The organism is Acinetobacter lwoffii (assembly GCF_019343495.1).
Lineage (GTDB): Bacteria > Pseudomonadota > Gammaproteobacteria > Pseudomonadales > Moraxellaceae > Acinetobacter > Acinetobacter lwoffii_P.
In genome coordinates this window covers 1,211,099-1,441,784 of record NZ_CP072549.1, presented here as the reverse complement: position 1 = coordinate 1,441,784, position 230,686 = coordinate 1,211,099, and the positions used below count along the sequence as shown (strand labels likewise).

Annotated in this window: 201 protein-coding genes, 10 tRNA genes and 1 other RNA gene (1 of these 212 only partly in view); 116 read left to right on the top strand and 96 right to left on the bottom strand. The window is 43.3% G+C overall.

Annotated elements, in window-relative coordinates; genetic code table 11:
- Window positions 1-1,042, bottom strand: the 5' portion of a protein-coding gene (locus J7649_RS06790) for an IlvD/Edd family dehydratase (protein WP_104426519.1). It extends 692 nt beyond the left edge of the window; only the first 1,042 of its 1,734 coding nucleotides appear in the window; the start codon lies at window positions 1,040-1,042; its stop codon lies beyond the left edge, outside the window.
- A gap of 166 nt (window positions 1,043-1,208) precedes the next feature.
- On the opposite strand from J7649_RS06790, the gene J7649_RS06785 reads away from it, so the two are divergent.
- From J7649_RS06785 to J7649_RS06775, 3 genes are read left to right on the top strand one after another with little or no spacing between them, the layout of a single operon-like run.
- Complete coding sequence (locus J7649_RS06785; RefSeq protein WP_219309960.1) at window positions 1,209-2,519, top strand: MFS transporter; 1,311 nt, start codon at window positions 1,209-1,211, stop codon at window positions 2,517-2,519.
- A 4-nt stretch (window positions 2,520-2,523) separates the two neighbouring features.
- On the top strand, window positions 2,524-3,522 hold the full coding sequence (gene araD1, locus J7649_RS06780) for an AraD1 family protein (protein ID WP_219309958.1): 999 nt from the start codon (window positions 2,524-2,526) through the stop codon (window positions 3,520-3,522).
- A gap of 12 nt (window positions 3,523-3,534) precedes the next feature.
- A complete protein-coding gene (locus J7649_RS06775) occupies window positions 3,535-5,112 on the top strand; it encodes an aldehyde dehydrogenase (NADP(+)) (protein WP_219309956.1) in 1,578 nt (525 codons plus the stop codon).
- A gap of 108 nt (window positions 5,113-5,220) precedes the next feature.
- On the opposite strand, the gene J7649_RS06770 is transcribed toward J7649_RS06775, so the two are convergent.
- A complete protein-coding gene (locus tag J7649_RS06770) occupies window positions 5,221-6,153 on the bottom strand; it encodes an IS5-like element IS17 family transposase (protein ID WP_219309954.1) in 933 nt (310 codons plus the stop codon).
- A 103-nt stretch (window positions 6,154-6,256) separates the two neighbouring features.
- On the opposite strand from J7649_RS06770, the gene J7649_RS06765 reads away from it, so the two are divergent.
- The 4 genes from J7649_RS06765 (at window position 6,257) to J7649_RS06750 (ending at window position 10,085) form a co-directional block, all read left to right on the top strand.
- The gene (locus tag J7649_RS06765) at window positions 6,257-6,601 is read left to right on the top strand and encodes an MlrC C-terminal domain-containing protein (protein ID WP_267461084.1); all 345 of its coding nucleotides are present in this window, start codon (window positions 6,257-6,259) and stop codon (window positions 6,599-6,601) included.
- Between the two features lie 331 nt (window positions 6,602-6,932).
- Window positions 6,933-8,156 carry an efflux RND transporter periplasmic adaptor subunit gene (locus tag J7649_RS06760; RefSeq protein ID WP_219309953.1) on the top strand — a complete coding sequence of 408 codons (1,224 nt, stop codon included), beginning with the start codon at window positions 6,933-6,935 and terminating at the stop codon, window positions 8,154-8,156.
- A complete protein-coding gene (locus tag J7649_RS06755) occupies window positions 8,153-9,376 on the top strand; it encodes an ABC transporter permease (RefSeq protein ID WP_219309951.1) in 1,224 nt (407 codons plus the stop codon). The genes J7649_RS06760 and J7649_RS06755 overlap by 4 nt, the downstream gene beginning before the upstream one ends.
- A complete protein-coding gene (locus J7649_RS06750) occupies window positions 9,369-10,085 on the top strand; it encodes an ABC transporter ATP-binding protein (RefSeq protein ID WP_219309949.1) in 717 nt (238 codons plus the stop codon). Before J7649_RS06755 ends, J7649_RS06750 begins: the two co-directional genes overlap by 8 nt.
- Window positions 10,086-10,413: 328 nt before the next feature.
- On the opposite strand, the gene J7649_RS06745 is transcribed toward J7649_RS06750, so the two are convergent.
- A complete protein-coding gene (locus J7649_RS06745) occupies window positions 10,414-10,914 on the bottom strand; it encodes a Dps family protein (protein WP_219309947.1) in 501 nt (166 codons plus the stop codon).
- Window positions 10,915-11,674: 760 nt separating this feature from the next.
- Here J7649_RS06745 and katE point away from each other — a divergent pair.
- From katE to J7649_RS06710, 7 genes are all read left to right on the top strand, one after another.
- On the top strand, window positions 11,675-13,798 hold the full coding sequence (gene katE, locus J7649_RS06740) for a catalase HPII (RefSeq protein WP_219309946.1): 2,124 nt from the start codon (window positions 11,675-11,677) through the stop codon (window positions 13,796-13,798).
- Window positions 13,799-13,867: 69 nt separating this feature from the next.
- Window positions 13,868-14,077 carry a hypothetical protein gene (locus J7649_RS06735; protein WP_121980087.1) on the top strand — a complete coding sequence of 70 codons (210 nt, stop codon included), beginning with the start codon at window positions 13,868-13,870 and terminating at the stop codon, window positions 14,075-14,077.
- A 52-nt stretch (window positions 14,078-14,129) separates the two neighbouring features.
- Window positions 14,130-15,113: a hypothetical protein gene (locus tag J7649_RS06730; RefSeq protein ID WP_005247036.1), complete on the top strand. Its 984-nt coding sequence runs from the start codon at window positions 14,130-14,132 to the stop codon at window positions 15,111-15,113.
- On the top strand, window positions 15,101-15,886 hold the full coding sequence (locus J7649_RS06725; RefSeq protein ID WP_219309945.1) for a PIG-L deacetylase family protein: 786 nt from the start codon (window positions 15,101-15,103) through the stop codon (window positions 15,884-15,886). Before J7649_RS06730 ends, J7649_RS06725 begins: the two co-directional genes overlap by 13 nt.
- On the top strand, window positions 15,876-16,490 hold the full coding sequence (locus J7649_RS06720) for a class I SAM-dependent DNA methyltransferase (RefSeq protein WP_219309944.1): 615 nt from the start codon (window positions 15,876-15,878) through the stop codon (window positions 16,488-16,490). Before J7649_RS06725 ends, J7649_RS06720 begins: the two co-directional genes overlap by 11 nt.
- Complete coding sequence (locus J7649_RS06715) at window positions 16,487-17,200, top strand: glycosyltransferase family 2 protein (protein ID WP_219309943.1); 714 nt, start codon at window positions 16,487-16,489, stop codon at window positions 17,198-17,200. Before J7649_RS06720 ends, J7649_RS06715 begins: the two co-directional genes overlap by 4 nt.
- Before the next feature lie 205 nt (window positions 17,201-17,405).
- The gene (locus J7649_RS06710) at window positions 17,406-18,650 is read left to right on the top strand and encodes an MFS transporter (RefSeq protein WP_219309942.1); all 1,245 of its coding nucleotides are present in this window, start codon (window positions 17,406-17,408) and stop codon (window positions 18,648-18,650) included.
- Between the two features lie 25 nt (window positions 18,651-18,675).
- Here J7649_RS06710 and J7649_RS06705 read toward each other — a convergent pair whose 3' ends face one another.
- From J7649_RS06705 to J7649_RS06695, 3 genes are all read right to left on the bottom strand, one after another.
- A complete protein-coding gene (locus tag J7649_RS06705; RefSeq protein ID WP_044111247.1) occupies window positions 18,676-20,109 on the bottom strand; it encodes an alpha,alpha-trehalose-phosphate synthase (UDP-forming) in 1,434 nt (477 codons plus the stop codon).
- The gene (gene otsB / locus J7649_RS06700) at window positions 20,066-20,947 is read right to left on the bottom strand and encodes a trehalose-phosphatase (protein WP_219309941.1); all 882 of its coding nucleotides are present in this window, start codon (window positions 20,945-20,947) and stop codon (window positions 20,066-20,068) included. Before otsB ends, J7649_RS06705 begins: the two co-directional genes overlap by 44 nt.
- 1,060 nt (window positions 20,948-22,007) lie before the next feature.
- Window positions 22,008-22,202, bottom strand: coding sequence for a hypothetical protein (locus J7649_RS06695; RefSeq protein WP_044111243.1), 195 nt, complete (start codon window positions 22,200-22,202; stop codon window positions 22,008-22,010).
- 503 nt (window positions 22,203-22,705) lie between these two features.
- Here J7649_RS06695 and sbmA point away from each other — a divergent pair.
- The 4 genes from sbmA to J7649_RS06675 all read left to right on the top strand — a co-directional run bounded on the left by sbmA (window position 22,706) and on the right by J7649_RS06675 (window position 27,007).
- On the top strand, window positions 22,706-23,899 hold the full coding sequence (gene sbmA, locus J7649_RS06690; RefSeq protein ID WP_005262445.1) for a peptide antibiotic transporter SbmA: 1,194 nt from the start codon (window positions 22,706-22,708) through the stop codon (window positions 23,897-23,899).
- 688 nt (window positions 23,900-24,587) lie between these two features.
- A complete protein-coding gene (locus tag J7649_RS06685) occupies window positions 24,588-25,568 on the top strand; it encodes a hypothetical protein (protein ID WP_228738669.1) in 981 nt (326 codons plus the stop codon).
- Between the two features lie 466 nt (window positions 25,569-26,034).
- Window positions 26,035-26,535 (top strand): hypothetical protein, encoded by a 501-nt coding sequence (locus J7649_RS06680; protein ID WP_129716574.1) that lies wholly within the window; start codon window positions 26,035-26,037, stop codon window positions 26,533-26,535.
- 76 nt (window positions 26,536-26,611) lie between these two features.
- The gene (locus J7649_RS06675; protein ID WP_004279354.1) at window positions 26,612-27,007 is read left to right on the top strand and encodes a lysozyme inhibitor LprI family protein; all 396 of its coding nucleotides are present in this window, start codon (window positions 26,612-26,614) and stop codon (window positions 27,005-27,007) included.
- A 151-nt stretch (window positions 27,008-27,158) separates the two neighbouring features.
- Here J7649_RS06675 and J7649_RS06670 read toward each other — a convergent pair whose 3' ends face one another.
- Complete coding sequence (locus J7649_RS06670) at window positions 27,159-27,764, bottom strand: hypothetical protein (protein ID WP_219310065.1); 606 nt, start codon at window positions 27,762-27,764, stop codon at window positions 27,159-27,161.
- A 256-nt stretch (window positions 27,765-28,020) separates the two neighbouring features.
- On the opposite strand from J7649_RS06670, the gene J7649_RS06665 reads away from it, so the two are divergent.
- On the top strand, window positions 28,021-28,821 hold the full coding sequence (locus J7649_RS06665; RefSeq protein WP_219309939.1) for a hypothetical protein: 801 nt from the start codon (window positions 28,021-28,023) through the stop codon (window positions 28,819-28,821).
- 46 nt (window positions 28,822-28,867) lie between these two features.
- Here the strand turns inward: J7649_RS06665 and gatB are convergent, their stop codons facing one another.
- Genes gatB through gatC form a run of 3 tightly spaced genes read right to left on the bottom strand, consistent with a single transcriptional unit; the run spans window position 28,868 to window position 32,194 of the window.
- A complete protein-coding gene (gene gatB / locus J7649_RS06660) occupies window positions 28,868-30,349 on the bottom strand; it encodes an Asp-tRNA(Asn)/Glu-tRNA(Gln) amidotransferase subunit GatB (protein WP_219309937.1) in 1,482 nt (493 codons plus the stop codon).
- Complete coding sequence (gene gatA / locus J7649_RS06655; RefSeq protein WP_219309935.1) at window positions 30,349-31,827, bottom strand: Asp-tRNA(Asn)/Glu-tRNA(Gln) amidotransferase subunit GatA; 1,479 nt, start codon at window positions 31,825-31,827, stop codon at window positions 30,349-30,351. The genes gatB and gatA overlap by 1 nt, the downstream gene beginning before the upstream one ends.
- Before the next feature lie 52 nt (window positions 31,828-31,879).
- Window positions 31,880-32,194, bottom strand: coding sequence for an Asp-tRNA(Asn)/Glu-tRNA(Gln) amidotransferase subunit GatC (gatC, locus tag J7649_RS06650; protein WP_004279359.1), 315 nt, complete (start codon window positions 32,192-32,194; stop codon window positions 31,880-31,882).
- A gap of 132 nt (window positions 32,195-32,326) precedes the next feature.
- Between gatC and J7649_RS06645 the strand changes: the two genes are divergently transcribed.
- The 6 genes from J7649_RS06645 (at window position 32,327) to J7649_RS06620 (ending at window position 37,079) form a co-directional block, all read left to right on the top strand.
- The gene (locus tag J7649_RS06645) at window positions 32,327-33,373 is read left to right on the top strand and encodes a rod shape-determining protein (RefSeq protein ID WP_004279360.1); all 1,047 of its coding nucleotides are present in this window, start codon (window positions 32,327-32,329) and stop codon (window positions 33,371-33,373) included.
- A 16-nt stretch (window positions 33,374-33,389) separates the two neighbouring features.
- Entirely contained in the window at window positions 33,390-34,247 is an 858-nt protein-coding gene (gene mreC / locus J7649_RS06640; protein ID WP_004279362.1) for a rod shape-determining protein MreC, read from the top strand.
- On the top strand, window positions 34,234-34,725 hold the full coding sequence (gene mreD / locus J7649_RS06635; RefSeq protein WP_004730376.1) for a rod shape-determining protein MreD: 492 nt from the start codon (window positions 34,234-34,236) through the stop codon (window positions 34,723-34,725). Before mreC ends, mreD begins: the two co-directional genes overlap by 14 nt.
- The gene (locus tag J7649_RS06630; protein WP_005107586.1) at window positions 34,713-35,279 is read left to right on the top strand and encodes a Maf-like protein; all 567 of its coding nucleotides are present in this window, start codon (window positions 34,713-34,715) and stop codon (window positions 35,277-35,279) included. The genes mreD and J7649_RS06630 overlap by 13 nt, the downstream gene beginning before the upstream one ends.
- Before the next feature lie 39 nt (window positions 35,280-35,318).
- Window positions 35,319-36,773: a ribonuclease G gene (gene rng, locus J7649_RS06625; protein ID WP_004646221.1), complete on the top strand. Its 1,455-nt coding sequence runs from the start codon at window positions 35,319-35,321 to the stop codon at window positions 36,771-36,773.
- 132 nt (window positions 36,774-36,905) lie between these two features.
- Entirely contained in the window at window positions 36,906-37,079 is a 174-nt protein-coding gene (locus J7649_RS06620) for a PA1571 family protein (RefSeq protein ID WP_004646222.1), read from the top strand.
- Between the two features lie 208 nt (window positions 37,080-37,287).
- On the opposite strand, the gene J7649_RS06615 is transcribed toward J7649_RS06620, so the two are convergent.
- Both J7649_RS06615 and J7649_RS06610 read right to left on the bottom strand, forming a co-directional pair.
- Complete coding sequence (locus J7649_RS06615) at window positions 37,288-38,670, bottom strand: WS/DGAT/MGAT family O-acyltransferase (protein ID WP_219309933.1); 1,383 nt, start codon at window positions 38,668-38,670, stop codon at window positions 37,288-37,290.
- A 462-nt stretch (window positions 38,671-39,132) separates the two neighbouring features.
- On the bottom strand, window positions 39,133-39,867 hold the full coding sequence (locus tag J7649_RS06610; protein ID WP_219309931.1) for a phosphoadenylyl-sulfate reductase: 735 nt from the start codon (window positions 39,865-39,867) through the stop codon (window positions 39,133-39,135).
- 216 nt (window positions 39,868-40,083) lie between these two features.
- Here J7649_RS06610 and thrH point away from each other — a divergent pair, with 216 nt between their 5' ends.
- Window positions 40,084-40,701, top strand: coding sequence for a bifunctional phosphoserine phosphatase/homoserine phosphotransferase ThrH (gene thrH / locus J7649_RS06605; protein WP_219309929.1), 618 nt, complete (start codon window positions 40,084-40,086; stop codon window positions 40,699-40,701).
- 64 nt (window positions 40,702-40,765) lie between these two features.
- On the opposite strand, the gene J7649_RS06600 is transcribed toward thrH, so the two are convergent.
- The 4 genes from J7649_RS06600 to J7649_RS06585 all read right to left on the bottom strand — a co-directional run bounded on the left by J7649_RS06600 (window position 40,766) and on the right by J7649_RS06585 (window position 45,342).
- Entirely contained in the window at window positions 40,766-41,932 is a 1,167-nt protein-coding gene (locus J7649_RS06600) for an OmpP1/FadL family transporter (RefSeq protein WP_219309927.1), read from the bottom strand.
- Between the two features lie 317 nt (window positions 41,933-42,249).
- Window positions 42,250-43,485, bottom strand: a complete 1,236-nt coding sequence (locus J7649_RS06595; protein ID WP_219309925.1) for an OmpP1/FadL family transporter — start codon at window positions 43,483-43,485, stop codon at window positions 42,250-42,252.
- A gap of 337 nt (window positions 43,486-43,822) precedes the next feature.
- Window positions 43,823-43,898: transfer RNA gene (locus J7649_RS06590), tRNA-Arg, on the bottom strand.
- A gap of 88 nt (window positions 43,899-43,986) precedes the next feature.
- Window positions 43,987-45,342, bottom strand: a complete 1,356-nt coding sequence (locus tag J7649_RS06585) for an amino acid permease (protein ID WP_219309923.1) — start codon at window positions 45,340-45,342, stop codon at window positions 43,987-43,989.
- Between the two features lie 332 nt (window positions 45,343-45,674).
- Between J7649_RS06585 and prpF the strand changes: the two genes are divergently transcribed.
- Both prpF and J7649_RS06575 read left to right on the top strand, forming a co-directional pair.
- Complete coding sequence (gene prpF, locus J7649_RS06580) at window positions 45,675-46,865, top strand: 2-methylaconitate cis-trans isomerase PrpF (RefSeq protein ID WP_219309921.1); 1,191 nt, start codon at window positions 45,675-45,677, stop codon at window positions 46,863-46,865.
- Between the two features lie 225 nt (window positions 46,866-47,090).
- Complete coding sequence (locus J7649_RS06575) at window positions 47,091-47,999, top strand: polyprenyl synthetase family protein (RefSeq protein WP_004646232.1); 909 nt, start codon at window positions 47,091-47,093, stop codon at window positions 47,997-47,999.
- Between the two features lie 83 nt (window positions 48,000-48,082).
- Here the strand turns inward: J7649_RS06575 and putP are convergent, their stop codons facing one another.
- The 5 genes from putP to J7649_RS06550 all read right to left on the bottom strand — a co-directional run bounded on the left by putP (window position 48,083) and on the right by J7649_RS06550 (window position 52,840).
- Window positions 48,083-49,573 carry a sodium/proline symporter PutP gene (gene putP / locus J7649_RS06570; RefSeq protein ID WP_219309919.1) on the bottom strand — a complete coding sequence of 497 codons (1,491 nt, stop codon included), beginning with the start codon at window positions 49,571-49,573 and terminating at the stop codon, window positions 48,083-48,085.
- A gap of 213 nt (window positions 49,574-49,786) precedes the next feature.
- A complete protein-coding gene (locus J7649_RS06565) occupies window positions 49,787-50,641 on the bottom strand; it encodes an SPFH domain-containing protein (RefSeq protein ID WP_004279377.1) in 855 nt (284 codons plus the stop codon).
- Window positions 50,642-50,653: 12 nt separating this feature from the next.
- Window positions 50,654-51,127, bottom strand: a complete 474-nt coding sequence (locus J7649_RS06560; protein WP_005104688.1) for an NfeD family protein — start codon at window positions 51,125-51,127, stop codon at window positions 50,654-50,656.
- Window positions 51,128-51,229: 102 nt separating this feature from the next.
- On the bottom strand, window positions 51,230-52,147 hold the full coding sequence (locus tag J7649_RS06555; protein WP_219309917.1) for a patatin-like phospholipase family protein: 918 nt from the start codon (window positions 52,145-52,147) through the stop codon (window positions 51,230-51,232).
- Window positions 52,148-52,210: 63 nt separating this feature from the next.
- Window positions 52,211-52,840 (bottom strand): 1-acyl-sn-glycerol-3-phosphate acyltransferase, encoded by a 630-nt coding sequence (locus J7649_RS06550; protein ID WP_004730353.1) that lies wholly within the window; start codon window positions 52,838-52,840, stop codon window positions 52,211-52,213.
- 137 nt (window positions 52,841-52,977) lie between these two features.
- Here J7649_RS06550 and J7649_RS06545 point away from each other — a divergent pair, with 137 nt between their 5' ends.
- The 3 genes from J7649_RS06545 (at window position 52,978) to J7649_RS06535 (ending at window position 56,350) form a co-directional block, all read left to right on the top strand.
- Window positions 52,978-54,216 (top strand): MFS transporter, encoded by a 1,239-nt coding sequence (locus tag J7649_RS06545; protein WP_219309915.1) that lies wholly within the window; start codon window positions 52,978-52,980, stop codon window positions 54,214-54,216.
- A gap of 136 nt (window positions 54,217-54,352) precedes the next feature.
- Entirely contained in the window at window positions 54,353-55,501 is a 1,149-nt protein-coding gene (locus J7649_RS06540) for a porin (RefSeq protein ID WP_219309913.1), read from the top strand.
- A gap of 147 nt (window positions 55,502-55,648) precedes the next feature.
- Window positions 55,649-56,350, top strand: a complete 702-nt coding sequence (locus J7649_RS06535; protein WP_180037636.1) for an HAD family hydrolase — start codon at window positions 55,649-55,651, stop codon at window positions 56,348-56,350.
- Here J7649_RS06535 and J7649_RS06530 read toward each other — a convergent pair.
- Complete coding sequence (locus J7649_RS06530) at window positions 56,347-57,024, bottom strand: DUF421 domain-containing protein (protein WP_004279384.1); 678 nt, start codon at window positions 57,022-57,024, stop codon at window positions 56,347-56,349. The genes J7649_RS06535 and J7649_RS06530 overlap by 4 nt on opposite strands.
- A gap of 483 nt (window positions 57,025-57,507) precedes the next feature.
- Between J7649_RS06530 and J7649_RS06525 the strand changes: the two genes are divergently transcribed.
- From J7649_RS06525 to J7649_RS06515, 3 genes are all read left to right on the top strand, one after another.
- Window positions 57,508-58,194: a carbonic anhydrase gene (locus J7649_RS06525; protein ID WP_114541195.1), complete on the top strand. Its 687-nt coding sequence runs from the start codon at window positions 57,508-57,510 to the stop codon at window positions 58,192-58,194.
- Window positions 58,195-58,338: 144 nt separating this feature from the next.
- Window positions 58,339-59,382: a coiled-coil domain-containing protein gene (locus J7649_RS06520; RefSeq protein ID WP_219309911.1), complete on the top strand. Its 1,044-nt coding sequence runs from the start codon at window positions 58,339-58,341 to the stop codon at window positions 59,380-59,382.
- Between the two features lie 72 nt (window positions 59,383-59,454).
- Window positions 59,455-59,820, top strand: coding sequence for an endonuclease domain-containing protein (locus J7649_RS06515; protein ID WP_219309909.1), 366 nt, complete (start codon window positions 59,455-59,457; stop codon window positions 59,818-59,820).
- A gap of 186 nt (window positions 59,821-60,006) precedes the next feature.
- On the opposite strand, the gene J7649_RS06510 is transcribed toward J7649_RS06515, so the two are convergent.
- A complete protein-coding gene (locus J7649_RS06510) occupies window positions 60,007-61,167 on the bottom strand; it encodes a hypothetical protein (RefSeq protein WP_219309907.1) in 1,161 nt (386 codons plus the stop codon).
- Between the two features lie 60 nt (window positions 61,168-61,227).
- Window positions 61,228-64,122: a valine--tRNA ligase gene (locus tag J7649_RS06505; RefSeq protein WP_219309904.1), complete on the bottom strand. Its 2,895-nt coding sequence runs from the start codon at window positions 64,120-64,122 to the stop codon at window positions 61,228-61,230.
- 175 nt (window positions 64,123-64,297) lie between these two features.
- Between J7649_RS06505 and J7649_RS06500 the strand changes: the two genes are divergently transcribed.
- The 3 genes from J7649_RS06500 to J7649_RS06490 all read left to right on the top strand — a co-directional run bounded on the left by J7649_RS06500 (window position 64,298) and on the right by J7649_RS06490 (window position 67,294).
- Window positions 64,298-64,969: a hypothetical protein gene (locus J7649_RS06500; RefSeq protein WP_219309902.1), complete on the top strand. Its 672-nt coding sequence runs from the start codon at window positions 64,298-64,300 to the stop codon at window positions 64,967-64,969.
- A gap of 20 nt (window positions 64,970-64,989) precedes the next feature.
- On the top strand, window positions 64,990-65,796 hold the full coding sequence (locus tag J7649_RS06495) for an SDR family oxidoreductase (RefSeq protein ID WP_114541172.1): 807 nt from the start codon (window positions 64,990-64,992) through the stop codon (window positions 65,794-65,796).
- 223 nt (window positions 65,797-66,019) lie between these two features.
- Window positions 66,020-67,294 carry a glutaminase gene (locus J7649_RS06490; RefSeq protein ID WP_044112855.1) on the top strand — a complete coding sequence of 425 codons (1,275 nt, stop codon included), beginning with the start codon at window positions 66,020-66,022 and terminating at the stop codon, window positions 67,292-67,294.
- 124 nt (window positions 67,295-67,418) lie between these two features.
- Here the strand turns inward: J7649_RS06490 and dhaK are convergent, their stop codons facing one another.
- Window positions 67,419-69,149 carry a dihydroxyacetone kinase subunit DhaK gene (dhaK, locus tag J7649_RS06485; RefSeq protein ID WP_219309900.1) on the bottom strand — a complete coding sequence of 577 codons (1,731 nt, stop codon included), beginning with the start codon at window positions 69,147-69,149 and terminating at the stop codon, window positions 67,419-67,421.
- A gap of 435 nt (window positions 69,150-69,584) precedes the next feature.
- Here dhaK and J7649_RS06480 point away from each other — a divergent pair, with 435 nt between their 5' ends.
- Window positions 69,585-70,733 carry a RelA/SpoT domain-containing protein gene (locus J7649_RS06480; protein WP_219309898.1) on the top strand — a complete coding sequence of 383 codons (1,149 nt, stop codon included), beginning with the start codon at window positions 69,585-69,587 and terminating at the stop codon, window positions 70,731-70,733.
- 49 nt (window positions 70,734-70,782) lie between these two features.
- Here J7649_RS06480 and metH read toward each other — a convergent pair whose 3' ends face one another.
- On the bottom strand, window positions 70,783-74,469 hold the full coding sequence (gene metH / locus J7649_RS06475; RefSeq protein ID WP_219309896.1) for a methionine synthase: 3,687 nt from the start codon (window positions 74,467-74,469) through the stop codon (window positions 70,783-70,785).
- A 536-nt stretch (window positions 74,470-75,005) separates the two neighbouring features.
- On the opposite strand from metH, the gene J7649_RS06470 reads away from it, so the two are divergent.
- Window positions 75,006-76,625, top strand: a complete 1,620-nt coding sequence (locus J7649_RS06470) for an inorganic phosphate transporter (protein ID WP_219309894.1) — start codon at window positions 75,006-75,008, stop codon at window positions 76,623-76,625.
- Window positions 76,626-77,054: 429 nt separating this feature from the next.
- Here the strand turns inward: J7649_RS06470 and J7649_RS06465 are convergent, their stop codons facing one another.
- Both J7649_RS06465 and J7649_RS06460 read right to left on the bottom strand, forming a co-directional pair.
- The gene (locus J7649_RS06465; protein ID WP_219309892.1) at window positions 77,055-78,596 is read right to left on the bottom strand and encodes a hypothetical protein; all 1,542 of its coding nucleotides are present in this window, start codon (window positions 78,594-78,596) and stop codon (window positions 77,055-77,057) included.
- Window positions 78,597-78,815: 219 nt separating this feature from the next.
- Window positions 78,816-79,433, bottom strand: a complete 618-nt coding sequence (locus tag J7649_RS06460) for a rhomboid family intramembrane serine protease (RefSeq protein WP_004646259.1) — start codon at window positions 79,431-79,433, stop codon at window positions 78,816-78,818.
- A 158-nt stretch (window positions 79,434-79,591) separates the two neighbouring features.
- On the opposite strand from J7649_RS06460, the gene nfuA reads away from it, so the two are divergent.
- Together nfuA and J7649_RS06450 are read left to right on the top strand one after the other, a co-directional pair.
- On the top strand, window positions 79,592-80,230 hold the full coding sequence (gene nfuA / locus J7649_RS06455; protein WP_004279400.1) for a Fe-S biogenesis protein NfuA: 639 nt from the start codon (window positions 79,592-79,594) through the stop codon (window positions 80,228-80,230).
- Window positions 80,231-80,422: 192 nt separating this feature from the next.
- Window positions 80,423-82,486: a TonB-dependent receptor domain-containing protein gene (locus tag J7649_RS06450; protein ID WP_219309890.1), complete on the top strand. Its 2,064-nt coding sequence runs from the start codon at window positions 80,423-80,425 to the stop codon at window positions 82,484-82,486.
- 43 nt (window positions 82,487-82,529) lie between these two features.
- Here the strand turns inward: J7649_RS06450 and J7649_RS06445 are convergent, their stop codons facing one another.
- On the bottom strand, window positions 82,530-83,531 hold the full coding sequence (locus J7649_RS06445; RefSeq protein ID WP_219309888.1) for a hypothetical protein: 1,002 nt from the start codon (window positions 83,529-83,531) through the stop codon (window positions 82,530-82,532).
- A 14-nt stretch (window positions 83,532-83,545) separates the two neighbouring features.
- Complete coding sequence (locus J7649_RS06440) at window positions 83,546-84,583, bottom strand: alpha/beta fold hydrolase (protein WP_219309886.1); 1,038 nt, start codon at window positions 84,581-84,583, stop codon at window positions 83,546-83,548.
- 315 nt (window positions 84,584-84,898) lie between these two features.
- On the opposite strand from J7649_RS06440, the gene J7649_RS06435 reads away from it, so the two are divergent.
- Window positions 84,899-85,513, top strand: a complete 615-nt coding sequence (locus tag J7649_RS06435) for a carbonic anhydrase (RefSeq protein WP_004646264.1) — start codon at window positions 84,899-84,901, stop codon at window positions 85,511-85,513.
- A 43-nt stretch (window positions 85,514-85,556) separates the two neighbouring features.
- Here J7649_RS06435 and J7649_RS06430 read toward each other — a convergent pair whose 3' ends face one another.
- A complete protein-coding gene (locus J7649_RS06430; RefSeq protein WP_005104662.1) occupies window positions 85,557-86,186 on the bottom strand; it encodes an arylesterase in 630 nt (209 codons plus the stop codon).
- 11 nt (window positions 86,187-86,197) lie between these two features.
- Between J7649_RS06430 and J7649_RS06425 the strand changes: the two genes are divergently transcribed.
- Window positions 86,198-86,923: an ABC transporter ATP-binding protein gene (locus J7649_RS06425; protein WP_219309884.1), complete on the top strand. Its 726-nt coding sequence runs from the start codon at window positions 86,198-86,200 to the stop codon at window positions 86,921-86,923.
- A gap of 1 nt (window position 86,924) precedes the next feature.
- Window positions 86,925-89,417, top strand: coding sequence for an ABC transporter permease (locus J7649_RS06420; RefSeq protein ID WP_219309882.1), 2,493 nt, complete (start codon window positions 86,925-86,927; stop codon window positions 89,415-89,417).
- A gap of 34 nt (window positions 89,418-89,451) precedes the next feature.
- Here J7649_RS06420 and J7649_RS06415 read toward each other — a convergent pair whose 3' ends face one another.
- Window positions 89,452-90,270, bottom strand: a complete 819-nt coding sequence (locus tag J7649_RS06415; RefSeq protein ID WP_219309880.1) for a rhomboid family intramembrane serine protease — start codon at window positions 90,268-90,270, stop codon at window positions 89,452-89,454.
- Between the two features lie 77 nt (window positions 90,271-90,347).
- Here J7649_RS06415 and mtgA point away from each other — a divergent pair, with 77 nt between their 5' ends.
- A complete protein-coding gene (gene mtgA / locus J7649_RS06410; protein ID WP_219309878.1) occupies window positions 90,348-91,022 on the top strand; it encodes a monofunctional biosynthetic peptidoglycan transglycosylase in 675 nt (224 codons plus the stop codon).
- 111 nt (window positions 91,023-91,133) lie between these two features.
- Window positions 91,134-93,215 carry a polyphosphate kinase 1 gene (gene ppk1 / locus J7649_RS06405; protein ID WP_219309876.1) on the top strand — a complete coding sequence of 694 codons (2,082 nt, stop codon included), beginning with the start codon at window positions 91,134-91,136 and terminating at the stop codon, window positions 93,213-93,215.
- A 39-nt stretch (window positions 93,216-93,254) separates the two neighbouring features.
- Here ppk1 and J7649_RS06400 read toward each other — a convergent pair whose 3' ends face one another.
- The 5 genes from J7649_RS06400 to rubA form a co-directional block, all read right to left on the bottom strand.
- Complete coding sequence (locus J7649_RS06400) at window positions 93,255-93,866, bottom strand: response regulator (protein WP_039902034.1); 612 nt, start codon at window positions 93,864-93,866, stop codon at window positions 93,255-93,257.
- A gap of 182 nt (window positions 93,867-94,048) precedes the next feature.
- Window positions 94,049-94,957: a LysR family transcriptional regulator OxyR gene (gene oxyR / locus J7649_RS06395; RefSeq protein ID WP_004279412.1), complete on the bottom strand. Its 909-nt coding sequence runs from the start codon at window positions 94,955-94,957 to the stop codon at window positions 94,049-94,051.
- A gap of 13 nt (window positions 94,958-94,970) precedes the next feature.
- On the bottom strand, window positions 94,971-95,909 hold the full coding sequence (gene estB / locus J7649_RS06390; protein ID WP_004646272.1) for an esterase EstB: 939 nt from the start codon (window positions 95,907-95,909) through the stop codon (window positions 94,971-94,973).
- A 57-nt stretch (window positions 95,910-95,966) separates the two neighbouring features.
- Window positions 95,967-97,145, bottom strand: a complete 1,179-nt coding sequence (gene rubB, locus J7649_RS06385) for a rubredoxin reductase RubB (protein WP_219310063.1) — start codon at window positions 97,143-97,145, stop codon at window positions 95,967-95,969.
- A gap of 91 nt (window positions 97,146-97,236) precedes the next feature.
- Window positions 97,237-97,401 carry a rubredoxin RubA gene (gene rubA, locus J7649_RS06380; RefSeq protein WP_004646274.1) on the bottom strand — a complete coding sequence of 55 codons (165 nt, stop codon included), beginning with the start codon at window positions 97,399-97,401 and terminating at the stop codon, window positions 97,237-97,239.
- A 486-nt stretch (window positions 97,402-97,887) separates the two neighbouring features.
- On the opposite strand from rubA, the gene J7649_RS06375 reads away from it, so the two are divergent.
- A complete protein-coding gene (locus J7649_RS06375) occupies window positions 97,888-98,430 on the top strand; it encodes an adenine phosphoribosyltransferase (protein ID WP_219309874.1) in 543 nt (180 codons plus the stop codon).
- A 39-nt stretch (window positions 98,431-98,469) separates the two neighbouring features.
- On the opposite strand, the gene J7649_RS06370 is transcribed toward J7649_RS06375, so the two are convergent.
- A complete protein-coding gene (locus tag J7649_RS06370; protein ID WP_219309872.1) occupies window positions 98,470-98,964 on the bottom strand; it encodes a YqiA/YcfP family alpha/beta fold hydrolase in 495 nt (164 codons plus the stop codon).
- Window positions 98,965-99,352: 388 nt separating this feature from the next.
- Between J7649_RS06370 and lysS the strand changes: the two genes are divergently transcribed.
- Complete coding sequence (gene lysS / locus J7649_RS06365) at window positions 99,353-100,882, top strand: lysine--tRNA ligase (RefSeq protein WP_071850582.1); 1,530 nt, start codon at window positions 99,353-99,355, stop codon at window positions 100,880-100,882.
- A gap of 350 nt (window positions 100,883-101,232) precedes the next feature.
- Here the strand turns inward: lysS and trpS are convergent, their stop codons facing one another.
- Window positions 101,233-102,246, bottom strand: coding sequence for a tryptophan--tRNA ligase (gene trpS, locus J7649_RS06360; protein ID WP_004279419.1), 1,014 nt, complete (start codon window positions 102,244-102,246; stop codon window positions 101,233-101,235).
- A gap of 189 nt (window positions 102,247-102,435) precedes the next feature.
- Between trpS and J7649_RS06355 the strand changes: the two genes are divergently transcribed.
- Window positions 102,436-103,362, top strand: coding sequence for a DUF808 domain-containing protein (locus tag J7649_RS06355; RefSeq protein ID WP_004646278.1), 927 nt, complete (start codon window positions 102,436-102,438; stop codon window positions 103,360-103,362).
- A gap of 48 nt (window positions 103,363-103,410) precedes the next feature.
- Window positions 103,411-104,316, top strand: a complete 906-nt coding sequence (gene ypfJ, locus J7649_RS06350; protein WP_004646279.1) for a KPN_02809 family neutral zinc metallopeptidase — start codon at window positions 103,411-103,413, stop codon at window positions 104,314-104,316.
- Between the two features lie 37 nt (window positions 104,317-104,353).
- Here the strand turns inward: ypfJ and J7649_RS06345 are convergent, their stop codons facing one another.
- Window positions 104,354-104,908 (bottom strand): hypothetical protein, encoded by a 555-nt coding sequence (locus J7649_RS06345; protein ID WP_005107529.1) that lies wholly within the window; start codon window positions 104,906-104,908, stop codon window positions 104,354-104,356.
- Between the two features lie 215 nt (window positions 104,909-105,123).
- On the opposite strand from J7649_RS06345, the gene J7649_RS06340 reads away from it, so the two are divergent.
- Both J7649_RS06340 and J7649_RS06335 read left to right on the top strand, forming a co-directional pair.
- Entirely contained in the window at window positions 105,124-106,623 is a 1,500-nt protein-coding gene (locus tag J7649_RS06340; protein ID WP_004646282.1) for a cation:proton antiporter, read from the top strand.
- A 159-nt stretch (window positions 106,624-106,782) separates the two neighbouring features.
- The gene (locus J7649_RS06335; RefSeq protein WP_004730272.1) at window positions 106,783-107,124 is read left to right on the top strand and encodes an MGMT family protein; all 342 of its coding nucleotides are present in this window, start codon (window positions 106,783-106,785) and stop codon (window positions 107,122-107,124) included.
- A 43-nt stretch (window positions 107,125-107,167) separates the two neighbouring features.
- On the opposite strand, the gene J7649_RS06330 is transcribed toward J7649_RS06335, so the two are convergent.
- Together J7649_RS06330 and J7649_RS06325 are read right to left on the bottom strand one after the other, a co-directional pair.
- Window positions 107,168-107,608 carry a universal stress protein gene (locus J7649_RS06330; protein WP_004279425.1) on the bottom strand — a complete coding sequence of 147 codons (441 nt, stop codon included), beginning with the start codon at window positions 107,606-107,608 and terminating at the stop codon, window positions 107,168-107,170.
- 240 nt (window positions 107,609-107,848) lie between these two features.
- Window positions 107,849-108,253 (bottom strand): hypothetical protein, encoded by a 405-nt coding sequence (locus J7649_RS06325; RefSeq protein ID WP_219309870.1) that lies wholly within the window; start codon window positions 108,251-108,253, stop codon window positions 107,849-107,851.
- 174 nt (window positions 108,254-108,427) lie between these two features.
- On the opposite strand from J7649_RS06325, the gene J7649_RS06320 reads away from it, so the two are divergent.
- Window positions 108,428-108,504 (top strand) — tRNA-Met (locus J7649_RS06320).
- A 219-nt stretch (window positions 108,505-108,723) separates the two neighbouring features.
- Here the strand turns inward: J7649_RS06320 and J7649_RS06315 are convergent.
- The 3 genes from J7649_RS06315 to gltA all read right to left on the bottom strand — a co-directional run bounded on the left by J7649_RS06315 (window position 108,724) and on the right by gltA (window position 112,657).
- Entirely contained in the window at window positions 108,724-110,349 is a 1,626-nt protein-coding gene (locus J7649_RS06315) for an NAD+ synthase (protein ID WP_219309868.1), read from the bottom strand.
- Window positions 110,350-110,722: 373 nt separating this feature from the next.
- The gene (locus J7649_RS06310) at window positions 110,723-111,226 is read right to left on the bottom strand and encodes a hypothetical protein (protein WP_219309866.1); all 504 of its coding nucleotides are present in this window, start codon (window positions 111,224-111,226) and stop codon (window positions 110,723-110,725) included.
- Window positions 111,227-111,382: 156 nt separating this feature from the next.
- A complete protein-coding gene (gene gltA, locus J7649_RS06305; RefSeq protein ID WP_004279429.1) occupies window positions 111,383-112,657 on the bottom strand; it encodes a citrate synthase in 1,275 nt (424 codons plus the stop codon).
- A 1,005-nt stretch (window positions 112,658-113,662) separates the two neighbouring features.
- Between gltA and sdhC the strand changes: the two genes are divergently transcribed.
- The 9 genes from sdhC (at window position 113,663) to sucD (ending at window position 125,709) form a co-directional block, all read left to right on the top strand.
- The gene (sdhC, locus tag J7649_RS06300) at window positions 113,663-114,061 is read left to right on the top strand and encodes a succinate dehydrogenase, cytochrome b556 subunit (protein WP_085064488.1); all 399 of its coding nucleotides are present in this window, start codon (window positions 113,663-113,665) and stop codon (window positions 114,059-114,061) included.
- Window positions 114,061-114,426: a succinate dehydrogenase, hydrophobic membrane anchor protein gene (sdhD, locus tag J7649_RS06295; protein WP_004279431.1), complete on the top strand. Its 366-nt coding sequence runs from the start codon at window positions 114,061-114,063 to the stop codon at window positions 114,424-114,426. Before sdhC ends, sdhD begins: the two co-directional genes overlap by 1 nt.
- 12 nt (window positions 114,427-114,438) lie before the next feature.
- Complete coding sequence (locus tag J7649_RS06290) at window positions 114,439-116,337, top strand: FAD-binding protein (protein ID WP_004646289.1); 1,899 nt, start codon at window positions 114,439-114,441, stop codon at window positions 116,335-116,337.
- A 14-nt stretch (window positions 116,338-116,351) separates the two neighbouring features.
- Window positions 116,352-117,062, top strand: coding sequence for a succinate dehydrogenase iron-sulfur subunit (locus J7649_RS06285; protein ID WP_004279433.1), 711 nt, complete (start codon window positions 116,352-116,354; stop codon window positions 117,060-117,062).
- A gap of 821 nt (window positions 117,063-117,883) precedes the next feature.
- Window positions 117,884-120,706 (top strand): 2-oxoglutarate dehydrogenase E1 component, encoded by a 2,823-nt coding sequence (locus J7649_RS06280; RefSeq protein WP_004279434.1) that lies wholly within the window; start codon window positions 117,884-117,886, stop codon window positions 120,704-120,706.
- 18 nt (window positions 120,707-120,724) lie between these two features.
- Complete coding sequence (gene odhB, locus J7649_RS06275) at window positions 120,725-121,939, top strand: 2-oxoglutarate dehydrogenase complex dihydrolipoyllysine-residue succinyltransferase (protein WP_004279435.1); 1,215 nt, start codon at window positions 120,725-120,727, stop codon at window positions 121,937-121,939.
- A gap of 99 nt (window positions 121,940-122,038) precedes the next feature.
- A complete protein-coding gene (lpdA, locus tag J7649_RS06270; protein ID WP_219309864.1) occupies window positions 122,039-123,469 on the top strand; it encodes a dihydrolipoyl dehydrogenase in 1,431 nt (476 codons plus the stop codon).
- 170 nt (window positions 123,470-123,639) lie between these two features.
- Window positions 123,640-124,806 carry an ADP-forming succinate--CoA ligase subunit beta gene (sucC, locus tag J7649_RS06265; RefSeq protein ID WP_219309862.1) on the top strand — a complete coding sequence of 389 codons (1,167 nt, stop codon included), beginning with the start codon at window positions 123,640-123,642 and terminating at the stop codon, window positions 124,804-124,806.
- 12 nt (window positions 124,807-124,818) lie between these two features.
- Complete coding sequence (gene sucD / locus J7649_RS06260) at window positions 124,819-125,709, top strand: succinate--CoA ligase subunit alpha (RefSeq protein ID WP_004646291.1); 891 nt, start codon at window positions 124,819-124,821, stop codon at window positions 125,707-125,709.
- Between the two features lie 65 nt (window positions 125,710-125,774).
- Here the strand turns inward: sucD and J7649_RS06255 are convergent, their stop codons facing one another.
- The 3 genes from J7649_RS06255 to J7649_RS06245 form a co-directional block, all read right to left on the bottom strand.
- On the bottom strand, window positions 125,775-127,481 hold the full coding sequence (locus tag J7649_RS06255; RefSeq protein WP_219309860.1) for a flotillin family protein: 1,707 nt from the start codon (window positions 127,479-127,481) through the stop codon (window positions 125,775-125,777).
- Window positions 127,482-127,518: 37 nt separating this feature from the next.
- Entirely contained in the window at window positions 127,519-128,154 is a 636-nt protein-coding gene (locus J7649_RS06250) for a YqiJ family protein (protein ID WP_180037696.1), read from the bottom strand.
- A 315-nt stretch (window positions 128,155-128,469) separates the two neighbouring features.
- Entirely contained in the window at window positions 128,470-129,012 is a 543-nt protein-coding gene (locus J7649_RS06245) for a hypothetical protein (protein WP_219309858.1), read from the bottom strand.
- Between the two features lie 322 nt (window positions 129,013-129,334).
- On the opposite strand from J7649_RS06245, the gene cysD reads away from it, so the two are divergent.
- From cysD to J7649_RS06230, 3 genes are all read left to right on the top strand, one after another.
- Entirely contained in the window at window positions 129,335-130,249 is a 915-nt protein-coding gene (gene cysD, locus J7649_RS06240; protein WP_180086583.1) for a sulfate adenylyltransferase subunit CysD, read from the top strand.
- 107 nt (window positions 130,250-130,356) lie between these two features.
- Window positions 130,357-131,973 carry a sulfate adenylyltransferase subunit CysN gene (cysN, locus tag J7649_RS06235; protein WP_219309856.1) on the top strand — a complete coding sequence of 539 codons (1,617 nt, stop codon included), beginning with the start codon at window positions 130,357-130,359 and terminating at the stop codon, window positions 131,971-131,973.
- Between the two features lie 145 nt (window positions 131,974-132,118).
- Window positions 132,119-132,391 (top strand): hypothetical protein, encoded by a 273-nt coding sequence (locus J7649_RS06230; RefSeq protein WP_004279462.1) that lies wholly within the window; start codon window positions 132,119-132,121, stop codon window positions 132,389-132,391.
- A gap of 69 nt (window positions 132,392-132,460) precedes the next feature.
- Here the strand turns inward: J7649_RS06230 and J7649_RS06225 are convergent, their stop codons facing one another.
- Window positions 132,461-132,805, bottom strand: a complete 345-nt coding sequence (locus J7649_RS06225) for a thioredoxin family protein (protein WP_219309854.1) — start codon at window positions 132,803-132,805, stop codon at window positions 132,461-132,463.
- 130 nt (window positions 132,806-132,935) lie between these two features.
- On the opposite strand from J7649_RS06225, the gene J7649_RS06220 reads away from it, so the two are divergent.
- From J7649_RS06220 to J7649_RS06210, 3 genes are all read left to right on the top strand, one after another.
- Complete coding sequence (locus J7649_RS06220) at window positions 132,936-133,928, top strand: NAD(P)H-quinone oxidoreductase (RefSeq protein WP_219309852.1); 993 nt, start codon at window positions 132,936-132,938, stop codon at window positions 133,926-133,928.
- 215 nt (window positions 133,929-134,143) lie between these two features.
- Window positions 134,144-134,347 (top strand): hypothetical protein, encoded by a 204-nt coding sequence (locus J7649_RS06215; protein ID WP_005107506.1) that lies wholly within the window; start codon window positions 134,144-134,146, stop codon window positions 134,345-134,347.
- Window positions 134,348-134,500: 153 nt separating this feature from the next.
- The gene (locus J7649_RS06210; protein ID WP_005246948.1) at window positions 134,501-135,403 is read left to right on the top strand and encodes a helix-turn-helix transcriptional regulator; all 903 of its coding nucleotides are present in this window, start codon (window positions 134,501-134,503) and stop codon (window positions 135,401-135,403) included.
- Between the two features lie 151 nt (window positions 135,404-135,554).
- On the opposite strand, the gene J7649_RS06205 is transcribed toward J7649_RS06210, so the two are convergent.
- Both J7649_RS06205 and J7649_RS06200 read right to left on the bottom strand, forming a co-directional pair.
- Window positions 135,555-135,640: transfer RNA gene (locus tag J7649_RS06205), tRNA-Leu, on the bottom strand.
- Between the two features lie 10 nt (window positions 135,641-135,650).
- Window positions 135,651-135,724, bottom strand: a tRNA-Cys gene (locus tag J7649_RS06200).
- Between the two features lie 153 nt (window positions 135,725-135,877).
- Between J7649_RS06200 and folD the strand changes: the two genes are divergently transcribed.
- Together folD and J7649_RS06190 are read left to right on the top strand one after the other, a co-directional pair.
- Window positions 135,878-136,726 carry a bifunctional methylenetetrahydrofolate dehydrogenase/methenyltetrahydrofolate cyclohydrolase FolD gene (folD, locus tag J7649_RS06195; protein ID WP_004646309.1) on the top strand — a complete coding sequence of 283 codons (849 nt, stop codon included), beginning with the start codon at window positions 135,878-135,880 and terminating at the stop codon, window positions 136,724-136,726.
- 135 nt (window positions 136,727-136,861) lie between these two features.
- Window positions 136,862-137,530, top strand: coding sequence for a class I SAM-dependent methyltransferase (locus J7649_RS06190; RefSeq protein ID WP_219309850.1), 669 nt, complete (start codon window positions 136,862-136,864; stop codon window positions 137,528-137,530).
- 73 nt (window positions 137,531-137,603) lie between these two features.
- Here J7649_RS06190 and J7649_RS06185 read toward each other — a convergent pair whose 3' ends face one another.
- Both J7649_RS06185 and J7649_RS06180 read right to left on the bottom strand, forming a co-directional pair.
- On the bottom strand, window positions 137,604-138,026 hold the full coding sequence (locus tag J7649_RS06185) for a hypothetical protein (protein ID WP_004646311.1): 423 nt from the start codon (window positions 138,024-138,026) through the stop codon (window positions 137,604-137,606).
- 134 nt (window positions 138,027-138,160) lie between these two features.
- Entirely contained in the window at window positions 138,161-139,990 is a 1,830-nt protein-coding gene (locus J7649_RS06180; RefSeq protein ID WP_005246943.1) for a phosphoenolpyruvate carboxykinase (GTP), read from the bottom strand.
- Between the two features lie 417 nt (window positions 139,991-140,407).
- Here J7649_RS06180 and J7649_RS06175 point away from each other — a divergent pair, with 417 nt between their 5' ends.
- The 4 genes from J7649_RS06175 to groL all read left to right on the top strand — a co-directional run bounded on the left by J7649_RS06175 (window position 140,408) and on the right by groL (window position 144,267).
- On the top strand, window positions 140,408-141,346 hold the full coding sequence (locus tag J7649_RS06175; RefSeq protein WP_034438446.1) for a diacylglycerol/lipid kinase family protein: 939 nt from the start codon (window positions 140,408-140,410) through the stop codon (window positions 141,344-141,346).
- Window positions 141,327-142,103 carry a metallophosphoesterase family protein gene (locus J7649_RS06170; protein ID WP_004646314.1) on the top strand — a complete coding sequence of 259 codons (777 nt, stop codon included), beginning with the start codon at window positions 141,327-141,329 and terminating at the stop codon, window positions 142,101-142,103. Before J7649_RS06175 ends, J7649_RS06170 begins: the two co-directional genes overlap by 20 nt.
- A 168-nt stretch (window positions 142,104-142,271) precedes the next feature.
- Complete coding sequence (locus J7649_RS06165) at window positions 142,272-142,562, top strand: co-chaperone GroES (RefSeq protein ID WP_004646315.1); 291 nt, start codon at window positions 142,272-142,274, stop codon at window positions 142,560-142,562.
- 70 nt (window positions 142,563-142,632) lie between these two features.
- Entirely contained in the window at window positions 142,633-144,267 is a 1,635-nt protein-coding gene (gene groL, locus J7649_RS06160; protein ID WP_004279474.1) for a chaperonin GroEL, read from the top strand.
- A 66-nt stretch (window positions 144,268-144,333) separates the two neighbouring features.
- Here groL and J7649_RS06155 read toward each other — a convergent pair whose 3' ends face one another.
- Complete coding sequence (locus J7649_RS06155; protein WP_219309849.1) at window positions 144,334-144,828, bottom strand: copper resistance protein NlpE; 495 nt, start codon at window positions 144,826-144,828, stop codon at window positions 144,334-144,336.
- A 227-nt stretch (window positions 144,829-145,055) separates the two neighbouring features.
- Here J7649_RS06155 and J7649_RS06150 point away from each other — a divergent pair, with 227 nt between their 5' ends.
- Window positions 145,056-146,210, top strand: coding sequence for a LuxR C-terminal-related transcriptional regulator (locus J7649_RS06150; protein WP_005267061.1), 1,155 nt, complete (start codon window positions 145,056-145,058; stop codon window positions 146,208-146,210).
- Between the two features lie 38 nt (window positions 146,211-146,248).
- Here J7649_RS06150 and J7649_RS06145 read toward each other — a convergent pair whose 3' ends face one another.
- The gene (locus J7649_RS06145; protein ID WP_180049623.1) at window positions 146,249-147,415 is read right to left on the bottom strand and encodes a hypothetical protein; all 1,167 of its coding nucleotides are present in this window, start codon (window positions 147,413-147,415) and stop codon (window positions 146,249-146,251) included.
- Window positions 147,416-147,496: 81 nt separating this feature from the next.
- On the opposite strand from J7649_RS06145, the gene J7649_RS06140 reads away from it, so the two are divergent.
- Window positions 147,497-148,248 (top strand): IS5 family transposase gene (locus J7649_RS06140; protein WP_411800830.1). Its coding sequence is split into 2 segments (ribosomal slippage): window positions 147,497-147,731 and window positions 147,731-148,248, totalling 753 coding nucleotides; the frame shifts between segments, so codons are not numbered across the junction.
- Window positions 148,249-148,621: 373 nt separating this feature from the next.
- Window positions 148,622-149,170: a 1-acyl-sn-glycerol-3-phosphate acyltransferase gene (locus tag J7649_RS06135; RefSeq protein ID WP_195726075.1), complete on the top strand. Its 549-nt coding sequence runs from the start codon at window positions 148,622-148,624 to the stop codon at window positions 149,168-149,170.
- 71 nt (window positions 149,171-149,241) lie between these two features.
- Here the strand turns inward: J7649_RS06135 and J7649_RS06130 are convergent, their stop codons facing one another.
- The 3 genes from J7649_RS06130 to J7649_RS06120 all read right to left on the bottom strand — a co-directional run bounded on the left by J7649_RS06130 (window position 149,242) and on the right by J7649_RS06120 (window position 151,297).
- The gene (locus J7649_RS06130) at window positions 149,242-149,568 is read right to left on the bottom strand and encodes a hypothetical protein (RefSeq protein WP_219309848.1); all 327 of its coding nucleotides are present in this window, start codon (window positions 149,566-149,568) and stop codon (window positions 149,242-149,244) included.
- A 134-nt stretch (window positions 149,569-149,702) separates the two neighbouring features.
- Entirely contained in the window at window positions 149,703-150,464 is a 762-nt protein-coding gene (locus J7649_RS06125) for a 3-oxoacyl-ACP reductase (protein WP_219309847.1), read from the bottom strand.
- A gap of 98 nt (window positions 150,465-150,562) precedes the next feature.
- The gene (locus J7649_RS06120; RefSeq protein ID WP_004730222.1) at window positions 150,563-151,297 is read right to left on the bottom strand and encodes a sulfite exporter TauE/SafE family protein; all 735 of its coding nucleotides are present in this window, start codon (window positions 151,295-151,297) and stop codon (window positions 150,563-150,565) included.
- A gap of 316 nt (window positions 151,298-151,613) precedes the next feature.
- On the opposite strand from J7649_RS06120, the gene J7649_RS06115 reads away from it, so the two are divergent.
- Window positions 151,614-151,826 carry a hypothetical protein gene (locus J7649_RS06115; protein ID WP_005104632.1) on the top strand — a complete coding sequence of 71 codons (213 nt, stop codon included), beginning with the start codon at window positions 151,614-151,616 and terminating at the stop codon, window positions 151,824-151,826.
- Between the two features lie 87 nt (window positions 151,827-151,913).
- On the opposite strand, the gene rsmD is transcribed toward J7649_RS06115, so the two are convergent.
- Both rsmD and mrdA read right to left on the bottom strand, forming a co-directional pair.
- The gene (gene rsmD / locus J7649_RS06110) at window positions 151,914-152,471 is read right to left on the bottom strand and encodes a 16S rRNA (guanine(966)-N(2))-methyltransferase RsmD (protein ID WP_184412523.1); all 558 of its coding nucleotides are present in this window, start codon (window positions 152,469-152,471) and stop codon (window positions 151,914-151,916) included.
- Between the two features lie 2 nt (window positions 152,472-152,473).
- A complete protein-coding gene (gene mrdA / locus J7649_RS06105) occupies window positions 152,474-154,525 on the bottom strand; it encodes a penicillin-binding protein 2 (RefSeq protein WP_219309846.1) in 2,052 nt (683 codons plus the stop codon).
- A gap of 238 nt (window positions 154,526-154,763) precedes the next feature.
- On the opposite strand from mrdA, the gene J7649_RS06100 reads away from it, so the two are divergent.
- From J7649_RS06100 to J7649_RS06085, 4 genes are all read left to right on the top strand, one after another.
- Window positions 154,764-155,282 (top strand): hypothetical protein, encoded by a 519-nt coding sequence (locus J7649_RS06100; RefSeq protein ID WP_004279486.1) that lies wholly within the window; start codon window positions 154,764-154,766, stop codon window positions 155,280-155,282.
- A gap of 65 nt (window positions 155,283-155,347) precedes the next feature.
- Window positions 155,348-156,664, top strand: a complete 1,317-nt coding sequence (locus J7649_RS06095; RefSeq protein ID WP_004279487.1) for a DUF445 domain-containing protein — start codon at window positions 155,348-155,350, stop codon at window positions 156,662-156,664.
- A 75-nt stretch (window positions 156,665-156,739) separates the two neighbouring features.
- Entirely contained in the window at window positions 156,740-157,399 is a 660-nt protein-coding gene (adk, locus tag J7649_RS06090; protein ID WP_004279488.1) for an adenylate kinase, read from the top strand.
- 88 nt (window positions 157,400-157,487) lie between these two features.
- Entirely contained in the window at window positions 157,488-157,700 is a 213-nt protein-coding gene (locus J7649_RS06085) for a hypothetical protein (protein WP_004279489.1), read from the top strand.
- A gap of 114 nt (window positions 157,701-157,814) precedes the next feature.
- On the opposite strand, the gene nth is transcribed toward J7649_RS06085, so the two are convergent.
- Both nth and J7649_RS06075 read right to left on the bottom strand, forming a co-directional pair.
- Window positions 157,815-158,528 (bottom strand): endonuclease III, encoded by a 714-nt coding sequence (gene nth / locus J7649_RS06080; protein ID WP_219309845.1) that lies wholly within the window; start codon window positions 158,526-158,528, stop codon window positions 157,815-157,817.
- 3 nt (window positions 158,529-158,531) lie between these two features.
- Window positions 158,532-159,323 (bottom strand): RnfABCDGE type electron transport complex subunit B, encoded by a 792-nt coding sequence (locus J7649_RS06075; RefSeq protein WP_219309844.1) that lies wholly within the window; start codon window positions 159,321-159,323, stop codon window positions 158,532-158,534.
- A gap of 349 nt (window positions 159,324-159,672) precedes the next feature.
- Here J7649_RS06075 and gdhA point away from each other — a divergent pair, with 349 nt between their 5' ends.
- The gene (gdhA, locus tag J7649_RS06070; RefSeq protein ID WP_219309843.1) at window positions 159,673-161,016 is read left to right on the top strand and encodes an NADP-specific glutamate dehydrogenase; all 1,344 of its coding nucleotides are present in this window, start codon (window positions 159,673-159,675) and stop codon (window positions 161,014-161,016) included.
- 70 nt (window positions 161,017-161,086) lie between these two features.
- Here the strand turns inward: gdhA and J7649_RS06065 are convergent, their stop codons facing one another.
- From J7649_RS06065 to rlmH, 3 genes are all read right to left on the bottom strand, one after another.
- Window positions 161,087-161,860: an META and DUF4377 domain-containing protein gene (locus tag J7649_RS06065; RefSeq protein ID WP_219309842.1), complete on the bottom strand. Its 774-nt coding sequence runs from the start codon at window positions 161,858-161,860 to the stop codon at window positions 161,087-161,089.
- Between the two features lie 127 nt (window positions 161,861-161,987).
- Entirely contained in the window at window positions 161,988-162,764 is a 777-nt protein-coding gene (locus J7649_RS06060) for a DODA-type extradiol aromatic ring-opening family dioxygenase (protein WP_219309841.1), read from the bottom strand.
- Window positions 162,765-162,874: 110 nt separating this feature from the next.
- Window positions 162,875-163,357, bottom strand: coding sequence for a 23S rRNA (pseudouridine(1915)-N(3))-methyltransferase RlmH (rlmH, locus tag J7649_RS06055; protein ID WP_004646335.1), 483 nt, complete (start codon window positions 163,355-163,357; stop codon window positions 162,875-162,877).
- A 167-nt stretch (window positions 163,358-163,524) separates the two neighbouring features.
- Between rlmH and J7649_RS06050 the strand changes: the two genes are divergently transcribed.
- Complete coding sequence (locus J7649_RS06050) at window positions 163,525-164,457, top strand: M28 family peptidase (protein ID WP_086043997.1); 933 nt, start codon at window positions 163,525-163,527, stop codon at window positions 164,455-164,457.
- Between the two features lie 72 nt (window positions 164,458-164,529).
- Here the strand turns inward: J7649_RS06050 and lon are convergent, their stop codons facing one another.
- Entirely contained in the window at window positions 164,530-166,956 is a 2,427-nt protein-coding gene (gene lon, locus J7649_RS06045; RefSeq protein WP_085064793.1) for an endopeptidase La, read from the bottom strand.
- Between the two features lie 147 nt (window positions 166,957-167,103).
- The gene (locus tag J7649_RS06040) at window positions 167,104-167,685 is read right to left on the bottom strand and encodes a 5-formyltetrahydrofolate cyclo-ligase (RefSeq protein ID WP_191111932.1); all 582 of its coding nucleotides are present in this window, start codon (window positions 167,683-167,685) and stop codon (window positions 167,104-167,106) included.
- Window positions 167,686-168,116: 431 nt separating this feature from the next.
- Between J7649_RS06040 and J7649_RS06035 the strand changes: the two genes are divergently transcribed.
- From J7649_RS06035 to J7649_RS06005, 7 genes are all read left to right on the top strand, one after another.
- Complete coding sequence (locus J7649_RS06035; protein ID WP_219310061.1) at window positions 168,117-168,599, top strand: VOC family protein; 483 nt, start codon at window positions 168,117-168,119, stop codon at window positions 168,597-168,599.
- A 201-nt stretch (window positions 168,600-168,800) separates the two neighbouring features.
- Window positions 168,801-169,391, top strand: a complete 591-nt coding sequence (locus J7649_RS06030; protein WP_219309840.1) for a hypothetical protein — start codon at window positions 168,801-168,803, stop codon at window positions 169,389-169,391.
- A gap of 358 nt (window positions 169,392-169,749) precedes the next feature.
- Entirely contained in the window at window positions 169,750-170,016 is a 267-nt protein-coding gene (locus J7649_RS06025; protein WP_114541605.1) for a hypothetical protein, read from the top strand.
- Window positions 170,017-170,083: 67 nt separating this feature from the next.
- The gene (gene uca / locus J7649_RS06020; protein WP_219309837.1) at window positions 170,084-173,683 is read left to right on the top strand and encodes an urea carboxylase; all 3,600 of its coding nucleotides are present in this window, start codon (window positions 170,084-170,086) and stop codon (window positions 173,681-173,683) included.
- Window positions 173,684-173,694: 11 nt separating this feature from the next.
- Window positions 173,695-174,402, top strand: a complete 708-nt coding sequence (locus tag J7649_RS06015; RefSeq protein ID WP_044111563.1) for a GntR family transcriptional regulator — start codon at window positions 173,695-173,697, stop codon at window positions 174,400-174,402.
- 214 nt (window positions 174,403-174,616) lie between these two features.
- A complete protein-coding gene (locus J7649_RS06010; RefSeq protein WP_420868646.1) occupies window positions 174,617-175,903 on the top strand; it encodes a PQQ-dependent sugar dehydrogenase in 1,287 nt (428 codons plus the stop codon).
- Between the two features lie 307 nt (window positions 175,904-176,210).
- Window positions 176,211-176,372: a YqaE/Pmp3 family membrane protein gene (locus tag J7649_RS06005; RefSeq protein WP_005267030.1), complete on the top strand. Its 162-nt coding sequence runs from the start codon at window positions 176,211-176,213 to the stop codon at window positions 176,370-176,372.
- Between the two features lie 209 nt (window positions 176,373-176,581).
- Here J7649_RS06005 and ssrS read toward each other — a convergent pair.
- The 3 genes from ssrS to J7649_RS05990 form a co-directional block, all read right to left on the bottom strand.
- A non-coding RNA gene (ssrS, locus tag J7649_RS06000) (6S RNA) lies at window positions 176,582-176,765 on the bottom strand.
- A 97-nt stretch (window positions 176,766-176,862) separates the two neighbouring features.
- Window positions 176,863-177,150 carry a cell division protein ZapA gene (locus J7649_RS05995; RefSeq protein ID WP_004279505.1) on the bottom strand — a complete coding sequence of 96 codons (288 nt, stop codon included), beginning with the start codon at window positions 177,148-177,150 and terminating at the stop codon, window positions 176,863-176,865.
- Window positions 177,147-177,704, bottom strand: a complete 558-nt coding sequence (locus J7649_RS05990) for a hypothetical protein (protein WP_191111923.1) — start codon at window positions 177,702-177,704, stop codon at window positions 177,147-177,149. The genes J7649_RS05995 and J7649_RS05990 overlap by 4 nt, the downstream gene beginning before the upstream one ends.
- Window positions 177,705-177,768: 64 nt before the next feature.
- On the opposite strand from J7649_RS05990, the gene J7649_RS05985 reads away from it, so the two are divergent.
- From J7649_RS05985 to J7649_RS05955, 7 genes are all read left to right on the top strand, one after another.
- The gene (locus J7649_RS05985; protein ID WP_219309833.1) at window positions 177,769-178,401 is read left to right on the top strand and encodes a UPF0149 family protein; all 633 of its coding nucleotides are present in this window, start codon (window positions 177,769-177,771) and stop codon (window positions 178,399-178,401) included.
- A 133-nt stretch (window positions 178,402-178,534) separates the two neighbouring features.
- Complete coding sequence (gene pepP, locus J7649_RS05980; protein WP_219309831.1) at window positions 178,535-179,869, top strand: Xaa-Pro aminopeptidase; 1,335 nt, start codon at window positions 178,535-178,537, stop codon at window positions 179,867-179,869.
- Between the two features lie 293 nt (window positions 179,870-180,162).
- A complete protein-coding gene (locus J7649_RS05975; protein ID WP_005107468.1) occupies window positions 180,163-180,402 on the top strand; it encodes a DUF378 domain-containing protein in 240 nt (79 codons plus the stop codon).
- 527 nt (window positions 180,403-180,929) lie between these two features.
- Window positions 180,930-181,499 (top strand): GNAT family N-acetyltransferase, encoded by a 570-nt coding sequence (locus tag J7649_RS05970; RefSeq protein WP_219309829.1) that lies wholly within the window; start codon window positions 180,930-180,932, stop codon window positions 181,497-181,499.
- A gap of 105 nt (window positions 181,500-181,604) precedes the next feature.
- Complete coding sequence (ubiH, locus tag J7649_RS05965) at window positions 181,605-182,813, top strand: 2-octaprenyl-6-methoxyphenyl hydroxylase (protein WP_005107466.1); 1,209 nt, start codon at window positions 181,605-181,607, stop codon at window positions 182,811-182,813.
- Window positions 182,810-184,057: an FAD-dependent monooxygenase gene (locus tag J7649_RS05960; protein ID WP_219309827.1), complete on the top strand. Its 1,248-nt coding sequence runs from the start codon at window positions 182,810-182,812 to the stop codon at window positions 184,055-184,057. Before ubiH ends, J7649_RS05960 begins: the two co-directional genes overlap by 4 nt.
- A gap of 174 nt (window positions 184,058-184,231) precedes the next feature.
- The gene (locus tag J7649_RS05955) at window positions 184,232-184,486 is read left to right on the top strand and encodes a hypothetical protein (RefSeq protein ID WP_004646359.1); all 255 of its coding nucleotides are present in this window, start codon (window positions 184,232-184,234) and stop codon (window positions 184,484-184,486) included.
- Window positions 184,487-184,578: 92 nt separating this feature from the next.
- On the opposite strand, the gene rsmI is transcribed toward J7649_RS05955, so the two are convergent.
- Window positions 184,579-185,421 carry a 16S rRNA (cytidine(1402)-2'-O)-methyltransferase gene (gene rsmI, locus J7649_RS05950; RefSeq protein WP_219309825.1) on the bottom strand — a complete coding sequence of 281 codons (843 nt, stop codon included), beginning with the start codon at window positions 185,419-185,421 and terminating at the stop codon, window positions 184,579-184,581.
- Between the two features lie 10 nt (window positions 185,422-185,431).
- Between rsmI and J7649_RS05945 the strand changes: the two genes are divergently transcribed.
- The 4 genes from J7649_RS05945 (at window position 185,432) to J7649_RS05930 (ending at window position 188,509) form a co-directional block, all read left to right on the top strand.
- Window positions 185,432-186,391 (top strand): penicillin-binding protein activator, encoded by a 960-nt coding sequence (locus J7649_RS05945; RefSeq protein ID WP_219309822.1) that lies wholly within the window; start codon window positions 185,432-185,434, stop codon window positions 186,389-186,391.
- A gap of 11 nt (window positions 186,392-186,402) precedes the next feature.
- Window positions 186,403-186,828 carry a YraN family protein gene (locus tag J7649_RS05940; RefSeq protein WP_219310059.1) on the top strand — a complete coding sequence of 142 codons (426 nt, stop codon included), beginning with the start codon at window positions 186,403-186,405 and terminating at the stop codon, window positions 186,826-186,828.
- Between the two features lie 123 nt (window positions 186,829-186,951).
- Window positions 186,952-187,638 carry a BON domain-containing protein gene (locus tag J7649_RS05935; protein ID WP_219309820.1) on the top strand — a complete coding sequence of 229 codons (687 nt, stop codon included), beginning with the start codon at window positions 186,952-186,954 and terminating at the stop codon, window positions 187,636-187,638.
- Window positions 187,628-188,509 carry an alpha/beta hydrolase gene (locus tag J7649_RS05930; protein ID WP_219309818.1) on the top strand — a complete coding sequence of 294 codons (882 nt, stop codon included), beginning with the start codon at window positions 187,628-187,630 and terminating at the stop codon, window positions 188,507-188,509. The genes J7649_RS05935 and J7649_RS05930 overlap by 11 nt, the downstream gene beginning before the upstream one ends.
- A 104-nt stretch (window positions 188,510-188,613) precedes the next feature.
- Here the strand turns inward: J7649_RS05930 and nudC are convergent, their stop codons facing one another.
- The 3 genes from nudC to dnaQ form a co-directional block, all read right to left on the bottom strand.
- A complete protein-coding gene (gene nudC, locus J7649_RS05925; RefSeq protein WP_219309816.1) occupies window positions 188,614-189,390 on the bottom strand; it encodes an NAD(+) diphosphatase in 777 nt (258 codons plus the stop codon).
- On the bottom strand, window positions 189,390-191,033 hold the full coding sequence (locus tag J7649_RS05920) for a chemotaxis protein (RefSeq protein ID WP_219309815.1): 1,644 nt from the start codon (window positions 191,031-191,033) through the stop codon (window positions 189,390-189,392). The genes nudC and J7649_RS05920 overlap by 1 nt, the downstream gene beginning before the upstream one ends.
- A gap of 125 nt (window positions 191,034-191,158) precedes the next feature.
- Window positions 191,159-192,544 carry a DNA polymerase III subunit epsilon gene (dnaQ, locus tag J7649_RS05915; protein ID WP_219309814.1) on the bottom strand — a complete coding sequence of 462 codons (1,386 nt, stop codon included), beginning with the start codon at window positions 192,542-192,544 and terminating at the stop codon, window positions 191,159-191,161.
- Between the two features lie 207 nt (window positions 192,545-192,751).
- Between dnaQ and J7649_RS05910 the strand changes: the two genes are divergently transcribed.
- The 5 genes from J7649_RS05910 to J7649_RS05890 all read left to right on the top strand — a co-directional run bounded on the left by J7649_RS05910 (window position 192,752) and on the right by J7649_RS05890 (window position 201,353).
- The gene (locus J7649_RS05910) at window positions 192,752-196,045 is read left to right on the top strand and encodes a LysM peptidoglycan-binding domain-containing protein (protein WP_219309813.1); all 3,294 of its coding nucleotides are present in this window, start codon (window positions 192,752-192,754) and stop codon (window positions 196,043-196,045) included.
- A gap of 10 nt (window positions 196,046-196,055) precedes the next feature.
- The gene (locus J7649_RS05905; RefSeq protein ID WP_219309812.1) at window positions 196,056-197,897 is read left to right on the top strand and encodes an extracellular solute-binding protein; all 1,842 of its coding nucleotides are present in this window, start codon (window positions 196,056-196,058) and stop codon (window positions 197,895-197,897) included.
- Window positions 197,898-197,921: 24 nt separating this feature from the next.
- Window positions 197,922-198,968, top strand: coding sequence for a microcin C ABC transporter permease YejB (gene yejB / locus J7649_RS05900; protein ID WP_219309811.1), 1,047 nt, complete (start codon window positions 197,922-197,924; stop codon window positions 198,966-198,968).
- Entirely contained in the window at window positions 198,968-199,978 is a 1,011-nt protein-coding gene (locus J7649_RS05895; protein ID WP_219309810.1) for an ABC transporter permease, read from the top strand. Before yejB ends, J7649_RS05895 begins: the two co-directional genes overlap by 1 nt.
- Before the next feature lie 130 nt (window positions 199,979-200,108).
- On the top strand, window positions 200,109-201,353 hold the full coding sequence (locus tag J7649_RS05890) for an NADH:flavin oxidoreductase/NADH oxidase family protein (RefSeq protein WP_219309809.1): 1,245 nt from the start codon (window positions 200,109-200,111) through the stop codon (window positions 201,351-201,353).
- A gap of 66 nt (window positions 201,354-201,419) precedes the next feature.
- Here J7649_RS05890 and J7649_RS05885 read toward each other — a convergent pair whose 3' ends face one another.
- From J7649_RS05885 to pyrC, 14 genes are all read right to left on the bottom strand, one after another.
- Window positions 201,420-202,841, bottom strand: coding sequence for an iron-containing redox enzyme family protein (locus J7649_RS05885; RefSeq protein ID WP_219309808.1), 1,422 nt, complete (start codon window positions 202,839-202,841; stop codon window positions 201,420-201,422).
- Between the two features lie 307 nt (window positions 202,842-203,148).
- A tRNA-Glu gene (locus J7649_RS05880) sits at window positions 203,149-203,224 on the bottom strand.
- A gap of 46 nt (window positions 203,225-203,270) precedes the next feature.
- Window positions 203,271-203,346, bottom strand: a tRNA-Glu gene (locus J7649_RS05875).
- Between the two features lie 24 nt (window positions 203,347-203,370).
- Window positions 203,371-203,446: transfer RNA gene (locus J7649_RS05870), tRNA-Glu, on the bottom strand.
- A 131-nt stretch (window positions 203,447-203,577) separates the two neighbouring features.
- Window positions 203,578-204,489 (bottom strand): alpha/beta fold hydrolase domain-containing protein, encoded by a 912-nt coding sequence (locus tag J7649_RS05865; RefSeq protein ID WP_219309806.1) that lies wholly within the window; start codon window positions 204,487-204,489, stop codon window positions 203,578-203,580.
- Between the two features lie 245 nt (window positions 204,490-204,734).
- Complete coding sequence (locus J7649_RS05860) at window positions 204,735-205,628, bottom strand: alpha/beta fold hydrolase (protein ID WP_219309804.1); 894 nt, start codon at window positions 205,626-205,628, stop codon at window positions 204,735-204,737.
- A gap of 82 nt (window positions 205,629-205,710) precedes the next feature.
- Window positions 205,711-207,123, bottom strand: a complete 1,413-nt coding sequence (locus tag J7649_RS05855) for an amino acid permease (RefSeq protein WP_153566642.1) — start codon at window positions 207,121-207,123, stop codon at window positions 205,711-205,713.
- Window positions 207,124-207,237: 114 nt separating this feature from the next.
- Window positions 207,238-207,313: transfer RNA gene (locus J7649_RS05850), tRNA-Glu, on the bottom strand.
- 177 nt (window positions 207,314-207,490) lie between these two features.
- The gene (locus tag J7649_RS05845; protein ID WP_004646377.1) at window positions 207,491-207,649 is read right to left on the bottom strand and encodes a hypothetical protein; all 159 of its coding nucleotides are present in this window, start codon (window positions 207,647-207,649) and stop codon (window positions 207,491-207,493) included.
- 81 nt (window positions 207,650-207,730) lie between these two features.
- A complete protein-coding gene (locus tag J7649_RS16770) occupies window positions 207,731-207,910 on the bottom strand; it encodes a hypothetical protein (RefSeq protein WP_228738667.1) in 180 nt (59 codons plus the stop codon).
- Window positions 207,911-208,203: 293 nt separating this feature from the next.
- Window positions 208,204-210,255 (bottom strand): TonB-dependent receptor plug domain-containing protein, encoded by a 2,052-nt coding sequence (locus tag J7649_RS05840; RefSeq protein ID WP_228738666.1) that lies wholly within the window; start codon window positions 210,253-210,255, stop codon window positions 208,204-208,206.
- A 163-nt stretch (window positions 210,256-210,418) separates the two neighbouring features.
- Window positions 210,419-210,494, bottom strand: a tRNA-Glu gene (locus J7649_RS05835).
- A gap of 20 nt (window positions 210,495-210,514) precedes the next feature.
- Entirely contained in the window at window positions 210,515-211,174 is a 660-nt protein-coding gene (rnt, locus tag J7649_RS05830; RefSeq protein ID WP_004279557.1) for a ribonuclease T, read from the bottom strand.
- On the bottom strand, window positions 211,159-212,193 hold the full coding sequence (gene pyrC / locus J7649_RS05825; RefSeq protein WP_004279558.1) for a dihydroorotase: 1,035 nt from the start codon (window positions 212,191-212,193) through the stop codon (window positions 211,159-211,161). The genes rnt and pyrC overlap by 16 nt, the downstream gene beginning before the upstream one ends.
- Window positions 212,194-212,345: 152 nt before the next feature.
- Between pyrC and J7649_RS05820 the strand changes: the two genes are divergently transcribed.
- Entirely contained in the window at window positions 212,346-213,617 is a 1,272-nt protein-coding gene (locus J7649_RS05820) for a GGDEF domain-containing protein (RefSeq protein WP_219309802.1), read from the top strand.
- A gap of 84 nt (window positions 213,618-213,701) precedes the next feature.
- On the opposite strand, the gene argG is transcribed toward J7649_RS05820, so the two are convergent.
- Window positions 213,702-215,042, bottom strand: coding sequence for an argininosuccinate synthase (argG, locus tag J7649_RS05815; protein WP_004279561.1), 1,341 nt, complete (start codon window positions 215,040-215,042; stop codon window positions 213,702-213,704).
- Between the two features lie 248 nt (window positions 215,043-215,290).
- Here argG and J7649_RS05810 point away from each other — a divergent pair, with 248 nt between their 5' ends.
- From J7649_RS05810 to J7649_RS05800, 3 genes are all read left to right on the top strand, one after another.
- The gene (locus J7649_RS05810) at window positions 215,291-215,644 is read left to right on the top strand and encodes a hypothetical protein (protein WP_219309800.1); all 354 of its coding nucleotides are present in this window, start codon (window positions 215,291-215,293) and stop codon (window positions 215,642-215,644) included.
- A gap of 140 nt (window positions 215,645-215,784) precedes the next feature.
- Window positions 215,785-217,821, top strand: coding sequence for an NADPH-dependent 2,4-dienoyl-CoA reductase (locus J7649_RS05805; protein ID WP_219309798.1), 2,037 nt, complete (start codon window positions 215,785-215,787; stop codon window positions 217,819-217,821).
- A gap of 87 nt (window positions 217,822-217,908) precedes the next feature.
- Window positions 217,909-217,998, top strand: a tRNA-Ser gene (locus J7649_RS05800).
- A 125-nt stretch (window positions 217,999-218,123) separates the two neighbouring features.
- Here J7649_RS05800 and J7649_RS05795 read toward each other — a convergent pair.
- The 3 genes from J7649_RS05795 to J7649_RS05785 all read right to left on the bottom strand — a co-directional run bounded on the left by J7649_RS05795 (window position 218,124) and on the right by J7649_RS05785 (window position 221,533).
- Window positions 218,124-219,095 (bottom strand): methyltransferase, encoded by a 972-nt coding sequence (locus tag J7649_RS05795; protein ID WP_219309796.1) that lies wholly within the window; start codon window positions 219,093-219,095, stop codon window positions 218,124-218,126.
- A 335-nt stretch (window positions 219,096-219,430) separates the two neighbouring features.
- Window positions 219,431-220,129 carry a pirin family protein gene (locus J7649_RS05790; RefSeq protein ID WP_219309794.1) on the bottom strand — a complete coding sequence of 233 codons (699 nt, stop codon included), beginning with the start codon at window positions 220,127-220,129 and terminating at the stop codon, window positions 219,431-219,433.
- Between the two features lie 180 nt (window positions 220,130-220,309).
- Window positions 220,310-221,533: a L,D-transpeptidase family protein gene (locus J7649_RS05785; protein ID WP_219309792.1), complete on the bottom strand. Its 1,224-nt coding sequence runs from the start codon at window positions 221,531-221,533 to the stop codon at window positions 220,310-220,312.
- Window positions 221,534-221,738: 205 nt separating this feature from the next.
- On the opposite strand from J7649_RS05785, the gene hemE reads away from it, so the two are divergent.
- The 5 genes from hemE (at window position 221,739) to J7649_RS05760 (ending at window position 227,797) form a co-directional block, all read left to right on the top strand.
- Window positions 221,739-222,809 carry a uroporphyrinogen decarboxylase gene (gene hemE, locus J7649_RS05780; protein ID WP_219309790.1) on the top strand — a complete coding sequence of 357 codons (1,071 nt, stop codon included), beginning with the start codon at window positions 221,739-221,741 and terminating at the stop codon, window positions 222,807-222,809.
- 10 nt (window positions 222,810-222,819) lie between these two features.
- Entirely contained in the window at window positions 222,820-223,623 is an 804-nt protein-coding gene (locus J7649_RS05775; RefSeq protein ID WP_005107426.1) for a DUF817 family protein, read from the top strand.
- Window positions 223,624-223,766: 143 nt separating this feature from the next.
- Window positions 223,767-224,237: a DUF3015 family protein gene (locus J7649_RS05770; RefSeq protein WP_004646390.1), complete on the top strand. Its 471-nt coding sequence runs from the start codon at window positions 223,767-223,769 to the stop codon at window positions 224,235-224,237.
- Between the two features lie 77 nt (window positions 224,238-224,314).
- Entirely contained in the window at window positions 224,315-226,201 is a 1,887-nt protein-coding gene (locus J7649_RS05765; protein ID WP_219309788.1) for an Lnb N-terminal periplasmic domain-containing protein, read from the top strand.
- 198 nt (window positions 226,202-226,399) lie between these two features.
- Window positions 226,400-227,797 carry a diguanylate cyclase gene (locus tag J7649_RS05760; RefSeq protein ID WP_219309786.1) on the top strand — a complete coding sequence of 466 codons (1,398 nt, stop codon included), beginning with the start codon at window positions 226,400-226,402 and terminating at the stop codon, window positions 227,795-227,797.
- A 10-nt stretch (window positions 227,798-227,807) separates the two neighbouring features.
- Here J7649_RS05760 and J7649_RS05755 read toward each other — a convergent pair whose 3' ends face one another.
- The 4 genes from J7649_RS05755 to J7649_RS05740 form a co-directional block, all read right to left on the bottom strand.
- Window positions 227,808-228,368 (bottom strand): DUF4385 domain-containing protein, encoded by a 561-nt coding sequence (locus tag J7649_RS05755; RefSeq protein ID WP_219309784.1) that lies wholly within the window; start codon window positions 228,366-228,368, stop codon window positions 227,808-227,810.
- 114 nt (window positions 228,369-228,482) lie between these two features.
- On the bottom strand, window positions 228,483-228,917 hold the full coding sequence (locus J7649_RS05750) for a hypothetical protein (protein ID WP_219309782.1): 435 nt from the start codon (window positions 228,915-228,917) through the stop codon (window positions 228,483-228,485).
- 323 nt (window positions 228,918-229,240) lie between these two features.
- Complete coding sequence (gene folE / locus J7649_RS05745) at window positions 229,241-229,789, bottom strand: GTP cyclohydrolase I FolE (protein ID WP_004730181.1); 549 nt, start codon at window positions 229,787-229,789, stop codon at window positions 229,241-229,243.
- Window positions 229,790-229,882: 93 nt separating this feature from the next.
- On the bottom strand, window positions 229,883-230,566 hold the full coding sequence (locus J7649_RS05740) for a Smr/MutS family protein (RefSeq protein WP_219309780.1): 684 nt from the start codon (window positions 230,564-230,566) through the stop codon (window positions 229,883-229,885).
- Window positions 230,567-230,686 lie beyond the last annotated feature (120 nt).

The window sequence follows — 230,686 nt, the reverse complement described above, 5'->3', positions numbered from 1 at the left end:
CATTGACGGTTAATGCTTGAGGATGGGGAAGTAGATTATTTTCACCCATACGACGTAATACTGCTGGCAATCCACCACTATAATAAAATTCTTCCATCAGGAAGCGCCCTGAGGGCTGCAAATCAACAATTGTGGGCATACCGCGACCCACACGGTTCCAGTCATCCAGTTCCAGATCAACCCCAATTCGGCCAGCAATTGCTTTCAGATGAATAACAGCATTGGTTGAACCGCCAATTGCAGCATTAACTTTGATAGCATTTTCAAAAGCTTCTTTAGTTAAAATTTTAGAAAGACGCAGATCTTCTTTCACCATATCTACAATACGCATACCAGATAAATGCGCCAATACATAACGGCGAGAATCTACCGCAGGGATTGCCGCATTATGGGGTAATGAGGTCCCTAAAGCTTCTGCCATACATGCCATTGTAGAAGCTGTGCCCATGGTATTACAGGTTCCTGCTGAACGTGACATACCAGATTCAGCTGATAAAAATTCATTTAAATCAATTTTTCCTGCTTTTAATTCCTCATGCATCTGCCAGACGATAGTACCCGCACCGATATCTTTACCCTTATGTTTGCCATTCAGCATAGGACCGCCTGTCACCACAATTGCAGGAACGTCACAACTTGCAGCACCCATGAGCAAAGCAGGAGTCGTTTTATCACAACCTGTTAACAAGACAACGCCGTCGATGGGATTACCACGAATTGCTTCCTCTACATCCATACTGGCTAAGTTACGGGTAAGCATCGCAGTAGGGCGTAAGTTAGATTCTCCATTGGAGAAAACCGGGAACTCAACCGGAAAGCCGCCAGCTTCTAAAACACCTTTTTTGACATGCTCAGCAATTTTACGGAAATGTGCATTACAAGGTGTGAGTTCTGACCAGGTATTACAAATACCAATAATTGGTCGTCCGTCAAACTCGTGATCTGGAATCCCCTGATTTTTCATCCAACTACGATACATAAATCCATTTTTATCGGTTGTCCCAAACCATGCAGCTGAGCGTAAAGGTTGTTTGTTAGACATTTCTATATCCCTATATAGTATTACTATTAAAAACATTAAAACTAAAATACAGTAAATAAAATCCTTTTAAAAGGGTTTACAATTTAAATAGTAATACTATATTTTATTCTGGTAAATTCCTCCTTCAGCATGAAGCTAAAACTAGAAATGGAAAATGGAGTCGAATATGGAATTCGAGAAGGATGTCATCAGGAAGGTAACATTTAAGCTAATCCCCGCTTTAGTGGTCTTATATTTAGTTGCTTATATTGATCGTGCAGCAGTCGGTTTTGCCCATTTACATATGGGTGCAGATGTAGGAATAGGTGATGCGGCTTATGGATTAGGTGCAGGTTTATTCTTTATTGGTTATTTCTTATTTGAGGTGCCAAGTAATCTACTCTTAGACAAGTTTGGCGCAAGAAAGTGGTTCGCACGAATTCTGCTTACATGGGGGCTAATCACCATGGCAATGGCACTCATTCAAGGACCTTACAGTTTTTATATCCTCAGATTTTTACTCGGTGTCGCTGAAGCTGGCTTCTTTCCGGGAGTACTATATCTAATCACCCAATGGTATCCAGTGCGCCATCGTGGAAAAATCATGGGGATGTTTATTCTTTCTCAGCCGATTGCCATGATGGTAGCCGGACCTTTGGCAGGTGCATTATTGGGCATGGACGGTATCGCCAATATGCATGGCTGGCAGTGGTTATTTATTGTAGTAGGTTTACCAGCAGTCTTACTTGCCTGGCCAACACTTCTCTATCTTCCAGAAAAAATTAATAGTGTTAAGTGGCTGAGTAATGAACAAAAAACTTGGTTGAGTAATGAGCTGATTAAAGATGAAGCTGAATATGATCAAACACGTCATGGAAATCCGCTTCATGCTTTAAAAGATAAGCGTGTATTGACTCTTGCTTTGTATTATCTACCCGTCACTTTAAGCATTTATGGCTTAAATCTCTGGTTACCCACCATTATCAAGCAGTTTAGTGGTGGTTCAGATTTACAAGTAGGCTTTCTCTCAAGTATTCCTTATGTATTCGGGATTATTGGTTTACTTATTATTCCCCGCAGTACAGATAAGTTAAATGACCGTTATGGACACCTGAGCTTCTTATATGCCTTAGGTGCTTGTGGCATGTTCTTTAGTGCATGGCTAACTTCTCCTGTTATGCAATTGATCGCTCTTTCTGTTGTTGCATTCTGTCTATTTTCTACCACAGCCGTATTTTGGACACTTCCTGGACGCTTCTTGACAGGTGCCAGCGCAGCAGCAGGTATTGCTCTTATTAACTCAGTTGGAAATTTGGGTGGCTATATCGGTCCTTTTGGAATTGGCTTATTGAAGCAATACACCGGCAACATGGCTTCAGGTTTGTACTTTTTAACAATCGTCATGATTTTTGGTTTGATTTTGACATATTTCGTCTATGCAAAATTTGAGACCCAAAAATCTAAAACAATGAACATTAGTGAAAATGCTAAAGGATAGCAGCATGAATATTATTCAGTTTGAAGATCATTCTAATCAGCGTGCAATAGGTGTCGTAGAAAACAATCAGGTATTTCAGGTTAATAGAGTGACTACTGTACGTGAGCTTGCATTGTTAGCAATCGAAAAAGGTCTTTCGCTTGAAAAGCAAGTTGAGGTATTAGGTTTTGCAGAACAACATTATAACTATGCTGAGCTGTTAGAAAATCACCAGGTTTTGCCACCATTGGATCATCCTGATGCAGCACATTGTTTTATTTCAGGAACAGGATTAACCCATTTAGGATCAGCATCCGCACGCGACAAGATGCATCAACAAAACCTGAATGATCCGGCTTCGATGACAGATACCATGCGTATGTTTCAATGGGGACTAGAAAAAGGCAAACCTATAGAGGGTCAAGTAGGAGCACAACCAGAATGGTTTTATAAAGGGGATGGCTCAATTGTTGTACGTCCTGGGAAAGAATTACCATTGCCTCCTTTTGCTGAAGATGGTGGTGAAGAACCTGAGATTGCCGGTTTATATGTGATTGGCCCGGATTTAAAACCGTATCGTATTGGTTTTGCACTAGGCAATGAATATTCAGATCATGTGATGGAACGCCGTAATTATTTATATCTTGCACATTCAAAATTACGTTTTTGCAGTTATGGTCCGGAATTAAGAACGGGAGATCTGCCTAAACATTTGGTAGGTAAAAGCCGGCTGAAACGTAATGGTGAAGTGATCTGGGAAAAAGAGTTTCTTTCAGGTGAAGACAATATGTGTCATAGCCTGACTAATCTTGAATATCACCATTTCAAATACCAACAGTTCCTCAAGCCTGGGGATGTCCATATTCATTATTTCGGAACAGCCACACTGTCTTTTGCAGACGGTATGAAAGCTGAAATTGGTGATGAATTTGAAATTGAAATGAAAGAGTTTGGTCAACCATTGATAAATAAACTCGCATCTACTCAACCTGAACTACCAATTGGCTCAATCATTACTCTTTAAGGAATTAATATTATGAATACAATTGGCCACAACTTTATAGCTGGCACCCGTAGCGCTGCAGGTGATAAAGTCCTGAAAAGCCTGAATGCCAGCACCGGTGAAGCCCTGACTTTTGACTTCTTTCAGGCCACTGAACAGGAAGTCAACCAGGCCGTGGAAGCAGCCCATACAGCCTTTAAAACCTACCGACATACTTCCCCTGAACAGCGGGCTCTATTCTTAGAATCCATCGCAGATGAACTCGATGCTTTGGGTGAAGACTTCCTCAATACGATTTCTCAAGAAACCGCTTTACCCATTGCCCGGCTGCAAGGTGAACGTGGCCGTACCAGCGGGCAAATGCGTTTGTTCGCTAAAGTCTTGCGCCGTGGTGATTTTCTAGGGGCTCGAATTGATACCGCACTGCCAGAGCGTCAACCTTTGCCACGACCAGACCTGCGTCAGATTAAAATCGGTGTAGGGCCAGTTGCCGTTTTTGGGGCAAGTAACTTCCCTTTAGCATTCTCGACCGCCGGTGGTGATACCGCTTCTGCATTGGCAGCAGGTTGTTCTGTGGTGGTCAAAGCCCATAGCGGGCATATGGCCACTGCAGACTATGTGGCTCAGGCCATTGAACGTGCCGTTGAGAAAACAGGCATGCCCAAAGGGGTGTTTAACATGATCTATGGTAATGCTGTCGGTGCCTTACTGGTGAAACATCCATTAATTCAGGCCGTCGGTTTTACCGGTTCCCTCAAAGGTGGCCGTGCACTATGCGATATGGCAGCAGCACGTCCACAGCCGATTCCGGTCTTTGCTGAAATGAGCAGTATCAACCCGATGCTGATGCTGCCTGAAGCTTTAAAAAACCGTGGTGATCAGATTGCCCAGGAGCTGGCAGATTCAGTAGTACTGGGTTGTGGCCAATTCTGTACCAATCCAGGATTGATCCTGGGAATTAAATCACCTGAATATACACGGCTCATTGAACAGCTCAGTGAAATCATGGCAAACAAGCCGGCTCAAACCATGCTCAATGCAGGGACATTAAACAGCTATGTTTCTGGCTTATCGCATTTATCCGAGCATTCCGGCATTCAGCACCTGGCCGGTCAGGAGCAACAAGGGGAGCAGGCATTAGCGCAACTCTTCAAAGCAGAGGTTGAACTGCTGCTTGCTGGTGATCAACTTCTGCAAGAAGAAATCTTTGGACCCACTACGATTGTGATTGAAGTAGAAGACAAAGCCCAGTTACTACAGGCTTTAAGCAGCATGAATGGACAGTTAACAGCTTCACTGATTGCGGATGAATCGGATCTGGTGGAGTTTGCCGATGTAGTACCGGTATTGGAAGAAAAGGCAGGCCGCTTATTGTTGAATGGCTATCCAACCGGTGTAGAAGTCTGTGATGCCATGGTACATGGCGGACCTTATCCGGCTACTTCAGACGCACGTGGTACTTCTGTGGGAACTTTGGCGATTGACCGTTATCTACGTCCGGTCTGCTACCAGAACTATCCGCAAAGTCTGTTGCCTGAAGCATTAAGAGATGAGAATCCACTGAACCTGCTGAGACTCGTCAATGGGGAAATGACTCAAAACAGAATTTAAAAATAAACACTAGAATATGGGTAATAACATATAAGTGTTTAAATCTATTTGATAGGGGCTTTGTTGCACAAAGATTTGAAATGCAAAGCGCCCCTAATTGAGCCAAATTTAAGGCGTAACTTGGGTAAGTGGTCGACCTAATTCCGTAAATCTGTTGAGGACTGCTACACGTGCATGAATTTCATTCACCTGACTAGGAAAGCTTCTTGCCATTAATTTATCGCCTAATAATTTGATGCAATGCATCTTGGTTTCCACCAAACTGCGGCGATGATAGCCTGACCATTTTTTCCATAATGTCCTGCCTAAACGTTTAACTGTTCGAAGTAATTCATTTCGCTCTAGCGAGCTACTCTTTGTATCTTTCCATGGTTTCGCATTTTTTCTAGGTGGAATCACCGCATGTGCTTGCCGATCTGCAATGACCTGACGGCATTGCTTGGTGTCATAAGCTCCATCGGTATAAACAGAGTCAATCTGCTCATCTTGTGGAATCTGATTAAGTAAATCACCAAGCACCTGTGAATCACTGACATTATTGGTTGTGAGCTGAATAGCGCGTATTTGTAGGGTTTTGGCATCTATACCAATATGTAGTTTACGCCATTGGCGACGATATTCAGCTCCATGTTTCTTGCGTTTCCATTCGCCCTCACCTAGAAACTTCATGCCTGTAGAGTCTACGAGTAGATGCAGCCCATCGCTACTTTTTTGGTAGCTGATTGCAATATCAATATGCTTTTGTCTTCTAAAAAGCGTACTGTAATCTGGTGCGGTCCAATTTAATCCGCAAAGTTTAATCAGACTTTGCACAAAGCCAGTGACTATACGTAAAGATAGACGGAATAAGGATTTAATCATTAAGCAGCATTGGATAGCTGCGTCGGAGTAGGTTTGATTTCGCCCTTGTTTGCCTTTTGATGGCGCATACCATTGCGTAGCAGGATCAAACCAAATGGCAATATTTCCGCGACTCATGAGTGCTCGGTTATATGCGGGCCAATTGGTTGTGCGGTAGATTTTGTGTGTAGGCTTCTTCATTTGAAAATTATATCGCTGAAAAAGCCTTTACAGATAGGTTTGTGCAACAAAGCCATTTAAAATCAAAGCCTATAGCGATGGGAAATTCAGCTATGGCGGGCCCATGATGCATGGCGTTAAGGCGGATATCGGCCCGAGTGTATTACTGGAAATAGATGGTATTGAAATTGCAGTCAGTTCCTACAAAGCCCAGTTGCTCGATCGTAATATGTTTAGAATTTTTGGTGTTGTGCCTCAAGATAAATCGATCATCGTGGTGAAAAGCTCGGTACATTTTCGTGCAGATTTTCAGGACATGGCTGCTGCCATTTTAGTCGCGAAAGCGCCTGGAGCCATGAAAGCAGACCCGAATGACCTGCCTTGGCAAAAGATTGATCCTGATAGACGACTCGTGCCGATGGACGAAAGTCTGGCGCAACGTGATCAGCGATTGCGTCGTACTGTTTAACATTTAACTAATATCCAATTAACACCCAAACGATTGAACAGGCTAGATCCATCACGATCAAGCCTGTTTTTTTTGATCACATCTTCATTTCCTTAAACTCAATATAATTTTCTGGTACCTGATCCCGCGTCTGAATCTGCCAAAGATGGACTAGTCTGATATCAAACAGGGCTAGCTAAAAAAAGCGGACAGGAATTCAACATTCTTTTCAAACTCAACAAAATACCTATAATTCCAATTAGAAACTTGTTGTAAATTAAACCTTAGGAAAAAAACAAATACAGTTTTGACTTTCTTATTTTAAATTAGACGAATCAACCGGAGATTCTCATTGCGCGCTGCCCGCTATAAAATTTTGCTCATTATCGTATTGCTACTGGCAGTAGTGTTTGCTCTATTTCGTTGGTGGCAGGGGCCAGTGGTGCCTAGTTATACGCTGAGTGCCATGCCGCTGGTACAAAATGTTGTTGCGACCGGACGTGTTGCGACAGTTTCACGTGCCCAGGTAGGCAGTGAAATTAGTGCTGTGGTTCTGCAACGTCTGGTGCAGGAAGGCGATCAGGTTAAACCGGGTGATCTGCTGGTGGTATTGAAATCGGATGAATTGCTGGCCCAAGTCAGACAGGCCGAGCTGGCATTGACCGAATTGGCAAGCAGCCGACGGCCACAGGCTGCAGCAGAACTGGCCAGTGCAAAAGCCCAGCTGGAGCAAGCCAGCCGAGAAGCTACACGTCGACGTAATGCAGAAGCCGGTATCCTGTCGAGGGAAGAAGTCGAACAGGCTGTGGAAGCAGAAAGAGTCGCGCGCAATAATTATGAGACAGCTCGGGTAAAAGCAGCCGCATTGGCTGCGGGTCAAGTCGAAGAAGCGTCGCTTCGGGAGCAGCTTGCAGTGGCACAGGCTCAACTGGCCAAAACCAAGATTCGGGCTGCGGTCGCCGGCACAGTACTGACACGCGATGTCGAGCCGGGTGATCTGGTTCAGCCGGGACAAACTTTATTTACCATTGCGTTAACAGGGAATACAGAAATCCGGGTACCGCTAGATGAGCGGAATTTACCGCAACTCGCCTTGCAGCAAAATGCGACCGTCATTAGCGATGCCTATCCGGATCAGTCTTTCCCAGCTCGGATCAATTTTATTGCGCCAAGTATTGACCCACAGCGCGGTACAGTAGAGGTCAGGTTAACTGTCAAACCCGTACCTGATTTTCTGCGTCAGGACATGACGGTATCGGTGAATGTCGAGACGGCCAAACGAGCCCGGGCACTGGCTATTCCAAATGATGCTTTAAGCAGTATCAAGGGAGATAAAGCCGTGGTGTTAATGGTACGTGATGGAAAAGTACAGCGTCAGCAGATTACTTTAGGCTTGCGTGGCTTGGCCATGTCGGAAGTGAAATCCGGACTGAGCGAGGGTGATCAGGTGCTGGCAGATGCCGAATCTTCATTGGAGGATGGCACCAGAGTTCGCTTAAAACCACAACAGAGTTCATTGCAGAATTCTGCTGATATGGCCAATAGCAAAAATGAATTACCGGTGAACTTCGATTGAAAAACTTATTCGGGCGGCTCTGGATCGAATGGAAAATCGCGGTCAGTTTTTTGCGCGAGGGTCGCGCGCAGTCCATCATGATTACCATCGGGGTTGCCGTGGGCGTAGCGGTGATCGTCTTTATCACCGCTTTGATTCAGGGGCTGCAAGCCAATATTGTCGAACGAACCTTAGGTACACAGGCACATATTCGTCTGTTGTCACCGGATGAAGTCAACCGGATTGTGTCACCTCCCGCCGGGACCGTGCAATTATTGCAGGAAGACAAACGGGCACAGCACCTGCGTTCGATCAACAATTGGCAACAGATTACTGAAACGCTGGATCAGTTACCTGTACTGACCGCTGTCTCGCCGGTGGTGTCTGGGCCTGCTTTTGTGCAACGCGGTGATGCGATTGAATCCGTGGCCTTGGTTGGGATGAATTTGGAGCGTTATCAGCAGATCATTCCATTAAAAGAATATTTAACCAGTGGTCAGTTGCGGGTTGGCGCGGATGATGTACTGATCGGCAGTCAATTGGCCAAAGACCTCGGTGTTCAGGTCGGCAGCAAGTTGCGGCTGGATACCGGCCAACAGAATAGTGCCTTGGTGAATATTGCTGGTATTTTTGAGCTGGGCGTGCGCGAACTGGATGCGCGTTATGTCTATCTGGATCTCAAGCAGGCACAGTCCTTACTCGGCCTGCCAGGCGGGGTAACGGTGATTGACCTAACCATTGCCAATATTTTTGAAGCAGACCAGGTTGCCGCACAAGTCGGACGCCTGACCTCATTAAAAGCCGAAAGCTGGATTGAAACCAATGCACAACTGATGAATGCCATTACTGCACAAAGCCTGTCGACTAATATGATTATTGTCTTTGTCGCAATTTCGGTGGCTTTCGGGATTGCCAGCGTCATGTCCGTCAGTGTGGTGCAGCGCACCCGAGAAATTGGTATTCTGCGGGCGACAGGTGCAACCCAATCGCAAATCCTGAGGGTTTTTCTGTTTCAGGGCGCAATCTTCGGCTTGCTCGGTTCAGTGCTGGGCAGCATAGTCAGTTATGGCCTGGTGTGGGTATTTAATAATTTTGGGCCGGGATTATTCTATATTCCGATATCGATTGAACTGGTGATATTGGCGCTATTGTTGGCGACATTAACAGGCGTACTGGCTGCAGCGGTGCCATCACGCCGGGCAGCAGCACTCGACCCGGTGGAGGCGATTCGTCATGTCTGAGCAATCTCAGGAAGTTCTGCGTCTGGAAGCGCTGCGAAAATCTTATAATATTGGACAGCCCAATGAGGTTGAGGTCTTGCATGGCATTGACCTGCGCATTGATCGCAACGACTTTGCTGCACTTATTGGCCCTTCCGGTTCTGGAAAAAGTACCTTACTGAATATTCTGGGACTGCTAGATAAACCAACGAGTGGCGAGCTGTATTTGTTGGGACAACCTACCAGTGCGATGGATGATACCGGCCGTACGGCGCTGCGCTGCAACAGCATCGGATTTGTATTTCAGTTTCACCATCTGATTCAGGCATTTAGTGCACTGGATAATATTCTCATGCCTTTAATGATGGCGCATGGCAAACCGAATCAGCAGGCAATGCAACGCGCACGTGATTTACTAGCGGCAGTGGGACTGGAAAAATTTGCCGAGCGTAAACCGAATGAATTGTCCGGAGGACAGCAGCAGCGGGTGGCCATTGCTCGGGCCTTGATTACTGAGCCGGCATTATTATTGGCCGATGAACCGACAGGTAATCTGGATACCCAGACCGCGGCTGATATGTTTGAACTGTTTCGTAAAGTGCATCGTGAACGCGACTGCGCCGTACTTTTAGTCACGCATGATCCGCGCCTGTCTGCCACTTGTGATCGTACCATCAATCTGGTCGATGGCCGGATTGAAAGTGATTCGAGCAATTCTCCTCAAGATTAAGCTGTACTGTAAGGAGCCAGGAGGGCTAATTTTTGAAGCGATCGAAAAGATATTTCAGATTTATAGCTTTCAAAAAATGATAGCCATATATGAGATTGAAATAATCTGTAAACAATCTGTTTGTTAAAAAAGGATGTATGCGATTGCCTACATCCTTAAATTTTGATGGTTTAATTTTAATGATCCTGACTTTTAGCTTGATCTAATCATTGAGTGCCGATAAATCCCTCTAATATAAACGTCAGGATGAAGCCGAACTTTAATGGCACTACCGCAAGTTTCCATTTCATCCTGTGAATAAGCCTGATTTCAAAGATTCGATCCGATTTTATTGTTCCAGATTGCTTCTCAGCATCCAGGCAGTTTTTTCGTGTACTTCCAGTCTTTGCGTGAGAATGTCAGCGGTCGGCTGATCATTGGCTTCTTCAATGATCGAAAAAATACTTCTGGCGGTACGTGCCACAGTTTCATGTGCATTTACCAGTAAACGTATCATTTCTTCAGCTTTAGGCACACCTTCGACTTCTTTAATAGAAGTGAGTTTCACAAACTGTTTATAAGTGCCGGGTGCTGCAAAACCCAAAGCCCGAATACGTTCAGCAATGACGTCCAGCGCATTCCACTGCTCGGTGTATTGAGTCATAAACATGGTGTGCAGGCTATTGAACTGGGGGCCAGTGACATTCCAGTGGAAATTATGGGTCATTAAATACAGGGTATAACTGTCTGCTAAAAGTCTGGATAAACCTTCGACAATTTTGGCGCGATCATCATGCGAAATCCCGATATCAATTTTTATTGCTTTAGATTCTTTTTTAGAAGAGGCCATGCTCTTACTCCTTCAAACTTAACGCGATACGGTGTATTAAAATAAAGTCGGATGTAGTCGAAGCCCGAGCCAAGAGATGAAATGATCTCTATGACTTTGTATTTGATCTGAACAGGCTAAGAGATTTAAGTGGTTATAAGTTATAGATATTAGATCAATATAAAGGCAGGAAGTTTAGTCATTATGTATAAGCAGGGCACGGGATTGTAACTATTTAAATCTGTCAAGTTCTGACCATCTTTAGCGGTAGCATATTAATTTCTCATAGCAAATTGAACTTCTAAAAAAGTCCTAATCATTTCAGGATTGAAACATCGTTTTGGGTTATGACGCTTATTTATGAGCAAGATCACATATCACTACACTAATTTTTTATTTCGAAATATCTCTTTAAGATTTTAATATTTTATTTTAAATAAACAATTTAGATGAAAATCTGAATCATTAGTAAACCCGAAATTTATAAAAAATAACACAATGCTGCCTTAATTAAACAAGGCACTACAAACAATAATAAATCTCTTTCTCAAATGCAGTTATGTTAGGACACAGGCGAAACCAATAACAATATTCCCAGAAAAGCAAAAATGCTTCGAGTCAGCATATTCAGAAGAAATGTAAGGCTGATACAGGATCGGCTGTAGCAGATTGACTTGCGGGATGATTTTGATTCGGTAAGCCATGCAATATATAAGCTCAAGCGACTTTGAGATAGACCAAAAATATCTGAACTAAACTCAAGCTCAGCAAGGAATACATCATGAAAATTAAGGCCAATAGCCCCGCGACTGGTAAAGACGGTTTAGACAAACAAAATACCAATAAAAAAAGTGAACAGCTCGACGCATATCGCAGTGATGCGACCGAACAGGCACTCACTACCAATCAAGGGGTTAAAATTTCCGATAACCAGAACAGTCTCAAGGCAGGCGTTCGCGGTGCGACCTTGATCGAAGATTTTATTCTCCGGGAAAAAATTACCCATTTTGACCATGAGCGAATTCCAGAACGTATTGTGCATGCCCGCGGTGTCGGCGCACATGGCTATTTTGAGGCTTATCCGGGGAATGAAAAACTGACCAAGGCAGGCTTCCTGACCAATACCAGTGTGCAAACGCCAGTATTTGTGCGTTTTTCTACCGTACAGGGACCACGTGGTTCAGCAGATACGGTACGTGATATCCGTGGTTTTGCCACCAAGTTTTATACGGATGAAGGTAACTTCGATCTGGTAGCGAATGATGCGCCGGTATTCTTTATCCAGGATGGGATCAAGTTCCCGGATTTTGTACATGCAGTCAAACCTGAACCTCAGACCGAGATTCCTACCGGTGCATCTGCACATGATACTTTCTGGGATTTTGTTTCTTTAGTGCCTGAATCTGCACATGCGGTGATGTGGGCCATGTCGGATCGGGGTATTCCGCGTAATTTAAGAGCCATTCAAGGCTTTGGTGTACATACTTTCCGTTTTATCAATGCCGAGAATAAAGCGGTTTTTGTGAAATTCCACTGGACGCCAAAACAGGGTCTAGCCCAACTGGTCTGGGATGAAGCACAAAAACTGGCGGGTAAAGATCCGGATTTCCATCGTCGTGACTTATATGAAGCGATTGCCTCCGGTAACTATCCGGAATGGGAGTTGGGTGTACAGGTCGTCCCAGAAGAAGATGAGATGAAGTACGACTTCGACTTGCTGGACCCAACCAAAATTATTCCGGAAGAACTGGTGCCGGTGACGCCGATTGGCAGAATGGTGCTGAACCGTAATGTCGATTATTTCTTCGGTGAAACCGAGCAGGTGGCATTCTGTCCGGGACATATTGTGCCAGGACTGGATTTTACCAATGATCCATTATTGCAGGCCCGTCTGTTCTCTTATACCGATACTCAGCTCAGCCGTTTAGGTGGTCCAAACTTCCACCAGATCCCAATTAACAAGCCGGTTTGTCCATTCCACAATAACCAGCGTGATGGTTTACACCAGCGTATTGTACATACCGGTCAAGCCAGTTATGAGCCGAATTCGATTGACAATAACTGGCCGACTGAGACTCCGCCAGCTGAACAAGGCGGTGGTTTTGAAAGCTATCAGGAGCGTATTGATGGACACAAGATCCGTCAGCGTAGCGAATCATTCAGTGATCACTTTAGTCAGGCCCGTCTTTTCTACCGCAGCCAGGCACCACATGAGCAAAAGCACATTGTCGATGCCTATGTCTTCGAGCTGAGCAAGGTGGAGCGCAAATATATTCGTGAACGTGAAGTACTTGAAGTGCTCTGCAATATCGATCTGGACTTGGCACAGCAGGTTGCTGACCAATTGGGTATTGAAATTCCGGCAGAGAAAAAGGCGGCAAAATTGCCAGAGGTGCAGGTTTCACCACGTTTATCTTTTGAGGCATTTAAACCTGAAGATATTAAGGCACGCAAAATTGCGCTATTGGTGCACGACAAGGCCAATGAGGCCAGTATCAAAGCTGTTCAAGCTTGGGCAGAATCAGAAGGGGCTGTGGTCGATGTACTGACCCCAAAACCGGGCCCGGTACTGGGTCAGCAAGGCGAGGTGATTCCTTCCGATGGTATGCAAAAAGCAGAACCATCCATTGCCTATGATGCCGTGGTGATTGCTGACGGTGATAATTACGATGTGGTAATGAAAGACGGTGTGGCGACTCATTATCTGCTGGAAGCCTACAAGCATTTAAAACCAATCGTGTTCCTGGGTGATAAAGGCAAGCTGATTGAAGATCTGCGTTTGGTTAGCGATGAAGGAACTCTGGCAAACGGACAGTTTGAAGCAGTACAAGATAGCTTCAAGACTTTAATCCTAAACCATCGTGTCTGGACGCGTGAAGCGATTGCGGAAGCGATTCCTGCCTAAACGATTCAATTTATGTTAGAGGATAGAGGCTCCGGCTTCTATCCTCATGGTTTCAAAATGGATGAAGAGATGGTAAGACTGGATGTCAAAAATTTGTTGGCTCAAGCACAACAAGCCAAATGGAGCAGAGAACAGGACATTTATCTCATTGAACATAATCATTTGCCTTTAGCTGAACTAATGCAGCAACTCTGTTTCAATGAAGAAGAGATTAATGCACGGCGTAAGGTACTAGGGCTGACCACACGTTTAAAACAAATGCGCAAGCTTTCTCATTAACTGACTTTAAAAACACAACAACATTATCCGTATTTTATGAGGAACCGCATGCATGAACCTCGGTTCAATATTACAAAGATTTGAAAATTCTCCTCTGGAGCTACAAGAAAAAATTCAGCACACTTTAATGGAACTGGTGGCGATTTCCGAACAGGTGCCTTATCCCGCTTCCGGAGCGACCTTAAAACGCTGGCAGATACTCAGCCAGGTTTCAGCCAGCAATCTGAGTCTGGGTAAACTCTATGAATCGCATTTAGATGCTTTAGCTATTCTGCATGAACTGAATATTCCGGTAGAACAAAAAGGCTTATGGGCAGTATGGGCAGCAGAAGGTGGCCCCAAACCTTTAACATTGCAAGCAGGAAAGCTAAGCGGAATTAAGCCTTGGTGTTCTGCATCGGTCTGGGTGCAACACGGTCTGCTGACTCACCGTGATGAGCAGCAATATTCACAATTACTGATTCTAGATTTGTCGCAAGAAGGCATTCAGCATCATCAGGATGCCTGGCAGGCAGTGGGCATGCAGCATACCTTGACTGCCCGGCTGGAACTGGATCATGTTGAGGTGGAAAAAGTCGCAGCTCCAAATGCCTATCTGGATCGGCCCGGATTCTGGCATGGCGCCGCAGGTGTGGCCGCGTGCTGGTATGGCGCAACCGTGCGTTTGGCTGAATATTTAAGACAGGCAGTATTGTTAAAACCGCATGCCTATAAGGCCATGTATCTCGGTGAAATTAGTCGGGAGCTTTTAGCGACACAGTCCTTATTTTATCAAGTTGCTGCATTGATTGATCAGCAACCGCAACACGCACATGAGTTAAAGATTCGTAGCCTACGTGCTCAGGTGGAAGCGACTGCCTTAAATGTACTAACTCATGTAGGTAAGGCACTTGGTGCTGGGCCGTATTGTGAGCATCCGCATTTCGCCCGGCTTGCAGCAGATCTTCCGGTATTTATTCGTCAAAGTCATGCTGCATTTGACTTGGAGCGGATTGGCGAGCTGACTGCACAGGAGGAACAATTATGGACATTATAAGACATGAGATTGTAGGGAATCGTGTCATCCATGGTGAAGGCACACGGCTTGAAGAATGGCGTACCTGTGAGATTTTGCAACAGATGCCGGAATTCGATATTCCTAAGGTTATTCCACAGGATGCTAGAGTTTGCATTATTGCCCCTCATCCTGATGATGAAATTTTGGGCTGTGGAGGCCTGATTCAGCATCTGGACAAATTGGGCTATCAGATCGTACTTTTTGCCGTTACCAATGGGACAGCCAGTCATCCCGGCTCTAGTCTGTATACTCCCGAAGAGTTGAACCAGATTCGTCCTGCTGAAACGCGAGCAGCTTTAGAAGCATTACCTTTAAAACAGAATATTCTGCGGATCGCTTTAAACATTGAGGATGGTAAAGTCGCAGAACAGCGGAATGTGTTGCAACTGCATCTACAATCTTATCTGCAGCCGAATGATGTGTTAATTAGCACATTTGTTCATGATGGACATCCAGATCATGAAATTACGGGGCAAGTCACACAGCAGCTGGCCACTGAACTTCATTTGCCCTGTATTCAGGTCTTGATTTGGGCATGGCATTGGGCAACACCTGGAGATACCAGAATTCCCTGGACCGTCGCTCATCAACTCAAATTAACTGAGGAAGAATTACAATATAAGTCTCGAGCTGCGCGGTGTTTTAAGAGCCAGATCGAGCTTGATCCGACGATAGATCAATCACCGATTCTGTCAGAGCAGGCATTACAACGTATTTTACAGCCCTGGGAGGTGTATCTGTATGAACAGTAAAGCAGCCTATGATCAGGAATATTTCGATGCCTTATATGCCCTGAATCAGGGAGATCCCTGGCAATATGAACAGCGTTGGTATGAACAGCGCAAACGGCAGATTTGTCTGGCGGTCTTGCCGAGCTTGCAATTTGACTCTGCGATTGAAATTGGTTGCAGTAACGGCATCTTCAGTCAGGAACTGGCACAGCGGACAAATAGCTTAATGTGTCTGGATGCCAATGATACTGCGATCCATTTGGCGCAGCAGCGTTTACAAGCTTATCCGCATGTACAGGTGTTACAGCGTGTCGTGCCAGATGATTTGCCCAAACAGAAATTTCAGCTCATTGTCGTCAGTGAGATTTTATATTATCTAAACCCGATTGCTCTGCAACAGGTGCTGACATGGCTGCATACTGCACTGGAACCGGGTGGATGTATCTTGAGTTGTCATTGGCGCGCGCCAATCTCAGGATTTAGCTTAAATGGTGAAGATGTCCATCAGTATCTCAAAGCGCATTTAAACTATTCCCATCGTTTAAGTTTGCAGGATTCCGATTTTTTGATAGATCTCTGGCTGAATTCAGCGCAATCCGTAGCAGAGCAGGAGGGCTTAAGATGAAAAAAATCGGTGTGGTGATTCCGGCCTGTAATGAAGAAGCCTATATTGAACGCTGTCTGTTAGCCTTAAAATCAGCACAAACTTATTTTTTTCAATATTTTAAAACAATAGAAAATCTTCCTGAAATCCAGATTCTCGTGGTCTTGGACCATTGTACTGATAGCACCGCCGTTAAAGTTCAGCAAATGGGTATTCCAGCCATCAGTTGCGACTTCCGAAATGTCGGTAAGGCACGCCATTTGGGGATTCAGCAAATGATCGAGCAGGGCTGTGACTGGATTTGCTGTACCGATGCCGATTCATTCGTACAGTGTGACTGGTTTCAGATGATGTTACAGCATCAACCCACCGATGCGATTTGTGGTGTGGTCGAGCTGGATCAATGGGATCATTTAAGCCGGAAAACCCGTCAGGCTTATCTCCGACATTATCAGGACAGCATGGGACATCGACATATTCATGGCGCAAACCTGTGTTTTAAAACTTCGGCCTATATACAGGTCAATGGGTTTCAGCAACTGGACTGTCATGAAGATGTCGATTTCATCCACCGTTTAGAAAAAGCCGGTGCGCAGATTGTCTGGTCGAATCAGCTGAGAGTCACTACCAGCAGTCGTCTTAGCTCAAAAATTGCTGCAGGTTTTGCCCATTTTCTGCAAAAACTTGAGCTTAAGCAGGCCGCGAAAAAACCGATCAGCCTATGCAAATAAAAGCATAAAACTATAAATTTTATACAATCAGACACTTGTAAAAAATCTTAAAATTCGTGTCTAAAAACTATTCCATTTAAATTTATTCTGTTTATAATTCACGCAAATTCAGCCCCGCAAACTTATACATTCTAGCTATAAGTCTGTGGGGTTTTTCTATGGATGAACGGTAATGGATGCCTGAGCCTTCTTTTTTGGTAATACAATGTTCAATCAAACACTGCTTTCTCGAATTCAGTCTCCATCACCATATCTATGGCAGAAAATAGCGACTGCGTTATGCTTCTTTAGCTTGGGCTTTAGTACTGCGGCTTGGGCACCCTTAATTCCATATGCACAGCAGCGCCTGTTATTAAATCATGCTGATTTTGGCCTGTTATTGCTGTGTGCCGGAATCGGTTCAATGCTGGCGATGCCGCTGGCCGGTCGACTGGCCAATGCCTTGGGTTGCCGTGCTGTTTTGGCCGTAATTCTCAGTGCATTTTTATTTATTTTGCCTGCTCTGGCTTATAGTCCGAATCATTTAATGATGGCAATCAGCCTGTTTTTCTTTGGTGCCAGTGCCGGTGCTTTGGGCGTGACTGTCAATATCCAGGCTGCACAGATTGAGAAAAAACTCGGTAAAAGTTTAATGTCGGGTTTTCATGGAGTGTGTAGTTTAGGTGGTCTGGCAGGCGTACTGGGCATGACCATGTTAATGGGACTTGGCTTGGCGCCTTTAACCGGTGCGGTGATTGTCAGTGTAATTTTGCTGCTTATTGTCTTATTCGCTGTTCCTTTAAGTTTGGGTGCTGAGCCAAAAACAGCGGTAGAAGAAACATCACCAGAACAACCGGTAAAAAAAGCAGCACCGACCTGGGCAATTTTAGGTATTGGTCTGATCTGTTTTGTGGCTTTCCTTTCGGAAGGTGCAGCTATGGACTGGAGTGGTATTTATCTTGCTACTGAGTTCAGCCTGCCTGCGGCGCAAACCGGTTTGGCTTATAGTTTTTTTGCGGGTTTGATGGTGTTGGGACGCTTTAGTGGACACCTGATTATTCAGCAGTTTGGTGAAAAAAATACGATTCTGTTAAGCGCACTCTTGGCTGCAACCGGTTTATTAACCGTAGTCTTTGCACCAGTCTGGCAAGTAGTGTTAGTGGGATATGCGATTTTAGGTTTAGGTAGCGCCAACATTGTACCGCTGATGTTTTCCCGCGCAGGACGTCAGAAAACTTTGGCTTCACATGTGGCATTGTCTTATGTATCGGTATTTGCTTATACAGGTTCATTGATTGGACCGGCATTGGTTGGCTTCGGCAGTGAAATCATCGGATTGAGCTTAGTATTTAGCGTCATTGCGATTGGTCTATTGAGTATTGTGATTTTGAATCATCTCACTGCAGACCCAAACGAAGTACAACAAAGCGAAGAGATTGTGGCTCCTCTTCAAAACGAAACACCAGCTTAATGCTGGTGTTTTTTTACTTAAAAATTTAGGCATGTACACTGAACTGGTTTGAAGCTCCTGCAGCCACGGGACGATAGATCCGCAAGCTTTGTGAGTTTTTCAGGTCAGTAATAAACTGATCACGCCAGCGAATAATATCGAAATTTTTCAAGCCTTGGCTTAAATAACGATAGCGCTCTAAACGTTCTGATTTAGACATGCGCAGCGCCTTCTTCAAAGCTTTAGCCATACTGTCATGCTCATAAGGATCGACCAGTAAGGCTTCTTTCATTTGTTCAGCAGCACCGGCATATTTAGATAGAATCAAGACACCCGGATCTAAAGGATCCTGTGCAGCAATATATTCCTTGGCGACCAGATTCATACCATCCCGGATCGAATTTACCCAGCAAATATCTGCCTTACGATACAGTTGCATCAATGCCTCATGGCCCAAAGTATCATAGCTGCAATCGAAAGGTAACCAGTCCGCTGTGCCATGCTGGCTATTAAGTTCATGCACGGCAGATTTAAATTGCGTATACAGGTTCTTATAGGTCTTTACATCCAGTCGGCATGGACAGGCAATTTGTAATTGCTGGAATTGATTTTTAAACTCCGGTTGATCTTCTAGCAAGCTCTGCAACGATCCGATTTTTTCCAATAAGCCTTTACTATAATCAATCCGGTCAACTGAAATGATGGTTTTATAAGGCTGCACTGTATCCAGATCAAAGGGAAGCTTTTCCAGATGGGTATCTGAGGCCTGATTCTGTAGCTGCACAGGATGCACACCAATCGGATAGCATTTCACATGAATCTTTCGAGATTGATAATTCAGGATTTCATTGTGACGATGCTGCACTTTTAAGGTTTGTTCAAGGAAATTTAAACAGTTTTCCTGATCGCGAGAGGTCTGTAAACCCAGTACATCGTAGTTGGCTAAATGATGTGCCAGATCGCGATGAGCGGCTAAAGTCTGCCAGAGCCTTAGTTCAGGAAAGGGAATATGCAGGAAAAATCCAATACGGTTACGCATGCCCAGTTTACGGCAATAATGTGCCACGCTTAAAAAATGATAATCATGGATCCAAATGATGTCATGTGGAGATGCCACCTGTTTCAGGTGCTTGGCAAAACGCAAATTGACATCCTGATAGATCTTAAAATCCTGCGGCTGATAATCTACAAGTTGATGCTGGTCGTGCATCAGCGGCCACAATGCACTGTTGGCAAAACCACAATAAAAACCTTGATATTGGGATTCAGTCAATGGACTCGTGTGATATTCAACATTTTGATGCTTCAGGATTTGAAACTTCTGCTCTTTCGTCTGGTCAACTCGGGATCCATTCCAGCCAACCCAGATACCGCCTATATCCTGCAAAGCATCCTGCAATGCCACCGCTAATCCACCTGCCTGTGTATTGTCTGACTTAGGTAGATTTACACGATTTGATAACACTATGAGTTTCGACATGTAATTTCTCCAATAATAATTGTTGTTGTGCTTTCAGTATTTCTAAAAATTCTGCTAGAAAAGCCTGTACTTGAGTCACGTTTTCGAGGCGATGTTGTGCCACGGTGTTGCCTGTACCGACTTTGATAGAGCAGCCTTTGAATGTGTTGATGACTTGAAAACCGGCTTCGTCGGTCAGGTCATCTCCGATAAAAATGGGGTAATGATCACTTAAGTGATATTGCTGAATGATTTGTTGGATGGCTGAACCTTTATTTGCACCTTTGGGCACCAGTTCGAATACAAACTTTCCAGCCTTAAGTTCAAAATCCTGAAAATGAGTAAGACAATTCAAGGCAAATGCATGCACTTGATGCTCTAAATAGGGATGTTCACGAAAATGCAGGGCGACTGAATAGTCTTTAATTTCTATTCGAGTCTGAGGAATATTATTACTATGTTCTGTAATATAATTTTTTAATAATTCAAACTGTTCAGAATTTAAATCAATTAACTTGCTTAAACGCGATTGATAGCTTAATTCCAGACCATGAGAGCCGGCAATATTCCAGTCAAATGGATAAATAAGTTTTTGGGCTTGTACAATTGAGCGGCCGGTTACTAATACTAATTGAATATCTTGTTTTAACTCTTTTAAGGTATTTAAGGTTTCGCTCTTAATTATACTTTTTGCTGGATCTGGGTGGAATTCAGAAATGGTTCCATCAATATCAAGAAATAAAACAAGTTTGTGAGAATAAATAATAGGTTTGAGCTGATTTAAAATCACTTGAGGTAATATATAAGAAGATGTAGCAAGTGAATCTTCTAGGTCTTGATCTTCTTTTAGAGTCGACATAAATAATACCTAAGCCTCTGAAGTTAAATTGATTTAAAAGTTAGAATTACCTGAATGGTCATTGCTTTGATTAAATTTATAACATATTTCATTTAACAGACTGGCTTTAAGTGCAGAAACGAAACACTTTTAACAAGTACAGTTACTTTGTAAGATTTAGAAATATTTTGGTAGAAATCCAGTATTGTTAATAAATTTTAAAAATAAATTATGAGGATTTTATATTTTAAGATTTTCTTGGATTGATTGTTTTTCAGGATTTTACATAATAAGATTTATTATTTAATCTTTATTTTCGAATATGTATTTTTTAATTAATTTTTTAGAATATAGTATTTATTATTAATTTATTTTTTTATTTTTAAATATATGAGGGAGATGTAATTTTGAGATCTTTTTAAATAGAATAATCTAAATAAATTTATAAATCAGGTATATATAATTAAAATATTTAACTTAAGTTTATGAAAATTAATAATTTTTAAGATTGGCTAAGCTGTCTTAAAAGAAAAAATACTAATATTGGCTAGAGGGAAATTTCGTATTATCAAATTTTCTTGGGACCAATTGCAGAGCTATACAATTTAAACAGCCTCTTAATTTAGCATCTCAGATTATTTTTTAATTCTTATTGGTAAATTTTATCAGAGGATAAAAAATCGAAGAAAGATGAACGCCAGTTCTATGACTAAACTCTCAAAATAACTTGAATATTCTTTTTTTGAATCGAAGCGTAGGTGTTAGATGAAGTTGAACTAAACAGAGAGAAGAGATGTAAGGGTGGTATTGCAATGACAGAGCAGATACAAAAGACGGAAAAACAGATCATCAGTGATCTTACATAGGTCAAAAAACTAAGTGATGTTTCAATTAAATTTTTTTTGCTCAAATGGACATGAGCCAATTTAAAATCAGTAACTAATGATAGAAGAGGCAAGAAATAATTTTTTGAAAAAATAATAAAAGAGCAATCAAAGTGGAGAAAAGCTAAGGGTCGTATCCTATAAGTTAAGAAACCCAACTCAGATACAACCCATCTATTTGCATAAGAGAAAAATACTCAAATTTCTCGCCACACTTCATTTTTGTCTTTTAAAGGAATGGTAAAGTTAAAGTCATCATCATTACTGACCAGAAGACTGGTTGGAGTCTGCATCACCACTTTCAAAACAGTACCTGCTTCAAAACTAATAGGGGCGCAGTTTTCTTTTTCTAGAGTCACCGGTTTAAGTAATTCAATTACCGAACTTTCCATAGTTTTTTCCAAAATAAGATTACTTTTCGATAATTAAATCATAGCATAATTTTCGAAAATTTAACCGTTTCTTCAAAAACTGAGAACTTGATCAATGACTTATTCAAATAGGAGAAGTACTCTAGTTTGATAAAAGATACTCAGGAGACGTGCAGTATGCCTGATGTTCATCCTGTTCTTGCAATGCTCGCAAGTATGAATTTCTTTTACATAAACCCGACAGATAACAGGCATAAAAAAGTCTATCAAAATAACGAAAGGTCAAAAACATGATGATTTTTCTGTTTTTTGATATCGCTCGGCTAAATGATAAAAATCGAGAATATAAGGAAAATCATAAGGGCAGAGCTGAATGATAAAAATAATTTTCTAGAGACTCGATATCTTTCTATCCTTTTTTACACTAAATTGAAAATTAATGCTTTATAACAGTAAAAATCTAAAATAAGAATAAACTATGCGTCATTTGGATGACCAAGAGACATAAGGAGAACTGGGTCGGCATGTTTAAGTCATTTTTCCCGCAACCCGTCTGGTTTTTTAGCAGCCTGATTTTGTGGTTTATCATTAATCTTGTGCTTTGGCATAGTGGCGGATCAGGATGGGGAACCTATCTGGGTTTTCCTGAAGGTTATTTTGATGAAAAGCTTACAATCGGTATCGGGCGTTTCTGGTCAGCTCAATTTATCTGGTTCTATCTCTGGTATTTCATTGCAACTACGATATTTGCGCTGTTCTGGCAATGGAAAGCCGGACACCGATGGCAGCGCTGGTCGGTCTGGGGCTCGGCATTTATTCTGTTTAATATCTGGTTCGGGGTACAGGTCAATGTCGTATTAAATGAATGGTATAGCCCGTTTTATGATCAGATTCAACAAATGCTCACGAAGGGTGGTGGGGATGTTTCATTGCTGTATCAAGGCGCATTAACCTTTATTTATATTGCGATGGTTTATGTCACTTTAGCGGTATTTAACCTGTTTTTTGTCAGTCATTATGTCTTCCGCTGGCGTACCGCGATGAATGATTATTACACCGCACATTGGGAGCAGTTACGTCATATTGAAGGTGCATCACAACGTATCCAGGAAGATACCATGCGCTTTGCCAAAACCACGGAGCAGTTAAGTGTTTCCTTGATTGAAGCGCTGATGTTGCTGATGGCATTCCTGCCGATCTTATATCAGCTCTCTAGTCATGTGAAAGTTTTACCAATTGTAGGGGAAATACCGCATGCTTTAATGTGGGCCTCGATTGGTTGGGCGGTATTGGGTACGGTCATTTTAATGGTCGTGGGAATGAAATTGCCCGGACTGGAGTTCAATAACCAGAAAGTTGAGGCAGCCTATCGTAAAGAGCTGGTCTATGGCGAAGACTATGCTGATCGCGCACATCCGCTGACATTACAAGAACTGTTTAGCCGGGTACGCTGGAATTATTTCCGGTTGTATTTTCACTATGCTTATTTCAACATGGTTCGGATCTGGTACTTGCAGTTAGACAATATTTACGGATTATTTATTCTGTTTCCAAGTATTGCAGCAGGGGCAATTACTCTTGGTTTGATGATGCAAATCCTGAATGTATTTGGCAAAGTGCGGGAATCTTTCCAGTATCTGATTCTGTCTTGGCCGACGATTATTGAACTGATGTCGATCTATAAACGCTTAAAAGCATTTGAATCACATATTGATTAATTTTTTCTCATATTATTATCCTGCTTTATCAGCCAAACAGTTTTAGGTTTGGCTTTTTTTAGGGCGAGTTAATTTACAAAATCCAATGGAAAATATCGATCTGACCGTTGGTCAGATGACTTGGGTAAATCGTGTCAGAACCTCCCAATATTGGGGTATTCAGATATTTTTTTCTTGTCTAAAATCCTAAGGGCCAGCCAAGATGGCGTTTAATTTCCGGTGGTTTGACGTATAAAAATAACAAATGTACGTTGAGGAAATTATTCTTATGCTGATCTTGTTCAGGCAATGTTATAGCGGATAAAAGGTAAATTTATTACCCATTATAATAAAGGTCTGTAGCGTTCCCTGAATAAGCCGCCGGAGAAGGACTCACCGCTTTCTTCGGTTTTTTATGTGTTTTTTCTATCTTTTTCTTGAGTCCTGAATGGAATTGTTTATTATTTGAACTGATTTAAAAATGATACTTGTGTCAATTTTTATCACATGAAGCTTGGCATAATCAGCAAAGTTGAGGCTGATATGTGCCTTTTTACCATTTAAATATTATAGTTATCAATATCTTGTGTTTGTTGTTTTGTGCTATTTAAGCTATGTTATACGGGATTTTGGGGTTGAGATATTTGCTGTGAAGCTAAAAGTAATAATTCTAATAATAGGGGCAGCAGCTTTAGCTGGATGTAATAGCGTGAACCGGTTGAAATCAGAGGTGTTACATCCTTTTGCCAGTCCGGAAGAACTAATTGCCAAACGGGCTTTGAATCAACGTGATGGTAGTGCAAAAGATTATATTTATCTTTGGGGACAAGCTCAGAAAAATAACACGACTCAGGCCATGTATCCGCGTTCGATACTGACGCAATATTGTCATGAACAGGGCGGTAAATTTTCCCTGCTGTATAAAAGTAATTTTAGTGCCGTGGCAGATGTTGCCCAGCGTAAACGCCTGAGTGCCAATCGGGGTGTTGTACAAGGTAGCGGTGCCTATCAGTGTCGTATGGATGACCTGACTGAAAGCTGGATTGTCTCGATTGAACCAACTTCTGAACGACAAGTTGATAAATCTAGCCAGACGCGTAGTGTTCGACTACTCACCCAGGTCATGAGCCCTTCTCAAGCAAAAAACTTTTATCGTCCAACTAAAGCCAGGGTTGCTGTGGAGAAAACCAAACCTGCATCGATAAAAACTACGACTCCTCCTAAGACTCCTGTCGCAAAGACGACAAATGAACTGAAGGAATCAGCACGTAAAGAGCTGGAGAGGAAAGAATTAGAGCGAAAGGAATTAGAAAGAAAAGAGCTTGAGAAAAAAGAAGCAGAGAAAAAGCAGCTAGCAGCGGCATCAGCTCGAGCTACAATAGCAGAAACACCGCAACAACATCAGATGAAGATTTATGTGGCAGCGCGACGTGATATTAATAGTGGCAAGAATCTGAATAATGCCTGTAACAACGCCCAGCGTGCCTATAACTACGGTAAATTGCAGGGCACTGAGGGAACACGTGTCTATACTGAATCAGGGATGTTGGTTGCACGCTGTCTGAACAGTATTCCGGTCTATGCCAGCCGTTTCCCAAATGCTAAAGCGCAATCCAAGCGGATTTTGCAGAATTTGGCCAATAACTATAATCATGCCGGAGCCAAGAATCTTTTGAGGCAGTTAAAATAAGCGCGGGATCAAAAGACTTAATCCAAAATCCGTATGATCCTTTTGACGATCGAGAAGATAGGCGCAAAAATCTGCTCGATCCGACGGGAGAGAACAGAAGAAAGCCCGCTTGGTTTAGTGGGGAGATCACGTGATCCGAGAATCTCCTTCCGCGATGTTGGATGGATGAATAAAAATACGATCAAGACGAAAAAAAGGACAAGTCCCCACAGTATGATGCTGTGAAATATGTTGGTATTCATAATTATAAGTTTTTATTTTTATTGTTTTAGTCTAAATCATAGCGCTAAGTTTGACTGATCAATATCCTGACCTGATGAATAGCAATATGGACATCAGAATGACCATCCAAGTGTTGTAAATCTGGGTCAGTTTTTACAGAGTTCTATCAGTTTATTGCCCTGTTCCATGCTACAACTAACTGGTTTCATATCATTGGCTGGACATCGAAGAACAGGAAATTATGATGGCGCATAGATCTTTTACAAAGCTTCGTACGTTTTTAATAAGTGCAACATTATTAGGTACGACTCAGATTGCCATAGCAGGTCCAACAGTTGATCAGCTCAGTGACTGTTTGATGAAATCCACCACAGTCACGGATAAAACTACCGTCTTGCAATGGACCTTTGTGGCTTTAGGTAATCATCCGGACTTAAAGGCTTTTAGCAATGTGACCGCGAGTCAAAAGGAAGCATTAGACAAGAATCTGGCGACGGTGTTGCAGCGCATTTTAGTGGAGCAATGTTCTGCACAGACCAAAGCGGTAATTGCTGCGGAAGGCGTACAAGCGGTGGGTGACAGTTTTCAGGAACTTGGACGGATTACCGGTGAGGAAATTTTAGAAAATCCTGAAGTGAAAAGTCAGCTTAAAGGTGTGCTGCGTTATGTGGATTTAAATAAACTGGTGGTCACTTTCTTGACACCGGATGTGTGGAATAAGTTGGGTGAGTTAAGAGGGAAATAACTGATTGAATGCATGCGTGCCAGGGTCCATTATGGTATTTATTATGAATAACATAAATGAAAAGATAGGGGTTGTTATGTTCAAACGCACTGCTTTATTGGGTTTAAGTATGTTTATACTTCCTCCTGCGCTGTACGCAGGGGACAATGATTTGAGTCGGCAATACTCAAATTGTATGGATCGCTCAGGTGGCGTTACTGTAAATATGCTGGATTGTATTGCGGCCGAAACAGATCGCCAAGATACACGGTTAAATAATGCCTATAAACAGACGATGGCATCGCTGAATGCAAACCGTAAAAAACAGCTTCAAGAGGTTCAGCGTCTCTGGATTCGCTATCGTGATGCCAATTGCGATTTTTATGCCGACCCGAATGGAGGGACGATTGCAACTGTAAATAGCAATAGTTGTTACATGGAAGCGACTGCCGCACGTGCGACTGAATTAGAAAATTTAAGAGAAGAGTATTAATTTAAAAAAATCCTCTCCCTAGCCCTCATCCTTTCTTGCGCTTCATTTTAAAGCAGTGCTTTAAAACTTGCTCAGGAGAGGGAACCACGCGTATCAATTGATGACGTGGCAAGTCCTCCTTTGAAAAAGGGGGATTTGGGGGGATTAATGATTACAATAAATCAGGATAAAACTTCTCAAACTCCGGATTTATAGCTTCACCCCGCAACAAATAACCTTTCGGTTGAATATAGCTATAAATTTCCCGTGCAGGCTGTTCATGCCAGCCAATATTAAAAGCACAAAGTTTTGGGAAAAATTGTAGATGGCTATAGTTCAGATTGTTATGAATCCAATAGGCAAGCTGTCGCCAGTTGGATTGGTCTTTTTCATACAGTTCTAGAAATGAAGGAATGACTATACACGCCGTTGCGCCGTAGCCTTTTTCGTCGGGATAGTCCCAAATATGGCTGGCAAAGTTTTTCTCGTTACTGGCGCAGTTATGTCCTTTTTCATTACCAAGTTGGTTGACGCTTGGTGAGCGATACGCCGAGCGAATCGCAATACGTCCAAACTTTTCTTGTATAGGTTCGAGCAGTTGTTTGCACAGTTCTGTGCCTGTTCGAATGGCAATGTCAGGATAATCGGGAAAGTTGGGTACACCGTACCAATTGGCGATTTCGCTATAGAGGAAGTCACGCATAAAAAATGACTTTGAAAGTTGGATGCGTCCTAAGTCTTCAAGTTTGGCAATTGAGGATACTTTTTTGATGGATATGTTGTTTTGGTTAGGTGTATTTCATTTTTAAGTTAAAGTTATTTTTGAAAAAAAGATCTTTGATTAAACTAGATTTTTTACATTACAAGCGGATTTTTAAATCGTATAATATAAAATTACTCTAATAATTAGATGTTTATGCTCTTAGATTTAAATGAGGGGAAATTTGTAATTGGAACTTTTTTCAAATAAATATCTTTATTATTTTACATGTTTAGTTGCTGATCTAATTTACTTAATCTGGTTCGTATGGTGTATGTTTTTTCCTAAAAAGCTCTTGCAAAAAATTGCTATTTTTATTGTAGTCTACATTTTTTTAACTTTAGCATTAACTATTCTCTATTTTTATTTAGGTAGTTTGTATCCTGAAGATCTTGGGTTAAATAGTAAGGATGTAGCTAAATGGTCGAGATATGATCTTATTTCTATATTTTTAGGTGTTGGGGCATTTATGGCACCTATTGCGGTTTTACTGGGATTTGATTTATGGAAAAGACAGTTATTTGAAACCTCTAAAATAAAAATGTTAGGTGAATTAAAGAACATCGTATCCAAACAAAGAGAAATTACAGCGAAATATAGGTTAAGTGATAATGCTGAAAATCTTCGAAATCGAGAAGATGCTGTTTTTAAAGCGAATGAGAAAAAATGGTCTGATGAATTTGAAAACTATCGTTGGGAAATTATGAAAATTTTAGAAACTGATGGTTTTTATATAGGGGTTGACAGTAATGAAATTAAAAAATTATATGAGTTGAATAACTCAACATTGGACATAATCACAAAACTTGAATCAGCAGCAATGCAACTCAGGTTTTGTTGGATTGGTAATGCTACTATTGATAAGCAAGAAGATGAAAAGGATCAGGATGATAATACAGTAATTTTGAAAAGAATCTTCTTAATAAGTCCTACTAACATCTGTGTAAAAATAAATTTAGATCGAAATCCCAATTTAAAAGAAGTTTTTTCAGACTATGAAAAAGAAGTCATTTATAAAAGACTAAATGATTTTTATGATTATTTAAATATTCTATTAAAAGAAGCATATCTTTAAGAAAAAACCCGCTCTAAAGCGGGTTTTCTATTAAAGAAAGATCAGATCAACCAATCAATTTTTTCATTAATTCATTTACTTGTGCAGGGTTGGCTTTGCCTTTCGCAGCTTTCATGACTTGACCAACCAGACCATTGAAAGCTTTCTCTTTACCAGATTTATACTCTTCAACCATCTTCTCGTTGGCAGCAAGCACTTCCTTAATAATCGCTTCAATCGCGCCTGTATCAGTTTCCTGTTTCAAGCCTTTTTCAGCAATAATCTCGTCCGCAGATTTGCCTTCTTCCCACATAAAGCCGAATACTTGCTTCGCGATCTTACCGTTAATCGTGTTATCCACAATACGCGCGATCATACCGCCAAGTTTTTCCGCAGATACAGGAGAATCCGCCAAATCTAAGCCTGCTTTGTTTAGCGCCCCTGAGAATTCGCCCATCACCCAGTTTGCAGACACTTTACCTTGTGCAGCGCCGCCAGCAGCCTTAACCACCTCTTCGTAGAACTCTGACATTTCACGTGTAAGCGTTAAAACGTGTGCATCGTACTCAGTCACACCAAAGTCCGCGACGAAACGTGCACGACGTGCCGCAGGAAGCTCAGGCATGGTTGCTTTAATTGCTTCGATTTGCTCATCAGCAATCACCACAGGCAACAAGTCTGGGTCAGGGAAGTAGCGGTAATCGTTCGCTTCTTCTTTAGAACGCATTGAACGAGTTTCCATCTTCACAGGGTCGAACAGACGCGTTTCTTGGTCAATCGTGCCATCCCAGTCCAGAATTTCCATTTGACGTTCAATTTCAACATTGATCGCCTGTTCAATGAAACGGAATGAGTTTAGGTTTTTCAATTCACAACGTGTACCAAACGGTTGACCCGGACGACGTAACGACACGTTACAGTCACAACGGAATGAACCTTCCGCCATGTTACCGTCAGAAATGCCTAACCAGCGTACCAGTGTGTGAATCGCTTTGATATAAGCAACCGCTTCTTCAACTGAACGCATATCCGGTTCAGAAACGATTTCAAGCAGCGGCGTACCGGCACGGTTCAAGTCGATACCTGACATGCCTTCAAACTGGTCATGGATCGATTTACCTGCATCTTCTTCAAGGTGCGCACGCGTTACGCCAATGCGTTTAACCGTGCCATCTTCAAGCTGGATGTCGATATGACCCAAACCCACAATCGGGTTGTCCATCTGGCTAATCTGATAACCTTTTGGAGAGTCCGGATAGAAGTAGTTCTTACGTGCAAATACAGACGCCTGATCGATGTAAGCGTCAATCCCCAGACCAAAGCGAATCGCAAGATCAACCACTTCTTTGTTTAATACCGGTAATACGCCCGGCATAGCCAAATCAACCAGGCTGGCTTGCGTGTTTGGATCATTACCGAAAACAGTCGATGAACCTGAAAAAATTTTGGTATTGGTGGCAAGCTGAGTGTGAATCTCGATACCAATAACGACTTCCCAACCATCAATCAGGTTGGATTTTGGTTTAGCCGATTTTTGAGCTTGAGCCATTATGCGTTCTCCTCAGCAATTGCAGCGCGTTTTGTATGCCAATCGGTGGCCTGTTGATACTGGTGTACCACAGACAACAATTGAGATTCTGACCAGTAATTACCAATCAGCTGTAAGCCAACTGGCAAGTTATTTTGGTCAAAACCGACAGGCGCGTTAATCGCAGGAAGACCTGCCAGATTTACCGCAAGCGTATAAATATCGCCCAGGTACATTTCAACTGGCGTTAAATCTGCACCAATTTTATAGGCAGTCGTTGGCGCAGAAGGTGCTGCAATGACATCGACCGATTCAAATGCTTTAAGGAAATCTTGCTGGATCAGGCGACGTACTTTCTGTGCTTTTACATAGTAAGCATCGTAATAACCTGCAGATAGGGCATACGTACCAATCAGGATACGGCGTTGCACTTCTGCACCAAAACCTTCTGAACGTGAACGCTTGTACAGGTCCATCAGGTCCACAGGATCTTCTGCGCGATAGCCATAACGTACGCCATCAAAACGTGATAGGTTCGAAGAAGCTTCGGCAGGTGCGATCAGGTAATAAGTCGGAACATAGCTTTCAGTCATGTTGAGGTCTATCTCAACAAGCGTAGCGCCCATTTCTTCTAACTTTTTAAGTGATTCTTCGACACGTGCTTTAACATCTTCAGCTAGGCCAGCAACATTAAAATACTGTTTTGGAATACCAATGCGTAAACCTTTTACTGAGGTAGCGTTCAGGTTCGCGACATAGTTATCTACCACTTGATCCATTGAAGTTGAATCTTTTGCATCATGACCGGCCATGACATTCATCAGGTAAGCACAGTCTTCTGCAGAACGTGCCATTGGACCACCTTGGTCTAGTGATGATGCATAGGCAATCATACCGAAGCGCGATACACGACCGTAAGTCGGTTTAAGACCGGTCAGACCACAGAATGATGCAGGTTGACGGATTGAACCACCGGTGTCAGTACCAGTTGCAAATGGTGCCAAATCCGCTGCCACAGCTGCTGCAGAACCGCCTGAAGAACCACCAGGGACATGGCCCAGGTTCCAAGGGTTGGCAGTTGCGCCGTAATATGAGTTCTCAGAGGTCGAACCCATCGCGAATTCGTCCATGTTCACTTTACCCAAAGTGACCAGGCCCGCAGCTTTACCTTTCGCTACAACGGTTGCGTCGTAAGGAGAGATAAAATTGTCCAGCATTTTTGAACCGGCAGTGGTTTTAATGCCTTGGGTACAGAAAATGTCTTTGTGGGCAACTGGCACACCAGTCAGGGCAGAGGCATTGCCAGCTTTGATTGCAGCATCGGCAGCATCAGCTTCAGCCAACGCCTGTTCAGCAGTTACCGTCACATAAGCCTTGACCTGTGCATCAATTTTTGCGATGCGCTTTAAGTAGTGTTGAGTCAATTCGCGGGATGAAAATTGAGCATTTGCCAAACCTTCAGTCAGTTCACGAATGGATAAGCGGTGTAAATCTGTCATGAGAAATAATTCTTTACGTTTAATTTAATAAAAAGAATGAACTGGGTAATAATTACTCAATTACGCGTGGGACGAGATACAAACCGTCCTGTACAGCAGGTGCAACTGCTTGGTATTCCTCACGATGATTGCTTTCCGACACGACATCTTCACGTAAAGGCTGTGGGTGGTCGAAAGGGCTTTTCAGTGGTTCAACACCGTCGGTATTGATGCCTTTCAGGGTTTCCATCATGCCTAAAATTTTATTTAAACTTTGAGCATATTCAGCAGATTGCGTATCATTGAGAGATAACCTTGCAAGGTTGGCAATAGCTGAAACTGTTTCTGCACTTAAATCTGCAGAATGCTGTGCATCCGATGTAGACATAATATTACCTAATCAGTATTAAAAAAATTCAAATTATCATGCGTTATGATAAGCGATTGACTTGTCCAAATCATCACATTTAGTTAAAGTGGCGACCTTGCGTCCATATAAAGTTTAACTGAGAACGTCCCCGTGATTCTAAAACGACTAATAGGCTTGTTTTCGCCCGATCTTGCCATTGATTTAGGTACAGCAAATACACTTATTTATGCGCCAGGACGAGGCATTATATTAAATGAACCGACGGTTGTAGCCATCCGTCATAGTGGTTCACATAAAATTGTTGCGGCAGTCGGTCTTGAAGCGAAGCAAATGCTAGGTCGTACCCCAGCCAATATCTCAGCGATCCGTCCGATGAAAGATGGTGTGATTGCGGATTTTGAAGTCACTGAGACCATGCTGAATCAGTTTATTCGCAAAGTACATGAAAACCGTTTATTCACTCCGGCACCGCGTGTGGTGGTTTGCGTGCCATGTAAATCGACTCTGGTTGAGCGCCGTGCCATTCGTGAAGCCGTGTTTAATGCGGGCGCACGTGATGTACGTTTAATTGAAGAGCCAATGGCAGCAGCGATTGGTGCAGGTATGCCAGTTGAGCAGGCTTGTGGTTCGATGGTGGTCGATGTTGGCGGTGGTACCACTGAAATTGCAATCATTTCCCTACAAGGTTGTGTTTATGCAGACTCTTTACGGATTGGCGGTGATGTCTTTGATGAGCAGATCATTAACTATGTGCGTAAAGCGCATGGCTGTGTGATCGGCGAAACTACGGCTGAAGTGATCAAAAAAGAAGTGGGTATGGCGTTGCCAGATGAAGGTGCTAAACCGCTTGAAATTGAAGTTCGTGGCCGTAACCTCGCAGAAGGTGTGCCTCGCGCAATCGTGGTTAATTCTGACGAAGTCACCCAAGCGATTTCTGATCCATTACAAAACATCGTGTCTGCGGTGAAATCTGCTTTAGAACATACCCCTCCTGAGCTTTCTTCGGACATCGCTGAACGTGGTATCGTGTTAACTGGTGGTGGTGCATTACTGCGTAACCTGGACAAGCTGCTTGCCAAAGAAACTGGCCTGCCGGTGGTGGTGGCAGAAGATCCACTATCATGCGTGACACGTGGTGGAGGCAAGGTACTCGAATTTTTCGACAACCCAAATCATGACATGTTATTCGTAGGCTAAGAAAAGGATTCGGCGGGTGCAAGCACATCTGTTTTCTCGACAACCGCCATCTTTTCGCTCTTTTATCATTGCATTGGTAACATGCCTGGTGGTGCTTTTCTTTGATTGGCGCATGCCGCATGTTGTTCAACCTGCAAGGGATGTACTGTACGCTGCTTATAATCCTATTTATGCGGTGGCCAGTTATCCGGTATTGTCGCGAGAGTGGTTGAATCAACAAACCAAGTCTGAAGCTCAGTTGCGTCGGGAAAATACCGCGATGCAGGCCGAGCTGTTACAGGCACAGGTACGCTTACAAAAAATCTCTGAACTTTCTGCTGAAAATACCCGTTTGCGCGGTCTATTGGACACGCCACTGATCATTGATGGACGTATTGAAATTGCCGAGGTGATTGGCACCGATGCCGATCCATTACGGCATATTATCGTGATCAACCGGGGTTCGAATAACGAGCTGAAAGTCGGGCAAACGGTACTGGATGACAAGGGTATCATGGGACAGATTATCAATGTCTATCCGCATAGTAGCCGGGTCATGCTGTTGTCCGATAAAGAACATTCACTGTCAGTGCGCCTGGAACATACCGGTATGCGTGCCATTGTTTCGGGCACAGGTGATCTGGGACGTTTAAAAATGGAATATGTACCGACCAGCGCCAATATCAAGGTCGGTGAAAAAGTCTATAGTTCGGGCTTGGGACAACATTTTCCGGCAGGTTATCTGGTGGGGCAGGTATCTAAAGTACAACGCCATAATTCTGGTGAATTTGCCCAGATTGATGTGACGCCTGCGGCTCAGCTGGCCGGTGGACATCATGTGGTGGTGTTATTTTCCGATTCATTAGCGATGGAGCAACCGCATGTCAATCGCTAAGATGAAATCCAGAAAGCATCGTGACCCTTTAATGGCCATCGTCATTTCGGTGATTGTGGCTTCTATTTTAATGGTCTATCCACTTTCCTATAATCTTTCGGGCTGGCGTCCGCTGTTTATGCTGATGATCATGCTCTTCTGGGTGTTATGTCAGCCAACCTGGTGCGGGATCTGGTTTGCCTTTGGTACGGGTATTTTTATTGATCTGCTGCTGGATGCACCTTTGGGTCTGAATGCGCTGAGCTTTATCATTATTGCCTTTTTAGCTCGCTTTCTGACCCGTGAACGCCGTATCCTGACCTTTAATAATCTCTGGGTGATTATGGGGCTGGCGATTGTCGCATATCTGCTGATGATCTTTTTTACCCAGATTATAGCTGGCGTGCAATTTTCTTATGCACGGCACTGGATTCCGATGCTGACCAGTATTCTGGTTTGGCCTGCTATTTATTATATGCTCAAAAAATGGCGCATATAATTCTAGCTTCGAGCTCACCCCGGCGTCGCGAGTTATTGCAACAACTCGGGCTGAGCTTCGATATTTACAGTCCCGAGATCGACGAATCTGTACAAGCAGGCGAGTCGGTCGCAGCCTATGTTGAACGTCTGGCACGTGCCAAAGCCGATGCCGTGGCAGAGCTTTATCCTGATGCAATTATTATTGCTGCGGACACCAGTTTGGGGGTGGATCAGGAGATTTTGGGCAAACCTGAATCCAAACAACATGCGATTGAAATGTGGACAAAAATCTCCGGTCGGTGGCATGATGTATATAGCGGTGTCTGTGTTCGTACAAAGCATGAAAAATACAGTATAGTGGTACGCACACAGGTCGAATTTCAAATCCTGAGCGCTGCAGATATGGAAAGTTACTGGGCGACAGGTGAGCCCTTGGGTAAAGCAGGGGCTTATGCAATTCAAGGAATTGCTGCACGTTATATTCCAAAAATACAGGGCAGTTATTCCAATGTGGTGGGCTTGCCCTTATATGAAACAGTACAGTTATTACAGACGGTTAAGGCACTAAATTAACTGCTGAAAAAGAATTCTTATAATGTTTTGAGTGTATTTATGTCTGACGAGTTGTTGATTAACGTCACGCCGATGGAATGTCGGGTCGCGTTGATTGAAAACGGCACGGTCAATGAACTGTTTGTCGAGCGTACGGCCAAGCGTGGTCTGGTAGGGAATGTCTATAAAGGAAAAGTGGTGCGGGTCTTGCCCGGCATGCAGGCTGCTTTCGTAGATATCGGACTCTCTCGCACTGCGTTTTTACATATCAATGATATGGTCTGGCCACGCAATCAACCCACGCCTAATGTTTTTGAGCTGCTTCAACCGGGACAAGTCCTCACGGTTCAGGTGATGAAGGATATGCTCGGCACCAAGGGTGCGCGGCTATCTACCGATCTCTCTATTCCTTCGCGTTATTTAGTGTTGATGCCATATGGCAATCATATTGGTGTATCGCAACGGATTGAATCCGAGGAAGAGCGCAATCGCTTGCGTTCCATCATTGAGCGGATTCAGGCAGAACATAAGCTGCCGGGTTCAGTGATTGTTCGTACTGCGGCAGAAGGCATTGAAGAAGAAGCCATCGCACAGGATATGGCTTATCTGGCCAAGCTTTGGGAATACATCCAGCGCAAGCAAAAGATTATTGCAGTGCCGTCCTTGATCTTTGAAGAATTGCCTTTACCGCAGCGGGTGATTCGTGATCTGGCCAATGAAGAAACTGCCAAAATTTACGTAGATTCACGTGAAATTCATGCCAAGTTGCAGGAATTTGTCGAAGAATTTGTTCCGAACATGAAAGACCGTTTGCTGCATTATCCGGGTGAACGGCCAATTTTTGACTTGTATAATGTCGAAGAAGACCTGCAAAAGGCATTGCAAACTCGTGTCGCATTGAAGTCCGGCGGCTATCTGATGATTGACCAGACGGAAGCCATGGCCACAATTGATGTCAATACCGGTTCTTATGTTGGTGGACGTTCGCTGGAAGATACGGTTTTTAAAACCAATATGGAAGCGACGGATGTTATCGCGCGTCAGTTACGGCTGCGTAATCTGGGCGGCATTATTATCATCGACTTCATTGATATGCAGGAAGCGCAGCATCGTGAAGAAGTGATGAAACAGTTTGAGCGCATGTTAGAACGTGACCACGCCAAGACCAAGATTACTCAGGTATCAGAACTGGGCTTGGTGGAAATGACCCGGAAACGCACCCGTGAGTCGCTGGAACATCTGCTGTGCGAGTCTTGTCCGACCTGTCAAGGACGCGGTTATGTCAAAACAGCCGAGTCAGTATGTTACGAAATATTCAGGGAGATTCTGCGTTATGCTCGTGCTTATGAGTCACAGAGTGGCTTTACTGTCGTTGCGCATCCGGCTGTTATTGATCGTCTATTAACAGCAGAAGCGCCTGCAGTCGCTGATCTAGAACATTTCATTAATCGCGTGATTAAGTTCCAGGTGGAAAATCTGTATACGCAAGAGCAATACGATATCATTCTCAGCTGAAATTGTAACAGAATATCGTTAAACACTTGTTACATCTGAAATTTTACAACCGGGCCTTTATTTACAATACTAGATGCATGAATTAGCCAAAGCCGTTTCTCCCAGTTTCAGGCTTAGCAAAAGGAGTGTGTGATGAGTATGAGTAAAGCAGTAATCCATAAAGGCCTAAAACACGTATTAGAACCAAAGACTGTACATGCGGGATATATCGTTGATGAGCGCGGTAATGAAGTTCAGATTACCGCGAGCATGATCCGTAACGTCTGCCATCAATTATTACAACAGTGCCGTACTATTAAAAGCTGATTATATTTGTGCATTGTTTTTAACTTGTCAAAAAATGATTTGGATAGATGATTAAAATCGAGAAGTCTTCCAAAAATTCTAAAATAATTTAAAAAGATTTCAAAAATAAAGAAAAGGGACCAGATCGGTCCCTTTATTCTGTGCTCAGAGACTGGCAAAAATGATCAACACCTTTGACAATCCATCTGTCTTATTTATTCATCCGCGGCTAGCTTACCGCCCGTAACTTTGGGACAGGTTCGCCATCTACAATAAGTTCAAAACGTTGAATTTCTTCTTCCAGATGTGTCAGCAAATTCTGCATTTTCGGCAGGGCATTACGACATGCGGTCAAGCCGACTTCCAGTTTATCTAAATAGCTGGTCATGGTGATATTCAAGGCCTGACCATCCAGTACGATGGAAGCCGGATAAAGTGCTTCAAGACGTGCACCATTCCAGTAAAGGGGCTCTTGTGGTCCAGGTACATTGGAAATAATGACGTTAAACGCCTGACGTGTTGGCATTAAACCGGAGGCAATATTGAGACCTGCTGCGCCATAAACAAAGGCACTATAGTTTAAGATTTGATTGGCATTCATGCGTTTAAAGCGCTCTTTGGCACTCAACACACTGCGGCGTACGATCTTGAGACGTTCCAGTGGATCTTCTTTATGTGTACCCAGATTGGCCAGAATCATGGTAATACGGTTGGATACATCCGAGTCATCACTGCGAACCGAAGCTGGAACCATGGCAATTAACGGTTTTTTCGGTAAGGCATTTTGCGATAATAAATATTCACGTAATGCACCTGAACAAATAGCCAGGACGATATCATTAATGGTCACGCCCAATGCCTTGGAAATATGACGTAAACGTGAAAACTCGAAAGACTGTGCGGCAAAGCGACGTGAAGCACTGACACGTTGATTCAGAATGCTACTTGGTGCCTGAAAGCTGGATACATAATCCGGATTACGTCCCATATCTTTCATGACGGTTTGCGACAGTTCATAAGCGACTCGTGGCACACATTCCAGTTGCCCCTTAATGGTCTGCAGGACATTTTTAAACCTGTTCACTTTAGGTGCTTTAAGGCGTTTGGCACGTGGCCCTTCCACACACCATGGCGGTACAATACTCTTGGCATTTGGATCATGTGAAAGCGACTTTTCTACCAGACGCATGCCAGCGATTCCATCCACCATAGCATGGTGAATTTTGAAATACATGGCAAAACGATTACCTTCAATGCCTTCAATAATATGACAGGTCCATAAAGGTTTGGCACGATCAATCAGGGCACTATGTTCTTGTGAAATATAGGTCAGCAATTCACGGATACGGCCCGGTTTTGGCAGGGCAATATGACGAAAATGATGATCTAAATCAAATTCCTGGTCTTCATCCCAAAACAGGCCGTTTAAATAATTGTTAAAAGGTGGGATTGGAGAGCATTTCGAATTTTGGATATCCGTGACTAGATCCTGAATAAAGGAAGCTGACGCATTGTCGGGAATTTGGAATAAAAATAGTCCACCTACATGCATAGGCTGCTGCCGTTTCTCTAAAGTTAAGAAAATAAAATCAATTGGATGTAATGGACGCATAGCGTGGATTGCCTCACTGCATTCTCTATGGCTTTTTTGCTAAAAGGCCTTGTTAGAATTATTACTTTAGTTTTTAAAGTATATCTTTTTTAGCATATAAATGAACTGCTTTATCTTGCCTCAACTGTGAAAAAGTGGCTATTGACAAGAACAAAATATCTTCCTAAGTTTATGAAATGTGAAAATTTTAGTTTTAAAATAGATTTCTAAAAATAGTATTTTCTAGGCGAAGTGGAGTGTAACTTAATAATTATGTGTTATTAGAAGAATAGCATTGTGTTCAATTTCACATTTTATGCAAATAAATCAATGAGCTAAAATTTTATCAATTCTTTAATTAAAATAATATTATCCCGATAAAAGGTAATTTCTATCTTGTCACTAAATGTAAAATTATCAATTAAAAAGACTATCTTTATTAAAAAATAGTCTTTCAATCAATAGGAACGATAAAACTTAACTTTATTTTTTTAGATTGCCAGCATGTAAGCCACATTCTTTATGGGTAGCTTCTTCCCACCACCAGCGGCCTTCGCGTTCATGCTGATTTGGCAGCACAGGGCGAGTACAAGGTTCACAGCCGATAGAAACAAAACCTTTTTCATGCAAGGCATTATAAGGGACTTCCATCATACGGATATAGCTCCAGACATCTGCACTGGACCAGTTGGCTAGAGGATTGTACTTGATCAACTGTTTTCCCGGACCGGAGAAACCTGAATCTGCCTGAACCACAGGAATTTCATTGCGTGTACCCGGACTTTGGTCTTTGCGCTGACCAGTAATCCAGCCATCCAGCGTCGCCAGTTTTTTACGTAGCGGTTGAACCTTGCGTATACCGCAACATTCCTGATGGCCATCTTCAAAGAAACTGAATAAACCTTTGGTGGTCACTAAATTTTGTACTGCATCCGTTTCAGGGAAGCAGATTTCAATCTCGATATTATAATGCTTACGCACTCGTTCAATAAACTGATACGTCTCTGCATGTAGACGGCCAGTATCCAGACTGAATACCCGGAACGGTTTACCCAGATGCGATGCCATATCAATCAATACAACATCTTCAGCACCAGAAAATGAAATCGCAATTTCACCTTGCTGGCTCAGGGCAAGTGCCAAAATTTCATTGGGCGATTTATCTGTATATTCCGATGCAAGTGCATCGATACGATCAATAGTAGGAATGATGGTCATGAGAGTCCTGGCGATATAGGCTTGGAAAGGACATGGCCTATATTAATTAATTTCACATTCATTTTAATAGAATTGATTTAGTAGACTTATCACTAAAAAATAATTACTTATGAAAAAAACAGATTTAAAGCAGATTTAAAAAAGTACAGTGCAAAATCTGTATCTTCAGCTATCATAGTGCAAAATTTTTTCAATACAACTCAGAGGGGTATGTTCATGGAAGTCGTATGTCTAGATTTAGAAGGCGTGTTGGTTCCAGAAATCTGGATTAACTTTGCCAAAAAAACCGGGATTAAAGAGCTTGAAGCAACGACTCGTGACATTCCTGACTATGATGTGCTGATGACACAACGTCTGAATATCTTAAAACAGCATGGTTTAGGCCTGAATGATATTCAGGAAGTGATTGCAGAAATGGGACCTTTCCCGGGCGCAAAAGAATTTGTTGAATGGGTAAGTACACATTTTCAACTGATCATTCTGTCTGATACATTCTATGAGTTTGCACATCCTTTAATGAAGCAATTGGGCTGGCCGACTATTTTCTGTCACAAGTTAGAAACGGATGAAGCAGGTATGATTTCGGCTTATAAACTGCGTCAGCCGGATCAAAAGCGTCAGGCTGTTAAAGCACTGCATGGTTTGAATTTCCGTGTGATTGCAGCCGGGGATTCTTATAACGATACCACGATGCTAGGCGAAGCAGATGCAGGTTTCTTGTTCGATGCACCTGAAAACGTGATTGCTGAATTTCCACAATTCCCTGCAATTCATGGTTATGAAGCATTAAAAGAAGCAATTCGTAATGCTTCCGTGCGTGATATTCCAGCTTAATTTTTAAGTTTGTGAAATAAAACAAAGGGCGCTTATAGCGCCCTTTGTTTATGAATTTGCTTGATTAGAAGCGATAGCCGATTTTCATACCATAGCCAAGAGCGTAGTTATTCTCGAAATTAGCTTTAACAATCCCACCAGTTTGTGCTTGTGCATCACCTAACCAGAAATATTTAACACCAGCTTGGATAAAATAGTTTTCGGCAGGGCTGTACTGACCGCCCATGCCTACACTCCAGTAACCTTCAGTTGGGCCAAGAGTAGTAACCGGGTTACCTGCACCAGAATCGTACCCAACCGCTGCTGTACCAGACCATTTAGCATTGAACTTATGACCTAAACCCACAGTTGCTGAATATTGGTCATCAGAATAATCAATTAGATTTTGTTTCGCACCTAATGCTGCAGTGGTATTAGCTAAGAATTTAGGGGTTACAACAAAGTTATCCCAATGTACCCAACGTAAATTTGCAAAAGCTAGTGTATTAGGTGAAATTCCACTTTGTAAGTCAATATTAACTGATTGTGGCGTTATCGCATCTACTTCATTTATATCAGCAAAGCCTGGAATTAAATTATATGTTTCTGTAGATTTGGCACTATGTTTGATTTCTGAACGATAGGTAACACCTGCTTTTAAAGCAATTTCTGGAATTTGATAAGCAAATCCTGCTAACCAGCCCCATGCTTCTTCTTGTTCTAATTCAATATTATAACCACTTAATGTGCCAGTAGGTGGTTTTGCATATGCCAGGCCGCGTAATTTAATATCAGCTTCAACAGTTTGCCATACTGGACCAAGATAAAAATTCCAGTTTTCTGTGGGTTGGTATCCAATTAAAGCAGTTAAATTATGAGTGTCTACTTCAACAGAAGTACCCTCTGCACCGTTACCGAAAGATCCGGCAACTGAAGAATACTTTGCATCAGCACCAAATGGTTGATCATAAATCAAGCCTAGTGAAATTTTATCGGTCGCTTGTACTTTAATGGCTGCAGATGGGAAGTAATAGTCTTCACCCATATCACTAATTTTTTCGCCTTCTAAACTAGTTACTGTAGAAGAACCTTTTACAGTTGGATCTAAAACAGAAATACCGGCTTCCGCATAATTACCTGGCTGTAAAAAAGCAGAAATGGACTGACCAGAGCGGTCTAAGCCAGCTGCTTGAACAGCAGAAAGAGGTAAAGTGCTAAGTAAAATAGCGGAATAAATTTTATTGAGCTTCATGGTACGGTCCCTGATGCCATCTGTAACAAAAATGTGCTGGAAAAGTAACACAATTTTAAAAAGAGTAAATGCTCAGCTTTGCCGAAGAAATGAACTAAAGCGGTTAAGAAAAGGGCTTGCTTAGAGTATTTATACTAGATTTTTATAATTAACTATTTGAAAAATATAAATTTTAAAATATTTAAAATAGTGTAAAAGAACTAAAAATTTATTAATTTTAATTGATGGTAAAATAATCGAATAATATGCAAGTGTATAAAAATAGAATGAGACAATAAAAAACCACCCGAAGGTGGTTTTTTATATGAAATTATAACTTAGAAGCGATAACCCATTTTTAGGCCATAACCCCAAGCATCATTATCTTCAAATTTACCAACGTTATCATTAAGTGCTGTTTTAGCAGTTGCATCTCCAAGCATGAAGTATTTTACACCACCAGCAATAAATGTTGCCGGAGTTGGGCTAAACTGCAGACCTAAACCCACATTCCAATAACCTTCTGTAGGGCCTAATGTTGTAACAGGATCACCTGCACCTGTGTCATAACCTACAGAAACATTACCTGCCCACTGTTCGCTAAATTTACGACCTACACCAGCAGTTGCAGACCATTGGTCCTTAGAATAATCAACTAAATTAATAGCTTCTCCAAGCACGATCTGTGCTGCTTGACCAAAATAATTTGGACGAATTGAAAAATCTTCCCAGTTCACCCAGCGTACATTTAAGAATGCTACTGTATCGGCCATAATACCTGACTGTAGATCTAAGTTTACCGATTGAGGAGTAGTTACATCTGTTTTACCTGGTGTCATTGGAGCAGGAATTACAGTAGTAATATCTTGACCAAACCCTGCTGTTTCAGTTGCTTGTAGTTTATGTTCAATTTCTGAACGATAAGTTGCAGAGGCTTTTAGTGCAATTTCAGGAATTTGGTAAGCTAAACCAGCAATCCAACCTAATGCAGAATCTTCTTTCATACTAGCATCATATGATCCAAAACCTGCAGCACCACCATATGCAAGACCTCTTAAAGAAACATTACCTTTTACTGTTTGGTAAACTGGGCCAGCATAAATATTCCAGTTTTCATTTGGTTGAAAGCCGAATAAGAAAGTTAAATTTTCAGTTTCAACTTCAACATTTGTGGCTTGATTTGCTACGCCTGCCATCGCTGCTGTGATAGGGGTCGTACCGACTAAACCTACAACTTCATCTGGATTTACTGCAAATATACTACCTGGGCTATAAGCTGCTTCAGCACCAAAAGGTTGATCGTAAATTAATCCAAATGAAAAGTTATCGGTAACTTGAAATTTTAGAGCAGCACTTGGGAAATAATAATCTCCAGCCATATCACCGGTTGAATTACCAGCAGCATCTTGACCAGATACATCAGGATCTAGAACAGAAATACCTGCTTCAAAGTAATTACCTGGTTGTAGGAAGGCTGCAATAGATTGGCCTGAACGATCTAGAGCTGCTGCAAATGCACCCGTCATTGGTACAGTTGCAAGAATCATTGCAGTAGTTAATGTTTTTAATTTCATTTACGTCTTTCCTTGAGGTACAAATTTATATCTAGCGTTGTTGTTTGCACTTATTAAATTCTTGGAGATTTCGGGTATTTATCCGCAATCATTTGTTACTCCATGTGACAAAAATAGCACAATTAAAATAAGAGTAAATGCTCTAGAAAAAACTAATTAGTCTAAAAAAGCATCAAAATAGAGTTTTTACACCAAAAAATAGCCTCATTTTGAAATAAGTATTTGAAAGTAATAGAAATAAAATAATGAAGAAAAAATGATTTTTTGTATAAAAAATATTCTAAAAATATGAAGATTAACGCTAATTTTTTGAAGTATAGATCACATTTTGAAAGGATGGTGCGCCCTGCGGGACTCGAACCCACGTCGGTCGCTTAGGAGGCAACTGCTCTATCCAGTTAAGCTAAGGGCGCGAAAAGAAGGCTATTGTACTGTAAAAAATACAAAAAAAAGTTATTGCCGAAGCAATAACTTTTAAGGACTCATAGCTACAGGAGTTATCTAGGTATTTTTAGGCTTAAGTAACTTAAACAGACCGAACATGACCACAATCCAAAGCGGGATCATCAAAATAGATTCCTGGAATCCTTGCGTCCACATGATGTAAAGAATCATAAGAATAAAACCAAGAACCAGAATATTGCCCGCCGGAGACCATAGCGCAGGGAAAGAAGTCTTCTGTCCCAGCTTTTTCATGCTCTGAATAAACTTAAGATGGGTCAATGTAATCATGGCCCAGTTCAATACCAATGCACCGACTACGATGTAAATCAGATGGCTTAAGGCATCTTCAGGCACGAAGTAGTTAAGTAGCACACAGCCGAAAATTAGCACGGCAGAGAACAATACAGCAGGAATTGGCGTACCTTGCTTATTCACTTTCATGAAGACTTTAGGTGCATTTCCTTGTTGAGCCAGACCATAGAGCATACGGCTGTTGGCGTACATACCGCTGTTATACACAGATAGCGCTGCGGTCAGGATAATAAAGTTCAGCAAATGCGCAGCCCAGTCAATGCCAAGCTGGCTGAAAATCATCACGAAAGGACTTTTGTCCAGGCCACCAAGCTCAAGCTGATTCCAAGGCACGAGTGACAATAGAATTGTCAAGGCACCGACATAGAAAATCAGGATACGGAAAACCACCTGATTAATGGCTTTCGGAATGGTTTTTTCCGGATTTTCAGCTTCTGCCGCTGCCATACCAATGAGTTCAATACCACCGAAGGCAAACATCAGGAAGGCCAGCATGTAGAACAGACCTTCAAAACCATTCGGAAAGAAACCGCCCGCGGTCCAAAGATTGCTAAAAGATGCGCCTGAAGAAGCATCAGCAGTCAGGATCAGATACAAACCAAAGACAATCATCGAGATGACCGCAGTCACTTTAATGATAGAAAGCCAGAATTCTGATTCACCGTAGAATTTCACATTGCCGAGGTTGACCAGTGTAATCACGATAAAGAAAAACAATACCGATGCCCAGGCTGGAATATGAGGCCACCAGTAGTTGATATATTTCGCAACCGCAGTAAGTTCGGTCATGGCCACCAGGATATACAGAATCCAGTAGTTCCAACCCGCAAGGAAACCGGGAAATTTTCCCCAGTATTTATAAGCAAAATGGCTGAATGAACCTGCGACAGGTTCATGAACAATCATCTCACCCAATTGACGCATGATTAAAAATGCAATCAGGCCCCCAATGGCATAGCCTAAAATAATAGAAGGACCCGCAGATTGGATCACCTGTGCGGAACCTAAGAATAAGCCTGTGCCAATTGCACCGCCCATGGCGATCAACTGAATATGACGGTTCTTTAAGCCACGCTGAAGTTGTGAAGACTCGTTATTCAAAGTGTTCAGCCCGACAATGGAAAATGATAAGTGGCTGATTGTAATTGATCAGACTAAAGAAGCCTAGTCCATCCTAAGAATGAAATATTGTTGAAGGAATGATAAAAAATATTCATATAAATAACTGAAATAAAATATAAATGAATCAATATATTAATTTTATTGAAACTGTTACTGACGAGTTCTCTATTTTCTTGGATAAAATACAAATGCCGTTTTTTTATACTAAGGTCTGGAAGCCAAGCAGTTCTGCTTTCAACATACTATACTTTGAATATAAATATTGAATAACCTGTACGAAAACAAAGACAAGTCAAAGGATGAAATAATTCATGAGTTTTGCCGCCCAAATCAAGATTCCTGCAACCTATATGCGTGGAGGCACCAGTAAAGGTGTTTTCTTTAAGCTGGATGACTTGCCTGCACAGGCACAACAGCCTGGCCGGATTCGTGACCAGCTTTTGCTACGCGTGATTGGTAGCCCAGATCCATATGGGAAACAGATCGACGGTATGGGTGGTGCCAGTTCCAGTACTAGTAAAACGGTCATTCTGTCAAAAAGCCTGCACGCTGATCATGATGTCGATTATTTATTTGGTCAGGTGTCAATTGACCATCCTTTTGTAGACTGGAGCGGTAACTGCGGCAATCTGACCGCGGCAGTGGGAGCATTTGCCATTTCCAATGGTCTGGTCGATGCCGAACGTATTCCTGAAAATGGGCTGTGCACGGTACGGATCTGGCAGGCAAATATTCAGAAAACCATTATCGCGCATGTGCCGATGCAAAATGGTCAAGTGCAGGAGCTGGGTGATTTCGAACTGGATGGCGTAACTTTTCCTGCAGCCGAAGTGCAGATTGAATTTCTGGACCCTGCCGATGATGATGCAGAAGGCGGTTCCATGTTTCCAACAGGTAATCTGGTCGATACTTTGGAAGTTCCCAATATTGGCAGTTTCGAAGTGACCATGATTAATGCCGGCATTCCGACGGTATTTTTGAATGCTGGAGATCTCGGTTATAAGGGTACCGAGCTTCAGGATCATATCAATAATGACGTGGCAGCCCTGACAAAATTTGAAACGATTCGTGCTTATGCTGCGAAGCAGATGGGACTGATTCAGGATATTGCCGAAGCCGTAACCCGACAACACACTCCAAAAATTGCCTTTGTTGCACCACCGAGTAGCTATACCTCTTCAAGTGGCAAGACCGTCACTGAATCGGATACCGATATTCTGGTTCGGGCCTTGTCTATGGGTAAACTCCATCATGCCATGATGGGCACGGCTGCGGTGGCTATTGGTACGGCAGCTGCTATTCCCGGAACATTGGTGAACCGGGTCGCAGGTGGGGTAGAGCGTGAAGCGGTGCGTTTCGGTCATCCTTCCGGGACTTTGAGAGTGGGTGCACAAGCAAGTTTTGAAAATGGTGAGTGGAAAGTGACGAAAGCGATTATGAGCCGTAGTGCCCGCGTGTTGATGGAAGGCTGGGTGCGCGTACCAGAAGATGTTCTCGTTTAAATGCCGTGCATACATTTAGCTTGAATAAAACCACCGGTTCTGCGGTGGTTTTTTATGGTTTAAAATCTCTGCCTTGCTTATTTGATGTTGAATAGTAAATTTCAGCAGAACAATACGATTTATGGCTGAAAATTCAAGGCATTTCTAGGTACAATGCCTGAATCAGCGTACAGGCATTTATTCGCTTGTCATTTTATTTTTCTGGACTACGTATTCGAGGCGAATGTGTCATCTATCACTGACGTATCAACCCATGCACTCACTCAAGCACAACACCGCATTCAACAGGATTTATTGACCGCTCTGGAAGCCTTTGCCATTCCGGAACCTTTAAGGTCGGCAGTCCATCATGCTGTGATGCTTGGCGGTAAACGAGTACGTCCAGCGCTATGCTATGCCACCGCCGCATTAAAACCCAACCAGAATAGTGCTGCAGTGCGCCGTGCAGCGGTTGCGATCGAGTTTATTCACTGCTATTCACTGGCCCATGATGATCTGCCGTGTATGGACAATGATTTGTTGCGCCGTGGCCAGCCAACCTGTCATGTGGCTTATGGAGAAGATACAGCACTTTTGGCAGGTGATATCCTGCAGTCTATGGCTTTTGAAATTCTGGGTAGCCGTCTGTTTGATCAGGGGCCAGCGGTAGAAGCTTCCATTGTACTGAAGCAGATGCAGATTCTGGCAACCGCTTCTTCGAAAATGGTGAATGGCCAAGTTTTAGATTTGCAGTCTGAAGGCAAAAAAATCGATCAGCAAGCACTGGAAAATATTCATCGCAATAAAACCGGTGCTTTGATTAGTGCCGCGATCATGATGGCGGCGGTGACTATTTTTGAGGGTACCGATCTGGCCATTCCTAAATTACGTGAGTTTGGACAGGCGATTGGTCTGGCCTTTCAGGTACAGGATGATATTCTGGATATTATTTCCGATACCGAAGTCTTGGGTAAAACTGCAGGTAAAGATGAACAGGTCGAAAAATCGACCTATCCGGCATTGATGGGTCTAGAGCAGGCCAAAGCCTATGCCCAGCAATTACATGATCAGGCGATCAATGCCTTGAACCATTTTGAAGGTCAGGCGGAAGAGTTGATGCAAATTACCCAGTTCCTGCTCACGCGCAAAAGCTGATTGGAGCATTATTTTCCTTAAAAGGTTTAAAGTAATTCCATAAAAAAAGAGGACTAGAAGTCCTCTTTTTAGTTGATACAGAATTATTTGCTTTCGTTATACAGGCGTTCAGCTTCTTCAAAACGGTCGGTAATTTCTGCTGTTGGTGCTTTACCCATCAGGCTCACCACCACAATCGCCAGCATTGAACAGATAAAACCAGGAACGATTTCATACAGGCCAGTGTCAGCAAACAGGTTCTTCCAGAAAATAACCACGACTGCACCCACAATCATACCTGCCAAAGCGCCATTCAAGGTCATGCGTTTCCAGAACAATGATAAGATAATCAACGGACCAAAAGCGGCACCAAAACCTGCCCATGCATAAGCCACCAGCCCCAGCACTTTAGATTCAGGATTACCCGCCATCCAGATCGCCAACAAGGCAATCAGTAGCACCATCAAACGGCCAACCCAGACCAGTTCTTTTTGCGAGGCATTTTTTCGCAGGAAAGACTTATAGAAATCTTCAGTTAGGGTACTTGAGCAGACCAGTAGTTGACAGCTTAAAGTACTCATTACTGCGGCAAGAATGGCAGCCAATACCACACCGGCAATCCATGGATTGAACAAAATCTTGGTCAGTTCCATAAATACCGTTTCAGGATTGGCATTCACTACGCTTGCCAGTTCCGAATGCTGCTGGAAATAGGCGATCCCAAAGAAGCCGGCTGCCACTGCACCGCCCAGACACAGAATCATCCAGGTCATGCCAATGCGGCGTGCATTTGGAATCGACTTGACCGAATCTGCTGCCATGAAGCGCACCAGAATATGCGGTTGGCCAAAGTAACCCAGACCCCAGGCGAGTAGGGAAATAATCGCAACAAAGCTCAGATCACCCAGAATATTCATTGCTTGAGGACGAGCAGCCTCCAGTGCCAAAGTCACCTGGGACATATCCGAGAACGCCATCAACGTCACGATTGGCGTCAGCAACAGGGCAAAAATCATCAGACCGGCCTGAATGGTATCGGTCCAGCTCACAGCCAGGAAGCCGCCAATAAACACATAGCTGATGGTAGCAATCGCACTGATCCAGAGCGCGGTACTGTAAGACATGCCAAACATGCTTTCGAACAGGCGTGCACCTGCAACCATGCCGGAAGCACAGTAAATCGCAAAGAAAATCAGAATGACAAAAGCCGAAACAATACGCAGGATTTTTTTCTGGTCATTAAAACGATTGGAGAAATAATCTGGCAGGGTCAGGGCATTGTGCTGGACTTCGGTATGTACGCGTAAACGGCCAGCGACCAGCAGCCAGTTCAACCAGGCACCAATAATCAGGCCGATGGCAATCCACATTTCAGACAGGCCGGAAAGATAAATTGCACCGGGCAGGCCCATCAGGAGCCAGCCACTCATGTCGGAAGCCCCTGCAGAAAGTGCAGTTACGAAACTCCCTAAACGTCGGCCCCCTAAGATGTAATCGGAAAAGTTGCTTGTCGCGCGATAAGCCATCACGCCGATCACCACCATTGCGACAATATAGAAAAGAAAAGTAATTAAGGTTGGATTTAGGGAGCTCATACGGTATCCATTTTTAAGTTGGACAGTAGATCGAAACAAGGAATAAGACAGCTACGAAAAGCTTTAATCCGAAAGCCAGGCAACATCGAATCCAGTAGATTTCAAAAATAAACGCGAAATTTAACCATAAATTCACAATCTTTGCTGAGATTTTCTTGCGCGAATAAAAATAGGCAACCCTCGGGCTGCCTATGTATAAAGTCAAAAGATAAATTAGTTAGGGCGGCCCATGACACCACGGATCGTATTTAACACATCGGCTGGAAGTACTACCGTCTTGGCATTTGGCGATTTGGCCATATCCTGCATGGCTTTAATATACTGTTCACCGAGTAAATAGGCGACTGGAATTTCATTATCACCAATGGCGGAAGTCACCATGTCAATTGCACGTTGTGAAGATTCAGCCAGTACCACTTGCGCTTCGGCATCACGGCGTGAGGCTTCCAGACGGCCATCCGCTTCCAGAATTGCGGCCTGTTTTTCACCGTCCGCTTTGGTGACGGTCGCACGACGCTGACGTTCAGCTGCTGCCTGTTCTTCCATTGCAGTCTGCATGGTGATTGAAGGTTTAATATCCTGAATTTCTACAGTTTTTAAGGTAATACCCCAGTCCGAGATATCATCGGAAATACTAGATTTTAAGCGTGCCTTAATATGATCACGCGAAGATAAAGCATCATCCAGATCCATTTCCCCGACAATCGAACGCAGTGAGGTTTGCACCAGGTTCTGAATCGCCCAGGAATAGTTTTCAATCCCGTACACGGCTTTTTCTGGTGTGGTCAGATTAATATAAGCCACGGCATTCATCAGCAGGACCGCATTATCACGGGTAATCACTTCCTGTGAGGGAATATCCAAAACGATATCTTTGGTCGTGACTTTATAGGCGACTTCATCGACATAAGGAATGACAAAATTCAGGCCCGGATTTAGGGTGGTGTGGTATTTACCCAGACGCTGTACAATCCATTTGTAACCTTGTGGCACAATCCGCACACCTTTAAAAATGGTAATCGCAACAAAGGCCAGAAACGCGATAACAATGATAGAACCACCAGACATAGCTTATTCACCTTATTGATTTTGATAATTCGTGCTGTGGGGTTGTACGACCAGGTCATTACCCAGAATATCCACGACGCGAACGCGGTCTCCGACCTGAACTGGGTCCAGAGTTCGGCATTCCCATTCATCTGAGCCTAAAACTGGCATCGGAAAGCGCACCCGGATTTGCCCATGATCCAGATTGGTCTGAATCACCATGCCCACCTGACCGATGGTCGCCTCACGCGAGAGACCGGCTTTGGTCTTGTCAATGGAAAGTGGCTTGATAAACTTAAACCAGAGCAGCGTACACAGAACAGAAAGAACGATCCAAGTCAGGAGCTGGGTCGTTAGTCCCATCATCGGGAACATCCAGTACAGGACGCCAACCATGATGGCACCGATCCCGAACCACAGGGCAGCAAATGCGGGCAGCAATAGTTCCGACAGAATCAGAAGAATGCCTAATACAAACCAGTGCCAAGGTTCAAGAACTAATTCCATATCGTGACCTATATCGCTAAGTATTTAATTAATCATCATCTTTATATGATTGATCTTCAATGTAGCAGATGCGGCTGCAGATGAATATAAAAAATTCATGCATCAAAATTTTGCCGGACGTGGCGGTTTAAATGCCGCGGGAGACTGCTTAAAGTTGCTAATGGCTTTTTCAATAGTACGGATTTTCAGCTGAGCAGCCTTTTCACCTTCCAGAATGGTGGCATTGCTGGCTTTCAGGTCTAAAGTACCGATATGGCCGACTTTGGGCTGAATCACCACAGTGGCCTGACTCAACTCTTCATTAATACTTTGCTGTCCCATAATGTTCAGGGTCTGATCCAGTACGCCCCACATATTCAGAGCCTTATTACCATCCGGACGGGCAGAAATATCCACGGCAATAACAATGTCTGCCCCCATATCTTTGGCGGTCTTGACCGGAATTGGACTGACCAGACCGCCATCAACATATTTGCTTCCGCCAATCACGGCAGGCACAAACACATTCGGAATACTGCAGGACGCGCGCACTGCCTGGCCGGCATTACCTTTAATAAAATCTGCCTTGCGGCCATTGTCCAGACGAGTGGCAACTGCAGCAAAACGTATCGGGAACTGTTCAATCGGTTTGTTCGCCACATTTTTATTGACGAAATCCTGCAATTTTTGTCCGGCAATAATTCCTTGGCGATTCAAGGTTAGATCGCGGATATCAGATTCTTTAAAGTTCAGGGCAATCTGCTGTAACTGATAAGACGATTTGCCACTGGCATATAAGCTACCGACAAAACTACCGGCACTGGTACCGGTAATAATTTTCGGTTTGATGCCGTGTGATTCGAGCACTTTAATGACGCCAATATGGGCAAAACCTTTGGCACCGCCACCACCGAGGGCAATGGCGACGACAGGTTCACGGGCTTTTATTGGCGTGGCAGGCGTGGGTGTTTTAGTGGCTTTGTCACAGGCTGCAAGACTGAATCCAAGACAGCCAATTAAGGCATAACGGGCTAATTTCATTATAAAAACTGGTGATTAAATCAACAAAATTCAGGCTATCACATCAAAAAAAGCCGTATTTGCCTAGTCTTTTTTCAAAAGCTTTTGTAACGGCTTGGCCACCCAGTCTGGATTTTTGGCCGAGAATTTACCTTGATAATGCTGATAAATCTGTTCTAGGTCGTATTCATAATCACCGGTCAGATGGTACACGCCCAGGATATGAATGGTCTTGATATCATAATCAAAAGAAAACATCACAATCGGCAAATGGGCTACCTTGGCAATATGATAAAAACCGCTGCGAATTTTATCTGGTGCCTTACGTGAACCTTCCGGTGCCATACCGACCCAGATCTGTTCTGATTTTTCAATGATGTCTACAATCTGTCGGGTATGACCTTGCGGACTATCGCGCACCACCGGAACTACACCAATCCATTCCAGAACCGGTTTCAGCGGTGTGCGGAACAGGCTGTCTTTACCGAAAATCGTAATCTGAATACCGAGACCAAGCAGGGCATTAAAACCCAGCCATGCATCAATATTGGAGGTGTGCGGGGAAATAATCGCCACAGCTTTAGGTAAGTCTGGAAATTCGCCTTCCAGACGCCAGCCTTGGGCCAAAAAAAGCTGCCTGAAAAAAGTCCGGCTCAGCTTGCTGCCGCGGGCTGGCACATGCGGCGGGAGTAGGGGGAAACGTATTTGGGCCATTGCTTCTGTCTCGTTCCGAAACTAATTTTTCTTTATTTTTTATTATATTAGACTGTTGTAAAATCCGGATCATTGGCAAAATGTATAGCATCTCAAATGCTGGTGATGCATTTTCACCTTAAGGACTTAGCCTAAATATGCGGAATACCTATATTTTACTGTTTTCGCTGTATTGGGCACAGGGGCTTCCGGTCGGATTTATGACGCATGCCTTGCCGGTCATTCTGCGAGCTGAAGGGGTATCGCTGGCGCATATCGGAGGCTTTGGCCTGTTAATGCTGCCCTGGTCGATTAAAATATTCTGGGCACCTTGGGTCGATCGTTATGGGAAGAAATCCCAAGGTCATTACCGTAGCTGGATTATTCCCCTACAATGGCTGTCAGTTGCTGTATTGATTGGGCTCTCATTTCTACCGATTCAGGCCTTGAATCAGCCGCTGTATTTACTGCTGTTTTTTGTCCTGCTTTTGTTGATGAATGGCATTGGCGCGACGCAGGATATTGCCACCGATGCACTGGCGGTCAATATTCTGAAAAATGAACAGCAACATTGGGGCAATACCTTTCAGGTGATTGGTTCGCGTCTGGGATTTATTGTCGGAGGTGGAGCAGTATTATGGTTGCTCGATCTGCTGCAATGGCAAGCTACCTTTCTATTATTGGCCGCTCTGGTCTTTATTAATACTTTACCTATTTTACTTTTTAGAGAACCTCTGCATTCAAAAATTATCACGCCAGCTGATAAAGGACCTGCACTTAGTAATATTAAAACCTATTTTCAATACTTCTGGTCAGATTTAAGCTTGGCGAGGTGGCTTCTAGTTTTACTGACCTTTAAAATCGCCGATGGTTTATCCGGGCCTTTATTAAAACCTTTAATGGTAGATCTCGGACTGAGCTTTAGCCAGATTGGTCTCTATGTCACCATGCTGGGAGCGTTGGCTGCCTTGATTGGGGCCGGATTGGCTGGCTGGTGCCTGAAATACTGGTCGCGCAGCTCGAGTTTGATCGTTTTCTCAATTCTAAAAATATTAAGCTTAATAGCTTATGCCTGGCTGGCTGGCCAGTATGAAGCTCAAAACAAAGTAGAAAATTGGATCATTTATCTGATCAATGCGGCCGAAGACATGGTCTCAGCCATGCTTTTGGTGGTCATGTTGACCTTGGTCATGCAATACAGCCGTAAGCATCTGGCAGGGACAGATTTTACCTTTCAGGTTGCTCTGATGGCCACGGTGAGTGGGGGACTTTATAGCCTGAGTGGCATTTTTGGAGATGCTTTAGGCTATCAAAATTATCTGAATCTGATCGTGATCGTGGCAATTTTCAGTCTAATTCCAATTTTCCGATGGATGAAAGTTGCAGAAAAAGTATAAAATTTCTAAATAATCAACTATTTGGTTAAATGTTAGCCTAAAGTACTAAATAGAATATATAAATATTAATTTAATAATTTTGTAATATAAGCGCCGTGTGTATTATTTGTTACAAAATAAATTAAGGATATTTTTGATGAAAACTAAGTTAGCAACAGCAATTGCATTCAGCCTTTTGGCGGGGACAACTTTTGCAGCACCAACTTTTTATGGTGAGATTGATGCCACAGTTGATTATTTACCTGAAGACAATGCTTCACCTGTGTCTGATCGCGATGTTATTGAACTGAATACTAATAATTCATTCTTGGGTTTAAAAGGTGAGGAGAAACTTACTGACCGTTTAAGTGGGCTTTATCAAGCTGAATTTACCTTCTATGTAGACAATGGTGGAAGTACAGATACATTTGTACCGCGTAATCTTTTAGTCGGTCTTAAAGATGAAAAGTTAGGTACAGTAAAACTAGGTAAAATCGATACGCCTGTAAAACAGCTTTCTTCAGTAGTTGATACTTTCAATAACTATGTTGCAAATAAAGCGGATATGGCAGGTATCTTTACCGGTGAAAACCGTATCGATAATGTTGTCGTCTATGAAGCTCCTGGCTTTGCAGTCGGTGAAGGTAAACTAAAAGCAACTGCACTATTAGCTACGGGTGAAGCTGGTGGTATTAGCTTGTCTAAAGGCGGTTCTAAAGTTGCAGGTCGTGGCTTGGGTGATGCATGGTCAGCATCTGTAGTATATGACAGCAAAGCAGTTGTTTTAGGTCTTGGTTACGATAAAGCAATTCCATCAAATTTTGCTGGTCGCGGTATTTTGAATGCATCTGCTCCAGAAGTAACAGGTGGAGCCGCAGGTAGTGTATTTGCTGCTGCAAATACGATCCGTGCGATTGGCCGAGTAAATTTAGATAATGGTTTAGCACTTAAGGCACTCTATCAAGTTTCAGAAGTCGAAGAGACAGCAAATGCTGACAATGACACTTCAGTAACTTGGCTTGAATCAATCAGAGCTATTGATGATCAACAAGCTTGGTTAATTGGAGCTGAATACAATTTGCCAACAGCAAAAGCATGGACAGTAAAAGGTCAATATAGTCAAAGCACAACTGAATTTACTACTGCCAAAGCTGATTATGAAGCTCAACAAATTCTAGTTGGTGCAGACTATGCATTCAGCAAGCAGGTGAAAGCATATGGTTATGCGGGCTACCTAATGTTAGAACAAGGTTCAAATGAAACGGATCAGCCAGTCGTAGGTACAGGTGTTGAATACAAATTCTAATTTAGATTTTGTACTCTAAGAAAAGGCGATGCTTTAGCATCGCTTTTTTTATGCTTAAAACAACAAAACTTAGCAATTTTATGTCTGATCTAACAAGTTTCGGACTGTTAACATGATTGAAAGTTTCAGCACTTCGTTTTAAAAATTATGCCTATTCAAGCTGTTTTATTTGACCTCGACAATACCTTGACCCATCGTGATCTGACGACACAAGCCTATAGCCGTTATCTGGCAGAATATTATGCGCCAGCATTGAAACAGGTCGAGTCTGACAAAATTATCGAGATTGTAAGACGCATCGATAATGGCGGTTATCCTAAAAAGGAATTGCTGACGCATGGCAGTATCGGAGCTTCGGCTGCCTATGCATTGTTACAGGAACTAAGCTGGTTAAATCCTCCGAGTATAGATGAACTAGCCCAATTCTGGTTTAGCCAGTTTGGCCGTTTCGCCGTAGAAATGCCGGCAGCAGAGCAAGTATTAACAAAGCTAAAAAATGAAGGTTATCAGCTAGCCATTGTTTCCAATGGCGGACATGACACCCGTTTAAATACGATTCGGGGTTTGGGTATTGAACCTTATTTTGATGAGATCATCAGTTCGGGGTTGGTGGGTTTTAACAAACCACAGCCGGAAATATTCCAGATCACGGCAGAGCGTCTAGGCGTGCAGCCTGCACAGTGCCTGTATATTGGCGACCATCCCATTAATGATGTACAAGGAGCTACAGAGGCCGGAATGCATGCATTATGGATGCAAGGCTTTCATGCCGATGCCGAACATATCCGATATAAAATTCAGCAACTGCCGGAAATTTTTGCGCATTTGCAGTTACTGAATCAGACTTAAGTTATTCTTAAACAGTCAATCGTTTCGGCCCATTGCGAAGAATCACAGCGCGGACATTGCTGGTTGGCATGCGAAAGGGTTTGTACCTGTCCACAGTAAATGCAGGCATATAATTGCCCAGCCTTGACCTGTTGGACTATAGAACAGGTTTTAGGGAAAAGTGGCAGCCCAGGCCGAACCTCATCCGATTTGAAGAACAGGATACTGAACTTACCGTCAGTTTCCAGTAAACCGGTGCGTACCTGACCCAGATGCTCTACGCCTTGCTGGCGCATTTCGGCAAAGAATTCATCATGTGACATCTTACCTTTTTTAATTTCTTCAACGACCAGCACGCCATCTTCTACGATATAAATCGGTTTACCTTCCAGTAGGTCTTCAAACCACTGATATTTCATCATGAGCCAGGTGGTCAGGCGGTACATGATAATAATCACCGACATCACCAGAACTGCCTGAATCAGGGGAATATCTTCAGTAAACATCGGGTCGCCGGCAATCGAACCCAAGCTCAAAATGATAGCGACTTCGAAGATAGAAAGTTGACGTACCCCACGTTTTCCGGTCAGACGCAAAAACAGGATAATCATCGTGTACATCAGGGCACAACGCAGCAAAATTTCTGCGGTAAACTCCCAGGTGGTGTCATTTATAAATATGGTCGCCCAGTCCATTTAAATTCTTTATCCTCATTTTTCTCTTTGGCTCGAGTCTAGCAATATCAGTATTTTATTTGCTGCTGTGTTTATGTAAGTTTATGAATAAAGGTAGATTCTATTTAAAAAAGAAGCTTGAACTTAAAAATCTAGCTATTTGATCTATTGAAAATAAGATAGAGATTTCATGTAAATAATGCATAAAAAATCAGCAGATTAAATTTGAAGAAGATCACATTCTCTACTGTCTATTTTTAAATCTATAAAAGTATTATCCATTTGAAATCTATCAATATATATTCTCAATAATGTGTTTTGAAGAACCAGGAGTGTTTAGAAATTTGTAAGCAAATCACTTCATCTCTATAAAAATCTGTAGTTTGTGGCCTGAAAAATAGAGTGATTACACCAGGTTAATAAACTGTTTTTAAATTAAAAATTGTGATTTTGACTTCCAACAAGGGATCTATTGTGAAAAAAATATTCACGCTTTTAACGGTTATGGGTTTAAGTACAGCAGTCTGGGCAGATGCGGATTGGGATTATACTCAGCCTGAGCAATGGTCGACTTTGAGCCAGAAATATTCGGCCTGTAACGGTCTGAACCAGTCACCGATCAATATCGAGCGAACAGTGAAAGCAGAACTGGAACCGCTCAAGTTCAGCTATAACACCATGATTCATGCGATCGAAAATAAAGGTCATACTGTTCAGGTGGATTTTGCGCAAGGTGGTGAATTGCAGCTGGATGGCGATACCTTTGTACTAAAGCAATTTCATTTGCATAGTCCGAGTGAAAACCTGATCAAGGGTAAAAGCTATCCACTGGAAATCCACTTTGTCCATGCCAATGCCAAAGGTGAGCTGGCTGTCGTGGGGATGATGTTCGAGCAGGGTGCAGAAAGCCAGATGCTCAAACGCATGTGGAACCGTTTACCGAAAAAGCAGGGCGAGAAAGTGGTTTTGAAAACGCCACAAGCTGTGAATCAGATGTTGCCTAAAAATCTGGATTATTATCGCTTTAGCGGCTCGCTGACTACACCGCCATGTTCGGAAGGAGTACGCTGGCTGATTCTGAAAGATATTCAGCAGGCTTCTGCCAAGCAGATTTCGGAATTTGCCAAACTGATGGGACACCCAAATAACCGTCCGGTGCAGTCCTTGAATGGCCGTGTAGTGTTAGAATAATCAATATGAGAGCGAAAAAGCAGACTTTGGTCTGCTTTTTTTTAATTCTGATACAAATTTCGAAAAGGCACACGGAAAAGAACTTTGTGACAAAAGCTGAAAGATTTAAGATAGATATTATTTCTTCTTTGACCTTCTCCTGCCATGCTCTTTGACTTGAAAACTATGATTCAGCCATTCACAGCGCTTTCGCCACAGCAAAGGAAGCTGGATCATCTGATTGATAAAATCGAGGAACAGAAACAGGAATTACAACAATGGGAACAGGCTGAAGAAGATCTGCAACAATATACCCATAAAACATTTATGCCGGTCTACCATGAATTGCATGGTGTACTGTTCAAGCAGCTGGAACAGCTCTGGAAGCACCTGCAGGAAACTACATTTTCCAAAGCAGAACTGGTGGTGCTGGATGAAAAGATTCAGTACCTTGCAAATTATCTAAAAGACTCTCAGGCGATGTCGGTGCAACAAGCCCATAAGGTGAATGAAATCTTCACTTATTATCAGCAACGTGCCGAACATGCCCAGTTCAGAAAAAGCCAAAAGAAAATAAATGAACTGGAAACATTCTTTAAGAATGAGCATCCCTCAGATCTTGCAGATGCAGAAGTATTTGAAGAGTGGGAATCAGATCATTTTCAGCAGGTACGTGAGCAAGCCAGGTTAAAACGTCAGCAGGAAAAACAGGAGCAGGCAGCAGCGATGGCAGAGCAGTCATTGAAAACCGTATATTTAAAAATTGCTGCCATCATTCACCCTGACCGTGAAGTGAATGATGTCAAAAAAATCAAGAAGACTGAATTATTGCAACGTGCCAATGAGGCGTATGCAGAGCAGGACCTGTTTACGTTACTGAGAATGCAACTACAGATTGAACAAGATCAGGATGTTTCACAAAAAGGTTTAAGCGCAGAGCAACTCAAGTTTTATCAACTGGCTTTGGATGCACAGAGCCAGAAATTACAAGATCAGATCGATACATTGATCCATAGATTGGTCTGGTCATCGAAAACCAGAATTGCAGTAAAAAAGGCGAAGGGTAAGGTCCAGATTGCTGACCTGTATAAGCAGATTGATGAAGATACTTCAGCCATCAAACAGCAGATTAAAGTGGAAAAAGAACGCCTGATGTATATCAAAAAGGTGAGTGGCTTGGAGATGTTTTTAAGGCATGGGATGCTTTAATCTCTTATTCGTATAGTCATTCTAGATTTAATAATGAAAGTTCCCTCTCCTAGTAGGAGAGGGAAAATAACAATGAAAATAGATCCTCAATTATTAGAATTCGCCAAATCTATGCGCCATACCGCCACCGATGCTGAATATCTCATGTGGCAAGTTTTACGTGCCAAGCGTTTTATAAATCTTAAATTCCGTCGTCAGCATGTAATTGCACCGTATATTGTGGATTTTTACTGCCATGACATTGGTTTAGTGATTGAGCTGGATGGCAGTCAGCATGGAACAGATGATGCGATTGAATACGATGTTGAACGAACCAAGTTTTTAGAGGCTGTGGGTTTAACTGTTGTACGGTATTGGAATCATGATGTGTTGGGGCGGATGGATGTGGTCTTGGAAGATTTGTGGAAGGTGTGTACTGAGTTGAAAGAGAAGAAATAATGAAAGCTCCTTCTCCCTGTGGGAGAAGGCGGGGGATGAGGGTTTCTATAAAATTAAAAACACCTCTCCCTAACCCTCTCCTGAGAGGAGAGGGAATATTCATTACTAAATTCTTGCAAACATAAAATCAAATGACGCTTCCTCTCCCTATGGGATGAGAAGCACTGCTTCGCAAGGGGGGGAGGGCTATTTAATAGGTGATGTATAACGTCTTAATACATAGCCTTCAACTTCGCTTTGATCTAAAGTAACTTTTACTTTTAACCAAGATTTATGAATATTTTTGTCAGGTATGACTGTCAGCAAAGTACCTGGTGGTAAGTTTTCAATAATTGAGCTTTTCTTTTTGGGCAATTCAAAAAAATCTAAAGTAGCTGTAATAACTCTTTTATTTGAAAGGAATGTATTTAGAGTTTCTTGGTTAGAAATGTCAGTTGATGTTTTAGTATCACACTTATCTTTTTCAGAATCATTTTTTATGGCTTCATCAGCTAGAGGTTTCAAAGCATATTCAAATACAAAAGCGATACTTAAGTCAAAAAGCGCATCAACTGGCCATTTTTTAAATATTGGACTTGAAGTAATACTTAGAAAAACCCAAAACAAAATATGGATAAGTGTTGAAGCATAATTTTTTTCTTCAGATGTATTAGGTGAGCTAACAGCTAAATCATCACTATTTTTGGAGTTCTGGTCACTAGATGATTCTAAATTTTGAATAATTAGTTGAGCAGAAAAGTAATCAATTAAATTTTGATTTAGAACGGAACTAATATTATTTTGTTGAGCTGCACGAAAAGCACTTAGAGTATCTCCAAGCCTTAATTGTGATTCCAAACTTTTACCAATAATTGATCCAAAGCTTTTCTGTTGAGCTGCACGAAAAGCGCTTAGAGTGTCTCCAAGCCTTAATTGTGATTCCAAACTTTTACCAATAACTGATCCAAAGCTTTTCTGTTGAGCTGCACGAAAAGCACTTAGAGTATCTCCAAGCCTTAATTGTGATTCCAAACTTTTACCAATAACTGATCCAAAGCTTTTCTGTTGAGCTGCACGAAAAGCACTTAGAGTATCTCCAAGCCTTAATTGTGATTCCAAACTTTTACCAATAACTGATCCAAAGCTTTTCTGTTGAGCTGCACGAAAAGCGCTTAGAGTGTCTCCAAGCCTTAATTGCGATTCCAAACTTTTACCAATAATTGATCCAAAGCTTTTCTGTTGAGCTGCACGAAAAGCACTTAGAGTATCTCCTAACGCCATTGGTGTTTCTAAATTTTTATCTAACTCCGTCCTGTCGTTTGAACTATTTTCTTCATTTAAAGCATCATCATAAAATTTATTTGTCATTAAAAAATCCCCTCAATTATGAGGGGATTTTATCTTTATTTTTAATGATTTAGCAATAAGTTAAAGCGCTGCAATCTGCTCCATATTCGCTTTAATCTTCGCTAACTGGTCAGCAAACTCAGCAAGTTTTACTTTCTCGCCTTCAACCACAGCCGCAGGTGCTTTTGCCACAAAACCTTCATTCGAAAGTTTATTGGCAATTTGATCATGCTGTTTTTGAACCTTGTCTAAGTCTTTTTGCAGACGACCCAATTCCGCTTTCGGGTCAATCAAGCCCTTCATTGGAACGTAAACAGATACGTGACCCACTACAGAAGAAGAAGACAATGGTGGTTGCTCGCCATCAGCCAAGAAGGTGATGCTTTCTACTTTCGCCAATGCTTTAAACAATGCTTCAATACGAGTGATCTGTGCTTTTTCAGCTTCGGTGGTGTTTTGCAGAAGAACTGGTAATAAACGCGCATTACCTAGACCCATTTCACCACGGATGTTACGTACCGCACCAATCAAACCTTGAAGCCATTGCATATCTGCTTCAGCTTGGTCGTTCATCAACGCTTCATCAGCAACAGGGTACTGCGCAAGCATGATGGTTTCGCCAGTAATGCCAAGTTTAGGTGCAAGCGTTTGCCAGATTTCTTCAGTTAAGTACGGCATCAACGGATGCGCAAGACGTAAAGACGCTTCCATTACCGAAAGAAGAACACGACGAACTTCAGCTTTACGCTCTTCAGACACATTTTCATCGTTCAGAACCGGTTTGGTTAATTCAACATACCAGTCACAGTATTCATTCCAGATGAACTCATAAATCGCTTGCGCAGCCAGATCTAAACGGTAGGTTGCAAATGCTGTTTGCACCGCTTGTTCCGCTTTTTGCAGACGGCTTACGATCCATTGTTCAGGCAATTCCCAAAGGTCTTGACGTGCTTCTGAACCAATAGTTTGACCTTCGACATTCATCATCACGAAACGTGTTGCGTTCCAGATTTTGTTGGCAAAATTACGGTAACCTTCAACACGTTTCATGTCGAACTTGATGTCACGACCAGTGTTGGCAAGCGCACAGAAGGTGAAACGAACCGCGTCTGTACCGTAAGATTGAATACCTTCAGGGAATTCTTTACGGGTTGATTTTTCAATCTTCGCTGCTTGTTTCGGGTTCATCAAACCTGTTGTACGTTTTTGTACTAAGGTTTCAAGATCCACACCATCAATCAAGTCTAATGGATCAAGTACGTTACCCTTAGATTTAGACATCTTCTGACCTTCGCCATCACGTACCAAACCGTGAACGTACACAGTTTTAAATGGCACTTGTGGCGTACCATCTTCATTCTTCATGAAGTGCATGGTCAGCATGATCATACGTGCCACCCAGAAGAAGATGATGTCAAAACCAGTGACAAGCACATCAGTCGGGTGGAAGGTATTTAAGAAGTAGTTGGCTTTGTCTTTCGCTTCGTCGCCAGTCCAACCTAAAGTTGAGAATGTCCAAAGACCTGAAGAGAACCATGTGTCCAGTACATCTTCATCCTGGTTCAACTCAACATCGGCAGGGATGTTGTTTTTCGCCCGAACTTCTTCCTCGTTACGACCTACATAAACGTTGCCTTGGGCATCGTACCAGGCCGGAATGCGGTGACCCCACCACAATTGACGTGAGATACACCAGTCTTGGATATTGTTCATCCAAGCCATGTACATGTTGCTGTACTGCTCAGGAACGAACTTGATACGGCCGTCTTGAACTGCTTCAATCGCAGGTTTCGCAAGTGGCGCAATTTTTACATACCATTGGTCAGTCAGTAATGGCTCAACGATCACGCCTGAACGGTCACCGCGAGGTGGTTTTAATGTATAAGGTTGAATCTGGTCTAACCAGCCTTCAGCTTCAGCCTGTTCAACGATCTTCTTACGTGCCTCAAAACGTTCTAAACCCATGTAGTCCGCAGGGGCAGGAATGGTTTTAGAAATCTGCTCGCCCGCTTTCGCGATGTATTCAAACTCAGCCAACACTTCAGCATTTTTGTTGAAAATGTTGATGATTGGCAATTCGCAACGTTTACCCACTTCATAGTCATTGAAGTCATGCGCAGGGGTGATTTTTACACAGCCTGTACCGAATTCTTTGTCGACATATTCGTCTTTAACGATAGGAACTGCACGACCTGTGATTGGTAAGATTATATTTTTACCTACTAGATCAGCATAACGTTCATCATCCAGTGCAACCGCAACCGCAGTATCACCCAATAATGTTTCAGGACGCGTCGTTGCAACCACGATGTGATCTTTACCATCGTGGGTGCGGAGTGACTTATCTTCAAAGAAATATTTGAAGTGCCACAGTGAACCTGCTTCTTCTTTATCAGACTCAACTTCCAGGTCAGAAAGGGCAGTTTGTAGTTTTGGATCCCAGTTAACTAAGCGTTTACCACGGTAGATCAGGCCTTCTTCATGCAGTTTCACGAAAACTTCTTTAACCGCGTTTGAAAGACCTTCATCCATGGTGAAGCGTTCACGTGACCAGTCTACAGAAGAACCTAGGCGACGGATTTGACGGGTAATATTACCGCCAGATTGTTCTTTCCATTCCCATACTTTTTCGATGAACTTTTCACGGCCCAAGTCATGACGGCTAATACCTTCAGCACCCAACTGACGCTCAACCACCATTTGCGTTGCAATACCTGCGTGGTCAGTACCCGGTTGCCAAAGCGTATTTTTACCAGACATACGGTTGAAACGCGTCAAGGCATCCATGATGGCATTGTTGAAACCATGACCCATGTGCAGGCTACCAGTGACGTTTGGTGGCGGAATCATGATACAGAAAGATTCGCCTTTTTCAGACGGCTTAAAGTAACCACGCTCTTCCCAAGTTTGGTACCATTTTTTCTCGATCTCGGTCGGATCGTAGGTTGTCGCGATATTTTGCGCTGAGTCAGTCATAGTCTAAACAGATCAAAAGTGAATGAAAAATTGCATCTATTGTAGCAAAAAAAATAGTGCGTGCGGCAGCTTAACCAAATGCAAACTTTAGCCAATTGGCATGTATAGCAACTCATCGTATGATAGAACGATAAAAAAACGCGACTCATCGCAGCATATCAAAAAGGATAATAAGATGAGCTATAGCATTTCCCTGAAGCTTCAACCCGAAACCCATCAGCGCTTTAAAGACCTTCATTCCAGATTAAATGCCGGCGAGCGAGACAGTCTTGCCAGACCCTTAGGTGAAAATCTGGCCGATATGGCCTGTGAAATTATTGACCAGATTTTTGGTCAGGTGGTGCAGTTGGCCAATTCACCGGACAGCGAGTCCGAAAAAGTGATTCAGCAGATTATGCATAACACCCGTAAATATATGCCGTGGTCGGTTTCGTTGTTTGGCAATGAGCGTCTGATGCCTATGGTGAACTATTTGCATCGCATGACCTATGAGCATCAAGGTGATGCTTTTGTTCGATATCCGGTGGAAAAATTGCTGGTGATGGAGTTGCTCGGCTGTATTGACCAGATGAAAAATGGTAATCATCAATATGTATCACCCGCTTTAAAAGCCTTTACTCAGGTGGTCGATCAAGGGGTAACACATCTGATCCGTGAACCGAAAAAAATGTTGAAATTTAATGTGGTGGTCGATAAAACCTTGAATGGGGTGATTCATTTAACCACCCAGTTAGGCTATAAACGTTTTGACAAGCTCGGTAGCATCTATGATGCCGATACGATGAGTTATTATTTTGAGCATTTGCTGGCATTTCTGGAAGATGAAATGCAGCACCATATTCATTAAAACAAGGGAAAGAGGATTTCATGGCGAAAGTTGAAGACTTAAATGGAAAAGTGGTCTGGATTACCGGCGCATCTTCAGGGATTGGCAAGGCGATTGCCCAGCAATGTGCTGAACTCGGAGCCCAGGTGGTACTGACTGCACGCCGGCATGCAGAACTGGAAAATGTTCGCCAAAGTCTCACCAATGCAGATCAGCATATTTCAGTCATTGCCGATATCACAGATGAAAGTCAGGTTCGTCATGCTTATGAACAGGTTTTGCAACAAAAAGGCCGGATCGACTGGCTGATTAATAATGCTGGGCTGAGTCAACGTGCTTTGATTCAGGACACCACCATGCAGACTGAACGTGCCATTATGGAAGTGGATTATTTCTCGCAGGTGTTTCTCACCAAAATGGTATTACCGACCTTTCTGGCACAAAAAACAGGTCGTATCGTGTTTATTTCCAGTGTGGCAGGTTTGCTCGGTACCCAGTATCGCGCATCCTATTCCGCAGCCAAAGCAGCGATTCATATGTGGGCCAACAGCTTGCGTGCTGAAGTGGCTGATCAGGGCGTGCAGGTCTCGGTGATTTTCCCTGGCTTTGTTCAAACCAATGTGTCGTTTAATGCTTTAAATGGGGAAGGCAAACCGCAAGCCAAGCAGGATGAAGCGATTGAAAATGGGTTGTCAGCAGAGGATTTTGCCCGTCAAAGCGTACAAGCCTTGCAGTGTGGCGAAGAATATATTGTGATTGGTGGCAAGAAAGAAAAACTTGGCGTGCTGGTTTCGCGTATTTCACCCAAGGTGCTGTACAAAATGATTCGCAAGACCAAGGTAAAATAAATCACCCAGAGTAAAAAAGGGCAGGAGCGCCCTTTTTTATGTCTCTTAAAACATCAATAAAAATAACAAAACTTAAAAATGCAATTCATTTCTGGAGGATTGCCCGTACAGGGAATTCAGCCGATAACATTGATATGCAGAAAATTACCTTTTCACTCTGGTACTTAAGCCAAAAGCCGGTATGTTAATTAAAAATAATAGTGAATTGGAATAAGCTCATTCGATGAAAACCCCGGTGCCCGATTATCTCCAGCATGTATTAACGGTCTGTCATGATAATGATCAGGGCGCTTTGGCTGACTATATCCCTGAACTGGCAGCGGTAGATCCAAACAAGTTCGCTTTGGCGCTGACCACGGTGGATGGCACGATTTATTCCACGGGAGATGATGAAACCGAATTTACCATGCAGTCGATGTCCAAGCCTTTTGCCTATGCCTTGGCATTGCAGCATTTGGGAATTCCAGCAGTACTGGAAAAGGTCGGCGTTGAACCTTCAGGAGAGGCTTTTAATCAGATTTCGCTAGATAAAGAAACCAATCTTCCTAAAAATCCAATGATTAACTCGGGTGCGATCACTACGCATTCTTTGATTCCGGTACAAAAAGGCATTTCACGTGCGGAATGCTTACGCCGTTTTTTAAGTGAGCTGGCAGGACGTCAACTGGAATTCGACAAGCAGGTGTATAAGTCGGAAGTCAAAACTGCATTCCGGAACCTGTCGATTGGCTATATGCTACGTACCGTAGGTGTGCTGGATTCGGATCCGGTAGAAATCGTCAATGGATACATCAAGCAATGTGCGATTAAAGTGACGGTCAAAGATCTGGCAAATATCTGTAGTGTGCTCGCCAATGGCGGTGTTCAGGCCAAAACGGGCAAACAGCTGCTAGAGCGTGATGTGGTGCGCCAAGTGCTCAGCGTGATGATGACCTGTGGCATGTATGATGCGGCGGGTGACTGGCTGACGACGGTGGGCATTCCTGCCAAAAGTGGTGTATCGGGCGGAATTATCGGGGTATTGCCTGGGCAGGTGGGAATTGTGGTTTTTTCTCCTAAAATTGATGAGCATGGGCATAGTGTACGTGGCGTGGATATTTTTGAGCGTTTGTCGCGGGACATGGGCTTGCATCTGATGGAAGGGACGCCATCGGCACAGACCATTTTGCAAAGTCGTTATACTGTAGGTAAGAACAATGACATTGTCGTGTATGAGCTGCGCGGTGTATTGCAATTTACAGAATCCGAAATGTTGCTGCGAATTTTGCAGGATGAGCCAGACGCTCAAACACGTATAGTCATAGACCTGACCAATTTGACTTTGATTCATGATGTGGGTGCACGCATGTTATTTGAAGGTGTCAAACGTTTACAAGCGAATGGGCACAAAGTGGTGGTCATTGACTCAGAAGGCGTATTGGGTGAGGAACAGGTGAAAGGCAATAAGCGGGTAGTGGTGACAGAAGAGTTAGAGCGCTATTTGGAGAAGTTTAGTTAGACAATGTTGATGGGGATGAGCAATGTCTTACCTTACTTGACTGATGCTTTAAGATGTACAGCCTAGAAATGAAATATAAAAAAGCCCCGACCAGTGTCGAGGCTTTTTTAAAATATTGTAAAGCTTATTTAATATGCTGGGTAATGTCCGTAAAGATCACGCCTAAGCCATGTGCACCAGCATCTGGATAACCTAAGCTACGATCACCGACTGTACCGGCACGGCCCATACGCGCTACGATGTCTTTGGTAGATTCTGCACCTTTTACCGCAGCCTCTGCACCCAAGACAAAGTTTTCTTTAAACGTCTTGTCGGTATTGGCAGACCATGAATCTGCACAAGGAACCAAAGCATCAATCAGGGTTTTGTCACCCACCACAGCGCCACGACCAAATGAACGCTCACCAGTAGTTTGAATGCCTTTTACCGCAGCTTGAAGCATCTCGGCAAAATCTGCCACAGTTAATGTGGATTTGCCTTGAATGGCTTTACTCGCTGCACGAAATGCTGAACCCCAGATTGGACCTGATGCACCACCACAATGCTCCATGATAATCATTGAACTGTTCAGCAAAAATTCATCCATGTACTGCGCTTGAATCAGGCCTTGCCATTCGCGTTTCAGCTGTTTAAAACCTTTAGCCACACTCATGCCAAAGTCACCATCACCTGCATGGGCATCCAGTTCGCAGAATGGCACTTCGTTTTTGATAATACAGGCAGCCATTACGTCAACGACATAACGCATATTTTCTATCGTGAACTGTTCATTTTGAATTTCAGCATGTTCAGGCTGAGTTTCGACTTCCGTATTTATTACATCTTCTGCTGCGGCATTTTTTGTTGCGAAGATTAAAGGCTGTGCTGCTGAACCATCCATTTTAAGAGCGGGCGTGTTCGCCTCTCCATCTAAATAACCTTTTAGTTCATCATCCACAGCTAGCAATGACACCGAAGCACCGTTCATGTCGATACTAGTCATATAGTTGCCGACAAAAGTACGATAAATCTTGATGCCTTTGCGCGCCAAATGTTCGCACACATCATTATTAAAGACATACAGCTCTTGCATTGGTGTTGAACCAAATCCATTCACTAGAACAGCAACTTCTTGCGTGTCAGGACGATCGAGGAACAGGTCATCGATAATACGTTGTGCCAGTTCTTTGGATGGCAGAATTTTTTCACGACGAATGCCGGGTTCGCCGTGGATGCCGACGCCGTATTCCATCTCGTCATCTGCCAAAGTAAATGTTGGTGTGCCTTTGGCAGGAACAGTACATGAAGTGTACGCGAAACCAAGACTAATCACGTTATCCGCTGCTTTTTGAGCGACAGCTTTGACTTCCGCAAGCTCTAAACCTTTTGATGCTGCTGCACCTGCAATTTTATGTACAAATACAGTACCCGCCACGCCACGACGGCCGACCGTATAGAGGCTGTCCTTGACTGCAATATCATCTGCTACTTTTACATAATCGACTTTAATGCCATCTTCTATAGCTAAAGCTGCACCATTCTGGAAATTCATCATATCGCCAGAATAGTTTTTAATGATCATGAGCACGCCTTTGTCTGTTGCGACATGCTGTAAGGCTTTATACACTTGAATTTGAGAAGGCGATGCGAATACGTCACCGCATACGGCAGCATCTAACATGCCTGTACCGACAAAGCCTGCGTGTGCAGGTTCGTGACCACTGCCGCCGCCACTGATCAGTGCGACGTTATTGTGTTTTTGTTTACGTGAAATGATTTTATGCGATTCGGTAAATTGTAGTTCAGGGTGAGCAAGGACAAAGCCTTTGCACATTTCGACAACCAGATTTTCTGGGTTGTTGATGAGTTTTTTCATGGAGGAAAGCCTTCACGTATTCTGGGAGATGTCTAAAGTCTTATTATTATGGAAATGTTTGAAATTTGCTGACTTAAAAATGTAAAAACAGATGATTTTGGGGTGAGCGTTCAGAAAAGGGGCAGTTTCAGATTTTTTATTGGTTGTTAAATTTTACCTCTCCCTAACCCTCTCCTAAAAGGAGAGGGAATGTCTATTCATAAATTCATGTCAGCATTCAAATAGTAATGAATGCTCCCTCTCCCATTGGGAGAGGGTCGGGGTGAGGGTGGAAACAGTGATTGAGTATGATTGTAGTCAATACTTCACTGATGATGGATTAGAAGCAGATCGAAACTGAGATGAAGCTTTGGCACAACTTAGGTTAGTTAATTAAATGAACTACATTTTTTCTGTAAACTATTATAAAATTTAAAAAATAAGAAAATTAGTGCTATGAAGTATTCGAAAAAACAAATCGAAAAAGCTGGATTTGACTTAATTGGTTCAGCTATTGAATTTGATAAAAAATTGTTGTCTGAAACGATGAGTGTTTTGACTGATTGGAGAGATAGTCATATTACTGCATTGGATACATGCGAAAATTTTCTAAAGAGTAAAGTCTATTCAACTGATAGCGCTGCTTTTATTGCTAAAAGAATAAAAAGAACTGAATCTATCGTAAAGAAATTAAAAAGATTTAATAAAATGAGCCTGAAAAATATGCAGGACATTGGAGGTATTAGAATTGTCTTGGCAAATAATAAAAAAGTAAAAAAATTATTTGATGAATTGTGTAAAGAACCAAATTTTATGAACGATGATGGCAATGTTAAATTCAAAAACTATATTCTAGAACCTAAAGCTGATGGATATAGAAGTATCCATATAATTGGAAAATTTTTAAATGATGATCAGGAACTCAAAAATATAGAAGTTCAATTAAGAACAGCATTACAACATTGTTGGGCTACTAGTTTAGAAATTATAGATTTATTTACGAATCAAAATTTGAAGTTGAATGAAGGCACAACAGAGTGGCGTCTATTCTTCAAGTATGTAAGTAATCAGTTCGAAATTATCGAAAGTTTAAAAGGATTTAAAAGAAATGATCAACGATCAATGGTTACAGAATATATAGAGTTTATAAAAAAAGAAGAGAACTTAAATTCGATGAATGAAGCTGTATATATACATAACTTTGTGACGAAATTAATACCAGGTAGTAGTTATACTATTGAGTCCTTATTTCAAGAATATGCGAGATCATTGCATTCAATTGATGAGAAAATTCTTAAGGGGAAATCTAAGCAAGGCTATGTTTTACTAAGGTTAAATGTTTTTACAGGGCGGTTGGATACAGAATACTATGATAAATCTCAATATTCTGAAGCGTCTAAACGATACAGTTTTTATGAAACTACTCTAGCTGCTAATAAAAGTTGGGTTGTCGCATTAGTTTCATCGAATGCCGTTGGTGGGATTAAAGAAGCTTATCCAAATTATTTTGCTGATTCGAAGGTTTTTTGGAATTACATTGCGTTAATTAGACAAGCAGCGTTTATTGGATACTTTACTAATCAAGCAAGAAAAAAAGTAAGTTAAAAAAATCCCCTCACTCGAGGGGATTTTTATATCAAAGCTTGGTGATGTCTTAAGAAATCGAATCATCCAAATTCGGCGCTAACCAACGTTTCGCTTCATCTAACGTCCAACCTTTACGCTTCGCATAATCTTCCAACTGGTCGCCAGAGATTTTACCCACGTTAAAGTATTCAGTTTCAGGGTTTGCATAATAGAAACCGCTCACTGATGAAGGTGGCCACATCGCAAAGCTCGTCGTCAAGTACGTACCAATCTTGTCGGTTGTACCTAACCAATCAAAGAGTGGTGCTTTTTCAGAATGCTCAGGACAAGCAGGGTAGCCCGGTGCAGGACGAATACCGACATACTTCTCTTTGATCAATTCTTCATTTGAAAGCTGCTCATCTGCTTGGTAGCCCCAGAACTCTTTACGAATACGCTCATGTAAGTGCTCCGCAAATGCTTCTGCAAAACGGTCACCCAAGGCTTGAACCATAATTGCGTTATAGTCATCGCCTTTGGCTTTGTATTCTTGAGATAACTCTTCCGCACCGAAGATTGACACGGCAAAGCCACCCAAGTAATCCTGAGCTACATCTTTTGGCGCAATAAAGTCAGCCAGAGAGTAGTTTGCTTTGCCAGTGACTTTGTCAGACTGCTGACGTAAGTGTTCGAAGCTGTGCGTTATATTGCCTGATTCATCAGCAACGGCAACTGTATCTGCTGCTACACGGTTTGCAGGATAAATACTAAACGTCGCACGCGCATCGAAACGTTTATTCTCGATGATGTCTTTCAGCATTGCTTGCGCTTGTTCATACAAGTCACGCGCTGCTTCACCAACAACTTCATCTTCAAGGATTTTCGGGAATTTACCCGCCAGGCTCCATGAAATAAAGAACGGTGTCCAGTCAAAATATTCCACCAAAGCTTCAAGCGGATAATTTGTGAAAGTTTCAGATCCAATGAAGTTTGGTTTAACCGGTGCATTCTTGTCGAAATCGATTTTGAAGCCGTTTTCGACTGACTCTTGATAAGACAATTTCGCCGCTTTCGGTTGCTTGTTGGCAAGACGAGTACGAATTTTTTCATAATCCGCTGCATAGTCAGCCAAAAGTTTTGGTTTCATTTCAGGAGAAAGCAATTGTGTTGCTACACCCACGGCACGTGAAGCATCTGCGGTGTAAAGCACGCCATCATTATGATATTGCGGTGAGATTTTCACTGCGGTATGCGCTTTAGAAGTCGTCGCACCACCAATCATTAACGGAATGTTAAAGCCTTTGCGCTGCATTTCTTTGGCAACAAAGACCATTTCATCCAGAGACGGAGTGATCAGACCAGACAAACCGATGATATCAACTTTTTCATCAATCGCAGTTTGCAGAATCTTCTCGCATGGCACCATCACGCCCAGATCCACGATGTCATAACCATTACAGCCTAATACTACGCCAACGATGTTTTTACCGATGTCGTGTACGTCGCCTTTCACCGTAGCCAGCAGGATTTTACCTTTTGCTTCGGCTTGGGTTTTCTCAGCTTCAATGAACGGGTTCAACCACGCTACAGCCTGTTTCATCACGCGTGCAGATTTGACTACTTGTGGCAAGAACATTTTACCGGCACCGAACAGATCGCCGACTACGTTCATACCCGCCATCAATGGACCTTCAATCACATCCAGTGGACGTGTAGAGTTTAAACGCGCTTCTTCAGTATCTTGATCGATATAAGTCGTGATGCCTTTTACCAATGCATATTCAAGACGTTTTTCAACAGACTCATTACGCCATTCCAGATTTTCTTCGGCTTTTTGCGTACCACTTTGACCACGGTATTTTTCAGCAACAGCAAGCAGTTTTTCGGTTGCTTCCTGACCGCTTTCACCCTGGTTCTGGTTTAAAACAACATCTTCAACCGCTTCTTTCAACTCTTTATCGATGTCATCGTAAATCGCCATCTGACCGGCATTTACAATACCCATAGTCATGCCTTGCTGAATGGCATGGTACAGGAACACCGAGTGAATCGCTTCACGTACCGGTTCGTTACCACGGAACGAGAACGATACGTTCGACACACCACCAGAAATCATCGCATTTGGCAGGTTCTGTTTAATCCAGCCAGTCGCTTCAATAAAGTCCACGCCATAGTTGTTGTGTTCTTCAATACCGGTCGCAATCGCAAAGACGTTCGGGTCAAAGATGATATCTTCAGACGGGAAGCCTACTTCATTCACCAGAACATCATATGAACGCTTACAGATTTCTTTTTTACGCGCAGCTGTATCGGCCTGACCATCTTCATCAAATGCCATCACGATGACCGCGGCACCATATTGACGGCAGAGGCGGGCACGTTCGACAAACTCGTCATGACCTTCTTTCAGGGAAATCGAGTTCACCACGGCTTTACCTTGCACACATTTCAGGCCCGCTTCGATAATCTCCCATTTAGAAGAATCCAGCATGATTGGCACACGTGAAATATCTGGCTCAGACGCGATTAGATTCAGGAAGTGCACCATCGCACCTTGCGAATCGAGCATGCCTTCATCCATGTTGATGTCGATGATCTGTGCACCGGCTTCAACCTGTTGACGGGCAACATCAAGCGCTTCGGCAAAGTTTTCTTCACGAATCAGACGCAGGAATTTTTTCGAACCGGTGACGTTGGTACGTTCACCGACGTTCACGAACAGTGAATCTTTGGTGATGTTAAATGGCTCTAAACCGCTTAAACGACACGCCGGTTCAATTTCAGGAATTTGACGAGGGGTAATGCCTGCAACAGCATTTGCAATCGCGCGGATATGATCCGGCGTAGTACCACAGCAACCACCGGTAATATTAATTAAGCCACTTTCTGCAAATTCTTTAATGAAGGCCGCAGTTTCTTCCGGCGTTTCATCATATCCACCGAAGGCATTTGGCAACCCAGCGTTTGGATGCGCTGAAACAAAGGTATCGGCAACGTCAGACACGGTTTTCACGTGTGGACGCATTGCATCTGCACCCAGCGCACAGTTAAAGCCGATAGATAATGGCTCTGCATGGCGCATCGAGTTCCAGAAGGCTTCAGCGGTTTGACCAGTCAATGTACGACCTGATGCATCAGTAATCGTACCTGAAATCATGATTGGCAGTTCATAGCCCAATTCTTTAAAGACTTCTTTCACCGCAAAAATGGCGGCCTTGGCATTCAAGGTATCGAACACGGTTTCGATCAGGATGATGTCTGCACCACCTTCGATCAAAGCTTTGGTTGATTCAATATAATCAACTTTTAAAGCATCAAAGGTGATGTTACGGAACGCCGGGTCATTCACGTTTGGAGAAATAGAAGTGGTACGCGATGTCGGACCAATCACACCTGCCACAAAGCGTGGTTTTTCAGGCGTTGAATATTTGGCACAGGCTTCTTTGGCCAGACGCGCTGCTTCACGGTTAATCTCGGGAACCAGATCTTCCATGTGGTAATCCGACATTGAAACGCGGGTACCGTTAAAGGTGTTGGTTTCAATAATGTCGGCGCCAGCTTCCAAGTAAGCTTCATGAATACCTTGGATGATCTGTGGCTGAGTCAGTACCAGCAAATCATTATTACCTTTGAGATCATAGGCCCAGTCAGCAAAACGCTCACCACGATAATCGGCTTCTTCCAGTTTATGGCGCTGGATCATGGTACCCATCGCACCATCGATAATTAAAATTCTTTTGGCAAGAAGTTCTTTTAAAGTGGTAAGTGTAGACATTCAAACTTTCTCAGCAGAAATCAAAAAAAACGACGCTAATCTTAGCAGATTAGTTGGCTGATTTCTGCTGAGATTGCTCAGAATGATGGATAAGCATGATATGAAAATTTGATAAGTCATCTAGAAAAACAACAAGTTCTAAAATCCGGATCAGAAAATATTGCAATCTCAAATCTGATTCGATGCCTTTCAGGCAGTAAACGAAATCAAAAAATTAAGCTGATGCTTTCATTCATGAAATTGTCATATTGATGACTTATGCTGTGTAACTGAAACTTTTATTCAGCTTGATGACAGGCAGGGCTTGAATCGTTTTGGTCGCAAAATATATTGAATTTTTAAGCTTGAAGAAGCTGGAATCTTGTCTTAAGTAAATGATTTATAAAATCTAAATAGACTGATTTGGTAGGAATTAAACAGGAGGAGCAGCAGCAAGAAAATCCAAATAATTGCTTCATATGACAGCAGTTTGTCATATAATTGTCACAATTTAACTGAACAATATGGGGATTCTTGAATCCTCTATTCCTGCTTGCATGAATCCTAATCAAACTCCCGTAGATTCAGCACACGGGTCGGCTTCCCAAAAGTCGACCAATGTTCATGTGCCAACACCGAAATTTTTTATGCCGGTGTTCCTGACTCTTATTATCACTACGCTGATTTATATCGGCTTCCAGTTGTCTGCAGATTTAGCGCATGTACCGGCCTTGGGCTTGTATTCAGTTATTTTGTTAGCGACGGCACTTTTTATTGCGTTGAGCTTTGAGTTCGTCAATGGCTTCCACGATACCGCTAATGCTGTGGCCACGGTCATTTATACCAATGCACTTTCAGCTCCTGTCGCAGTGATGTGGGCCGGCTTCTGTAATTTCCTTGGGGTTATGGTCGCCAGTGGTGCGGTCGCTTACGGCATTATTGCGTTATTGCCAGTCGAGCTGATCATGAATGTCGGCTCCGGAGCAGGTTTTGCCATGGTTTTTGCCATGCTGATCGCGGCAATTCTCTGGAATCTGGGAACCTGGTTCCTCGGTATTCCGGCATCCAGTTCACATACCCTGATCGGTTCGATTCTGGGTGTGGGCATCATGAACTATATTCTGAATGCCGGTACTGGCGCTTCAGGTATAGACATGGAGCAGGTGATGAAAGTCGGTAAGGCGCTGTTATTCTCACCTTTAATCGGTTTTGCATTTGCTGCGATTGTGTTCCTGCTGGTGAAAAAAATCTTCAAGCGTCAACTGGAATTGTTCCAGCCACCTGAAGGTAACAAGCCACCGCCACCATTGATTCGTGCCATGCTGATCTTTACCTGTACTGGGGTGAGCTTTGCCCATGGTTCAAATGACGGTCAAAAAGGTATGGGCCTGATCATGCTGATCCTGATCGGCTGTGTACCTTTAGCGTACTCGCTGAACAAGAATCTGGATGCACAACATATTCAGTCTTTTGGTCAGTTATCTGCACAAACAGCGGATGTGATCTATCCAAATCATCAGGACATTCCGGATGAACAAGCCCGTGATGTGATCACCAAGTACATTCAGACCAAGGAAATTACCCCTGAAGTCGTGCCTGCATTGGCAAGCTTGACGGATCATCTGGGTGAAAAAGTTGGTAGCTATACCAGCATTAAGGATGTTCCTGAAGCTCAAGTGTCTGAATTTCGCAACGACATGTACCTGAGCACCACAGCATTTAAACGTCTGGATAAAGCAGAAGCTTTACCGGCAATGAGTGCTGCGCAGGAAAAAACAGTGGATGAATACCGTGACAATCTGGATTCATTCCTGCAATACATCCCGACCTGGGTGAAAGTGGCGACAGCCTTGGCACTTGGTCTGGGTACGATGGTCGGCTGGAAGCGTATTGTCGTGACGGTTGGTGAGCGTATTGGTAAACAGCATATGACTTATGGTCAGGGTATGTCTGCCGAACTGGTTGCGATGTCGACGATTGCTGCAGCGGATGGCTTCGGTATGCCGGTATCCACTACCCATGTATTGAACTCTGCAGTAGCAGGTACCATGGTGGCGAACAAGTCAGGTCTGAACTTCCAGATGGTGAAAACTATTCTGTCTGCCTGGATCTTTACTTTACCAGCAACGATCTGTTTGTCAGGCACTTTGTACTGGTTGCTTCTTAAAGTCTTCTAGGACTTTTTAAGGTAAAAACGCTGCTTTGGCAGCGTTTTTTTATGGGTGGAAGAAAAATTAAGGATTTAAAAGAGGAATCTAAATTACGATTAAGGCGACAGGGATGTCGCCGTTAGGCTGTGATATAGGGACATATCATCAGCTTAACAAAAGATTTTTGTTACTTTTGATCTTTCAAAAGTAAAGAAAAAAAGAAGCTATAAAATAGATCAACTTAAATCTGCCCAAAGCACATTCATAAGAATTTGAATGATTGAAAGCCTAAATTAACCTCTCCCTAACCCTCTCCTAGAAGGAGAGGGAACGCCCATTTTCAATTAAAGTTCTCTCTGCTTTAGGGATGAGCAGCACTGCTACGCAACGAGGGGAGAACTTTAAAAATAACGATTACCTTTCTTATGGAAAAATTGGATGAAGATAATAAAAAAATTACTTCTTCAACTTACTCAATAATCCTTTTGGCAACTTCTCTGTCGCAAAACCATATAGTGCAGCAAAAGGTAGTGCGGTACGTGCCAGATAGGCCACTCGCCACAAACCACCATGATTCGCGCCATGCATCATCAATTCAAGCGGATGGTTGAGTTTTACTTCAGGATTGGCCACCGATTCCGGATTACGCAGATCATGAATCCATAGTGCCGCCATAATCGCATTGGTGGTTTCAGGCGCGAAAGCTTCAACATCAAACAGGCTGGCACCGTTGAATGCGGCTTTTAATAGTGGATTCTTGGTCACAGAATAGGTCGTAGTCGAAGGCGCAATATTGATACTGACACGCTGACCTTGAGCACGCGCCAAGGTAGCACGCCATTGCTGGATACGTTTTGCCAGTGCATAGTTCGGGCCTTGTTCTACTACCAGACAGTCACAGATACCATAAACCTGATCACCAGACTGAATCAGTTCATGCGCATTTTTCTGGAAAAAGTGTTTGCGGCTTAAGGTTGAAACACCTTTAGAAAGGATCGCCTGTGCCTTGGAGCGTTCAGTATATTTCACTTTAGAGGCTTCGATTACTTCACTCGGAACCGCATAAACATCGGTCGGCGTACACATGTACATCAGGCTGGTATTAGCTTTTTGCTGGCTGACATGCTGCATGATGGCATCCATCGCCATGGAGACCCGAACATGCTTTTCACCATCCAGATAGGCAATTGCAGCCAGATCCAGATCCTGCTCGAACTGTAATAACCATTTGGCAATTTCAGGAATCTGGGTCAGCAAATTCGCCCCCAGTTTTTCTTTTAAAATATCAAGTGAAGTATCAGCAGGCAGGTCTTCAGTACATGGCGCATACAGCGTGGCATTGCCTTGGTTGATGGTATCAACAATCTTGCCCCATACACGGGTATTCGGCAGATCAATCGCTACAATATTGGCTTTCCATTTCGCCAGCCAGGTCAGAGGACCGGCTTCAGATGCTGCACCAAACAGCACCGCCGTCCGATCTGACAAGTCAAACCATTCAGGATGTACCACACATTCACGCAGGGCATTGGCATGACTGGTTTCCACGATGCCTTGGCTTTCCCAGCGCTCAATCTGCTCCAATAAGGCATCACCTTGCAGCTTTTGACCGTGGTAAGGCACATACCATTCTGGTGCCGATTTGCTATTACCTGTCAGCTTGAAGGTATGCAACTGACCTGCGGGCAGAGTTAAAGCATCTTGTAATACATACTTTTGACCATCACGGTAAAATTCAAAAGTCTGATGGGCCTTTGCCAATCCATCTTCAGCAATTTTCAAGCTGGCTTCAGGAGAACTCAGTCCCTGTTCGACCAGTTGCTTAAAATGTACTGTGTAGTGTTTGCGCCAGTTTTTTTCTGATTGTGCCTGTTGAGAACTGTGTGAATCGACATTGGCTAAGGCTGCTGCGATGATCGCGCGTCCTGCTTCGGAGCTACTTGGTTTTTGTTGCGGAGACTGAAGAGGAAATTGAAGACCGTCTGGTGTAATGGACATGCAAAATATCTCGAGAATGACAGTAATTAATATACAGATGTATATATTATCGCTGCAAAATTCAGTCCAAGATTGGCATTAAGTGACATCATCACTTTCTAATATATTACGAGATGTTTCAAACGAATAAGAGAGCAGTAGCTCTCTTATCCATTTTCAGCAGAAATATGAGGCTTAACTCATATGTAGCTTTATTCCTTCAATATTTAAAAAACCTGATTAAAACGGAACCTGCATCAGTTTATTCAGGAAATGCGGAATCAGGCGTGGCTCCAGAATAATCGTCATGACCACCCCGTAAGCCGCTCCCCATAAATGCGCGCTATGATTAATGTTGCTATTGCCTTTTTTGCCTGACCAAATGCTATAAGCTACATACAGCACAGCAAAAATAATGGCAGGAACCGGAATGAAGAACACAAAGATCAACTTCCAAGGTTCAAACAGAATATAGGCAAACAGTACAGCCGAGACTGCACCGGAAGCGCCGAGACTGGCCCAGCGCGCATCATTTTTATGCTTTAGGTAACTTGGCAGAATGGCTGCGATCAGACCACCAAGGTAAAACAGGATAAAACCCAGGTCATACAGATATTGACGATAAAAGCTTTCAATCACGCTGCCAAAAAAGAACAGGGTAATCATGTTGAACAACAGATGTGCACCATCCGCATGGATAAAGCCATGCGTAATAAAGCGGTCGTATTGTCCACGTTGCAGTGCCGGCGGCCAGAAAATCAGGCGATTCATCACCGTCTCTTTGGAGAAAGCAATAAATGACACAATACAGGTGATCAGAATAATGGTCACGGTATGATTAAAAGGTAAATCAAGCATATAAATGATTCTAATGGTGCCTATTTTCCAATTATCATGCCATTAAAATTGAGCTAAAGTTGTACTTTTATAATAAATCCGACAATTTTAGTTGATTTTTAAAAATTACCCCGCATCTTCAGTTAAAATGGCCGCTTGAGCTTGAGGAAATTATTGTTATGTCGACTGAGAACAGCAGCACTCCAGTTGTTGGTGAAATTCCCAACTTATTGATTACACCAACAGCACAAGAGTATTTAAAGGATCTACTGGATAAACAGAACACCCCGGGTATTGGTGTGCGTGTTTTTGTAGAGCATCCAGGTACTCCTCGCGCTGAATGTTGCATGGCCTATAGTGCACCTGATGAAGTTGTACCGACAGATTATAAGCAGGAATATCCTGATTTCCCTGCTTTTATCGACTCGCCATCTATTCCGTATTTACTCGATGCCGTGATTGACTACAACAAAGACCGTTTTGGTGGTCAGTTGACCTTCCGTGCGCCGAACTCTAAAGTGCCACGCGTGGGGCCAGATGCATCGGTAGAAGAGCGTATTACCTATGTATTACAGTCTGAAATTAACCCGGGCCTGGCAGGTCATGGCGGTAACTGTGCACTGGTTGAAGTTAAAGAAGACCCTGAAAAAGGTTTAACCGCTGTACTTAAATTTGGTGGTGGTTGCCAGGGTTGTTCAGCGATTGATATTACTTTGAAGCAAGGTGTTGAAACCACATTAAAACAACATGTACCAGAGTTAATGCATGTCGTTGATGAAACGGATCATAGTCAGTCTGAAGGTGCGTATATGAAATAATCTGTTCCATATAACAGTTTATTTATCGCATTTTAAAAACCTCGAGATTTCGAGGTTTTTTTATATCTGGCTTAAAAACTAGTGAATGTTAATGATAATAATTATCAATATTAGTTGCATTAAATTGAGGGGCTGTTACACTTCGCAACCGAATAAACATGATCTCTTCATAAATATTGGGGCGGATAAGGTATGAATAAGCCATTCTTAAAAACCACTTTGGCATTTGCTGTACTCACAGCCATGGCAGGAAATACATCTGCAGTAGAAGTGGTTGTTCCACAGGCGGAAGCGACTAAATTGCAAACGATTGTGGTGACCGCAACAGGTTATGAGCAAGATTTGGCTAAAGCACCAGCTTCCATTACTGTGATTGATCGTGAAGAATTGGATAAACGTGAATATAACGACATTACTGATGTACTGCGTAATACGCCTGGGGTAGTGGTTTCAGGTGCAGGTTCTGCACAGACCATCAGTATTCGTGGTATGAGTTCAAACTACACCTTGTTTCTGGTCGATGGTAAGCGTCAATATGGCAAGGATGTGAACCCGAATGGGGATGATGGCGGTTTTGAGAAAAATATTCTGCCACCACTTACCGCCATTGAACGTATTGAAATTATTCGTGGACCAGCTTCTACACTCTATGGTACGGATGCCATGGGCGGGGTAGTTAATATTATTACCAAAAAAGTGTCGGATGAATGGTCTGGTCATGTCGAATTAGGAACCACAATTCAGGACAGTAACCGTTCAGGTGATATTAAAAATGCTTCTGCATATCTTGCGGGTCCTTTAATTGCAGATAAGCTGGGTTTGCAACTGGCAGTCAATAAGCAGGAACGTAATGAAGATCATTATGTTGGCGGCTTCCGTGGGATAGAACGTGAAAGCTTAAATTCACGTCTGACCTATGCCATTAATGATGATCATGATGTACAAGTTGAAGCCAATTTCGTGCAGCAGGAATCAACTACGTCTGTAGGGGAAACGGTAGCACCTGCTCAAGGTGCTGCAGATTCATTCTCGCGTAATTATCGTAATGTTTATTCATTAACCCATAATGGCCGTTATAGCGATAACTTGGACAGTTCATCTTATATTCAATATGAAAATTCAAAAAATCCGGATCGTGGAAATACGGAACTCGGCACCAAAGGGATTACCCTGGATACCTGGACAGCCAATAGTCAATGGAACTTAGCCTTAGGTGATCATATGCTGTCATTTGGTGGATATCTTAAAGATGAAAAACTGGTCGATAAAGCGACTAACCGTAATCCTAATGCACCTGAATTTAGTGAATTAACACGTTGGTCTGCTGCCGCTTTCTTTGAAGACACCTGGAGTATTACGGATCGCTTCGATTTAACTGCCGGTCTACGTTATGACCATGATGAAAACTATAGCGGTCATTTATCGCCACGCCTCTATGGAGTCTATTCTGTAAATGAGAATTTTGTGGTAAAAGGCGGTGTAGCTACGGGGTATAAACAGCCTGATATTCGTGCAGCCACAGAAGGGTTCTATAGCGTCACGGGTGGCGGTGGTTCACCCTTAGCAACAGGCCGTGGCATTATTCGTGCTAATCCAGACTTAGAACCAGAATCAAGCGTATCCACTGAATTAGGTTTCAACTGGAAAAATGATTATATCAATACATCGCTGACTGGCTTTATCACTAAATATGAAGACCGTATTACGGAAGTTCGTGCCTGTGAAACCGATACTGATGGCACCACAACAAACCGCAATAATTGGCAGAATTGGAAATGTTTCGAAGGAGATATTCCATTTTACTTTATTAGTGAACGGATCAACGTGGATGAAGCAGAAATTCGTGGTGTAGAAGCAACGGTAGAAGCCAGTCTGAATGATTACACGACATTGACTGCTAACTATACCTATACCGATTCAGAGTTTAAATCGGGTGCTTTTAAAGACCAGCCACTGAACCAGATGCCAGAACACATGTTTAATATTGGTGTGGATTATGATCTAAATGATGCACTCAATGTATGGAGCCGCTTGCACCACCGTTCTGAAACCTCTGCATACTTGAGCCGTACTTCGATGGCTCAGCCAAATCCAGGCTACCAATTTGTAGATGTCGGCTTTAACTATAAATTCAGTCCGAATTTGACCGGTAAATTTGGCGTCTATAACCTACTGGATGAAAAAGCTGAAGATATTGATGGGGATCAACTATTGGATGGCCGCCGTTACGGTATCAGCCTGAATGCAAAATTCTAAGCAAACAAGAAAATAAAAAAGCCGCTATAAAGCGGCTTTTTATTTAAATCTTAAGAATTTTCAAAGTATCTGCATGATAATAAAATTGTTCCAGATATTTGCGTGCACGTTCACGTAAGTGGCCTTGAGAAACCATCTGCTGGATTACCGGACTGAGCATTTGCTGCAATTCATTTTGAATTAAAGATTCATCAATATTCAGATCACGTAATAACTGATCAAAAGTATGTTCCTGATTGCGGACATACCAGGTATGAATTCCGTCATGCACTTGCTGCTGCAGATAGTCTGTCTGACGTATGTGATCCCAGATGTCATGACCTAAGCCGACCGTCTGATTCAGGTCCTGCAGCTCAATATAATTCTTCAAGACCGATACAGGCATATCCTTGATTTTATGCCAGAGATTGGCCTGAAAATGATAGAGTTTCTCGTCGTCAAAATGCTGGTTCAGCACATGCTCACTCATCTGGCTGAGCTTTAGAATATTCTTTTGCAGATAACGCGAAATGGTGCTATCGAGGTTGGTATCGGTGACATTTTCCAGAACGGATTTGCCCATTTTCATAAAGCGGGAAACCCCGGGTACACTTTTGGCAATCATGGAGTTATCCAGATAATCCTGAATGGAATGCTGGATCAATTGGGTAATCATGGCTGAAAATGCCGGATTATTGACTACGGTTTTAATCAGGCGCTGCCGATGGCCACTTTTACTGGCCACATACTGGGCAATCTTGTCTATGGTCAGGACTGGAATCAGATCGGCAATCGTGGTGGTATCATTGGCCGGATGCACCAATGCAAAACGGATATGCTCGGCAATCTGTTCAATCAGAAAGCTGCTGGCGGCGGTACCCAGAATCTGTTTTTGCAAAAGCTGATTGATCAGTTCACAACTCCACAGCTCTTTTAGCATCTGTTTACGCAGCCACAAATAAAATGCATGAAACTCGCTTTGAATCGTTTCAGATTGAGAAAATGCCTGATCGAGAAAATCAAGTTGAGCATCGATCAACTGCTCAATCATCGGGTGTTTCTGCATAGCATCTCTGAAACTTAATTTAAAGGAATGAGTTTATCAGCAAGCGGGTTTTTTAGGGTCTGTGTCTTGGCCAGAAAAGGCAAATAATGTTGTGCAACCTGTTTTTCTGCTTCAAGAATCGGCATATGCCCGACATTATTTAAAATCACCGGTTTTTCGGCACGTTTCAGCAGGGCATGTAGTTCTTTGACTACTTCGACATTAATGATCCGATCCTGTCTGCCCCATAAAATCAAGGTGGGTGCTTCTACCGTGCGGGTCAGGCGGGCAAAGGTTTCCGGTGTATAAATCCGGTTTAGCATCACCACCTGATCAATCGATTTGCTGGTTTGTTCAGCACGTGAAATCAACAGTTTTTCCTGTGCATGCCGCAACTGATAAGGAATCACCGGTGGGTTCTGCATCAGCTGTTTGGAAACATCTTGAAGATCACCAGGTTTGCTGACGATCAGATCTTTTAAGGCTTGAGGATCTTTGGTATAGGGCGTATTGCCCATTTTATACAGGCCAGCGCTATTAATTAAAAACAGGCTTTGCGTATCGAAAGGGTACTGCGAGGCATAAACTGTGGCAATCGAGCCACCCAGAGAGTGCCCAGCAATATGTAAATTCTCGTCCACATTTAAGGTTTCAATAAATAGACGTAATTGGGACGTTACATTGGGCACAGAAACATCAAAATTGTCAGGAACTTTGGTGTCACCGTTGCTCGGCAGATCCGGAATAATGACATGATAATAGGGCGTCAGAAACTGGGCGACCCGGTTCCAGTTGTCGCGCGTGCCGGCCAGACCATGAATCAGTAGAATAGATGGTTTGTTCTTGGCACCGCCTTCGCTATAGCTCCAGGTGACCTCTCCAATTTTGAGGGTCTTGGATTTGAGACCGGCAAGGCTGCGTTCCTGCAACAGATGCTGCTGCAAGACTTTGGCAGATGTTTCATTTTTCTGGCTAAACAGTATTTGAGCATGTGTCAGGCCCGGTAATGCCATGCTTAAGGCAACCAAGGCTGAACAGATCATTTTCGAGCGCAATTTTATTATTTTCTTCATTGGCCATTCCCCAAAACAAACCCAGTGAGCAAATTGCTCAATCAAAATACTTCCATGTTATAAATTTGCAATTTTCATTCAAATAAAAACATTATTCTTTATTCTATTTTAAATCAATCTTTGCGCTTGTCACCCATTAGTTTTTTGCTAGATTGCATTAAATGACTGGAAAATGTGATGTATTGCGCATAAATTACCTGCAGAAATGAAATTAGATAAATGCTAAAAATTTAATCAGCTAAGATTTTTTGCAAGTGACATTCAAAAAAACTGGCAGTAAGATATTGCAACTAAAACCATCGGTGATAGAAAAGAATGCTCACAGCTCAAGAAGCTTTAGAACGTCTTAGACAGGGTAACCAACGTTTTGTCAGTGGCGATACCACGCATCCAAAACAACTTAGCCACCAACAGCGCGCAGAAATGGCAGAGGATCAGAATCCGTTTGCGATTGTTTTGGGATGTTCAGATTCGCGCGTTCCAGCCGAAATGGTTTTTGATCAGGGTCTCGGCGATCTTTTTGTAATTCGTGTTGCAGGTAATATTGTTGCACCTTCACAGGTCGGCAGTGTTGAATTTGCCGCGGCACGTTATGATTGCGCGATTGTGGTGGTGTTAGGTCACAGTCACTGTGGTGCGATTAAAGCGACTATTGATACCTTGATGTGTCCAGATTGCCCCCCATCGGCAAACCTGATGTCGATTGTGAACCGCGTACGTCCTTCAGTTGAAACTTTAATGCAAACTGAACTGAAAAATGACTTGGCAAAATTGTCCAAGCATGCAGTACGTTCCAACGTATTTGCTTCGGTGAATCAGTTGCGTCACGGTTCAGCCGTTCTGGAAAACCTGATTGGACAAGGAAAACTAAAAGTCGTGGGTGCTGAATATTCACTGGAAACTGGTGAAGTGACATTCTTCGATTTCTAATCACGATTCATCTAAATATATTCTAAAATAAGTTAAAGGCGCTTTATAAAGCGCCTTTAATGTATGGATAAGCATTATTTAACAGGATTGTCTGTGCTTTAGCATTTGGATGAATCAGATCCTTTTGCATCAATGTTTTATTACCGGCGACACCCTGCATAAAGAAGGGCAATAACTTCACCTTATATTGCTGACTCACCACTTTATAATTATTTTCAAAAGCCTTGCTATAGGCCTGCCCGTAATTAGGCGGCATTTTTATGCCAAAGACGATGACCTTGGCCTTGGCTTTCTGGCTCTGCTGAATCAGGCTGGCTAAATTTTTTTGAATCATTTGCGGTGGTTGTCCACGTAAGCCATCATTGCCACCTAACTCAATCACCACAAGGTCTGGACGATGCGTCTGCAGCAATTTTGGCAGTCTGGCCAGTGCTCCGCTGGTGGTTTCACCGCTGACACTTGCATTGACCACTTTATGCTGTTTCGGATACTGTTGCTCTAAACGCTTTTGTAATAAATGTACCCAACCCTGCTGGGGCTGGATACCATAACCTGCACTTAAACTATCACCTAAAATCATAATCGTCTTTGCTGAAACCCCAAGAGGTAACAGGCACAGACTGAGCAAAAAAAAGTAAGGCAATAGCCGAGTTTTCTGATTAAGATCTTTCATATAGGACACGTATGATTCAAAGTAGCAACGATTCGACCATCATGCCACAGGCTATTATTTCTGCCCAGAAATTGACACAAAAGATACAACTTTCACAAAAACAGCTCACCATTTTTGAGGATCTTGATCTGGATATTCAGGCCGGAGAACAAGTGGCAATTACCGGTCGTTCCGGTTCCGGAAAATCCACATTACTGGGTATTCTGGCGACACTGGATCAGGCAAGTTCAGGTCAGCTTATGGTCTGTGGCGAATCGGTCTCTAACTTGGATGAAGAACAACGTGCGCTGGTACGTTTGAGAAATATCGGGTTTGTCTTTCAGTCTTTTCAGCTCTTACCGCACCTGACTGCACTTGAAAATGTGATGCTGCCACTGCGCCTGCAGCCCGGTTTTAAATATGCAGAAGCTGAGCAAAAGGCATTGGCATTACTACATAAAGTGGGTCTGGATCGACAGGCGCAGCAAACGCCAAAAGTGCTATCTGGCGGTGAACAACAGCGTGTAGCCATCGCTCGGGCACTGGTCAGTGAACCAAAAATCATTTTTGCCGATGAACCTACAGGCAATCTCGATGGTGAAACGGCCAGAGAAATTGAACAATTACTGTTTCAACTGAACCGGGAACTGGGGACGACTTTGGTGCTGGTCACGCATGATCGCAAACTCGCACAGCAGTGTCAGCGGCATTTTGAACTGCTGAATGGCGAGCTGATTGAACATCCGAGTGGGGGATGAAATGAATCCGTTATTTCGTCCTTTACTGACGCAAAGCTTTAAAACGACCGGGATTTATCTGCTGATTATTGCCTTAACGCTGGCAATTAGCGCGACCACTGCACTTAAATTTAGTAATGAGCAGATCCAAAATGCAGTCGCCTTGCAGGCAGCAGAAATGCTGGCCGGTGATCTGGTGCTTTCAGATAATGAGCCTTTGCCGGAGCAGTGGCGTGATCAGGCCAAGCAGTTGGATTTAAAGCAGTCAGACGTCACTTTCTTTAGCAGTATGGCCTATACCGATGCGCAGTTTGTCATGGTCAATGTCAAAGCCATCGATCAGGCTTTTCCTTTGCGTGGTGAACTGCGGGTGCAACCGGCAAAAAAATCGATTCAGTCTGGTGAAATCTGGCTCAGTCCACGAGCCATGGATTTGCTCAAAGTCAAACTGGGGGATCAGCTCAATATTGCCGATGCGGCGTTTAAAGTCACCGCCAAGATTGAACAGGACTCCAATCAGGAACTTGGATTTTCCGGATTTTCACCAACGGTGATTATCTCCCAGGCAGATGTCGCACGAACCAATGCCATTCAGGTGGGGAGCCGGATTGAATATCGCTTACTCATGGCTGGCCGTCCAGACGGTACCCAACAATATGAAGCCTTATTCAAGCAGCAGGTCAAGTCAGCAAACGGCTCGGCTGAAACGCCAGCGGAAGTGCAAGGGCAGGAGTTTGAGGAGCAAAGCAGTCTCAGGTTACGCAATGCCAGTGAAGGCAATACCCGCTTGATGAAGCCAATCGCCAATCTGGACACTTTCCTGCAACTGGCCAATATTCTGACCATTCTATTATGTGGGATTGCCATTGCCTTAACTGCGCAGCGCTATGTGCAGCAGAACCAGGATCATATTGCCTTGATGCGTTGTATTGGCGCCACCAAGCAGCAGATTCTGTCGGCTTATCTGGCTTTACTCGGGATGGTGCTGTTGATTGCCATGCTAATTGGCACTGTGGTCGGGATCAGTTTGGGTTATGGCCTGTTACAGTTGATGTTGCAGCTGATTCCAAATTTGCAGATTGAATTTTCAGCCCTAGCAATGTTGCTCGGACCATTGCCGGTCGCGATGCTGACCAGTGCCGTGGTGCTACTCGGCTTTGTCATGCCAAGCTTGTTGCAATTGCTAAATACACCGCCGATTCGGGTGATTCGCCAGCAAGAAAAATCAGTACAGTCCATGCTGTGGATGCTGCTGACTGGAACGCTCAGCCTGATTATCTTTAGTGTGATTTTGACCGAAAACTTGCTGCTGACCGCCTGGGTGATTGGCGCGATTATTGTGTTATGTGCAGTGCTGTATCTGACGGTATGGGGGGTGTTGAAACTGCTGCGGAATATGAAGCTGAATCTGTCAGCCTATGTACGCACGCCTTCTCAGACCGCCTTGCAGATTACGGCTTTAGCCTTGGGCTTGAGCCTGATTACAGTATTGGCCGTCTTGCGTACCGATCTGCTGGAGCGCTGGCAGCAACAGTTACCGGAAGGTACACCGAACCAGTTCGTTTACGGTTTACCGCCTTTTGAGATGCCAGCCCTGAAAGCCCAACTTGAGCAGAATGGCTGGAAAAGCACACCACTGTATCCAAATGTCCGTGGGCGTCTGGTCGCCAAAAATGATCAGCCTTTTGCCGAGGAACTGGTGAAAAGTAGCAATACCTTAAGACGTGAACTGAATCTGACCCAGTCAAACCGCTATCCTCAAGATAATGTGATTGTTAGTGGTGACGCGGCTTTAAAGCAGGTCGGCACTGTATCGGTCGAAGCCAATACTGCCGAAGAGCTAGGGATCAAGATTGGAGATAAACTCAGTTTCAGTCTGCCTGAAGGCATACTGGAAGCTAAAGTCGTTAATCTAAGAACCGTCGAGTGGGAAAGTTTTAGTCCCAACTTCTTCTTTATCTTTGCACCTAATACCATGGATGCCAATGCCGGCAGTTATCTGGGCAGTTTTTATGTCCCGGAGGTAGATAAGGGCAAGCTGGTGTCTGTGATCCAGCAATTTTCCAACACGGTGTTTATTGATGTCAGCCTGATTCTGGAGGAGATCAAACGCATTGTGAATGTGCTGGTGCAAATCGTGACGATTCTGGCGGTACTGGTCAGCATTTCCGGTTTTCTGGTGCTGATGGCCTGTCTGAACCTGTTGATGGATGAACGCAAACGTGAAGTGGCTTTGCTACGATCATTCGGTAGTTCCAAGCAGAAACTGAAAACCATGATGAGTCTGGAAATTGGTTTTATTGGGCTGTTTGCCGGAATAGTTTCCTGCCTGTTTGCCGAAGTGATCAGTGCGATTGCCAGTTATAAAATGGATTTAATGATTCAGCCACATTGGGAAATCTGGATTATCCTGCCGATCTTTATGACCGCTTTATGTGCGCTGATTGGCCGTTATCGCCTGAGTTATTTGTCGGATATTCCACCCTTACAAAGCTTGCGCGAGATGAATCAATAAGATTCATCTCCGTGATTTTTAAACTGGCTGAGAATTAAAGTTTTAGTTGCTGTTGCATCATTTCCAGAATCTCTTGCCACAGTGGGCGAATGGGTTTGAGTAAGGCTAAGTTATGTTGATAAAGCAGCACACAAATGCCGAAACCGACAAGCAGGGCAATCAGATTGAACAGGTGGCTACGCTGCATTTTTTGACCGATGTACCAGAGCAAGGTGAGAAAAGCTCCCATCAGCATGCCGCCAATATGTGCGGCATTGTTGATTCCGCTGATCATAAAACCCAGCGCGAGGTTTAGACCCATCACCATCACTAGGGTTTTTTTATCCAGGATAAAACGTTGCTGTGGCAGCATTGGCAATAAGGCCAGCACCGTGAGAGAAGCCCCGAGTCCCATCACGGCACCAGATGCGCCGGCACTGACCGCAGGCAATAAATCGGGATTGGCCACACCACCTTCGACCAGGCGATAGCTGTCCTGAATGTTCATATAGCCACTGAGCAGGCTGCCCATTAATCCGGCATACACATACAGGCCAATAAAATACATCCGGCCAAACAGTTGTTCGGCAACACTACCAAAAATATACAAGGCCCACATATTCAACATCAGGTGAATCAGGCCAAAATGAAAAAACATGCTGCTAAACAAGCGCATGGGTTCCGCTAAATAGGTTAAAGGTGCATAATCGGCACCCCAGAGAATAGCGTCTCGGGTACTCGGCTGGCTAACATCCATGCCATTGATGGCTTGCCAGCCAAATAATCCAACATTGATCCCGATTAAAATGGCGGTGATCCACCAGAGATGCATTTCAAGTTTGCGATGTTCGACAGGGGGAGAGTATTCAGACATGCTATTTTTTTGCTGTGATTGTATATTTCGAATAAGCTTAACACGAAAAATTAAATTTTCAGGAGTAACGCACTGACATGAAAGCCTTTCTGATCCGCACGATGCTTGTCATCGTCAGTGTGATTCTACTGGTTCAATTGTGGATCTTTGCCAGTCTGGCCTGGTGGAGAACCAATCCGGTGAACACCACCATGATGATGCGGATTGATTACTGGACACAACCTTCCAAAGCGATTCAGCATCAGTGGCGTCCCTATGACGACATCAGCCTGAATCTGAAACGTGCCATCGTCACTGCGGAAGATGGAAAATTTATTCATCACCATGGTTTTGACTGGGATGGAATTCAAACTGCACTGAATAAAAATAGAAATCAGGGCCGTGTAGTGGCCGGTGGTTCGACAATCTCCCAGCAATTGGCGAAAAACCTGTTCCTCGTCAACAAGCGTTCATTTGTGCGTAAAGGTCAGGAAGCGGTTGCGACCTGGATGATGGAACGCATGTGGTCGAAAGAACGGATTCTGGAAGTCTATTTAAACTCGATCGAATTCGGGGACAATATCTACGGCGTTGAAGCGGCGGCCAAACATTATTTTGGTAAAACTGCGCAAAGCCTGACCCGCGATCAAGCCATCTTTCTGGCGGCCATTTTGACCAATCCGAAATATTTCCAGGATCATCGCAATTCCTCTGCATTAAATGCACGTAAACGCATGATTCAGCGCTATATGCGCTATGCAGAATTACCTTAATTGATGATTTGAAGAGAAAGCCCAATTATTTGGGCTTTTTTTATGAAATTGTCATCAATTTGAAGCATACTTGTAGCGATAAGCACAATTTTAAATCCGCATAGGTTTGATATGAATACGGCAGCCAGCACAACTTCAGCACAGCCCGAATATACATATAATGATCGTTATATTAATCGCGAACTGTCTATCCTAGACTTTCATTTACGTGTCCTGGAACAGGCTGTCGATCCTTTACATCCATTGCTCGAACGCATGAATTTCCTGTTGATTTTCTCGCGTAATCTGGACGAGTTTTTTGAAATCCGGGTCGCAGGAATGATGGAACAGCTGGATCTGGACAATGAAAGTCGGAGTCCGGATGGCTTGACTCCAAAGCAGGTTTTAGAACAGATTTCTAAAACAGCACATGCCGCCATTGAACGCCAGTACCGTATTTTAAATGAAGAAATTTTGCCAAAACTGCGTGAAGAAGATATTTGCTTCTTGCGCCGTGGTGAGCTGACTCCGGCACAATCTGCCTGGATTAAAAAATACTTTCAGGAGCAGGTTGCGCCGGTTCTCACTCCGATCAGTCTGGACCCTGCACATCCATTCCCGCGACTGGTGAATAAATCACTGAACTTTATTGTCACGCTGGAAGGGAAAGATGCCTTTGGCCGTCAGATTGATCTGGCTGTGGTACCTGCACCGCGTTCTCTGCCACGCGTGGTGCGTTTACCGGATGAACTGACCGATGGAAAAGAACATCATGTGATGCTGTCGGCGATTATTCATGAGCATGTGTCTGATCTGTTCCCAGGGATGACAGCGACTGGGTGTTATCAGTTCCGTGTTACCCGGAATGCCGATTTGGCCTTGAATGAAGATGTCGAAGATCTGGCCAAGGCGCTCAAAGGCGAGCTTAGCTCACGCCGTTTTGGTCGTGCGGTACGTCTGGAAGTGACAGAAAATTGTCCGCAGCATATTTATGAATATCTGCTGAATGAATTTGATCTGGACGACGAGCAGCTTTATAAAGTCGCCGGCCCGGTCAATCTGGCACGTTTGCTGTCTAATTTTAAACGTCCGCATTTACGTTATGACTCGCATACTCCCATCATTCCTAAAGTACTAAAAAAATCTGAAAATATTTTTAGTGCGATGCAGAAACAGGATATTTTGCTGCATCATCCCTTTGAATCTTTTGCCCCGGTCATTTCATTATTACGTGAAGCGGCACGCGATCCGCAAGTACTGGCGATCAAGCAAACCTTGTACCGTAGTGGGCCAGATTCTGAAATTGTGCAAGTGTTGGCAGAGGCTGCCCGCAATGGCAAGGAAGTGACCGCAGTCATTGAACTGCGTGCACGTTTTGATGAAGAATCCAATATTGCGGTGGCCAATGTCCTGCAAGAAGCGGGTGCAGTCGTGGTCTACGGCATTGTCGGTTACAAGACTCACGCCAAGATGATTCTGGTGGTGCGCCGGGAAAATAACAAACTGGTGCGCTATGTGCATCTGGGTACCGGTAACTATCATGCCGGCAATGCGCGAATCTATACCGATTATGGTCTGTTAACGACGGATAAAGATTTGTGTGAAGATGTGCATCGTATTTTCCAGGAACTGACCGGTATGGGGAAAATGGCCAAGCTGAAAAAGTTGCTGCATGCGCCGTTTACCTTACATGCCCAGTTACTGAACTATATCGATAATGAAATTGCCTATGCTCAGGCAGGGAAACCGGCGCAGATCATTGTCAAAGTCAATGCGCTGACCGAAATGCAGTTGATTAACAAACTCTATGAAGCCTCTCAGGCCGGGGTACAGATTGACCTGATTATCCGCTCGATTTGCAGTTTGCGTCCGGGGTTGCCGGGTCTGTCGGAAAACATTCGGGTGCGTTCAATTGTTGGACGTTTCCTGGAACATACCCGCGTGTATTATTTCAGCAATAATGGCAGTGCACGGATTTACTGTTCAAGTGCAGACTGGATGGACCGTAACCTGTTTAATCGGGTCGAGGCCTGTTTCCCGGTGGAAGATGAAGCCTTGAAAAAACGTATCTATCAACAGGGTCTGTTGAATTACCTGAAAGACAACCAGCAATCCTGGTTATTGCAAGGTGATGGTACCTGGCTGCGGGCACAGCCAAAAGAAGGTGAAAAACCACATAATGCACAACGTATTCTGTTAGAGCTGTTTAAATAAGTTTAAGTATGTAAAGAGGCTGAATATTCAGCCTCTTTTTTATTTCGAACATACAATTGAACTGTTTAAGCTGAGTCTGATCAGTTTTCGATAGATGTGTTTGACCTGACTATACATCTGATAATCTTTCATCTGAAGCTGGTTTTGTCGTTCGGTTTGCGATTTATGCTGACTCATTACTTGTAATAACTGTAATTCAGCGAAGTTGAGACAGGCTTTAACGCTGGGCTGGTGCAGGAGATAGTCTGCCAATTCAGTATGAATGTAGGCTCCACCGCGCAAGACAGTTTTTAGACTATCAGCGAACTGGGGTAATGAATCATGATGCTGCATATAGCTATCTGCGCCGGACAGCAAGGCTGAATAGATCAGTGCTGTGGAATGAGTATTGAGTATGGCAATAACGGGCGTATCTAGGCTTTGCTGTTTCAGCGGACGGATCACACTGATCTCTGAAGTTGTTGCTGCATGATAAAGAATCAGATTAGGCAGATGTTCAGTAATCATGGATTGTGCGGACAGCATATTGTCCGCATACAGCAGCATATCTGGCTGATAGCCGAGTTGCTGTAGCACGGTCTGGATTTTTGACAGGTCGAGTCCAGTCGGTGAACGAATCACTAAAACCGGTGCAGGCAAAAGGCTAGCCAATAAAACGCGATCCTGTAGATGCGATAGAGAGCTATACTGTGAATCAGGCAGATGCAAATGCCTATCCCAAAGAATAGTGATTTAGCTGAAATGTAGAGATTCTAAGTTTCTAGGCGGACTGGATGCATTCAATTCAAGATATAAAAAAGGAGCAACATGTGCTCCTTTTTATTATCTATAGATCAGGCAGCATCGTGCTGAGTGATTTTCTGGAAAATCTGTAATAGCACATCAAACTCGCTTTGCAGCGGTGTGCTTTTACGGGTTACCAATGCCAGGGTACGACTTGGGGCTGAATCGATCGCTTTTACCTGAATCTCAGGATTGCCTTTAATCATATTGGTATGGATCGCAATTTCAGGCAGCAGGGTAAAGCCCAGATTTGCAGACACCATTTCGATTAAAGTCGGCAGTGAGCTGGCTTTTAAACGGTGATCATTTTTACGCTCACCAATCGGGCAGGCACTCAAGGCATGATCACGCAGGCAATGACCTTCTTCAAGTAACATCAGGCGAGACAGATCCAGATCTTCTAAAGAGTTTGCTTGTGCAGCATGCTGATCAGATTTTTGGTAAACCAGATACAGATTTTCTTTGGCAATTTCAGCAACTTTCAGACCGCGGGTATCGAAAGGCAATGCCAAAGCCACCATATCCAGGTTGCCATGTTCCAGCTTTTCTACAATCTTTTCACTTTGCGCTTCATGCAGATGCAACTGGATTTTTGGTAATTGCTTATGTACTTCATCCAGCAGCTGGGACAATAGGAAAGGTGCAATTGTTGGAATGACGCCGAGATGTAGATCACCGGTTAGGGGTTCACTCATCTCACGACTTAAACGCATTAGGTCCTGAGCATCGGCCAGTAGAACACGTGCGCGTGCAACCACTTGTTCACCAAGAGGCGTTAAACGAACATTCTGGCGGTCGCGTTCAACAAGTACGCCACCGAGTAAACGCTCCAGCTCCATGATGCCGCCAGACAAGGTTGACTGGGTGACAAAGGAGCGGCGAGCAGCTTCTGTAAAGTGTAGCGTCTCTGACAGTGTTACGAGGTATGACAGCTGTCTTAGGGATGGTAATGCAGCCATAGTGTCCTAATGTTTATGATTTAAAATGATCAGCAAATAATTCGCTAAGATATGGAATAAAATGCGGTGGGATATCATGCCCCATTCCATCAATTAATTCAAATTTAGCCCCTGAAATTGCTTTCGCAACGGCCTTGCCATGGCTAGGAGGCAGCAATCGATCTCGAGAACCATGGACCACCAGGGTTTCTTGTTTGATTTGCTTGTCCAGTTGCAGCAATGAGCCTGTACATAATATTGCTAAAAACTGTTGAAGTACACCAGCAGGATAGTAACTTCGCTTATATAATTTACGGGCGGTCTGCACCGCTTCCAGATGATTGACATAACCTGGTGAGCCGATGATCTTAAACAGTTTCAAACTATGATCAACAATGCCATCTTCATCTGTTGAAGCCGGTTTGTCAATCAAACTAAAGAGTTGCTTGGGAAAGGGTGGTGGCAACATCGGCTGGTTATTGCTGGTAAACAGTAAGCCCAGTTTTTTGACTTTGTCCGGATAACGCGCGGCCAGAATCTGGGCAATCATACCGCCCATCGAAGCACCCAGCACATAGACCTGTTCCAGCTGCATTTTTTCAATTAGCAGACTGACATCTTCAGCCATATCGTAAAGATCATAAGGTGCACCCTGATTACCCAGACCCAGTACAAAACGGCTCATCATTTTCAGGGTATTCAGGCGTGGACCTTTGTGATGGACTTTTGAAGACAGGCCAATATCACGATTATCAAAACGGATGATGTGATAACCATTGTCAATCAGTGATTTGCAGAAAAAGTCAGGCCAGTACAGCATTTGCCCACCCAGCCCCATAATCAGCAAAATGGTGGGATGTTCCGGATTTCCACCAACCTCGACATGTAGCTGGATCCCATTGCCAAGATCGACCTTGGTTTCATGCATGAACGAGGTATAAGGGGAAAGATTAAACTGTGCTGCGCTGTACATAGTCGCTGTCCTAATTAAAGGATATTTCGTTTAAAAAATATCCTTGCTATTAAACCTCTAAACCGCAGCAGGAATCAAGTCAGGAACCTGTTTGGTCAAGGCCAGACGCTGTTTGGCTGCAGTGGCGCCCAAAAGCACGAAACCACGTAAGGTGCCGTTAGCATCGAACGCTTTAGCCAGCATGCCATCGTCAAACTCTTCAGTTTCCCAGGTGACATCAACATCAACTGGTGCAGGTAATACCGTTAAAGGTGCAGCAGGCGTTTTGACTGCCACTGGCATAGCCGGATAATGTACAGCGGTATCTTCACCGTTTAAGGTTTTTGCCAAAGCGCGGGCTTGTTGCATGATCGGCATGACATAAGGCAATAAAGTTCCATTGACCTCGGCACAGTCACCTACAGCATAGATATCAGCCTGGTTGGTTTCCAGTTGTGCGGTGGTCAAAACTCCGCGACTGGTATGTACGTCTGCCTGTTTCGCCAAAGAAATATTCGGCTGTAAGCCCACCGCAGATAACACTACATCAGCGACCAAAGACTGACCGTTGGCCAGCGTGACCAGATAATCACCATTGTCCGCACGAGAGACTTTTTCGACTGTTGTGCCCAAGACAAAGTGAATGCCGGTTTCTTCAAGATTCTTCTGGAAGGCAGTAGCAACATGTTCTGGCAATAAACGGCCAAGCGGCTGAGGTGCCAAATCAATGACTGTAACCTGATGATCGGTATTTTGCAGGTCATTGGCAAATTCACAGCCAATCAGGCCTGCACCTAAAATCACCACACGTTTGTCTTCACGTGCTGCCAGGTTGCTACGGAAAGTTTTATAATCACTTAGATTGTTGACGACATGAATGTCATCGCTGGCATCACCGGCAATCGCCAGACGTACCGGATTGGCACCGATGGCTAATACCAGTTTGCTATAATGTTGCGTGCTTTCTTGGCCATCTTTTTCCAAAACCAGTTGATGATCTTCCGGATGAATCGCCTTAACCCAAGTATGCTGTTCAATGCGCATATTCAGCTGTGCCGACATTTTAGCCGCATCGCCTAGTGGAATTTGTTCAGGTGCTTTATTGCCAGCCAAAGCATTGGAGAGCGTCGGTTTGGCATAATTGACCGCATCATCCGCACAGATCATCAGCAATTCATGTTCTGGATTAAGTTTACGAAATTCACGTGCTACGGCATAACCCGCCATACCTGAACCAATAATGACGATAGGATGCATAGTTGTTTCCATATGGTAGAGCTCCATGCTGTATAAATGATAGAAGGGCATAAAAAAAGACCATATGGATATGGCCTTTAACTGGACGTGATTAGACTTCGATCATTTCGAAATCAATTTTAGACACGCCGCAATCCGGACAGGTCCAGTCATCCGGGATATCTTCCCATTTGGTGCCCGCCACGATCCCGTCTTGAGGCCAACCTTCTGCCTCGTCATAAATCCATCCACATACGATGCATTGAAACTTTCTCATGTAACTCTCCAAAACTGAGCAACTGTAGGCGTCAGCTTAAAATCCATAAAAGGCAAGACTCTAAAAGAATATGACTTTTTAACAGTGAACATATTTGGCTAAATTTTTACGCAGTTCTATTCAGAAAGTAAAGTGAATAAAAGCTTAATCAGCGAAATTAGCAGCAGAATAGACGACACATTCCTCATTTATCTGAAAATTACGCCAATCAGCTTTTCTGGCGCAGGTGGTTAAAGGATAAAAAGCTGAGGATGGTAAAATGAGCGTTTATCTTGGGGGATAGACCAAAGTCGTGCAGTAAAAACTTGAGTTTTTAGGTAATTTAAAATCAGTAAAGTCCGGATTAAATATTTCTAAAATAAATCAATATAATAAAATCAATATCTTGTAATTAAATGTCGGGTTTTTATTAGGCAGCTTGGCTTGTTCGTTTCACTCAAATAGGTTTAAAATTCCCATATTCCTTTTCTTTTTTTAAGATCTCCCATGAGCAATTTGTCTACTTCTTTGTGGTCTCACATTCGTACGGTCCAAGATTTTCCAAAACCAGGAATTTGCTTCTTTGATTTGACTCCACTTTTCATGAGCAATATTGGTCCATTGACTGACGCTTTGATTGCCAGCATTCCTGCTGACAAACTGGCAGAAGTAGAAAGCTTTATTGCGGTTGAAGCGCGTGGTTTTGTGTTGGCAAGCTTGTTGGCACAACGTACAGGCAAGGGCTTATTGTTGGTGCGTAAAGCAGGCAAATTGCCACCTCCAGTGGTCGGTGTGGGTTATAGCCTGGAATATGGTCTGGATCGTTTAGAAATGTCTGCGAACGTTCAGTCCCAGAAAGTAATTATTGTGGATGATGTTCTGGCAACCGGCGGAACCTTAAAAGCAGTGAATGAACTGGCTCAAAAATGTCAACATGAAGTACTTGGCGCAAGTATCTTCCTTGATCTTCCTGACCTGCATGCTGAATTGGGCTTGGATATCTGGTCAGTGTTGGATGATAAATCTCAGCCTGAAACGGCAGTTGCTTAAGTCATAAATTAAAAAAAGCCCCAAAATTGTGGGGCTTTTTTATTGCCTGATAAAATGATCTTCGATTTCCTGAATCAGTGTATTAATCTGTTCAGGGTGTTCCAGACGATGGTGACCGCCATCAACTGCCTGTATTTGCATATAGTCTTCAAGTTGTGTCTGAACCGCATGCATATCCAGAATTTCATCGCCCAGTTCAAGATAGGCAAACTGTGGAATGTCATGCTGTAAATCGTGATGCCCAATCGGCGGATAATCATCGCGGAAGTTAGGCTGCAAAATGGGATTGGCCACTACACAGGGAATTTGATACGCCTGTGACATTTTCAGTGCCCAATAACCGCCAAGACTGTGGCCGACCAGAATATCCGGTTTGATGGTTTCAATCATCTCATGATAAAACTCGGCGACCGAACTATAGCTCAGATTTCGGTAATCGACATCGATACAGTATTTATGTACCACATCAATGGCGTGGAACTTGGTGGATTCTCTGGAGGAATCTAAGCCATGTAAAAACAAAATCTTAGACATAGTTCATTACTCATTTTTATGGGACATGCCATATTGGTTATTTGTTGATTGGCACATCATCTTCAATCTGAGCGTCATTGTAGAACGTCTAGGTATACAAGGCAGTTAGCTATTGGTCTAAGCCGCAGTTTTGCAGTGCAATGATTTTATATAAGACCTGTCTGTTTTAGACTTTAATCCCAAATGAGAGCAGCAGGGTGTTGCAAAAGGTTGAAGAAAGGCAATTTAAAAGAGTGACAGACGGGCTGAACCGAATGGTGTAAATAGCGGGATAGTGGATTCTTCCAAAGAAAAGCCGGTTCCTGAGAGTGTTTACGCTACGATTTGAGAAGGATTTCTGCTATTCTATGCAACTTCTATTTTTTAACTAATCTTATTCGAGGCAGAGATGACGCAAACTAACGCTCAATCGACTTCTGAACAAATCATTTCCGAAAACGATTTAATTGCACAGCGTCATGCCAAGTTAAAGCAAATCGAAGCTCAGGCACAAGAAACAGGTAAGAGCCCATGGCCGAATACCTTTAAGCGTGAGCACTATGCCCAGGATTTACAAGACCAGTTCGCTGATAAATCTAAAGAAGAAATTGAAGCAGGCGAAAAGGTCTACGTCAAAGTTGCCGGTCGTGTGATGTTGAACCGTGGTTCATTTATTGTGATCCAGGACATGACAGGTCGTATCCAGCTTTATGTTGCGCGTAAAGAACTCGCTGAAGATGTACTGGCTACCATTAAAGGTCTGGACCTTGGCGATATCATCGCAGTCGAAGGTTATATCGGTCGTTCGGGTAAAGGCGATCTGTATGTACATATCGAGCATTTTGAATTATTGACCAAATCATTGCGTCCACTGCCAGATAAGTTCCATGGTTTGAACGATACTGAAGTAAAGTATCGTAAACGTTATCTTGACCTGATCGTTAACGAAGAAACGCGTAAAACTTTTGAGATTCGTGCCAAAGTTGTAGCGGGTATCCGTGCCTTCCTGACTGAAAAGCGCTATATGGAAGTTGAAACGCCAATGATGCATGTGATTCCAGGTGGTGCATCGGCACGTCCTTTCGAAACACATCATAATGCACTGGACATGTCGCTGTTCTTGCGTATTGCGCCAGAGCTTTACTTAAAGCGTTTGGTGGTCGGCGGTTTTGAACGTGTGTTTGAAATTAACCGTAACTTCCGTAACGAAGGTGTTTCTACCCGTCACAACCCTGAATTCACCATGATCGAATTCTATCAGGCTTATGCAGATTACAAAGACTTGATGGAATTGACCGAGCAAATGCTGGAGCGTCTGGCGATTGATATCTTGGGTACGACTGACGTGCCTTATGGCGATGAAGTATATAGCTTCAAAGGGCCATTCAAGAAAATTTCAATGTTCGATGCGATTCTGGAAAATAACCCGCAATTTACTCCTGAAAATGTCAATGACCGTGAGTTCCTGGCAAAATTCCTTCAGGAAGAATTGAAAGAGCAAGTGAAACCAGGTTTTGGTCTGGGCAAACTGCAAACCATGGTATTTGAAGAAACCGTAGAAACCAAATTGCGTCAGCCGACGTTCATTACTGAATATCCAGCGGAAACTTCTCCATTGGCACGCCGTAATGATCACAATCCACACATTACCGACCGTTTTGAATTCTTCATCGGTGGCCGTGAGTTGGCAAATGGCTTCTCGGAATTAAATGATCCAATCGATCAGGCTGAACGATTCCAGGCACAGGTTGCTGAAAAAGATGCTGGTGATGATGAAGCTATGCATTACGATGCAGACTTTGTAGAAGCATTGGAATACGGTCTTCCTCCAACTGCAGGTGAGGGTATTGGTATTGATCGTCTGGTGATGATCTTTGCAAATGCAGCAAGTATCCGTGATGTGATTTTGTTCCCGCATATGCGTCATAAAAATGCTTAAATGCTAAATTCAAAATAACCCGCTCTGGCGGGTTTTTTTATACTTGAAATAAAATAGATTCAAAAATTAAAGACAAAAAAAACGCAATGATTGGGGTTGTCATTGCGTAGAAAAAGGAATGTCTTTCAAACTACTTCATTAACTGTGGAGAGAGTTAAATCTGATTCCTTACTGAATATGACCATAATAGGACGCATTCTCATATGACTCATCAGTATTCATGTTAATACATGTTAAATAAGGTTAAAACTATGGAGATTATGTGGGGATATTTGCATTATTACTGCGCATTTTCAACTTAAATAAAAAAGCTCTTCATCAGAAGAGCTTTTAAAAGCAATTTTTTATATTTAAAAATGGAATACGCCGAGTCCAGATTTAACTTCATCCAGTGTCGCCTGAGTAATATCGCGACATTTATCAGTTCCGGTTTTCAGAATATCCATGATGTAATCGGGATCTTTAGCCAGTTCAATACGACGCTCACGAATTGGGCCGATCAATTCTTTTAAAATACTTTCCAGACGTTTTTTCACTGTACCATCGCCTAAACCACCACGACGATAATGGGCTTTAAGTTCTTCCAGCTCTTCTTTATTTGGATCGAAGGCATCTAGATAGGTGAATACCACGTTGCCTTCGACCTGACCTGGATCTTCAATACGTAAGTGATTCGGATCGGTATACATGGCATTGACGGCTTTCTTAATATCTTTATCTGTTGCATCTAGCACAATGGTATTGCCCAAAGATTTCGACATTTTTGCTTTACCATCAAAACCAGGTAGGCGACCAACATTGGAAAGTAGTGCCTTACATTCTGGTAACAGGTCATGACCAATTTGACGGTTTAAACGACGCACGATTTCGTTGGTCTGTTCGATCATTGGAATCTGATCTTCACCCACAGGAACTACAGTGGCCTTGAATGCTGTAATGTCAGCAGCTTGAGCCACCGGGTAGCACAAGAAACCGGCTGGAATATCACGCTCAAAACCACGCATCTGGATTTCAGATTTAATGGTTGGGTTACGCTCAAGACGTGAAACAGTCACGAAATTGAGGTAAAGCATGGTTAGTTCATTTAGTGCTGGCAGGCATGACTGAACACAAATTGTGGTTTTAGTTGGATCAATACCGACAGCTAGATAATCCGTCGCCACTTCAATAATGTTACGACGTACTTTTTCAAAATTGTCCGCATTATCTGTCAATGCCTGAGCATCGGCGAGTAGCAAGTGTTGATGGTGAGAATCTTGCAGACCTACACGAGAGCGTAATGAACCGACAAAGTGGCCGAGGTGGAGTTGTCCGGTAGGACGGTCGCCCGTCAAGATCACTGGACGATTATCTTGATTACTCATTATCTATTCCAAAGGGTAGTCAGTACTACAGCTGTATTTTAACGAATGGCAACATTGTACGGCATTCTGTTTTTGATTGTCAGCCAGAAAAAAAGCTGTCGTAAAAAAATCTTATAAATTAAACAAGTGAATACAATATTTTTAAGAATTTTGATTAAACTATCTGGAAAGAAGATAAGGATAATAAGTATGGCGAGCAGTTTATTACTATTATTAGATGATATTGCTACTGTTCTGGATGATGTCGCTGTCATGAGCAAAATGGCAGCAAAAAAAACAGCAGGCGTCCTTGGTGATGATCTGGCTTTAAATGCGCAGCAAGTGACAGGTGTGCGGGCTGATCGTGAATTACCGGTGGTCTGGAAAGTTGCCAAAGGTTCTTTTGTTAATAAACTGATTTTGGTGCCGCTGGCATTATTAATCAGCTTTATTGCAGGCTGGCTGATTAATCCCTTGTTGGTGCTGGGTGGTTTGTTCCTATGTTATGAAGGCGTGGAAAAAATTATTCATACCTTGCATACACCGAAGGCCAAGGACGCGGAACAGGCGCGTGAGCAATTGATTCATACAGAAATGGATTTGCACCAGTTTGAAAATGAAAAAGTCAAAGGTGCTATTCGCACTGACTTTATCCTGTCTGCTGAAATTATCGTGATTACTTTGGGAACGGTCGCCGCAGCCTCGATGCTGACCAAAGTGACTGTTTTAAGCCTGATCGCGGTGGTGATGACCATTGGTGTTTATGGTTTTGTTGCGCTGATTGTCAAACTGGATGATATCGGTCTGCATCTGACTGAACAGCAGTCCGATTTTAAACAAAAAATAGGACGTGGCTTGTTGGCATTTGCCCCGATCTTAATGAAAATTCTCTCCATTGTTGGGACCGCTGCGATGTTTCTGGTGGGCGGTGGAATTATTAACCATGCAATTCCTTTTATTCATCACTTTACTGAAGACAGTGTTGCTTATGTGCAGGATATTCCCAGCATTGGCAACATTGTCGGTGCCGTAACACCGACCTTGATTAATTTCGCAGTAGGAATTTTAGCGGGTCTGCTGGTCATGCTGGTCATCAGCCTGATTAAGAAAATCTGGCCTAAATCATCAAAAGCTTAAGGTGTGGAAATATCTGGATATTAAGCAGATTAAGAAAAGGAAAAGACTATGCGTTGGAAAGGTCGTCGTGTCAGTAGCAATGTAGAAGACCGTCGTGGTGGTGGTGCCAAAGCTGGCGGAATCAGTATTGTTGGATTGATTGTGGCCTTTGTGGCCTGGAAGTTTTTCGGTGTCGATCCACAACAGGCTTATCAAACCACCAAGCAGGTCACTCAGGGGGTATCGGGTGCGGCAGAAACACGTGGCCTGGAAAATCCCACGCCAGAACAGCAGGAGTCGATTGATTTTGTTGGAACTGTATTGGCAGATACTGAAGATACCTGGAATCAGGTGTTTCAGCAGCAGTTAAATCAGCAGTATGTCCCACCGAAACTGGTGTTGTTCAATGGCATTGTGAATTCTGGTTGTGGTACGGCTCAGGCGGCGATGGGACCTTTCTACTGTCCGACAGACCAGAAAGTGTATATCGATACGGCATTCTTTAAAGATATGCGCAGTCAAATGGGCATCACTGGAGAACAGAATGCGACTGAACTTTCTCGTAATGATCAGGCTGGGGATTTCGCACTGGCCTATGTCGTGGCCCATGAAGTGGGGCATCATATCCAGACGATTTTAGGTATTTCTTCTCAAGTACAGCAAGCACGTCAGCAAGCAAGCGAAGTGCAAAGTAATCAGCTTTCAGTGCGTCAGGAATTGCAGGCAGACTGTCTGGCCGGCGTCTGGGCTTACCATAATCATGAGCGAACCCAATTTTTGGAACAGGGCGATGTGCAGGAAGCGATGGATGCCGCTCATAAAATTGGCGATGACTATTTGCAGAAACGTGCCCGCGGGCAGGTGGTGCCGGACAGCTTTACTCATGGCAGCAGCGCGCAGCGGGTACAATGGTTTAATACCGGCTTGAAATCTGGTCAGGTTGCGAATTGTGATACCTTTAATCAAAATATTTAAATGACTTCGATAAAAAAAGGAGCAGATGCTCCTTTTTTTATTTATGCAGAAAACGCCGGAAATTTCTTAATATCTTGATACTGACGAATAATGCAGCCAAAGCAAACAGTGCAATTGCAAAGACCGTATATTTGAGGTTGCTCATGTCATTTTGATAAAACTGCTGAATATCTTGTTTGTTATATTCTAAAGCAGTTGCTTTGCCAGTCCGGCTATCTCTGAACTGGATTTTTTCAATATAGAAGAGATTTCCCGCTTTAATTAAGTCAACGCTCTGGATTTGTCGGGTATGCGATTGATTGTCTTCATCGCTACATAAAGCGCTGTAATGCTCACAATTGATTTTGGCCACATAACCATTTCCTGCAATCAGAATAAAAATGGCATTGTCCGGTCGCTGGTTATTGGACACCAATACGTACTGCTCCCCGGTTGAACTTTTTAAGGGAATGCTGGTGGCTTGCTGATAATGCTGTTCTGCTTGCAGAATTTCCTGAATTTTAGCAAAGCAGGTAAAACATAAGGACAACGTGATCAGAAAAATCACGCTGGCAAAACAGAGACGAAAAATGGTTTTGACAGTTTGATGCATGGGAGAAAAATTCAAAATAGAATGATGGGAAAGCAAAAGCCGAGTGCTGACCTGTATGTTAAATCATCATTCGAAAATACTGAAAAGAAACTTAACTCAATTCGATAAAAAACGGACTAAACTTGTTTTGCCAGAATACCTTGCTATTCAAATCTCTATTTTAACAACGCCTCTCGGCGCATAGTGCTCCATCTCGCCCGATTTTAGGAAACCGAATGGGAAATTTCTTTTTTCTTCAGCTACTCACAGTCGTATTTGCCTTGTCCATTGCTACGACGATGTTTAATAAGCGCGTTTTGGGTTTTCCGCAAGCGATCGGTGTCCCGATTGTCTCAGCAATCTTTGTTTTTATTTTGCAGTGGGGCGCCAGTTTACTGCATGGCAATCCATTCTTTAGCATCAATATTGACAATATCGAGCAGGCTGTTCGTCACGTCGATTTCTATGATTTTCTGATCAATGGTGTGATCTGTTTTATCCTGACCTCATCTGCGCTGAAATTTAAAGTTTCGGATTTACGTAATCACTGGCGGCCGATCAGTATTCTGGCCGGTCTGGCTTTGGTGTTCTGTGCAGTGTTCTTTGGCGTAGTGTTGTATGGTTATCAGTTCCTGATTGGTAAGCATGTTGACTTGCTGGTTTTGCTTTTGCTAGGGGCGGCTTTAGGCGCTACAGATCCGATCGGTATCAAAGGCGTATTGAGTTCGGTTCGCGCACCGCATCATTTGATCGTTAAATTGGAAGGTGAGTCGTTATTTAATGATGCAATGTGTATTGCCTTATTTATGACCTTACTTAATGTCCTGCAAGGTGAAAACTTTACGATACTGGCAGTACTGCAAACCTTGCTTTATGAGATTGTCGTGGCAGTGCTGATTGGTCTCGGATTCGGTTTTGCGATCTTGCGGATTTTGCGCGGTAAGCATGAAATGGAATCTCTGATTCTAACCACGGCCTTGCTAGCTTGTGGTTCCTATCTGGTGGCTTTGCTGGCACATGCTTCCGCGCCAATTGCCTGTGTGATTGGTGGTTTGATTGTTGGCAATAAATGGAAAGAAATCCTAGCAGATGCCGAAATTGGTGACGTTAATCATTTCTGGCATACGGTTGAGGGAATTATCAATTCATTCCTGTTTACTCTGATCGGTCTGGAATTGTTTATTCTGGACTTGAGTACCAGTCTGGTTCTGGGCGGGATGGTGGCCTTTGTGATTCTGCATCTGGCCCGTTTTGCAGCCAACTATCTGGCCTTTGCTATGTTCCCAAAAGTCAGCAAGAAAAGCTATAACGGTAGTTTGACCATCCTGTCTTGGGGCGGGGTACGTGGCGGGATTTCTTTGGCCTTAATTCTGGCGGTCGCCAATATTCCTCAGCTGGAAGCCTATAGCAGTATTCTGGTGGGTTATACCTTTATTGTGGTGCTGTTGTCCGGTGTGGTGTGCGGCTTGGGCCTACCTGCGGTCATGAATGCCTTTTATTATAATCCCAATGAAGAGACACAGGGCTTTAAAGGTTGGTATCAACGCATGTGCCATAAAATGAATCGTAAGGGTTTTCGCTATATTGTCGGAGAAGATGCCAAAGGAAATGAGACTATTACTATCTTTCAGCCAGAAATTCTGATTGATCAGAAAGATGCAGATGGCGTTGCCACGGTGCATCATCCAGATAAAGTTCAGGAAGTAAAACGACTGGAAAATCCGGATAATTTCTAAAGATAAAACTTAGAAGATCAAGAGACTGTTAGATTGGTTTTTATAGTGAGATGAGAGCTTGAATCAGCGTATTTCATCAGGCTTAATCACTCTCCTATAGCTTTTTTACTGGGGGTGGATTGTGATTTTTGATTTAAATAAGCTATTAATGAGATGAAAATGACCCAGACAAGTTCAGCCAGTCAGGAAATGGCAGAAATGATTTTGGCTGTGGTCAATCAGATTCCGTATGCCAAAGTCGCCACCTACGGACAGATTGCCAGGCTGGCAGGTTTACCCAAACATGCGCGATTGGTCGGACGGGTATTAAGTCATCTAGATTCGGACACTGATATTCCTTGGTATCGGGTGATCAATGCCCAGGCGAAAATCAGTGTGAAGCAACTGGACGAACATGGCCAGAATATCCAGCAGCAAAAACTTATGCAGGAAGGAATTTTTCTTAAAGGTGATCGCTTGGATTTAAAACGCTATCAATGGGATGGTCTGGTCAAGATATAAAAAAAATCCCCACTTGGTGAAAAGTGGGGATTTTAAACATAACTTAGTTGCGAATCACCATTACTGGGATATCCGCTTGGCCTAAAATGCTTTGCGCTACGCTGCCAAGGAACAGTTTTTTGAAGCCAGTGCGACCATGTGAACCAATCACGATCAGGTCAGAATTTAAATCTTTAGCTGCTTTGACAATCTCGCTATAAATCACCTGACCCTCAAGCAGCTGTGTATCCACTTCAACACCTGCACCAGAGAATTTTGCTTTGGCTTCATCCAGCGTTTTCAGGATGGAAGTGCGGGCACGTTCAATCAGGTCATTGGTTTGTGCCGCAGAGATATATTCTGCAGCGATATAAGGGTCCAGCGCCAACACTTGAACCACTGTGACTTTACTGTTAAATGCTTTGGCAATTTCTACAGCTTTATCCACTGCAGCATACGATGTTTCTGAACCGTCAACAGGTACTAAAATATGTTCAAAAGGCATTAGAATTCTCCTAAGGGGAATTTAGAGTTATAAAATTATGACGCGTTAAACCGGGTACGAATAGTTGTTTATACTTTGATCATAGCCTGTATTGTATAAAAATAAAACCAAGTAAATACATAGGTATAATGTCTAATAGATTAAAAAATGAAGCACCTGTTTAGAGCTATTGAACAGAGTTATTTATTTAGCCTAAGTTAATAATTTATATGTAATTAATGTGATAGCCTAAGACAGTGATTAATCACATCGAATAGAGGTCGGGTCTAATTTTATTTGCGGTGACAGCTGTTCATAGCGATTTAAAATTGTTTGAGTTTCACCTGCATAAATTTTTTGCTGTAGCTGCTGGATTTTATGTTCTGTCACATGCAAGCGCGCACAATGTAATGCAATCTGATTTTCCCAGGTTACCGCCAGTCGTTGAGGCTGCTCATATTCCGGATAGCGCTCGATTTTCTGCTGTGCTCTGCTGAGTTGTGCCAAAGATCGTTTTTGCTGCATGCTCATCAGTTGCTGCTGATTAATCCACTGTGCCACATCACGTCTGACGCCATTATAATCTACGAAAATAGGCGAGATCATCTGGCAGGCACTCAGGCTTGAAAGGCCAATGAGTAAAATAGAGATTTTGATTTTATACATCTAAAGAATCCTCGAAGAATTAAATGGTGCTATGAATGCGTGAATTACATACTAAAAAACCTTTTTTGTTTAAAATTTAAAAGTTTATTCCGTATTTGCATAAAGACTGAGCATTTGTGTTTTAAAATGCTTGACGATAGAAGCTGAAATTACGATAATGCGCACACAGTTTACGGCTATGTAGCTCAGTTGGTTAGAGCACCGCACTCATAATGCGGGGGTCACAAGTTCAAGTCTCGTCATAGCCACCATTTTAAAAGACCAAGCTCTCAGCTTGGTCTCTTTTTTTGTCTTTTAAAAAGTACTGCAAACTATAAAAAATATTTGAAGCATCCACTAATTTTTTCAGATTTCTCAAAACATCATTTTTCCTTCTTAATGTTGGGGCTATTCTTCATTTTACTGCCGCATAAAAAAATCGTCCAAGCATTCACTTGGACGATTCTGATTTACATCATTGAAAACAGAATTTAGCTACCTGCTTTCCAGCCATTCACGATTGGATAACGACGCTCACGGCCATAAGAACGTGAACTGATACGTGGCCCAATGGCACCTTGGCGGCGCTTGTACTCATTGATATCAACCAGACGAATCACTTTTTTCACGACTTCAGCATCAAAGCCTTTGGCAATGATATCGTCTTGACTCATATCTTCTTCAATATAAGAGTACAAGATCGCATCTAGAATCTCATAGGCAGGTAAAGAGTCTTGATCGACCTGATCTGGACGCAGTTCTGCTGAAGGTGGACGGGTAATCACACGTTCCGGAATCACTGGAGTTTCTGAAATGCTGTTACGATATTTCGCCAGTTCAAACACAATGGTTTTATACACATCTTTCAGAACTGCATAACCACCGACCATATCGCCATACAGGGTGCAATAACCGACAGCTAGTTCAGATTTATTACCGGTTGCCAGCACCAGATTACCGAATTTGTTAGACAGAGCCATCAACAAGGTGCCGCGTGAACGTGCTTGCAGGTTTTCCTCGGTGGCATCGACTGGAGCATTACCAAAGAATGGGAATAGCACCTGCATAAAGCCGCTTACCACAGGGTTAATTTCAGCAATACCGAAAGTCACGCCCATATTTTTGGCTTGAGCTGCTGCATCTTCTACACTGATTTGTGCAGTATAGGTATAAGGCATCATCACAGCCTGAACTTTGTCTGCGCCAAGCGCATCTACAGCAATCGCTAGGGTCAGGGCAGAGTCAATGCCGCCAGACAGTCCCAGAATCACACCTGGGAAGCCAGAACGCTGTACATAATCACGTGTAGCCATGACCAGGCTTTGATAAATCTCAGCCATGGTGTCTAAAGCAGGTGCAATTGCACCTTTACTGAATTGCAGTTGTTCAGCATTAAATTCTGCAATTGCCAGATTTTCCTGGAAAGTTGGTGCCTGTAAAGCCACCTCGCCAGATTTGTTGAGCACAAAACTGGTACCGTCAAAGATCAGATCATCCTGACCACCGACCTGGTTGCAGTACACCAGATTGATATTCAGCTGTTTGACCAAGGCCGCCATGGTTTCAATGCGATGTTGTGGTTTACCCACTTCATATGGCGATGCATTCAGTACCAAAGCTGTGTCGATATTCAATTTTGCCAGTTGCTGAACAGTGGCTAAAGACCAGACATCTTCACAGATCAGTACGCCAAATTTATGTCCAAGATACTCAAAAACCAGATGCTGATGACCTTCGCCAAAATAACGCTTTTCATCAAATACGCCATAATTTGGCAAAACTTGCTTGTTATAAACACCCAGTACTTCGCCATCTTTCATAACAGCAGCCGAGTTATAACGCTGACCATCTTCAGTTTGATTAACAAAACCAAAGACCATGACAATATCTTTTACTTCAGTCAGTTTTTCAAAAGCCGCTTTGGTGCGTTTCACCAGGCTCGGGCGAATTAATAAGTCTTCTGCAGGGTAGCCCAGCGTTGAAAGTTCAGGAAAGATAATCAGATCCGCTTTATCTTTTTTAGCCTGATTGGCCAGATCAATCATTTTTTGCGTATTTGCATCCAGATTGCCCACATGTGGAGAGAATTGAGCAATCGCAATTTTAAAACTTTTCATTCCAAGTAAATCCTATTCCTATAGGTTGATACACTAAATTACTGATTTTTATAATTCTAATTATTCAGTTGAGTGCACTTCGATATTCATAAAATGCCAAATGGCTTAAATAAAAAAACTTTTTATCGCATGATCATTGAATCTTAATGTGCGATGCAAAATAATCATACCGGCCTATTTTATCGAAATTTTATCGATAAGCTAGAGTTGATTTAGCAGAACAGGCATTGAGTGAAAAAAGTTATTATATAAAATTAGAAAATATGCTGATTTTTTATGCATCTAGGCTTATGTAGATTTAAAGATTGAAGTCGAAATTTTGGCTTTTAAAATATGCCTTATCTATTTTCTTTGGAATTAAACTGATTAAATATCATCTGTTTATTTGTGAGTTTAAAATAATATTCGGAATTTTTTTTAGAAAAATATCCCGGGCAATATCGCCTTGCTGTTCAATATTGTAGGTTGAAAATGATTTGTGGGGATTAAATTTATATTTGTACGGATTATATTTTCCCAAGCTGAGAAAATAAGCACTTTGTAAAAATGCCCCTTTTAAAAGCACATTGATCTGACATTGATGTTGATAAATATGTGCCATCTCATGAATAAACAGCGCTTGATAAGACAGACTCTCGCGCGAATAATCTTCCCGATAATTTAAATTGCGTACATGGATGTAGCCACTGGGCGCCATAATGACATGTTTGGATTGCCAGGGCAGGTAGGGGTGATTCATGATTTTAACGCGGGAATATTCGATAAGGTTGCCAAATACCTGTTGGGAAATTTTGATTTCACCAGGCGTTAAACTGCGGCACTTAAACTGTTCAAAACGAACCAGTCTCAAAATAAAGGGCAGAAAATACACCAGCATTCAATATACATCCTGTTTTTAGGTGACTTAATCCGTGAATATGATTTTGATATATTCATTTTAAAACGTTTCAGGTCAATTTTTTGTAGGTTTTTGTCAGCACTAAAAAAACCACCCAAGAGGGTGGTTTTTTTGAGTCTTTCGACGCGGTTCGAATTAACGAACGATATCGCGTTGAACTTCGCCAGTGTAAAGCTGACGAGGACGACCGATCTTGTAAGGACCGCTGTGCATTTCTAACCAGTGGCTGATCCAGCCAACAGTACGTGCAAGCGCGAAGATCACAGTAAACATTTCAGTCGGGATACCAATCGCTTTAAGGATGATACCTGAGTAGAAGTCTACGTTTGGGTAAAGGTTACGCTTGATGAAGTATTCGTCAGAAAGTGCGATACGTTCAAGTTCCATAGCCAATGCAAGCTGTGGATCATTGATGCCAAGTGCACCAAGAACTTCGTCACAAGTTTCTTTCATTACTTTCGCGCGTGGATCGAAGTTTTTGTAAACTCGGTGACCAAAGCCCATCAGTTTAACTTCTTTAGTCTTCACTTTTTCCATGAAGCCAGCAACGTTTTCTACAGTGCCGATTTCGTCAAGCATCTTAAGAACAGCTTCGTTAGCGCCGCCATGAGCAGGACCCCAAAGTGCAGATATACCAGCAGCGATACATGCATACGGGTTAGCACCAGTAGAACCAGCTAAACGTACGGTAGACGTAGAAGCATTTTGTTCGTGGTCAGCATGAAGCGTGAAGATACGGTCCATTGCTTTTGCAAGGATCGGATCAACTTTGTAATCACGATCTGCAGGAGTAGCAAACATCATGTGCAGGAAGTTTTCTGCATAACCAAGGTCATTACGTGGGTAAACGAATGGTTGACCAATGGTGTACTTGTAGCTCCAAGCCGCCAGCGTAGGAATCTTCGCGATTAAACGAATCGCAGTGATTTCACGGTGGTTCACATCTTCGATGTCAAGGTTGTTGTGATAGAACGCAGACAACGCACCAACCACACCTACCATGATCGCCATAGGATGCGCATCACGACGGAAACCATTGTAGAAACGGCTAACTTGATCGTGAACCATCGTATGGTTACGTACTTTAGCGTCAAATTCTTCTTTTTGCTCAGCAGTTGGAAGTTCGCCATTTAACAATAAATAGCAAGTTTCCAGGTAATCAGCTTTAGTCGCCAATTGATCGATTGGGTAGCCGCGGTGTAAAAGTACACCTTTGTTACCATCGATGAACGTGATTTTAGACTCGCACGCAGCTGTCGCCATAAAACCAGGATCAAAAGTAAAGTGACCTGCAGCCAACACATCTTTAACGTCGATTACATCTGGGCCCAATGTGCCGCTGTAAATTGGTAGTTCAATTTCTTTGCCATCAAGCTGTAAAACGGCTTTCTTGCCAGTTGCTTCAGACATTCAATAGATCTCCTGTCCTGGTGAATGTATATCCGCTTTGTCTATCAATCTTTTAATGCACAAAACGGACGGATCAAAAATTTGCTATAAGATTAGTGAGTACTGAAATTTTGTCAATTATACTTATGGATGAAAAAATGGCGGCCGCACAGCGGTTTAGTCATATTCGCTCAGTATAAAAAGTTCAGTAAAATCACAGCATCAAACCTCTATAATAAGTCAAATTGATGCAGAGATGCAGAAAAAAATAGACTGCCTGGGCATTTGTAAGCGTTTTTTCGTAGTAAGAAATGCGAGCGAAAATAGTGAGAGATTAAGGTGAATATGCTTAAAACTATATAAATCTCATAACTTACATCGTTTTTACCAAGCTGAATTTCACAGGTGGAATTATAAATAAAAGCAATTAATTGAATTTTAAATCCGGTTTAATTGATTAAAAAATAGCTTAATAAATGGCCAACTTTGCAGCAAAGGTAAGCAGTATAAAAATAAATGAATGATTTTTTGAATCTAAATGCTTCAAATTGATTGAAAAACCCATCATCTGATGCACTAAGTCGCTATTTAACATCAGGTTATCTGAATCACTGTGCTGCTGCTGAATTGGGGCAAGTGGTCTGTTAAATATAGGCGCTTGATTTAAATCTGAATTAAAAAGAGATTTAAATAATATTTGTGATGGAACTGTGCGTCTTTAGTCTAAAACTCAAACATGGTCCTGTAGGCTGAAAACCGAGTAAATTAATCATCTTAATTATTTAAAAACAATCATATAGATAGGAATTGAAAGGGTGGAATAATATATAAAGTCTGACTTATTGTTGTTAATGATTCTTATTTAATAGTTTTTTATCCAAAAAGCCAAATTCAGCCGTTTGTATTTTAATAGTTCACGTTTTATAATTCAGTGTCGTTTTGATTTTAGGCATGCATTTGCCTGAGAATGCCAGCTTTCCTTCGAATTAATTCCAACAAACTCCGGATGGAGTTTTTACTTACAGGATGCCCGCTGTGAAAAGCAACAGACCTGTCAATTTGTCCATGGGTCAAGTTTTAGAAGTAAACTTAAAATCACCCGTGGCTATTGCATCAATTCTACACCGTCTTTCAGGTGTTATCGTATTCTTACTCGTACCGGTCCTTCTATGGATTTTAGACAAGTCATTGTCTTCGCCTGAAGGTTTTGCGCAAGTTCAAGAAATCTTTAACGGTTTCATTGTTCGTTTCATTGTATGGGTATTTGTCGCCGGCTTGATTTTTCACTTTATTGCGGGTGTTAAGCATTTACTTGCTGACATTGGCGTTGCTGAAGAACTAGAAAGTGGCCGTGTTGCATCTACTATCGCATTAATCTTGTCTGCAATCGGTATTGTTGCAGCATTTGTATGGATCGTACTCTAATGAAAAGCGCTACTGGTTTAACAGGTTCAGGTTCTCGCGATTGGTTTCTCCAACGTGTCAGTGCTGTAGTTCTAGCTGTTTATACCGTTGTTGTACTGGGTTGGATTCTACTGAATGGTGGTTTCAACTTTGAACAGTGGTACGGCTTTATGATGACAGTTCCAATGAAGATCATGTCTTTGTTGGCGGTCTTATCTCTTGTTGCACACGCATGGATCGGCATGTGGCAGGTATTCACGGATTATGTGACTACTCGTCAAATGGGTCCTTCAGCTTCAGGTTTACGCCTTGTACTGACTTCAGCAGTGATCATTGCTGTACTTGCATATGCAATCTGGGCGATCCAGATTTTTTGGGCGAATTGATAGGAAACAATCATGGGCGCTATAAACCCTAAAGAAGATTACACAAATATTCCGCACGAAACTTTCGATGCTGTCATCGTTGGTGGTGGTGGTTCAGGTATGCGTGCGTCTTACCAACTTGCTCAAGCTGGTTTGAAAGTTGCGGTTCTGACTAAAGTATTCCCAACTCGTTCGCACACTGTTGCAGCGCAGGGTGGTATTGGTGCATCTCTTGGTAATATGCAAGAAGATAACTGGCACTACCACTTCTACGACACTGTAAAAGGTTCGGACTGGTTAGGTGACCAAGATGCAATCGAGTTCATGACTCGTGAAGCGCCTCAAGTGGTTTATGAACTTGAACACCTGGGTATGCCATTCGACCGTAATGCTGATGGTACAATTTACCAACGTCCATTTGGTGGTCACTCAGCAAACTACGGTGAAAAAGCTGTGCCACGTGCATGTGCTGCTGCCGACCGTACCGGTCACGCACTTCTTCACACACTTTATCAAAGCAACGTGAAAATGGGCACTCAGTTCTTCGTAGAATGGATTGCGCTTGACCTGATCCGTAACGAAAAAGGCGACGTTTTAGGTGTTACAGCAATTGACCAGGAAACTGGTAAAATTGCAGTATTCCAAGCAAAAGCGACTTTGTTCGCTACTGGTGGTGCTGGTCGTGTTTACCGTGCATCTACAAACGCTTATATCAACACTGGTGACGGTCTTGGTATGGCTGCTCGTGCAGGTATTCCATTACAAGATATGGAATTCTGGCAATTCCACCCAACGGGTGTTGCGGGCGCAGGCGTATTGTTGACTGAAGGTTGTCGTGGTGAAGGTGCAATCCTTCGTAACAAAGACGGCGAACCGTTCATGGAACGTTATGCACCAACTTTGAAAGACTTGGCGCCACGTGACTTCGTATCACGTTCTATGGATCAAGAGATCAAAGAAGGTCGTGGTTGTGGTCCTAAAGGCGATTACATCCTGCTTGATATGACGCACCTAGGTGCGGATACGATCATGAAACGTCTTCCATCTGTATTCGAGATTGGCAAGAAATTCGCGAACGTTGACATCACTAAAGAGCCAATTCCTGTAGTACCAACAATCCATTACCAAATGGGTGGTATTCCAACGAATATTCATGGTCAGGTGGTTGTTCCTGAGTCTCGTGAAACTGAAGCGCTTGTTGCTAACTACAACAAAGACACTGACGTTTACTCTACCAATGCCGAAGGTCGTGATTTTGCTAAGCCAGTAAAAGGCTTCTATGCAATCGGTGAATGTTCATGTGTATCTGTACACGGTGCGAACCGTCTAGGTACGAACTCATTGCTTGACTTGGTTGTATTTGGTAAGGCTGCTGGTCAACATATCATTGAATATGTTACTAAACAGCACGATGGTGAATATGAGCCGCTTCCAACAACTGTGCTTCAAGAAACTGTTGAACGTATTCGTAAACTTGACGAATCAACTACAGGTGAGAATGCTCAAGACGTTGCTGATGCAATCCGTGACATCGTTCAAGATCATGCTGGTGTATTCCGTACATCTGCGCTTCTGGACGAAGGTGTGAAGCAGATTCTTGCAATTGAACCGCGCGTACGCAACATTCACTTGAAAGACAAATCTAAAGTATTTAACACTGCACGTATTGAAGCACTTGAAGTTGAAAACTTGTATGAAGTTGCGAAAGCAACGCTTATTTCAGCTGCTGCTCGTAAAGAATGCCGTGGTGCACATACGGTTGTAGACTTTGAAGAGTCTCCAGACCATGCTGAATACCCATATGGTCGTCGTGATGATGAGTGGATGAAGCACACTTTATGGTTCTCTGCAGACAACCGTCTAGAGTATAAGCCAGTTCGTTACCGTCCATTGTCGGTTGACGCGATTCCACCTAAACCACGTACATTCTAATCAGGAGAATTCAGATGAGTAGAGGTACTCGTACATTTCATATCTACCGCTACGATCCTGACAAGGATAAAGCACCGTACATGCAAACTTTTAAGCTGGAACTGACTGACAAGCACCGTATGTTGCTTGACGCACTTCTCGCATTAAAAGTACAGGACGAAACTTTAACGTTCCGTCGTTCATGTCGTGAAGGTATTTGTGGTTCTGATGGCGTGAACATCAATGGTAAAAACGGTTTGGCGTGTCTTTGGAACCTGAACGATTTACCAAATGAAATTACTGTTCGTCCATTGCCTGGTCTTCCTGTAGTGAAAGATCTGGTGGTTGACATGAACCAGTTCTATGATCAGTACAACAAGATCCATCCATTCTTGATCAACAACCAGCCTGCACCGCCTAAGGAACGTTTACAGTCTCCTGAAGAGCGTGAGCATCTTGATGGTCTGTATGAGTGTATTCTTTGTGCATGCTGTTCAACTTCATGCCCGTCATTCTGGTGGAACCCGGACAAGTTCTTGGGTCCTTCAGCATTGTTGAACGCTTACCGCTTCATCATTGACTCGCGTGATACGGGAACACAAGAGCGTTTGGCTCGTCTAGACGACCCGTTCTCATTGTTCCGTTGTAAAGGCATTATGAACTGTGTATCTGTATGTCCTAAAGGCTTGAACCCAACTAAAGCAATCGGTCACATCCGTAACATGCTTCTAGATATGGCTGGCTAATTTAGACTGCAATAAACAGTTTTTCAAAAAGCACACCACTTGGTGTGCTTTTTGCTTTATAGGGCTCCATAAACGAACAGTGGTAGCGAAAACTGCTGTTATTGGTGCTGTATCTCATATGATCAAATCGAGTGATGAATCATTGCAGAGCATTCTGGTCGGATTTATGCACTATTATGATGTTGTTTGAGGTATTTATGATTTTTAGATGTAATTCTGGACTGAAAAAGGTTTTCAATAATGTTATTATATAACGCAAAGTTGCAAAGGGAGTGGATTGGAAGATTTACTCTCTTTTTGTTTATCAAAAAGATGTAGGACTTTAGTCTACGCTGAATGTGTTTTTCATTTAAAGCTCCCTATGTTAGAGTAATTTCTGACGGAAGTATTTGACTAAAAAACATGCGTTCCTCGTCAAAAAAATCAATTGATTAGTCGAGATCGTGATAGCATTTAGCACAAGACTATATTTAAAAAATGTGTGGGCCGATGTACATTTTTTAAACACGGAAAAAGTAGAGACTGGTATATAAATGTAAGTCAAAGTCGCTTTAGAAAAAATATAGTTTAAATCTTTGTTTTTTCTAAGTCGATTTGCAAAAAATTGCTCGGTCACGATCGGGTATTCAATGAGTGATGATGCCGCTGAGGGGCGTTATTGTTCATTAAACATATCAAGATTTTCTTGGTGTGGTGATAACGCCTCATGGCTTATGCCTTATGGGGGACTAGTATCATATTACCAATTTGATGCTAATAATCCTGGGTTTTGCTTAAAAAGCATCCTGAAAATGTTTTTGCAATAGGAAATGGGTCCACAAATGCAAGAAGTTGCTGACGCTCTGCGTCTTGACACTGAACTTTCCGCTGATAGTGCAGCGTATATTGAAGAACTTTATGAGCAGTATCTGACTGCTCCAGACTCAGTGGGTGCTGACTGGAGAGCGTACTTCGATAAATTCCCAAAAGGTGATCAACCACACAGTAATGTACGTGAGCAATTCCTACTTTTAGGTCGCAATTCAAGCCGTATTCAGCCTATTGTTCAGTCGACAGTCAGCTCAGAGCATGAACGTCGTCAAATTGGCGTGCTACAGCTGATTGCTGCTTACCGTAACCGTGGCCACCAGAAAGCAAAACTGGATCCATTAGGTTTGGCGAAGCGTGAAGTTGTGCCTGATCTAGATCTTGCTGCGCATGGTTTGACTCAGTCTGACTTAGACACAGTATTCAATACTGGTAACCTGGCGATCGGTAAAGAAGAAGCGACTTTGGCTGAAATGGTTCAGTCAATGGAAGCCACTTACTGTGGTTCAATCGGTGCTGAATACATGCACATCGTGGACACCAAAGAAAAACGTTGGATTCAACAACGTCTAGAAAGTGCACGCGGTCAATATGGCTTCAATGCTGATCAAAAGAAACATGTCCTTGAGCGTTTAACTGCAGCTGAAGGCCTAGAAAAATATCTTGGTAATAAATTCGTTGGTGCCAAACGTTTCGGTGTTGAAGGTGGTGAAGCATTCATCCCGATGGTCAATGAAATTATTCAGCGTGCAGGTTCTGTAGGCTGTAAAGAAGTTGTGATCGGTATGCCTCACCGCGGCCGTTTAAACCTTCTTGTTAACATCATGGGTAAGAACCCGGCTGACCTGTTTGGTGAGTTCGAAGGTAAATCTATTCACAAGAAAGGTTCTGGTGACGTTAAGTATCACCAAGGCTTCTCATCTAACGTGATGACTCCAGGTGGCGAAGTTCACTTGGCATTGGCGTTTAACCCGTCACACCTTGAAATCGTAGGCCCTGTGGTTGAAGGTTCGGTACGTGCACGTCAAGTACGTCGTAAAGACATTGGCGGCGATGACGTATTGCCACTAATCGTACACGGTGATGCTGCATTTGCAGGTCAGGGCGTTAACCAGGAAACTTTCCAGATGTCACAAACTCGCGGTTATACCGTGGGTGGTACAGTGCACATTGTAATTAACAACCAGGTTGGTTTCACGACGTCTGATCCACGTGACGCACGTTCTACAGAATACTGTACTGACATCGCAAAAATGATTCAGGCACCGATCTTCCATGTGAATGGTGATGATCCTGAAGCTGTGGTGTTCATTTCACAATTGGCACATGACTTCCGTCATACCTTCCGTAAAGACGTTGTGATTGACATGTTCTGCTACCGTCGTCGTGGTCATAACGAAGCGGATGAGCCAGCTGCAACTCAACCAATGATGTATCAAGTGATTAACAAGAAAGCGACTACGCGTACGCTTTATGCGGATCAATTGGTACAACAGGGTGTTCTTGATCGCGCAAGTGCAGATCAAATGGTTGAAAACTACCGTGCAGACCTGGAAGCGGGTAATCACGTTGCCAATGCACTGGTACTTGAACCAAACAAAAAAATGTTTGTGGATTGGACTCCTTACTTAGGTCATGAGTACACAGACGAGTGGGATACAACTTTCCCAATCGAACGTCTAAAAGAGCTTGGCAAGAAAATGCGTGAGCTTCCTGAAGGCTTCGTGATGCAGCGTCAAGTTGCAAAAGTAATTGATGACCGTCTGAAAATGCAAACGGGTGAAATGCCTCTGAACTGGGGTGCTGCTGAAACTCTGGCGTATGCAACTGTACTAGATGATGGTTACTTGCTTCGTTTAACGGGTGAAGACGTAGGTCGTGGTACTTTCTCACACCGTCATGCAAAACTGCATAATCAGGTAGATGGTTCAACTTATCTTCCACTGTGTAACCTGAAAGAAAACCAGCCGCGTACTGCAATCTATGACTCTTTGTTGTCAGAAATGGCTGTATTGGCATTTGAATATGGTTATGCGACGACTCTTCCTAAGAGTTTGATCATCTGGGAAGCACAATTCGGTGACTTCGCAAACTGTGCACAGGTTGTCATTGACCAGTTCATCTCATCTGGTGAAACCAAATGGGAGCGTGTATGTGGCTTAACTATGCTTCTTCCACACGGTTTTGAAGGTCAAGGTCCAGAACATTCATCTGCACGTTTGGAACGTTTCTTGCAGCTATGTGCTGAAGACAACATGCAAGTCATCACACCGACTACGCCTGCGCAGATTTTCCACGCATTACGTCGTCAAGCGATTCGTCCAATCCGTAAGCCATTGATTGTTACTTCGCCGAAGTCTTTACTTCGTCACAAGCTTGCTGTATCTAGCCTTGAAGAGCTTGCAAACGGTACATTCCAGACCGTGATTGATGAAGTAGACAACATCAACAAGTCAGATGTAACCCGTCTGGTTCTGTGTGGTGGTAAGGTGTATTACGACCTAGTTGAAAAACGTCGTGAAAAAGAATTGAACAACACTGCAATTGTACGTATTGAACAATTATATCCATACCCAGAAAAACGCCTGGCAGAAGTGCTTGCGCAATATCCAAACGTGAAAGAACTTGTTTGGGCGCAAGAAGAACCGAAGAACCAAGGCGCTTGGTTGTTCATCGCACCGCGTCTATATGACGACGTGATGAAAGCGGGTAAACAAGTACGTATTAGCTATGCAGGCCGTGAAGCTTCTGCTGCACCGGCATGTGGTTCACCATATTTGCATGCAAAACAACAAGCTCAGCTCATCAACGACGCGCTTGCGATCGACGCTGAATAATCCAGGAGATTCTAAGTAATGGCAACCGAAATTAAAGCACCGGTATTCCCAGAGTCAGTTGCGGACGGTACGATCGCAACTTGGCACAAACAACCAGGTGAAGCAGTGTCACGTGATGAAGTGATCTGCGATATTGAGACTGATAAAGTTGTTTTAGAAGTTGTTGCTCCTGCAGACGGTACACTTGCATCTATTATTAAAGGTGAAGGCGATACTGTTCTTTCAGCTGAAGTCATTGCACAGTTTGAAGAAGGTGCTGTTTCTGGCGCTACGCAAACTCAAGCAGTTCAGTCTGAAGAGAAAGTTGAACAAGCTGCTGCTCAAACTGAAGCGGGTAATGCACCGATCGTTGAACGTCAACAAGTACAGGATCAGGCTCCAGCAGTGCGTAAAGCATTGACTGAATCTGGTGTTGCAGCTGCTGACGTTGCAGGTACAGGCCGTGGCGGTCGCATCACGAAAGAAGATGTGGCAAATCATCAAGCGAAACCGGCAGCACCTGCAGCGCAACCATTAAGCGTTGCAGTGGGCGAGCGTATCGAAAAACGTGTTCCTATGACTCGCCTTCGTAAGCGTGTTGCTGAACGTTTACTTGCAGCGACTCAAGAAACTGCAATGTTGACCACGTTCAACGAAGTGAACATGAAACCAATCATGGAAATGCGTGCTCAATACAAAGATGCATTCGAGAAGCGTCATGGTGCGCGTCTTGGCTTCATGTCATTCTTCGTTAAAGCAGCAACTGAAGCACTTAAACGCTATCCAGCGGTAAATGCTTCAATTGATGGCGATGACATCGTGTATCACGGTTACTACGACATCGGTGTTGCAGTTTCATCTGAGCGTGGTCTAGTGGTTCCTGTTCTTCGTGATACAGACCGCATGAACTATGCTGAAGTTGAAAACGGCATCCGTGCATATGCCGGCAAGGCACGTGACGGTAAACTGGGTATCGAAGATATGACTGGCGGTACATTCACTATTACTAATGGTGGTACTTTCGGTTCATTGCTTTCTACACCAATTCTAAATACACCACAAACTGCGATTCTGGGTATGCATAAAATCCAGGAACGTCCGATGGCGGTGAATGGTCAAGTAGAAATCTTGCCAATGATGTACCTTGCACTGTCTTATGACCACCGTTTAATCGATGGTAAAGAAGCAGTCGGTTTCCTTGTAACAATCAAAGAATTGTTAGAAGAGCCAGCGCGTCTGATCCTTGATCTGTAATTTATTCATTAAAAATCTCCCCTAACCCCTCTTTAAAAAGAGGGGAAGATCCCCCTTTGGAAAAGGGGGATTAATAAGGGGGATTAGTTGGAGATAAACATGTCTCAATTCGATTTAGTCGTAATTGGTGGTGGCCCGGGCGGCTACGAAGCAGCAATTCGTGCAGCTCAACTTGGTTTTAAAGTTGCGTGTATCGAAAAACGTATTCATAAAGGTAAACCCTCTTTAGGTGGTACTTGCTTAAACGTCGGTTGTATCCCGTCTAAAGCTTTACTTGATTCTTCACATCGTTATGAAGATACCGTTCAGCATCTAGATGACCATGGTATTACGACTGGTGAAGTTAAATTCGATCTTTCTAAAATGCTGGCTCGTAAAGACAAAGTTGTAGATCAATTGACTGGCGGTATCGATCAGTTACTTAAAGGTAATGGCATCGAGTGGTTAAAAGGTACGGGTAAACTGCTTGCAGGTAAAAAAGTAGAATTTGTTTCTCACGAAGGTGAAACTCAAGTTTTAGAGCCTAAATATGTGATTCTTGCGACGGGTTCTGTACCAGTAAATATTCCAGTGGCTCCTGTAGATCAAGAGTTAATTGTTGATTCTACTGGCGCGCTTGAATTCCCAGAAGTTCCTAAACGTCTTGGTGTCATTGGTGCAGGTGTTATCGGTTTAGAGTTAGGTTCAGTATGGCGTCGTCTAGGTGCAGAAGTGGTTGTGTTTGAAGCACTGGATACATTCTTGCCAATGGCGGACAAAGCATTGGCGAAAGAATATCAAAAAATCTTGAAAAAACAGGGTTTAGATATTCGTTTCGGTGCCAAAGTTTCAGGTACTGATGTTAATGGTCGTGAAGTGACTGTTAAATATACCCAAGGCGGTGAAGACAAAGAACAAACTTTCGATAAATTGATCGTTTGTGTAGGTCGTCGTGCTTATGCTGAAGGTTTATTGGCAGATGATTGCGGTATTAAACTGACTGAACGTGGCTTAGTTGAAGTAAACGATTGGTGTGCAACTTCTGTTGAAGGTGTTTATGCGATTGGTGACTTGGTACGCGGTCCAATGCTTGCACATAAGGCAATGGAAGAGGGTGTAATGGCAGTGGAGCGTATCCACGGTCATGCTGCTCAAGTGAACTATGACACCATCATCAGCATAATCTATACCCATCCAGAAGCAGCTTGGGTGGGCTTAACTGAAGAGCAAGCCAAAGAAAAAGGCCATGAAGTGAAAGCAGGCCAATTCCCGTTTGCGGTGAATGGTCGTGCATTGGCAGCTGGTGATACGGCTGGTTTTGTGAAATTCGTTGCTGATGCGAAAACAGACCGTCTTTTAGGTATGCACGTTGTGGGTCCTAATGCATCTGATATCGCACACCAAGGCATGATTGCGCTTGAGTTTGTTTCTTCAGTTGAAGATCTTCAGTTGATGACTTTCGGTCACCCGACCTTCTCTGAAGTGGTACATGAAGCTGCACTTGCAGTTGATGGGCGTGCGATTCACGCGATCCAACGTAAGCGTAAGTAATTCGAAAAAAGAGCGACTTAGGTCGCTCTTTTTACATTTCATGGTTGTTTTTATTGGAACAATCATCTAAAAATAAAGATAACGATTTTAAGAAATGCTGGTACTGCTTTGACGGACGTCTGGGTGCTAGTGGGTTATAACAAGGCAAAGAAGTAATAAAAGGTTATTCAATGAATTTACATGAGTATCAAGCAAAAGCGCTATTAAAAAAATATGGTATGCCTGTGCAGGAAGGAATACTTGCCACCAATGCCGATGAAACGGTGCATGCTTTCGAGCAGCTGGGTGGAAAGTTCGCAGTATTGAAAGCACAGGTGCATGCGGGTGGCCGGGGTAAGGCTGGTGGGGTAAAAGTGGTGAAATCGGCTGCCGAGGCTGCTGAATATGCCAATCAGATTATTGGTTCACGCTTGGTGACTTATCAGACTGATGCCAATGGTCAGCCGGTCAATAGCATTTTAGTCTCTGAGGATGTTTATCCGGTTGAGCGCGAGCTGTACTTGGGTGCTGTAGTGGATCGCTCGACTCGCCGCATCACTTTTATGGCGTCGACTGAAGGCGGTGTTGAAATTGAGAAAGTGGCCGAAGAAACCCCTGAAAAAATTATTAAAGTTGAAGTTGATCCTTTAGTCGGTCTAATGCCATTTCAGGCGCGTGAAGTTGCTTTCGCACTTAAACTCAAAGATGGACAAATTAATCAGTTTGTTAAAGTCATGACGGCTGCTTATCAGGCATTTGTAGACAATGATTTTGCACTTTTCGAAATCAATCCGCTGTCTGTGCGTGAAAACGGCGACATTCTGTGTGTCGATGCCAAAATCGGAATTGATTCGAATGCACTGTACCGTTTGCCTGAAGTGGCGGTACTACGTGATAAGTCTCAGGAAAATGAGCGTGAGCTAAAAGCTTCAGAGTTTGATCTGAACTATGTAGCGCTGGAAGGTAACATTGGTTGCATGGTCAATGGTGCCGGTCTTGCCATGGCAACCATGGATATTATCAAGCTTTATGGCGGTCAACCCGCCAACTTCCTGGATGTGGGTGGTGGTGCAACCAAAGAGCGCGTGATTGAAGCCTTTAAAATTATCCTTGCCGACACTTCTGTGCAGGGTGTATTAATCAATATTTTTGGTGGAATTGTACGTTGTGACATGATTGCTGAAGCAATTATTGCAGCGGTTCAGGAAGTAAATGTGACCGTTCCTGTGGTTGTTCGCCTTGAAGGCAACAATGCAGAACTGGGTGCAAAATTACTGAATGAATCAGGTTTGAAATTGATTTCTGCACACGGTCTTGCTGATGCTGCAGAAAAAATCGTTGCTGCTGTAAAAGCTTAAGGAGTATCTAGCATGAGCGTATTAGTTAATAAAGACACTAAAGTATTGGTACAGGGCTTTACAGGCAAAAACGGTACATTCCATTCTGAACAGGCTCTGGCCTACGGCACTAAAGTCGTGGGTGGTGTAACCCCGGGTAAAGGTGGTCAAACTCATCTGGAACTGCCTGTATTTAATACCATGCGTGAAGCGGTGAAAGAAACGGGTGCAGATGCTTCGGTGATTTATGTTCCGGCACCCTTTGTACTGGATTCTATTGTTGAAGCGGTTGATTCTGGCATTGAGTTAATTGTGGTGATTACTGAAGGTGTACCGACCATCGATATGCTCAAAGCCAAGCGTTATCTGGAAACCAATGGTAATGGCACACGTCTGATCGGACCAAACTGTCCGGGTATTATTACGCCGGGTGAATGTAAGATCGGGATCATGCCGGGGCATATTCATCAGCCGGGTAAAATCGGGATTATTTCGCGTTCAGGCACACTGACTTATGAGGCTGTGGCGCAAACCACAAAACTCGGTTTAGGTCAGTCGACTTGTATCGGTATTGGTGGAGACCCAATTCCGGGCATGAACCAGATTGATTGCTTGAAATTGTTCCAGGAAGATCCGCAAACTGAAGCCATCATCATGATTGGTGAGATTGGTGGTACAGCTGAAGAAGAAGCAGCTGAATATATTCAATCGAATGTGACTAAGCCAGTTGTTGGTTATATTGCGGGTGTAACTGCACCTAAAGGCAAACGTATGGGTCACGCAGGGGCGATTATTTCAGGTGGTAAGGGTACAGCAGAAGAAAAGTTTGCTGCCTTTGAGCGTGCGGGTATGGCCTATACGCGCAGTCCTGCCGAACTCGGTTCAACCATGCTACAAGTGTTAAAAGATAAAGGTTTAGTTTGATATTCACATTAGACCTTCAATAAAAAAGCTCCCAAATGGGAGCTTTTTTATATCTCATTCTATTTTTAAGTTTTAGCTTTAAGGCTCTGAGTCATGCCGTTGATATCTCCACCCTGAATACCAAGCTCACTCATCAGGCTGTCAATGAGCGGTGCCTGGCTACGATAGCGCAGGGCGCTATTCACCACCTGATCTGACAGGGCAACATTGCTACCTTCATGATGGGCATCTGCCTGACAGGCACCGGCATGACCGCCATGTAGGCCATTCACTTGAAGAATCTTGATATCATCAATATTTTCCATTGGCTTGACACTTTCCCGGATAATTTCAGGCAAGTATTTCAGCATAGCTAAACGAATCTGCATTTCAACCTGTTCAGGTGACAGGACGTTATTGGCTTCATTGACCGCACGGGTACCTTCAGCATCGACCTGATACTGTTTTTCCATCGCTTGAGCCAGTAGGATTTTTGCATCCGCTTCGCCCTTGGCCTTCAGGCGGACTTTTTCTGCTTCAGCCTCAGCCGCAATCCGCACTGCTTCTGCATCATCTGCTGCCGCCTGTTTGCCAGCTTCAGCGGCAACTGTAATTGCAATTGCATCTTTTTCAGCATGTTCTTTGGCTGCGACCAGTTCAACTGCTTTTTGACGCTCTGCCTGCTGGATTTGACGTACGGTGATGACTTCTTCTTCCGCTTTTACCGCTTGTGCACGCGCCTGATCGGCTTGGGCTTTGGCTTCAGATTCAGCACGTGATTTTTCCGCAATGGCAATGGCGCGATCCTGTTCAGCCAGTTCAATAGTTTTCTTTTGCTCGACCTGAGCCTTTTGAATCAGCTGAGCCTTTTGAATATTTTCATTTTCAACATCACGGGCGGCCAGAATACGCTTGAGTTCAACTTCTCGTTCAGCGGCAATTTGTGCTTCTTTTGCTTCGCGTTTTTTGCCGGCTTCCTGAGCGGCAATTTCAGCCAGTTGTTCAGCTCGGCGAATGGCAATTTCACGCTCTTGTTGCAGTTTGGCATATTCTTCTTCACGAATAATTTGCAGGCGTGCCTGTTCTGCTTCCAGATTTTTGGTTTTAATCGCCAGATCGGTATCCTGTTCAATGTGGTTACGCTTGCGGCGACGATCTTCAATGGTTTCAGTGAGCTTGGTCAGACCTTCGGCATCAAACGCATTTTGTGGATTGAAGTATTTAAATCCGGTCTGATCCAGTCCAGTCAAGGAAACGGTTTCAAGCTCTAGACCATTTTTATGCAGGTCTTCTGAAACCACTTGCTGTACTTTTTGCACGAAATCGACGCGTTTTTCATGTAGTTCTTCCATGGCCATTTCTGCAGCTACTGCGCGCAATGAATCAACAAATTTACCTTCCACCAGATTTTTTAGTTCATTTGGTGACATGGTCTTTTGACCAAGGGTTTGTGCTGCGGTTGCAATTGAATCTGCGGTAGGCTTGACTCGTACATAGAATTCGGCCATGACATCGACCCGCATTCGGTCACGAGTAATCAGTGCTTGATCATCTGCACGGCGTACTTCTAGGCGTAAGGTATTCATATTCACCGAAATGGTTTCATGCAACACTGGAAGCACAATTGCACCTCCACCTAAAATCACTTTTTCTCCACCCCAACCGGTACGCACAAAGGAAATTTCCTTGCTTGAACGACGGTATAAGCGTGCAATGATGAGACCGAAGGTCACCAATGCTACAAAAATAATTCCCGCAATAATTAAAATATTATATAAATCAAATGTTAACATTGTTATAAAGTCTCAATTGAGTACTAGCTAAATAAAATTAAAGTGCAATGGCTTGAAAGCCGTTCTTGGTTTTGTGGGTTAGAACTACATTCTGACCTTGATTTAAAATTTGATTGTTTTCTGGTTCGACCAGCACATAATGGGTCTGGCCATGTTGATCCCGAACTTTGGCTTGTGCTGGAGAATTCACTTTGGCATCTCCGAGAATAATGGTCGCGGTACGTCCGATGAGTTCATCGCTATGAATCGCAGAGGTTTCGTCTTGGGGCAGGAGCTTACTAGCGGCCATAGCGAGAAAGCGCACCACAGGCATACACAGAAACAGGCAGGCCGGAGAAATCAGCCAGACACTAAATAGTTGGCTGGTCAGGCGCTCAAATATGCCCTGAATCAATAAACCGCTTAACCCATAACTGGTCAGAAAGATGATTAGCCAGATAAATAAAGGCAGACGCCCCAGATATAACCAGTCAAATACTTTGCTGAAAACACCCGGAGACTGATCCGGGCTTATTTCTGGTTGCAGGGGATCTTCAGGTAAAAACTGTTCGAAGATATGCTGAGAGCCGCCGCCGAGCAGCAATAGAATACATTCTAGTGCAGCAAACATCAGCATTAGGCTCAGGCTAATACTAAATACGATATTTGATGGATGCGTAAACAGTTCCCACATTTCTTTATCTCTATAATTATGTTTTTAGGAAAAGTGTCTGAAAGTTTTTATTGATATAACGATAACAGTAATTACTGATTTTGTATGCAAAAAAATAACAAAAAACCCGATAAACAAGGATTGAATATATTGATTATTTAATAATTATTGAACTATTAAAATTAATAATAAACCATAAGAAGCTAACTGGATGTTTGAGCAAGTGATGCCATAGCGGCAATAGGAATTCTGAATAGCATGGCACTCTGTGTGTGCTTGCCTGAGAAAGTATAGAGATACATCGACCTGAGTATCTCCAAATTTTTCTGTTCAAGTTTAAAGTAGGGCAGTCTGAATCCGGACTTTCATATCTAGAGTCTGTTGCAGAATATAGTGTTGCATCCATTTGACTTGTTCGCCCATAGGATTGACCTTGACTGCAGTATTCAGGAAGTTGAGATCAGGCTGCTTGAAAAGCTGCTTTTGCAAGGTTTGCTCCAAAATCTGACTGTTGGTGGTCAAAGGTAATGCCACTAGATAGAACGCTTTAGGATAATTATAAAAGGCATATAATAAGTTAAAGGCTTTTTGATCACCTTTGATGTTGCCAGCACCAATTTCGTAAGCTGCGTTCTGGTTACTATAAGTAACGCCGATTAGAAATTCCCAATGACCTTCTTGCAAACGCAGACCAAACTGTAATCCGATTTGATCCGCGGTCAGCTCGTGTTGCAGATAGATATTTAAAGGCTTGCCATCATCACTGAAAGGTTCTTGCAAGACTAGAATATGTTGCTGATGCTGATAAATGTAGTCCGCAAGCTGGGCCTGTTCCAGACGGTTTTTTACAGTGGCGAGATCAAAAGCGCTATAAGGCATAAGCAAAGTATATCAAGGGGGAGAATGGAATCTTACTCTAGTAATTTTTTAATTATTTGAGAACCACTACTTTAGATTATTTAGCTCTAACTTTATTGGTTTAGCTGCAGGATTGTAGAGCAATCTAGCTTAAAATGCGCAGACTTGATGATACTCATCATTGATTCATAAAAACTGATATTCATTATTGATGAATTTTTATATGAGCTTTTGATATATCAATATCATAAAACAAGCAATGGATAGGATAAGTAAATCACTATAATGAATATAAATTTTCAAAAGTGTCATAAGTACACGTTTTTCTAAGCTGGTGTTGTCCATGTCGTTAAATGAGGAAAGACTTACTCATCTCAAACAGCTTGAAGCTGAGAGTATTCATATCATCCGCGAAGTTGCTGCCGAGTTTGAAAATCCGGTCATGCTGTATTCGATTGGTAAAGATTCAGCGGTCATGCTGCATCTTGCGCTAAAAGCGTTTTACCCAGCAAAACTTCCATTTCCATTATTACATGTCGATACAGGCTGGAAGTTTAAAGACATGATCACTTTCCGGGACAATATGGCGAAAACCCATGGTTTCGATTTGATCGTGCATCAGAATAAAGAAGGGGTCGATGCCGGTATTAACCCGTTCGATCACGGCAGTTCTAAATATACCGACATCATGAAAACTCAGGGCTTAAAACAGGCCTTGGACAAATACGGTTTTGATGCTGCTTTTGGTGGCGCGCGCCGTGATGAAGAAAAATCACGTGCCAAGGAACGTGTTTATTCATTCCGTGATTCAAAACATCGCTGGGATCCGAAAAACCAGCGCCCAGAACTTTGGAATCTTTATAATGGTAAAGTGAACAAGGGCGAAAGTATTCGTGTATTCCCTTTATCTAACTGGACCGAGCTGGATATCTGGCAATACATCTATTTGGAAAGTATTCCATTAGTACCACTTTATTTGGCTGCAGAACGTCCTGTGGTTGAACGTAGTGGCACACTTATTATGGTTGATGATGAACGTATGCCTTTAAAAGAAGGTGAAGTTCCACAAATGAAATCGGTACGTTTCCGTACGTTGGGTTGTTATCCATTAACAGGTGCTGTGGAATCTACAGCCAATACCTTGCCGGAAATTATTCAGGAAATGTTGCTGGCAACCAGTTCTGAGCGTCAAGGTCGTATGATTGACCATGATGAAGCAGGCTCGATGGAGAAGAAGAAGCAGGAAGGCTACTTCTAGAATCTCTCCCGACCTCTTTTTAAAAAGAGAGGAGATTTCCCCCTTTATAAAGGGGGGTACAGGGGGATCAAAAACCGATTTCTAAAGAATATGTGGAGCTTTGAGCGATGTCTCATCAATCTGATTTAATCAGCCAAGATATCTTGGGCTATCTGAAACAACATGAAAATAAAGATCTGTTGCGTTTCCTGACTTGCGGTAACGTGGATGATGGTAAATCGACGTTAATCGGTCGTCTGCTATACGATTCAAAATTGATTTATGAAGATCAATTACAGGCCGTGACCCGTGACTCGAAAAAGGTCGGTACGACTGGCGATGCACCTGACTTGGCACTTCTGGTCGATGGTTTACAAGCAGAGCGTGAGCAAGGCATTACCATTGATGTGGCATATCGTTACTTCTCGACTGAAAAACGTAAGTTCATCATCGCGGATACGCCGGGACATGAACAGTACACCCGTAACATGGCAACTGGTGCATCGACGTGTGATCTTGCGATCATTTTGATTGATGCGCGTTATGGCGTGCAAACCCAGACGCGTCGTCATACTTTTATTGCGAGTTTGCTCGGTATCAAAAACATCATTGTTGCAATCAACAAGATGGACTTGGTGGAATTCTCTGAAACACGTTTCAATGAAATCCAGGCTGAATATGCGGCATTCGTTGCACAATTGGGCGATCGCAAACCAAGCAATATCATTTTTACGCCTATTTCTGCACTGAATGGCGATAACGTGGTGAACAAGTCAGCCAATACGCCGTGGTACACTGGTGAAACGCTGATGGGTACGCTTGAATCGGTGGAAATTAACCGTAGTTCAGCGAAGCAGGATTTCCGTTTCCCTGTGCAATACGTCAATCGTCCGAACCTCGACTTCCGTGGTTTCTGCGGTACGATCGCACTTGGCGATATCAATGTTGGTGATACCGTAACAGCTTTGCCTTCTGGTAAATCATCGACTGTTAAAGAAATTGTCACTTTTGATGGCAACTTTGAGCATGCAGTTGCAGGTCAGGCAGTGACTTTAACGCTTAACGATGAAATTGATATTTCACGTGGTAACGTGTTAATTCGTGCGGATCAAGCTGTTCCAAATATTTCCCGTTCAGTTCAAGCGACTGTTGTGTGGATGGCAGATCAACCACTTGTACTGGGTAAGCTGTACAACATCAAGATTGGTACGCAAACCGTTCCGGCAAAAGTAACGGCAATTCATTACCGTACCAACGTTAACACATTGGAAAAAGTTCAGGTGGATAAACTTGAGCTAAATGCAATCGCCAATGTGACTGTTGAATTTGATGCACCAGTGGTCTTTGACCGTTATCAAGACAGCCGTTTCACCGGTTCGTTTATCTTCATCGATCGTTTGAATAACGTGACGATTGGTGCTGGTATGGTGGAAGAATCAGTTGAATGGTCTGCACACGATGAGCCTGTCACTGCAGAAGCACGTGCGGCACGTTTGGGTCAAAAACCTGCTGCGGTGACTGTATCTGGTAAAGCTTTGGAAAATGCTCAGGCGCTAGAAAGCTTGCTGATTCAGCAAGGGATCGTTGCTATTGCTAAAGCAGGTTTGAATGCGGAGCAGGTTGCACTGGTTCGTGAAACTGGTGTGGTTGTGATTACCGATGCTGCTGAAGGTACAGACACGACTTTAACCGTAGATACAGTTGAAGAACTTGCTGAGAAGATTGTGGAATTGGTTCGTCTTTAAGACTGGACTGATTTGAAGAAACCCGCTGAAAAGCGGGTTTTTTATTGCCTAAATTTTGATTGCATGAAAATCATTCGATTAGTCAAAATGTGATCTTTCAATTTACTAGTCAATTAATACAATACTCCCTAGATTTGGGGAATATATGAAAAAATTAATATTGCTGGCTGGCTTGTGTGTGGCTTTTGGAGCTGAAGCCAAACAGAGCAGCCAAAGCGTTGAAGCAATCAAGCAAAAAATAATCCAGCAGTCGATTGAGAATTATCCGGGAAATTGTCCGTGTCCTTACAATACTGCAAGTAATGGTAGTCGTTGTGGTAAGCGTAGTGCTTATAATCGTGCAGGCGGATATGCGCCGCTGTGTTATCCGGAAGATGTGAGTGATCGAATGGTAAAGGAATATAAAGGGCGTAGTTAATTAAAGGCTCCGTATTTAGATAGTGAGCTAAAAAAAATATTTTTGTTAGATTTGGCTTCACATGGGTAATTATTCATAAGAATCATTGAGGACTAAGGCCAGAATTGCTTTCATTTCGGTTAAACTTTTCACGCCTGCAATCCTTTTAATAATTTCTCCATTTCTAAAAATAAGCGTAGAAGGCAAACCATAGGCATTATAGCGCAAGGTTAAAATCGGAGACTGATCCACATTGATCTTGCCAAATTTAACTTCAGGATTTATCTCAGCATAGTATGTCGCCAGTTCGGCAAAGATCGGAAAATTCTGAACACAGGGCTTGCACCAGTCTGCATAAAAGCGAATCACGGCAAAACCTTCAAACCACTCAAAATCACTGTAATTGTTTTCGTTATATTCGATCACTTGGGTCATGGTTGGCCTATTATCAATTTCCTGAATAGTCCCCCGATTATACATAAGTCCGATGTAGCTTCATTCCTCATGCTAACTATGTTCAAATAAGTCCAAGATATATGAAATGCATAGATTAGGGAAAGAAATCATGTCGCAACAAACCATGCAGCAAGTCATTATTACAGAACCAGGTGGTGTCGATAAACTCGCTTATGAAACGGTGACTGTACCTGAACCTAAAGCAGATGAAGTTCTGGTGAAAGTTCATGCCTTTGGTATTAACCGTCCAGATATCCTGCAGCGTCAAGGCTTATATCCGATGCCGAAAGGGGTAACGCCAGTTCCTGGCCTGGAAGTGGCAGGTGAGGTGGTTGCGATTGGTAGTGATGTAAGTCAGTTTAAAGTTGGTGATCAAGTCTGTGGTTTGACCAATGGTGGCGGTTATGCTGAATATTGCGTCATACCTGAAAGCCAGACCTTGAATATTCCTGAAGGCGTAAGTTTTGTACAGGCAGCGGCCATTCCTGAAACTTTCTTTACTGTATGGGCGAACGTGTTCCAGATGGGTAAGGCCAAAGCAGGGGAAACTGTACTGGTACATGGTGGAACGAGCGGGATTGGTACGACTGCTTTAATGTTATGTAAATCACTCGGAATCAAAACTTTTGCAACTGTCGGTTCAGATGAAAAAGTTGCAGCGATTTCTGATTTAACCACGGCTATTAACTATAAAACTCAGGACTTTGAGCAAGTGATTAATGAGCAGACCGACAATGCTGGTGTTGATGTCATTTTAGATATGGTCGGTGCACCTTATTTAGAGCGTAATTTGAATTTGTTGCGCCGTGATGGACGTCTGGTCTATATCGCTTTCTTGGGAGGTGCCAAAGCTAAAGAAGTTAAACTCGGACAAATCATGATGAAACGTCTGACCATTACCGGTTCGACCATGCGTGCACGTAGCATGGCTGAAAAAGCGGAAATTGCACAAGGCCTGAAAGAGCAGATTGCACCATTATGGGCAAAAGGCGAATGTTTGCCGATGATCTATAAAACGTTTAAGTTTGATCAAATTCAAGATGCTCATGCCGCAATGGATACTGGAGAGCATGTGGGTAAAGTTGTAGTTGAAATTATTTAATACGAGATAAGTGATTCAAAAAAAGCCAGTAATTTTACTGGCTTTTTTTAATTTTAAGTAAAATATTATTACAAATAAATATATAAAATCTTGAATAAAAATTAAAAAATGTTAACTGTTCGACACAACCTGTCAATTATGACACGTAAATTGCATGTATAGATAATTCCGACCAAATGGTTAAACATTCACATGAATGTGAGAGGGAAAATAAGATGAAAATTATTTCAACAGCATATAGTTCAAAACATAGTTTAAGAGCATTACGACGTATTCATAAAATGATTATTCGCGGAACCATCAGCTGGGTAGAGTTACATAAAATGTATCGGGCGATGCTGCATCTGGAGCGTTATATGGAAAGATTAACAATACAAAATCGTCATTCAAGCAAGAAAGCATCCAGAAAATCCAAATAAGATCTTGTATTTTTAGGGTGAATAAAGGGTCAAGATCTGATGCAAAAAAATATCTTAGACTTTGTCCTAATATTATTCATTGATCGGCATTCAGTATAATCATTCAACATCTAGCGATAAATAAGTACATGAGAATGTATTAAGTGGGGATTTATGAAGCGCCCAGCTTCAACACATGAGCGTCTTGCAGAGCGTTTAGCCAGAATTTTGACCAAATTAAACGTCGGATATCAACTCCGGGCTGCAGAGCTAGCTGCAGAATTTCAGGTCAGCACCCGCACCATTGAGCGTGATTTTGATCGTCTAGGCTCTTACTTACCCTTACTTCAAGATGAACAGAAACGATATTATCTGGAACCCTCTTATTTAGGGCGGTTTAAATTGCAGGATATCCAGACTTTTGCCCAGCTTTCGGGGATCAGTGAATTGTATCCGGCGTTGGATATGTCTTTTATGCGTGAACTGCTGGATGAGCGGGCAAATCAGGTATTTTCGGCAAAAGGCTATTATTTTGAAGATGCCAAACAGTTTGCCGAACATTTCAAGTTGCTTGCAAGCGCAATCTATAAACGTCAGCAGGTTGAGTTGCAATATTCAGATCAATTGCGAATCATTAAGCCTTATCGCTTGATTCACCATCATGGTATCTGGTATCTGGTGGGCGTAGATCAGGACAAGTTGCGCACCTATCGCTTAAGTCAGGTGCAACAACTCAAGCTGGTTTCTGAGGTGGAGAGCTTTGCGCATGATCCTGAAATACTAAAAATACTGGTAGATGAAGACAGCATCTGGTTTGGGCAGCAAAAGCAGCAAGTCTTAATCAAGGTACAACCTGAAGTCGCGGTCTTTTTTAAAGAGCGCCGTTTATTTCCAGAACAGCAGATCGAGCAGGAAACTGGGACTGGAGAGTTAGTGATTAGTTGCCAGATTCGTCACGAAATGCAGTTATTGCCTTTGGTGCGTTACTGGTTACCTTATGTGAAAATTATTGAGCCGATTCATTTCCAGCAAAAACTGGAACAGGATTTGCAAGGATATTTACGTTCTGCTGGATGATATTGAGAAAGCAGAGCAGGAGGGCCTGATTAATGATGACACTTTAAATGGGAATTTAATTTACTTATTTTTTGACTAACTAAATTACAGACATAAAAAAACCAGCTTTCGCTGGGTTCTTTATTTGCACCATCTTTCTATAGTAGAAGAATGGTGCCCGAGGCCAGACTCGAACTGGCACGCTTTGTGGGCGGGGGATTTTAAATCCCCTGTGTCTACCGATTTCACCACTCGGGCTTTAACAAGATGGAGGCGGAGGTCGGAATCGAACCGGCGTCCACGGAGTTGCAGTCCGCTGCATGACCACTCTGCCACCCCGCCGCGTCTTGTTGATGCGTATATTAGCAAGCTCAGAAAAAAAAACAATAGTGTATTCATCTGTATGCGCATAAAAACATCATCTGGCGGAAAATATTTAAATTATTCATGTAGAATGTGCAAAATTGATTCATATCAACACTTGGGAGAAGTGCCGTGGCATTAGTTCTAGACGGTCGTGCATTGGCGAAGCAAATTGAAGCTGACTTGTTTACTCGCGTAGAAGCGCTGAAAGCAAAATCAGGTCGTACTCCAATTCTTGCGACGATTTTGGTAGGTGACGATGGTGCATCTGCAACTTATGTTCGCATGAAAGGCAATGCCTGCCGCCGTGTTGGTATGGATTCACTCAAAGTGGAACTTCCTAAAGAAACCACAACTGAAGAATTATTGGCTGAAATTGAAAAATTAAATGCAAATCCTGATGTGCACGGTATTCTGCTTCAGCACCCGGTTCCTGCACAAATTGATGAGCGTGCCTGTTTCGATGCAATCTCGCTTGAAAAAGACGTAGATGGTGTCACTTGCCTGGGCTATGGTCGTATGGCAATGGGTGAGGCAGCCTATGGTTCAGCGACGCCTGCGGGTATTATGACTATCCTGAAAGAGAACAACATTGAAATCGCTGGTAAACATGCGGTAGTTGTAGGTCGTTCTGCAATTTTGGGTAAACCAATGGCTGCGATGCTGCTAGAAGCGAATGCAACCGTAACCATTTGCCATTCACGTACTCAAGATCTTGCAAGCTTTGTTAAGCAAGCAGATATCATTGTCGGTGCGGTAGGTAAAGCAGAATTAATTCAAAAAGACTGGATCAAACAAGGTGCAGTGGTTGTTGATGCTGGTTTCCATCCACGTGATGGCGGTGGTGTTGGTGATATCCAACTTGTTGGCATTGAAGAAATTGCTTCTGCTTACACACCAGTTCCGGGTGGTGTAGGTCCAATGACGATTACCACTTTAATCCGTCAAACGGTTGAAGCTGCTGAAAAAGCTTTAGGTTAATCAAATCCTCCCTAACCCTCCTTTTTCAAAGGAGGGAACTCTGATCACTATTTTTGGATGGAGTTTCCCCCTCTTTTTTAAAGAGGGGCTAGGGGAGATTCTTCAAAGACATTAATACTAATTAAAAGAAATCTAATGAGCTGCACCTTCCGACTCCCTCAAGCCCCAGAACATCTACTAAAAGCCTTGCATGATGTGATTCCACACTGTGAGCTACATGCACAGCAATTGCCGGATACACCCATTTCCCTGTGGCTGATTCCGCCAGTATTCCCAACAGATAAGCTGGATGATGAGGTGATTCGTCGCATTTGGAATGATACACCATACTGGATCTTTTGCTGGGCCTCAGGCTTGGCGATGGCGCAGTGGCTATTGGCAGAGCCGCATCATATTAAAGACAAAGTAGTTTTGGATTTTGGGGCGGGATCGGGCGTAGTTGCCATTGCGGCGAAAATGGCAGGTGCAAAACGTGTGATCTGCTGTGATATCGATCAAGTTAGTCTAGATGCCTGTCGTGCCAATGCAGAGCTAAATGATGTCGAGCTTGAATATCTGGATGACCTATATAAGGCAGAGAAGGTGGATATTTTATTAGCCGCAGATGTGCTCTATGATCAATGTAACCGTTTCTTCCTGGATGAGTTTTTAAAATTTGCACCTGAGGTGTGGGTTGCAGACAGTCGGGTAAAAAACTTTAGTCATCCTCAATATGAAAAACTGGATGAGCGTAGTGCGACGACCTGGCCGGATTTGGATGAATCGCCCGAATTTCGTAATGTCAGTTTCTATAAAACACGTTAAATTTAAAAAATTAAAAAGGGCACTAGGCCCTTTTTGATTGTCTTACTCTGCTTAAGTAACTAAGTATCAGATATTAAGAACAGGTATAACGAATAACCCGCATGGTCGTAGGGCGGGCTTCTAAAGCTTCGCGTGCACCCGGGTTCTCGCTATTATGTAAATCAGGCGTATTGCTCAAGCTGATTTGCGTGCGGCTATTACCCAGTTGGCGGCCATAGTTTTCCTGTTCCGCAGTTGGATTGGAAATTTCATTGGTGCTTAAAATCTGGATGTTGTAAGTTTTGGAATTTCCTAATACGTGTCTGCAAGCGGCTTGCAAGCGATTTTCATCCTGGCTTGGTCGTCCTGAGAGGGTGTAGCTCAAGGTTGCTGTATTGCCTGAACGTTCCAGAATTTCATAGCCACTTTGTCCATTGAATTGATGGGGTGTGGTCTGACATGCACTCAGTACGAAACTGCTCGCAGCCATAGCCAAAATTACTGTTGTTCTTTTCATATTTATAGTTCCTGAAGTCTTGGCTTAAGTATGCCATATTTTGCTTAAACTGCTGCTCTGGTCAATTGTGATCAATTGTTTAAACAGCCAATAAAAAAGGCCGCTTACGCGACCTTTTTTAATTAAATCAGCAATTAAGCAGATTTAACCGCAGCAATAAGTTCTGCTTGACGAGTTTTTAACGCTTCCGGTAAACGCTCACCTAACTTATCGAACAATTCAGTATGGCTTTCAAGCTCTTTGATCCATTGATCTTTGTCTTGAGAAGTTACTAGGTCAAACTGTTCTTTAGTGAAGTCAGAACCAGTCCAGTTCAGCTGTTCGTAAGTAGGAACTAGGCCGATTGGTGTTTCAACAGCATCAGCACGACCTTCACAACGGTCAATGATCCACTCAAGAACACGCATGTTTTGGCCGAAACCAGGCCATACGAAGTTGCCTTCAGCATCACGACGGAACCAGTTCACGTTGTAGATACCTGGAAGTTTGTTGCCAGCAGCAGCAGCTTTCGCACCCACTTGCTCACCCATTTCTAACCAGTGCGTGAAGTAATCTGCCATGTTGTAGCCCGCGAATGGAAGCATCGCGAACGGGTCACGACGAACAACACCTTGTTGACCAACAGCAGCAGCAGTTGTTTCAGAGCCCATCGTTGCAGCTTTGTAAACACCGTCAACCCAGTCAAATGCTTCTGAAATTAGAGGCACTGTGTCTGCACGACGACCACCGAAGATGAACGCAGAGATTGGAACACCTGCTGGATTTTCCCAGTCAGCATCAATAGAAGGGCACTGGCCAGCAGATACTGTGAAACGTGCGTTTGGATGCGCTGCTTTTTCTTCGCCAGTGTGTGGTTGACCTTTCCAGTTAGTCAAGTTAGCAGGCGCTTCTTTAGTCAGACCTTCCCACCAAACTTCACCGTTGTCAGTCACAGCAACGTTGGTATAAATCACGTCTTTGTGCATGGTTGCCATACAGTTCGGGTTGGTTTTAGTATTGGTACCAGGCGCTACACCGAAGAAGCCAGCTTCAGGGTTGATTGCATATAAGCGACCGTCTTCACCTGGTTTGATCCAGGCAATATCGTCACCTACAGTTTCAATCTTCCAGCCTTCATAGCCAGCTGGTGGAATCAACATAGCGAAGTTTGTTTTACCACATGCAGATGGGAATGCAGCTGCGATGTAGTGTTTTTCGCCTTGTGGATTGGTCACGCCAAGGATCAGCATGTGTTCAGCTAACCAGCCTTGTTGACGACCCATAAATGATGCAATACGTAATGCCAGGCATTTTTTACCCAATAATGCGTTACCGCCATAACCAGAACCATAAGACCAGATCTCACGAGTTTCTGGGTAATGCACGATGTATTTTTCTTTGTTGCAAGGCCATGCAACATCTTTTTCGCCGTTCGCAAGCGGAGCACCTACAGTGTGTACGCAAGGAACGTATTCACCGTCAGTACCAAGAACGTCATAAACAGCTTTACCCATACGAGCCATTTTAGACATGCTTACTGCAACGTAAGGAGAGTCAGTTAACTCGATACCGATATGAGCGATATGAGAACCCAATGGACCCATTGAGAATGGAACCACATAAAGTGTACGACCTGCCATTGAACCGTCAAATAAACCGTTCAATTTTTCGCGCATGACAGCAGGTGCTTCCCAGTTGTTGGTCGCGCCAGCATCGTCTTTGTTTTCAGAACAGATGTAAGTACGATCTTCAACACGTGCTACGTCAGAAGGATCAGAATTTGCAAGATAAGAACCAGGATGAGTTTCTTGATTCAGCGCTTGCATTGTGCCGTTAGCGATCATCAAGTCGATATAACGTTGATATTCTTCTGCGCTACCGTCACACCATTCAATTTTTGCTGGTTTTGTTAATTTAGCAATCTCTTCCACCCAAGCAATAAGCTTAGGGTGACGAACGAATTCTGGTGCGTTCACTTGGGTCATGGTGAGGCCTATCTCAAATGTGTACAAATTAGATGTACAAAGTACAATCCGAGCAATAAAAAATATCGCCCAGATGAAATATGAAAAAAAGTGGCTGTATTAAAGCATAAAATGATAAAAAAAATAAGACCAAAGAAGTGCTAGATTTCTTTTGGAATATAATGCTATTTTATTTATAAATATAAGTAAAACAACAAGATAAAACTAAATATTTGAATTATTGATTCTATTTATTTAAATGATGGATGGTATTTATTTTAAAAATTAATATTAAAATCATTATCTTAATTTTATAAGATCTCTAATATTCATTATTGATTAAATAAATGGTTGCCATTTGAATTTTACATAAAGCCACTGTTAATTGTCTATGAGTTGGACAAAATGCCAATAGGCTTCAATGAAATTGCGCGAAAAATGTCTAATCAATCTAAACCCTTATCGCTGATTTTTAATCATAAAGCTGGTTTTCGCATACAGGGGCCAGAAGGCATTTATGAACAGCTGATCGATATATTTTCAGCACAGGGTTATCAAACTAAAGCTTATGAAATCAATGATTCACAGCAATTTGATAAAATTATGGTTGAGGTGCTTGAACAGCATTTGGCATCTAGCGAGTCAGGAATCATCGTTGCGGCAGGCGGAGATGGCACTTTAAATACAGTCGCCAAACATGTGTTGAATACGCAAATTCCTGTCGGTATTTTGCCTTTAGGGACTTTTAACTATGTGGCCAGATTATTGGGGATTCCGCTGGATTTGCTTGAAGCGGCAAAAGTGATTGCGACAGGACAGCCACAACGTATGAATGTTGCTCGTATCAATCAGGAAATTTATCTGAATAATGCCAGTTTAGGTCTATATCCTTTATTTATTAAAAAACGTGAAGACTATAATCGTATTTTTGGTCGCTTACCGCTACATGCCTATACTTCTGCACTGGATGTTTTAATTCGCGACCGTAAAGAATTAAAACTAAAAATCTGGGTGGATCAAAAGAAATATCCGGTAAAAACACCACTGATTTTTTTTGGCAATAATCCCTTGCAACTGGCGGATATGAAAATGCGCATTGCAGAAGCGGCTGAAAAAGGCAAAGTGGCGGGAGTTGTAGTTTCTAAAAGTGATAAGCTTACTTTATTTAAGCTAGTGTATCAGCTGATTCGTGGCAAGATTGACCAGGCATCGGATGTTTATAGTTTTGCAGCCGATCAAGTTCGAATCGAATCCCGAGCCAAGAAACTGATGGTAGCGATTGATGGGGAAATTGTGGAAATGGCCCCGCCACTCAATATTTCTGTATTAAAAGATAGCCTAAACGTAATGGTGCCACATGATCCTGCATCTGTCTGATCTGCATTTTGGAACAGAGAAGCCGGAGTGTTTAGAAGCGATTCGGCATTTCTGTCAGACCCATCCACTTGAAGCCGTCGTCATCAGTGGTGACCTGACTCAGCGCGCACGTTTGGGTCAATTCTTTGCCTGCAAAAAATTTTTAGATCAGCTCAATACGCCTTATATGGTGATCCCGGGGAATCATGATATTCCGCTCTATCATTTGTGGAATCGGCTTTTCAATCCATTTACCCGTTACCAGATTTTTTTTGGTGAATTGGAGCCAATATTTGAAACTGAAAATTTTTATCTGATTGGGGTGAATTCGATCCGACGTCGATATCATACCAAAGGGCATTTATCCCTTGAGCAGATTCAGCGTATTGACCTGACGCTGGCGCAGGCACCTGCGTCCAAATTAAAAATCATTGTCAGCCATCAGCCTTTTTATGTGCCTTTTCAAAATAAGCGCGGTTTCAAGGACAGCCCATTGATGGCCAAAATTGCTTTAGAGGCCTGGGCAGAGCATGGTCTGTTTGCGGTGTTGCATGGGCATCTGCATCAACCGGCGATTTATGATTTGAATCAGATGTTCGGATTGGGGATGGATCATCCTGTATATGATGTACATGCAGGGACTTCTGCGTCAAATCGTCTACATAAAGATGAACCGAACAGCTTTAATCTGATTGATGCCACAGGAAAAATTTCTCAATATTTATTCGATGAAGTGGCACAAGCCTTTATGTTGAAGGCTGATCTGCCGAATAAATAGACGAAAACCTATGATTCGTTAAAAAAAACCAATTTTTTTTCATTTTTGCCCTTGAAGCGTTTTATTCCATCTCCATAAAAGTGACATCAAAAATTTTTGATGATGACCCATGGAATAATTAAGTCGTCATCAGTGACCTAAAAAAGACTTAGTCTGATGGAGTTATTTATGAGCAACATTCGTCCATTACATGACCGCGTTGTTATTCGTCGTGTTGAAGAAGAAACTAAAACAGCTGGGGGCATTTTACTTCCAGGTTCGGCTGCTGAAAAACCTGCTCAAGGTGAAATCATTGCAGTTGGTAATGGTCAAATCACTGACAATGGCGTACGCGCGTTAGACGTAAAAGTTGGCGACAAAGTATTGTTCGGTACTTATGCAGGCACTACTGTAAAAGTAAATGGCGAAGAGCTTTTAATCATGAAAGAATCTGACATTTTAGCGGTATTAGAAGCTTAATCTGCGCTAAAAAAGTTTTATTCATTCCAAATCAGATTTTGTAAAGATACAACAATATTCGGAGTCAAATATGTCAGCTAAAGACGTAAAATTTGGTGATTCAGCTCGTTCAAAAATGATTGCTGGTGTAAACACCCTTGCAGATGCTGTAAAAGTTACGCTTGGTCCTAAAGGCCGTAACGTTGTCATCGACCGTTCTTTTGGTGCACCGCACATCACTAAAGATGGTGTCACTGTTGCCAAAGAAATTACGCTGAAAGACAAGTTCGAGAACATGGGTGCTCAACTGGTTCGTGAAGTTTCTTCAAAAACCAATGACATCGCAGGTGATGGTACAACGACTGCAACTGTATTGGCACAAGCAATTTTGAATGAAGGCATCAAGTCAGTAACAGCGGGTATGAACCCAATGGACTTGAAACGCGGTATCGATATTGCGGTACGTTCTGTAGTTGAAAACATCAAGGCAACTGCAAAACCAGCATCAGACTCTAAAGCGATTGAACAAGTAGGTTCGATCTCTGCTAACTCTGATACGACTGTAGGTCAGCTGATTGCGCAAGCAATGGAAAAAGTGGGCAAAGAAGGCGTGATCACGGTTGAAGAAGGTTCAGGCTTCGAAGATTCGCTTGACGTAGTTGAAGGCATGCAGTTCGACCGCGGTTATATTTCTCCGTACTTCGCGAACAAGCAAGATACTTTAACAGCTGAACTTGAAAATCCATTCATTCTTCTTGTTGATAAGAAAATCAGCAATATTCGTGAATTGATTACAGTACTTGAAGCTGTTGCTAAAACTGGCAAACCGCTTTTAATCATTTCTGAAGATGTTGAAGGCGAAGCGCTTGCGACGCTTGTTGTCAACAACATGCGCGGTATTATCAAAGTATGTGCGGTGAAAGCACCTGGTTTTGGTGATCGTCGTAAAGCTATGCTTCAAGACATCGCGATCTTGACTGGCGGTACTGTGATTTCTGAAGAAATCGGCATGCAGCTGGATCAAACGACGCTTGATCACTTGGGTACAGCACATAAAGTAACTGTATCTAAAGAAAATACTGTAATTGTAGATGGTGCTGGTAATGCTGGCCAAATCGCTGACCGTGTACAGCAAATCCGTGCACAGATCGAAGAATCTACTTCAGAATATGACAAAGAAAAACTTCAAGAGCGTGTAGCGAAACTTGCTGGCGGTGTTGCTGTCATCAAAATCGGTGCTGCAACTGAAGTTGCAATGAAAGAGAAAAAAGACCGTGTAGATGACGCGCTTCATGCGACTCGCGCTGCAGTTGAAGAAGGTGTCGTTGCGGGTGGTGGTGTTGCACTAGTACGTGCTGCATCTGCACTTGAAGGCGTAACAGGCGCGAATGATGACCAAAACGTAGGTATCAACATTCTTCGTCGTGCGATTGAAGCACCGCTTCGTCAAATCGTATCTAACGCAGGTGATGAGCCTTCTGTAGTGATCAACGCTGTGAAGAATGGCGAAGGTAACTTCGGTTATAACGCTGCAACTGGCGAATATGGCGATATGCTGGAAATGGGTATTCTTGACCCTGCTAAAGTAACGCGTTCTGCACTTGAGCACGCCGCTTCTGTTGCTGGCTTGATGCTGACCACTGAATGCATGATCACTGAAATCCCAGAAGACAAACCTGCAATGCCTGATATGGGTGGCATGGGTGGTATGGGCGGCATGATGTAATTCATCATCCGAGCATTTCATAAAAAATCCCCGCAATAGCGGGGATTTTTTTATGCGTTTACAAAATTATGATGCGGACTTTTTAACTAATTTATAATTTAAATTACTGTCGATTTTTTTACCTGATTTCATCTCGCGTGCTTCAACAAAATTTTCACCAACAAAGAATTTACGGTTTTCAGCTTTGTTATCTAATGTGATGATTGAAGGATCTTGAGGGTCAAAACTGAAACTACCTTTAGTTTCCGTCTCATTATTTCCAGCTTTACCTAAATATTCCTCATTTAGCTCATAGGTTTTATCCGGATTGAGATCTAGCTCGACCTTAATCCCTTCACAGTCAGCACAAGGAAAAACACCTTCGTATTCACCTGCCCAATCTAGCGAAGTTTCTGCGCTATCAGCACGGTTCACACTGGTATTCGCGTTATTTTGCTCCATCATGGCTGGGCTGGATTGAGCATTATTACTCATCGGCTCATTATCATTGGGCTTTGAACAGGCGGTTAAAGCTCCTGCAAGAACGACTGCTATCGCAGCAGTAAGCGTTAATTTTTTCATTGTTTTAACCCTATTAAATTATTTGTTATGAATTACATTAAAAGTAGTCAGTACAGATAAATAGGGCAATCTTGTTAAAGTTTGATTCATTAGGTGAATGAGGCCAGAGTTATTGATAAGTGAGCAGGATTTAAGAATTTTTAGCCAAGTTTAAAGTCACTTTATGCTGTTTCGTTAACCAATTCTGAACGCTATGATTAGAAAATAATTATAATGCGGAGGGGATAATGAAATTAGAACAAGAAAATAATCTGATTGCAAAAATTTATGATGCTGCTGTATTACCATCTTTGTGGCTGGACGTGATCAAAGATATCGTGAGCTATACTAAAAGTAAGAGTGCAATTTTTACCGGTCTGGATCAGCTTAATCCAGGCTATGACTTTGTCTATACGCACAATATCCCGAATGAAAGTCTGGCCGCTTATCAAGAGGAGCGTATCAGAGTGATTGATATGAAACTGCATATGCCCTTATGGAATGCGATCGAGATGGGCGATGCTTTAAGTCATAACTGTCAGCACTATGCAGAACAGCCGGGTACGGATCACTATGTGTTCTATGAGAAGTGTTTAAAGCCTGGCGGTGTATCTTATCTGGCGGGCGTATTGCTGGATCGGGGGAATTATCGTTGGGCGGTACTGGGTATTCATCGTGCACCTGAAGTACAGCCTTTTGAACAGCCTGAGCTGGATTTTCTAAGACGTATCAGTATTCATTTACGCCGGGCTTTGCAAATTCACCGGCAAATCAACTTGATTCAGCAAGATAATTTAAGCTTGTATACCGTATTGGATAGTTTAAAAACCGGAATTGTACTGCTTGATCAAAACCTGTGTTTAAGTTATTCCAATCCCATTGCGCAAAAGATGCTTGATCAAAGTTCATGTCTGGATCTGGATATACATAACCGTCTAAAAACCAATTATAGTCAGCAGATACGTTTTGATCAGCTTCTGGAAAGTGCTTTGCTGGAAGATACGACCATTCAAACTGAAGTGGGTGGAGTCCTGGCGTTGAGTGATGGGGCAGGCTCGCAATTCATGCTGACGGTAGTGCCCTTTAAGAAATTAAGAAATATGCAACATTTACAGTCTGCTCAGCATCAGATTGCATTATTTATGACGGATAAAAACCAGCATTATTCCCTGTCAAGAACTTACCTACAACAGTGTTACCAGCTTTCCAAACGAGAGTTTGATTTATGTGAGTTGTTAATTAATGGTTATAAAATAGAAGATATTGCAGAACAGTGTGGCATTACGCTGAGTTCGGTACGGACGTATTTTAAAAATATTTATGAAAAAACCCAATGTTGTTCGCAAATCGAACTGATGCATTTATTGATGGGTTGTACCATTCAATTTGAACATATTGATTAAACCGGCCTGAATTTCATATTCAAGCCGGTTTATATGGGTTATTTAACACGTTGTAAAGTTACAGGATCTTCACCTTGCGGATGTAAGATAAGATTGTTGTTAGATATATTGATGCTTGCAATTGTCTTGCTGCCATTTGAACTATCTTGTAATCCACCACACTCGTTGGTATCGAATAATACCTCGGTTGTGGTGAGAGTATTTGCTGACAATGTATATTTGCCATATTCAATTCCTGGCCAACCACAGTCATCTCCACCTTCAGTGTCTAGGAAGAAATAATAGTTGTTATCAAAGAAAGCAAATAGGTGCGTTTCATTGAGTCGCCACGTGCCGACGAGACTATTAGACTGCTTAACTCGATTTAAACGGTATTCAGTACTAACGCCGGGTTCAGTAAGAATTAATTGAGTTCCATTAAAGTTTAAAGAATAAGGTTTATTCTCGGCAGGATGTGAAAGTCCCCATTCACCATTGGTGTCATGTAGGATTTCCGGTTCAATCACGGTTGTTGTTGCATTCCATTTTAAGCGGCCCATTTCAATGCCTGCTTGACCACTCTCATCTTTTGCTTCTGCTTCACCTAGTGCATAGCGTCCATCTTCCAGAATGTGAATCAACACAGCAGTGTTATCGGTACGGTTAATCTCCCACGTACCGGCAATATCTTTGTAGAAGGTCGCTTGGAAGTTTTCTGAAGCTTTTTCTGGTGTTATCAACTGATCTGGTGTGATGGCTGTTTTGGTGACAACTTCATTTACGAAGTCGGTGGTACTTTGGTTAAAATTAAGCTTTACAGCAGTGAAGGCTGTTTTAGTGTCATCACTAATCTGAATGCCATCGCTATGATCACCTTTTCCATCTAAGGATTGTAAAAAAACCATAAGGTTGATACGCGCATTTTCACTTTCGACTAAATCTAATGGTGTGATACGCTCCTTTGCTTCAATTTCATCACCGAGTTGTACACCCCCAATAAAGAATTTTACTTTTTCATCATCATTAAATTTAAATTCTCCTTTTTCGTTGGTAACTCCTGTTGCACCACTACTGGTGATATAGGTCACCCCTGAAATGATTCCGTCCGTCAGTACGCCGGTTTGGGTGCCAACATTGTTTGCTGGAGGTGTACTGGCATTATCATCCGAACCACCACAGGCACTAAGTAACCCTGCTAAAGCAATACAAAGTAAAGTCTTTTTCATTAGGGCGTGTCCTCATTTGAAAAATTGGTTTTAAATACTTAAAATCCTCCTTTAAGCTCTTTTGATTTCTATATTTTTTCAATGGCACGTACTCTTCTCACCGATGATATCTGGCAGCAAATTCAAGATACTATGCGATTACACGGTTGTTACTGTTCAAAGAATAGTAGAAATATCATGGAAGCGATCTTATGGAAACTGCGTACAGGCGCCACATGGCGTGATATTCCCCAAGAATTTTGTCCTTGGCAAACTGCTTACAATCGCTTTAATCGTTGGGCAAGCAAGGGATTGTGGGATAAATTTTTTTTAGATTACGAGGCGTCTTGGATCAAGAATGGGTATTCATTGACGGAAGTTACATACGCGTGCATCAACATGCAAGTGGAGCTCGGCATGGTTTCGAAAGAGCAATTGGACAATCACGTGGTGGACGAACAACAAAAATACATCTTGCAACCGACGCGAATGGATTACCGATTGATTTTAAAATCACTGGGGGTGACGTCCACGACAGTCAAGTTGCAAAACAACTGATTGATACGGTAGACGAGGCAACTTATCTCATTGCTGATAAGGGGTATGATGCTGAGTACATTAGAATATATGCCAAGAACAAGAATATGATTCCCATTATTCCATTGAGATCAAACAGTAAGAGATCGAATAAGGAATTTGATAAATATCTATATAAATTAAGACACTTAGTTGAAAATGCATTTTCGAGATTAAAACATTTCCGTGCTATTGCAACTCGATTTGATAAACTGGCACGCAATTATAAATCTATGATTCGTATAGCCTGTATATTTATTTGGTGCAAAGCCAAATGAGGACACACCCTAGAATCTTCCTGAAATTTATAATGTGGATTCAGTATAAAAAGACCCTTATATTTGCCATATCCCAAAATGAGGAGGTTAAGAGCTTTTTAATGCATGAATCCTTTAAATTAGAAAGAAATTCCTATTTATATTGGGAAGCAATCTTAACTATCCGTAAATTGATGTATGAGATAAGTTGAAAGGTGGCAAAAATAATCAACTATTCATTTAAAAATTCTAATTATACAAATATAGATTAACTGTTTATTTATTGATCATAGAGCACTATCTATATTTGCCGAGGTTGCTAAAATTCGCGCAATTTTGAATAGAATTGGTGCGTGACGTGTTTGAGAAGTTAGCAGAACAAAGCCTGAGGCTGATGGGTTGGGAAATTGATAACCATTGGCCCCTAGATTTAGACCAATGTGTCATGATTGCTGCGCCTCATACCAGTAATTGGGATGCACTGTATGCGCGACTGGCCTTAAAAGCATTAGGTGTGAATGTTCGCTTAACCATTAAAGACAGTTATATGAAATTGCCATTTGGACCTTTTGTACGTGCTATGGGCGGTATCGGGATCGATCGCCGTCCTAAACAGCCGGGTGAACCTCGTCCGAGCATGGTTCAGCTGATGACAGACTTATTCAAGACTCATCCTAAACTGGTCATGCTGGTCACGCCAGAAGCAACTCGTGCCAAACAGGAACAGTGGAAGACAGGTTTTTATCATGTAGCGATTAGTGCCGGTGTGCCGATTGCATTGGCCTATATGGACTATGCCAAGAAGAAAACTGGCGTAGGTAAAATCGTTTATCCGACAGGGGATTATGAAAAAGATATGGCAGAAATCATGGCATTTTATGCAGAGATTCAACCAAAATTCCCTGAATGCTTTAGTGTAGATCAGCGCTATTATCAGAATTAAAATTGAGTTGAAAAAAAGCAGGAAAATTCTCCTGCTTTTTTATTGCCTAATAATCATGAAGATTGACAGACTTAAGAGGCATGTTCAGAAGTCGGCAAAATTCCACCCAGATTTTGGCAGGCATCTTTATACAGATCATATTGCTGTTCCACCACTTCATGCAATGGCAGGTCAAATAACTCTTCACCTTGATAATACTGTTTGATATAAGACTCGACTTTGGATTTGCTGCTATACAACATCTGCTGATAATAGTCGGTCATACTGCTATGTGGCATTTGGGCGGTATCTACCTTGGCACAATGGAAATTTTGCAGTAATTGTTCTGATTTTTTCAAATCGCTGGACATACAACCTGCCAGTAGCAAGGTACTGAGCAATGTCGTGATAAATTTCATGGAAAGTAGACTAAAGGCTTTATGGGAGCGCACTATTGTAGAAGTAAAACCCGGTCACAAAACCTTTTTAATCTACCAAATGGTTAAAAAATAGAACAACAGAATTTGAAAATTCAAGTCCATTCTCTAAACATTTAACCTTTGACCAGCCCGCCATCTACAATCAGGTTTTGTCCTGTGACGGCACGTGAATAAGGTGACAAAAACATCAGGATTGCAGCAGCAAATTCTTCTGGTGTAATTACGCGGCGTAAAGGCGTCGATTGAGCAATCAGGTCAAAGACAATGTCAGGTGTGGCCTTACTGGCATCCGTAGTTTGTAACAGGCCACCAGAGAGCATATTTACATTAATGCCATATTGTCCCAAGTCTTGCGCCGTGGTGCGGGTAAAGGCCAATAATGCTGCTTTGGCGGCGGTATAGTCATGATAAGGAACTACCGGATTTTGCACGAGGTTTGTACCAATATTCACGATCCGGCCGAACCCTGCCCGTTTCATGTCATCCAGTGCGGCTTGGGTGGTATTTAAAGCTGCCTGTACTGCACCGCTGAATTGCCGTTGCAACATGTCCCAAGTCAGCGTTTCTACTTTAGGGCGTGCATCGCCATTAAATTCAAATTCAATCAGTGCATTATTGACTACAGCATGAATTGCTTCGCCGAAATGATTTTTTGCCGCGGCAAATAAAGCGCGTACCTGATCAGCTTGAGTGACATCTGCCTGATAAATAAATACCTGCGCAGGATATTGCTGGGCAAGCTGTTCGGCTTGCTGCTGACTGCTATGATAGTTCACGACCACGCGCGCACCCTCAGCCAGTAAAGCCTGAGTAATGGCTAAACCCAAACCACGTGCACCACCAGTAACAAGAACAATCTGATCACGAATCTGCATAATGATGATCTATATTTACAAAGATTGGCCTTAACATAGCAGTTATTTCAACGGATTCAAGCTTTAGCGGGGAAGACAGACTCGGCTTGATCTTGTGTTTAAATGAATTGGGACGCTAATAGAAAACAGCCTGCACTAAAGAGTAAACTTAAGATCATGCGTTTGAACAGTAATTCCGAAATTTTATAAAATAGTTTTGCGCCTAAAATTGCCGGAATACTCACAAAAACAATCAGCAAGGCCATATAGGGTAAATGGCTTTGATTGATCAGGCCTTGCCATACATAAGTACCCAGCGTGAAAAGCTGAATTGCAAAATTAAAGTGCCGTAAAATATAGCGCTGCTGGGTTTTGGGTAATTGTTTTAACATCACCCAGGCCGAAGGAATGGCACCGCAAAAACCGCCCAGTCCTCCTAAAATTCCGCCAATAAAACCGATGCAGCTATCAGTCAATTTTCCTGAATGCTGAATTGTTTTGAATTGCGGATTGAATAGCATCACCGGACACCACAGTACCAGAAAAAATCCCAAGATCATCTTAAAGGTATCTGCTTGAATGATCTGCAACAGATAAGTACCCAGCGGCACGCCAATCAGACCAGCAATCAGATAAGGCAGCACCAACTGCCTAGATAAAACTAGCTGCTTTTTTTCCTGACTGAGTGAAATCACATGACTCCAGATCGAGGCAAATACCAGCAAGGGCGCGGCCAGTTGCGGAGGCAGCACCCAGACCCAGAAAGACATGGCGATCAGGGCAAAGGCAAAGCCGGTCAGCCCCTGGACAAAACCTGCGACCATTGCACCAAGAATAAATAACAGCCAAGTCATAAAGATCAGGTCATAAGCAAAGGCAGCAGTATTCTCAAGATTTAAACAAAAGCCAAGCTTCCATTTAGCTGGATTTATGCAAATGAAAGTTCAAATTCTCATAAAAGCATAAAAGCATAAAAGCATAAAAGCATAAAAGCATAAAAGCATAAAAGCATAAAAGCATAAAAGCATAAAAGCATAAAAGCTAAATAGGGGTATAGTAGTTTGGCTATGCATAAAACATGCATAAATCTCTACAAGAGTGCAACAATGGCTCCGTTCACTCTCCATGAACTCGCCTGATACTGACAGAGTGCAGTAAGAGGTGATGGACATGATGAAAAAAGTGATATTACTTTCTGTATTAGCTGTGTCATTAACCGGTTGTGTGGTTGATCCTTGGGATGATGATTATCGTGGCAACAGAGATCGTAATGGACATTATGATCGAGACCACAGAGATCATGACTGGAAAAATAAGGACCATAAAGATCATCGGGATTGGAAACGTGACCGAGATAACCGCGACTGGCGCCGTGATCGTTAATCACAGTCTTTAAATTTGACTGACTACAATGACAAAAAGGATTCCACAGAGGAATCCTTTTTTAATGGCTCTTCAAAACAATTTAAATCAAGAAATACTTTTTTGATAAAGCCCGGCACGAACTGTACCGGCTTTGGTATTTTTAATTAAGTGCCATGAGGATGGCAATTTAAGCAATTTTAAATCACGGTCTGCTTCTACATAAATATAGGCATTGTCCTTGATCAGAGGATCTGCCTTTAGCGCGAGTTCTTCCCATAAATCTAAACTATATGGCGGATCCAGAAAAACCAGATCAAACTGTGCCTGAAGGGTAGACAAAGCTTGCTGCGCCGTAGCCACTTTTAATTGTGCACGTGCTTTGGTGACTTTTAAAAGTTCCAGATTTTGGGTCAGAAATTGTGCCTGAGTACGATCCGGCTCAATCATCACCACTGATGCAGCACCACGCGATAATGCCTCAAACGCCAATGCCCCAGAACCGGCACAAATATCCAACACCTGGGCATTTTGTACATCCCACATCAGCCAATTAAACAGTGTTTCCCGAACACGGTCAGGCGTCGGGCGCAAACCTTCAATGCTGGCAAAAGGCAGTTGGCGGCGTTTCCAGTCACCACCAATAATTCGAAGCTGGTTTTTCATCTTTAATCTCGCTCTACCGGTGTCGGAGCAGGTGTTGCTGCGGGAGATGCAGCCGTATTTGCAGAAGTCGGAGCAGCATTGTCGGGCTGGTCACTGGCTGGAACGGCACTAGATGCTGCATCTTGACTCAACATGCCTGCACCACTTGGCAATTCAGCTGGCTTGATTCCGGCCGTCATCAGACCACCACTTAATTGGTGGCCTTGTGGGCGTACCGGATTTTTATCTTTATGCAGTAACCAGTAATCAAAAATTGGACGGGCCAGAGCCGTTGCGGCACTACCACCGCGACCATTTTCCAGAATAACTGCAATCGCGATTTCAGGATTTTCAGCAGGTGCAAAACCGACAAACAGGCCATGATCCAGCTGACGGTCAGTCAATAAGGATTCATTATAGCGCTTGCCCTGAGCAATACTTTTTACCTGTGCCGTACCGGTTTTTCCGGCAATAGAATATTGTAAGCCGCTTTTGATGCCTCGGCCTGTACCGGATTGAATTACGTCCACCATCGCATCACGCATTTTGATCCAGTCTTCTTCCTGACCATTAAAATCGATCTTGCCATGCGTGCCATTATGCACCTTGAACGGTTTGGCACCGCGACTTTCGCGCAGAACATGGGGAATGACTTTATTGCCATGGTTGGCGGTAATGGCTGTGGCCATAGCCAGCTGCAATGGCGTTGAAGTAAAAGCACCCTGACCAATACTGACAGAAATGGTTTCACCACGTGACCATTTGGCCTTGCGGGTACGCATTTTCCATTCCGGGTTTGGATACAGTCCTGAGCTTTCACTTGGTAAGTCCACCCCGGTTTTTTCCCCAAAGCCAAACTGACGCATCCAGGTATTCATTTTTTCAATACCCATGCGGTAGGACATGACATAGAAATAAGTATCACAGGAGACCACTTGCGATTTATGCAAGTTGACTACGCCGTGTCCTGACTTTTTCCAGTCGCGGAATTTATGCGAATCGCCCGGAAGTGTGAAATAGCCGGGATCGGAAATTGCTGTATCCCAATCGACCAGGCCATAATGAAGGCCACCCAGGCCAAACATCGGTTTAATGGTCGAACCTGGAGGATAAGTTCCTTGAACCGCCCGGTTATATAGCGGCTGATCAAGGTTATCACGTAAGTAGGAATAATCTTTGGTGCTAATCCCAGTCACAAACAGATTCGGGTTAAAACTTGGACTGGAGACCAGCGCCAGAATTTCCCCGGTTTTGGGATTCATCGCCACAATCGCGCCACGACGCCCGGCCAGTTGCTCCGAAGCGACTACCTGCAAGCCGTAATCCAGTGACAGGAATAGATCATTACCACGTACCGGATCTTTACGGCCCAAATGACGCAGCACATTACCAAAGGCATCTGCTTCTACCGATTCATTTCCCGGCACACCATGTAAAAGTTTTTCATAAGATTTTTCTACACCGATTTTTCCGATCAGGTTGGTTCCAGCATAGAGATCCTTATCAATTGATTTCAGTTCTTTGTCATTAATCCGACCGACATAACCAATCACATGTGCGAACAGGTCACCATGCGGATAGTAGCGGGTCATCTGGGTTTCAATATTCACGCCCGGAAATTGATATTTCACTTCACTGAAACGGGCAATATCATTTTCATTCAGGTTGAGCTTGATTGAAACCCGTTCGGTTTTACGTGCTGTTTTAATCCGGGTTTGAAAGCGTTCCAGGTCTTCTTCGGTCAGTTCCAGAATCGGTTTGAGGCGTTCGAGCGTTTGATCGATATCCTGTACGTCGGCACGACTTAAAGTGGCAGTAAATACCGGATAGTTATCGGCCAGCAGAACGCCGTTTCGGTCATAAATATAACCGCGCGCTGGGGGGAGGGGTTGCAGACGAATCCGGTTTTCATCAGAAGCTGTAGTAAAGCTTTCAAAGTTGAACAGTTGCAAATAGGCATAGCGGCTGACCAGCAGCAGCATAAAGAAAATGACAATCCCCATGGAAATCAAGACTCGACTGCGATAGATGCGCTTTTCTTGTTGTGCATTTTTTAAAGGAAAGTGCTGCTTCATACGCGATCGACTTAAGACCTGAGAGTGGTAGAAAAGAATCAAAGTGGAGTATTCTAACGCAACTGCACTTGATTTGATAATGAAAAACTGCCCTTACAATCAGTTCCTTTAAGCTTTGACTTTGCAGACATTAAAATTGTAAAGTGCTGTATATAAGAGTTGTGATAATTCTGCTAGAGTAAAATCTAATAAAAATAGGACTATACTAAAAACTATAATTAAGGAAGATGGTGAAGGAATGAACAAGGTTTACCCTTTGTTAGCGTTTGCATTGTGGGCGAACGGGGCTTATGCACATGATCAGATTAATAATACTGCAACCAAAATAGAGCCTGCTCAGGCAAAAGCCTTTAATGTGGGTGTTGGTTTTACCCAGAAATTACTGCATTTAAATACCGAATGGGTGAACCCTTATGGGATTGCTTATGTGAAAGGTGGTGTTTTTCTGGATGATGATCGTACGATTGGCGGTCAGGCAGGCTTTCGTTATCCAGCACACCTCACCGGCAAAGACAAAAATGGTTATTATGTCGGGGTTTATGCCGGTCATATCGACAGCAAACAGGTTGATGGCGAGTATGAAGGCCGTTTAGGTGCTGGCGTTGATTTGGCCTATGTTTTGCTTAGTTCAGAACGGATCAGCAGTTTTAGTATCGGGATCGGTGCCGGAGAGAAACTCGAAGACCGAAATGGTCGTGCTGTGGCTGAAACAGAACCTCGGCTACAATTTTCCTATACTTTAAGTATCGGTTTATAGACAAAATATTCGACCTTATTAATATGTGTATTCTGTGAACAAAAAATTAAATATGGAAGTTATGCATGCTTGAGTACGTCAACGAGTTGTGGCAAACCTTTGTAAACCGCCCGGATTTTTGGGCCGTGCTCAGCATTATTCCAGTGACTGCATTTGTAACCTGGGCTCACGTCTGGATGGCGCTGAAAATGGTCTTTTATCCGATCAATTTTTGGGGTTTCCATCTCGGGCCTTTACCTGTGGGCTGGCAAGGGATTGTGCCACGCAAAGCTGGACGTATTTCAGGCATTATTACCGATAACACACTGTCAAAATTAGGCTCTATCCGCGAATTTTTACAGGCGATGGATCCGGATGATATGGCACGCATCATTGGCGAGCAGGTCGGTTTCGAACTGGAACATCTGATTGATGAAGTCATGATGGATCGCAATGCGGTGCTCTGGGAAAACCTGCCTTTTGCCATCAAACGCAGAATTTATGCACAAGCACAAAAACAAATGCCGGCAATTTTGCGTGAATTAGTGACTGAGCTGACCATGAACGTCGAGTCACTTGTAGATATGCGTGAAATGGTAGTGAGCCAGATGGAAGGCGACCGTCGCTTGATGGTGCGTATGTTCCTGAAGGTGGGTCAAAAAGAGATCAATTTTATCTGGCATATCAGTGCCCTCATCGGGATGTTCTTTGGGATTTTCCAGATGATTGTCTGGTTTGTAGTGCCGTGGCACTGGACTGTACCGTTCTGGGCGGCCATCTGGGGCTTTTTGACCAACTGGATCGCGATCTGGATGGTATTCAACCCACTCTATCCACACCCAGTAAAGTACCCGCAATTCTTTGCCCGTACCACAAATCGCAAGTTTCCGTGGATTAAGCCGGTGATTCCTCGTATCGGCACCTATAACATACAAGGCGCATTTATGAAACGTCAGGATGAAGTCTCTGACGTCTTCGCAAGTGTAGTCACAGAAGACCTGATTACGTTAAAATCGATCATGACCGAGATGATGTATGGCGGCAGAAAAGACAAAACCCGCCGCATTATCAAACGTCATATTAATGAAATTATGGAAACACCCCTGGTTCGGACCTCTTTACAGCTGTCTTTAGGACCAAAAGAGTATGCAAAACTCAAGACGGACTTGATCGATCGCTCGATTGAAATTACGATGGTACCTGTATGCGACCCAGCATTTAATGCGAGCCGTGCACAGAAAATCTATCAAATGTTTAGAGACCGCATACGTGAGTTGACTCCGAAGGAGTTTCAGAATCTTTTACGTCCTGCATTTCAGGAAGATGAATGGATTCTGATTTTATTGGGTGGGGTAACCGGTTTTGTCGCGGGTTTAATCCATTTGTTTGTGGCTTTCTTATAATGAGATGTCGGGGGACACAATCGGGTGATTGTGGTCGTGGCGTCATACATATTGTTTAAATGAGGATGTTTATATATGCGCATTATCTTACTCGGACCACCTGGAGCAGGTAAAGGTACACAAGCTCAGTTGATCTGTAAGCGCTACAATATCCCACAAATTTCAACCGGTGATATGCTCCGTGCTGCAATTCGTGAAGGAACTGAATTAGGTCTACAAGCTAAAAGTGTCATGGACAATGGCGGTTTGGTTTCTGATGAGTTGATCATTGGTCTGGTGAAAGAGCGCATTGCGCAACCTGACTGTGTAAACGGCTGCATTTTTGATGGTTTCCCGCGTACCATTCCTCAAGCAGAAGCCTTGGAAAAAGAAGGCATTGCAATTGATCACGTGATTGAAATTGATGTACCAGATGAAGAAATCGTACAACGTCTTTCTGGCCGTCGTCAGCATCCTGCATCTGGCCGTGTCTATCACATCGTTTACAACCCGCCAAAAGTGGAAGGTAAAGATGACGAAACGGGTGAAGATCTGGTTCAACGTCCTGATGACCAGGAAGCAACCATTCGTAAGCGTCTAGGTTCTTACCATACTGAAACCGAGCAACTGGTTGGTTTCTACCAAGGCCGTGCAGCGTCTGGTGAAAATGCACCAACTTATGACAAGCTAAATGGTTTACGTCCAATCGATGAAGTTCAAACTGATCTTTTCGCGATTCTGGATCAGGCAAAATAATCGGCTGACGATGATTTTGACAATCGGAGAGCCCTAAGTCATATTAGGGCTCTTTTTTATTGCGTATTTGAACAGGGTACTTGTTGCTATGAAATTTGGCGTATTGGTGTTGATGGTAGTCTTTCTGGCAGTATTGGTAGGTCTGTTCTATTTCAGTTTTAAAATGCTCAACAAAGTACGTCAGGAAGAACGTGCTGAAAATGCAGCAAAGCGACCTGAGCGCCAGCTCCATCCAAAATTACAAGCCGAACTTGAACAGCGCAAGCAGCAGGAAAAGGCTGAACAAGATCAGGATAAATAATCCATAATAGTTCAGCTCAGCTAAGAATTTGGTTTGAACGAAAAGCACTCTTCTCATAGTCGATAAAAAGGTGACACATTGGTCACCTTTTTATCCCAGCTTAATCGCACTATTCTATTCAGTAACATCTAAATTTTTTACTGCAATCGAGCGGGCTGCACCAAACTCGAATCGGTCCGGCCAGTTACACACATCGGATACCACACATTCATGACATTTCGGTTTGCGCGCAATACAGGTATAACGACCGTGTAAAATCAGCCAGTGATGTGAATCAATAATAAATTCCTGAGGAATGACTTTGACCAGACGGTGTTCAACTTCCAGCACATTTTTACCTACCGCCAGTCCGGTACGGTTACCTACCCGGAAAATATGGGTATCAACCGCCATGGTCGGCTGACCAAAGGCCGTATTCAGTACCACATTCGCCGTTTTACGACCTACACCCGGCAGGGCTTCAAGATCCGCACGATTATCCGGTACGATGCTGTTGTGCTTCTGAATCAGCATCTCGCAGGCCTTAATCACGTTGACCGCTTTTGAGTTATATAAACCAATGGTCTTGATATATTCCTTCAAGCCGTCCACACCTAGCGCATAAATGGCTTCCGGTGTATTGGCGACTGGAAAGAGTTTGTCTGTGGCTTTGTTGACGCTGACATCGGTGGCTTGAGCAGAGAGCGTGACCGCGACCAGCAATTCAAAAGGACTAGAATAATTTAGTTCGGTTTTCGGATTGGGACGCTGTTCACGCAGGCGTTCAAAAAAGGTCTGAATCTGCTTTTTGGTCATGTTTTTAACGGGCTTGGCCTTTGCTGTGGTCATGTTCTATCCCTGTAAAGCCTGTAATTGCTGTGTCAGTTCTTCCAGTTGGGTACGTTTTCGGGCATTTTCACGAACCGAAAGCTGTTTTTCCAGTTTTTTAATTTGGGTACGTAGTTTTGCCAGTTCAATCGTGGTCTTGGAATCAAGTGATACAGGCGCATTCTCTGGCTTGCTCGCGACTTCAATCACAGGAAGTTGCTCATTTAAAGCTGAGAAACGGGCAAACAGGGCAGTATCGATTTCTGCACGGACCACAGGTCCCTTACGATCGGTACGCCGTTTTTCTTCACGCTGGATGTGCGCATAGTAACGCTGACGCAGATTATCCTGTTCAGCAAGACGCTGAGCTTCAGTCGGCAAGGGTTGTTGATCTTCAACCAGATCGATGCAGTCTACCGGACAAGGGTGAATACATAACTCACAGCCGGTACATAGGTCGGTCAGAATGGTATGCATTAGTTTACCAGAACCAATAATTGCATCGACTGGGCAGGCGCTAATACATTTGGTACAGCCAATACATTCATCTTCACGAATTACGGCTTTGATGCGCTGAGGACGACCATCGGCTTGAACTGGCCAGACACTTTCTTCTGCCACAAGTTTAGGGCGATTTAATAATCTAGCCAAAGCATCGGCAACAGGCTGTCCGCCCGGCACACATTTATTGGCATTTTCACCCTCAGCAATCGACTGGGCATAAGGTAAACATCCGTCACGGTGACCGCAGAGTCCACATTGGGTTTGAGGGAGTAAAGCGTCAATCGATTGGACCAGAGAAATGGGCGAATTCATGTATAACCAGCGTTACTCATGGCAAGCATGAGAGAGTAAGTGAAACAAAATATGTCGATTCATCAATTTTAACATATTTTTAAACTCCTAAGTCGTGCGCAATTAAGGGTCAACTTGTGCCTTATTATTAGGCATAAATCTGAATGTAAGCCTTGATTCGATTGGCATTTCCTGACATAGAAAAAATTTTCATAATCAATATAAATATTTGTTATCAAATTAATTTTAAAGTATTTTCAAAAAAAGTATTGTAGATTAGTTACAAAAGATATTTAATATTTTGCGCCAAAATTTAACATTGATTGTAAATTTGACCAATTTTGATCCATTTTCTGCTGAGGATTAAGCGTTGAAATACAACACACTTAATGAGTTCCTAGATTACGTAAAATCACGTGATGCACATCAACCAGAATTTCTTCAAGCTGTAGAAGAAGTGATGACCAGTTTGTGGCCGTTCATTGAAAAGAACCCACAATACGCAGCACATGGTTTACTAGAACGTCTAGTTGAGCCAGAACGTGCGATCCAGTTCCGAGTTTCTTGGGTAGATGACCAAGGTCAGACTCAAGTAAACCGTGCGTTCCGCGTACAGTACAACTCAGCGATCGGTCCATTTAAAGGTGGTATGCGTTTCCACCCTTCAGTGAATCTTTCAATCCTAAAATTCTTAGGCTTTGAGCAAACATTTAAAAATGCTTTAACCACACTTCCTATGGGTGGCGGTAAAGGCGGTTCTGATTTTGACCCTAAAGGCAAATCAGAAGGCGAAATCATGCGTTTCTGCCAGGCTTTAATGATCGAGCTGTATCGTCACCTTGGTGCGAACACAGATATCCCTGCAGGTGATATTGGTGTAGGCGGTCGTGAAGTGGGCTACATGGCCGGCATGATGAAAAAATTAAGTAACGATACGGCATGTGTATTCACTGGTAAAGGTTTAACTTTCGGTGGTTCATTGGCACGTCCGGAAGCAACGGGTTACGGTACTGTGTATTTCGCTGAGGAAATGCTCAAGTCTCGTGGCGAAAGCTTCAAAGATAAAGTCGTTGCGATTTCAGGTTCTGGTAACGTTGCGCAATATGCTGCTGAAAAAGCAATGTACCTCGGTGCGAAAGTGGTTTCACTCTCTGACTCTGCCGGTACAGTTTACGTTAAAGACGGTTTCACTGAGGCGCTTCTTGCTGAAGTCATGGAACTTAAAAATGTAAAACGTGGCCGTATTTCAGAATTCGCTTCTAAACACGGTTTCGAATATCTTGAAGGACAACGTCCTTGGGGTATCAAGTGTGATATCGCATTGCCATGTGCGACTCAAAACGAACTTGATGCAGACGACGCTGCTCAGCTTCTTGCAAACGGTGTAATCTGTGTGGCTGAAGGCGCGAACATGCCTTCTACACTTGAAGCAGTTGAGAAATTCGTTGAAGCGAAAATTCTTTATGCACCAGGTAAAGCATCAAATGCAGGTGGTGTGGCAACTTCTGGTCTGGAAATGTCTCAAAACGCATTGCGTTTAGGCTGGACTTTCGAAGAAGTTGACGAGCGCTTACACGCAATCATGAAAGAAATTCACCGCAACTGCGTAAAATTCGGTACGAAAGAAGACGGTACTGTGAACTATGTTGACGGTGCGAACATTGCTGGCTTCGTAAAAGTTGCTGATGCAATGCTTGCTCAAGGCGTATTCTAAGTCTGACTTAGTCTAAGCTGAAAAAACCGGGGCTGTTGCCCCGGTTTTTTTATATTTGGTATTTTTAGCCTTAAAGAGCACCCTTAACTAATTCACGCTCAACCGCCATATCAAAAATATAGGCATATTTCGATTGATCAGCTGCCGGATGCTTAATTTCAAAACGTTTGACCCGAATAATCTGCCGTTCATTTGGTGAATGCCGAAAACCTTCAATCTGATCATAGAATAAAGTCCAGTCCTTATCGACCTGAGTTTTCAGGCCATTCTGATCATATTTCACTTCTTTGACTTGCAAGCAGCTTTGTTGGGTTACGCCGGTACATTGTTTGGTATCGGGGGAAATTTCCAGAAAAATTGTTTCAGCCTGTCCTTGGTATTTGGTTTCCGGAGTCATTTTCCCGATAAATTCATAGGTTTGACCATTTGCGGCCATCAACGTTAGGGTCGGCTTGTCAGGATCTGTGGTATTGAGCGTAAAAGGAATGTCACGCTTCTGTAAAAGTTGGCTGACAAAACGTTCCTGCTCCATCAATGCTGCATCACAGGCCATTTCAGTCCCTATAACTTCGCTGGTGGTGATGATATTGTTTTTGACTGACCAGGTCGTCCCGAGTCCATTACAGCCCGTCACGGCGCTCAGCCGGCCTTGAGCGTTGAAACTCAGTACAACGGGTCGTTCTAGTCCACGATTCAGTTCCCAGTAATAGGCTGGAAGAATCTGATCTGCATTTTTTTGTTGGATGGTGGCCACCGCAAGATCTCCAGCTCGTTGAATATCACTGGACTGACAGCCTGCAAAAGTTAAAGGCAATAATGCCAGCACAATAAATTTTAATTTCATGGACTTATAATGAAGTATATAAAGTTCAAACAATAATAATGGATGTATTGCGAAAAAATATGGATACATTTCGCAGCTTTGAGTTGCAAAATGTATCCATCATTAAGATTTTAGCGCTGAAGCAAGATTAATCGAAGCGGTAAATATCCATGCCGAGTGAACCCATGGTGAAACTGCTATGTACCAGACTAAAGCGCTGACCTGTACCCATCGCAAAGAAAATCGGAGCAAAATGTTCTAACGTTGGATGATTCCGTGCCATATGCGGAATATTGGACCAGTCCAGGACCGCGTCATAATCGCTATGCGTCAGTTTATGCACCACAAAATTACGGAAGCCTGAGGCCCATTCGGGTACATCAGCAGCCGATCCATCCCAAGACAGTTCACGTAAATTATGGGTAATACTGCCCGAACCAATCAGAAGGATTTGCTGTTCACGTAAAGGTGCAAGACTTTGACCAATCTGATAAATCTCATCCGCGCTCATCGACATGGGTAAGGAAATTTCTACCACGGGAATGTTGGCATCTGGATACATATGTAGCAGCGGCATCCATACACCATGATCACGCGGACGGGTACTGTTGGCATGTGCAGAAAAGCCGGCATTGGCCAGCAAGCCTAAGACTTTCTCGGCCAGTTCAGGATTTCCCGGTGCAGGGTAGCGTAATTGATACAGTTCAGGCGGGAAACCACGAAAATCATGCCAGGTTTCTGGGCGAATTGCGCTACTGACTTCCAGCGCCTCACTTTCCCAGTGCGCAGACATCACAATAATCGCTTCCGGGCGTGGCAGATTTTCGCTCAAACGATGCAAGGCAGGACCCACTTGCTCAGGATTCAGCGCCAGCATAGGAGAGCCATGAGAAATAAATAAGCCGGGCAACGTTTGTAAGTTCATAAGTCAAACCACATCTAGAAGATGCCTCAATAATGCATGAAAAATAGAAATAAGAGCAGGGGAGATTATTCAACAAAACGTTGCATATAAAGAACGCTTTAGCAAAATCATTAGCCTGCCCGATGATAAGGATGATTATTATTGATGCTCATAGCACGATAGAGCTGCTCGATCAGCATGACACGTACCAGTGGATGCGGCAGAGTTAACTTGGAAAGTGACCAGTGCCATGCAGCAGCTTTACGCACGGCTTCTGAGTGACCATCCGGTCCACCAATTGCAAGTGCTACATCATTGCCTTCCAGCATCCAGCCTTTCATGGTTTCAGCCAGTTTCTCGGTACTGAATTCGCGTCCGCCCACTTCTAGTGCAATCAGGGTTTCATTCTGCTTGAGCGCATTTAAAATGCTGTCGCCCTCAATATTGCGGTATTTCAGAATATCCGCTTCAGAATCATTTTTCCCGCGCTTGGCCATCGGCAGTTCAATAATCTGGGTCTGTACAAAAGGCTGAATACGTTTGAAATAATCTTCAAAACCAGTCAGCACCCACGCTGGCATTTTTTGACCAATGGTCAGGATACGGATTTTCATACAGACAGATCAATAATTGGATACCTCATTATAACGATCAAACAACATGAAGTTGAGCAGGGAAACAAATTGAAATTGAAATGAGAGATTTAGTGTTGCTTTAATGTCCTTAGTTCAAGTATCCGCTTGATAAAGGAATGGAATAATAATAAATGCGGAACAGTGTCATGATAAAAGGATGTTGTACTGTGCTGCTATTACTGATAGGCCTCATGGGGCCTAGTCTGTGTGCAGCCAATTCGAGCAAAAATGCTCAGGTCTCTCATCTGGAATTATTTTTTAGCCAGATCATGAGTGTCGATGAATACCGAAATTATAAAAATCTAAAAGAGCTGAATCGGGTATCTGCCTGGATCAAAGGGCAGATGCAGCGCTTTGGTATTCCATGCCAGTTTCAGGTTTATGTGGTCAATAACCTGAGTTACCGAAATGTCATCTGTAGTTTGGATACTCAAGCCAAAACCAAGATGGTGATGGGGGCACATTATGATGTCTTTAGTGCCCGAAACGGTGCTGATAATAATGCCTCAGGGGTAGCGGGTTTACTGGAAACTGCAAGATTACTGGCCCTGCAAAAATCCAAGCTCAAACATGATGTCGAATTTGCTTTCTATACGCTTGAAGAGCCGCCTTTTTTCAAGACAGAACATATGGGCAGTTATATGCATGCCAAGTCTTTAAAAAAGCAGAAGCAGAAAATTGAGGGCGTGGTGATTCTGGATTCGATTGGTTATTTTGATGAACATCAGGTGCAGAGCTATCCGGTGGGATTAAAATGGATTTATCCACGACATGGCAATTTCATTGCAGCCATTGGGCATTTAGCCTCAACTGGCCTGACTGGAGATTATTGTGATGCCATGCAGCGTTTTAACCGTCTGGAATGTCAACGCTTTGTCAGCCCAAGTTTTGCTCAGGATATGAATTTCTCGGGCTATCTGAATTATGCCAAATTCAACTATTCGACCATGCTGATTACCGATACTGCGAGTTATCGTAATCCTTATTACAATACCGAATTGGATACCCTCGACAAGCTTGATCTGAACAAGATGACTCATGTGATTGATGGATTGGTTACGATGGCACTACAGCCATAATTCAGTTGTTTTATTCAATAACTCAATAAAAAACCCTGCCGAAGCAGGGTTTTTTATACGAAGCATCAGGTCTTAATGACGCGCTGCTTTAGCTTCTTCTTTGGTTTTTACAATGGGTGCTTTAACCAGAGCTTTTGGCAAAGAGGTCAGTGCCAGCGGTAAAATCTCATCAATCGATTTCACGGCTTTGATTTCTAGACCTTCTTTCACATTTTCTGGAATTTCCGCCAGGTCACGTACGTTTTCCTGTGGAATGAACACCAACTTGATGCCACCACGATGGGCTGCAAGCAGTTTTTCTTTCAAGCCACCGATACGCAGTGCACGGCCGCCCAGACTAGTTTCACCTGTCATTGCGATATCCGGACGAATCGGGATACCCGTAAAAGCAGATACCAATGCTGTAGTCAAAGCCAAACCTGCTGATGGGCCATCTTTCGGTGTTGCGCCTTCAGGTAAATGCACATGCACGTCAGTTTCTTCAAAGCGCGAGGCTTCGATACCGAGTTCATCCGCACGGGTACGCACTACAGTCATTGCAGCAGTAATCGATTCTTTCATGACATCGCCAAGAGAACCGGTGGTAATGAACTTGCCTTTACCTGGTACTGCTGCAACTTCAATGGTCAGTAATTCACCACCAACAGAAGTCCAAGCCAGACCATTTACACGGCCGATTTGCGCTTCTTCTTCCGCCATACCGTAGTCAAATTTATGTGGACCTAAGTATTCTGGAAGATTCGCTGCGGTCACTTCAACCTGAAGGTTTTTAGATTTCTTGCTAACAGCCTCTTTCACCACTTTACGTGCAATTTTTGACACTTCACGTTCAAGGTTACGAACACCGGCTTCACGCGTATAACGACGCACGATGTCACGAATTGCTTCTTCATGCACGGTCAACTCTTTGGCACGTAGACCATTGTTCTTGATGGCTTTAGGAACAAGGTAGCGGTCCGCAATATTGACTTTCTCTTCTTCGGTATAACCCGGAAGACGAATCACTTCCATACGGTCTAGCAGGGCCTCAGGAATGTTCATGCTGTTTGCAGTACAGATAAACATTACTTCAGACAGGTCCAGATCAAGATCCAGATAGTGATCGCTGAACTTGTTGTTCTGTGATGGATCAAGTACCTCAAGCATCGCAGAAGCCGGATCGCCACGGTAGTCTTGCGCCATCTTGTCGATTTCATCGAGCAAGAATAACGGGTTTTTTACGCCCACTTTAGTCAATGACTGCACAATTTTACCTGGCATCGCACCGATATAGGTACGACGGTGACCGCGAATTTCCGCTTCATCACGTACGCCGCCCAGCGCCATACGCACGAACTCACGACCAGTTGCTTTAGCAATTGATTCACCGAGTGAAGTTTTACCGACACCTGGAGGACCAACCAAACACAGAATCGGACCACGCAATTTTTTCACACGAGACTGAACTGCCAGATATTCCACAATGCGATCTTTGACATCGTCCAGACCATAATGGTCTGCATCCAGAATTTCCTGTGCTTTGTTCAGGTTAATGCTGACTTTGCTGGCTTTATTCCACGGTGTATCTAGAATCACTTCCAGATAGTTGCGTACCACAGCAGCTTCACTCGAAGCAGGCTGCATCGTTTTCAGCTTGCGGAACTCGTTTTCAGCTTTCTTGCGTACATGCTCAGGCAAATCTGCTTCAGCAAGACGTTTTTCAATTTCAGCGACATCATCTTCCGCGCCGCCGTTCATATCAGAAAGCTCGCGCTGAATGACTTTCATTTTTTCATTCAGGAAGTATTCGCGCTGGTTCTTTTCCATCTGACGTTTAACAGAGTCATGCAGGGTTTGCTCAATCTGTTGTTCTTCAGACTGTTGCAATAGATAAGTCATCAACTCAGTCAAATGCGCTTCGAATTCGTCATGTTCCAGGAATTTCTGTTTGACATCAATATTCAATGGAACACGGGTTGCGACGAAGAACAATAACTGTAATAGATCTTCAATTTTGTTGGCTGCGGTGATCAGTTCACGCGCATTACGAAGTTTCGCTTCTGCATATTGAGCGAAAAGCGCACGTAATTCCTGCAAGCGCACAGCTTGGGTATCTGCATCGACGCTCACCGTCATTGGGCTGAGTTCATGCTCTGCTGTCAGATACTCAGTTTCGTCAATGATGGTTTTCAGTTTGGCACGATGCAGGCCTTCAATCAGGACTTTAATACAGTTTTCATCATTTTCGTGATTCACAACTTGCACAATCTTCGCGACAGTACCGTATTGATATAAATTGTCGTGATCAATTTCTTCTGTAAGCGAATCTTTTTGCGCAACTACAAATACTAGATTGTCACTGTTACGAGCCACATCAACTGCATTGATCGATTTTTCACGACCGACAAACAGCGCAATTTGCATATGCGGATAAACCACCACATCACGCAGCGCCAAAAGGGGTAGTACACTTGGAACCTGAGGCTCTAAGGTTTCTTGATTCATAATAATTTCAGACATGAGCACTCCTAATGAGTGACAACGGTGTTGCCATGCTTTTAATAGTGATGGGTAATTTTAAAAATACAAGGGCAGTTAAGATTAAATTGTATGAAAAATGACTAATTATGTGATTTTAAAGTAGTTAGCAAGGGTAAAATTACAAAATTATCGTTTGAACTTTATAAAAATTGTCGGGGTGATTAAAGCATCAAGGGGCTGATCCCATGTTTCACGTTTTAACGGCTGTGCCAGCAGTTGAAAGTCATGTGCCAGCCCCAGACGAAATGGACGCCCGGGCGCAGAAGCCAAGGTTCGATCATAAAAACCGCCGCCCATCCCAATCCGGGTGCCTGAAGTGTCACAGGCCAGCAGTGGCATGAGCAATAGATCCAGTTTGGAAACATGCACACCACGAGTGCTCATGGGCTCGCGCATACCCAGCCGATGATGAGCAAAGCGCTTGTTATGATATTGATGCTGACTGATTCGAATCCAGACCAGCTGCTGATTCATGTCGCAAATCGCTGGTAGATACACCTGTTTGCCCAGTTTAAAACAGCGTTCAATAATCGATTGGGTCTGAATCTCCCCAAAAGCATGCAAATACAGGCCAATACGTTGGGCATGAATAAATTCTGGACTGCGGATCAGGCGGTTTAAGACTTTTTGTGCGGACTGCCTTTGCTCAAATTTAGAGAGATGACGACGCGTTTTACGAAGGTATCTTCTTAATTCCTGAATGGTCATAGGGCAAAAAGCATATGCAACAAATTTGTGCTCTAGTCTAAGTGGGAATTCTGGAAAAGTAAAAAATAATTGTAAGCTGCAATTTTATATTATTCCGTATCTGCTGATTTAAATTTAGCTAATTTGTCACCAGTTTCAAAGTTAAAAAACAGTTGCATCACTGGTTGTTAAAATGTGTTGAAACGGTCAATTTATTTTTTTTGATTCACGATTTTCCAAGCAATCAATTGTTCAGTGACAAACTCTGGAAATGCATGAGTTTAAGCACTTTGAAACAGCTTTCGATCAATAAAAATACAATTCTAAAGTAGGTTTATTCTGTTTTTGGTGAAAGATAGACAAGGGATCATATAACTATTCTCGACCGATATATGGGACACATTGGACTTAGGCAGAACGCGTAAGACCTAAATCAATGGAGATTGAAGATGATGAATATTGCGAAGAATACCATCTGCCTTTGGTACGATGACGATGCCGAAGGTGCAGCACGATTTTATGCAGAAACCTTTCCAGACTCCTCAGTTGGCGCGATCAATCTTGCACCCGGAGATTATCCCTCCGGAAAAGAAGGCGATGTTATCACCGTTGAATTTACGGTGATGGGCGTTGCCTGCATTGGACTGAATGGTGGCCCTGACTTTCAACACAATGAAGCATTTTCATTTCAGGTGGCGACTGAAGACCAAGAAGAAACAGACCGTTACTGGAATGCCATTATTGGCAATGGTGGTCAGGAAAGTGAGTGTGGATGGTGTAAAGACAAGTGGGGCATTTCCTGGCAGATTATGCCAGTGGTCCTCATCAACGCCTGTAACAGTCTTGACCGCGCTGCGGCCAAGCGCGCATTTAATGCGATGATGACCATGAAAAAAATTGACATCTCCGTGATCGAAGCGGCATTTCATGGTTAAGCGCCAAAGATATTGTCTTTCATTCGAGTTGATATTGCTGTGTAGCGCAATTTTACTGCAATAGTTAAATCTTCTCCTTTCTTTTTATCAACTCAAATTATCCCTCAACTCTATAAGGATCCGTTACAAAAATTTCAGATCAATCCAACTTGATTTGAACCTAAATCCAATTTCTTCATGATGATTCAAGGAGAATGTGCCATGAATTTTCCTCAATTACTGTTTATGGCGGGATGGGTCGCCCTGTCTGCACCTGCCGCTTTAGCCGTTGAACCGCCCATGTCGGGCAAAGCTAGCTCAGGTGCAGCTTCCTCTGCCGCTGATAAGAAAGCCATTGCAAGTGCCATGACTGCCGCACCTAAAAAAGTAGCCGCTGCGGCCACGATTGTCGCTGTCGGTGCAGATGGCAAAATGCGTACCTTGCGCAAGGGCAATAATGGGTTTACCTGTATGCCTGATAATCCGACTACGCCAGGTCCAGACCCAATGTGTATGGATCAGGCCGCTCTAGAATGGGCAGAGGCCTGGATGGGACATAAACCGCCCACAGTCGGGAAAGTAGGCTTTATGTATATGCTGGCAGGTGGTACGGATGCCAGTAATGTTGATCCCTATGCCAAGAAGCCTAGTGCGGGCAATCATTGGGTCAAAACAGGTCCCCATGTCATGATCGTCGGTGCTGAAGCTCGTTTCTATGATATGTATCCTAAGCATAAGCAACCGGATACCGCTTTGCCCTATGTCATGTGGTCTGGGACGCCTTATCAGCACTTAATGATCCCGGTGAAATAGTGAATACCGTAATGACGAATACACGCTGATTCAAACCTTTCAATTCAGGTATTTAATACACTCAATTTTTATGACTGTACTAAGCTACAAATAGAATAGTTCACTTAGAAGCTCATCAACAGATGGGCTTTTATATGAGCATTGCAAAAGTTGAGATGATGCAGATTATACAATATGAGTTGCAGAATAATTTTTGCACTGAATTGAAAACAGGCTGAACCAAAAACAACCATCCAATGAAATTCTTCCCAATTTATACATCTTAAATTTTGTTAATATATTGAAAATAAAATAAAAATTAAACTGGCATAAGTTCTGCATAACTGTATTCAAACTTGGATACAAGGTTGGATGCAGAATGCTTCATCAGAAAATGATCGGCTGGACAGTCCCAGCATGCCGCGATGCCGATCAGCAAAAAATGCTTCCACTGAATAACTTGGCTCAATTCATTGCCCGACTTGAGGGGAATGAACCTGCCTGGATTTCGGTTAGGACTGCTGCATATCTTATTCAAACAAAAATCGATGCATTTAAAAAAGCTGTATTTGCGGAAGGTATGCATCAAAGGCTACGACAGAGAGCAGTGAACATAGTCGATAGCGGGTTTATATGCAGCAGCTGAATCAGAAAAAAACGAAACAGATCCATTCAGCAGATTCAAAAAATAGAGAGAATAAAAGGGGATTCACATGTTTAAAACTGTACTGATTGCAAACCGGGGCGAAATTGCCGTTCGTGCCATTCGCACATTAAAAAAAATGGGCGTAACCAGTATAGCCGTCTATTCAGAAACGGACCGTTATGCACAGCATGTGATTGATGCAGATATTGCAGTGTCCTTAGAAGGCACCAAACCGAGTGATACCTATTTAAGTATTGAAAAACTGATTGCTGCAGCCAAGAATACCGGGGCTGAAGCAATTTTCCCAGGTTATGGTTTTCTGTCAGAAAGTGCTGATTTTGCTCGTGCCTGCGAAGAAAATGGCATTGCTTTCATGGGACCCACAGCTGAACAGATTCTGGAGTTTGGTTTAAAACATCGTGCCCGTGAACTTGCTGCAGCTGCCAATGTACCCATGACTCCCGGTACAGGTCTGCTAAATAGTCTGGACGAAGCTTTGGCAGAAGCTGAAAAAATTGGCTATCCGATTATGCTGAAAAGTACAGCAGGCGGTGGCGGAATTGGCTTGACCCGTTGTGATGATGCAGATGCACTTCAGGAGGCTTATGAAAGTGTAAAACGTCTGGGTGAGCAGTTCTTTAAAGATGCCGGAGTATTTCTGGAATGCTTTATCGATAAAGCCCGTCATGTCGAAGTTCAGATTTTTGGAGATGGACAGGGACAGGTGGTGGCTTTGGGCGAACGCGACTGCTCATTGCAGCGCCGTAATCAGAAAGTCGTGGAAGAAACCCCAGCGGCTCATTTACCTGAAGCAACCCGTCAAAAACTGCATCAGGCGGCAGTTGAACTGGGCAAATCGGTGAAATATCGCAGTGCCGGTACGGTTGAGTTTATTTATGATGCAGTGCATGACGAGTTTTATTTCCTTGAAGTGAATACCCGTTTGCAGGTGGAACATCCTGTCACTGAAATGGTGACTGGTTTAGACCTTATCGAATGCATGTTGAAAATCGCAGCAGGTGATACTCTGGATTGGCAGCATCTAAGCAGTATTCAGCCTCAGGGTGCAGCGATTGAAGTACGAATCTATGCAGAAGATCCAGTCAAGAATTTCCAGCCGAGTCCGGGTATTTTGACCGATGTCTTTTTTCCGGAAAATGTCCGGGTTGATACCTGGGTGAGTACCGGTACTGAAATTTCCCAATATTTTGATCCGATGGTTGCCAAGATTATTGTGCATGTTGAAGATCGGAATACTGCCATTCGTACGCTTAAATCAGTTTTGGCTGAAACTCGCCTGAATGGTATTAGTACCAATCTGGATTATGTGCATACTGTTATTTCAGATCCGCGTTTTGAGCAAATGCAAATCTGGACACGCATGCTGGATGATTTCAGATATGTGCCGAATGTGATTGAGGTGATTCAGCCGGGTACACAAAGTTCGATTCAGGATTATCCAGGTCGTGTCGGGTATTGGGATATTGGTGTACCGCCTTCAGGCCCAATGGATGATTATGCCTTCCGGCTGGCCAATAAAATTGTCGGGAATGCCGAGGCAGCCGCCGGGTTCGAATTTACCCTGCAAGGTCCGACCCTCAAGTTTCATGCAGACAATATCATTGCTTTAACTGGCGCACCTTGTCCGGTAAGTCTGGATGATGAAGCAGTAAATTTCTGGCAGCCTATTCAGGTAAAAGCAGGACAAACCCTAAAAATCGGACAGGTGGAATCCGGCTGCCGGACCTACTTGGCCGTACGAAATGGTCTGAATGTACCGGAATACTTAGGTAGCCGTTCTACCTTTGCTTTAGGTAATTTTGGTGGACATGCAGGCCGAGTGTTACGGGCTGGTGACATGGTTAAGATGGTGAATCCTGACCTGCCAGCTGATGGTCTACCTTTGGCGATTGCAGAACCTGAAGCTTTGGCAACAGATCTGATTCCAAGTTATGGTAAGGAATGGAAAATTGGTGTGCTCTATGGTCCACATGGAGCACCTGATTTCTTTAAAGCTAAATATATTGAGGAGTTTTTTGCATCAAGCTGGAAAGTACATTTTAACTCGAACCGGTTGGGTATCCGTTTAATTGGATCGACGCCAAGCTGGGCGCGTGAAAATGGCGGTGAAGCGGGACTGCATCCATCCAATGTACATGACTGTGAATATGCCATTGGTGCAATCAACTTTACCGGTGACTTCCCCGTAATCCTTGCCAAAGATGGTCCGAGCCTGGGTGGTTTCGTCTGTCCGGTGACCATTGCCAAAGCTGAACTCTGGAAAATTGGTCAACTGAAAGCTGATGACACGATTAGCTTCTATCCAATCTCGATAGAGCAGGCCAATGCACTGGAGCGGCAGCAAATTCAAACCCTCCAAAACTTTGCCAAGGCAGAGATGACTCACGAGGCTGAAGTTGTTGCAGTTCAGGCAGAAAGTATCCTGGCACTGCGTGAAGCTACGCCAGATGCACCAAAAGCTGTATATCGTCAGGCCGGTGACAGTTATATCTTACTGGAATATGGTGACAACGTACTGGATTTGGCCCTGCGCCTGCGCGTACACCGATTAATGCAACTGATCCGTAAAGCTGATCTTGAGGGTATCCTGGAATTGTCACCTGGTGTGCGATCCTTGCAGATTAAATATGATGGTCTGCAATGTAGCCAGCAGCAACTGATTCACTTCCTGCTTGGTCTTGAAGAACAGATGGGCGATCTGCGTGACATTAAAATTCCTTCAAGAATTATCCATTTGCCTATGGCCTTTGAGGACTCAGCGACTCTAGGTGCGGTGGAACGTTATCAGGAAAGCGTTTGTGCCAAAGCGCCATGGTTACCGAATAATATTGATTTTATTCAGCGGATTAATGGTTTAAGTCACCGCCAGCAGGTCAAGGACATCATTTTTGATGCCAATTATCTGATTTTAGGGCTAGGTGATGTATATCTGACTGCACCTTGTGCAGTGCCCATTGATCCGCGCCACCGTTTACTGAGTTCCAAATATAATCCGGCCCGTACTTTTACCGCTGAAGGTACAGTCGGGATTGGTGGCATGTATATGTGTATTTATGGCATGGACTCACCGGGTGGCTATCAGTTGATTGGCCGTACCGTACCGATCTGGAATAAGTTTAAAAAGAACAAGCAGTTTGGCGATCAGCAATGGTTCTTACGCTTTTTTGACCAGATTAAATATTATGAGGTCACTGAGGCCGAACTGGATCAGTTCCGTGCTGATTTCGCCCATGGTCTGGCAGAAATCAAAATTGAGGAATGCGAGTTTGACTTTGCAGCATATCAGGATTTCCTTGCTGCAGAACAGGACAGCATTGCCACCTTTAAAGCGCAGCAGCAGGCTGCTTTTAGTGCCGAGGTAGAACGCTGGAAAGACGAGTTTGATGCACCTGTAGAAATAGAAGTGCTGCAGGATGACACCGATTACAGCCAGTATGTCCCTCTCAACGCCTCTATGACCGGCAATATCTGGAAGATTTTTGTAGAAGCGGGGCAGATTGTGAAAAAAGGCGACACGGTGGCCATCATTGAAGCCATGAAAATGGAACTGCCGGTCTATGCTGACGATGATGGTATCGTTAAAGCGATTATCTGCCGTTCTGGTCAGACCGTGCATAGTGGTGAGCCACTGGTCTATATGGAGTAATGGAGTGAGCCATGACTATTGTTCGCAATCCAAGTACTAAAGCGACCGGAAAAAGCTCAGACAATCTGTCTGAGCTGGTTCTCCAGAAAATTAAAAATGATATTTTTGACTTTAAACTGATGCCGGGAGAGCGGTTTACCGAATCGGAAATTGCTGAAAGCTATGCCGTCAGCCGTACACCTATTCGGCAAGCTTTGTATCGTTTGCAGCAGGAAGGCTATGTGGACGTTCAGTTTAGAAGTGGCTGGAAGGTCCGGCCACTAAACTTTAAAGCCTATGAAGAGTTATATGATCTGCGAATTTTGCTGGAATGTTATGCAGTCGAACAACTGTGTCTAATGCCCAAAGACCAGTTGCAGGTTGCCCTAGCTGTTTTGATTCAAACCTGGTGTGTTCAACCAGAACAGTATGTCTATGATCTCAGGGAGCTATCTGCACAAGATGAAGCATTTCATTGTCATTTGGTATTTGCAGCCGGCAATGCAGAAATGGCGAAAATTCACAGTGAGATCAGCGAGAAAATTCGCATCATACGCCGTCTGGATTTTTCCAAAGATTATCGGATTGAGGCCACCTATGCCGAACATCAACAGATTTTAAGGGGATTACTTGCACAAGATGCAGCGTTCTGTCTCTCTATATTGGATGCCCATATCCGGCACAGCCGTAATGAGGTGAAAAAAATTACACTGGAAATGTTATCCTCTAGTCCTGCGTAAGTTAATCAGGATAAATTTATTTTATAGCAAGAAAAATATCAGACCTGACTTAAAATTGATAACCAATTCATAACCAGAAAAAACAAGAACCCGCTAGTGGCATCTCAAATTGTTTTTTAAAGTAAGTTGAGGATGATAATAACAAGAGATAAAAATGCTTCATCAGCCTATTCAACTTTTACTTACAGGTGCCGGCTGTGCACTTCTCCTAACCATGACTGGATGTACCATGCCTTCCAAGTCGCCAATCAATGACAGTTATGGTTCCCAGCCACATTTGCCCAAACCAAAATCAAGCTTGCTGCCTACGGTCAATATTGCACCTGCTAAAGGTTGGCCTGAAGGTAAAATGCCGACAACAGCGACAGGTTTAAAAGTTCAGGCATTTGCCAAAGGGTTGCAGCATCCGCGCTGGCTGTATGTATTGCCGAATGGTGATGTATTGGTGGCTGAAACCGATGCACCGCCTAAGCCCGATGACAGCAAAGGGATCAAAGGCAAAATCATGAAATGGGTGATGCAACGTGCAGGTTCATCGCACCCCAGTGCCAACCGCATCAGTCTACTTCGCGATAGCAATGGAGATGGGGTGGCTGAACAAAAAACCGTATTTTTACAGAATCTCAATTCTCCATTTGGCATGGCGCTAGTCGGTAATATGCTGTATGTGGCGAATACTGATGCCCTGATGCGTTTTCCTTATCAGAACGGTGCGACTCAAATTACAGCAACTGGTACCAAGATGCTGGATTTACCGGCAGGTCGTTTAAACCATCACTGGACCAAAAATGTCATTGCCAATCCTGCCGGAAGCAAACTCTATATCACGGTGGGTTCCAACAGTAATGTCGCTGAAAATGGCTTAGAGCAAGAGCAGGGCCGGGCACTGATCATGGAATTTGACATAGCCAGTGCTCAAGCGCGACCTTTTGCCACCGGACTGCGTAATCCGAATGGCATGGATTGGCAACCTAAGAGCGGCACACTTTGGACAGTGGTGAATGAACGTGATGAGCTCGGTAATGATCTGGTTCCTGATTACCTGACCTCTGTCAAAGAAGGTGCTTTTTATGGCTGGCCCTATAGTTATTATGGCCAACATGTAGATACACGGGTCAAACCGCAAAAACCTGCCTTAGTTGCGCGAGCAATTCCACCGGATTATGCATTGGGCAATCATACAGCTTCATTGGGCTTGGCCTTCTATAGGGCAGACCTGATGCCTCAATATCGAAACGGTGCGCTGATTGGCCAGCATGGTTCATGGAACCGCAAACCGCATAGTGGCTATAAAGTGATTTTTGTTCCCTTTCAGAATGGGCAACCGATGGGCCCACCTCAAGATGTTTTGACTGGATTTTTAAGTGATCAGGACGATGCATATGGGCGACCGGTCGGTGTGGCGGTAGATTCTTCAGGTGCCATTTTGGTTGCTGATGATGTCGGTGATGTGATTTGGCGAGTATCACCCTTGAGTACACTAGCTGCAGTAAGTAAATAAAGGTCTAGGGATTCAAGATTTTATTAAGATCTGAATCTATGGAAAGTAAAAGTTAAAGCAAAGACTGTTTCATTCAAACGTCAATATTTTGATTGAAAATATGCAAAGGTTAGCGGATTTAAAATAATTTTTAAGCTTCATTTAAGCTGGCTGAATTAGGCTTTCAGGATATTTTTACGCGGGATTACAGCATGTACAGAGATTCTGCTGATCCCATTAAAAATTATCTAAACCTAAGTACCAGTTTTAAGTGCGGCTAAAAACTGGATATAAAAATTTAAAATATCGCAAAAAGAGGATTTTAAGAATGAAATCAATTGTTGCATTTATTTTCCCTTGGTCATTATTTATGACCCTTCATCGACCAGCCGAAGCCACAGTATGCTTAATGCTTCAGATTTCGATTTTAGGCTGGATTCCTGCTGCAATCTGGGCCATGCACACTTTATATCGGGATAAAATAGCCTGAAAAATAGGAAAATAAGTTACTGAAAAATTGTTTGATTTTGACGGAAGTAATTAAAGCCCTATCTTTTTCATAGCTAAAGATTTTTTTTCATTCCAGATAATGAATACATCAATAAAATGAATCTAGAGGAATGTTCGAGAGAAATACTACAAAATTAAAATAAGAGGAAATTCAGGAAAAATTATAATTATATTTTGAAAACGAAATTGAAGTACTCCGAAGATGCCGCTGCATGTGTCGTTACCCTGAACCCGATGAGTTCAAGGAGGATGCGACGTATACTTGCTGGGTTTCCCATACGGAGATGGGCATACACTCTAAATATACAGAACACACCCATAAGTGTTAGTATCGGCAGGGGAATAGACCCGCTGGCGAACACCTCAGAGTTAAGTTAATTATAAACAATAATCCCGGTGTGGCAACTCTATGCTGTTCATGAACTGTAAACAGTTCGGTCGAATGTCCGAAGTTTAAACAGAATTCGAGATTATTCAGTCAGTTCTTCAACTTCTTCTAAAATAGTTTGTAACAAACGCTCGCAATGCGCATATTGTTGCAGGGATCTGTTCATATTCAAGACCTCCTGCATCAGCTCAAGTGCCACCATAATAATCAGCTTGCTGGGTTCCATACGTGGTGCTTTACGGCGAAATTCATCGTATTTGTCATTCAATAACTGTGCTGCGCGTTCTAATTCTTCCTGCTTGTCAGGAGTAGAGGCCAGACGGAAACTATGCCCCAATACTCTGAGATCAATTGCAATTTGTTCACTCATGGTGAGGCTTCCTCAGTCGCTTCAGTCGGATGGGCCAGTTGTTGAATTTCCTGTGCGTGATGATCCTGCGCAGTACCGAGAATCGCCAGACGTTGAATAATCGCTTCAACCTTGGCTTTGGCATTTTCATTTTTCTGGGTTAAACGTTCAGATTCCTGAGTCAGACGCTGAATTTCCTGTTGGGCATGACGCTGTTCAAGGATCATCTTTTCCTTAACCACACGCAGTTCATTCCGTTCAGCCAGAATTTCCTGAAAACGGTTTTTTAGATCGGTACAGCTTTTTTCCAGACGGCCATAACGGTCTGCCAGTGCAGTTGCATCATTATTGAGCAGTTGAAATTGGGCACGAGAATCCGTCAATTGTTCTGTCAGATTTTCATTTTCTTGTTGTTTTTGCGCAATCACGCTGTTCTTTTGTTCAATTTGCTGTTGATGTTGCATCATTGAAGAGTCTTGCTCTTCGCGCAAACTGGAATTTTCACTTTCAAGCCGTGCAAGTCGCGTTTTTAACACGCCGATCTGCACTTGTAGACGCTGTAATTCTTCTAACATATCGAGGTCGCACAGTGTTGCAAACAAAGGTAATATATAAGCAGTATAAAGATTGGATAAACGAATGCAAGACGATATTTCAGGTTGGACCGAATGGCACCGCAATTTTTCTTCAATTGAGGAAATTTCTAGCCCTAGCGAACTACATGGTTTGCTGACTGGCATTGTTTGTGTCACCCAGGCGCCAAGCAGTGAAGAGTGGTTACAGATTTTAGAAACACTGGATGTACCTGAACTGGATGCCGAAGCATTAGAGTTGTTGGCGGGCGAAGCTGAAGATGTGTTCCATGCATTGTCTGAAGATGAGCTGGATTATTTACCTTTGCTGCCTGATGATGAGCATGTGCTTTCAGAACGCGTACAGGCTCTGGCGGACTGGTGTGCAGGCGTGGTCTTAGGTTTCGGACTGGCTTCAGGACATATCCGTCAGGATGAAGTTGAGCTGATTGAACATTTACAAGATGTAGCCGCAGTTGAATTTGAAGACTCGGACGATGATGCCGAAAGTGAAGAAAGCTATCAGGAATTGTACGAATTTGTGCGGCTGATTCCTGTCAGTCTGTCTTTAGGGCGTAAAAAGGTCGAAGTTGAAGAAACGCCCCTCTTACAGCAATTTAGTCAAAAAAATCAGCCTAAAGTCGCTACTACAGAAGCGCAAAGTGTAGTCGAGATTTTCTCGCCTAAACGTCTAAGCTGATGAAATGCTGAGGTGAGTCATCACCTGCTTGAAATCAGGCATATATTTTGCTGTTTACAGTGAAATCTATAGTCTGATTTCAAGACTATATTCTAAATACAAGTATTGATCGATAAGAAAGAAGTAAGGTGTAATGAAGAAATTGACACAGGCAGTTTTTGAGGAACGTCGCGCAATCCTCGCAGGGGAAATCGGTTTACGCAGTATCGCTATTATCGCGACCAGTCCGGTAGCCATGCGTAACCGTGATGCAGATTATAAATACCGTGCAGACAGTAGTTTCTTCTATTTAACCGGATTCGCGGAACCTGAAGCTGTGGCTGTGATTGAAACCTTTGACACTGAAGAAGAAGGCTATAGCTACAGTTTGTTCTGTCGTGAACGCAACCGTGAAATGGAAATCTGGAATGGCTACCGCGCGGGTATTGATGGGGCTATTCAGGATTATGATGCAGATGAAGCCTATGCGATTGATTTGCTGGATGAAGAAATCTTAGAAAAGTTACAAAATAAAGATCAGTTATTTTATCGCATTGGACAGCATGCAGAGTTTGATGCGCGTGTCGCCAAATGGATTGCAACTGCAAGTGGTGAAAGCCGTCGTGGTACTTCTGCGCCAGCGCAAGTAATTCAGCTGGATCGTATTGTTGATGAAATGCGTCTGCATAAAGATGCAAATGAAATCGAACTGATGCAGATTGCTTCCGATATTTCTGCTGATGCACATACGCAAGCGATGCTAGCAGTACGTCCGGGTATGATGGAATATGCGCTGGAAGCCGAGCTGAATTATGTCTTTGGCAAAAATGGCGGTGTTCCGGCTTATAACAGTATTGTCGGTGGCGGTGAGAATGCCTGCATCCTGCATTATGTAGAAAATGACAAAGAACTGAAAGATGGCGATTTAGTCCTGATTGATGCTGCAGCTGAATATCAGTTCTATGCTTCAGACATTACCCGTACCTTTCCGGTAAATGGTAAATTCAGTCCGGAACAGAAAGCCTTATATAACGTAGTACTGGATGCTCAAATCGCTGCGATCAATGCCGTGCAAATTGGTAACTCGTATAAAGAACCTCACAATGTTGCAGTGCGTATTTTGGTGCAGGGTTTGCTCGATCTTGGCTTGATGCAGGGTAATATCGACGAGATTATAGAAAAAGAAGCTTTTCGTCAGTTCTACATGCACGGTACGGGGCATTGGCTCGGTATGGATGTGCATGATGTCGGTGCTTATAAGGTTGATGGTGAATGGCGCTCGTATGAAGAGGGCATGGTCGTGACCGTTGAGCCGGGTCTTTACATCGCGTCTGATGATGAAACAGTGGATACCAAATGGCGTGGAATTGGCATTAGGATTGAAGATGATGTGGTGGCCACTGCAAATGGCCCGCTAGTTTTAACCGCGAAAGTCGTCAAAACGGTAGAAGAGATTGAGGCATTAATGGCGAAAGCGTGCGCTGCTTAATTTGAGAAAAAATACAGCAAGCCGGTCGCAAGATCGGTTTTTTTTATGACATTTCTATGCCGTTTCAAACAAGAATTCCTAGCTATATCGCATCGATCAAAAAGTGATTTAGCTTACGTTTATATCGAACAAGTCAAATAAAACTCACCTAAGTAAAATTTACAGCTTAAAAATTGACAGGAAGTCAACACAGAAAATCCGTTTTTAGCATCAAAGCTACATATTAAATGCGCTGAGATTCTCATACTTTCTCTGATCCTTAAATAAACTTAAATAAGAGTAGGAGAACACTTATGAGATTAAATACGATTGATTGGATTGCTTATGCTTTAACAATCATTGGTGGCATCAATTGGGGTTTAATTGGTGCATTCGATTTTAATTTGGTCGCTGCGATCTTTGGTGATATGAGCGCCTTATCTCGAATTATTTATGTATTGGTTGGTTTGTCGGCATTGTACCTGATTTATACAGGAACGAAGTTGGGTAAAACAGTACACCATACAGATCATCATACCAATATTGTGCGTTAAGCTAATCCTCCTGCACGAGTTTCTTACAAGATAGGATAATGTCTTTGAGTAGCTTGTCGAGAGGATAGAAATAGTGTGGAAGATGAAGAAACCTCGGTATATTTCCGGGGTTTTTTATATAGGTGTTTATAGGTTATTAATAGAATCATCCTCAGATCTACAACAACACTTAGCTAAAGATTAATGATTACTATCATACAAATAAGATTAGGTTGTACATGGTTGGATAAATTTTTTTTAAAATATCTGTTAGCTAAAAAATCGAGTTATATTTATAAAACTCTCTAAAAATAAGAAAATAATAGTGATTGAAAATGGGCCTTCTGCTCCTGACAGTGATTATCAGCTTATTTATAAATGGCTTGATTCACAATTTTATCATTCAGGATCTACGAGCATCAGTATGTATTCAAAATTGTGCGAAGCGAGTAGATCGAGTTATACCAATTTGACTAGGTTTGCGATCGAATCGTATAAGTGCCAAATGAAATAATAACATTCCGTTTTTTAATGCCGAGTTGATAAAAGTGAGTATAAATATTTTAGTTGCTGAATTAAAGACAACTTGGTTGGAGTTAAGAGCATATAAAGTTGGAGATGAATTTTCATTATTCCAAGAGTATTGTGGCGACGTTGAAGCATCAAAATACTTACAACGACAGGTGCATACAACAGTCGGTCAAACTCAGCAGATGTTGCCGAAATGGGCGTTAAGCTATTGGCAGCAACCGATTAAAGGATTTTCATGGGTGATTGCTGAGCGAAAAAGTCATCTGGCAATCGGGTTACTAACGATTATTCAACAGCAAAATAACAGCCTTGAAATTCATTTCGGACTTGGTCCTCGATTTCAGGGGCAGGGCTATATGCTTGAGGCGATGAAAGCGGTGATTCAGTATTTTAGACAATATCTTACATTTAAATCACTAGATACTTTCTGTGATGCAGAACATATACAGGCACACCAAGTGCTTTTAAAGACAGGGTTTGAAATCGTTGAACGGATCAATGCCTATACTGTATTGCCGAAGTTGGGGACTGAAAAGCGCGATGTCTTGGTTTTTCAATATAGGCTGGATCATCATGGAGAAAACTAAATAAAACGAATCATTATAAAAATTTAAAGCCTTGAGGTAAGATAAAACCAGTATACGTTTTATGTAATTCGCCATAGATGCGAATAAACAGATAAGGAAGTAAGCATGCAACAAGAAGTCATCATTGTCGGTGGTGGTATGGTCGGCTTAAGCCTCGCATTGATGTTGGCGAAAATCAATATTGCAGTCAAACTGTTGGAAGCCATTAAATACCCAAATTATGATGATGAAAATCTTGCGCCATATCATTCCAGTTTTGATGCACGTAACAGTGCCTTGTCACGCCGTAGCGTGCAGATCTATCAGGAGCTTGGACTTTGGAATGCCTTGCAAGAACATGCTACCCCAATTCTGGAAGTGAATATTACCGAACAGGGCAGTTTTGGTAAGGCTCGACTGAAAGCCGAACAGGAAAAAGTCGAAAGCTTTGGTCAGGTCATTGAAAATGCCTGGCTCGGTCGTGTACTGCTGACCCAAGTCAAAAAAGAGCCATTGATTGAACTGATTGATGGTGTTCAAGTGACATCCCTTATCCAAGATACAGACTTTGCTTATATCGAAGCTCAGCGTGGTGAATCGTCACTAAAATTACAGTCCAAACTGGTTATTGCCGCCGATGGGCGGGATTCTTTCTGCCGTAAAGCCTTGGGTATTGGTGCGTCAGAACATGATTATGATCAGGTTGCGATTGTGACCACAGTACAAACTTCAAAGCCACATGCTCATGTGGGCTTTGAGCGTTTCAGCCATTTAGGGCCTTTGGCACTTTTACCACTACCGGGTGAGTATCGTCGTTCAGTGGTCTGGCCAGTGAAAAAAGGTACTGAAGGAGAATGGTTGGGGGATGAAAATGACCAGCATTTTCTGGATGCCTTACAGGAAACGTATGGTGATCGTGCCGGAAAATTCCAGAAAACCGGAAAACGGTTCAGTTTTCCATTGTCTCAAGTGTTAGCCGAAAAACAGGCTGTTGGCCGTGTCGTATTGATGGGCAATGCTGCCCATACGATTCATCCGGTCGCTGGTCAGGGTTTTAACCTGTGTATGCGTGATGCGCATGTATTGGTGCGTTACCTGAAAGAACAGCAGGTACAAGGCGCAGACTTGGGCGATGCTGGAATATTACAAGACTATGAAAAATCTCGTCTCAGTGACCAGCAGCGTGTGATCAAATTCTGTGATTCAGTGGTACGTGGCTTTAGTAACCAGAATCCATTTTTAAAGCTGATGCGTAATACAGGTTTAATCGCTTTTGATACGATTCCTGGCATCAAGCCACTCGTTGCAAATTATGCCATGGGGTTAAAAGCATGAGCTTAAATCAAACTAACGAAATATTAGACGTCGTCATTATTGGTGGTGGGCTGGTTGGTGGACTTACAGCGCTTCTGTTAGCTCAAGGTGGTGTGCAGCCTACAGTTCTGGATGCAGCGCCAATTCTGGATGCAGATAAAACTTTGCGTGTGGCCAATCCGCGTGTTTTGGCTTTAAGTCAGGCAACCATTCACCTGTTAAAAACGGTGGGTGTTTGGGAAAATTTAGTACGCCAGCAGCCTTATACTGGTATGCAGGTGTGGAATAAAAATGGCTATGGTGAAATTAATTTTGGCCAGTCTTCAGAAAAAACACCATCGGTAGAGCAGGCTTTAGGCTCGATGGTGGAGCCCAGCATTCTGAATCTGGCCATTCAGCAAAAGATGCTGGAAAATGTTCAAGATTATAGAACACAAGTCAAAGTCAGCCGTGTTGAACGTGGCGTCGGTGTGTGGATTATTCATCTGGAAGATGGTACTCAGCTCAAAACCAAACTGGTCATTGGTGCAGATGGTGCAAACTCCTTTGTACGTGAGCAAGCTTTCATCGATATTGATGTACTGGACTATAAACAGGCAGGCATCAGTTGTGCGATTAAAACGATTCAGCCTCATCAGTACATGGCGCGTCAGATTTTTCTCGAAACTGGTCCTCTGGCTTTTTTACCTATGGCCAGCCTTAATCCGGAAGAGCAGGGACATTGGCAATCAATTGTCTGGACCTTGCCAGAGGATTATGCCGAAGAATATGCAGCGTTGTCAGATGCTGAATTTACTCAACTCTTGACTCGTGAAAGCCAGCATATGTTGGGTGGAGTCTTAGAGGCGACACCACGTGCCACTTTCCCCTTAAAAGCCCGTGCTGCCCAACAGTATATTCAAGACGGTTTAGCCCTGATTGGAGATGCTGCACATGTAATTCATCCTTTAGCTGGACAAGGGGTGAATATTGGCTGTCTGGATGCTGCCGTGCTCTGTGATGTTTTGCTACATGATCATGCGCGTGGCGTATGGGCGCATGAACAGACCCTAAAACGCTATGAGCATCGCCGTAAAGGTCAAAACGATGCCATGATGCACAGCATGTCTGCGATTGGCTGGATGGAAACCACTTTATTCTTCCCGATGGTTTGGGCACGCAATTTCGGCCTGAAACAGGTAGAAAATCAGCCCATGTTGAAAGATGCATTTATGGCGCAGGCCAACGGTCTGAGTTTACTTAAAGACACACGCTACGCAGCTTAAGACAGAAATGTAAATTTTTTAAACAAACATCAATAAAGAGTAACGATTTTGTTTAAAAAAGATACGATTTTTTAATGTTTGGTACTAGGCGAAGGTCGAAGAGATTGCTAAATTTCACTTAATTCGATACCTGACTTGGAATACCAAGCGAGGGCCATTTTTGGGGAGATGCAAATGACAGACATGAATGATTATGATGACGACGTTGAAGATTCAATTGTTGACGATGATGAAGCAAAAGCCGCTGAAAAAGGCGCGGTCGATAGCACAGAGGTCGTCAGTGATACCGATCTTGTAGAAGCTGAAACTTTGACCGTCACTGCAAAGCTGAAAAAGCGTCAAGCACTGGAAGACGAGATTGCGGCTTTCCTTGCCAGTGGTGGTCGTATTGTTGAAGTGCCGGCAGATGAATCAGTAGCCAAAGAATAAGTTATTGATTAACTTGTTTCTTATAAAAAACACCACATTCAATGTGGTGTTTTTTTTTTGCAAATCCAAACGTAATAGAAAATCTAAAGCAATTAGTCGTTTGCCGAAGTCAGTTCTAAAGCACGTTGATAAGCGACTTTCTTTTTGATTCCGGTTAAATCTGCCGCCAGTTGTGAAGCAGCTTTGACCGAAAGGTCCTGTAATAGGCGATTCAATAATTTATCCAGCTTTTCCTGATCCAGATCTTTTTCTTCGGTGGCACCGCCAATCACCAGAACAATTTCGCCTTTTTGCTGATTGTGATCATTGCTAATGAATTCCACCAATTCACCCAAGGTCATTTTCTTGATAGTTTCAAAAGTCTTGGTGATTTCTCGCGCAAAACCGACCGGGCGATCTACTCCGAAAACGCTGGCCATATCTTTAACGCAATCCAGAATCCGGTGCGGTGCTTCATAGAAAATTAAAGTCTGGGTTTCATCTTTCAGTTTTTCCAGATTTAGCAGGCGCTGACTTTGTCTGGATGGCAGAAAACCTTCAAAACTGAAACGGTCACTCGGTAAGCCGACTGCACTTAAAGCTGCAATCGCAGCACAAGCACCGGGTACAGGAATTACGCGAATATTATGCGCTTGTGCAGCACGGACAAATTTAAAACCAGGGTCGCTAATCAAGGGAGTACCAGCATCACTGATCAGGGCCATATCTTCGCCATTGAGCAGGCGCTGGATCAGCTGATCAATCTTGTTGCTTTCATTATGCTCATGGCAAGCGGTCAGAGGTGTTTGAATATTAAAGTGTTTAAGCAATTGTGCTGAAGTTCGTGTATCCTCGGCAGCAATAAGACTCACCGACTTTAACACCTGAAGTGCACGATAACTAATATCATCTAAGTGCCCGATTGGAGTCGCAACAACAAATAACTGAGCACTCATAGGTTTCTCCATGTGGAATAAATTGAATAATAAAAAATGGAAGATTAAAAATAAAATATTGGGCTTGTGTTTAGTCAGCTACATCAGCAGCGTACAAGCAGAAGTGCTGATCATTCTACCCGAATCCGGGCCTTTGGCGCGAGCTGCATCGAGTATCAAACAGGGTTTTCTCAGTGCTTATGCTACTTCCGGGCAGAAAGTTCCATTAAAATGGGTCAATTCCAATCAGAAAAATATCTCCCAGCTACTGAAACAGCATGTCAATAAAAAGACCAAAATGGTGGTGGGTCCATTGGCACGTAGCGATGTGGAACAACTACTCAAGAGCAAACCTAAAGTACGTACCCTCAGCCTGAATGATGTAGCAGGGTCATCACCCCAAGTCTGGCAATTCAGCCTGTCCAAAAAAGAAGATGCCGCTGCCTTAAAAACCTTATTGCACAAAGATGGAATTCAACAGCTGCTGATTTTACGCCAGCCGGGCAGTGAAGCCGAGCATGAACTGTTGCTGATGTCATTGTTCAGTCAAAGTGATCTGAAATTCAAGATCGTGAACAAGGCCCCCATTTTTTTAATACCAAAACAAGGGTTGTTATACCTCGGCAATGCAGAAGGGCTGGCTGCCATACCTGAATTAAGCCATAAACGGATGTATACCGTGGCCAATGCGATCAGCGAGCAGCATAGACCCCCGAAAGGGATCAAGTTCTGTGATGTTCCGGTACTTTATCTGGCTGACTGGCCAGATGTTGTACAGGCCTATGCTAAAGAACCGGTGGATATGTCCTATCAGCGGCTGATTGCCTTCAGTGGCGATACCTGGCAGATCACCCAGCAGTACCTGTCACAACCGCATTTGCAGCATATTGAATTTCAGGGTAGAACTGGGCGAATTGAAATCACGGACCACAGTATTCAGCGTAGTCCACAATGTTTCCAGTACAGTGGCACAGGCGTCAAGCTACTATGAGCGAAAGAGTAATGCTACGACAGCAACTAGGTGCATGGGCGGAGCAGCAAGCGGCTCAACTGATGCAGAACCATGGATTTCAGTTCCTGGCAGCCAATTATCACAGTCGCTATGGCGAGCTGGATCTGATTCTGATGCGTGATCAGGAGCTGGTCTTTGTGGAAGTCAAAGCACGTGCACAAACCCGATATGCGCAAGCGATCGAGTCTGTTTCCAGAGCAAAACAGGGCAAGATACTCAAGACTGCGATGTGCTTTATTCAGAAAAATCCACAATTTGCACACTATTACTATCGTTTTGATGTGATTTGTTTTGATTTTAAACAGCAATTTGCAAAAACCATACAGCATGACTTTTCGCAATACCCTTATGATCTGGAATGGATTGAAAATGCTTTTACTTTTGATCAAGAGTTTATTAACCTTTTAACAAAATAAGGTCTAAAGATGCTTATATTTGCTTCAAGATCATTGTAAAGTTCAAGCAGAATTGCCATGATCTTAGCTTGGAAAAGATGATTAGATTGAAAAAGACGTAATAAAATGAAGGAGTCTTGCTGAGTGGTTAAGCGTATTGCAATAACAATGCTGTGTGTCGCAAGTTTATCAGGTTGTGCCAGTTTTATTTCCAGTGGCACAGGTACGGCTCCTGTAGGAACTGAAAGTGGGGCGCGTACCTTGGGGCAGGTATTTATTGATTCCTCGATTGTCCGTACTGCAAAAATTAATCTTTATAAACTGGATTCGCGTTTCAAGCAGGCCCGGGTCAATATTGAAAGTTTCCATGGCAATGTCTTGTTGACCGGTCAGGTGCCGGATGCCCATTTAAAGCAACTGGCTGAAGATAATGTCAAATCCATGAGTGATGTCAAAGCGGTACATAATTTTATTACTGTCGGCAATCAGATCAGCTATAGCACCATCATGCAGGATACTGCGGTGACTGCAAATACCCGTGGCTTGATCATGAAAGCGACTGTGGTTGCGGATAGTAAGGTGCATGTGCATACTGAAGATGGCATTCTGTATGTAATGGGGCGTTTAAACAGTGCCGAGATTGCTGACCTCAATCAGGTGTTACAGCAGGTAGGGAATGTTACTAAAATCGTGACCCTAATTGATAATGTTGAGCAATATTCAAGTCTGGCTAACCAAAACTTTGCTGCACCGGCATATGCGCAGCCGGGTATTGAACAGACGCCAGTTGCCATTGATCCTGATACGGTTGAACCGACCTATGAACCATAAGGTCGGCCAGTTTAAAACCCAGCTTTCACAGCGTATTCTGCAGTTTCAGCAACATTATCAAGATTTCCGGTTATACGATTTTGGCAGTTATGCTTTAAATCGTTTGACCCCGAAACAGGGTTATATGGTCGAAACCCAATTGGCCTATGGCTTGAAATCCCGGCAACGCTTTGACCTGTTTCGGAGTCAGCAGCCTTTACCACATCGGCCCCTAATTGTTTTTGTACATGGCGGTGCCTGGCTGCATGGCGATAAAAAGGATTACCAGTTTATTGGCGAGTCCTTTGCCAAAGAAGGTTATGATGTAGTGGTGATGAATTATCATCTGGCACCACAGCATATTTTCCCCACTTATATTCATGATCTGCATCTGTTGCTAAATCATTTGCAGCAGTCGGCTGAGCAGTTGCAGATCTGTGCTGAAAATCTGGTCTTGATGGGACATTCTGCCGGCGCATTCAATGTCATGTCTGCCTTGTATCATCCGCAATCTGCCAGTATTGACCACGGTCAAATCCGTGCGATTATTGGTCTGGCAGGGCCTTATCATTTTGATTATAAAAATGATCCGATCTGTGCCGATGCATTTGATCAGGCGGTGCCTTATCAGCAGGTGATGCCTTATTATTTTGTTAAAAATAGCTCAATCCGGCATTATCTGTTTATTGCCGAGAAAGACAACATCGTCGGGCATTTCAATAGCCATGATTTGGATCGGGTATTGCGAGAAAAGGGCAATCATAGCCATTTGATTCACATTCCGAAACTTGGCCATATTACCATTGTAGGTTCGCTCTCCAGTTTGTTTAGCCGGTTTTTTCAGACCAAGGCACAGGTACTCTGGGCACTCGAGGATGCATTTAAATCCTGAGACTGATATTTGGTTTAACCAAGCAATAGATAAAAAAGAATCCAGGGGAGAGCATCCACTGGATTCTTTTTTAAGCCGTTGAGCTAAATCTTTCAAATACAGATTTACAGCCAGGTCTTGGTGTCGTCTGCGACGGGCGTACCTTGGGTCACATGCATGATCATGGCATGAGCAATACTGCCTTTAAACGGAATTTCAGGCAGCTGATCGAATTTAAAGAATTGTGCATCGCTAATTTCTTCTTCCTGCAACTGTAGCTCACCGCCAGCATATTCTGCCTTGAAGGCAATCATCAGATTGCTTGGGAAAGGCCAGGGCTGGCTGGCGAGATACTGGATATTCTTGAGTTGTAAACCGACTTCTTCCTGCGTTTCACGACGTACTGCATCTTCCAGCGTTTCACCCACTTCGACAAAGCCGGCAATCAGTCCATACATCTGGCTTTTGGTATTGCGCGCATTTTTGGCCAGCAAAATCTCGTCTTTGCCTTTGGTAATAACAGTAATAACACAAGGCTGTACCCGTGGATACTGACGATAGTTGCAAGATGGGCAGACCATGGCATATTCAACAGCATGCGCTTCAGTCGCTGTGCCGCAATGACTGCAAAATTTATGGTTACGACGCCATTCTAAAAGCTGCACCGCACGACTGGCCTGTTCAAATTGCTGGGTATTCCAAAACTGTAACAGCTGACGGATGGGAACCAGTTGTAAGCCTGCAGGAATTGGCTCATCGGGAAGGAGGTCACGGGCAATCACCTGATCACCCGTGTGGAGTAGCAAATCACTTGCTAAGGCTTCAACCTGTGGAAGTTGAAAGTGTTGATCGATCAGCAGTTGCTGTTGTTGAAAAATATAAGCAAGTGATAATTTGGACATTAGGCAACTATTTTGAGTTTCTCACTACTGTCCAATGCTACCTGAAACATGGTCTGTAATACAGGCTGTTTGTTCTTTAAGTTATCAATCATCATGTCGGCACTGGCCAGGGTGTCTAAAGCACGATGAATTTCTTCCGGACTTAATGCAATCGACAGATCAATACGGTTCTTGATGAATTCTGCAGTGGTGGTGAACGCAGTACGAACATGTTCTGCATTCAGGAACAGCATCGCGCCGCCAATCTCGCAAAACTGTACAGGAACAGGTTCGAGGGCAGTCAAGTCATGATCTTGCAGGTAATTGCTGAGAATCTGGCTAGAAAGCTCGATCAGGGCCTTGGTTTCTGTGAGTAAAGCAGCGTGTGCTTCATCCAGACGGTCCAGAGAAATATTCATGTTGTTGACGCGCAGCTGCAAGCGGCTCGAAGTGTGATGACGTTCCAGTACGCCAATCGAGTTCATGGCAGACAGAATGACATTCATCAACTGCTGGGCAAAGCTGGCATCCTGCATAATCTCGGGCTGGCTCAGTGAAGCAGCCTGACGGGTCAGGTCATGATAGGCTTCATTCAGGTTCAACACCTTGAAGATATTGGCCAAACTATTCAGTTGAGCCTGTAATTCCTGAGTCTTTTCAGGCGTCATATTCTGATAGTTGAACTCGATGTCATTACGAATCTGTGCCATTTCCGTGGTCACCAACTCGCTGATGGTATGCATGGTTTCAAAGTCAGGACCATACAGGTGGCGACTGAAGACCTGTAATTGCATATCGGTCAGTAGGTCATCGCCAACATTGAGCTGGCTACGGATAGATTGCGCAGTTTCATCTTCCTGACTGATACACAGGCTAAGAATATTAGCTAAATCTGACAACGAAGCCTTGAAGCTGTCTGCTGAGCTAAAATATTGTGCCATGTTGCGTTCAATGCTCACCAGTGTGCGTAGACGTGGTTCATTAATCAGCAGGTGCTCAATATTGTTCAACGCGACATATACCAGATTCCAGTACTGCTTGCTGTCATGTTGTTCTGCAAGTCCGGCCAGATAAGCCCCCACCAGTTTGATGGCTTGCAAATCCAGTTCACTTTCTTCCTGATTGATCAGCTTGTTGAGTGACAGCTTATACAGACGGTGTACATATTGGGATTTTTCCAGACTTGGTGCCTGTGGCAGCGCAAAATCAGGAGTGACGCAATCTAATAGCGATTCTACATGCTGGCCTTCAGTCGTCAGTGGTTTACCCAAAGCCAGTTCCAAGCGGTTCAGGGTATCCAGCAAAAACTGTGGAATTTTTACTTCACGCAGACAGATGAATTCGATATAGCGTTTCAGCATAGTGGTGCCTTCACTCAAGGCGATCACTTCTTGAGTATTGACCTGCGCCGGATTCCCCATAATCTTGCGCATCAGTTCTGCTGAATATTGAGCGACTTTTGCCAGACTGGACATGTCGATGAGTGCCAGAACTTGGGCGCATTGTTCGAACTGATTTAATGCATCATCAATACCAAAAGGTAAAGTCTGGTCTTCTACCAAGGTGCTTACTGCTGATTCGACTAACTTGATCGAGTTATCAACCTCATTTTTTATTATCAGTAAAGCTGTTGGATCAAAATGTATAGAGGTTTGGTAAGACATGATCTGCACCTTTCCTGGAGTATTATCTATATATGAGCCCCGCTTTAAACTACGGGGCCTCTTTGTATTTACTATAACTGAAGAACGATAGTTTTAAACCTAAAGTATCCTCGGAAATGTAGATTTTATTTCGCGAAAAGGCAAGCAGTTCCATGTTTTTCTTCGAATTGTTTGACCCAATTCTCATGTTCCTGTAATTCCTGTTCTGACGGGAGAATCACCGGTAATTCAATTTCAACTCTGGCCATCCCTGAACGGCTGTTCTGGTCTTCAGACTGGGACAGGGCATCGATATCAAAAGACACCTGTCCACCGGTCATCGCCAGATAAACATCGGACAGGATTTCCGCATCGAGCAAGGCACCGTGGAAAGTACGGTCACGTTGTGGAATCTCGTAACGGCGCACTAAGGCATCTAGCGAGTTTTTCTGACCGGGATGCTTGGACTTGGCCAGTGCCAGGGTATCGGTGACGTCACAGACTTCGGAGAGCGTTTTAAAACCTGCGCGTTTGAATTCCATATCCAGAAAGTTCATATCGAAGGTCGCGTTATGCGCAATAATTTCCGCGCCGTGTAAATAGTCAAACAGCAGTTGAGAAATTTCTTCAAACAGCGGTTTGTCTTGCAGGAATTCGTCGGTGATCCCGTGGACATTGACAGAATCACCGACCGGTGTTTTCGGATTGATATAGATATGAATCGAACTGCCGGTCAGTTTGCGGTTAATCATTTCTAGCGCGCCAACTTCAATAATCCGGTCACCATCCTGATAATAAAAACCGGTGGTTTCGGTATCCAGAATCAGTTGTCGTGGGCCATGCAGCTGTAGCTTTGCTGGTGTAATGACAATTTGCGGATGTAGCTCAGTCGAGGCAGATGATTCTGAAGATGAAGCATCTTCATTGCTGTCCGTTGCTAAAACTTCAGTCTGTACAATTTCTTCAACAGTTACTTCGATGATGGTTTCGGGCGGTTCTTCCAGTTCTTCTTCACTGTCGGCCAGATCCAGACCGAAAGGATCGTCTAGCAACCAGTCGGGTTCAGATTTTTTTTTATCTTCAGACATTGAAGGGCTTTGCTTGGATTTTTTCAGGGTTTCATCAGCACCCAGATTGGCCAGCTGATCGGCCATTTCATTGCCCGGATGTCCAGCATGACCTTTGATCCAGTGCCATTCGATCTCACGTCCCTGACAGACTTCATCGAGTTTTTGCCAAAGATCCGGATTTTTGACATCTTTCCAGTTTTTCTTTTTCCAGCCATGAATCCATTCGGTAATGCCTCGTTTGACGTACTTAGAATCGGTATAGATCACCAGTTTATCTTGCTTGTCACAGAACAGAATCCCTTCAATCGCAGCCGTCAGTTCCATACGGTTATTGGTGGTATGATCTTCACCGCCATAAATTTTGTGTTCTTGTTGGCCATTAACAATGTACGCACCCCAACCCCCTAAACCCGGGTTGCCGCGACAGGCGCCATCAACATAAAGTGTGATAGTGTGTGACATAGATTAAATCCGATCAAAATAGAACAAGCTGGAAGGCTTATTGTATAGCGCAAATGCAGTCGATCAATCTATATGTCCGGGATTTTTTAATTTCTTGTAACATTTAACGTGAAATCGCGGTAAATTATTGGCTTGAGTCTTCGACATGCTTCACTACAATGGCATATCTAAAAAATAAATTTATATACGAGTTGTTTGGATTTCTTTATGTATAAACCAACCGCAATTTTGTGGCAGCCGACATTACCTACATTTTTAAAATATTCTGTACTGGGAACTGCACTTGCTTCCCTAGGACTGACGGGCTGTTCATCTACACAAAGTGCGACCCAAACAGCATCAAGCAAGCAGGTTGGATCACAATATCTGGATGCCAGCAGTCTGGATGGACTGGAAGATTTACTCTCTGCAACGGATATGCGTGCAGTCGAAGGCGACCGTTTACAGATTCTGAAACATGGTGATGTCTGGAAACGTATGACCGTAGGTTTCAAGATGGACTTAAGTGTCTGGAATCCGCGGATTGATGCGCAGCGTGGCTGGTTTATTTCACGTCAGCCTTATCTGGATCGCTTAAGTGCGCGTGCATCACGTTATTTATATTACACAGTAAAAGAAGCAGAACGCCGTGGCATGCCGACCGAGTTGGCACTGTTACCGATTATTGAAAGTTCTTATGACCCGGCAGCGACCAGTAGTGCGGCGGCAGCAGGTTTATGGCAGTTTATTCCAAGTACCGGCCGCATTTATGGTCTAAAGCAGACTTCTTTATACGATGGTCGTCGTGATGTAGTGGAATCGACCCGTGCAGCCTATGAGTTTTTGGGCAGTCTGTATAACCAGTTTGGTTCTTGGGAATTGGCGCTCGCTTCCTATAATGCAGGCCCAGGCCGTATCCAGCAGGCGATTAACCGTAACAAAGCTGCAGGTCTGCCTACCGATTATTGGTCATTGAAATTGCCACAAGAAACTATGAGCTATGTGCCACGTTTTCTGGCAGTTGCACAGATTATTAAAAATCCAGGCAGTTATGGGGTGAGTTTGCCACCGATTGCCAACCGTCCGCATTTCCGTGAAGTGCCAGTGGGCGTTGCCAGTTTAAATGAAATTGCAGCCATCACTGGTCTAAGCCGTGCAGAACTGTATCAATTAAACCCGGGTCATCGTGGTGATCATATTGATCCTGCAAGTCCGCGCCGTATTCTGATTCCAGCTGACCTAAGTCCTTCAGTCGATGAGAAGCTGAAAAAATTATCCGGCTCAGGCGGTTTATGGGCGAGTAACACGAACAGCTTGCCGCGAAATACGACGACAGGGGTGCCAACCAAAGCAGCACCGCCAGAATTAAATACCAAAACGATTACACCTTCTAAACAGACGCCGCCAGCGGTTGTTAGTAATCAGCCTGCAACGACTGTTACCAAAACGACGACTCCGGCTAAAGCTGCAAGTACGCCACCTGTCGTCACAGCAGCGGTAAGTACCGCGACAACGGCAAATACTGTAACGCAGACTACGAAAAAGATTTCGACGCCTAAAGGCTCATCTGCCTTGGCCAGTTTTGCGGCACAAAGTGATTTGCCGATTCCAAGTGCGCCGCGTATTCCGGTAGCTGTAACACCTGCAGCGCCAGCGAAACAGATTCAGGTCGAACCACCGATTTCGGCAGCTGAGCGTCAGCAAGTTGAGCAGGCGGTCATCGCACAGGATATTCAGAAAACTGTAGATGAAATTCTGCAGCCTGTCGCAACACCGGCAGAACAGGCCCAAGTGGTTGAAGAGCTGAAAGCATTGGCGCCGGCTGGCACAGAAATTGTTGATCCTTATGATGGCAAAATCAAGCTGACTGCCATTCAAACCAGCCTGTCTGTGGCTGAGCAGCAAGGTAAAGAACTGACAAAAGGCTTCTCTTATCCAAAAGAAGTTGCTGACAATACCACTGCGAATTCGGTTGAAGCCCAGCTGAATCAGGGCAAAAATTACGTCAAGACTGATTCTGAAGTGGTGGTGGTTGCTCCAAAAGGCAAACGCAGTACCTATAAGGTGTTACCAGGTGATAATCTGGCAATGATTGCGGCTAAAAATGGCGTGAACTGGCGTGATGTGGCGAAATGGAACCAGATTGATCCAAATTCTCCGCTGTATGTGGGTACCACCATTTATCTGTATGATGCCAAACCGGTACAGGAAGCCAGCAAAGCCAAAGAAAAGCCGGAAACTTATGTGGTTCAGGCCAATGACTCTCTGACTAGCGTAGCGAATCAGTTTGGTTTTAGCGTGAAACAACTGGCTGATTTTAATGGACTGAGTACCAATAGCGGTCTGTTTGTTGGGCAAAAGCTGTCACTGAAAGAAACGGTTGCCTCTAAATCTAAAGCTGAAGAGATTAAAAAAGCTGAAACTGCCAAGGTTCAGACCAAATCTTATACGGTGAAACGCGGTGAATATCTGAAACTGATTGCCGATCGTTACGGGCTTTCAAATACCGAACTGGCATCCTTGACTTCAGGTCTGACTGCCGGTAGCAGTCTGATGGTGGGACAGAAAATCAATGTACCACTTCAGGAAGTTGAAGGGCTAACGGCATCTAGCCAGAAAACTGAGCAGAAGTTTGAAAATGTCAAAGTCGATCAGACTGCGACTGAAAACTATCAGGTCAAACGCGGTGAAACCCTGTATAGCATTGCCAGTCAAAGCAAGCTGAGTGTTTCTGAACTGGCTGCATTGAATGGGTTGTCTGCCAATAGTGGTTTACGTATAGGTCAGACCATCAAGATTCCAGCCGGCAGTCAGATCCCTGAAACCTATACGGTTCAAGCGGGTGATACGCTGACCGGCATTGCCGCAAAATACAATCTGTCAATGGACCAGGTGGCGAGCCTGAATGGCATGTCACGTAATGCCGGCTTGCGTGTGGGACAGCGCCTGAAACTCAGTGGTGAAGTTGCTGAACCGGTACGTGAAGTGGTTGCTGAAACTGCGACGAAGAATACAAAATCGGATTCGCATGTGGTGAAGTCAGGTGAAACCTTAAGTTCTATTGCACGTCAGTATCATTTACAACTGAAATATCTGGCAGATTTAAATGGCCTGAATACCAATAGTACGGTGCGTATTGGTCAGCGTTTAAAAATTGAGGGTGACTTTCCGGTAGATAAAAAAGTTGAAGATGTGAAAGTGGCAACTAAGCCTGTAGCTTCTAAGGCAACTGAATCCTATACCGTTAAATCAGGCGAATCCCTGAATGCAATCGCCAGCCGTTTAGGCATAAGCGTGACCGACTTGGCTCAATTAAATAATCTAAGTCCACGCGCAGGATTAAGGGTCAGTCAAACCATTCAGATTCCAAAACTGGTGACTGATTATAAAGTCAAACGCGGTGATACCTTAATCGGTCTGGCTTCACGCTATGGTATGAACAGCAATGAACTGGCGGAAATGAATGATCTCAAACCGAATACGCAATTGCGTATTGGCGATGTGATTAAAGTACCGAATTAATGAATGGATCATGAGATTCGCTCATTTATTTAAAACTTTCAGGTTTATCTGGCTAGCCCCGCTGCTCGTGAGTAGCAGTTGGGCAGCCCTGATCACCACCCCATATATCGCGCTATATAACCAGCCGAAATATGCCCAGGCCAAATCCCTGCCTTATGCCAATCCGCAAGCAACGAAAGGCGGTACGCTGATTCTAGCAGCTGATGGCAGTTTCGATAATTTAAACAGCATGAATGGCAAGGGCAATGTCACTGAAGGGGGCAACTATATTTTTGACAGTTTGCTGTCCAAGTCACTGGATGAGCCCGGTGTGTACTATCCCTTGCTGGCGGAAAAAGTCAGTTTTGACCCCAAGAAAACCGCCTTTATTATTTTTCATTTAAATCCGAAAGCACGGTTTAGTAATGGCCAGCCGGTAACTGCACAAGATGTCAAATACAGTTTTGAACTGTTTCAGACCCAGTCCAATTTTGGCCTGCAGATGTATTTGGCTGATTTAAACCGGCTGGAAGTCCTGTCACCTTTACAGGTCAAAATGCATTTTAAATCCGGACATAATCCGGAAATGGCGATGATTGTCGCGCAGATGCCCATTTATTCTAAACAGGAATGGCAAAAGCGTAATTTTAAAGAATTGACGCTGAAACCGATGCTGGGTTCAGGGCCTTATGTCATTGAACACATAGATGCTGGACGTAGTATTAGCTACAAACGTAATCCCGGATACTGGGGAAAAGACTTGATGGTCAACCGCGGGCGTTATAATTTTGACCGGATCAAGTATCGTTATTATCGTAGTCCTGAAATCAAGTTCGAAGCTTTCAAGTCGGGCCAATTTACCTTGCATGAGGAAAAACAGGTCAACCGCTGGGTGAAAGACTACCAGTTTCCCGCCGTTCGGCAAGGACAGGTGCAGCGTTACCGCTTTCAGCATCACAACCCGATTCCGACCCATAGTCTGATATTCAATACCCGCCGTCAGCCTTTTGCCGATATCCGTTTCCGCCAAGCCTTGAGTTTTGCCTATGACTTTGAATGGCTGAATAAAGCCATGTTCTATGGTGAATATCAGCGCCTGAACAGCTTTTTTTCCAATAGTGAGCTTGCATCTCATGGACGGCCAGGTGTTGAAGAACTGCACATTTTAAAACCCCATTTAAAGCAGCTTGATCCGGTTCAACGTCAGGCTGTACTGCAGGACTGGAAATATCCTCAGTCAGATACCTCCGGTTTTAACCGGAACAATCTGTTAAAAGCCCGTCAATTGCTATTAAAGGTAGGCTATCGTTATCAACAGGGGAAGTTGGTCAATGCTGCGGGTCAACCGGTACAGATTGAGTTTCTGTTGCATCAGGCGGAACAGCAGCGTGATCTGATGCCATATCTGCGTCATTTAAAACGCTTGGGCATTCAGGCCAGCATTCGTATGGTAGAAACCGCGCAATATTATGAACGGCTGCGGAATTATCAGTTTGATATGATTGTTGATACCATGCCGCAATCCCTGACACCGGGACAGGAGCAGAAACAGTTTTGGGGCAGTCAGGCCGCTACGCAGCCAGGTAATTATAATTATGCCGGCATTCGAAATCCGGCCATTGATGCTGTTATTCAGCAGGTGACTCAGGCTCAAAACCGTGAACAGCTGGTGAACAGTACCCGAGCATTAGACCGTTTACTGCGGGCAGGCTATTATCATATTCTGACTTATGGTACGGGAGAATACTGGTATGCTTACTGGAATATGTATCAGCAGCCGCAACGAAAACCTAAACTCTCCGCCGGGATTGACTACTGGTGGGTCGATACGGCAAAGGCCAGACATGTGGCTGATTATTTCAAACAGCATTAAGCTCCAAGCCTATCAGGGAGTGCCATGAGCACTTATATTCTCAAACGTCTGTTGCTGATGATTCCAACCTTGCTGATCATTTTGCTGATCAATTTCATGGTGATCCAGCTAGCACCCGGTGGTCCGGTGGAGCAGGCGATTTATCAGGCGCAACAGGTTAATGGTTTGGCGCATACCGGATTGCAGTATCAGGGAAAGCAAGGCCTCACACCGGAAATGCTTGAGCAGATTAATATCCAGTACGGCTTTGACCAGCCGCTGCATATCCGCTTTTGGGAAATGCTAACGCGTTATGCGCAGTTTGATCTGGGGCAGAGTTTTTTCAAAGACAAGCCTGTGACCGAGCTCATCTGGGAGAAATTGCCAGTATCCCTTTCTTTAGGCCTGTGGAGTACCTTGCTGATTTATCTGGTCTCCATTCCTTTAGGGATTAGAAAAGCCCGAAAACATGGCAGTCTGTTTGATCAGACCACCTCTCTAGTTTTGGCCGTGGGCTATGCCATTCCAGCCTTTATTTTTGCCATTTTAATCATTGTATTTTTTGCTGGCGGGTCTTATCTGCACTGGTTTCCCTTGCAGGGAATTCGCTCTGAAAATTTTGCTGAACTCTCATTCTTTGTGAAAATTCAGGATTATTTTTGGCATATGGCCATGCCGCTGTTGGCCATGGTGCTTGGCGGATTTGCCAGTTTGACTTATCTGGTGAAATTTTCCTTTGTGGAAGAACTGAGCAAGCAATATGTCCTGGCTGCGCGGGCAAAGGGTTTAACTGAACATGCAGTGCTGTATCGGCATGTATTCCGGAATGCCATTTTAGTACTGGTTGCAGGTTTGCCCGAACTCCTGATCGGAGTGTTTTTCGTGGGCAACCTGTTTATCGAGATTATCTTTAATCTGGATGGGTTAGGTGTTTTAGGTTTTGAGGCGATTATCCAGCGTGACTATCCGGTGATTTTCGGTACTTTGTTTATTTTCACCTTGCTCGGTCTGATACTGCGTTTACTCAGCGATTTGCTGTATCAACTGATTGATCCAAGAATTCATTTCAGTTCACGTCGAGGATCACAATAATGTCTTCCTTGATGCAAGCACGCTGGCAACGTTTTAAGCAGTATAAGCTGGGCTTTAGCTGCTTTATTATTTTCAGTGCTATTTTTATCATTTCCTTGGGTGCAGAACTGATTGCTAACGATAAGCCCTTGCTGGTGAAATATGATCATGCTTTTTATCTGCCCATCCTGAAATCCTATCCGGAAACTACTTTTGGTGGGGTATTTGAGACAGAAGCAGAATATAAAGATCCCGCTGTACAGCAACTGATTACAGAAAAGGGCTGGGCGATCTGGCCCATCATTCCGTTTTCCTATCAAACGCCAAATTTTGAACTGGCTGAGCCGGTGCCATCGCCCCCGAGTGCGCAAAACTGGCTGGGAACAGATGACCAGGGCCGTGACGTTCTTGCACGGATTCTATATGGCTTAAAGATTTCATTACTGTTTGGTTTTGCTCTGACTTTATTGTCTGCGGCGTTGGGAATTTTAGCAGGGGCAATTCAGGGTTATTATGGTGGATGGATTGACCTGATCGGGCAACGCATACTCGAAGTCTGGAGCGGTTTGCCGATGCTGTTTATGGTGATGGTACTGGTCAGTCTGTTTACCCCGAGTATTTACTGGCTATTTCTGATCATGCTGTTATTTGGCTGGACCACACTGGTGAGTATGGTGCGCGCTGAGTTTTTGCGCGCCAGAAATCTGGAATATGTCTGGGCAGCAAGAAGTATTGGGGCGGGGGATGGACGGATCATGTTCAAACATATTCTCCCCAATGTGATAGGTTCTAGCCTGTCACAGTTACCTTTTATGCTAACCGCCAATATTACTGCACTGACAGCGCTGGATTTTTTAGGGTATGGTCTGCCACCCGATTCGGCATCCCTCGGGGAACTCTTGCTTCAGGCCAAAAACAACTTAAATGCGCCGTGGCTGGCATTGTCGGGATTCTTTAGTTTGGCGATTGTACTGAGTTTGCTGATCTATATGGGAGAAGCGGTACGGGATGCTTTTGATCCAAGAAACTAAATCACAAAAATCTTTAACCATAAGAAAATAAGCAGATAAAAATTGTGTAAATTTGACAAGACTGATTGTCAATTGTTCTAGCTTACGTTATAAACGAGTACAAAATAAAAGTAACGTATCAGGACAGATCATGACTCAATTGGCCGATTCCATTCAAATTCGTAATACCACTTTTAAAAATCGCATCATTAAAGGTGCCATGAGTGAAGCACTGGCCAATGATGCCGGCCAGCCCAATCAGGCGCATTTCAAGTTGTATGAAGCATGGGCCGAAGGTGGCTTGGGTTGTGCTATTACGGGTAATGTCATGGTGGATTATCGTGCCAAGAATGAACCGGGCGTCGTAGTGGTAGAAACAGAACGCGATCTGGCGCAGCTCAAAGTCTGGGCCGACGTAGGCAAACAGCATTGCATGGTACAACTGGTCCAGTTGTCGCATCCGGGCCGCCAGTGTCCCAAGGGCCTGAATCAAGAAACGGTTGCACCGTCCGCAGTCCCATTTAGTCCGGCTTTGGCAATGAGCTTTGGAACCCCGCGGGAACTGCGTGAAGATGAAATCCTGGATATTATCCAGCGCTTTGCCACTTCGGCTGCCATTTGTGAAAAAGCAGGATTTGAGGGGGTGCAGTTGCATGGGGCACATGGTTATCTGATTAGCCAGTTTCTGTCACCGCTGACCAATAAGCGTCAGGATCAATGGGGTGGTAGTATTGAGAATCGTACCCGTTTCTTGCTGCAAACCTATCAGGCCGTACGTGCTGCGACTTCGGAAAATTTTATTATTTCAGTCAAGCTGAATTCAGCTGATTTCCAGCGCGGTGGTATTAGCGAAGAAGATGTCATCTATGTCTTTAAGGCGATGGACGCTGCAGGCATTGATATCATTGAAGTGTCAGGTGGTAGCTATGAAGCACCTGCGATGGCCGGCGTGAAAGCAGACAAGCGCAAGGCCTCGACCATTGCCCGTGAAGCCTATTTCCTCGATTTTGCCGAAAAAATCCGGCAGGAAGTGAAGTGTCATATCATGGTCACTGGTGGATTCCGAACTGTTGAAGGCATGAATGCCGCGCTCGACAGTGGTGCCTGTGATTTTGTCGGGATTGCACGTCCCTTTGCGGTAGAGCCTGACTTGGGCAATCGTCTGGTTGCAGGGCAGGATGTACGTTATGCGGTTGAGAAAATTAAAACCGGTATTCCAATGGTCGACAAGATGGCGATTATGGAAATCATCTGGTATGCCGCGCAGTTTAAGGAAATTGCTAAAGGCAAGCAGCCTAATCCGAAACTGTCACCACTAAAAGTCTTTTTGCAGTATCTGAAAGGCAATGTCAAAGCGGTAATCAAGGGACAATTAAACTCACGAAAATCGGCTTAATTTTTATCAAAAAAACCGGACACTGCAAATGTCCGGTTTTTTTAATTTCTGGCACTTAGGAGTGCTTTAGGAATAATGCATCGCCTGGGTCTGAAAAGGAAATAATAACTGGCTTAACTGACGAGTCGCCCATAAGCCTATTTCGGTGTGATGCATATGCGGTGCAGTATAAGGAATCAGTAGATCAATTTTCTGTTCAGCACCTTCACAGCGCATAAAGCGGCTTTTTAACTGATTCAAGCGCTGCTGGTCCATGCGGCTCATTGCAGGTTCAATTTTTGCTTGTGATGGGGCTGCACTACGTGAGGACAGGCGAGTTGCCAAGCCTGCACCCTGAATCCAGTCTTTAATAATCTGTTTTTCGGTCGCATTAAAGACCCCAAACATTTTACCTTCCGGATGATCGATCATTTTCCAGAAGCGACTTTGTTCTACTGGCGCATCTTTCACGATCCAGCCTTTTTCAATCATCACCTGCAAAAATTCGCTAATCTGGGCAGGATCGGATAACCAGTCATTGATGGTCTTGCCACTAAACTGGCATTTCTGATTATGAATATATTGACCAATCAGCGCTTTATTCTGGAAAACTTTTAAAGCCATCTGCCCAATATCCAGTTCCTTAATGATCTGAGAGGAACTTTTGCCGATGTCATTCAGAACATAGCCTTTTTTAATCAGTTCAAGATAAATTTGTGGATCTTCAGCTTGATTAAAATGCTGGATAAACGCTTGCAGGGATTTCTGCGCATGACCATTGTGAACATTATCAATAGTAATGTGCACATTGAAATAATGCGGATCGATACCCAGTTCAGCCAGTTCATAATTGGTGATTAACAGATGTAGCGGTAACTGTTCATAGCCGAGATTAAAGCCAATGACCAAAGGTAAATATTTGGCTGGGGCATAAGCTAGTGCTAGCTGTACGGCAGCCTGTTCGTAGTAACTGTCATCCAAATGCTCGGCGTAACTGTTCAGCTCATAATGACTCAACAGGTCCTGATACATGGTGACATGATTGGCACGCGGATGCCCTAAACCAAGCTCTTCGAGATAGATGTAAATCAAATCTTTTAGCTCGGGCTGATTACAGTTTGGCACGGTCGAATATAACCAGGCACCATCGACCAGTTTGACCGGTGCAACTTTCGCCAGGAATTCGAAAGCATGAGAAACCGTTGGAAAATATTCCCGAGGCTGCTGCTGTTTACGGCGATTGACATAGGCCTGGAAAGTGGCACAGATTTGATGATGTTGTTCTAAAAGATGCTGTTCAACCTGTGCGGGCTGATCTAACCATCCGAGAGTATCAATATTTAAATTTTTAATCAGATCGCTCAAATAAGATTCAGCTTTTTCAGTTTTGGTATATGTCGAAATTTCAGTATCTTGAAAAAAGTCGACCCAATCCTTAAAGCTTTTAATTTGATAATTATGATTTTTATTTGGCGATAAAGGTAAACTTAGCTCTGTGCTGACGAACATAATCTGATCCTTGCAGATTTCTCTTGATTTACCTTAACGTGCCCTCTAAAAGCAGGGTGTTGAATTTTTGTTCTAATTTATTGGTGTATTGCTTTAAATGAAAATGAACGGATATTTCTATGCATAGAAATGTTAAAACAATACAAATTGTAAAATTAAGAATGGGATGGCAGCCCCCAGAAAGAGAGCTAGATTTGAACGAATGATAAAAACAAGGTTTAAAGTTTTCAGAAATAAAATTTGCAAGATAAAAAAAGCCCGAGTCGCAATGCTCGGGCTTTTTGTTGAGATGTTGCCATCTCGAATATGGCGTCCCTACGGGGATTCGAACCCCGGTTACCGCCGTGAAAGGGCGATGTCCTAGGCCTCTAGACGATAGGGACAGTACAGAAGATAAATTTTAAAACCGCTACTTTTAGCTTGAAGTAATGGCGTCCCTACGGGGATTCGAACCCCGGTTACCGCCGTGAAAGGGCGATGTCCTAGGCCTCTAGACGATAGGGACTTAATAAAATGTACTTCTGAAAATTGGCGTCCCTACGGGGATTCGAACCCCGGTTACCGCCGTGAAAGGGCGATGTCCTAGGCCTCTAGACGATAGGGACGTTTCAGAGGTGGGCGTATAATAGGGTGAAAACAGGGGGGTGTCAAACGCATTTCCATAAAAAAAATGATTTTCTGGGTTGAGTGCATAAATTTAAAACAATCTAGAGAAAATACTGGAAAATTACATGGTTTAAGCTGGATTTTTAAGCAATTCCAGAATTGCTTCTACTACCTGCGGATGGAGTAAATAGCCGGTAATATCATGCGGGCGGTGAATATGGGTACGAATGCCGTGGTTAATAATTGCGGGTTGAAACTGAAATGGCGGTTGTGTAAGAGGAAAGGCGGTAAGAAAATCATCAGTTGAATAAAAATTTATCCAGTCGCCTGTAATTGCTGCAGGTCGTACAATGGGTTGCGGTAAATGTGACTGGATCACCTGGAAGGCTAGTGGCGATCCTAAAGTAATAAAACGCTGTATATTCAGTTCAGGATGCTGGATGAGATAGTTATAGGTAATCACACTGCCCAGAGAATGAGCAATCACAATACAAGGTTTGCGACCATTCAATTGCCGGGCAATCCGTTCATGAACTTCCTTCATGAAAGCAGGATTGTCGAGATACAGATAGGTTTCAATCAGAAATTTTTGAAGCAGGCTCCGATGCAGACTGGGAAAATAATTCAGCAATAATACAAAGTCTCGCAGTGCAACATTTTTGCTTAGCGTGGTAATAAATTTGAATTTCTGTTTAAAATCCATCGTGTCATTCAGGTTAAGCTGGGGAAGATCGGAAATCACGGGCTTGCGCCAGCCAGGACGTGGAACTGGTGCAGGAAGCTGAGGATGGACAGGTTGACGGAAACGAAAGCTGGGCCATTGCTGTGGCATCAAGGTGCCAGCATTCAGGATGTTGCGAACGTTGTAGTGTGAAAGCAAGTCCCCATAAAATGGAATGTGAATGTGACGTCGTAAATAACTGAATCTGGCATCATGACGGTGTTTGCGAATGCCTTTTTGAAGTATATGCAGCCAGCGCTGGCGAATCGATGCAGCACTATGATGTTGCTGGTTCATTCCATGAATAAAAATAACTTTCATCGATACCTCACGGAGGTCGATTTATATATTCACAGTATAGAGAAAATTGCGACAAGCCAAGCTGCACTTTTTGTGGCGTTAATGTATAAATTATCTTTGATAAAACAATCATTAACATACATCTGTATATTTATAGAAAAGGCAGAAAAAGCAGTAAATTGGTAAGTCCGGATGAAAGATTTCACTGAATAGAGAAAGAATATGAATGGAACGGTAAAAGTTGAATTTAGAGTTTGGCGTGAGTCTTAGAGTAATTCCAGGAGCACTTTCATGACGTCCGGATGCTGAATATAACCATCAATATCATGCGGATGATAGATGGAGGTATGAATCTCCTGATTGATAATCGCCGGCTGAAACTGAAAGGGTGGTTCTAATAATGGAAAGGTAGTCAGAAAGTCATCGCTACAATAGAAATTTATCCAGTCACCTGAAATTGCAGTAGGTCGTACAATTGGTTGCGGCAGATGAGCCTGAATGACCCGAAATGCCAACGGTGATCCGAGAGTAATAAAACGCTTGATATTTAGCTCTGGATGCTGAATCAAATAATTATAGGCAATCACGCTGCCAAGCGAATGTGCCACCAGAATCTGTGGCCTGCTGCTATAGAGTTGATCATGAATGCGGCAGTGAACTTCCTGCATAAAATGTGGGTTGGCCAAATAAAGATAAGCTTCTAGCAAAAATTTATGTAAAAAGCTGGCGTGTAAGCTGGGAAAATAATTGATGAGTACCGCAAAATCCCGCAAGGCAATATCTTTGCTTAATGCTGTGATGAACTTCAGTTTCTGATTGAAATTCAGGGCATCATCAAGATTTAACTGCGGGACGTCACAAATTTGATAGGTGCACTGGTCTAGTGGCGGTGTCGGTTGCAGCTGTGCGGGATGTAAAAAAGGGAAATGCGGCCACTGTTGCGGCATCAGGGTGCTGGCATTCAAGACGTTATGAAAATGATGCCGAGAAAGTAAATCGCCATAAAAAGGGATACGGATATGCCGTTTTAAATAAGTAAACCGAGCTTGCTGTTGTGGGTTTTTCCGAAGGCCTGTTTTGAAGAGATGCAGCCAATGTTGACGTAATGAAGTAGCCGTATACTGTTGCTTGTTCATGCCGTGAATAAACACAATTTTCATCGACGCACCCTTAAGGCTGCCCACTATGGTTATAGTATAGATAAAAAAAGAGCGGCCGGAGCCGCTCTTTTAAAACTGATGATTAAGACTTGTTGTGATAAAAAGCATAATAACTTGCATAACACGCTGCAATAAATAACAGACAGCCTACGAAGCTGATACGCATTGATGGATCAAAGACCATACTGATACAGGTAATAAAACAGAACACAAAGCCCAGGATTGGCACAATCGGGAACAATGGTGCAGCAAAGCCCAGTTCTTTGGTCGTATGACCCTGTTTATACCACTGACGACGGAAGTTGAACTGGCTTAAGCAGATACTCATCCAGACCACCACCATGGTAAACGCCGCAACGCCCAGCAAGTTGGTAAAGATCGTCTCTGGCGCAAACTGTTCAGACAATAAACCTGGTAATGCACCCAGCATGGTCACCATGACTGCAATATACGGTACACCGCGAGCATTCAGTCTTGAGAATACGGCAGGCAACTGTTTGCTGTATGACAATGACCACATCATACGTGAAGCAGCAAATAAGCCCGAGTTGGCAGCAGACAACAACGCAGTGATAATTACAAAGCGGATGATGTCTTCAGCATATGGGATACCAATGTGCTGGAATACGGTTACGAACGGACTGCTACTCACGCCTTCAGCGGCTAAGCCTGCTTCCTGATGCGGAAGTAATGCCGTCACCACGATAATGGTACCCACAAAGAAAATTAATAAGCGGAAAATCGCAGTATTAATCGCTTTAGGAACATTTTTCGCAGGATCTTCAGTTTCACCGGCAGCAACACCAATCAGCTCGGTACCAGAGAAGGCAAAGTTCACGATCAGCATCGTAGCAAAAATCGGAAACAGACCTTCAGGGAACCAGCCCTGTGCAGTCAGATTGGTAAATAAAGGCGCAGCTTCATAGCCTTGATAGCCCAGAACACCAAAGATGGCCAATAGACCTAAAAGAATAAAAGCAACAACCGTGACCACTTTTACCAGTGCCAGCCAGAATTCGGATTCGGCAAACCAGCGGGTAGAAATCATATTTAGACTAAATACGAATACACCAAAGATAATGGTCCATAACCACATGGAAATGTCCGGGAACCATTCCTGCATCAGCAAGGCCGCTGCAGTAAATTCAGTTCCGAGAGTGACCGACCATGTCAGCCAGTATAACCAGGTGATGGTATAGCCTGTGCCTGGTCCAATATAACGTTTGGCATAAGCGCCAAATGAACCAGATTCTGGCATATGAACGGCAAGTTCGCCCAAACATAGCATCACCATGTACGCGATAATACCGCCCAGGAGATAAGCGAGAATGGCACCTACAGGCCCCGTTTGTGCAATGACTTCACCCGACCCTAAGAATAGGCCTGTTCCGATTGCGCCACCAAGCGAAATCATGACCAGATGTCGAGTACTCATAGCGCGTTTTAAAGGCGCAGAATTGCCCTGATGCGTAGCATCATTCGGAGATGAGTGCATAGGAAATAAGAAATACTTCAAAGGAATGAAGCGAGCTATTGTAGTGAAAAACTACAAATCTGCAATCGAATAATAGTAATTTCGAATAAGGTCTGATCGTATGAGATCAATAGATGGCGTCCCTACGGGGATTCGAACCCCGGTTACCGCCGTGAAAGGGCGATGTCCTAGGCCTCTAGACGATAGGGACGTTGCGAGGTGATGCGTATATTAAGGATTAAGCCGGGGTTTGTCAAAAGGGTTTTTGCTAAAATTCATTTAACAGTTTAAACATTAGGCAAAACAAAAACTTTATTTTATTAAGATGTTATTTTCTGAACAGATTTCAGGACTATAAAAAATAAATATTTGAAAAGATCACTAAAACTTAGTGATCTGGAGTTTGATATTGCTCAGGCTGAGAGTTTTCAGCTGGGGTTGATACTGTCTCAGTCTCCGCAGTGTTGTCATCATCACGGTTGACGATATAGAGATATAGCGCGGATGGGGCTAAAATCAGTAAAACCAGTAAGATCTTTTTTAACATGATACAAAGGCAAAATATGAAATCGCATTAATTATAGCCTAAGCAAATCTAAAAGAGCAGCAGCATGTACCTATTCAGGCTCTAGAATTTAAAAGTAACATCTGCAATAAATTGGCGGCCGATTTCAGTCATCACACGTGGTCTATCATTTGAGGTCGAGCCTGTTGTATAGGTATTCACGCGGTTGGTTACGTTGTTAATGGTTAAACCAAAAATTGCCCTTAAATCTTTTGAAATTTCCCAGTCATAGGTGGTGCGCATATCCCATGTAAATTTGGGTTTAATTTCAGAGGCTAAATAGGTGTCAAGCAGTTCACCTTCCTATTCGACTTTGTCATTTTTATTGGAGACTACAACCATATCATCGTAACTGTTTTTATAGCTAAAGAAGTTTGAAATACGTACAGGCAGTGTATCGAATGTAATATCCCAGTTTACTCGTGCGGTCCATGGTTGGTTAAATTTTGGGGCAGGGCGGTCTGACCAACGGATAATTTGACCATCATAAGAGACCCATTCATCTTGAGTGGCTTGATCATAGGCTGAAGTGTAATCTACATAACTGCGGAAGACTTCACTGTATCAAATCCCAAGGCAAATAAATGTTGGCTATCCCCCAGTGCGATCGGTTGACGATTTTTAAGTGTTAAGGTGTAGATGTCAGCTTTGCCACTTCCATCATTGTTATATTCATAGAAGAATTTTGATCCACCTAAAGGAGTAACTTTAGTTTTTGATATTTCATCCTGATATTTACGATTGACCCATTTTAGCCCTAGATCCCAATTCTGGATTTGTGTATTCAGGCCTAAAACAGTCTCGTCACTGAAAGGGGTATTGAGCGCTGAACTACGCGCACCGCTGGATAGTGCAGTTTGTGTTTCTACCCAAGTCGCATGTGGGTTTTCACGTGACAGTTTGTAGAGCAAATCATTTTGAATTTCATTCAGCTCTGTACCTAAAGTTTGCTGACCATAGTAGCGATTCCACCCAGCGGATAAATGCAATTGATCATTACTAAAGGGTTTGTAAGAGAGACGACTGCGAGGGGAAATATTGATATTACTACTCAAAGAGTCATAATCAGCACGAACACCAAGGCGTGTTGAAAATTGATCATTCCACTGAATATTATCTTCAATAAATATATTTAGGCGATCTTGCTGGGCTTGGATATCACCAGCTTTGTACAGAGTCCCACCAGCGATATATTGTCCATTCCAACCATTTATCGTTAGTTTATCGTCACAATATGGGGCACTTTGAAGGCAGGTAGTATCTTTGCCAAGTTCTTTTAAATGGGTCTTTGTCGCGAGTAAAACATCCTCGGCTCGTTTCCACTCAACATGAGCATGGCTATAACCCGCACCTAGAGTCATGTTGTGTTGGGATTGACCAACTTTAAATGGGTCTATATTGGCTTGTAGGTCGTAAGAGAGAACGTCTTGATGTTGTTCTATTTCTCCCATGATGGCGCCTTCTCGAACAACATCGGTATTATTCCAATCTTTACTTCCTTCGGCATAGTACCAATGCATACTGTAGTTATTATCTGCAATACGTTGTGTCGCCGAGTTTTGGAAATTAAGTTTGTGTACAAGAGTACCTAAGTTGAAGCGATGTTCAAGTTCCGAGAACAGAGTAAGTGTTTCAGTTTCAGTGGTACTTCCCGAATCACGGTTGCTGTCCACATAGCTCAAACTGTCCAGCAATCCATAATCGAAACCAAACTTCGCTTTGGTTGAGGGGTTTGGTGTATAAAATAATGTTGCACCAAGATTTGAGATATGTCGTTCTTGATCAATTGTTTTAGGTGTTTCAAAGCCACTTTTGACTGGGATGATAGACTCTCGTTGAGAGGCATAAGCATTAAAGCCCCAATCATTCGAGAGCTTCCCATAAATATTGGTGCTTAGACCTTGTTTGGTATATTCCTTTTGGTATTCATCTGTGGGCTCTTCAAATTTACTTTCTTCTAAAGGTGAAATTGAGTTGTAGCGAGCCCAATCACTTTCAGTGTAATCATAGGTGATAGAACCGTGAATTTTACCTATCTCTGTTTGCGGTGCACATGTTTTAGCATTTACAACACCACCTGTGAATTGACCATAAGCGGCAGACACATTGCTATCTAATACTTCAAGCTCACAAAGTAGGTCCGTGTTCACTGCCATAGCTTGTGCGCCAGTCCCAATATCTTGAAACGTATTTGTGTTTGAATTTGCTGGATTAATAAGTAGGTTGTTGGAAACACCATTCACAATGAAATTGTTTTGGAAGGTTTGTGCACCATTAATTGAGATTTCGGCAGGTTTAATTTCACCTTGAGAACCTGCTGCAAGTTGTGACTGACTAAACTGCACATTCGGATTCACTTTTAAAAAATCGGTAATGTTCTTTGAGCTATTTGGCGTACTTTCTAAATCTTCTTTTGAATAAACTGTTTTTCCCACTTCATTTGCTTGCTGAGCTTCGATAATAATCGTGCTGAACTTAACCGTAGCTTCCTTGAGGATGGATTCTTGATAATTTGATTCTTCTGCAAAACTAGATGTTGATAAAGCTGTTAGAACCGCAATAGAAAGTGGGGAATAAGCAAAACGCATGAGAAGGGTTAAATATGCGAAAAATAATGGAAGTGATTATCATTAACTTAGAGTAGGTAATCAATAGTAATGAGAATTATTTTCATTAATTAATTGATAAAAGTGTAGGACTTGAGCAGCTTAGGATGCTGATCAAAGAAATATAAAGAAGAGAAAAAATAGATGGCGTCCCTACGGGGATTCGAACCCCGGTTACCGCCGTGAAAGGGCGATGTCCTAGGCCTCTAGACGATAGGGACGTTTAGAAGATGGCGGTATCTTATTGATCCGCCACCAGAGTGTCAAGCAGGTGAGGTGCGAGTTTGTTTAAAATATAGCAAAACAGTTCAGCGGTCTTCTGCGTATCATATAATGCAGAATGGGCTTCTTTACCATCAAACTCGATTCCAGCTTGGATACAGGACTTCGCCAGTACAGTCTGACCAAACATCACCGCACTTAAAGTCACTGTATCGAAGACAGAAAAACTATGAAACGGGTTCTGGTTTTTGGTCCCGGTACGGGCAATCGCGGCCTGAAGAAAACCTAAATCGAAATGTGCATTGTGTCCGACTAAAACTGCATGGGTACAATTTTGCTGGCGACGCACTTCATTCACCGATTTAAAAATGCGCTTGAGTGCAGTTTTCTCATCTTCGGCCATGGCGATTCGCATTGGATTAGAAGGATCGATCCCAATAAACTCCAGCGAACGTCGGTCGAGATTTGCCCCTTCGAAAGGATTGATATGTGCATGGTAAGCTTGACCCGGCACAAATTGACCCTCCTCATTATAAACAATCGGAATGGCCGCAATTTCCAGCAATGCATCAGTCTGCGCATTAAAACCTGCAGTCTCGACATCGACAACTACAGGTAAGAATCCACGAAAACGTTGACCAATGATTGGGAGCGTTTCATTTGTCACACTTTTCTCCATTGAATGGTTTTACCAGCATACAGTGGGATAATCTGTTCACCATCCAGATAGTCTAAACTTTCAGGGATTACTTGATCTTCTTTAACCAGGGTAATGGTATTGGTATTACGTGGCAGGCCATAGAAGTCTGCACCAAAATGGCTGGCAAAACCTTCCAGGCGTTCAATTTTACCCACCTGATCAAATGCCTGAGCATACAGCTCAATGGCAGTCGGCGCACTATAACATCCTGCACAGCCACACGCATTTTCTTTTGCATTTTTTGAATGCGGCGCGCTATCTGTTCCCAGGAAAAATTTAGGATTACCGCTGGTTGCGACTTCCAGCAAAGTTTGCTGATGCGTTTGACGTTTTAAAATCGGCAAGCAGTAGAAATGCGGCTTGATCCCACCAACCAGCATGTCATTGCGGTTAAACAATAAATGTTGCGGCGTAATGGTTGCAGCGACATTACGGTCTTGCTCAAGTACAAAGTTTGCTGCTTCGCTGGTGGTGATGTGTTCGAGCACCAGTTTCAGCTTGGGAAATTGTCTGAGTAAGGGAGCCAGCACTTCATCCAGGAAACGCTTTTCACGGTCAAAAATATCGACATGATTATGCGTCACTTCACCATGTAGCAATAAAGGCACTTGGTGTTCTTCAAGCTGTTCAATTACGCCGTAGACTTTGCTCATATCGCTCACACCACTATCGGAGTTGGTGGTCGCACCCGCAGGATAGAGCTTGATGGCATTGACATGCGCAGATTCTTTGATCTTTTTAACTTCACTTGCCGGGGTGTTGTCAGTGAAATACAGCACCATACGCGGGTCGAAATTTACCCCTTCAGGCACATGTGCCATGATACGTTCACGGTAAGCATTGGCCTCTTCGACGGTTTTTACGGGTGGCACCAGATTTGGCATGCAAATGGCACGAGAAAACTGCTTGGCTAAATCGGGAACGGTACGTTGAAGTGCTAAACCATCACGCAGGTGAACGTGCCAATCATCTGGCTGGAGAATCGTAATCGTATTCAAGTCAAATTCAGTCGAACAAATAAAACAAATGATAATCCATCTATAGTAAAAATGGTAACGAGAAAGCGCTACAAAATAAGGGATATGTATAAATTAATTTTAAAAAGTATGTTATTTTAAAATTAATAAAAAAATTACATAAATACTTGGCAATGGAATACAAGTACAATCTAGCGAAATTGCAAGATGATAAAGAAGACATAGAACAACTGATTACACGGCAAAGCCAGCGTGTAGGCCCGGTCTTCCCTCAAAATCTGGAACAAGAATTCTGGACCAAAAATCTGGAACGCGCCCGCAAACATGTCGAAAAATATGTGTGGGCTGGAGTACTAGCCTATTTCCTTTTTTTGGTGGTGATGATTCCCACAGATTACTGGAGCATCAGCAAAGAATATTTCGTACATGATTTTGTCCTGTGTATGTTGGGCTTGCTCAATGGCGGCGTGTCGCTAATTATCTTTTATATGTTCTCGTGCTTACCCAAGATCAAGCGCTTTTTTCCTCAGGCTTCGATGCTGTTGGTATTCTGGGTACAGGTGTCAATTTCATGTATCACCATGTCGATTAAAACTGATGCCTTGCAGCATCAATCCATGGCGATAGTCACGATCGTATATATCCTGGGTTATGTTCTGACCGGTATTAAGCCGATTCAGATGCTGGTCACCGGATTATTCGCTGCGGCAACTACTATTCTTGTATTGTTTAGCCTTTCAGTTGAATTTAATCCTATGGTTTTTGGACGGATTTTAATTGGAGGTTGCTTGCTGGGTTATGTGATTAGCCATATGATTTTTGCCCGTGAACGTGTGATATTTCTCTATAGCATTCGCGCCAGAATCAGTGAGCAGATCCAGCGTATCCATACCAACGAATTATTACATTTGAGTCAGTACGATGAGCTGACCAAGATTTCCAATCGACGGACTTTTGATGAGACGCTGCAAGTCCATTTCGAACGTGCACATCGTGAAGAAACGGCATTGGCAATTCTGTTTATCGATGTAGATTTCTTTAAAAATTACAACGATTTTTATGGGCATCAGAAAGGTGATGATGTCATTTCGACTATTGCCAAAACCATCAAAAATGCGATCCGTCATATGGACTTTGTCGCGCGTTATGGCGGGGAAGAGTTTGTGGTGCTCTTGCCAGAAACGGATGCACATGGTGCTTATGCAGTGGCTTCAAATATTTTTAAGGCGATTGATCGTCTGGAAATTCCACATGAAAAATCCTCGGTTGCGAAACATATCACCATCAGTTTAGGCATTACCGTCTATCGTGGTGAAGATGATATTGATAAAGACGCCTTATTGGGAATCGCGGATCAGGCGCTATATCGTGCCAAACAGCTTGGACGCAACCAGATTTATTATCAGTCCATTCGTTCAGTCAATTCAGATATCGCAAATGGTTAGAGATTATTACAATCAATAAACGAACCCTCAATAAAAAACCGCTCATCAGGAGCGGTTTTTTATGAAACGAAAAAGGACTAAAACTTAGTTTTTGTCTTTTAGTTGTGGCACTGCAGATGCTGAACCAACTGCCAATAAACCAGTCTCTGTATAGATGCCCAGTTTCGCACGAGTATCCGTGATATCCAGGTTACGCATGGTCAACTGACCAATACGATCCATCGGCGAGAACATAGAATCACCTTTCTCCATAGTCAAACGCTCAGCTTCATAAGTGAGGTTCGGAGATTCAGTATTCATAATGGTGTAGTCATTACCACGACGCAGTTCGATCGTTACAGTACCGGTAACTGCTTTAGCGACCCAACGCTGTGCAGTTTCACGTAGCATAAGCGCTTGAGAATCGAACCAGCGACCTTGGTACAGCAAACGACCTAAACGTAAACCGTTAATGCGGTATTGTTCAATCGTATCTTCGTTATGAATACCCGTTACCAGACGCTCATAAGCAATGTGAAGCAGCGCCATACCCGGAGCTTCATAGATACCGCGAGATTTCGCTTCGATGATCCGGTTTTCGATTTGATCCGACATACCTAGACCGTGACGGCCACCGATGCGGTTCGCTTCAAGAATGAACTCAACTGGATCTTCAATGCGTTGACCGTTGATGGCAACCGGGAAGCCTTCTTCAAAAGTAATCGATACTTCTTCAGCTTTTACTTCTACGTCATCTTTCCAGAATGCAACGCCCATGATTGGCTCAACGATTTTGATGCCTGCATTCAGGTATTCAAGATCTTTGGCTTCGTGTGTCGCACCCAGCATGTTTGAGTCAGTTGAATAGGCTTTTTCTTTTGACATTTTATAGTCAAAGCCATTGTCGATCAGGAACTGTGACATTTCCGCACGGCCGCCCAGCTCGTCAATGAAAGTTTGGTCTAACCAAGGCTTGTAAATTTTAAGCGCAGGATTGGTCAACAAGCCATAACGGTAGAAACGTTCAATGTCGTTGCCTTTATAAGTCGAACCGTCACCCCAGATGTTAACATCATCTTCTTTCATGGCAGTTACCAGCATGGTGCCAGTTACTGCACGACCCAATGGCGTCGTGTTGAAATAAGGCATACCACCTGTAGAAATATGGAACGCGCCACATTGAATTGCAGCAATACCTTCTAATGCAAGCTGTAAACGGCAGTCGATTAAACGTGCTTTTACTGCGCCATAAGCTTCAGCTTTTTTTGGAATCGCATCGTAATCGTCTTCGTCTGGCTGACCCAAGTTAGCTGTGTAAGCATAAGGTTCAGCGCCTTTTTGTTTCATCCACAAAAGAGCAGCAGAAGTATCTAGACCACCAGAGAAGGCAATACCAACTTTTTTACCTACTGGGACATTCTGCAAGATAGTTGCATTATCAGACATTGTTCATCCTAATGATATGAAATAGGCACGCCAGAATTGGTGGCCTGAAAAAATACATATTGCATCAATTGTATCATTAATTTATTTAGGTTTGCTTTAGAAAAGAAAAACTCGTTTTAAAATCTCTATTCAATAGGCTTAAATAATCATAAATCGCACGATTTTCACCAGAATCCTGCTGAAAACGGAAGAAATTGGTTATATTCAGCCGAATAAAGTTAAAAATCAGATAAAACAGGAATAAAAGCATGGCGACTCGCATTCCACCTTTACCTAATTTAAATCCTAAAGCTAAGAATGAAACGCTGGCACTGTTACATGGGATTTATGCCGGCCTGATTGGTTTTAGTACAGTGCTGTTTTTATATCTTGAATATCAGCAATCCAGTATTTCCATGCTGAGTTTAGGTGTGGTGTTGCTACTTTTAGGCTTGCTGATGTTTTTTAATATCCAGGCCTGTATTAAGGTGAAGCAGGGCAATGGTTCAGGACGAACTTTATCCAGAATAATGGCCATCCTGATGTTGCTGAGTTTTCCAATTGGTACAGTATTGGGTGCGATTGCATTATGGAAATCCAGTGCACGGCAATGGCAGAACTAATTTGTCATGTATAGAGCGAGCTGGTATCGAAGATTGATGTTTGTGCCTGAAAATGCTGAACTCCGGGTCATAAAAAGCCGCTGAAAATCAGTTAAAGTAAGGGAATGACTTGCTCAGCCAAATATAATCAGGGATTTGTTATGACCACGACGCGCTATGCCAACATTTTAAAACCACTGCATTTAGGTTTTACCACCATTAAAAACCGGGTCGTAATGGGGTCGATGCATACTGGTCTGGAAGACCGCTTCTATAATTATCCTAAACTTGCAGCGTATTTTGGCGAACGTGCAAAGGGTGGCGTAGGTCTGCTGATTACGGGTGGAATATCGCCAAACCGTCAAGGCTGGTTGTTGCCGGCGGGCGGCACCATGAATACCTTGGGAGATATTGCGCCACATCGTCTGGTGACGCATGCAGTGCATAAACATGGCGCCAAAATTCTTTTGCAAATTCTGCATGCCGGACGTTATGGCTATCAGCCTTTTGTGGTGTCGGCAAGTCCAATCAAATCGCCAATTTCTCCTTTTAAACCACGTGAAATGTCAGATAAACAGATCCTGAATACCATTCAGGACTATGTCAACACGGCCAGTATTGCCAAAAAGGCTGGCTATGATGGCGTAGAAATTATGGGTTCGGAAGGCTATTTACTGAATCAGTTTTTAAGTCGTCATGTCAACCAGCGTAGCGACCGTTGGGGTGGCCCGATTGAAAACCGGATGCGTTTTGCCGTAGAAATTGTCAAAGCCATTCGCGAGGAAATTGGCGAAAAATTTATCATCTGTTTCCGTTTGTCGCTTCTCGATTTGGTACATGATGGCAATACCATGCAGGAAGTGATTACCGTAGCTAAAGCTTTGGAAAAGGCGGGGATTACTTTGCTTAATACCGGGATTGGCTGGCATGAAGCACGTATCCCCACTATTGTGACTTCTGTACCGCGTGCCGCTTTTGTCGATTATACCGCTGAAGTCAAAAAACATGTGTCGGTGCCGGTGATTGCATCCAACCGGATCAATATGCCAGACACTGCCGAGGCGATTCTGGCCTCTGGTCAGGCAGATATGGTGCAGATGGCACGTCCACTTTTGGCCGATGCTTTCTGGGTCAATAAAACCGCGACCAATCGTGTTGATGAAATCAATACCTGTATTGCCTGTAATCAGGCTTGTCTGGATCATACCTTTAAAAACCAGCGGGCAACCTGTCTGGTCAATCCGCGTGCCGCTTATGAAACCGAACTGGTTTATATCAAAACCAAAAAACCGAAAAGTATTGCAGTGATTGGCGGGGGAGTTGCAGGTCTGTCTGCTGCTACGGTCGCAGCCAGTCGCGGGCATGATGTGACGCTGTTTGAGGCCAATCATGAAGTAGGCGGGCAGTTCAACCTGGCTAAAGTCATTCCAGGGAAAGAGGAATTTCACGAAACGATTCGTTATTTTAAAGTGCAGCTAGAAAAAACCGGAGTTGATCTGCGTCTCAATACCCGTGTCAATCGCGAGCAGTTGGAGCGTGAAGGTTTTGATGAGGTGATTGTGGCTACAGGTGTCGTGCCGCGTGCCTTGAATATCGAAGGCAGTCAGGCACCACAAGTCTTGTCTTATGCAGAAGTGCTACGCGGCGCGCCTGTCGGTGATCGTGTTGCGGTCATCGGCGCGGGTGGTATTGGTTTTGATGTGTCGGAGTTTTTATTAAAGCCGCCGCATCAGGTACAGCCGCAACCTGTGGATGAGTGGAAACGTGAATGGGGTATTGATTCCCAACCAGATTATGTGACTGAAGGCGGGTTACAGCGTGCTGAAGTCGAACCACCAGTACGGGAAATTTATTTATTACAACGTAAAAAGACACCGCTTGGCGCAGGACTAGGCAAGACTTCAGGCTGGGTACATCGTGCCCAGTTAAAAAAACATGCCGTGCGGATGTTGCGCGGTGTGCAATATAAATCTGTCACGGATGAAGGCTTATGGATTGAGGTAGATGGCCATGCTCAATTATTGCGTGTGGATACCATTGTGGTATGTGCAGGTCAGGAATCGGTAAAAGACCTGATGCCGAGTGCTGGGGAAAATACCTTGGCGCAGTATCATATTATTGGCGGTGCAAAACTGGCTGCTGAACTCGATGCCAAGCGCGCCATTCGTGAGGGAGCGGAATTAGCAGCAAAACTGTAAGGATTTGATGAAACTATATGCAGTTGATTGCATTCACTGTAATTTTCACTTGTCAGCCGGACAAAAGCTCCGTATTATTGCGCCCATGGAAGCGTGGCAGAGCGGTTTAATGCACCGGTCTTGAAAACCGACGAGGGTGTGAGTCCTCCGTGAGTTCGAATCTCACCGCTTCCGCCAAATTTTTAAAACCCCAGTCGAAAGATTGGGGTTTTTTTATTTCTATGATTTTAATAAAACGATTTAAAATAAGCTGATAGCGAACAAAGTCAAAATTTTAAAATTCCATAATTAATAAATATTCTTTAATTGCCTACTTCAATTTTGATTAATGCCAACGCAATTCTTTCCACATGTTGGTAAGCCGGTTGTTCCAGTTCTTCACCAAAAATATCCGGGTCAATTTCCTCATAAGACCAAGTTATATTGTGATGCTGTTTCATCAAATTTTTAAGATGCTGCAAAAACAGATTGCCATGCTCAGTTACAGTTACTCCTGTATAGAGGAATAAACGTCCACCAACATTCAGCCGCTGTAGACCTTCTTTTATAATCCTGAATGATAAATCACAGCCATCCAGTTTATTACCACCATGACGATATTGGCGTTGATCCGGATCAATTAAATACGGCGGATTAGCAAAAATCAGATCAAATTTTCCATCAAGATTGGAAAATAAATTACTTTGAACCGGATGAATATGGTTTAAGCCGGAAAAACTGATATTAATCTGGCTATAGAGCAAGGCTTTGGGATTCAGGTCTGCAACCATAATTTCATTAACATCTGGAAAATGTCTGGCAATACTGATTGCGGCTGCTGAAGTGCCACAACACATTTCCACGACCCGTTTGAAAGGGTGAGTCTGAGCAGCTAGATATTGCTTGAGATGATAGATAAAGCGATAAGTATCCGGACCAAAAAATACCGCATCTTGCTGAGTAGTCGGAAAAGCTGAATGAATAAAGAGTTCGCCATCGAGTGAAGAAACTCGAATCTGACTCAAGTATTGATCTTCCTGAACCTGTAGAAGTTGATGTTCTTGCAATAATTCAAACAGAACGGGATCAAGATCAGTTTTTTTAAAGTTTAGATTCCAGCCAAAGATATCCTGATGGGTTCTGTGCTTATAAATTTCATTCTTTTTTCGATTCAGAATTCGCTGGTGGGAAAGCGGTGTAATGGTCGTAAACTGATAATCTTGTTGTTTTAAAAAGGCTAATAAATAAAGCAAAGCTTGCTGCTGGCTGCTTTGCATCTCTAAAATCTGGTTCATACGGATATGCTCTTCTATTTATTTAACCTACATGAAAAGGTCAATTCACTTTATGCCTGCAAAAGATAATATAAAGCCAATCGTGAATGATCACAGCTATACAGCACTGGATTCCATGGAAATGGATCAGTTTATATTCATCTAAATAATGCATTGCTTAGGTAAAAATGTGATGAGAATTGGTTGGATTTGTATAGGTAGTAGGCATAATTTTATTAGCTAAGAAACCTTATTATGATTCTGCAAACTATAATTTCTTATTCATTATTATATGTATAAAAAATGGCTATTAATCACTTGGATCAATAGCCATTAGAGCTGAGAGCTTTAAAAGCTTAGTTGGGTACTTCCGACAAATCAAACCAGATCACTTGCGCATCTTCGCTTGCTTTAATTTCTGTGTTATCCAGAAAAGCAATTGCGCCGCCAGCTTCAACCGTATGTTCAGCGATCTGGATAGCACCAGAAACAACATGTATATAATTAATATGCTGGGTCGCTTTCACTTCCAGACTTTGGCCTTGCTGAATCACCGCAGTTTTGACTTCGGCATTCTGACGGATATGCATCGGCGCATTGTCATTCGGACCACAAATCAAATGCCACTGGTTCGGTTGCTCATGCGGATCAAGACGAATTTGCTGATAGTTCGGTTTGGCATCACGTTCATTTGGAATAATCCAGATTTGCAGTAAATGAACCTGTTCATCGCCCTGGTTCATTTCACTGTGTCGCACACCGGTTCCTGCGCTCATCAGTTGCCATTCACCCGCAGCAATTCCGCCATGATTGCCCATGCTGTCCTGATGGGTAATGGTTCCTTTCAGCACACAGGTCAGGATTTCCATATTGTCATGTGGATGCGTTCCAAAACCCTGATGTCCATCAATCAGGTCATCATTAATGACACGTAAAGCGCTGACACCCATATACTTTGGGTTATACCAGTTACCAAATGAGAAACTGTGTTTAGACTCCAGCCAGCCCATTTTTACATGACCACGATTTTCGCTAGGATGTAGAAAAGCATTCATGATTTTATCTCGACATTATTTTTAACTTGAGATCATCATACTGTCGTTTTATAACTGAAAAAATCTCAAATAGGCGACAGATCATTGCATTTTTGCAACGACAGAGCTGAAAGTAAACATAAGGAATAAAAAAGCCCGCTCAAAAGCAGGCTATTTTTATTCAAATCGGCAGACCGATCATCATTCTAAGAAACGAACCGTTACCCCAGATTTGACTTTACGGCCAAGATCATTGGCATCCCAGTTAGTCAAACGAATACAACCATGTGACGCTGTTTTCGAAATGGTAGACGGGTTTGGTGTTCCGTGAATACCAAATGATTTCTTGCTTAAACCAATCCAGATATTCCCGACAGGACCGTTAGGACCCGGTGGTAAAGATAGTGGTTTTAAATTTTTACCTTGTACAAAGTTAGAAGGTGAGTAGCTGTACCAAGGGTTTGGTGCAACACCTGTTACTTTATAGGTTCCGGTTGGAGATGGTGTATCCGCACTACCAATGGTGGCAGGGAATGACGCGATCATTTGATTTTTACTATTAAATAAGTACAGTTGTTTCGCGCCTTTATGTGCAACAATCAAGTGAATACCTTCAGGCAAGTCATTACGTACATTACTGACCAGTAATTTTTCACCAACTTTATTAAAGTTGGCATTTGGATTGAGTTTCTTTAAAAAATTCTCATCCATATGGAATTTTTCACTTAACATTTCACTGACACGTGTGTAGTACAGGCCTTTCATTTTCGCCTGTAGCGCATAATCTGAAGGAATAGATTTGGCAAATGGGCCTGCCAGATCTTTTTCAGTAATAGTGTATTCAACAAAGGTTGGCTTAGAACCCTGACGTGCCACCAGTTTATCCCAGGTTTCCTGAGTCAAAACACCTGTCGGTTTAATGCCATTCATTTGCTGGAAAGATGCAATGGCTTTTAGTGTATTTTTACCGCTGGTTCCGTCAATCGCCCCCGGTGATGCATGGGCATTATTCAGCATGACATGTGCACGTGCGTAAACTGGGAATTGACCTGCACCGATATTTTCATACCACTGGGCATTATTTAAGCCGTCTAAAGTCCACGAAGCTTTGGTCGCTGCAGAGTTAGTCGGTGCTTTGGTATTTGGTACTGCGCCAACAGAGGCAGTCTGATCTTCGGTATCCTGTAGCTCATTCAGCGCTTCAGATGCCTGTTTTAAGTCTTGTTGTTCTTGTGCAGTAATTTGCGCTTCTGCAGGTGCTGCTTGGGCCGCTGAAGCTTCAGTTGCTAATGGATCAATCGGATCTTGCACTGCAACATCAGTCACCACTTGGGGTTTTAATGGTTGTTCAGCAGTAGACGCGGCAAAAACTTGACCTGCGAAAATGCAACCTAGACTCACAGCGAGCATTGTGCGAACGAACATGTAACTCAACCTTAAGAATTATTTCTTTAACTATGTGAAAAAACACTATAAGTATTACAGAAAAAATGTGGAGATGCAGTAGTTGTTTTGTGTAAATCACTAGGTTGCCGTTCAATCCGATCGGTTTTTAAAGTTGCCAGAAGTTATTAAAACTGCGGCCTTTTTGCTATGATGTTGGCAATGTCAAAGAAAGATGGGAATGTGAATGACGACCTTAAAAAATGATCGTTTTCTGCGCGCATTGTTGCGTGAGCCTGTAGATGCTACGCCAGTATGGATGATGCGTCAGGCTGGCCGTTATTTGCCTGAGTACCGCGAAACGCGTGCCAAGGCAGGAGATTTCCTTTCTCTTTGCAAGAATACTGAACTGGCCTGTGAAGTAACTTTGCAGCCTTTACGCCGTTATGATCTTGATGCCGCGATTTTATTCTCGGATATCTTGACGGTTCCGGATGCTTTGGGACTAGGGCTGTATTTTGAAGCCGGTGAAGGCCCGAAATTTCACAAGACCATCCGTACCGAACAGGATGTCGCCAATCTGCCTGCATTTAATGCCAAGTCGGATCTGGATTATGTGATGAATGCCGTTTCGACCATTCGTTCAGCCTTGGGCGGTCAGGTTCCTCTGATTGGTTTCTCGGGCAGTCCATGGACTCTGGCAACGTATATGGTCGAAGGCGGTTCAAGCAAGGATTTCCGTTTTACCAAACAGATGATGTATGCGCAGCCTGAAGTTTTGCATGCTTTACTGGATCGTCTGGCTGATGCAGTGACTGAATATTTGAATGCACAGATCGATGCGGGTGCACAAGCGGTACAGATCTTTGATAGTTGGGGTGGGGCATTAGCACATCGTGAATATATCGAGTTCTCGCTGAACTATATGCAGAAGATTGTCGCTGGTTTGCAACGTGAGAAAGACGGCCGCAAGATTCCGGTAATTCTGTTTACCAAAGGTGGCGGTCAATGGTTGGAACCGATGATTACGACAGGCGCAGATGCATTTGGTCTGGACTGGACCACGCCATTGAATGTCGCTCGTCAAACGGTTGCTGGTCGTGCAGCACTTCAGGGTAACCTGGATCCTGCAACTTTATATGGTTCATCAGACACCATCATTAAAGCGACAAAAGCCATGCTGGATGATGCCTATGCCAATGGCGAGAAAACCGGTTATGTTGCCAATTTAGGTCATGGTATTACCCAGTGGGTTGATCCGGCGAATCCAAAAGCATTTATTGATACCGTACATGAGTATAGTGCCAAATATCTTTAGGATGTAAACCTTGATCGATCTATTCAAATCAGGGTTTGAATTTACTTATAAGGCAGCTTCGGCTGCCTTATTTGGGATTTTACTCCTGCTGGCTTTTGCGCTGACTGCTTCTATGGGCAGCGATCTCTTTTTCGGTTTTTACCGGTATGACTATCTGCTGTTTTTTGCCTTGTTGATTCAGGTGGTATTACTTTATACAAAACTGGAATCCTGGGCTGAAGCCAAAGTGATTGCGTTATTTCATCTCATGGCCATGGTGATGGAAATCTTCCTGACCCATCCGGCAATTGCTTCCTGGCATTACCCTCAACCCGCAATATTTAAAATCCTGACCGTGCCTTTATTTGCCGGTTTTATGTATTCTGCGGTCGGCAGTTTTTTTGCGCGCTCTTTACGTCTATATCAGGTTTCATTTGAAAAATTGCCGCGTTTTAGCCATATGCTGACATTGGCTGTCTTGTCTTATATCAACTTTATGAGCAAGTTTTTTATTCCCGATTATCGGGTGATTTTATTTGTCTGGAGCGTGCTGATGTTCTGGAAAACCAGAATTCGCTTTCAGCTGAATCGGCATACTTTTCAGTTGCCGATGTTACCCGTACTGCTGATTCTGGCGTTTATTATCTGGATTGCCGAGAACATCAGTACCTTTTACCAGATCTGGCTCTATCCAAGCCAGATTGAGCAATGGCATATGGTGGGATGGGGCAAACTGGGCTCCTGGTATTTGTTGTTATTGCTGAGTCTGGTGTTGGTGCTGAAAATCTTGGGACAGCGTAATTCACAAGGCGATTGGGCGCTCAAGGAACAGTAAAATCAATCAGGTTATGTTTATGTAAAGCATACATTTTTTCAATTGCGCCAAACTTGACTTGTCGCTACTCTGCTGAGTATGTAATTTAAATTACATTATTAGAGTAATAACAAAGATTGCATGAGAATAATTGGAGAATAACTATGTTGAAAAAAATTATGCTGGCGGCGGTATTGGCGACTGGTTCAAGCATGGCGATGGCTGACCGAGATGTCGGTTGTGGTATCGGAAGCCAGGTGTGGGCGGGTCAGTCTGGTATTATTCCTAAACTCTTTGCAGGTACGACCAACGTTCTGTTCACGAATCAGTGGCTCGGGATCACTTTTGGTACTTTAGGTTGTAGCCAGGGCGGTACCGTAACCGCTCAAGTGGTGACCTTTACCAATGAAAACGCTGAAACATTGGCGCGTGATATGGCAGTTGGAGAGGGTGAAAGCCTGAATGTTCTGGCTGAACTTTTGAATATTAAATCTGAAGATAAAGCTCGTTTCTTTAGCGTTTCCAAGCAGAATTTCTCTGAAATTTATTCCGAAGAAAACCAGAATACATTACAAGTTTTAAGCACCTTACAAACTGTGATGGCCAAAGATGAAGTATTGAAATCCTACATCTGATCCGCACCCTAAAAACCCTGCTGTTCTGGCAGGGTTTTCTTATGACTAAAAGAAATTGATGAGAATAAGTTAACTGAATGAAATATGCGTTCTTCATGTTGGGCCTGACATTCAGCCCTTTAAGTTTTTCTAGCGAAATTAATCCAGACATCCAGCATTATATCGCTCAGGCCGAAACTCAGCATCTGGATCAGAGCACTACCTGGCAACGTCTCATGTATGCCAATCCCCAAGGTCATAGCGAGGTTAACTATTCGGGCTATTTCCTGGCAGAGCAGGGAAAAACTGATCTAAAAAAAGAAATGCAGCATAACATTCAGGCTTTATTCCTGAGCGCAGAGCCGAATCAGTCCGTCCGCTGTAAGTTTCCTGCACGCAGCAGCTGGTTAATGCAGCAATTGAATATTTCCGAGCAACAATTGCCTGCGGTCAGTTGCCCGGATTTGGATAAATGGATTGGCGAGGTCAAGCCTTATCAGGCAACCCTGATCTATGCCACGGATTTTATGGGTAATCCCAGCTCGATGTTTGGTCATACCTTGTTGCGTCTGGATCCTAAAGACCAGCAACAACTCAATCTGATTTCTTATGCGGTCAACTATGCTGCGACGGTCGATGGCAATGACAACTGGTCCTTTGCCTGGAAAGGGCTGACCGGACAATATCCGGGTGAATATTCCCTGATGCCATATTACCGCAAGGTCAAAGAATATGGTGACTTTGAAAGCCGGGATTTGTGGGAATATGAATTAAACTTAAGCCCGCAAGAAACCAGATTTTTGGTACAGCATCTCTGGGAAATGCAAAATGTAAGTTTCCCTTATTATTTTATCAATGATAATTGTGCTTATCGCCTGCTGGGGCTATTTGATCTGGTACGTCCCGAGTTAAATCTACAGAAACAGTTTAATTCGACTGCGATTCCGATTGAAACACTGAAAGTCGTAGAACAGCAGGGTTTGATCAAACAGAAAGTTTACCGTCCAGCGCTTGAAACTCAATTGCTGGCTCAATCCAGACAGCATGGCAAAGCGCTGGCAAAAACTGCGCATCAGTTAGCTTATGCAGAAACAGGTGTAATGCTTTCAATTTTGCAGCCTTATCCGGCAGAAGATCAGGCCAAAATTCTGGAAATGGCCTATGATCATTTATATCTGGACTTTCTCCGACAAAAAGTCGATGAATCTTTTGTTCAACCACGTTTTCGTAAGTTATTAGGCTTAAGAAGCCAGCTGGATATCGAGAAACAGCGTAAAGCGCCTGAACGTCCAAAAATAGATCCGGTACAAAGCCATCATGCACGCAATATCAGTCTTCAGGCCGGACAGGTTCAGGGTGAATCCTTTGTCCAGCTAGGGCATCGGCAAGCCTATCATGATCTTATCGATCCGCAAGGTGGTTTTCGAACAGGCACACAATTATTGTTTCTAGATGGGGCTTTGCAATATCGTGACAGTGAGCTCAAACTGGAACAGCTTGATCTATTTACCGTCAATTCCTATAACCCGGTCAATCCGTTTAATACGCCATTGTCCTGGGGTTTTAATCTGGGCTGGCAACAGGAGGCACTGGATGCGCATGGCCAGTTTAGTGAAGATGAGCAGCATGGCGTCGCCAGCTTAAAAACTCAGGGCGGTTATAGCTGGGCAAATGCCAGCCGTGAACATCTATGTTATGCACAAATGCAAACTCAGCTACAGGCAGGCAAGGCACTTGATCAAGGCTGGCGCGTAGGTGCAGGCCCTACTGTGGGGTGCCAGAATATCTGGAGCGATCAGATCAACAGTCTGGTGCAGGTGGAACTGCCTTATTGGGAGGATTCGCATCGCTGGCAGCTGAAACTGAATACTGAACTCCAATATGCATTCAATCCACAACATGCACTTCGGCTGTCTTGGGAATATCAGCAACAGCAGTCCAAAGACTGGGATCAATGGAGTCTTGGTTTGATCCGGTATTTTTAAGATTGAGTTAAAACTGATAAGCACTATTCATAAAGTGCTGTGTATCCATGAGGCTACTGTTCGGTTTTCCCGTGTATAAAAAGATTGGCTGGGTTGGGTACAAATAATCTGGTCGATATTTTAGGAAAAATACCTGATATTTGTTATATTTATCACATAATGTGAGTGCAAATTGCAAGGTTTTGGGGAACAGACAGTATGAATAATGAATGCATGGCAAGACTGGCCGAGCAATGGGAACAGATCTGTCAAAATTATTCATCTGATGACTTATTGCATGCCTTTCATTTTATTCAAGATCATTCCCTGATTCTGGTGGAAGAATTCTATAAAAACATGCTCATTGAAAAGGAATCTGCAGAATTCTTTTCCGATGACTTGATTCAACAGCGCTTGCGCGACACCTTAAATGCCTGGCTGCTTGAAAGCTTTAGTGTGGGGATTAATAAACGCTATGCCGATGCCGTGCAGAAACAGGCGATGGTGGGGCATGTACATGCGCGTGTCGGAATTCCGTCCTGGCTGATCATGCGCGGTGTACGTGAAATTGAGCGTAAAATGTTTGAACTGCTGGATGAAAATCCTCACCACAGTATGTTGACTACCTGCAGTTATATTATCCAGATCATGGGATTTGCCACAGAAGTCATGTGCCGATCTTATGAGGCCAAAACAGCCATGAATCAGGAAATTAAACACAGTTATCGTGTTTTTTCAGCGATGCAGGATGTGGCCGTACAAAAAGATAAACAGCGCAGCTCATTGCTGGACTGGGAAAATGAGCTTATGTTCAAGGTCTTTTCTAAGCATGAGAAATTGAATCATCCGATGCTGTCCAAGTCGGAGTTTGGTTTATGGTTTATCCATAAAGCCTCTTATGCTTTTACCGGCTCTGACCAGGTCGATTTAATCATTGAACGAATTTATCAAGTCGATGAACTTAATCAAGAGATCATGGACTGTACGGACAAAAACAATATGCTGGGACTAATCCAGCAGATCCGTGACTTGAACCGCGAAATTCAGCTGCTGGTGGACCAGTTATTTCAGGTGGCCGAATATATTGAATCAGGTAATGATTCATTGACCCAGTTACTGAATCGCCGTTATTTGAATACGATTATTTCACGTGAAATCACTTTTTCTCGTAAGAATCATACGCCTTTGTCTTTACTTGCTATCGATGCTGATTATTTCAAAAGTATTAATGACAAATTCGGACATGCAGCAGGTGATCTGGCTTTGAAATTTCTGGCCGAAGCATTGCAAAAATACAGTCAGGGCAGTGATTATGCTTTCCGGGTCGGCGGTGAAGAGTTTTTGCTGTTACTGGTGGATACTGATGAAAAACGTGCCCTGAATATTGCCGAAAGTGTGCGTAAATATATTGAAAATGGCATGATTAATTCGGCACAAGGCCAGCAGTTTAAATTTACGGTCAGTATTGGTTGTGTGCTTTATGATGGACATCCGGATTATCAGCGCTTCCTGAATGCGGCAGATTCTGCCTTGTATATGGCGAAGAACAACGGGCGTAACAGAGTCTATATGGCTCATCAGTCCTTGAACCCAGTCGCACAGCCACTCTCTGTTTAAATAAAAGGTTTTATCCAGTTGCAGACTGCTGCTCTATAAATTCCTGAAATTTCTTTTTTTGCTGAAGATATTCGGGATGATTTTTAGCTTCATCCCATTTCTGTTTAAAGATTTTGGCAGCAGCGGCTTTAACCGGGTCTTCCTGATTGCGGGGCAGCTCGGAACGGCCATGCGCGCCACTTAAACCTTTTTTGTCTTCCGGAACCGGGCCATCGTATTTTTTGCCACCTTTATGGTTGGCATAACGCCGGGCACGGGTAAAACCCATCTGTAAAAACTTGCGTGCCATGTCCGCACCGATAAAATCTTCTTGCTTTAAATAGTCTAGAAAAAGCTGATAGATTTTCTCGCTACTGGCTTGTGCTTTTGCTTCATCTGCAAAGCGCCAGTGTGGCAGGATTTCCGATTTATAAGGCTCAACCAGTAAAACACCTTGTTCACCACGGCCAATCCGGTAGAGCTCCGGTCGTTTACGAAAATTAATCTTTGCAAAGTCCAGAGAATAATCAAAACTATTCGAAACTACACGTGACGGACGTTTTGGTGGCGCTACTTTGGCAGATGGCTTCATATTCGGCCTTTTCTGAAATTTAAAATTGCTCAATATTTCAGCTAATACAAATTATAAAAATAAAGGGGCAGGATACAGAAAAGCCCCTATCATTTAGAGCTAGGGGCTTTCATTTTACTTCGATTTTTTTGAACTGGTCTTCGAGGTTTTAGCCTTGGTTGACTTGCTCTTAGAGGAGCTACTCGACTGCTTTTTAGCAGGCGCCGATTTTTTTGAAGAAGACTTTTTCACTTTAGTGTCGTCTTTACTCTTGTTGCTGCTTTTCGCTTTAGCCGGTTTTTTCGCGGAAGAGGTCTTTTGGTCTTTCGCTTTATCACTGGCTTTTGAGCTCGAATTTTTCTTCGCCTTCACTTTTTCATCTTTGCTGGCATTGTCTTTCTTAGAAGATGCCGCTTTAGATTTACTGCTCGCCGCTTTTTTAGTGACTTTGCGATCACTGTCTTTGTCACTACTCTTATTCGACTTTTTCAGTTTCTCATCTTGGTTCTTTTTAGCAGTTTTTGCTGATTTTTTGCTGTCTTTCGCCTGGTTATTTTTACTATTCGCCATGGTTACTTTCCTTATCATTAAAAATCAATCAGAAAGATATAAAGCGCTTTGCTATATATCAACTTCAAATTACTTTAATGGGAGAGCGGCAGGATTAAAACTTTATCGTGTATCCAAGTGTAGGCTTGTTGCAAACACAAGCAGGAATTGTTTGAGTTCTAGACTGAAACATAGCAAGTTTTGGGACAGGTCTTTAAACCCTGTTACCAGGTGTTATTTATAGCAAGTGAGCTTTTGAATTAAGTATTGATATCCTCTTCCTTTAAAAGCAAAAAACCCCGAATGATCGAGGCTTTGAGTAACTTATTTTTAAGCTTTAATAATTAATAGCTTTCTGGAACCGCACTTAAAAATTCACGACGTGTTTCTTTGTCGGTTTTAAAATCACCAATAAATGATACCGTACGTGTGGTTGATTCCTGCTTGCCTACACCGCGCATCATCATGCACATGTGCGCAGAATCAATCATTACTGCAACACCGCGTGCTTTGGTGACTTCAGCCACTGCTTCTGCAATTTGCTGAGTCAGATTTTCCTGAATCTGCAAACGGCGTGCAAACATTTCAGTAATACGGGCAAATTTAGACAGGCCTAAAACATGACCTTCTGGCAAATAGGCGATATGTACGCGGCCATAAAATGGCAATAAGTGATGCTCACATAGCGAATAAAATTCGATGTTTTTGACCAGTACCATTTCACGGTTATCGGAAGGGAAGACCGCCTTGTTGGTCACTTCTTCAAGTGTCTGGCTATAACCCGAGGTTAAATATGAAAATGCTTTCGCAGCGCGCACAGGCGTATCTTTGAGACCAGGGCGATTTAGATCTTCGCCAACGGCAGTAAGAATGTTTGCGTAGGATTGCTGCATAGTCATATGACGTATTCACTTAAACTGAGAATGAACAAGGACGGCATTGTAGCAGAAAACTTTTACAATGCCTTGTTTTGAGGCTAAAACCGTTTACTGTTTGAACTTTGGATTCTTTTCTGCACGTTTGAGCAGAACCAATACTGCACCGGTACCTCCTTGCTTTTCAGGTGCACTGACAAAAGCCAAAACATCGCGATGCTGACGCAGCCAGCCGTTGACATAGGTTTTTAAAATCGCTTCCGGACCTTTGCCATGTACGATTTTAATCACGTTCTGGTTTTCATCTTTGGCGATCTGGATAATCTGCAGCACGGCTTGACGCGCTTCTTCTACGGTACAGCCATGCAGATCCACAGCCTCAAACCAGCGCAAGTTACCGGCTTTCAAGTCTTCAAACACTTTATGCTGCAAGGTGGCAATGCGGTAACTCAAGTTGGCCTGACTCCCGACAGGATTGAGCATGGCCTGAGTATCTGATAAAGCCATTGCCTCTGTTTCCATCGGGCCAGTAGCCGCTGCACGCTTTGCCAGGATTTGTGCATCCGGCTTTTTCTTGCGTGGCTTGTCCAGTTGAACCGTATTGCCCGATTCAATTTTTTGCACGCCCTGCATTTGCTTGCGGAATAATTCAAGTTCTTCTAAAGCCTCTTGCTCGATAGTCTTTTCAACTGGTGCAGCAACGACCGCAGGCGTTTGCGGCTGTGTAATTTGCTTCTTAAAAGATTTCAGCAGGTTGTACTGATCTTTAGATAATGAAGAATCGTGTTTACTCATAATGTAAAAACAAGGGAGATGCGGAATTTACAAGAATTATAGTCTGAAAATAGACAAAGGAGAACTGAATTGCGTTCATGACAGTGCTGAGGATTTTAAATACGCTCGAGATTCTATGGT

Bases quoted from the DNA above. Each gene is read 5' to 3' on its own strand.
- J7649_RS06785 (WP_219309960.1), top strand. From the start codon at position 1,209: ATGGAATTCGAGAAGGATGTCATCAGGAAGGTAACATTTAAGCTAATC.
- araD1 (WP_219309958.1), top strand. From the start codon at position 2,524: ATGAATATTATTCAGTTTGAAGATCATTCTAATCAGCGTGCAATAGGT.
- J7649_RS06775 (WP_219309956.1), top strand. From the start codon at position 3,535: ATGAATACAATTGGCCACAACTTTATAGCTGGCACCCGTAGCGCTGCA.
- J7649_RS06770 (WP_219309954.1), bottom strand. From the start codon at position 6,153: ATGAAGAAGCCTACACACAAAATCTACCGCACAACCAATTGGCCCGCA.
- J7649_RS06765 (WP_267461084.1), top strand. From the start codon at position 6,257: ATGATGCATGGCGTTAAGGCGGATATCGGCCCGAGTGTATTACTGGAA.
- J7649_RS06750 (WP_219309949.1), top strand. From the start codon at position 9,369: ATGTCTGAGCAATCTCAGGAAGTTCTGCGTCTGGAAGCGCTGCGAAAA.
- J7649_RS06745 (WP_219309947.1), bottom strand. From the start codon at position 10,914: ATGGCCTCTTCTAAAAAAGAATCTAAAGCAATAAAAATTGATATCGGG.
- katE (WP_219309946.1), top strand. From the start codon at position 11,675: ATGAAAATTAAGGCCAATAGCCCCGCGACTGGTAAAGACGGTTTAGAC.
- J7649_RS06735 (WP_121980087.1), top strand. From the start codon at position 13,868: ATGGTAAGACTGGATGTCAAAAATTTGTTGGCTCAAGCACAACAAGCC.
- J7649_RS06730 (WP_005247036.1), top strand. From the start codon at position 14,130: ATGAACCTCGGTTCAATATTACAAAGATTTGAAAATTCTCCTCTGGAG.
- J7649_RS06725 (WP_219309945.1), top strand. From the start codon at position 15,101: ATGGACATTATAAGACATGAGATTGTAGGGAATCGTGTCATCCATGGT.
- J7649_RS06720 (WP_219309944.1), top strand. From the start codon at position 15,876: ATGAACAGTAAAGCAGCCTATGATCAGGAATATTTCGATGCCTTATAT.
- J7649_RS06715 (WP_219309943.1), top strand. From the start codon at position 16,487: ATGAAAAAAATCGGTGTGGTGATTCCGGCCTGTAATGAAGAAGCCTAT.
- J7649_RS06710 (WP_219309942.1), top strand. From the start codon at position 17,406: ATGTTCAATCAAACACTGCTTTCTCGAATTCAGTCTCCATCACCATAT.
- J7649_RS06705 (WP_044111247.1), bottom strand. From the start codon at position 20,109: ATGTCGAAACTCATAGTGTTATCAAATCGTGTAAATCTACCTAAGTCA.
- otsB (WP_219309941.1), bottom strand. From the start codon at position 20,947: ATGTCGACTCTAAAAGAAGATCAAGACCTAGAAGATTCACTTGCTACA.
- J7649_RS06695 (WP_044111243.1), bottom strand. From the start codon at position 22,202: ATGGAAAGTTCGGTAATTGAATTACTTAAACCGGTGACTCTAGAAAAA.
- sbmA (WP_005262445.1), top strand. From the start codon at position 22,706: ATGTTTAAGTCATTTTTCCCGCAACCCGTCTGGTTTTTTAGCAGCCTG.
- J7649_RS06680 (WP_129716574.1), top strand. From the start codon at position 26,035: ATGGCGCATAGATCTTTTACAAAGCTTCGTACGTTTTTAATAAGTGCA.
- J7649_RS06675 (WP_004279354.1), top strand. From the start codon at position 26,612: ATGTTCAAACGCACTGCTTTATTGGGTTTAAGTATGTTTATACTTCCT.
- J7649_RS06665 (WP_219309939.1), top strand. From the start codon at position 28,021: ATGTTTTTTCCTAAAAAGCTCTTGCAAAAAATTGCTATTTTTATTGTA.
- gatB (WP_219309937.1), bottom strand. From the start codon at position 30,349: ATGGCTCAAGCTCAAAAATCGGCTAAACCAAAATCCAACCTGATTGAT.
- gatA (WP_219309935.1), bottom strand. From the start codon at position 31,827: ATGACAGATTTACACCGCTTATCCATTCGTGAACTGACTGAAGGTTTG.
- gatC (WP_004279359.1), bottom strand. From the start codon at position 32,194: ATGTCTACATCGGATGCACAGCATTCTGCAGATTTAAGTGCAGAAACA.
- mreD (WP_004730376.1), top strand. From the start codon at position 34,234: ATGTCAATCGCTAAGATGAAATCCAGAAAGCATCGTGACCCTTTAATG.
- J7649_RS06630 (WP_005107586.1), top strand. From the start codon at position 34,713: ATGGCGCATATAATTCTAGCTTCGAGCTCACCCCGGCGTCGCGAGTTA.
- rng (WP_004646221.1), top strand. From the start codon at position 35,319: ATGTCTGACGAGTTGTTGATTAACGTCACGCCGATGGAATGTCGGGTC.
- J7649_RS06620 (WP_004646222.1), top strand. From the start codon at position 36,906: ATGAGTATGAGTAAAGCAGTAATCCATAAAGGCCTAAAACACGTATTA.
- J7649_RS06615 (WP_219309933.1), bottom strand. From the start codon at position 38,670: ATGCGTCCATTACATCCAATTGATTTTATTTTCTTAACTTTAGAGAAA.
- J7649_RS06610 (WP_219309931.1), bottom strand. From the start codon at position 39,867: ATGACCATCATTCCTACTATTGATCGTATCGATGCACTTGCATCGGAA.
- thrH (WP_219309929.1), top strand. From the start codon at position 40,084: ATGGAAGTCGTATGTCTAGATTTAGAAGGCGTGTTGGTTCCAGAAATC.
- J7649_RS06600 (WP_219309927.1), bottom strand. From the start codon at position 41,932: ATGAAGCTCAATAAAATTTATTCCGCTATTTTACTTAGCACTTTACCT.
- J7649_RS06595 (WP_219309925.1), bottom strand. From the start codon at position 43,485: ATGAAATTAAAAACATTAACTACTGCAATGATTCTTGCAACTGTACCA.
- prpF (WP_219309921.1), top strand. From the start codon at position 45,675: ATGAGTTTTGCCGCCCAAATCAAGATTCCTGCAACCTATATGCGTGGA.
- putP (WP_219309919.1), bottom strand. From the start codon at position 49,573: ATGAGCTCCCTAAATCCAACCTTAATTACTTTTCTTTTCTATATTGTC.
- J7649_RS06565 (WP_004279377.1), bottom strand. From the start codon at position 50,641: ATGTCTGGTGGTTCTATCATTGTTATCGCGTTTCTGGCCTTTGTTGCG.
- J7649_RS06560 (WP_005104688.1), bottom strand. From the start codon at position 51,127: ATGGAATTAGTTCTTGAACCTTGGCACTGGTTTGTATTAGGCATTCTT.
- J7649_RS06555 (WP_219309917.1), bottom strand. From the start codon at position 52,147: ATGAAATTAGCCCGTTATGCCTTAATTGGCTGTCTTGGATTCAGTCTT.
- J7649_RS06550 (WP_004730353.1), bottom strand. From the start codon at position 52,840: ATGGCCCAAATACGTTTCCCCCTACTCCCGCCGCATGTGCCAGCCCGC.
- J7649_RS06545 (WP_219309915.1), top strand. From the start codon at position 52,978: ATGCGGAATACCTATATTTTACTGTTTTCGCTGTATTGGGCACAGGGG.
- J7649_RS06540 (WP_219309913.1), top strand. From the start codon at position 54,353: ATGAAAACTAAGTTAGCAACAGCAATTGCATTCAGCCTTTTGGCGGGG.
- J7649_RS06535 (WP_180037636.1), top strand. From the start codon at position 55,649: ATGCCTATTCAAGCTGTTTTATTTGACCTCGACAATACCTTGACCCAT.
- J7649_RS06530 (WP_004279384.1), bottom strand. From the start codon at position 57,024: ATGGACTGGGCGACCATATTTATAAATGACACCACCTGGGAGTTTACC.
- J7649_RS06525 (WP_114541195.1), top strand. From the start codon at position 57,508: ATGGGTTTAAGTACAGCAGTCTGGGCAGATGCGGATTGGGATTATACT.
- J7649_RS06520 (WP_219309911.1), top strand. From the start codon at position 58,339: ATGCTCTTTGACTTGAAAACTATGATTCAGCCATTCACAGCGCTTTCG.
- J7649_RS06515 (WP_219309909.1), top strand. From the start codon at position 59,455: ATGAAAATAGATCCTCAATTATTAGAATTCGCCAAATCTATGCGCCAT.
- J7649_RS06510 (WP_219309907.1), bottom strand. From the start codon at position 61,167: ATGACAAATAAATTTTATGATGATGCTTTAAATGAAGAAAATAGTTCA.
- J7649_RS06505 (WP_219309904.1), bottom strand. From the start codon at position 64,122: ATGACTGACTCAGCGCAAAATATCGCGACAACCTACGATCCGACCGAG.
- J7649_RS06500 (WP_219309902.1), top strand. From the start codon at position 64,298: ATGAGCTATAGCATTTCCCTGAAGCTTCAACCCGAAACCCATCAGCGC.
- J7649_RS06495 (WP_114541172.1), top strand. From the start codon at position 64,990: ATGGCGAAAGTTGAAGACTTAAATGGAAAAGTGGTCTGGATTACCGGC.
- J7649_RS06490 (WP_044112855.1), top strand. From the start codon at position 66,020: ATGAAAACCCCGGTGCCCGATTATCTCCAGCATGTATTAACGGTCTGT.
- dhaK (WP_219309900.1), bottom strand. From the start codon at position 69,149: ATGAAAAAACTCATCAACAACCCAGAAAATCTGGTTGTCGAAATGTGC.
- J7649_RS06480 (WP_219309898.1), top strand. From the start codon at position 69,585: ATGAAGTATTCGAAAAAACAAATCGAAAAAGCTGGATTTGACTTAATT.
- metH (WP_219309896.1), bottom strand. From the start codon at position 74,469: ATGTCTACACTTACCACTTTAAAAGAACTTCTTGCCAAAAGAATTTTA.
- J7649_RS06470 (WP_219309894.1), top strand. From the start codon at position 75,006: ATGAATCCTAATCAAACTCCCGTAGATTCAGCACACGGGTCGGCTTCC.
- J7649_RS06465 (WP_219309892.1), bottom strand. From the start codon at position 78,596: ATGTCCATTACACCAGACGGTCTTCAATTTCCTCTTCAGTCTCCGCAA.
- J7649_RS06460 (WP_004646259.1), bottom strand. From the start codon at position 79,433: ATGCTTGATTTACCTTTTAATCATACCGTGACCATTATTCTGATCACC.
- nfuA (WP_004279400.1), top strand. From the start codon at position 79,592: ATGTCGACTGAGAACAGCAGCACTCCAGTTGTTGGTGAAATTCCCAAC.
- J7649_RS06450 (WP_219309890.1), top strand. From the start codon at position 80,423: ATGAATAAGCCATTCTTAAAAACCACTTTGGCATTTGCTGTACTCACA.
- J7649_RS06445 (WP_219309888.1), bottom strand. From the start codon at position 83,531: ATGCAGAAACACCCGATGATTGAGCAGTTGATCGATGCTCAACTTGAT.
- J7649_RS06440 (WP_219309886.1), bottom strand. From the start codon at position 84,583: ATGAAGAAAATAATAAAATTGCGCTCGAAAATGATCTGTTCAGCCTTG.
- J7649_RS06435 (WP_004646264.1), top strand. From the start codon at position 84,899: ATGCTCACAGCTCAAGAAGCTTTAGAACGTCTTAGACAGGGTAACCAA.
- J7649_RS06430 (WP_005104662.1), bottom strand. From the start codon at position 86,186: ATGAAAGATCTTAATCAGAAAACTCGGCTATTGCCTTACTTTTTTTTG.
- J7649_RS06425 (WP_219309884.1), top strand. From the start codon at position 86,198: ATGATTCAAAGTAGCAACGATTCGACCATCATGCCACAGGCTATTATT.
- J7649_RS06420 (WP_219309882.1), top strand. From the start codon at position 86,925: ATGAATCCGTTATTTCGTCCTTTACTGACGCAAAGCTTTAAAACGACC.
- J7649_RS06415 (WP_219309880.1), bottom strand. From the start codon at position 90,270: ATGTCTGAATACTCTCCCCCTGTCGAACATCGCAAACTTGAAATGCAT.
- mtgA (WP_219309878.1), top strand. From the start codon at position 90,348: ATGAAAGCCTTTCTGATCCGCACGATGCTTGTCATCGTCAGTGTGATT.
- ppk1 (WP_219309876.1), top strand. From the start codon at position 91,134: ATGAATACGGCAGCCAGCACAACTTCAGCACAGCCCGAATATACATAT.
- oxyR (WP_004279412.1), bottom strand. From the start codon at position 94,957: ATGGCTGCATTACCATCCCTAAGACAGCTGTCATACCTCGTAACACTG.
- estB (WP_004646272.1), bottom strand. From the start codon at position 95,909: ATGTACAGCGCAGCACAGTTTAATCTTTCCCCTTATACCTCGTTCATG.
- rubB (WP_219310063.1), bottom strand. From the start codon at position 97,145: ATGCATCCTATCGTCATTATTGGTTCAGGTATGGCGGGTTATGCCGTA.
- rubA (WP_004646274.1), bottom strand. From the start codon at position 97,401: ATGAGAAAGTTTCAATGCATCGTATGTGGATGGATTTATGACGAGGCA.
- J7649_RS06375 (WP_219309874.1), top strand. From the start codon at position 97,888: ATGAGCAATTTGTCTACTTCTTTGTGGTCTCACATTCGTACGGTCCAA.
- J7649_RS06370 (WP_219309872.1), bottom strand. From the start codon at position 98,964: ATGTCTAAGATTTTGTTTTTACATGGCTTAGATTCCTCCAGAGAATCC.
- lysS (WP_071850582.1), top strand. From the start codon at position 99,353: ATGACGCAAACTAACGCTCAATCGACTTCTGAACAAATCATTTCCGAA.
- trpS (WP_004279419.1), bottom strand. From the start codon at position 102,246: ATGAGTAATCAAGATAATCGTCCAGTGATCTTGACGGGCGACCGTCCT.
- J7649_RS06355 (WP_004646278.1), top strand. From the start codon at position 102,436: ATGGCGAGCAGTTTATTACTATTATTAGATGATATTGCTACTGTTCTG.
- ypfJ (WP_004646279.1), top strand. From the start codon at position 103,411: ATGCGTTGGAAAGGTCGTCGTGTCAGTAGCAATGTAGAAGACCGTCGT.
- J7649_RS06345 (WP_005107529.1), bottom strand. From the start codon at position 104,908: ATGCATCAAACTGTCAAAACCATTTTTCGTCTCTGTTTTGCCAGCGTG.
- J7649_RS06340 (WP_004646282.1), top strand. From the start codon at position 105,124: ATGGGAAATTTCTTTTTTCTTCAGCTACTCACAGTCGTATTTGCCTTG.
- J7649_RS06335 (WP_004730272.1), top strand. From the start codon at position 106,783: ATGACCCAGACAAGTTCAGCCAGTCAGGAAATGGCAGAAATGATTTTG.
- J7649_RS06330 (WP_004279425.1), bottom strand. From the start codon at position 107,608: ATGCCTTTTGAACATATTTTAGTACCTGTTGACGGTTCAGAAACATCG.
- J7649_RS06325 (WP_219309870.1), bottom strand. From the start codon at position 108,253: ATGTATAAAATCAAAATCTCTATTTTACTCATTGGCCTTTCAAGCCTG.
- J7649_RS06315 (WP_219309868.1), bottom strand. From the start codon at position 110,349: ATGAAAAGTTTTAAAATTGCGATTGCTCAATTCTCTCCACATGTGGGC.
- J7649_RS06310 (WP_219309866.1), bottom strand. From the start codon at position 111,226: ATGCTGGTGTATTTTCTGCCCTTTATTTTGAGACTGGTTCGTTTTGAA.
- gltA (WP_004279429.1), bottom strand. From the start codon at position 112,657: ATGTCTGAAGCAACTGGCAAGAAAGCCGTTTTACAGCTTGATGGCAAA.
- sdhC (WP_085064488.1), top strand. From the start codon at position 113,663: ATGCCCGCTGTGAAAAGCAACAGACCTGTCAATTTGTCCATGGGTCAA.
- sdhD (WP_004279431.1), top strand. From the start codon at position 114,061: ATGAAAAGCGCTACTGGTTTAACAGGTTCAGGTTCTCGCGATTGGTTT.
- J7649_RS06290 (WP_004646289.1), top strand. From the start codon at position 114,439: ATGGGCGCTATAAACCCTAAAGAAGATTACACAAATATTCCGCACGAA.
- J7649_RS06285 (WP_004279433.1), top strand. From the start codon at position 116,352: ATGAGTAGAGGTACTCGTACATTTCATATCTACCGCTACGATCCTGAC.
- J7649_RS06280 (WP_004279434.1), top strand. From the start codon at position 117,884: ATGCAAGAAGTTGCTGACGCTCTGCGTCTTGACACTGAACTTTCCGCT.
- odhB (WP_004279435.1), top strand. From the start codon at position 120,725: ATGGCAACCGAAATTAAAGCACCGGTATTCCCAGAGTCAGTTGCGGAC.
- lpdA (WP_219309864.1), top strand. From the start codon at position 122,039: ATGTCTCAATTCGATTTAGTCGTAATTGGTGGTGGCCCGGGCGGCTAC.
- sucC (WP_219309862.1), top strand. From the start codon at position 123,640: ATGAATTTACATGAGTATCAAGCAAAAGCGCTATTAAAAAAATATGGT.
- sucD (WP_004646291.1), top strand. From the start codon at position 124,819: ATGAGCGTATTAGTTAATAAAGACACTAAAGTATTGGTACAGGGCTTT.
- J7649_RS06255 (WP_219309860.1), bottom strand. From the start codon at position 127,481: ATGTTAACATTTGATTTATATAATATTTTAATTATTGCGGGAATTATT.
- J7649_RS06250 (WP_180037696.1), bottom strand. From the start codon at position 128,154: ATGTGGGAACTGTTTACGCATCCATCAAATATCGTATTTAGTATTAGC.
- J7649_RS06245 (WP_219309858.1), bottom strand. From the start codon at position 129,012: ATGCCTTATAGCGCTTTTGATCTCGCCACTGTAAAAAACCGTCTGGAA.
- cysD (WP_180086583.1), top strand. From the start codon at position 129,335: ATGTCGTTAAATGAGGAAAGACTTACTCATCTCAAACAGCTTGAAGCT.
- cysN (WP_219309856.1), top strand. From the start codon at position 130,357: ATGTCTCATCAATCTGATTTAATCAGCCAAGATATCTTGGGCTATCTG.
- J7649_RS06230 (WP_004279462.1), top strand. From the start codon at position 132,119: ATGAAAAAATTAATATTGCTGGCTGGCTTGTGTGTGGCTTTTGGAGCT.
- J7649_RS06225 (WP_219309854.1), bottom strand. From the start codon at position 132,805: ATGACCCAAGTGATCGAATATAACGAAAACAATTACAGTGATTTTGAG.
- J7649_RS06220 (WP_219309852.1), top strand. From the start codon at position 132,936: ATGTCGCAACAAACCATGCAGCAAGTCATTATTACAGAACCAGGTGGT.
- J7649_RS06215 (WP_005107506.1), top strand. From the start codon at position 134,144: ATGAAAATTATTTCAACAGCATATAGTTCAAAACATAGTTTAAGAGCA.
- J7649_RS06210 (WP_005246948.1), top strand. From the start codon at position 134,501: ATGAAGCGCCCAGCTTCAACACATGAGCGTCTTGCAGAGCGTTTAGCC.
- J7649_RS06190 (WP_219309850.1), top strand. From the start codon at position 136,862: ATGAGCTGCACCTTCCGACTCCCTCAAGCCCCAGAACATCTACTAAAA.
- J7649_RS06185 (WP_004646311.1), bottom strand. From the start codon at position 138,026: ATGAAAAGAACAACAGTAATTTTGGCTATGGCTGCGAGCAGTTTCGTA.
- J7649_RS06180 (WP_005246943.1), bottom strand. From the start codon at position 139,990: ATGACCCAAGTGAACGCACCAGAATTCGTTCGTCACCCTAAGCTTATT.
- J7649_RS06175 (WP_034438446.1), top strand. From the start codon at position 140,408: ATGTCTAATCAATCTAAACCCTTATCGCTGATTTTTAATCATAAAGCT.
- J7649_RS06170 (WP_004646314.1), top strand. From the start codon at position 141,327: ATGATCCTGCATCTGTCTGATCTGCATTTTGGAACAGAGAAGCCGGAG.
- J7649_RS06165 (WP_004646315.1), top strand. From the start codon at position 142,272: ATGAGCAACATTCGTCCATTACATGACCGCGTTGTTATTCGTCGTGTT.
- groL (WP_004279474.1), top strand. From the start codon at position 142,633: ATGTCAGCTAAAGACGTAAAATTTGGTGATTCAGCTCGTTCAAAAATG.
- J7649_RS06155 (WP_219309849.1), bottom strand. From the start codon at position 144,828: ATGAAAAAATTAACGCTTACTGCTGCGATAGCAGTCGTTCTTGCAGGA.
- J7649_RS06150 (WP_005267061.1), top strand. From the start codon at position 145,056: ATGAAATTAGAACAAGAAAATAATCTGATTGCAAAAATTTATGATGCT.
- J7649_RS06145 (WP_180049623.1), bottom strand. From the start codon at position 147,415: ATGAAAAAGACTTTACTTTGTATTGCTTTAGCAGGGTTACTTAGTGCC.
- J7649_RS06135 (WP_195726075.1), top strand. From the start codon at position 148,622: ATGGGTTGGGAAATTGATAACCATTGGCCCCTAGATTTAGACCAATGT.
- J7649_RS06130 (WP_219309848.1), bottom strand. From the start codon at position 149,568: ATGAAATTTATCACGACATTGCTCAGTACCTTGCTACTGGCAGGTTGT.
- J7649_RS06125 (WP_219309847.1), bottom strand. From the start codon at position 150,464: ATGCAGATTCGTGATCAGATTGTTCTTGTTACTGGTGGTGCACGTGGT.
- J7649_RS06120 (WP_004730222.1), bottom strand. From the start codon at position 151,297: ATGACTTGGCTGTTATTTATTCTTGGTGCAATGGTCGCAGGTTTTGTC.
- J7649_RS06115 (WP_005104632.1), top strand. From the start codon at position 151,614: ATGATGAAAAAAGTGATATTACTTTCTGTATTAGCTGTGTCATTAACC.
- rsmD (WP_184412523.1), bottom strand. From the start codon at position 152,471: ATGAAAAACCAGCTTCGAATTATTGGTGGTGACTGGAAACGCCGCCAA.
- mrdA (WP_219309846.1), bottom strand. From the start codon at position 154,525: ATGAAGCAGCACTTTCCTTTAAAAAATGCACAACAAGAAAAGCGCATC.
- J7649_RS06100 (WP_004279486.1), top strand. From the start codon at position 154,764: ATGAACAAGGTTTACCCTTTGTTAGCGTTTGCATTGTGGGCGAACGGG.
- J7649_RS06095 (WP_004279487.1), top strand. From the start codon at position 155,348: ATGCTTGAGTACGTCAACGAGTTGTGGCAAACCTTTGTAAACCGCCCG.
- adk (WP_004279488.1), top strand. From the start codon at position 156,740: ATGCGCATTATCTTACTCGGACCACCTGGAGCAGGTAAAGGTACACAA.
- J7649_RS06085 (WP_004279489.1), top strand. From the start codon at position 157,488: ATGAAATTTGGCGTATTGGTGTTGATGGTAGTCTTTCTGGCAGTATTG.
- nth (WP_219309845.1), bottom strand. From the start codon at position 158,528: ATGACCACAGCAAAGGCCAAGCCCGTTAAAAACATGACCAAAAAGCAG.
- J7649_RS06075 (WP_219309844.1), bottom strand. From the start codon at position 159,323: ATGAATTCGCCCATTTCTCTGGTCCAATCGATTGACGCTTTACTCCCT.
- J7649_RS06065 (WP_219309842.1), bottom strand. From the start codon at position 161,860: ATGAAATTAAAATTTATTGTGCTGGCATTATTGCCTTTAACTTTTGCA.
- J7649_RS06060 (WP_219309841.1), bottom strand. From the start codon at position 162,764: ATGAACTTACAAACGTTGCCCGGCTTATTTATTTCTCATGGCTCTCCT.
- rlmH (WP_004646335.1), bottom strand. From the start codon at position 163,357: ATGAAAATCCGTATCCTGACCATTGGTCAAAAAATGCCAGCGTGGGTG.
- J7649_RS06050 (WP_086043997.1), top strand. From the start codon at position 163,525: ATGATAAAAGGATGTTGTACTGTGCTGCTATTACTGATAGGCCTCATG.
- lon (WP_085064793.1), bottom strand. From the start codon at position 166,956: ATGTCTGAAATTATTATGAATCAAGAAACCTTAGAGCCTCAGGTTCCA.
- J7649_RS06040 (WP_191111932.1), bottom strand. From the start codon at position 167,685: ATGACCATTCAGGAATTAAGAAGATACCTTCGTAAAACGCGTCGTCAT.
- J7649_RS06035 (WP_219310061.1), top strand. From the start codon at position 168,117: ATGAATATTGCGAAGAATACCATCTGCCTTTGGTACGATGACGATGCC.
- J7649_RS06030 (WP_219309840.1), top strand. From the start codon at position 168,801: ATGAATTTTCCTCAATTACTGTTTATGGCGGGATGGGTCGCCCTGTCT.
- J7649_RS06025 (WP_114541605.1), top strand. From the start codon at position 169,750: ATGCTTCATCAGAAAATGATCGGCTGGACAGTCCCAGCATGCCGCGAT.
- uca (WP_219309837.1), top strand. From the start codon at position 170,084: ATGTTTAAAACTGTACTGATTGCAAACCGGGGCGAAATTGCCGTTCGT.
- J7649_RS06015 (WP_044111563.1), top strand. From the start codon at position 173,695: ATGACTATTGTTCGCAATCCAAGTACTAAAGCGACCGGAAAAAGCTCA.
- J7649_RS06010 (WP_420868646.1), top strand. From the start codon at position 174,617: ATGACTGGATGTACCATGCCTTCCAAGTCGCCAATCAATGACAGTTAT.
- J7649_RS06005 (WP_005267030.1), top strand. From the start codon at position 176,211: ATGAAATCAATTGTTGCATTTATTTTCCCTTGGTCATTATTTATGACC.
- J7649_RS05995 (WP_004279505.1), bottom strand. From the start codon at position 177,150: ATGAGTGAACAAATTGCAATTGATCTCAGAGTATTGGGGCATAGTTTC.
- J7649_RS05990 (WP_191111923.1), bottom strand. From the start codon at position 177,704: ATGTTAGAAGAATTACAGCGTCTACAAGTGCAGATCGGCGTGTTAAAA.
- J7649_RS05985 (WP_219309833.1), top strand. From the start codon at position 177,769: ATGCAAGACGATATTTCAGGTTGGACCGAATGGCACCGCAATTTTTCT.
- pepP (WP_219309831.1), top strand. From the start codon at position 178,535: ATGAAGAAATTGACACAGGCAGTTTTTGAGGAACGTCGCGCAATCCTC.
- J7649_RS05975 (WP_005107468.1), top strand. From the start codon at position 180,163: ATGAGATTAAATACGATTGATTGGATTGCTTATGCTTTAACAATCATT.
- ubiH (WP_005107466.1), top strand. From the start codon at position 181,605: ATGCAACAAGAAGTCATCATTGTCGGTGGTGGTATGGTCGGCTTAAGC.
- J7649_RS05960 (WP_219309827.1), top strand. From the start codon at position 182,810: ATGAGCTTAAATCAAACTAACGAAATATTAGACGTCGTCATTATTGGT.
- J7649_RS05955 (WP_004646359.1), top strand. From the start codon at position 184,232: ATGACAGACATGAATGATTATGATGACGACGTTGAAGATTCAATTGTT.
- rsmI (WP_219309825.1), bottom strand. From the start codon at position 185,421: ATGAGTGCTCAGTTATTTGTTGTTGCGACTCCAATCGGGCACTTAGAT.
- J7649_RS05945 (WP_219309822.1), top strand. From the start codon at position 185,432: ATGTGGAATAAATTGAATAATAAAAAATGGAAGATTAAAAATAAAATA.
- J7649_RS05940 (WP_219310059.1), top strand. From the start codon at position 186,403: ATGCTACGACAGCAACTAGGTGCATGGGCGGAGCAGCAAGCGGCTCAA.
- J7649_RS05930 (WP_219309818.1), top strand. From the start codon at position 187,628: ATGAACCATAAGGTCGGCCAGTTTAAAACCCAGCTTTCACAGCGTATT.
- nudC (WP_219309816.1), bottom strand. From the start codon at position 189,390: ATGTCCAAATTATCACTTGCTTATATTTTTCAACAACAGCAACTGCTG.
- J7649_RS05920 (WP_219309815.1), bottom strand. From the start codon at position 191,033: ATGTCTTACCAAACCTCTATACATTTTGATCCAACAGCTTTACTGATA.
- dnaQ (WP_219309814.1), bottom strand. From the start codon at position 192,544: ATGTCACACACTATCACACTTTATGTTGATGGCGCCTGTCGCGGCAAC.
- J7649_RS05910 (WP_219309813.1), top strand. From the start codon at position 192,752: ATGTATAAACCAACCGCAATTTTGTGGCAGCCGACATTACCTACATTT.
- J7649_RS05905 (WP_219309812.1), top strand. From the start codon at position 196,056: ATGAGATTCGCTCATTTATTTAAAACTTTCAGGTTTATCTGGCTAGCC.
- yejB (WP_219309811.1), top strand. From the start codon at position 197,922: ATGAGCACTTATATTCTCAAACGTCTGTTGCTGATGATTCCAACCTTG.
- J7649_RS05895 (WP_219309810.1), top strand. From the start codon at position 198,968: ATGTCTTCCTTGATGCAAGCACGCTGGCAACGTTTTAAGCAGTATAAG.
- J7649_RS05890 (WP_219309809.1), top strand. From the start codon at position 200,109: ATGACTCAATTGGCCGATTCCATTCAAATTCGTAATACCACTTTTAAA.
- J7649_RS05885 (WP_219309808.1), bottom strand. From the start codon at position 202,841: ATGTTCGTCAGCACAGAGCTAAGTTTACCTTTATCGCCAAATAAAAAT.
- J7649_RS05865 (WP_219309806.1), bottom strand. From the start codon at position 204,489: ATGAAAGTTATTTTTATTCATGGAATGAACCAGCAACATCATAGTGCT.
- J7649_RS05860 (WP_219309804.1), bottom strand. From the start codon at position 205,628: ATGAAAATTGTGTTTATTCACGGCATGAACAAGCAACAGTATACGGCT.
- J7649_RS05855 (WP_153566642.1), bottom strand. From the start codon at position 207,123: ATGCACTCATCTCCGAATGATGCTACGCATCAGGGCAATTCTGCGCCT.
- J7649_RS05845 (WP_004646377.1), bottom strand. From the start codon at position 207,649: ATGTTAAAAAAGATCTTACTGGTTTTACTGATTTTAGCCCCATCCGCG.
- J7649_RS16770 (WP_228738667.1), bottom strand. From the start codon at position 207,910: ATGCGCACCACCTATGACTGGGAAATTTCAAAAGATTTAAGGGCAATT.
- J7649_RS05840 (WP_228738666.1), bottom strand. From the start codon at position 210,255: ATGCGTTTTGCTTATTCCCCACTTTCTATTGCGGTTCTAACAGCTTTA.
- rnt (WP_004279557.1), bottom strand. From the start codon at position 211,174: ATGGAGAAAAGTGTGACAAATGAAACGCTCCCAATCATTGGTCAACGT.
- J7649_RS05820 (WP_219309802.1), top strand. From the start codon at position 212,346: ATGGAATACAAGTACAATCTAGCGAAATTGCAAGATGATAAAGAAGAC.
- argG (WP_004279561.1), bottom strand. From the start codon at position 215,042: ATGTCTGATAATGCAACTATCTTGCAGAATGTCCCAGTAGGTAAAAAA.
- J7649_RS05810 (WP_219309800.1), top strand. From the start codon at position 215,291: ATGGCGACTCGCATTCCACCTTTACCTAATTTAAATCCTAAAGCTAAG.
- J7649_RS05805 (WP_219309798.1), top strand. From the start codon at position 215,785: ATGACCACGACGCGCTATGCCAACATTTTAAAACCACTGCATTTAGGT.
- J7649_RS05795 (WP_219309796.1), bottom strand. From the start codon at position 219,095: ATGAACCAGATTTTAGAGATGCAAAGCAGCCAGCAGCAAGCTTTGCTT.
- J7649_RS05790 (WP_219309794.1), bottom strand. From the start codon at position 220,129: ATGAATGCTTTTCTACATCCTAGCGAAAATCGTGGTCATGTAAAAATG.
- J7649_RS05785 (WP_219309792.1), bottom strand. From the start codon at position 221,533: ATGTTCGTTCGCACAATGCTCGCTGTGAGTCTAGGTTGCATTTTCGCA.
- hemE (WP_219309790.1), top strand. From the start codon at position 221,739: ATGACGACCTTAAAAAATGATCGTTTTCTGCGCGCATTGTTGCGTGAG.
- J7649_RS05770 (WP_004646390.1), top strand. From the start codon at position 223,767: ATGTTGAAAAAAATTATGCTGGCGGCGGTATTGGCGACTGGTTCAAGC.
- J7649_RS05765 (WP_219309788.1), top strand. From the start codon at position 224,315: ATGAAATATGCGTTCTTCATGTTGGGCCTGACATTCAGCCCTTTAAGT.
- J7649_RS05760 (WP_219309786.1), top strand. From the start codon at position 226,400: ATGAATAATGAATGCATGGCAAGACTGGCCGAGCAATGGGAACAGATC.
- J7649_RS05755 (WP_219309784.1), bottom strand. From the start codon at position 228,368: ATGAAGCCATCTGCCAAAGTAGCGCCACCAAAACGTCCGTCACGTGTA.
- J7649_RS05750 (WP_219309782.1), bottom strand. From the start codon at position 228,917: ATGGCGAATAGTAAAAATAACCAGGCGAAAGACAGCAAAAAATCAGCA.
- folE (WP_004730181.1), bottom strand. From the start codon at position 229,789: ATGCAGCAATCCTACGCAAACATTCTTACTGCCGTTGGCGAAGATCTA.
- J7649_RS05740 (WP_219309780.1), bottom strand. From the start codon at position 230,566: ATGAGTAAACACGATTCTTCATTATCTAAAGATCAGTACAACCTGCTG.